We start from the raw sequence: 229,582 nt of genomic DNA, 5'->3' as shown, positions 1-229,582 counted from the left end.
AATAGCGCTGTTCCAGGCGGGCGTAGTGCTCTTCCATCCGGTCGTCCTGGCGGCGCTGTTCGGCCGGCTGAGGCGGCGAGCCGGCCATGCAGGCGAACATCGCCGCGCCGATGCCATACACGTCGGTCCACGGCCCCAGCGGATGCGTCTTCACCGTCAGCTCCGGCGCGGCGAAGCCGGGCGTGTACATCGGCGTCAACGTCAGTGCCTCGGAGCCCAGCGTCTGGCGGGCCGCGCCGAAATCGAGCAGCATCGGCGTGCCGTCGGTGCGCAGGTAGATGTTGGCGGGCTTCAGGTCCAGGTGCAGCAGCTGGTTCGCGTGCACTTCGCGCAAGCCTTTCAGCACCTGCGTGAATACCTGGCGGATAAATGCCTCGCCGATTTTTCCGCCTTTTGCGCGCTGCCGGCCGATATGATCCTGCAGCGTATGACCGGATTCATACGCCATCACCATGTACACGGTGTCGTTCGCACGAAAGAAATTAAGCACTCTTACAACATTCGGATGGGCGATTTTCGCCAGCGCGCGGCCCTCCTCGAAAAAGCATTTCAGCCCTATTCTGAAGACCGGGAGGTTGTTTTTTGACACAGATGGCGCTAATTCGCCCTCTTGACGCAATGCCAGCGCGCTTGGTAAATACTCCTTGATGGCCACCGCATTGCCCTGCGCGTCATAGGCGAGGTAGACGATACTGAACCCGCCGGACGCAATTTTCTTTACAATGCGGTATCCAGCTAAGTCCAGCCCATCCGGTAATGGGGCGTTGTTTTGTGCAGCCATGCGTTTCCTCGCCTCAACAAGCGCAACTTACCGGATTGTGTGGACAAAACCATGTATTGTAAAGACAAAATCGGGGATATCCATTGAGCATTTCCAGCATGACGGGCTACGCGGTTGCCACCAGCGAAAGCGCGGCGGGAACTCTGACGATTGAAATCAAGAGTGTCAATTCCCGTTTTCTCGACCTTCAGTTCCGCATCAACGACGACCTGCGCGCCCTCGAGCCGGATCTGCGTTCCGCCATCATGGCCGCGATCACGCGCGGCAAGGTTGAAATCCGCTTGAGTTTCGGCCGCAAGGCCGCCGGCGCCGGCACGCAGGCACTGAATATCCCCCTGTTGAACGAATTGACTCGCCTGCAAAACGAGGTGGGCAAGTATTTCGCAAACGCCCAGGCGATGTCCGTGGCGGAATTGCTGCGCTGGCCCGGCGTCATCGAGGAAGCCCAGATCGGCCAGGAAACGCTGCAGGCCGACGTCGCGGTGCTGATGGCGCGCACGGTCGAGGCGTTTGTCACGAGCCGCCAGCGCGAAGGTGCGGCACTGGAAGCGATGCTGATCTCCCGCATCGAGGCGATGGAAGGCATCGTCAAGCGCATCACGCCGCTGATCCCGCAAGTGGTGGCGGCATTCCAGCAAAAGGCGATCGAACGGATGCAGGAAGCGCTGGGCCTGGCGTCGCAAGGCTCGAACGCGGCGCTGTCGCGCCAGGATGCGATGGAGCGGATCCGCCAGGAAGTGATCCTGTACGGCATCCGCATCGACGTGGCCGAGGAGCTGGGGCGCCTGTCCGCGCACCTGAACGAAACCCGCCACATCCTCAAGAAGGGCGGCCAGGTCGGCAAGCGGCTGGACTTCATGATGCAGGAGTTGAACCGCGAGGCCAACACGCTGGGCGCGAAGGCGTCCGTCAAGGAGCTCGCCGACGCATCGATGGAACTGAAGCTGCTCATCGAGCAGATGCGCGAGCAGGTCCAGAACCTCGAGTAAGCCCTAGCGTGCGACGAGCCCGTCGCACCATTCCAGCGCCGCGGCCCACAGGGGCTGCGCGTGCGGCCGAAAATACCCCATGTGTCCCAGCTTGCCGAACCCGCGCCGCGGGTCGACGTCGACGCCCTGCCATTGGGCGTTGCGGTAGCCCGCCATGAACGCATCGCGCGACGCGGGCGGTGCCCACGGATCGTCCGTCGCGTTGACGGCCACGATCGGCGCGCGCACTTCGGCATAGGCCGGCACCACCTTGTCGCGCATCGCCGGGTCGTCGAAGAAGTAATGTGGGAAGCGGCACCAGCGGCGCCACTGGCGGTACACGCCCAGCGGCAGGTCCTCGCCCATGCCCAGCCGGCTCCAGGCCAGGTAGCCGTGCCGGCGCGTCAGGATGGGGCCCGCCACGTGCCACATGAACAGCACCTTCAAGCGCTCGAACAGCGGCATCCAGCCGTGCCAGCCGGCACCGGTGCCGAACACGTACATGCCGTCGATCTTCGCGTGGTTCGGCAGCAGGCCGAACGCATGGCCGCCATACGAATGCCCGACCAGCAGCAGCGGCACGCCGCCGCCCGCCGTGGCATCCGAGGTGGCGTCCACCACGGCGGCCAAGTCCAGCCTGGCCCAGTCGAGGAAGTCGCCATCGAACCCGGCCAGCGACTCGGGCGCGGACAGGCCGACGCCGCGGTAGTCGAACGTCGTCACGGCATAGCCGCGGCCGGCCGCGAATTCGGCGAAGCGGCGGTAGAAGCCTTGCGGCACGCCGGTGGCGCCGGCGACGACGAGACGGGCGCGTTCCGGTCCGTCCGGCAGGTAGCGCGTCGCGGCCAGCGGGTAGCCGTCGGCGGCGCGGATCGTGATGTTGGGCATTGTCTCCCCTTGTCGTTATGGTCTGCGGCCATTCTAGGAAAGGCGCCGCGGGGGCGCCAAGCGGACGATTAGACGACATGCTCGACGGATCTATGCTGCACGATGTGTGCTGCACGTATGGCCAACAGATGCAAAACCGGTTGCTCTTGGTAAAATACGCCTTTGGGCCACGGCCCTGCGAATCGAGATTGCAAATGAGCCAACACTTCTCCGGCAGCCTGTTCATGGTTGCGGCGCCGTCGGGCGCGGGCAAGTCCACCCTCGTCAATGCGCTGCTGGCGCAGGAACCGACGATCAAGCTGTCCATTTCGACGACCACGCGCCAGCCGCGTCCGGGCGAACAACACGGCCGCGAGTACTTCTTCACGACCGCGGAGGACTTCGTGGCGCGCGCCAATGCGGGCGAGTTCCTGGAGTGGGCTGAAGTGCACGGCAATTACTACGGCACGTCGCGCCTGTTCGTCGAAGAGCAGATGCGCGCCGGCACCGACATCCTGCTGGAGATCGACTGGCAGGGCGCCCGCCAGGTGAAGAAGCAGTTCCCGCAGGCGGCCGGCATCTTCATCCTGCCGCCATCGATCGCGGCGCTGGAGGAGCGGCTGCACAAGCGCGGCCAGGACGAGCCGCACGTGATCACGCGGCGCCTGCTGGCCGCGGGAGGCGAAATCGCGCACGCGCCCGAGTTCGAGTATGTTATTATCAATGAAGAGTTTCCGGTCGCCTTGCTTGAACTGAGCGCGATCGTCCGATCGGCCCGTTGCCGGTTTGCGCAACAGGCGGCCCGCAATGCATCGCTGTTTGCCCAGCTGGGCATCCACGCCGAGCAGCACGAATAAGTTCCAACATAGTTTCAAGCACCGTTTCCAGTACCGCTTTCAGCTATCCATTTTTTCCAGTTTCCAGGAGTGACACCATGGCCCGTATTACGATCGAAGATTGCCTGCAGAATGTGCCGAACCGTTTCCAGCTGACCCTGGCCGCGACCTATCGCGCTCGCCAGCTGCTGCAGGGCCACACCCCGAAAGTGGAAGCCAAGGACAAGCCGACCGTGCTGGCACTGCGCGAGATCGCGGCCGGCAAGGTGGGCCTGGAAATGCTGAAAAAGGTCCCAATGTAATTTCGGAACCTGCGTTCCAGAGCACCATTACAGGTTCTACAGTTGAATCACACTGAGAAGACCATGAACCTGAACTCGGCCGAACCCGGCATCACAGAGCGCCCCGCCCCGCGGGGCCGCCGTTCGGCCAAGCCGGACGGGGATGCCGGCCAGGCCCCCGTCATCTCCACCTCTCCCCTCGCCGCCCCGCTGACGCCAGCCGGTGTCGCCACGATCTCCCACCTGACGGAAAAACTCGCCGAATACATGACCGAGGCCGACCTGAAAAAGGTCAAGGAAGCCTACCGGTTCTCGGACGAGATGCACCTGGGCCAGGTGCGCAAGTCGGGCGAACCCTACATCTCGCACCCGATCGCCGTCGCCGAAATCTGCGCCGACTGGAAGCTCGATGCGCAGGCGATCATGGCCGCGCTGCTGCACGACGTGATGGAGGACCAGGACGTCAAGAAGGACGAGCTGATCGAGCGCTTCGGCGCGCCCGTCGCGCACCTCGTCGACGGCCTGTCGAAGCTGGAGAAGATCGAATTCCAGAGCCAGATCGAGGCGCAGGCGGAGAACTTCCGCAAGATGCTGCTGGCGATGGCGTCGGACGTGCGGGTCATCCTGATCAAGCTGGCCGACCGGCTGCACAATATGCGCACGCTGGACGTGATGGCGCCGGCCAAGAAGCAGCGCATCGCCAAGGAGACGATGGAAGTCTACGTGCCGATCGCGCACCGCCTTGGCCTGAACAACATCTACCGCGAGCTGCAGGACCTGTCGTTCTCGCACCTGTACCCGCTGCGTTACCACGTGCTGGCGAAAGCCGTGAAGGCGGCACGCGGCAACCGGCGCGAGGTGGTCGGCAAGATCCTCGACTCCGTCAAGAACACGCTGGGGATGGCCGGCATCCACGCGGAAGTGTATGGCCGCGAGAAGACGCTGTACGGCATCTACAAGAAGATGCGCTCGAAACACCTGACGTTCTCGCAGGTGCTGGACGTGTACGGCTTCCGCGTCGTCGTCGACAGCTTCCCGAACTGCTACGTGGCGCTGGGCACGCTGCACTCGCTGTACAAGCCGATGCCGGGCAAGTTCAAGGACTACATCGCGATCCGCAAGCTGAACGGCTACCAGTCGCTGCACACGACGTTGATCGGCCCGTACGGCACGCCCGTCGAATTCCAGATTCGCACGCAGGAAATGCACCGCACGGCCGAATCGGGCGTGGCGGCGCACTGGCTGTACAAGAACAGCGACGCGAACATGTCGGACATGCAGCAGCGCACCCACGCGTGGCTGCAGTCGCTGCTGGACATCCAGCAGCAGACGGGCGACTCGGCCGAGTTCCTGGAACACGTGAAGGTCGACCTGTTCCCCGACTCCGTCTACGTGTTCACGCCGAAATCGAAGATCATCGCGATGCCGCGCGGCGCCACGCCGATCGATTTCGCGTACGCGATCCACACGGGCATCGGCGACCACACGGTGTCGGTGACGATCAATGGCGAACCGGCTCCGCTGCGCAGCGAGCTGCGCAATGGCGACATCGTCGAAGTGGTGACGGACCCGAACTCGCGGCCGTCGCCCAGCTGGCTGTCGTTCGTCCGCACGGGCAAGGCCCGCTCGGCGATCCGGCACCACCTGCGCACGATCAATCTGCCCGAGTCGATCAACCTGGGCCGCCAATTGCTGCAGCAGGCGCTGGCCGGCATCAGCATCGATCCGAACCTGCCGGAGCCGCTGGTGGAGCGGCTGCTGAACGAATCGTCGGCCAAGTCGATGGACGAGCTGTACGCCGACATCGGCATCGGCAAGCGGATGGCGGCGCTCGTCGCGCGGCACATTTTCGGCCTGCTGGGCGGCGAATCGGCCTCCGTGCCGATCGACCACAACAGCGCGGCGGACCTGGACCCGGTGACGATCTACGGCAGCGAAGGCGTCTCCGTGCAGCTGGCGCCGTGCTGCCTGCCGATCCCGGGCGACCAGATCATCGGCCAGCTGCGGCGCGACCAGGGCCTGCAGGTGCACACGTCCGACTGCAGCGTGGCGCGGCGCCAGCGCCAGAAGGAACCGGACCGCTGGATCGCGGTGAAATGGGGCACCGAGCTGAACCGCCGCTTCGACAGCCGCATCCGCCTGTTGATCAACAACGAAAAAGGCATCCTCGCCCGCGTGGCCGCCGAGATCGGCGAATCCGACGGCAACATCACGTTCGTCGGCATGGACGAGGACAACGACCACGTCCTGCACCAGCTGCGCTTCACCATTCAGGTGAAGGATCGGGTGCACCTGGCCGGCCTGCTGCGCAATGTGCGGAAGGTGGCCGGCGTGAATCGGGTGAGCCGGGAGCGGGGGTAGGCCCGCTTGCACGCTTGTACGCCGCCGGCGTCATGAAAACCAACGGCAGAAGCCGGGGTCAGACCCGGCGGGTCTGACCCCAGGGTTTGCTGTTGGTTTCCATTTCAGCGCGCTGGCCCGCATGCACCATCGCGCAAGCCTGCGATCCGCTTGAGAAATGCCTGGCCGCCTACCGCAAACTCCGCATTCGTCGCAGCGCGGATGAATGCCACATCCTTTGTCGACAGCGGCTGCGCGAACAAATCGCGATAGTGCCCGCAACGTGCTGCGCCATCCACGCCAAGCGACCGATAAAGTTCGTGCTGCGTGACAAGCGGATCCGGTCGGCCATCCGCATTCCTCCGGTAACTCGACCAGCGGTACTGCCCGGGAAACTCCACCATTTTGGCCCGCAGCGGATTCAGCTCAATGTACCGTTGGCAAATCAGCAAATAGGTTTCGCTTTCGATGTGTGCCGCTTTATAGCGGCCTTCCCACAAGCCACCGGTACGCCGATAGCGCCAGTTGATGTACTGCGCGTGGCATTGTGCAATGCTCTTCATCATCGCGGGTACGCCGTCGGGAACCTCCGGCGTCACCAACAAGTGCACATGATTGGTCATCAGTACATAGGCGTGCACGGCGCATCGCTTTTCTGCCGCAGCCGTTCGTAGATGGTCGAGGTAGTGCACGCGGTCGCGGTCGTCGAAGAAACAACGCTGGCGCGCGTTTCCCCTGTCGACGATATGCAGCGGAACGCCTGGCAGGAAGACGCGCTTTGGGCGTGCCATGGGCCTCTCCAGATGGAAGTGAGCCCCATCATCGTGCAGTCAGCGTTGCCGGCTGCTGAGCGGGCTCAATCCTCCCCCTCCGGATACCTCACCTCCAGAATCTCCAACTCCTCCACCCCGGTCGGCGTATGCAACGTCACCATATCCCCCTCGCGCGCCTTCGTCATCGTGCGGGCGATTGGGGAGATCCAGCTCACCTTGCCCTTCAGCGGGTCGAATTCGTCGATGCCGACGATCGTGATCGTGTTCTCGACGCCGTCCTGATTGCTGTAGGTGACGGTGGCGCCGAAGAACACCTGGTCGCTGCCGTGGTGGACGCTCGGGTCCACCACTTCGGCCAGGTCGAGGCGCTTCGTCAGGAAGCGGATGCGGCGGTCGATTTCGCGCAGCCGGCGCTTGCCGTAGATGTAGTCGCCGTTCTCGGAGCGGTCGCCGTTCGACGCGGCCCAGTGCACCACCTTCACGACTTCCGGCCGCTCGACGTCGATCAGCTGCAGCAGCTCGTCCTTGATGCGCCGGTAGCCGCTTGGGGTGATGTAGTTCTTCGCGCCCGGCGGAATGGGCGGAGCTTGGGCGATGTCGTCGTCATCGTCCTGATCGGTTTCTTTCACGAATGCTTTGTTCATGGAGCGGGTGTTTCACGTATCATCCTGCCAATGCGGAACGATTGTACACATTTATGAGCACTGCCCCGTCCTGCCACGCGCCGCTGTGGCATGAGATCGCCTGGCAAGCCAGCCGTTCGGAGCTGTTCCTGATCGATCCGCGCACGCTGCGCCTCCTCGACGCCAACCCGGCCGCATGCCGCAATGCCCACTGCGAACCGGGGCTGGACTTCGCCGCGCTGGCCCCTCACCTGCCCCGCGAGCAGTTCGATGCCGCCCTCGCCAGCGGCGCCATCGTCAGCACGAGCCTGGCCCGGGCGGACGGCTCGCGCTACCGCGTGTCGCTGCGCCTGGCTGCCGTCACGCACGCCGGGCAGGACTGCGTGCTGGCCGTGGCCGAGGACGAGACGCCGCACGAGGCGCTGCGCCACGTGCAGGCGCGCTTCGACGCGATCGTGTCGCACACGCCCGGCCTCGTCTACCAGTTCCGCCGCGATCCCGACGGGCGCGTGTCGTTCCCCTACCTGTCCGAAGGCTGCCAGGCGCTGCTGGGCTTGGCAGCTTCCGAGCTGGCAGCGCAGCCGGACCGCTTCGCCCAGCTGGTACTGCAGGAAGACCGCCAGTCCTACCTGGACTCGATGGCCTCGTCCGCCGGCACGCTGTGGAGCTGGAACTGGGAAGGCCGTATCTGGATCGAGGCGTGGAAGGACGTCAAGTGGATCAACCTGCGCGCCACGCCGCACGCGCTGCCGGGCGGCGCGGTGCAGTGGGAAGGCATCATGACCAACATCACCGAGAGCAAGCTCGAGCAGCTCGAGGTGCGCGCCAGCCGGGCCCGCCTGGCCGAGCTGACGGCCCACATCGAAAAAGTGAAGGAACAGGAACGCACGCGCATCGCGCGCGAAATCCACGACGACCTGGGCGGCAACCTCACGGCCATCAAGATGGCGCTGGCCATGCTGGCCGCGCGCCTTCCGGAAGGCGACGCCGCGCTGGCCGAGAAAGCCGCCTACGTGGACCAGCTGGCCGACCGCACGATCGATGCCGTGCACCGCATCACGCTGGACCTGCGCCCGTCGATCCTCGACTTCGGCCTGGTCGCCGCGCTGGAATGGCAGGTGAAGGAATTCGCCGCGCAGGCCGGGCTCGCATGCAGCTTCCAGTCCAACGAGAAGGACGTGGCCCTCGACCCGGACCAGGCCAGCGCTCTGTTCCGCATCGTGCAGGAAGCGCTGACGAACATCGCCAAGCACGCGCACGCCAGCCGCGTGACGGTGCGCCTGCACTGCACGCGCCAGTACGTGACGGTGAAGATCACGGACAACGGTGCTGGCATCCGCCCCGCCGACCGCTCCAAGCCGGGCTCGTTCGGCCTGCGCGGCATGGCCGAGCGGGCCCGGGCGCTGGGCGGCACGCTGAACCTGTCGGATGCGCCCGGCGGCGGCACCATCGTCGCGATCCGCATCCCGCGTGCATTACCGGACGCCGGCGGAACGAAGGGATTACAATCCGGCTTGCAACAACGAAATAGGATTCACGCCGCATGAGTGACAAAGCCGCCATCAAGGTCTTCATCGCCGACGATCACGCGATCGTGCGCGAAGGCCTGAAGCAGATCCTGGCCGATACGCGCGACATCGTCGTGTCCGGCGAGGCGGAAAACGGCAGCGACGCACTACGCCTGTTCCGCAAGTCGGGCTGCCACGTCGTCCTGCTCGACATCTCGATGCCCGACCGCAGCGGCATCGAGGTGCTGAAACAGATCAAGAAGGAAAAGCCGGAGCTCGCCGTGCTGATGCTGTCGATGCACCGCGAGGACCAGTACGCGATCCGCTCGCTGAAGGCCGGCGCCGCGGGTTACCTGACCAAGCAGAGCGCACCAAAAGAGCTCGTCACGGCGATCCGTCAGGTGGCCGGCGGTTTAAAATACATCAGCCCGGCCCTGGCGCAGGAGCTGGCGAACCACGTGGGCGAAGACCACGAGGCCGCGCTGCACGAAACGCTGTCCGACCGCGAATACCAGACGCTGACGATGATCGCCTCCGGCAAGACCGTGGGCGCCATCGCCAAGGAGCTGTCGCTATCCGTGAAGACGGTCAGCGAGTACCGCGCCCGGCTGCTCGTCAAGATGAAGCTGAAGAACAGCGCCGAGCTGACGCACTACGCGATCAAGAACGGCCTGATTGACTGACGCTTAAAACGAAGACAACTGTTGGTTCCAGAAGTAAAGGAATTTCCTCCTCTTCCTCCGCGTATGGGCAAACTCATCAGTACCTTATGATGCAGGCTATCGGTAATCTTTTGTAAAGGCTGCAAGCCAGATGTCGAGTAAACCACCCAGTTCCGCAGGCGCCGACCAGAATCCGGCCGATATCGCGCGCGAGGCGTTCCGCCGCCTCGCGATCCGCCGCATCGCGCCAACGCCGGAAGCTTACCGCGACATTTACAACGAGATCGCGGGCATCCCGGCCGCGCCGCCCATCGCCGTCGCCACGCCCGACCCCGGTCCGGAAAACGTGCTGACCCGCTTTGCCGCGCGCATGACGGAGCAGCCGGGCGACCTGGCCGAGTTCGGCCGCCGCTTCAACCGCGCCGTCAAGGCACGCGACTGGGATGCCTACGCGACCGCGTTGTCGCAACTGGCCGAACGTCCAATCAAGAAAGCCGGCGGCATCGAACTGGCGCCGATGCCGGAAGGCGAACAGACACGCCTGCTGCGCGACCTGCTGAGCCGCACGCTGACGTTCGCCGTCGCGTCGCTGCTGACGGGCACGCCGGCCCTGGTGGCCGAAGCGGAAGCGCTGGGCGTGGCGACGAAGGAAGCGCATACGGAAGCGGACCTGTCGGAAATCGCCGTGCGCCTGAAGCAGCTGTGCTACCAGATCGAACTGAAGCACGGCGACGCGGCCGAGCAACAGGAACTGCTGCTGCGCTTGTTCCGCCTGCTGCTGGAAAACGTCAGCGAGCTGCTGGACGACGACTCGTGGCTGCGCGGTCAGGTCGATGCCGTGCAGGCGCTGATCGAAGGCCCGCTGGATGCCCGCGCGCTGGAAGCGGCCACGCGCAGCCTGAAGGACGTCATCTACAAGCAAAGCCAGCTGAAGCACAGCATGGCCGACGTGAAGCTGACGGTGAAGAACATGATGATGACCTTCATCGACCGCCTCGGCCAGGTGGCCGCGTCGACGGGCGACTTCCACGAAAAGATCGGCGGCTATTCGGAGAAGATCAGCCACGCGCAGGATATCGCGGAACTGAACGAGATCCTCGACGAGGTGCTGCGCGAAACTCGCATCGTGCAGGGCGAAGCGCTGAAGGCGCGCGACAACATGGTGACGGCGCGCCAGGAAGTGGAAGACGCGGAAGCGCGCATCAAGTCGCTGGAAAACCAGCTGCAGCACATGAGCGAACTGGTGCGCGAAGACCAGCTGACCGGCAGCCTGAACCGCCGCGGCCTGGACGACGTGTTCGAACGCGAAACGGCCCGTGCCGACCGCCGCGGCACGCCGCTGTGCATCGCCGTGCTCGACCTGGACGACTTCAAGAAACTCAACGACACCTACGGCCACATCGCCGGCGACGGCGCGCTGAAGCACCTCGTCAAGGTCGTCAAGGAAACGCTGCGCTCGATGGACGTGATCGCCCGCTTCGGCGGTGAGGAATTCCTGATCCTGCTGCCGGAAACCAGCGTCGAGGCGGCCGTCGCGACGATGACGCGGCTGCAACGCGAGCTGACCCGCCACTTCTTCATGCACGAGAACGAAAAGGTGCTGATCACGTTCTCGGCCGGCGTGGCGCTGCGCAAGCGTGGCGAGGAACAGTTGGAGCTCGTCAAGCGTGCGGACCAGGCGATGTATACCGCGAAAAAGACCGGGAAAAATCGGGTGGTGGTCGCGGATTAATATTTTTGTATTACTTCGTTATTGCAAGTAAGGGCCTGCGTAAAATGCAGGCCCTTTTTTTTCTATCCTGGCCCAGTGATCGCCTTAACCTCGCCTTAACACACGGCAATACTTCCTATAAAATGTATTGAAACTCAGCAAATAGCTGATGCTATTTACTTTTTATTAATCAGATTAAGGAATTCACATGGCCGTTATCCGCGCGGGCAGCACCTCGGCATCTTCCGGCATTTCCACCTTGGCCGCAGCGGTCGTTCCCACCGAGGGCAGCGATACGCTCCTCATCAGTGGCGACGTGACCGTCGACGGCCTCGGCGGCAACGACAGTATGCTCGGCGGCAGCGGCAATCAGGTACTGATCGGCAGCAACGGTAACGACACGCTCGAGAGCACCGCCGGCAACGACACGCTGATCGGCGGCGCGGACGACGACCTGTATGTGATGGGCGATTACGCGGACCACAACGTCATCATCAACATCGATGCGAATCCCAACAAGAACGACGTGCTGTATCTGAAGGAAGTCAACGAAACCGAACTGACCGGCTTTCAACGCATCGGCAACGACATCATCATCCGCTGGGGTACCAACAGCCAGGTCACGCTGAAAGACGTTTATCTGGGCGAAGATCACCAGATCACGACGTTGAGGCTGCAGAAATTCCTGTCCACGTACGAGGAGGTGTCCTATACGATGCGCGAAGTGTTCGAACGCTATACGTATCTGCTGACGGATGGCGACGACGTGCTGGGTCCGTCGGACCTGAACGAACACGTGCGCGGCGGTAACGGCAACGACAAGATCGACATGGGCGCCGGCAACGACTACCTGTCCGGCGACGCGGGCGACGACACGCTCGACGGCGGGACCGGCAACGATACGATGTATGGCGGCTTGGGCAACGACGTGTTCGTACTGCGCAAAGGCTCGGGGATCGATTCGATCACGTCAGCGGACAACACGGCCGGGCGCGTCGATATGATCCGTTTCGAAGACATTCCGTCGACGGACCTGACCGCGGTGGTCCGGTCGGGATGGAGCCTCGTGCTGAAGTATGGCGATGCCGACGAGGTCACGATCGTCAACTACTTCTCGACCACAAACAACGTCATCACGCATGTTTCGTTCTCGGACGGCCAGATATGGGACATGGCGCAACTGTTTGCCGCTTATCCGATCCAGTTGGGCGCCGGGGACGACGAAGCGACGAGCTTCCCGCAAAACCTGAACGAAACGATCAAGGCGGGCGCGGGCAACGACACGATCGGTGCCAGTGGCGGCAACGATGCGGTATATGGCGAGGACGGCAACGACTCGCTGGCCGGCGATGCGGGCACCGACACGATCTACGGCGGCGACGGCACGGACAACATTAACGGCGGCATCGACAACGACACGCTCTACGGCGACGCGGGCAACGACACGATCGATGGCGGCACCGGCGACGACGTCGCTTACGGCGGCACGGGCAACGATACGCTGAACGGCTCTGCCGGCAACGATACACTGGACGGCGGAACCGGCAACGACAGCATGATCGGAGGCGGCGGCAACGACGTGTTCATCCTGCGCGTCGGTTCGGGCATCGACCAGATCTCGCTGGCCGACACGGGCGCCAACAAGGTCGACGTGATCCGCTTCGAGGACGTGGCCTCGACCGCGCTGACGGGCGTGTCGCGCAGCTTCGCCAACCTGACGCTCACGTACGGCAACGGCGACAGCGTCACGCTCACGTCCTACTACACGGACGCGACCACGAAGTTCTCGACGATCCAGTTCTCCGACGGCGTCAGCTTCCGCGCCGACCAGCTGTTCGCCAACTATGCGATCCAGCTGGGCGACACGGGCGACAACCTGACCTTCACGGACGACGTCGAAACGATCCGCGGCGGCGCCGGCAATGACACGATCACGGCCGCCGGCGGCAACGACCTGATCGACGGCCAGGCCGACAACGACAACCTCAACGGCGGCCTCGGCAACGATACGGTCTTCGGCGGCGCGGGCAACGACACGATGTACGGCCTGGACGGCGACGACGTGATGGACGGCGGCGTCGGCGACGACTCGATCAACACCGGTGTCGGCAACGACACGGTGCTGCTTCGCATCGGGTCCGGCCAGGACAGCGTCAACTTCGCGGGCGGCTCGGTCGACCGCGTCAAGACGCTGGTCTTCGAAGACGTGGCATTCAACGCGCTGACCGGCGCGGCGCGCAGCGGCTGGGACCTGATCCTGACCTATGGCACGAGCGACAAGGTGACGCTGGTGAACTACTTCAGCGGCACGAGCTACGAAGTCCAGAAGGTGGTGTTCACCGACGGCACGCACACGGTACAGGACATCCTGGCCGGCTACGCGCTGAAGCTGACGACGGGCGACGACGACGTCGCGTTCACGCGCAACTGGGCGGAAACGATTTACGCAGACGGCGGCAACGACAAGGTGGACGCGGCGGGCGGTGACGACATCGTCAATGGCGGTGCGGGCAACGACTCGATCCTCGGCGGCCTCGGCAACGACACGCTGGCCGGCGACGAAGGCCGCGACACGCTGGACGGCGGTGCGGGCGACGACCGCCTGTCCGGCGGCCTGGACAATGACAGCCTGCCGGGCGGCATCGGCAACGACACGCTGGACGGCGGCGCCGGCAACGACACGATGACGGGCGGCACGGGCAACGACGTGTACCTGCTGCGTGTCGGTTCCGGTATCGACACGATCAACCTCGACGACACGTCCACCGTCAAAACCAAGATTATCCGTTTCGAAGACGTGGCATCCGACGATCTCACGGCAGTCAAGCGCGTTGGCGCCAACCTGGTGATGGAGTACGGCAACGGCGACAGCGTCAACGTCACGAGCTACTTCGGCGCCAACAAGTTCAACGCGCTGGAGTTCTCGGACGGCGTCAGCTTCACGCCGGCGCAACTGTTTGCGAAGTACGAGATCCAGCTGACGACGGGCGCGGACAGCGGCACCTACAGCGACGATGCGGAAACGATCCACGGCGGCGCAGGCAACGACTCGATGCTGGCGCTTGGTGGCAACGACGCGCTGTATGGCGAGGCCGACAACGACACGCTCAACGGCGGCCTGGGCAACGATTCGCTGTACGGCGGCGACGGCACCGACATCCTGATCGGCGACGCGGGCGACGATCGCTTCGACGGCGGCGCGGGCGCCGACAACATGACGTCGGGCGCCGGCAACGACACGTTCGTCTTCCGCCGCGGCTCCGGCGCCGACACGGTCAGTGTGCAGGACTCCACCGCGGGCCGCATCAAGACGTTCATCTTCGAGGACGTCGCGTCGACCGATATCACGGGCATGCAGCGCAGCGCGTCGAACCTGATCATCACCTACGGCAACGGCGACCAGATCACGGTGCAGAACCATTTCTCCGGCATCACCAACGAAGTCAATTCCCTCGTGTTCACGGACAAGACGGTGACCGTGCAGGACCTGCTGGCCGTCAACGTGCTGAAGCTTACGTCCGGCGTCGACAACCTGACGTTCCCGCGCAATATGGACGAGACGATCTACGCCGATGCGGGCGCGGACGTCGTTGACGCGGGTGGCGGCAACGACGCCGTGTACGGCGAAGCGGGCGCGGATTCGCTGACGGGCGGCGCGGGCAACGATACGCTTTCCGGCGGCACCGAGAACGACACGCTGCTGGGCGGTAACGACAACGACGTGCTGTCCGGCGACGTGGGACGCGATTCGCTGTCGGGCGACGCCGGCGACGATTACCTGTCCGGAGGGCTGGACATCGATACGCTCCTGGGCGGCGCGGGCAACGACACGCTCGATGGCGGCGCAGGCAACGACTCGCTGAAAGGTGGGACGGGGAACGACCTGTACCTGCTGCGCATTGGCTCGGGCATCGACACGATCGACCTGGAAGATACTTCGACCTTGAAGAACAAGGTGATCCGCTTCGAGGACGTGGCTTCCGACCAGCTGCTCGCCGTCAAGCGCGTGGGTACGAACCTCGTCATCGACTACGGCACCGGCGACAGCGTCACGGTGAGCAGCTTCTACGGCGCGAACAAATTCAATGCGATCGAGTTCTCGGACGGCTCGTTCACCCAGGACCAGCTGTTCGCGAAGTATGAAGTGAAGATGGCCGACACCGCCGAGAACGCCACGTTCACGGACAGCGGCGAGACGATCCATGGCGGCGCCGGCAACGACACGATCACCGCGGCCGGCGGCGACGACGTCGTGTATGGCGAAGCCGACAACGACAACGTCTACGGCGGCAACGGCAACGACACGCTGTTCGGCGGCGCGGGCAACGACAACCTGAACGGCGACGCCGGCGACGACTGGGTCGCGGGCGGCATCGGCAACGACACGATCACGGCAAACAGCGGCAACGACACCATCGTGTTCCACTCGGGTGACGGAATCGACCTGCTCAACATCAGCGACGCCACCGTGGGCCGGTTGAAGACCGTCGTATTCGAGGACATCGGCGCGCTGAACATGACGTCGCTGCAGCGGGTCGGCGGCAACCTCGTCGTGACGTACACGGCCGGCGATCAGGTCACCATCAGCAATTACCTCGGCGCGCCGGCGGCCATCAACACGCTGAAGTTCGCCGACGGCGACTGGACGATGCAGGACCTGTTCGACCACTACAACATCAACCTGTCGACGGCGGCCGACACGCTGGTGTTCAGCGCCTGGAACGAATCGGTCCTGGCCGGTGCCGGCAACGACTCGCTGGACGGCGCGGCCGGCAACGACCGCCTGTTCGGCGAACTGGGCAACGACACGCTGACCGGCGGCGCGGGCAACGACACGCTGTCCGGCGGCGTCGGCACCGATTCGCTGACCGGCGGCGCCGGCGACGACGTGTACGTATTCCAGCTCGGTTCGGGCATCGACACGGTGAACGCCTACGACGCGACGGCGGGCCGCTTCGAGTCACTGGTGTTCGAGGATGTCGCCCTCAGCCAGGTGCGCTCGGTCGCGAAGGTGTCGAACAACTTGGTGATCGCGTATGGCACGTCGGACCAGGTCACGGTCACCGGTCAGTTCGCTTCCGCGCTGTATGCGGTCAACGCAGTGCAGTTCAGCGATGGGGCGAACCATACGGTGGCTGAGTTGATCGGGATGTTCTCGGGGACGTAACGCCCTCATCGCCAGTCTGGCCGGCGTGCGTGGCACTCCGGCCAGACTGGCGCCCTCCTTTATCCGAGGTGCTCACCTCGGCTCTGCAAGCAGTACCGACCGCGCCGGATAGCGCGACAACGCTTCTTCAGTTAATGAAAGAAAGGACCTTGCATGGCTAACGCACGTACTACCCTCGCCGCGTCTTCGCAATTTGCCGCCCTTGCTACGGGGGTGCCGACCGAGGGGAATGATGTACTCAGTACGTCGGATACTATCGACGGGCTTGGCGGTAATGATTACCTCACCGGGACCACGGGTGCACAGCTGCTGATTGGCGGCAGCGGTAACGACACCTTAGAGGGTCTGCTTGGACCGGACACATTGGTGGGAGGCAATGGCGACGACCTATACCTACTCGGCCCTAACTCGGGGAAAGATATCATTGATAACTTCGATACGGATCCGAATAAGAACGATATCGTCTATCTGAAGGGCGTGGACGCTTCGAAGTTGACCCTTTTCCAGCGCCTCGGAAACGACCTGATCGTCAAATGGGGAACGGATCAATCGTTCACCTTGAAAGACGCATACCTCGGCGCGGAACACCAGATCACCGCGCTCAGGATGTACAAATTCCTTTCGACATCGGAAGAAGTCTACATTCCGATGCAGGCCCTCTTCGAGAACTACGGTATATCACTGACAGATGCGGACGATGTCCTTGGCCCGTCCGATCTGTCGGAACACATCTCCGCCGGTGCGGGCAATGACCTGATCGACATGGGGAGCGGAAATGATGCTCTCAGCGGAGGAACTGGCAACGATACGCTGACTGGAGGAACGGGCAATGACATTCTTTCCGGCGACGCCGGGAATGACGTTTTAGTCTTCCGCAAGGGTGATGGCAGCGACACCATCTCCGCAACAGACACGACGGCCGGCCACGTCGACATGATCAGATTCGAAGACGTTGCGTCGGATGGCTTGACTGCGGTGACATATCGAGGTGGAGATCTGATCTTGCGTTATGGCGATGCCGACGAGATCACGATCAAGCAGCAGTTCGGTTACGCAAATAGCGTCATTACACACCTACAATTCAGCGACGGCCAAACCCTGTCGATGGCCGATCTGTACACCCGCTATCCGATCCACTTATCCGATGCAGATGACAAAGCTAGTTTCACATACAATATGGCCGAAACCGTACTCAGCGGCGCGGGTAACGACACAGTGCTGACATTCGGTGGTGACGATGCGGTCTATGGCGAAGCCGGTAACGACGGCCTCACCGGCGGGGCCGGCAACGACAGCCTGTACGGCGGAATCGGCAACGACACGCTGATGGGCGAAAACGGCGATGACTGGCTGGACGGCGGCGCGGGCGATGACAGCATTGTGGCGGGCCTGGGCAACGATACTGTGGTGTTCCGCTCCGGCGATGGACAGGACATCCTGAACTGTGCGGACAACACGGCCGGGCGAGTAAAAACGCTCGTTTTTGAAGACATCGCCGCATCGTCCCTGTCATCGCTGCAACGAGTTGGTTCTAACCTGATCGTGAATTACACTGCCGCCGACAAGGTGACGATCTCCGGATTCTTTGGCGTCAACGGAGTATTCGATACCGTGCATTTCGCCGATGCGACTTGGAGCACGCAAGATATCCTCCACAACTACGTCATTGCGCTGACCACTGCCAACGACAACATGACATTCTCCGCATTCGACGAAATTGCCATGGGCGGCGCAGGCAACGATAGCCTCAGCGGCAATGGCGGCGCCGATCGACTGTACGGCGAAATCGGCAATGACACCCTGAATGGCGGTGCGGGTGCAGACGAATTGATTGGCGGCGTCGGGCTGGACTCGCTGCTGGGCGGCGCTGGCGACGATCAGCTGTCAGGCGAAAGCGACAGCGATTATCTTTTCGGCGAGGCTGGCAACGACTTGCTGCTGGGCGGCGATGGCAACGACTCGGTCAATGGCGGTGCCGACAACGATACGATGTACGGCGGCGCGGGCAACGACACGCTTGCCGGTACCGCCGGCGACGACGTCTACGTACTGCAGTTGGGTTCGGGCGTCGATACGATCAATGCAATCGACCCGACGGCGGGGCGTTTCGAGTCGCTGGTGTTCGAAGACATCCAGTTCAATCAGGTAAGGTCGATGACGAAAGTAGCGAATAACCTGGTGATCGCGTACGGCACCTCCGATCAAGTAACGGTCATGAGTCACTTTGCCGGGCCGAGCTACGCAATCAATGCTATCCAGTTCAGCGACGGCATCAACCATACCGTGGACGAATTGATGGCGGCGTTCTCGGGTGCCCGCATCGCGGCATCGGCTACCGAAGTCGTCGTGGTCGGAAGCCAGCTGGACTTTGCGATGTGACGATGATCTACTGAGCATTAGTCGACCAATGGGCGCTTCGGCGCCCTTTTTTTCATCAGAGGTGAGCGAAACATCGTCGCCCCACCCTCACGGCTGAGCAAAAGTGCCCCTGTCAAAGCCCCGAAATAAGGGCAAAAATCCCCTCTATTCTCCCTAAAGAACCGAAAAACCCTGCCGACAGAGCGCCCGCTGCACCCTCCACTTTAGGGCCGTAAGGCAAAATTTACCGCAAAAAAATCCCTAAAGGTTCCCGTACGGACACCGTTACCCAAAACAACAGCGGCTTGAGCGTCACAGGACAGCGTGGCGGGCCAAAGTGGACAGAGCAAATCGCCGAAATAGCAGTACCCGTTTTGGAGAATTACCATGGCTTCCGTCATCAACACCAACATCGCTTCCCTGAACTCGCAACGTAACCTGGCCGGTTCCCAGGGCGCCCTGTCCACCTCCCTGCAACGCCTGTCTTCCGGTCTGCGCATCAACAGCGCGAAGGACGACGCCGCAGGCCTGGCGATTTCGGATCGCATGAATTCTCAAATCCGTGGTATGACCCAAGCTGGCCGTAACGCGAACGACGGTGTCTCGCTGGCGCAAACGGCTGAAGGCGCCCTGGCTTCCTCCGGCGACATCCTGCAGCGTATCCGCGAACTGGCTGTGCAGTCGTCGAACAGCACCAACTCGGCTTCTGACCGTCAGGCACTGCAGACCGAGGTGAGCCAACTGTCGTCGGAACTGAACCGTATCGCCCAGACCACCACCTTCAACGGCCAGGCACTGCTGGACGGCACGATGGGTACCGCGAACTTCCAGGTCGGTGCCGATGCAAACCAGCTGATCTCGGCTTCGGGTGCGAACTTCCTGACGAACACGTACGGCGACAACCGGGTCGAAAACAGCCAGGTCGCTATCAAGGCCGACGGCACGTCCAGCGTCGTCGGCGGCCAGACGGTCGTCGTTTCCGGTGTGCGCGGTTCGTACACCTACACGACGGAAGCCAGCACCCCGAGCAAGGACACCGCGAAATCGATCGCTGCGGCGGTCAACAAGCAGACCGGCAACACCGGCGTGACGGCGGAAGCGCGTACCGACGTCAACCTGAAACTGCAGGGCGGCTCCTTCGAGTTCAAACTGACGGGCGACAACACGGCGGCGGGCGCCGACGTGAAGGTGTCGTTCTCGGTCGCTAACGACGGTTCCAGCGCGAGCGACTACTCGTCCGCGATCAACGCGATCAATGCGCAATCGGCAAAGACGGGCATCACCGCTCAGTACGACTCGGAAAACGGCGGCATGAAATTGACGCACGCCAGCGGTGCGGACATCTCCATCGAGAACACTGCGGCTTCCGCTGCCGGTGCGATGATGATGAACACCTATAACGAAACCGGCGGCCTAACAGACGACGATAACAACTCGGCAACGGCCTATCCGGGTGTCGATGTGGGCGCCGCACAGAAGTGGACGGCTAACGGCCGCGTCACGTTCGACTCGGAGAGCAGCTTCTCGGTCACGGATGCCGGTAGCGGCCTGGGCCTGGGCGCACGCGACGCCACCACGGGCGCGCCTGACGTCGCCGTGGGCGCATCCAAGCTGAAGTCGGTGTCCGACGTGGATGTCACCACGTTTGCAGGTTCGCAGTTGGCGATCAAGATTGCGGATGCCGCGCTGGCCGCCGTGAACACACAGCGCGCCGCTTTCGGTGCCCTGCAGTCCCGCTTCGCCTCGACGATCTCGAACCTGTCGACGACGACGGAAAACCTGTCGGCATCGAAGAGCCGTATCGTCGACACCGACTTTGCAGCTGAGACCGCCAGCATGACTCGCGGCCAGATCCTGCAGCAAGCCGGCACCGCGATGCTGGCCCAGGCGAACTCGCTGCCGAACGGCGTGATGAGCCTGCTGCGTTAAGCCTCGCTGCCTTAAAAGTATCAACTCCCCTGCCGGGCAATCGGCAGGGGAGTTTTTTTATGGGCGCGTCGTTTTCTAACAATATTTGGCATTTATTAATCAAACGCCCTGAAATTCAGAAATTTTTTACTTTTCCCACCCTAAAGTTTGCTGCTGAGTTGTCGTCTTATCGTCAAGCAACATGGAAACTGTAGGCTCGAACACGAAAATTTCCTAACAAAAATACCCTCAAGGTTCCTCTGTGGAAACCGTAACCCAAATCAACAGCGGCTTGATCGTCACGGAACAGCGTGACGGGCCAACGTGAAGAGCAAATCGCCAAACCAGCAGTACCAAGCATTGGAGTATTACCATGGCTTCCGTAATCAATACCAACGTCGCATCCCTGAACTCGCAGCGCAACCTGTCCTCGTCGCAATCCGCACTGTCCACATCCCTGCAACGCCTGTCCTCGGGTCTGCGTATCAACAGCGCCAAGGACGACGCGGCAGGCCTGGCTATTTCGGATCGGATGAATGCCCAGATCCGCGGCATGAACCAGGCGACCCGCAACGCGAACGATGGCGTGTCGCTGTCGCAAACCGCTGAAGGCGCACTGTCTTCGTCGGGCGACATCCTGCAGCGTATTCGCGAACTGGCGGTCCAGTCCTCGAACAGCACCAACTCCTCTTCGGACCGTCAGGCTCTGCAGACCGAGGTGACCCAGCTGTCGTCGGAACTGAATCGCATCGCCCAGACCACCACCTTCAACGGCCAGGCGCTGCTGGACGGCACGATGGGTACGGCGAATTTCCAGGTTGGCGCCGACGCCAACCAGCTGATCTCGGCATCGGGCGCGAACTTCCTGACCAACACCTACGGCAACAACCGCGTGGAAAACAGCCAAGTCACGATCAAGGCTGACGGCACGTCCAGCGTTGTCGGCGGCACCGCAGTGACGGTTTCCGGCGTGCGCGGTTCGTACACGTACACGACCCAGGGCACCGCTGGCGGCACGAGCACGGATACCGCTAAGTCGATCGCCGCAGCTGTCAACAAGCAGACCGGCAACACCGGCGTCACCGCAGAAGCACGTACCGACGTCAACCTGAAACTGCAAGGTGGTTCGTATGAGTTCAAGCTGACCGGCGACAACACCGCCGCAGGCAGCGACGTGAAAGTGTCGTTCTCGGTGGCCAACGACGGCAGCAACGCCAGCGACTACTCCGCCGGCATCAACGCGATCAACGCGCAATCGGCAAAGACGGGTATCACCGCCCAGTACGACTCGGAAAACGGCGGCATCAAGCTGACCCACGCCAGCGGTGCGGACATCGCCATCGAAAACACGTCGGCTGCGACCGCTGGCGCGATGATGATGAACACGTACAACGCGACCGGCGGCCTGACCGACGACGATAACAACTCGGCAACGGCGTACACGGGTGTCGACGTTGGCGCCGCGCAGAAGTGGACGGCCAACGGCCGCGTCACGTTCGACTCGGAATCCAGCTTCTCGATCACCGACGCCGGCTCTGGCTTGGGTCTCGGCGCCCGTGACGCGACGTCCGGTGCTCCGGCCACGACCATCGGCGCATCGAAGCTGAAATCCGTCTCGGAACTGGACGTGACCACGTTCGAAGGCTCCCAGCTGGCCATCAAGATCGCCGACGCAGCACTGGCGACCGTGAATACCCAGCGCGCCGCCTACGGTGCACTGCAGTCCCGCTTCTCGTCCGCGATCTCAAACCTGTCGGCAACGACGGAAAACCTGTCCGCGTCGAAGAGCCGTATCGTCGACACCGACTTCGCCGCAGAAACCGCAAGCATGACCCGCGGCCAAATCCTGCAGCAGGCCGGTACCGCGATGCTGGCCCAGGCGAACTCGCTGCCGAACGGCGTGCTGAGCCTGCTGCGTTAATCGCAGTAGTCCTTCGCTAAAAGCGATTCCCCGCCTGGATTTCCAGTCGGGGAATTTTTTGCATTTCAGGAGCCCATCATGACTATCGATACCCTGGGGTCGCTGGCCGGACCGCGGCCGAGCCTCGGCGCCACCGACAGCGCGCCGGCGCCGCAGCCGGCGAGCCGCGCTCCCGCGACGCCGACCGAGACCACCGCAGCGGTCACGGCAAAGGCCGAGACCGGGTCGATGGACGAGCTGAAGGATGCGATCGGCAAACTGAACGAATCGATGCAGGCGCAGTCGCAAAGCCTGGAATTTTCCATCGACGAGGACAGCAAGCGTACCGTCGTCAAGGTCGTCGACCTGGCCACCAAGGAAGTGGTGCGCCAGATCCCCACCGAGGAGGCATTGCAGATCGCCAAATCGCTGGACAAGTTCACCGGCCTGCTCATCCGTCAGCAAGCCTGACGCGTTGTCCCACTGCGCCGCCGCCCGGTCCCGGGCGGCGGCGCCTACCGCTTTGCGCTACCATCCCTTGCACCATCGACCGAACTGGTCGTTCTTTCCCCCTCTCAAGTCCCGTTTGATTCTGCCGATAATGACCTACATTATCGCTTTCTCAGGAGCAAAGCCGTGGCAACCATCACTACGAGTGGCAGCGTACTGGACGTCAACACGATCGTTTCACAGCTCATGGCTGTGGAGCAGGCGCCGCTCGCCAAGTTTGATCAGAAAACCGCTTCCTACCAGGCGACGCTGTCCGCGTACGGATCGCTCAGCGGGTCCGTAGGCGTGTTCCAGAGCGCTCTGGGCGGGTTGACCAATGCCAGCACATTCAAGGCGCTGACGGCCACCGCTGGCAATTCGGACATGCTCTCCGCGACGGCAAACAGCAAGGCGGCCTCCGGGAACTATCAGGTCAACGTTACTCAACTGGCGCAGGCGCAGACACTGACGACGAACGGGATCGCGAGCAGCAAAACGGCGATCGGGACCGGCAGCAAGACCACGCTCTTTTTCCAGTTTGGTAACACCGCCGGCAGTTATGGCATGAACGGCACTAGCCTCGACAGCACGGCGCTTGCCGGTGGCGTCAGCAATGGATCGCTGACGATCAACGGCAAGGCTATCGCCACCGGCAGCGCTACCAACAGCGCACGCGCGCTGGCTGAGGCGATCAATGCACAAAGCACCAGTACGGGCGTGACGGCCACCGCCACGGCTGCGGAAAGCTCAGCCACGTTGTTTGCCGGGTTCGGCCCGGTCAGCGTGACCGGCACTGGCACATACAAGCTTTCCGTTGGCGGAGTCGAGATCGCCGCCCAGGACGCGAACACGGCGCCGGGCGAAGAGATCACCGCGACATCGCTGGACGTGGCGCTCGGCGTCAACTCGCCCGTTCGCACGGCACTCTCCAATGCGGGTATTACGGTCACGGGCACTGCGGAAGCTGGGGACCTGAAGTTCACGCGCGCGGACGGCTCCAACCTCAACATCGATGAGGTCGTAACTGGCGACGTTGGCGAGGTGCAGGGCGGCATTGGCAAGGCGGCTGGGGAAGCGAACGGTGGATCCAGCCTGAAGATCGCGAGCAGCATCACGCTTACATCGAGCAATGGTTCGCCGATCACGGTGGGCGGCAGCAACCCCGCCGCCGCCGGCCTGACGGCTGGCACCGGCGGCAGCTACCTGTCGGGGGGGTTCACTCAGGATGCAACGATCGCCTCCGGCTCGGTCGTAATCGATTCGACCAACAACTCGCTCGAAGGCATCCGCGACGCGATCAACAAGGCTGGCATCGGCGTTTCCGCCAGTATCGTCAACGACGGCAGCGGCACGCCGTACCACCTCGTGCTGACGTCCGCCACGTCGGGCAACAAGGGCTCGATGAAGATCTCGCTGAGCGGCAGCGAAGGCGGCGATGCGGAAACGGCGTTGGCGGACCTGCTGGGCTACGACCCGGCAGGCGCGCAGAACATGAAGCAGACGTCCGCGGCCCAGGACACCAAGCTGACCGTAAACGGCATCGCTATCAGCAGCTCGTCGAGCAGCGTCAGCGAGGCGATCCAGGGCGTGACGATGAACGTCAAGCAGCTTGGCACGACGACGCTGTCCGTGAACCGGGATACCAACGCGCTGAAGACCAGCGTAACCTCGTTCGTCAAGGCGTACAACGACCTGAACTCGTCCCTGAAAAAACTGACGGGTTACGATGCGGAAACCAAGGTCGCCGGCCCACTGCAGGGCGACGCCGCTGCGCGTTCGGTCCAGTCGCAAGTGCGGCGCATGCTTGGCGCCTCGGTGAACGGCCTGTCCGGCAATCTCACCACGCTGGGCCAGATCGGCATCACGTTCGACAAGGACGGGACGTTGAAGCTGGACGACGCGAAGCTGGCCGGCGCCATCCAGAACAACTTCGACGATATCGCTGGGCTGTTCGCGGCAATCGGTACCAGTACCGACAATCAGGTCAGCTTCGTCAGTTCCACGGCAGCCACCAAGCCTGGCAAATACGACCTGAATATTACCCAGATGGCGACCCAAGGCAGCCTGAGCAGTGCAGCGGCCCTGGCCGGTCCGATCACGATCGCCGCCGACACCACCTGGGGCCTGACGCTAAATGACAGCAAGCCGCCGGTGGCGACCAATACGGCGACGGTAACGATCCCGGCGGGCACGTACAAAACGCCGGAGGAGTTCGCCAAGGTCTTGCAATCGTCCATCAACGGCACGGCCGCGTTCTCGAAACGTTCGGCCAGCGTCGCCGTGACGATCGACAGCGACGGCAAGCTGGTACTGTCGTCCACCAAATATGGTTCCGCATCGAACGTCGGCCTGACGAAACTGACGGGCACCGACATTGCGGACATCTTCGGCGGCACCACTCCCGTTGAAGGCCTGGACGTGGCCGGCACGCTTGGCGGCCACGCCGTTGTCGGCTCGGGCCAGACGCTGACCGGCAAGGGCGGCACCGACGTCGAAGGCCTGAAGATCGAAATCACCGGCGGCACCGTCGGCGACCGCGGCCAGGTCAGCTTCTCGCAGGGCTACGCCTATCAGCTGAACAACCTGGCGACGACGTTCCTCAGCAAGACCGGCCCGATCACCAGCCGCACCGACGGCATCAACAGCTCGATCAAGTCGATCGCCAAGCAGCGCGAGGCATTCGCCGACAAGCTGACCTCGATCGAAGCCCGCTATCGGGCACAGTATGCGAAATTGGACGCGACGCTCGCCACCATGCAGTCCACGTCCAGCTACCTGACCCAGCAACTGGCAGCCCTGGCCGCCAACAGCTAAAGCAACACAAGGAGAACCACCATGTTCGGAAGCCCCCAACGCGGCGTCAACGCCTACGCCAAGGTCGGCCTGGAAACGGGCATCGCGGCGGCGTCGCCGCACAAGCTGATCGTGATGCTGTACGACGGCGCGATCGTCGCGCTGATCAATGCGGCGAACCACATGAAGGCCGGCAATATCGAAGGCAAAGGCAAGGCCATCTCGCATGCGATCCAGATCATCGACAACGGCCTGCGCGCCAGCCTGGACAAGGAAGTCGGCGGCGAGATCGCGAAAAACCTCGATGCGCTGTACGAGTACATGAGCGCGCGGCTGCTGACTGCCAACCTGCAAAACCAGGTCGACATCCTGGACGAGGTGCGCGGCCTGTTGACCGACCTGCGCGATACGTGGAAACAGATCGGCGACGACGCGCAGCCCGCGGGCGGCGGTGCTCCGCTGGCGAACCAGAAACAATCCCCCGTCCTGGCGAGTGTATAAAAGATGACGATGACGAATCATGACGTGCTGTCCGTGTATGCGACGATGGGCGAGCTGACCAGCAAGATGGTCGCGGCCGCCAATGCTTCCGACTGGGAGCAGTTGCAGGCGCTGGAACTGGAAGTGACGGCGCACGTGGCCGTGCTGAAGGCCACCGAAGGCACGGTGCGGCTCGAGGGCGAGCAGCGCGCGCGCAAGGCATCGCTGATCAAGCAGATGCTGGACGACGACCGCAAGGTGCGCGACCTGATCACACCGTGGATGGCGCAACTGGCCAAGCTGATCAACAGCACCGGCACCGAGCGCCGCCTCGTCAACGCCTACGGCGGCGTGTGAGCCGGTAAGCCGTGCAGATGCGGCTCGATACGCCCGGGCTGCGGCCGCTGGGGCCGGGTGCCGGGCAAGCGGCCGCCGACCCGCGCCAGGCCGCGTTCCAGCGCGCATTGCAGCCGCTGGTGGGCCAGTCCGTACAGGGCGAGGTGCTGGCCAAGATGTCCGATGGCAGCTTCCTCGTCCGCGTGGCGGATACCAATGCACGCATGATGCTGCCCGAAGGCGCGGCGGTCGGCACGACGGTGCCGATGAACGTCGTCGCTGCGCAGCCGCGGCCCCTGCTGCAGGTCGGCACCGAACAGGCCCAGCCCGCGGTCGTCTACACGGCGCCCGGCGAGGCCGGCGCGGCGGCCAGCCAGGGCACCCAGGCCCGGCCGATGAGTGCCGCGGCCGTGCTGCTGAACAAGGCGCCGCTGGTCCCCGCCGACCAACTCCCCACCCTCGATAACAAGTCCGCCCAGGCCACGCTGAGCCCGGCCGCGCGGGCGATCGCTAGCGCGCTGACGCAGGCGTACTCCGCGCCCGGCGCGCCCGTGATCATCCAAGGCAAGAGCCCGCTCCTGGCGGCCGGCGCGCCGGAACCGGAACGGCTCGGCCAGGCACTGAAGAACGTGCTGGGCGAATCGGGCCTGTTCTACGAATCGCACGTGGCCGAATGGGCCGAAGGCAAGCGCAGCCTGCAGGACCTGGCGCGCGAGCCGCAGATGCAGCGCATGCCGGCAACCCAGGGCCAGTCCGATCCGCTCGGCCGGCTGCTGGGCGGGCCTGACCTGTCGGCCGCGCAGATGGTCAACCTGCAGCTGCACACGCAGGAACAGGGCAAGGTGCAGTGGCATGGCGAGGCATGGCCCGGCCAGAAGATGCAATGGGACGTCGAGCGCGAGGAGAACGAAGGCCGCTCCCGTGGCGGCCGCGACGAGGGCGAGGACAAGCCCGTCTGGCGCAGCGGCGTGCGCTTCGCGTTTCCGCTGCTGGGCAAGGTGGCGGCCAGCGTCACGCTGGTCGGCGACCAGGTGCACGTGACGATGCAGTCTGACACGGACGAGACGGCCGAGACGCTGCGGGCCTGGTCCGGCGCGCTGCAACAGGCGCTGGACGCGGCGGGCGCGCCGCTGTCGTCGCTGTCGATCGCGGCCCAGGTACCGCCGGCGGCCGAGGGTGGCGATGCAGCGTGACGACTTGCCGAAGCGGCCGCCGCAAAGCGCCGTCGCCCTCGCCTACAAGAACGGCTCAGGGGCGCCGAAGGTCGTCGCCAAGGGGCGCGGCCTGGTGGCCGAGCAGATCATCGCCGTCGCGGCCGAGGCAGGCGTCTACGTGCACGAGTCGAAGGAGCTGGTGTCGCTGCTGATGGACATCGACCTGGACCGGCAGATCCCGCCCACACTCTACCGTGTCATTGCCGAACTGTTGGCCTGGCTTTATCATATTGAATCGGCGAAAAAGTCGGGAGAGGCGCCTCCGCCGCCGCCCGACACCGCCAACCTCATCACCACCTCTACCACCTCAAGCGACGAACCCTGATGCAACCCTTCATCTCCAACGCGGACGCGGAAAACTGGCACGATTACGAGGTGGGATCGCGCCGTGAAGTCCTTGCGCTGCTGCGCAATATCTCCGACCAGAAACAGCTCGTCCGCATGGCCGTGCAAGACGGCGCCGCCGTAGCGGTCACGGCTATCCTCGATGTCGACGGCGACACCGACACGGTTCTGCTGGACCGCCCTGTGGATCAGGAACAGGTGCAGCGGCTGCTGGCCGGCGCTACGCTGTCGTTTGAAACGTCGCTGGACAAGATCCGCATCTTCTTCTCCGCGGACCGGGTGCAGCCGGCGCTGCACCAGGGTCAGCCGGCGCTGAAAATGCGCGTGCCCGCCAGCGTGATCCGCCTGCAGCGGCGCGAGTTCTACAGGATGCAGACGCCGCTGACGAACCCCGTGCGTGTGACGATCCCGCTGCCGCCCGAACTGGGCGACGGCGTCGCGGTGTTCCCGCTGGCCGACATCAGCGTCGGCGGCATCGCGATCATCGACAACCACTTCGTGCTGGGCGACACGATCGGCAGGAACTACCCGGAATGCCGGATCGAGCTGCCCGACCTGGGCAACGTGACGACGGGCCTGCAAATCCGCAACTCGCACGACCTGACCATGTTGAACGACAAGACCAACCGCCGGCTGGGCTGCCAGTTCATCGACATGGGCCGCGGCTCGGCCGCCGCCGTGCAGCGCTACATCACGAAGCTGGAGCGGGAGCGGAATGCGCGGATTGCGGGATTAGGGTGAGGTAGGGGTTTCGCGGAGCACTGCTCCGCGCCTGCCGAACGACGCGGCCATGCAGGGCCGCGGCTGGGACAGGCGAGCCCCTTACACCTGCATATTCATGATGTCCGAATAAGCCTGCACCAGCTTGTTCCGCACCTGCACGGTGGCCTGGAAGTTGATGCTGGCTTTCTGCATCGAGATCATCACGTCCGAAAGGTTCACCGAGTCGTCGCCCATCTGGAAGCGCTTGGACAGCGCTTCGGCCTTGTTCTGGCTTTCCGCCACCGAATCGAGCGCGCCCTTCAGCGCGTTCGAGAAATCGACCTTCGCGGCCGGCTGCTCCGTCTGGATCGCCGGCACCGCCGCTTCCGGGCGCGTCGCCGCCGCCCGCAGCTGGGCGATCATCGCCTGGATCTGGCTGCTGTCGATACCGCCTGTTCGCATCGTTTACTCCATTCTGTTGCTGTAGCGGAACAGATCTGAAGGGAACATGCCCTTGCCGCGCTACAATAGTCATCTGGAGCCGGTCGTGGTGCCGGTTCCTTTTGTCACCCTTGCAGAATACCAGTGCGGGCGCCAGCGGCAGCTTCGAGCAGGCCCGGAAAGGCGCTTCTATTCAAGGGATCGAATGACGCGCCGCAACTCGATAATGTGACGGACGACATTAACGTTCCCGGAAAATCACCCATGGCAGCTGCCGCCGAACAACTCGAGATCGACGCCCCCGCCGGGGCGGAGGAAAAAGTTCCGTTTTATAAGACGCCGATGGGCAAGAACATCGTGCGTGGCGCCGCCGTGGCCGGCATCCTGGCGCTGATCTTGATCGTCTGGCTGTGGCAGAAGCAGCCGTCGTACAAGGTGCTGTTCTCGAACTTTTCGGACCGCGACGGCGGCGCCATCACGGCCGCGCTGGACCAGATGCAGGTGCCGTACAAGTTTTCCGAAGGCGGCAATGCGATCCTGATTCCGGAAGAGCAAGTCCATACCGTGCGGCTGCGTCTCGCATCGCAGGGGCTGCCGAAAGGCGGCAACGTCGGCTTCGAGCTGATGGAAAACCAGAAGCTGGGCATTTCCCAGTTCCTCGAACAGGTCAATTACCAGCGCGCGCTGGAAGGCGAACTGGCCAAGTCGATCGAGTCGCTCGGCAGCGTGCAGAGCGCGCGCGTGCACCTGGCGATGCCGAAGCCTTCCGTGTTCGTGCGCGAGCAGCAGAAGCCGACGGCGTCCGTCGTGCTGACCCTGCACCCGAACCGCGCGATCGATCCGGGCCAGGTCAGCGCGATCGTGCACCTGGTGGCATCGTCCGTGCCGGAGCTGATGCCGGCCAACGTCACCGTCGTCGACCAGCAAGGCAACCTGCTGTCGGACCAGAACAAGGACAGCAAGACGGCGATCAAGAGCCTCGATGCGACCCAGCTGAAGTATGTGCAGGAGTTGCAGAACCAGGTCATCAAGCAGGTCGAGAACATCGTCAAGCCGATCGTCGGCGAAGGCAATGTGCGCGCCGAAGCGGTGGCCGACGTCGACTTCTCCGCCGTCGAACAGGCCGCCGAATCGTACAAGCCGAACTCGTCCCCTGCCCCGTCGGCGATCCGCAGCCAGCAAAGCAGCGAGACGGTCGGCAATGCTAACGGCAATCCGAATGGCGTGCCGGGCGCCCTGTCGAACCAGCCGCCCGGCACGGCCACCGCACCGCTGGCGACGACGCCACCGGGCGAAGCGCCGCCGCCGGGCACCGTGCCCGCCGGCACGGGCACGGCCGGCCAGCCGGGCCACAAGGAATCGACGACCAACTACGAAGTCGACAAGACCGTGCGCTACGAGCAGAAGGCCATCGCCGGCCTGAAGCGCATGACGGTCGGCGTTGTGGTCAACTACCGGCGCATCGTCGATGCGAACGGCAAGGTCACCGTGAAGCCGCTGACGACGGAGGAAATGGCCAAGATCAACAGCCTGGTGCGCGAAGCGATGGGCTACAACCAGGACCGCGGCGACTCCGTCAGCGTGGCGAACGCGCCGTTCGACGGCATCGACAAGCCGGCCGAGCCGGCGCTCGACTGGTGGCGCGATCCGGCCAACCTGCCGATGGCGAAGGAACTGGCGAAGTTCCTGATCGTGGCGCTGATCCTGTTGTACATCGTGCTGCGCGTGGTGCGTCCGATGATGCGGCCCGTGTTCAAGAAAATCGACGAGATCAATGCGCCGGAACCTGAACCCGAAGAGGAAATCGTCGAGGAGCCGGCCGGCCCGACGGAAGAGGAACTGCTCGCGCAGCAGATGGCCGAACTGGACGAGAAAACGGCGCGGACGTACCGCGACAACCTCGCGTTGGCGAAGAAACTGGCTGCGGAGGATCCGCGGATCGTCGCCAACGTGATCAAAGCATGGATAGGCAACAATGACTGAGAATACCGGACTGCAGAAAGCGGCGATCCTGATGCTGGCGCTGGGCGAGGCCGAGGCGGCCGAGGTGATGAAGTTCCTCGGCCCCCGCGAGGTGCTGAAGCTGGGCGCGGCAATGGCCACGATGAAGGGCATCCCGCACGAGCAGGTCGTCTCCGTGCTGGACGACTTCCGCGACGAAACAGCGGCCGCCTCCACCGTGGGCCTGGATTCGGACGAGTACATCCGCCAGGTGCTGACCAAGGCGCTGGGCGACGACAAGGCGTCCGTGCTGCTGTCGCGCATCCTGGGCGGCAAGGACGCGTCCGGCATCGAAAGCCTGAAGTGGATGGACTCGCCGTCCGTCGCCGAGCTGATCCGAAACGAACACCCGCAGATCATCGCGACGATCCTCGTGCACCTGGAGCGCGACCAGGCTTGCGAGATTCTGGGATACTTCACAGACCGCCTGCGCAACGACGTGGTGCTGCGGATCGCAACGCTGGACGGCGTGCAGCCGGCCGCGCTGCGCGAGCTGAACGACGTGCTGACCAAACTGCTCTCGGGTAACGAGAACATCAAGAAGTCCACCCTGGGCGGCGTGCGTGCCGCGGCCGAGATCCTGAACTTCATGAGCGGCGAGCAGGAAAATTCCGTCATGGAGAACATCAAGAACTACGACAACGACATGGCGCAGCAGATCATGGACGAGATGTTCGTGTTCGACAACCTGATCGACATCGACGACCGCGGCATCCAGCTGCTGCTGCGGGAAGTGCAGTCGGAGATGCTGATCATCGCGCTGAAGGGCGCGTCGCAGGAGCTGCGCGAGAAGATCTTCAAGAACATGTCCGCCCGCGCCAGCGAGATGATGCGCGAGGACCTGGAGTCGAAAGGGCCGGTGCGGTTGTCCGAGGTGGAGACGCAGCAGAAGCAGATCCTGCAGATCGTGCGCCGCCTCGCCGACGAAGGCCAGATCGTCCTGGGTGGCAAGGGCGAAGACTCGTTCGTGTAACAATCATCCAAAAGCAGGAAGGACTACCCAAGGTTGCAAAACAACCAAAACGCCACGCCGGGACAGTCTCCTGTTGTTTTTTTCAACCGGGGACTGTCCCTGGTGTTGTTTTGAGACCAGCTCAGGCATAGGTAGAGAGGTAAGGACTTGGCGAATTTTCCGAAAGATGCGCAACCGGCGTTCCAGCGCTGGGAGCTGAAATCGTTTGGTGACATGCGGCCCAGCACCCTGGCGGCGCGCGAGCGGGCCGAAGCCGAGGAGCGCGCACGGGCCGAAGCGGCGGCCGCTGCCGAGGCGGCGGCGCGCCAGGCCGAGTACGAAGCAATGATGAACACCCCTCCCCCGCCGGAATATCCGACCGAGGAGGAACTCGCGGCGATCCGCGAGGAAGCCCGCCAGCAGGGTTACCAGGAAGGCTACGAGCAGGGCCACCGGGCCGGCGAGGACGAAGCCATCCGCGAAGGCGAGGAAGCGACGAAGGCCGCGCTGGCGCCGCTGGCCAACCTGGCCGGCCACTTCGCCGAGGCGCTGCGTGGCGCGGACCAGCTCGTTGCGAACGACGTGCTCGACCTCGCGCTGCACCTGGCCCGCAACATGCTCAAGCAAGCGCTGCCGGCGCGCCCGGAACTGATCATCCCGATCGTGCAGGATGCGATCGCCTACCTGCCGTCGATGCAGAAGCCGGCGATGCTGATGCTCAATCCGGAGGATGCCGCGATCGTGCGCAACGCCATCGGCGAAGAGCTCGACAAGGGCGGCTGGTCCGTCATCGACGATGCGTCGATCGAACGGGGCGGCTGCAAGATCGATACGCCGAGCAACCAGATCGATGCGCAGGTGCAGGCGCGCTGGGCGCGGCTGGCGCATGCCGTCGGCAAGAACCTCGACTGGCTGGAGTAAGCCCGAATGGATACCCAGGTACAGGGACCGGAGCAGCATGCGCAACGCTGGCGCTCGTATCTGAACGATTGCGCCACGTTGCTCGATTTCGTGGAGCCGATGCAGGTGTCCGGCCGCGTCACGCGCGTGGCCGGCCTCGTGATGGAAGCGGTCGGCCTGCGCCTGGCCGTCGGGGCCGCCTGCACGGTGCCGCTGCCGGCGGGCGGCAAGGTCGAGGCCGAAGTGGTCGGCTTCGAGGGCGACCGCCTGTTTCTGATGCCGCAGAGCGACGTCGAAGGCATCGTGCCGGGCACGCGCGTGTTCCCCATCGAACCATCGATCCCGAAGCCGGGCTCCGTCACGCACCCGCGCCGCCGCACCAGCGACCGCGCGCGCCAGCTGCCGGTCGGCATCGAGCTGCTGGGCCGCGTCGTCGATGCGGCCGGCCGGCCGCTGGACGGGCTCGGCCCCATCCACACGAGCGATTCCGCACCGATCAACGTGCGCCCCGCCAACCCGCTGGGCCGGGCGCCGATCGTCGAAACGCTGGACGTGGGTGTACGCTGCATCAATGCGATGCTGACGGTGGGCCGCGGCCAGCGGATGGGCCTGTTCGCGGGTTCCGGCGTCGGCAAGTCCGTGTTGCTCGGCATGATGGCGCGCTACACGGAGGCGGACGTCATCGTCGTCGGGCTGATCGGCGAACGGGGCCGCGAAGTCAAGGAGTTCATCGAACACATCCTCGGCGAGGAAGGCCTGGCGCGCTCCGTTGTCGTCGCCGCGCCGGCCGACACGCCGCCGCTGATGCGGATGCAGGGCGCCGCCTATTCGACGGCCATTGCCGAGCACTTCCGCGACAAGGGCCAGAACGTGCTCTTGATCATGGACTCGCTGACGCGCTACGCGATGGCACAGCGCGAGATCGCGCTGGCCATCGGCGAACCGCCCGCCACCAAAGGCTATCCGCCGTCCGTGTTCGCCAAGCTGCCGGTGCTGGTGGAACGCTCGGGCAACGGCGAGGAAGGCGGCGGCTCGATCACGGCGTTCTACACGGTGCTGACGGAAGGCGACGACCAGCAGGACCCGATCGCCGATTCCGCGCGCGCGATCCTGGACGGCCACATCGTGCTGAACCGGCGCCTGGCCGAGGCCGGCCACTACCCCGCCATCGACATCGAGCAGTCGATCAGCCGGGTGATGCACTCGATCACGTCGCACGAACACCAGAACCAGGCCCGCCGCCTGAAGCAATTGTTCTCGCGCTACGAGCGCAGCCGCGACCTGATCGCCGTCGGCGCCTACACGCCGGGCACCGACCCGACGCTGGACCAGGCCATCAAGCTGCACGAGCGCATCGAGCACTTCCTGCAGCAACGGATCACGGAACGGGTCGACATGCCCGAGAGCTTGGGGCAATTGGCCACGCTGTTCGACTGATTGAACTGCCGGGCACTCCGTATAATTTTGCATCATGGCCTCGACATCCCAACTTGACACCCTGATCGACCTGGCGCGCCGCGAAACGGACGACGCAGCCAAGCGCCTGGGCGCGGCCCTGAAAGCCGTCAGCGACGCGGAGGAAAAGCTGAACATGCTGATCGGTTACCGGGACGAGTACAGCCGCAAGTTCCAGGCATCGCAACAGGCCGGCATCACGCCGATGGCTTACCGCAATTTCCAGGCCTTCATGGAAAAGCTCGACAGCGCGATCCATGGCCAGGAAGAAGTGCTGCGTCACACGCAAAAGCGCGGTGACCAGGAAAAAGCCACGTGGCAGGCCGCCGAACGCAAGCGCATGTCGTACTCGACCTTGCGTGACCGCGAGGCGGCGAAACAGCAGAAGCTGGAAGCCAAGCGCGACCAGAAGGCGATGGACGAGCACGCGTCGCGCCAGGCCTTCTTCCGGCGCTGAACGCGCCTCAACCCACGATCTCACAGGCCGTCATGCAGACCCAGTCCATCCAGCTCAATCAACTGAACAACAGCCAGCCGGCGCCGAAGAACGCCGCGCCCGCCAACGACGAGTTCAAGCAGGCGCTGTCGCGCGAAATGGACCGTGCGCCCGTGTGCTCGGCGCCGGAACCCGCGCCGGCGCCTGCCGCGAAGAACCCGCAGCCGTCGAAACAGGTCGCCAAGCCGGCCCAGCAGGCCAAGCCCGCCCAGGGCCAGCAAGCTCAGCAGGCTGACGATGCCGCCGCACCGGCGGATGCCCAGGCGCAGGCCACCGACACAGCCACCCCGGCCGACGCCACGGCTGCTACCGCCAAGCCGGCCGACGCGGACACGGAAGCAGCGCAGGATGAAGCCACCGCGGCAGCCGCAGCCGATCCGATGGCCAGCATGCTGGCGATGCTGGCCGCGTACAACCACCTGAACACGGAGAAAGCGGCGCCGGCCGAGGCACGCCCGGCCGCGGCCACCGATGCGGCCGCGCTGGCCGCGCTGCAGACGGATGCGGCCGGCAAAGGCGCCGCCGTCGATCCGGCCGCCACCGACCTGGCTGCCGACGCGCATGCCGCCAAGGGCAAGCCGGACGGCACGACCACGCTGCAACAGGCGCTGACCGAGAAAACGGACGCCGAACGGCTCGGCAAGCTGGCCGACAGCAAGGAAGGCATCAAGCTCACCTCGAACCAGAAGGCCGAGGCCTTCGCCGCCAAGCTTGCCTCCGCGGCGCCGGCGCCGCAACCGGTGCTGCCGCAGTCCGCCCAGGCGCTGGCCGCCACGGTGCAGGCCGCGGACATGGTCGCCACCAACCAGCTGCAGGCCAGGGTCGGTTCGAATGCGTGGGAACAGCAGCTGGGCCAGAAAGTCGTGTGGATGGTGGCAGGCGGCGACCAGAGCGCGTCGCTGACGTTGAACCCGCCGGACCTGGGGCCCATGCAGGTCGTGCTGAACGTGTCGAACGATTCGGCCAGCGCCACCTTCACGGCGCACCAGCCGGAAACCCGCCAGGCCATCGAGAACGCGCTGCCGAAGCTGCGTGAAATGATGAGCGAAGCGGGCATCCAGCTGGGCAATGCCACCGTGTCGGCCGGCACGCAGGACCAGCAGCACGCGTTTGCCGAACAGGCCCGCCGCGCCAGTGGCGGCGGCCGCGGCCTCGGCAATGGCGCCGACGCCGGCCAGCAGGACACCCCGCAGCCCGTGATCCGGCGCTCCGTGCTGGGCGCGGTCGACACCTTCGCCTGATTCCGTACCGTCGAACGGATGAGCTGGCGGACCTTCCGCCCGCTGTTCCGTGTATGCTGACGCGCGGCCTGTGCCGATAATGACATAATGGCGGCTCGTATCGAGCAGCAAGGTAGAGTTGAAAGCGAATCCAAAGATGAAAGCTGACGCGAAGGCAGAAGCGGCGCCCGCCGGTGGCGGCAAGAAAAAACTGGTCATCATCCTCGTGGCCGTGCTGATCCTCGTGCTGGGCGGGGGCGGCGCTGCCGCGTTCTTCCTGATGAAGGGGCATGCGTCGGACAGCGACCACGAGGAAGAAGTAGTGAAAACGAAGAAAAAGAAGAAAAAGCACGACGAAGGCCCGCCCGTCTACGTGCCGGTCGAACCGTTTACCGTGAACCTGCAGCCGGAAGAAGGCGAACAATACCTGCAGCTTGCATTCACACTGCAGGTGCCGGATGCCGAGCAGAGCGAGGTCATCAAGAACAATATGCCAAAGGTGCGCAGCCGCATCCTGTTGCTGCTATCCTCCAAGAAAGCATCGGAAATCAACACGCCGGAAGGCAAGCAGCACCTGGCCAAGGAGATCCTGGAGCAAGTGAACGAGCCGTTCCAGGATCGGGGTGACGAACAGGAAGTCACGGAAGTATTGTTTACGTCGTTTATCATCCAATAAGCATTCAGTCGAGTCATGGCGGATAACTTTCTCTCCCAGGAAGAAGTCGATGCCCTTCTGAAGGGCGTCAACGGCGACCAGGACGACGTCGCCGCGCCCGAGGAAGTCGCGGGAGTCAGAACCTACAACCTGGCAACCCAGGAGCGCATCGTGCGCGGCCGGATGCCGACGTTGGAGATCATCAACGAGCGCTTCGCGCGCCTGTTGCGGGTCGGCCTGTTCAACTTCCTGCGCCGCAGCGCGGAGGTGTCGGTCGGTTCGGTGCGCGTATCGAAGTACAGCGAGTTCATCCGTAACCTGGTCGTGCCGACGAACCTGAACCTGGTGCACATGAAGCCTCTGCGCGGCACGGCGCTGATGGTGTTCGATCCGGGCCTCGTGTTCCTGCTGGTCGATAACCTGTTCGGCGGCGACGGGCGCTTCCACACCCGCGTCGAAGGCCGCGATTTCACGGCGACGGAGCAGCGCATCATCCTGCGCATCCTCGATATCGTGTTCGAGGCGTACACGAAGTCATGGGAACCCGTGTTCCCGGTCGAGTTCGAATACATCCGCTCGGAGATGAACACGCAGTTCGCCAACATCGCCACGCCGAACGAAGTGGTGGTGGCGTCGACGTTCACGGTGGAACTGGGCTCGGTGTCGGGCCAGATCCACTTCTGCATGCCGTATTCGATGATCGAGCCGATCCGCGATGCGCTGACGTCGTCGCTGCAGGGTGAGGCGCTGGAAGTGGACAAGCGCTGGATCCGCCTGATGACGCAGCAGATCCAGATCGCCGAAGTGGAACTGGTGGCGACACTGGGCACGGCGAAGGTGAACTTCGACGATATCCTGAACATGAAGGTGGGCGACATCATCCCTTTGAGCATTCCGGAAACCGTGGAAGCCACCGTGGACGGCGTGCCGGTGCTCGATTGCACGTACGGCGTCCTGAACGGACAATACGCGCTGAAGGTCGAGCGGCTGCTCGCCAACAGCGACAATCTCAGTAAGTAACTCGGCAAGTAACTCAGCAAGCAAGCAGGAGCACATCATGGCGGACAATCAAGACGACCAAAGCCTCGACGACGATTGGGGCGCGGCGATCGCCGAACAGGCGAAGGCCGAGGCCGAGGCGCTGCAGAAGGAAGCCGCCACGGCCGCCGTGTTCAAGGATTTCTCGAAGACGGCGACCAAGACGGAAACCCATAACGACATCGACTTCATCCTCGACATCCCCGTCCAGCTGACGGTGGAACTGGGTCGCACGAAGATCGCCATCAAGAACCTGCTGCAACTGGCGCAGGGCTCGGTGGTCGAGCTCGACGGCCTGGCCGGCGAGCCGATGGACGTGCTCGTGAACGGCTGCCTGATCGCCCAAGGCGAGGTGGTGGTCGTCAACGACAAGTTCGGTATCCGCCTCACCGACATCATCACGCCGTCGGAACGCATCCGCAAACTGAATAAATGATTTACATGAAGCGTGCTTCCGTTTCCGCCGTGCTTGCCGCGCAGCTCTTCGGCGCTGCGCTGGCCGGTCTCCTTGCGCTGCCTGCGCAGGCCCAGCAATCCGCACAATCCCCGACCACTCCCGTCGTCACCAACCCCACCAACCGCACCGTGGCGCCCGTGAAAGCGGGCGAGCCCGCGACGACGGTACCGGCCGATGCGCCGGCGCCGGACGCGGTCGAGCCGGCCACGGCCACGCCGCCTGCGGCGACACCGGAACAACAGGCCGCGCTGGCCGGCGCCCGTTCGAATGCGCCCGCGCAGCTGGCGAATGCGCCGACCGCCGCGGGCAGCCTCGTGCAGACGGTCGTCGCGCTCGTGTTCGTGCTGGCGATCCTCGTCGGCCTCGCGTGGATGCTCAAGCGCTTCGGACCGCGGACCATCACCGGCGGCACCGCCGTCAAGCTCGTCGGCGCCCTGTCGGTCGGGGCGCGCGAACGCATTCTCGTCGTCGAGGTCGGCGACCAGTGGATCGTTGTCGGCGCATCGCCGGGCCGGATGAACGCGCTGGCCACGCTGCCGCGCCAGCAGGCCGATCCCGCCGACCTGGCCGGGCAGCAGCCGCTGCCGGCCACCAATTTCTCGGAATGGTTCAAACAAACCATCGAAAAACGTAATGGCAAGTAAATCGACGCGCGCGCTGGCCGCGTGCGGCTTGCTGCTGCCTTTGCTGGCCGCCGCCGAGCCGACCATTCCCGCCTTCACCAGCGCCCCCGCCCCCGGCGGCGGCACCCAGTACGGGCTGACGCTGCAGACGCTGATCCTGATGACGGCGCTGACGTTCCTGCCCGCCGTGCTGCTGATGATGACGGGCTTTACCAGGATCGTGATCGTGCTGTCGCTCCTGCGCCAGGCGATGGGCACGCAGACGGCGCCGCCGAACCAGGTGATGGTGGGCCTCGCGCTGTTCCTGACGTTCTTCGTGATGGGCCCCACGTTCGACCGCATCTACACGGAAGCGTGGCAGCCGCTGCAGACGAACCAGATCACGATGCTGCAGGCGATCGACAAGGGTTCGGCGCCATTGAAGAGCTTTATGCTCAAGCAGACGCGGCAGGCTGACCTGGCGCTGTTCGTCAAGATTTCGCGCAGCCCCGCGCTGCAGGGCCCGGAAGACGTGCCGATGCGCATCCTCGTGCCGGCCTTCATCACGAGCGAACTGAAGACGGCGTTCCAGATCGGCTTTGCGATCTTCATTCCGTTCCTGATCATCGACATGGTGGTGGCCTCCGTGCTGATGTCGATGGGCATGATGATGATGTCGCCGGCCGTGATCTCGCTGCCGTTCAAACTGATGCTGTTCGTGCTCGTCGACGGCTGGCAACTGCTGCTGGGCTCGCTGTCCCAGAGTTTCTACTAGGAAGACCATGACGCCGGAAACCGTGATGACGATGGGCCGCCACGCGATGGAGGTAACCTTGATGGTGGCCGCGCCGCTGCTGCTGGTGGCGCTCGTGATCGGCCTCGTCGTGTCGATCTTCCAGGCCGCCACGCAGATCAACGAATCGACGCTGTCGTTCATCCCGAAACTCGTCGGCGTGTTCGTCGCGCTTGTCGTGGCCGGGCCGTGGATGATCTCCGTGATGACCGACTACATGCGCGAGATCTTCGGCGGCATCCCGAACCTCGTCGGCTGACACGCGCCGGTACCCGCACCAATGCTGTACCTGACCGCGGCCGAGATCAACACGTGGATCGCCGGCTTCATCTGGCCGTTGACCCGCGTGCTCGGGCTGATCGCCGCCTCCCCTGTGTTCGGCAATGCGCGCATTCCCCGCACCGCGCGGCTGGGCTTCGGCGTCGTCGTCGCCATCGCGATCGCGCCGCTGGTGCCGGCCGTGCCGGCCACCGATCCGGCATCGTGGGAAGGCATCCTGATCCTCGCGAAGGAATTGATCACCGGCGTGGCGATGGGCTTTGCGATGCGGCTCGTGTTTGCCGCCGTCGAGATGGCCGGCGAGATCAGCAGCCTGACGATGGGCCTGGGCTTCGCCAGCTTCTTCGACCCGATGTCACAGGGCCGCTCGTCGGCCATCTCGCAATTTCTGGCGTGGATCGCGACGCTGACCTTCCTCGTCGCCAACGTGCACCTGCTGCTGCTCGAGGCGCTGGCCGAAAGCTTCGTCACGCTGCCAATTTCCAGCCGGCTGTTCCACGGCGGCGGCTTTTGGGACCTGGCGCTGTGGGGCGCGAAGATTTTCTCGGCGGGGCTGCAGCTGTCGCTGCCGGTCGTGGCCGCGCTGTTGATCGCCAACGTGGCGCTGGGCATCCTGACGCGCGCGGCGCCGCAGCTGAACCTGTTCGGCATCGGATTCCCGATCACGCTGGGCGCGGGCTTCCTCGTGCTGATGATCTCCCTGCCCTACCTGGCGGCGCCGATCGTCAACCTGCTGGGCCAGGGCGCCGAGAAGGCGCAACTGGTTCCGCGGGCATTGCAGGGACAAGGAAACGTACCGCCGCGGCCACAGCCGCCGGCGGCGCGCTGAGCGGATCGGTGGCGCCGGGTCAGATGTAGTTGAAGAGGGACAGACTGGTGGCCGTCTTGAACGTCTGCTGGGCCGCCTGCAGGTTCGTCGTCTGCTGGGCGAAGCGGGAAGCCGCTTCGATCGGGTCCACTTCGACGAGGTCGGAAATCTGCGCCTTGTACTGGATGTCGAATTCGGAACCCGAGCTGTCCAGGTAATCGAGCTCCTTGCCGCGCGCGCCCACGGTGGCCAGCACGGACAGCACGTTGTCCGCCGCGTTGCGCATGTTCTGGTTCGCCTCGTTCAGCGCATTGGTCAGCTTGGAATTCGCGATGGGACCGGTGCCCGCCGTGCGCAGCGCCGTGATCGCGTTGTGCACCGTCTCGAACACGGACTGGTTCTTGCTCGGCTCGACGGTGAACTTGTCCAGGTCTTCCGGCGCGCCCGTCACGTTGAACGAAATGCCATCGAACGTGATCGGCTCGCCCGACTTGAAGTCGACCGGCCCGACGACGGGCGTGCTCGTCGTATCGTTGTTGACCGAGTATTGCACGAGACCCGTGGTGGCATCCTTCGTGAAACTGATCGAATAGGTGTCGGCAGTGTGCTGCTGGCGCGCGACCGCATCCACGACCGTGCCGGGCGAGATGATGCCGTTACCCTTGTTGGCGGGATCCGGCTTCGTCAGGAAGTTACCGTTGCCCGTGATGTTTTGTTCGAACACCTCGCTGCCCGATGCGCTGATCGGCAGCGTGCGCGTGGCGCCTACGCGCAGCTCGCGCTGGCCCTGGTCGCCGTAGTACGTGGCGCCGCTGGCCGTCAGCGCGAACGGCAGCGTCGTCGACTTGTAGCCCGAGAACAGGTAGTTGCCGGTACCGTCGGCCGTGTTGGCCAGGCCCAGCAAGTCCTTCATGCTGGCCTCGAGGTCGACGGCCAGCGCCTCGCGGTCGGCCGGCGACAGCGCCGGGTTACCCGCTTGCAGCAGCGTGTCCTGGATGTCCGTGTAGACGTCGCCAACCGATTGCAGCACCGTGTCCACCTGGTCCAGCGACGAGCGGGCCGTCTGCCGGTTCAGCGAGAATTGCTCGTTCATCTGCTGCGACTGCGTCACCTCCAGCGAGCGCGCCGAGGCCACCGGATCGTCCGCCGGCGTCAGCACACGGCGGCCCGTCGACAGCTGCAGCTGCGTGCGCAACAGGTTCGATTGCAGCGTCGACAATTGCGTCACGCCGCGGTCGTAGATCATGTTGGTGCTGATACGGGCGACCATCTTCTTCCTCGTCTTTATTGTGCGATCTGCAGCAGCGTGTCGAACAACTGCCCCGCCACCTGCATCACCTTGCCGGCGGCCTGGTAAGCCTGCTGGTAGCGCAGCAGGTCGGCCGCTTCCTCGTCCAGGTTCACACCGGACACGCTTTGCTGGTTCGCGAGCGCCTGGGTGACGGCCGTCTCGCTGGCCGCGCTGCCCACCTGCTTCTCGCGCGTCTTGTTGCCCACGTAGTTGACCGTGGCCGCGTAGGCGCCCTGGTACGTGGCCGTGCCGTTGTTCAGGATGTTCTTCGTCTGCAGCCCTGCCAGCAGCACGCCGTTGCGGTTGTCGCCGACGCCGCCCGTGTTCGGGCCGATGAAGAACGTGTCGCCCGCCGCGGGTTCTCCCGAGATCGTAAAGCTGGCGCCAAACAATTTCGGCGGTGTCGTGGCCTCCGGCTCGCCAATGCCGATTGTCGTCCCCGCCCGGTAAGGAATCTCGGTGGTCCCGACAGGATAGGTATCGAGCAGCTTGCCCTGCGCATCGCGCACGGTGATTTCCTTGTCCGCCGGCAGGCCTTGCAGTACGTCGATCGTCTTCGTCGGATCGGCCGGATCGGGCACCTTGTTGAACGTGAGCGTCACGTTCGATGCGAGCTGGTGGCCCAGGTATTCCTCGTCGACGGTGCCGACGCTGATCGAACCGCGCCCCGTGTTGGCCGTCCCCGGGCCCGTCGCGATCGGCGCGGCCAGCGCGATCTTGCGGTAGTCCGTGATCGCCACGTCGAAGTTGGCGGCCGCCGTGTACGTCGGGCGCAGTTGGATGTGGTCGCCTTCGGCCGGCGCACCGGCCAGCGTCATCGTGACGCCGTCGAACGTGATCGGCTGAGGTACCGTGGCGGGATCGAACGATGCCGTGTCCGGCTCAGGGAACGGGGTGCCATTGCCGTCCGTCAGAACCACCTTGCCGCCGTCCGAACGCGTGACCGTGTACCGGCCGTTCGCGAACGTCAGGTCGTAGTCCTTGCCCGTCAGCGCCTTCGCGTCGCTGATCGTCACGTCGATCGTGCCGGTGCTGTTCGGCGAGTTGCGCGTGTCGTAGCCCACATAGCCCTTGACCGGCTTGAAGAAGTCCAGGCCCGGGTCGCCGTTCAGGTCCTGCCCCAGCCGGTGCTGGTCGTTGAACGAATCGGCCATGCCGGCCGCGACAAGGCCGATCTCGTTCTGCACGCGGTCCAGCGTTTCGCGGCGGAAGTCGAGGAAGCCGCCCAGTGCGCCGCCGGCAAATGCCTGGTCCGAGATGATCGTGCTGCGGCCGGACGCGGGATACGCGACGACCATGCGGCCCGGATCGGTCGGCGATTGCACCGCGGCCATTTCCAGCGCCTGGGTGCCGACGACGAGGGGCTGGCCGGAACCGAACGTCACGGTCAGCATGTTGTTGTCCGACGGGATCACGTTGACCTTGACCTGGATGTTCAGCTCGCGGATCAGCTGATCGCGCTGGTCCAGCAGGTCGTTCGGCGGGTTCAGCGGGTCCATCGTCGCCGTCGCGATCTTGCGGTTCAGGTCAGCGATCGTGCGCGCGTATTCGTTGATGCCGTTGACGGTGTTCGTGACGGACGTGTTGACGCCGTCCTGCAATTCCTGCAAGCGGCCGGATACCTCGTGGAAGCGCGCCGCCAGCGTCTCGCCGGACGACAGCATCGATTCGCGCGACGATTGCAGCGCCGGCGTCGAGTTGGCCGTCTGCACGCCGCGGAAGAAGTCCTGCAGCGCCGGCGACAGGCCGATCGTCGAGTCCGACAGCATATTGTCGATCTGCGAAATCTGGCTCAGGTACGCATCGGTCGAGCCCTGCGTGGCCTGCGCGTTCATCAACTGCTTGTTCAGGAAATCGTCGTAATAACGTTTGATCTGGGCAACCTGGGTGCCGCTGCCGATGTAACCGACACCCTGGTTCAGCGGCGGCAACGTCGATTGCACGACACCCTGCCGCGTATAGCCGGCCACGCTCGCATTCGTGATGTTGTGACCCGTCGTGGCAAGACCCGTCTGGGCTGCCAGCAGGCCGGTACGTCCGATGCTGAGGAGGTTGCTCATGCTGTCATTTTCCTGTTCTCTTCCGGTTTACGGCAATGATGCCGGAAACTTGACATGGGGGCCCGTCCGCCTCACGCCAATGTCTTCTTGATAATGGTCGCCAGTTTCGTCGCGTAGTTCGGATCGGTCGCGTAGCCGGCCTTCTGCAAGCCCCGCGCAAACGCCGTTGCGTCGCCCGCACTGGCCAGCACTTTTTCGTAGCGGGGGTTGTCGGTGATCAGTTTCGCGTAATCCTTGAAGCTGTCCGCATAGCTGTCGTAGGCGCGGAAGCGCTCGACCTTGCGCTGGGGGCGGCCGTTCACGTATTCGGTGGTGGTCACGTCCACCGTCTTGCCCTTCCAGTCGCTGCCGGCCTTGATGCCGAACAGGTTGTAGCTGTTGGTGCCGTCCGCACCCTTGATCTCGCGGCGGCCCCAGCCGCTCTCCAGCGCCGCCTGGCCCAGCATGAACTTGGCGGGGATGCCGGTGGCGCGCGACGCTTCCTCGGCGTGGCTGGACAGCTTGTCCTGGAAGGCTCGCACGTGGGCATGGCGCGACGTACTCGGCGTGGAGGTCGTGGCCGCGTCCGCGGCGCCGCTGCCGCCGGCCGCGTCGATCGAACGCTGCAGCTTGGCCGCGTCCAGCATCGCGCGGGTGAAGCCGCCGTCGGGCACTTCCGTGTCGTTCGGCTGGATGCCGGTCGTCTTCGACAATTGCCGCACCAGCACGTCGGCCAGGCCCATGCCCTTCTTCGCGATGTTCTGGCTCGTCTGCTGGTCCAGCATCGTCGTGAACATCTTCGTCTGCGAGTTGTCCAGCAAGCCATCCTGCGGCGTCGCGTCGCGCATGCTCTTCAACATCATGCCGACAAACATGGCCTCGAACTGCGTGGACGCCGTCTTCAACGCCTCCGGCGAGCCGGCCTTCGCGCCCTGGCGCAACTCGGCCAGGCCCTTGCTGTCCAGCGCGAGGTTGGCGGAAAGATCGGTGGGGGTGCTGGTCTGGCGGATCATGGCTGGCCCTTAGATGATTTCAAGTTCGGCGCGCAGCGCGCCCGAGGCCTTCATCGCCTGCAGGATCGCCAGCAGGTCCTGCGGCGACGCGCCGATCGCATTCAGCGCCTTGACGACGTCGGCCAGTTGCGCGCCGCCCTGCACCATCAGCACCTTGCCGGGTGCCTGCTGGATGTCGACGTTGCCGCGCTGCGTCACCGTCGTCTGGCCACCCGACAGCGGGTTCGGCTGGCTGACCTGTGCATCGGCCGAGACCGACACCTGAAGGTTGCCGTGCGAGACTGCGCAGGTCTGCAATGTGACGGCCTGGTTCATCACGACGGAACCCGTGCGGGCGTTCATGATCACCTTCGCGGCCAGCGCGGCCGGGCGTACGTCCAGCTCTTCCAGCTGGCCGATGAACGTGACGCGCTGGTCCGATGCGGACGGTGCCGTCACGCGGATCACGCGGCCGTCCAGCGCGTAGGCGACGCCGGCACCGTAGCGCTCGTTGATGGCCGTGACGACCCGGCTCGTCGTCGCGAAGTCCGCATTCTTCAGTTCCAGGCGGATCTGGCCGCCGTCGCCCAGCGCCGTCGGCACCGCGCGCTCGACGGTGGCGCCGTTGCTGATGCGGCCGACAGACAGGTGGTTGACGACGGTCGATGCGCCGCCGCCCGGCGCCTGGCCACCGACACCGCCGACGACGAGATTGCCCTGCGCCATGCCGTACACCTGGCCGTCGGCGCCTTTCAGCGGCGTCATCAGGAGCGTGCCGCCGCGCAGGCTGCGCGCATTGCCGAGCGACGAGACGGTAACGTCCAGCTGCTGGCCCGGCTGCGCGAACGGCGGCAGCGACGTCGTGACCATCACGGCGGCGACGTTCTTCAGTTGCAGGCTGGTGCCCGACGGCAGCGTGACGCCCAGCTGCTGCAGCATCGACGCGACGCTTTGCACGGTGAACGGGGTTTGCGTGGTCTGGTCGCCGCTGCCGTCCAGGCCGACGACGAGGCCATACCCCAGCAGCTGGTTTTCCCGCACGCCGGCGATCGACACGAGGTCCTTCAGGCGTTCGGCATGGGCGACCTGGGCCAGTGGGGCCAGCAGGCCGAGTCCCAGGGCAAGCGAGGCAAGGAGCTTATTCATGATCAGAACGGCAGGAGGCTCATGAAGAACCGCGACGCCATCGACGTCAGTTCGGAGCGGTCCAGGTGCGTATTGGTGCGGTATTCGACCCGGGCATCGGCGATCGCCGTCGACGGCACCGAGTTGCCGGCGCCGATCGTGTCCGGATTGACGACGCCGGAGATGCGGATGAACTCGGTGCCCTTGTCCATCGCGACCTGCTTCTCGCCGGCGATCACCAGGTTCCCGTTCGGCAGCACTTCGACCACCGTCACGCCCAGCGTGCCGGAAAACGCGTTGCTGGCCGATTGCGCGGCCGCATCCGAGTAATTGTTGTTCGTCTCCGTCGCGATGTTGGCGCCGAAGCGGCCTTGCAGCGGGCCCGGCACGCCGAAGCCGACGCCACCCTTCTTGCTGGCCGAGCTGGTGCCGTTCTTGTTCGCCGTGGTGCGCTCGGTGATGACGACGTTGATGATGTCGCCCACCATGCGGCCGCGGCGGTCTTCGAACACGGGGCGGAACGACTGCGCCTGGTAGATCGAGCCGTTGGCCGGCGCCGCGGTCGCGGGCACGGGGATCGGGCGCGCCGTGGTCGGGCCGGCAACGATCGTCGACGGTTCGCTGGCGCAGCCGGCCAGTGCGAGCGCGGCGGCGGCGAGGAGGAAGGATGCGTGTCTCATGGTGCGCTCTTACAGCTGCGTCAGGCGTTGCAGCATCTGGTCGGACGTGGTGATGGCCTTGCTGTTGATCTCGTAGGCGCGCTGCGTCTGGATCATGTTGACCATCTCTTCGACGACGTTGACGTTGGACGTCTCGACATAGCCTTGCAGGATCACGCCGGTGCCGTTGGTGCCCGGCTGGTTGACCTGCGCCGCTCCGGAAGCGCCCGTTTCGACGTACAGGTTCTCGCCGATCGACTGCAGGCCGGTCGGGTTGATGAACGTGGCCAGTTGCAGCGAGCCGATTTGCTGTGCCGCGGCCTGGCCGGGCAGCTGGACGGACACGGTGCCGTCCTTGCCGACGTTGATCTGGTCGGCATTGATCGGAATGGTGATCGGCGGCTGCAGCACGTAGCCGCTGGAAGTGACCATCTGGCCGTTGTTATCGCGCTGGAACGAGCCGTCGCGCGTGTACCCGGTGGTCCCGTCCGGCAGCAGCACGGTGAAGAAGCCGTTGCCGTTGACCATCAGGTCCTTGTCGTTGCCGGACGCCTGGGGATTGCCCTGGGTATGGATGCGCTCGATCGTGACGGGGCGCACGCCCGTGCCGATCTGCATGCCGGAGGGCAGCTGCGTTTGCTGCGACGAGTTGGCGCCGGGCTGGCGCACGTTCTGGTACAGCAGGTCTTCAAAGACCGCGCGCGATTTCTTGAAACCGTTGGTGCTGACGTTGGCCAGGTTGTTCGCAACAGTATCCATCTGGGTCTGTTGCGCTTCCATGCCGGTCTTGGCAATCCACAGCGAACGTATCATCTGCTTTCTCCCTGCCCTGTCGGGCTTTCATCCACGAAAGCATTATGCGGCGCGGGGGATCAATTCAAAGCGAGGATCTGGCTGGCTTTCGCGGCGTTATTCTCGGCGTTCTTCAGCAGGCTCATCTGCGTTTCGAACGACCTTGCCAGGGAGATCATGTTGACCATCGCATCGACCGGATTGACGTTGCTGCCCTCCAGGCAACCGTCGGCGACGCGGACGGCCGGATCGGCTTGCGCGACCTGGCCGGACTGCTGGCGGAACAGGCCGTCGTCGCCGCGCACCAGCTGGGCGACGGGCGGATTGACGAGCTTCAGGCGGCCCAGCACATTGGCCGGCCCCGGCTGCAACTGGTTCGTGTCGATGCCACTGACGGTGCCGTCCGCTGAGATCGCCACGTCCGTGTTCGGCGGGATCGCGATCGGCCCGTTCTCGCCTTGCAGGGTCAGGCCGTTACTGGTCTGCAGCAGGCCGTTCTCGCTGACCTTGAAGCTGCCGTTGCGAGTATAGGCTTCGGAGCCGTCCGCCGACTGCACGGCGAACCAGCCTTCGCCGCGGACCGCCACGTCCATCGCCCGGCCCGTCGTTTCGATCGGCCCGGCGCGGAAGTCCGCGCCGATCGTGTTGTCGACAACGAAGGTGCGCGTGGGCAGCCCTTCCGAGACCACGGGCACGGCACGGAACGTGTCGAGCTGGGCGCGAAAGCCCGTCGTGGTCGCGTTGGCAAGGTTGTTCGACGTGGTGGCTTGCTGGTCCAGGATGTGCCTGGCGCCGGTCATCGCCGTGTAGATCAGGCGGTCCATGGCTGACTCCTCTTGAAAAGATGCGGCAACACGGCCGCGTTTCACCGCGGCCGTGATCAACTGCCCGATTAGCGCAGGTTGACGAGCGTTTGCAGGATCGAATCCTCGGTCTTGATCGTCTGCGCATTGGCCTGGTAGACGCGCTGCGCCGTGATCATGTCGACGAGCTGCTCGGTCAGGTCGACGTTCGACGATTCGACGGACGCCGCGCGCAGTTGGCCGAAGCCGCCCTCGCCCGCCGTGCCGATGCGCGGCACGCCGGAACCGGAGCTCTCGGACCACATGTTGTTACCGAGCGGGATCAGGTTGTCGACGCTGGCGAAGTCCGCCAGCACGACCTGCCCCAGCGCGCGCGATGCGCCTTCGCTGTACTGGCCCTGAATCACGCCGTTCGCATCCGTGGCGAAGCGCACCAGGCTTTGCGCGGCGTAGCCGTTCTGGGTCGAGTTCTTTTCGCTCGTCGCCGAGCCGTATTGCGTGGTGCCGTTGAACGTCGTGGCGATATGCATCGTCAGTTCGGCACCGTTGTCGGGGAAAATCGGCAGGTTGATTGTCACCGGCAACGTCATGCTGTTGGTGGTGTCCAGCTGGCCGCTCGTCGAGAACGCAAGCGAACCGATCTTCTGAGCCGGTACATTGACGGCCGCCTGGAACGCCGCATCGATCGTTTCCGGCGTGGCGCTTCCGTTGGCCAGCTGTGCGGTGGTTACATTGGCAACCGCGTCCAGCACACGTTGTGGGACATTGCCGAGAGCAGTCAACTGCCCAGTGATATTGGCACTCAGCGCGTTGACGTAGGCCGCGCGGGCGTTGGTAATCTCACCGTTATCGTTGACACCCGCCGCGATTGCCTTCAGATAATCGCCTCGTGCCGTCGTGATCGTCGCATCCGCGGCGGCCGCCGTCATCACCGCTTTCGAATCGACTTGCACGCCGTCGTTAGCAGCATATACGTCCCAGTCACCCGAACCGCGGCTGACGTAGTAGATGCCCATCGTGTGCTGGTTGCCCAGCGAGTCGTACACCGGAATGACCGTCTGCTTCGTGTAGGTTTCCGGATCGGATGCGTCGAACGGGCTCTTCTTCGGCAGCGTCGACGTGGAGCTCAGGTTGATCTGGAAGTTCGCTTCCGTCGTTTCGACGGGCGGCAGATCCGACATGTCGATCTTCAGCGGCACAGGCGCACCCTGCAGGATCACGCCATCCTTGTTGGTCAGGTAGCCCGTCAGCGCCGCGCCCTGCGCATTGATGATCGTGCCCGTCTTGTCGAGCAGGAACTGGCCGTTGCGGGTGTACTGGATCGCGCCGTCGACGCTCATGCGGAAGAAGCCGTCGCCGTTGATCGAGATGTCCAGCGGGTTATTGGTCGTTTCGATATTGCCCTGCGTGAACTGCTGGGCCAGGCGCGCCACCGTCACGCCGATGCCGGCTCGCGTGCCGGCAACGCCGTTCAGGGAGTTGGCGTACAGGTCGGCGAACTGCGCCTCCGTGCTCTTGAAGCCCACGGTGCTGGCATTGGCGACGTTGTTGCCGATGACGTCGAGCGACTTGGAAGCGGCGTTCAGACCGGAAAGACCTTGCTGGAACATGGTGTCCTCTGTGAAAAATGTGGGCTACAAGTGGTGTTACAGGACTTGCTTGATATCGTCCATCGTCAACTGGCCGATGGATGGAACGTTCAGTTTCGCGCCGGTCGGGCCCGTCGACACGCTGGCGACGGTGCCGAACGTCAGCGGTTTCGCGTCGGTCAGCGTCTTGCCCGCGGCAGTCGCGGTGACGACGAGCGAGTACTTGCCGTCCGCGGTGGTCTTGCCGTCGGACAGCTTGCCATCCCACGCCAGCGGCAGCACGCCCGCGTCGACCTTGTTCATCGTGATCGAGTGCACCACTTTCCCGGCACTGTCCTTCACGTCGATCTGCAGGCTGTCCGCATACGAGCCCAGCTCGACGCCGAAGATCGCCTTGCCTTCCGAGACCGTCATGCCGTTGCCGGCGGCGAGCACGCCATGGTCGATCAGGTTGACGGCCTGTGCCGACGTCGATGCCGCGTAATCGGCCTTCAGCGACTCGAGCGTTTCGTTCAGCTTGTTCACGCCCGTAACCGTGTTCAGTTGCGCCAGCTGGCTCGTCACCTGCGCGTTGTCGAGCGGGTTCAGCGGGTCCTGGTTCTTCAGCTGCGTGATCAGCAGCGTCATGAACTTGTCAGCGTCGGCGGAAGTCGCGCTGGCCTTGGTCGACTTCGTGTTCATCGAATCGAGCAGCGCCTGCGATGCGCCGGTGCTGTTGGTGGTGGTGCTGGTGGAGGCGACGGCCATGATGGTTTATTCCTGTTATTGACCGATGGTCAGGGTTTTCAGCAGCAGGCTTTTTGCCGCGTTCATCGTTTCGACATTGTTCTGGTACGAGCGCGACGCCGACAGCATGTTGACCATCTCGTCGACCGCGTTCACGTTCGGCATCGTTACATAGCCCTTCTCGTCGGCCAGCGGGTTCTTCGGGTCGTACACCTGCTTCATCGGCGACGGGTCCTCGATCACCTGCTGCACCTTGACGCCGGTCGCGGTGTTGTCTGCGGTGGGGGTCGCCTCGAACACGACCTGTTTGGCGCGGTACGCTTCGCCGCTGGCGCTGGTGGCGCTGTCCGCGTTGGCGAGATTGCTGGCGACGACGTTCAGGCGCTGGGCCTGCGCGCTCATCGCCGAGCCCGACACGTTAAAGATGGAAAACAGTGACATGGGCGTTTCCTTTACTGTCCTTGGATCGCGGTCAGCAGACCCTTGATCTGGCTGTTGATGAAGGTGACGCCCGCCTCATAGCGCAGCGCGTTGTCGGCGAACTGGTTGCGTTCGACGTCCATGTCGACGGTGTTGCCGTCGACGGCGCCCTGCACCACGCCGCGGTACAACAGCGGCGTGCCGTCGGGCAGCGTGCTGCCGTCTTGCGGAGGGGTCGGAAAATGCTTCGCGGCCGTCGTCTTCAGCGTGCCCGTCTGCGCCGTATTGCTCAGCGCGGCCTGCAGCGCCGACGTGAAGTCGATGTCGCGCGCCTTGTAGTTCGGCGTATCCGCGTTGGCGATGTTCGACGCCAGCACGCTCTGGCGCGTCGAGCGCAGGCTCAGCGCCAGCTCGTTGAAGCGCAGGTGATTGTCGAGTTTCCCTAACATGACGGCATCCTTCCATCGGTGACAGGATCGATCATACGGATGCCGCACGGCAAATGATCGGGTAATAAGCATGGGCTTTCCCGCCCTATTCCCCGCTTTCGCGGCGCCTCGCACGCGTAAGATGGCGAGCATTCACAGCCTGTTCTTGCCTGAACCTCACCATGAAACCAGCGCTCTTCGCTCTCGCCGTCCTGCTTGCACCGGTTGCCGCGGTTGCCCAATCGGCCGCCATGGAGCCGGCCGTGCTGCGCCAGACCGTCGACCAGTTCCTGCAGGTGCAGACGGCCGGCTTGCCCGGCAAGGTGACGGTCGCCGTCGGCAATATCGATCAACGCATGAAGCTGGCCGCGTGCCCGGCGCCGGAAGCGTTCCTGATGCCCGGCAGTAAAGCGTGGGGCAAGACGACCGTGGGCGTGCGGTGCACCGCGCCGTCGCCATGGACGGTGTATATTCAGGCGACGGTTTCCGTCCTGGGCAACTACATCGCCGCCAGCACGCCGCTGTCGCAAGGCCAGCCGATCCTGGAAACGCAGCTGGTGACGATGCAGGGCGACCTGGCGACGCTGCCGGCGTCCATTGCCACCGACAAGGCGCAGGTGATTGGCCGAACGAGCAATGTTTCCATCTCGGCAGGCACGCCGCTGCGGCTCGATACGCTGCGCAGCAAGCCCGTGGTGCAGATGGGACAGCAGGTGAAGCTCGTGTCGTCGGGCGCGGGGTTCCGCGTGTCGGCGGAAGGCAAGGCGGTCGGCAACGCGGCCGACGGCCAGGTGGTGCAGGTGCGCACGCCGGGCGGCCAGAACGTCAGCGGCATCGCGCGCGCCGGCGGCCTGGTCGAAGTCGCCTTCTGACGTGCGCGTGATGAAAATAAATTCATCGGGCATCGCTAAAGTTTGCGTTGCCGCAGCCGTAAAGGACTCGTAGACCGGAGTAAACCACTCCTACCAGACGAGGAAGATGCTGTGAAAATCAACGATTCAGTGAAGAACACGGGCTTGCCGGCGACGTCGACGTCGACGACCAACAACGCCCGTACCGCCGAGAAAGCGGCGGCGACGACTTCCGCGCAGACGAACTCGGAAAGCGTGAAGCTGTCGGCCCAGGGCCAGGCCATGGCGGCCAACAGCAGCGGCGCCGTGTTCGATACGAAGAAAGTCGAGCGCATCAAGCTGGCGATCGCCGATGGCCAGTTCCAGGTGAACTCGGAAAAAGTGGCGGATGGCCTGCTGGACACCGTCAAGGACCTGCTGCACGCGCGCAAGCGCTGATGCGGCAATAACGCGGCAACCACGCTGCACTAGCGAAAGCCCACCATGCATAACGGCGCCCCCATCCTGCTGCTGCGCGAAGAGCAGCGCCTGATCACCGTCCTCCTGGACGTATTGAAGGAAGAGCAGCAGTACCTGGTGGCGGCCGACATCGACCAGCTGGCACAGGTCACCCCGCGCAAGGCGGAGCTGATCAACCAGATGGCCGTGCTGGCCACGGAGCGCCACAAGGCGCTGGGCAGCGCGGGCTTCGAGGCGCGCGAGGCGGGCATGGAAGTCTGGCTGGCGGCGCACGGCACGGACGACGACAAGGCGCTGTGGAACACGGTGCTGGAACAGACCCGCGAAGCGAAGGAAGTGAACCGCCTGAACGGCATGCTGATCAACAAACAGCTGTCGCACACGCAGGGCGCGCTGCAGGCGCTGCGGCCGCCGTCGCAAGCCGGTGCCGTATATGGGCCGAGCGGACGGACGACGACCACGACGACGTCGCGCGGATTCCTCGCCGGCTGACCAGCGCACCGCGCCAATGACAAAACCGGGCAATGCCCGGTTTTTTGTTAACTATAGCTCACGTCTTTTTATCCCATAGCTCTACAATCGCGCACAACTTCCTCACCCGATTCGTTCGGCGCACTAAGTATGCGTTTAACTCTCGTTAACGCCTTTCTCACTGGCAGCCAGATCACCCCGTCCCCTCGAGAGTATTCTACAGCGAGCTCGTGCCTCTTTAGCATCCTAAGCACATCGCCTACCATCCTACGCTCGTCGACATCTAGTCCGCGATAAAGCGCACTTTCAGCTCGCCCGGAAAGACTCTGGACAAACAATTTCCGCAATGTGATCAGAAGTACTTTCTCGCCCACGCTCATCCTAACGGCACGGATCGCAGCACCTGTGGCAGCGGAATCAAAACCACCTATATCGCATGAGTGCATTATTCTATCTCGCGGAAGGTCGTCACTTGAGACACGGCCGCTAATCTGCTCAATGAGGCAGCTATCAAAATACGGCAAGCTATTCGACCCAACCTCAGGATTTAAAACAACCCCATCAAATAAGCAATGCGAAAACTGCATATTTGACAGGGGAAGCATATGCGGATGAAACTCAACAAGCCGCGCGCCAAAATTCACCTCGCTTACGATGAACGCAATATCTAGATGTAGCTCACCCGTAAGCAAGATTACAGCAACATCGCCTCTAGCACATGCCAAATCACTACGACTATTTAAAAACGCAACAGCTTGACGAATAACTCCTCGTGCATCGTGTGATATTTCAAGACGTCGTAAGACGAAGTTTATCGCGACTTCATTGATTGGTCGGTCACACGCATTCATTGCTCCGACCCATCCAGGATTTTTTACCATATCGAAGGGCGCCTCGAGAAATTGCACTACCTCTCTGCCCTTGCACACGTCCGCCAGCTCAGCATCTACGAAACACCTGCTTTCATCTTCCGCACGATATATTCCGAGACCTGGAAGGCGTTGAATAGCAAGGACCCCTTGCTCGTCTGGCTCGTAACCGCAGACTTCAGTGAAGGCTGAGAAGAGCTCACTACGGGTAATGGGGCCTAAACCATCCTCAGTTGTACGTGCGAGTGAAGCAGCCCGCTCAAGAATTCGCCGGAGCGTCTGCCCATCCAGATTTGTCTCGATCCGTCCTTCCCGCTCGTAAATCTGGTCCAACAAATAGTCCCAACCGTCCACAGCATCAGGCATCCCTGAATTTTCTCCAAGCTCAGAAAGGAGTCCCCGCGAGGCAAGATAGCCAAGCAAGAGTGGTCTAGTGGGCAGCCACTGTGGAAACGCTCCTTCGTGCTCAACGCCTGGAAACCTTGACAGGAAGCTCCGCATTTGGGTCTCTGTGAACTCATCGAGAGACAACACTAGTCCTTCATGCAACCCTAGCGCATTACACAACTCTCTGTCATCTTCGAAGTAGTGACTTCTTCCTCCTACAACGATACCAGTCCCGATGCTCTCGCGATGTAGTTTGCGGACTCCTTCCAGAGACCGCATTCTTAAATCTTTCAACTTCTTCCAACTGCCTTGCACGCCTAGGGACGTAATCTCATCAAATCCATCCGCTAAGAGTACAACAAAGCCTGCACGCCACGCTCGGATGAGCGAACTGGGCGATTCGAAACCAATGCTGCGCGCATGCCGCTCCAAAAGCTCCACCGGATCACGTTGACCAGAGTGTTCACGCAAATTTATATAGACAGGGAACTTAGAGGTTGCACCACGAATATAGCGCGCCTCGAGGCGGAAAAAGAGCTCCCTAAGGGTCATGCTCTTACCTGCACCGTATTGACCCGTTATCGCAAAATGGTTTCCCTCAAGAGCGCCCTCAAGTATGTCATTTACTAAGTAGTTCTCATCTAAGGCCTTACTTGTCAGGCCGATTTCCACAAAAGAGATAGAAGGATTTTTACCTCCAGATGCGAAATCCTGCACACTGCCGAAGCCATGAAGCTTCCTTGCCGAGAGGTACGCCCGCACATCAATAAGGCTTTGCTGGAACTGGGAGTACGACACCGCCCTCACTTGCCCTTTGCCCTGCTCGTGCACTTCTTTTCTCTGCTCTGCTGTAGGCTCTGCCTTTGTCACAAACCATCCCACCGCATTCTTCATACCCTGCAGTTTGTTGTGATCCACAATCGATCGGAACAGTTTTCGAGTATCTTCCTTCGCCTTGCTTGCACTGGCGGATACAGTTGCCTCAATGAAATGTACGGACTCTTCCGTCTCGAAGATGCCATCGCGCTCTCGACCGTCTAGCATTGCTGCACCACCAAACTGGGCAGCGGGCCACTTCGCTCTAGCGATACGCCTCACCTCATTTTCGAAGTCCAAGTTCGCAGCGTGCTCGTTCTTACTCGACAAGTCTAATCCCCCCTTATTTTCTATTTTTCAATTAAAATTATATAACGGAAATCACTTGCAATTTATTTTTTTCAAAGACAGCTTTAGGCGATACCTGGCAATGCCGCGCGGCAGACTACCGTGACGTATGTTCCGGGATCTAGCCCGGCATGGAAGTCTGGCTGGCGGCGCACGGCACGGACGACGACAAGGCGCTGTGGAACACGGTGCTGGAACAGACCCGCGAAGCGAAGGAAGTGAATCGCCTGAACGGCATGCTGATCAACAAGCAGCTGTCGCACACGCAAGGCGCGCTGCAGGCGCTGCGGCCGCCGTCGCAAGCCGGTGCCGTATATGGGCCGAGCGGGCGGACGACGACCACGACGACGTCGCGCGGGTTCCTCGCCGGCTGACCAGCGCACCGCGCCAATGACAAAACCGGGCAATGCCCGGTTTTTTGTTGCCTGAAAAATGGTGACAGACCCCATTTTTCAGGCAATCTCTCCCGGAAAATGGGCTTGTCCCCATTTTCCGGGCTCCGGCGTTACAGCATCAGGCTGGCCGCCGTCAGCGACGTCACGCCGGTCAACGTGATCACGTATTCCGACGTCGCGGGCGTGTCGTCCATGTTGATCAGCAGGTTACCGCCCGAGAACCTGACCTGGCCCGCCCCCGTGAACGTGGTGACGAAGGTCAGCGCCTGGCGGCCGTCCAGGTTCGGGTTGGCGTCGAACGCCGTCAGGTCGATCTTGTCGCTCTCGGCCACCTTGAAGTCGGTGACCGTGTCGCGCAGGATGACGCCCTGCCACGCTTCCGGCAGCACGCGGAACACGTCGGCGCCGGTGCTGCCCGACAGCGTGTCGTTGCCCGCGCCACCCACCAGCGTATCGTTGCCGGTGCTGCCGTTCATCACGTCGATGCCGTCGCCGCCGATCAGGTAGTCGTTACCGAGGCCGCCGTTGACGGTATCGTTGCCGGCGCCGGCATCGATGACGTTGTTGCCGATCCCGCCCGTGATCGTGTTGTTGATTTCGTTGCCGTAGCCGTCCACCGCGCCGGTGGCGGTGATCGTCAGATTTTCCAGGCCGCTGCCCAACGTGTACGTGATCGACGTATTGACCGTGTCGAAGCCCGTGGCCGCGCCTTCGATGATGACGTCGCCCACGTTGTCGATGTAATAGGTGTCGTTGCCGGCACCGCCGTCGAGCGTGTCGGCACCTGCCGCACCGGACAGCGTGTCGTTGCCGATGCCGCCGACCAGCACGTTGTCGGCGCTGTTGCCCACCAGCGTATTGGCCAGCGCGTTGCCGGTGCCGTTGATCGCGGTGCCCGTCAGCGTCAGCTGTTCGATCGTGCTGCCCAGCGTGTAGTCGACCGACGATTGCACGGTGTCGAGCTCGGTGGCGAGCGTGCCCGTATCGATGACGACGTCGCCGGCATTGTCGACGATGTACGTGTCAGCGCCAGCGCCGCCGCTCAGCGTATCCGCGCCGAGGCCGCCGTCCAGCACGTTCGCGCCGCTGTTGCCCGTCAGGACGTTATTCGACGCGTTGCCCGTGCCGTTCAACGCGGCGACGCCCGTCAGGGTCAGCTTTTCCAGGTTGGCGGCCAGCACATACGAGATGCTGGAATTGACCAGTTCGATCTCGTCCGGGTTGTCGGTATCGACGATCACGTCGCCCACGTTGTCGACCGTGTAGACGTCGTTGCCGGCGCCGCCGATCAGCGTGTCGGCACCCGTGGCGCCGTTCAGCGTATCGTCGCCGATTCCGCCGTCGAGCACGTTCGCGGCCGTATTGCCGAGCAGCGAGTTGTTCAGCGCATTACCGGTACCGTACACCGTGGTCGTTCCCTGCAGCACGAGCGCTTCGACGTTCGCGCCCAGCGTGTAGTTAAACCCGACAAACACGGTGTCGACGCCGCCGCCCTCCGCCTCGTCGACAACGTCGGCACTGCTGTCCACATAGTAGGTGTCGTTGCCGGCCCCGCCCTGCATCGTGTCGGCACCGGCCGAACCGTTCAGCACGTTATTGCCGTCGTTCCCGATCAGCACGTTGTTCAGGCCGTTGCCGGTGGCGCTGATGTGGGCGGAGCCCGTCAGCGTCAGGTTCTCGATATTGCTGGTCAGCGTGAACGTGACGGACGACAGCACGGTGTCGATCTCGGTCGCCAGCGTGCTGCTTTCCGTGACGACGTCGGCCGTATTGTTGACGACGTAGGTGTCGTTACCCAGGCCGCCAATCAGCGTGTCGACGCCGGCACTGCTCGTCAGCACGTTGTTGCCGGCGTTACCTGTGCCCGTCGTCGCGGCGCTCAGCAAGGTCAGGTTCTCGACATCGGCGGCGAGCGTGTAGCTGATCTTCGAGCGCACCGTGTCCACGTCGGTCGCGCCGGTGCCGTCGTCGACGACTTTGTCGCCGGCGTTGTCGACGTAGTAGGTGTCGCTGCCCTCGCCGCCCGCCATCGTGTCGATGCCGAGGCCGCCGTCCAGCGTGTCGTCGCCAGCCAGGCCGACGAGGTTGTTGGCGAGGGAGCTGCCGGTGATGACGTTGGCGCCGCTGTTGCCGGTGGCGTTGACCGCACCGCTGAACAGGGCCACGTCGTCCATGCCTTCGGCCAGCGTGTAGTCGATCGCGGAGCGTACCAGGTCCCGGCCGGCACCATCGTCGACGACCACGTCGCCGGCGTCGCGCACGACGTAGATGTCGTCGCCATTGCCGCCGATCAGCGTGTCGTCGCCGGCGCCGCCATCCAGGATGTCGTTGCCGTCGCGGCCATCGAGCACGTTGTTCGCGGCGTTGCCCGTCAACTGGTTGTGCGTGGCGTTGCCGATCCCGTCGATCGCGTCGGTCCCCGTCAGCAGCAGGTTCTGCTCGTTGGCCGCCAGCGTATGGCTGTGGTCGTAGTCGACCGTGTTGTAGAACGTTTCGTCGATGGAGAAATCGGCGTTCAGGCGTACCACCGACGCGCTCCATTGCGATGCGCCGGCGATCGGCTGCAGCGTGTAGCCGGCGATCAGGATCTTGCCGTCGTCCTGCACCGTGATGCTCTTGGCGAAGCCGGTACCGGCATCCAGCGCCTTGTAGCCCAGCGGCGTGCCGGCGTGATCGAACACGAAGACGGACAACTGCGAATTCACCGTGGCGGCGACGACGATACCGCCGTCCGGCAGTTCCGCGGCGCTCTGGAAGTCCGGCTGGAAGCCGTCGACCTTGCCGATCGTTACCGCCCCGGTACCGCCCCACGTCTTGTCCACCGTACCGTCGTTGTTGTAGCGCAGAACGACGGCGGTCGTGACGCCGGCGGCCGTGTTGTTGCCGGCGATGACGATCTTGCCGTCGCTGGTGGCCACGATATCGCGGCCGGCACCGTTGTCGGTGGTGCCGATCGTCGTCACGACCCCGCCCCGGTCGCCGAACGTCATGTCCGGGAAGCCGTCGGCATCGAGGCGCACCATCGCGATCTTCTGGGTGCCGCCGTTGACCAGCTCCTTGCCGACGATAAGGATCTTGCCGTCCGGCTGGAGATCCATGCCGTACACCACTTCGCGCGAGCCGTCGGCGACGCCGGGCGTGAAGTCGAAGCGCTGCACCTCGCCCAGGTAGAAGCCGCGGTCGTAGCTGCCGTCCTCGTTCAGTCGGCCGATCATGAAATCGAAGCTGCCGCGTTGGCCGATGCCATAGCCGGCCACGACGATCTTGCCGTCGGGCTGCTGCATCAGGTCCGCCAGCGCATACCCGCCGGTCGGCTGTTCCAGTTCGACCTTGCCGGCCACGCCATAACTCGTGTCCACGGAGCCGTCCGGCAGGTAGCGCGACAGGATGACGCCGCTGCTGCCGTCGGCCAGCAGACCGTAGGCGGCCAGCACGATCTTGCCGTCCGCTTGCAGCAAGCCCTTCGGCGTCGCCGCCTCCGACAGGCCGCCGACGGCCTGCGCCGTGAACAGGGTGCTGGCCGTGGCGTCGTACAGGATGCCGTCGTCGCTGAACGACGTGTCCAGCGAGCCGTTGCTCAGGTAGCGCGCGGCCGCCGCGTAGGTACGGGCGACGCCATCCGAGGTGAGGGTCACATACCCCGTGACGAGAATGGTGCCGTCGGCGGCGGCATCGACTTTCTGGCCATAGAAACTGCCGCCCGGTACGGCTGCCCACACCTTGCCTGCATTCTGGAACATGTCATCTCCCTTTGTAATGGTTGAGCGACCATTATCGGAGACTAACGGTTTCCTGTCAGAATTATTTTCTTAAATGCAATAATTGGTGAGATTCATCCAGCAAGTCACTGGGCGGGCGCGGGCTCGGCCGGAGCCGTCGGGATCTCCGTCTCCGGATCGGGCACTGAGGAAAGGATCGTCACCGCCACGCGCCGGTTGCGCGCACGGCCGATCGGGTCGTCGTTCGACGCCACCGGGTGGTTCGATGCATGGCCGACGGCCGTCAGCCGTTCCGGTGCAACACCCGCTTCGATGAACAGCCGCACGACGGTGGCCGCGCGCATCGACGACAGTTCCCAGTTCGACGGGTAGATGTTGCGCACCGGCTGATTGTCCGTGTGGCCTTCGACCTGCACGGCGTGCGTGTCGTTCTTCAGCAGCATCGCCACGGCCGTCAGCGCCTCGCGCGATTCGTCCGTCAGCTTGGCCTCGGCCGGATCGAACAGCACGCTGGCATTGATCTCGACGGAGACGCCGCGGCTGTTCTGCGTGACGCGCACCTTGCCTTCCTTGACGAGCGGCGCCATCGTCGATTGCAGGTCCTGCGCCAGCTTCGTCAGGTTGGCGCGCTCCTGCTTCATCATTTCCGTGCGTTTTTTCAGGTTCGGGTTCGGCAGCGGCTGGTTCAGCACTTCCGTGTTCGGCTTGACGTTGGCGCCCTGCCCGCCCAGCGCCTCGCCCAGCGCGTCCGAGAAGACACGGTACTTGCCGATGTTGACGGACGAGATCGCATACATCACGACGAAGAACGCGAACAGCAAGGTGATGAAGTCCGAGTACGAGATCAGCCAGCGCTCGTGGTTCTCCGGCTCGTCGTCGTACGGCCGGCGCGCGCGGCGGTACTGGAAGCTCATCTCAATGGTCCTTCAGCAAGGTGGCGATGCGCTCGTCCATGATGCGCGAGAAATCGCCCATTGAAATATCGTGGAACACGGCCGCCGCGATCTCCTGCTGGTGCACCTGCGCCGTGACGATGTTCTTCAGCTTGTTCGCGATCGGATAGAAGAACAGGTTCGCCAGGCCCACGCCGTAGATCGTCGAGACGAACGCGACGGCGATGCCGGGGCCCAGCCGGGCCGGGTCGGACAGGTTTTCCATCACGTGGATCAGGCCCAGCACGGCGCCCAGGATGCCGATCGTCGGCGAGTAGCCGGCCGCCGATTCCCAGATCCGCACGGCCTGGCGCTCGGCCGTCTCGTACGCGGTGATCTCGGTATCGAGCAGCTGGCGCAGCTTGTCGGGCTGGATGCCGTCGACGATCATCCGCAGGCCCTTCATCAGGAACGCATCGCGGGCATTGTTCATGTGGCGCTCCAGCGCCAGCGGGCCTTCGCGGCGCACGGTCTGGTTCCACGCCTGGATGTCGCGCGCCAGCACCTGCCGGGTATCGGCGGGCGGGCGGAAGATCCACGTGATCATCATGATGCCGCGGCGCAGGGTCGCGGGGCGGGTCTGCAGCAGCACGGCGCCGAACGTGCCGATGACGACAATGGCGAACGCCGCCGGCTGGACCAGCGATGAAACCTTGCCGCCTTCGAGTGCCTGCCCGACGATGAGGCCGGCCAGCGCCAGCAGGAGACCCGCTACGCTGGACCAGTCCATGCCTGCTCCCGCAACGTGGCGCGCAGCCGCGACACGGCCTGGGTATGCAGCTGCGACACGCGTGATTCGGAGACGCCCATGACGGCGCCGATCTCTTTCAGATTCAATTCTTCTTCGTAGTACAAGCCCATCAGCAGTTTCTCGCGTGGCGGCAATGCATCGATCGCATCGATGACTGCCTGCCGGAAGTTGGTGTCCATCAGCGCGCGCAGCGGGTCGGCATCCTCGTCGTGCGCATAGCGGTCGAGGAAGCTGTCGTTGCCGTCTTCGTCGTGGAAGTCCTCGTAGTACACGAGCTGGTGGCCGCCGCCCTCGGACAGCATCTCCTGGTAATCCTCGAGCGACAGCTTGAGCGACTTGGCGACCTCGGACTCCGATGGCGGGCGCCCCAGCTTCTGCTGCAGCACCGCCATCGCGTTTTCGATCTTGCGCATGTCCTGCCGCATCGTGCGCGGCATCCAGTCGCTGCTGCGCAGCTCGTCGAGCATCGCGCCGCGGATCCGCATCACCGCATAGGTTTCGAACTGGGCGCCGTGCGTTTCTTCGTAGCGGTTGATCGCGTCCAGCAGGCCGATCATGCCCGCCTGTACCAGGTCATCCACTTCCACGCTGGGCGGCAACTTCGCCTTCATGTGGTGAGCAAGGCGCTTTACGAGGGGCATGTGCTCCGTCAGCAGCGAATCCTTGTTCACCTTCCCTTTGACCGTGTACATAAATTTCTATTCTTCTAATGCGCTACAGTTGGTGGCCGCTCCCCGCAAGATCAGAGGGCGAGGCCAGCGCAAACCGCCCCGCCAGTTGACGAAACGCGACCGAGGCACCTGCCAGCGGGAACGCGTCGACCACGGCGCGGCCGAGGCGCGCGGCGCGGTGCAGGTATTCATCGGCCGGCACGGACCCCATCGAAACAAGGTTCACTGCCAGGTAACGGCTTGCCGCCTGTGCCATATTATCGTAAACCACCCGGGCCTCCTTCTCGGATGCACCCGTCACGACGATGCCGAACGGCCGCCGGCCCAGTTCGTGGTTCAGACGCTTGATCATCATGTAGGCGTTCTTGATCGACGTGGCGCTGTTCGATACCTGTACAACGATCTCGGAACTGGCCATCACGGGCACGGGGAAGGCTTCGCCGTCGAACTCGCCGTCGACCAGCACGATGCCGGCCTGCGCAGCCAGCACGTCGAAGGCCTTGGCCAGGCGGCGCGCTTCCTGCGGGTTGCGCGCTTCGCCGCGCGTCATCGACACGACGTTGAAGCCCTGCGGCACTTCGTGGATCACTTCGTTCAGCGCGCATTCCTGGCGCGCCACGTTGAGCAGGCTGGCGCCGTTGTCGATACCGAGGCGCGACGCGACGCCGTGCGCGCTGGCGCAGGCGTCGACCAGCAGCACGTCGTTGCCGGCCCGGGCCAGCGAGGCACCCAGGTTGACGAGCATCGCGCCCTTGTCGTCCTGCGGCGTGGCGGACAGGAACGTGACGATGCGGGGGCGCGGCGGCCCCGCCAGCATCCGGCGCAGTCCCTCCGCCTGGTCGAAATTGAAGTTAGCCAAGGTGCACCTCGCGCATCGCCAGATTGTCGGCATTGCCGGCGGCGGCCATCAGCATCGGCAGGTCGCCGTCGGCGAATTGAGAAACGTCCTTCTTCAGCCGGAACGCGCGCTCGACGAGCTCGGCCGGCTGGGCCAGGTGCAGGTCTTCCGGCACCCGCTGGCCGTTGGACACGTAGAACAGGTTCAGCTTCTGGCGGATCACGACGTCGAGCACATTGCCCAGCGACGCAGCCTCGTCCAGCTTGGTCATGATGCAGCCGGCGAAGCCCGTGCCCTGGTAGGCGCGCACGACTTCGGTCAGCGTTTCCTGCGTCGACGTCGAATTCAGGCACAGCAAGCGCTTCACTTCCACGTCGGTGCCTTGCAACATCGCCACCTGCTCGGTGACCATCTGGTCGCGCTGGCTGACGCCGACGGTGTCGATCAACACCGTGTGCTTGCTGCGAAGTTCTTTCAGGGCGATGCGCAGATCGGCCTCGTCCTTGACGGAATGTACCATCACGCCGAGGATCTTGCCGTAAATGCGCAACTGTTCGTGCGCGCCGATACGGTAGGCATCGGTGGTGATCAGCGCCAGCTTTTCCGGACCGTGGCGCATCACGCAACGGGCGGCCAGCTTGGCCGTGGACGTCGTCTTGCCGACGCCGGTCGGGCCGACCAGCGCGAACACGCCGCCGCGCTCGATCAGCGCATCCTCGTTGGCAATCGCGCTGATGTTGCGGGCCAGGACGGTGCGGATCCAGCGCATGCATTCGTCGGCGCTGCGTCCTTGCGGCAGCTTGTCGATCAGGCGGCGAGCCAGGGTGGCGGAGAACCCGGCGGCCAGCAGTTCGCGCAGCACGGCGGCCTTGTGCGGCTCGCGCTGCTGGGTGGAACCCCATGACATCTCGGCCAGCTGGGTTTCCATCATGCCGCGCATCGCGCGCAGCTCGCTCATCATCGTGTTCATTTCAGCGGCCGCATTTGCCTTCGCCGAATTGACGGCTTCCGCGACCAGTGCGGTGATGCCGGCCATGTCGACGGCGGCAGCCATCGGCGGCACCGCGGCTTGCGGCGGCGGCGCGAAGGCGGCACGGGGCGGCGCGGCCGGACGGACCGGCAGCGGTTCAGGCGCCATCGGCCGGCTCATCTGCGGCGCCGGACGGGACACCGGGGCAGCGGACGGCATGCGGGGCGCAGGCTGGGCCATCACCGGCGCGGCCGCGAAGCCGTCGTCCAGGTCCAGCTGCGGCGCACCGAACGGCGCATCGTCGGCCGGGCTGGCGAGCGAAGCGGCATCGTCATTGGCAAGCGCCAGGATCTCCACCACGCCGTCGATCGGGCGGTTGGAGAGGATCACCGCGTCGGGCCCAAGGGCTTCGCGTACCTTGCGCAGCGCCTCACGCGACGTGGGCGCGGTAAATTTTTTGACGTTCATTGCTGCTACTCCTGTTCGCAGTGCTCAGAGTTCTGGTCGATGTTGGGATTATTGACGATGCTCTGAAGAAAGCATCTGGGGAACAGGTGGGGAAAAGGGGTGCATTTCGCACGGCTGCCGTGGAGACGACTACGGCCGAGCTTGTGTCCACCCTGGGGTCAACCCCGAAATCGGACACGAACTCAACACTTTCGGGGGGGGGGGGGGGGAATGACAGATGAGCTCGTGTCCAGAAACAGGGTTGACCCCAAGGTGGACACGGGCTCGGCAGTGTGGCTGCTGGCGGCTTTATTGGTTGCCGACCAGAGCGGTGACGCGGATCGTCTTCGTTTCCGGGATCTCGGCGTGGGATAGCACTTTCAGTTGCGGCAGCGCGCGGCGCAGGAAGCGCGACAGCAGCGGGCGCAGCGGGCCCGGCACCAGCAGCACCGGCGTCACGCCGAGCGCTTCCTGCTGTTGGGTCGCCAGCGCCGCCTGCTGGGCGATCGTATCCGCGAGGCCCGGCTCGATGCCGGCGCCGTCCGCACCGCCCGTTGCCAGGGCTTGCATCAGCAGGCGTTCCAGGCGGTTGTCGAGCGTCATCACGGACAGCTCGGCGTTCCCCGGGAACAGCTGCTGGACGATCGCCCGGCCCAGCGCGATCCGCACCAGCGCCGTCAGTTCGTTCGGATCCTGCGTGTGCGCAGTGTGCTCGGCCAGCGCTTCGATGATCGAGCGCATGTCGCGGATGTGCACGCCTTCGGACAGCAGGTTCTGCAGCACTTTCTGCAATGCCGACAGCGACAGCATCTTCGGCACCAGGTCCTCGATCAGCTTCGGCGACTCCTTGCCCAGGTGGTCCAGCAGCGACTGCACTTCGCCGCGGCCCAGCAGTTCCGACGCATGCGTCGTGATCAGGTGGTTCAGGTGCGTCGCGACGACCGTGCCGGCATCGACCACCGTGAAGCCCATGCCCTGCGCCTGGTCGCGCAGGCTGGCGTCGATCCACGTGGCCGGCAGGCCGAACGCGGGGTCCGTCGTTGCCAGGCCCGGCAAGGTGCCCGTCGCCATGCCGGGATTGATCGCCAGGTACTGGCCGTTGTACGCCTCGCCGGTACCGACCTCGACACCTTTCAGCGTGATGCGGTAGGCGGACGGCTTCAGCTCGAGGTTGTCGCGGATGTGCACCGGCGGCGCCAGGAAGCCCACTTCCTGCGCGAACTTCTTGCGGATGCCCTTGATGCGCTTGAGCAGCTCGCCGCTCTGCGCCTTGTCGACCAGCGGAATCAGCCGGTAGCCCACTTCGAGGCCCAGCGTGTCGACGGCCATCACGTCGTTCCACGTCGCCTCCTCGCTCTCGGCCGCCGTACCGCCGGCGCCGCCACCCGCGGCCGGCGCACCCGCGGCGCCGCCGCCACCCGTGCCAGCGGGTCCGCCCGCCGTGCCCGTCTCGGCCGCTTCCTTGGCCTTCTTGCCCAGCATGTAGCCGGCGCCGGCCAGGCCGCCGCCCAGCAGCAGGAACACGAGGTTCGGCATGCCGGGGATCAGGCCCAAGCCGCCGATGATGCCGGCCGTGATGTACATGACCTGCGGCTTGGCGAACAGCTGGCCGATCACCTGCGTGCCGACGTCCGAATCGGACGCCACCCGCGAGACGATCATACCGGCCGCGATCGAGATGATCAGCGACGGAATCTGGGCGACGAGGCCGTCGCCGATCGCCAGCAGCGTGTAGTTCTTGACGGCGTCGGCAAACGGCATGTCGTGCGCGATGATGCCGACCAGCAGGCCGCCGATGATGTTGATGACGGTGACCATGATGCCGGCCACGGCGTCGCCCCGCACGTACTTCGACGCACCGTCCATCGCGCCGTAGAATTCCGCTTCCTGCGACACCTCGCTGCGGCGCTTGCGGGCGTCCGCCTCGCCGATCAGCCCGGCGTTCAGGTCCGCGTCGATCGCCATCTGCTTGCCGGGCATCGCGTCCAGCGCGAAGCGGGCGCCCACCTCAGCGATACGGCCCGCGCCCTTCGTCACGACGACGAAGTTAATGATCGTCAGGATCACGAACACGACGATACCGACCGTGTAGTTGCCGCCGATGAGGAAGTGGCCGAACGCTTCGATCACCTTGCCGGCCGCATCCGCACCGGTATGGCCTTCCGTCAGCACGACGCGGGTCGACGCGACGTTCAGCGCCAGGCGCAGCATCGTCGTCACCAGCAGCACGGCGGGGAATGCCATGAAGTCCAGCGGCTTGACCGTGTACAGGCTGGTCAGCAGCACGATGATCGACAGCGCGATGTTAAAGCTGAAGAACAGGTCGAGGATGAACGCCGGCAGCGGCAGGATCATCATCGCCAGCAGCATGATGATCAGGATCGGCGCGGCCAGGCTGCGCGAGTTCGCGCTGGAAATGCCGCTCATCCATCCGGGCAGTTTGATCGCTTGCATCGTCGTGATTCCTCGTTATGCTCTCGTTATGCGCTTGTCAGGCTTTTGGTGCGGCGTTCTGCGGGTCCATGTCGGACGGCACGTCCAGCTTCGTCGGGCGATCCGGATACCGCAGGCCCGGCTTGTAGGCGCGCAGCTGGTACACGTAGGCCAGCACCTCCGCGACGGCCGCGTACAGCCGCTGCGGGATTTCGTCGCCGATCTCGGTATGCTTGTGCAGCGCACGGGCCAGCGCCGGCGCTTCCAGGATCGCCACCTTGTGTTCCGTAGCCAGTTCGCGGATCTTCGCGGCCACCGCGTCGGTGCCCTTGGCCACGACTTTCGGCGCCCCCTTCGAGCCGTCCGCGTATTTCAGCGCGACGGCGTAATGCGTCGGGTTGGTGACGACCACGTCGGCCGTCGGCACGTCGGCCATCATGCGGCGCTTCGCCATCTCGCGCTGCAGCTGGCGGATCTTGCCCTTGATCTGCGGGTTACCGTCCGATTCCTTCGATTCCTGGATCATTTCCTGGCGCGTCATCTTCAGCTTGTCCGCGTAATGCCAGATCTGGTACGGCGCGTCGATCGCGGCGATGAAGCCCAGCGCGCCGACGAGGAACAGGAAGCTCATCGCCAGCATGTCCAGCATGTGCGCGAAGCCCTCGTGCGCGGGCTCGGCCGGCAGCGCGAAGATCGCGTCCTTGTAGCGCATCACGACCATGTAGGCCACGGCGCCGACGACGATCGTCTTCAACAGCGCCTTCACCAGTTCGACCAGCGCGTTCTTCGACACCATGTTCGTGATGCCGCGGACGGGATTGAGCTTGCCGAAGTTCGGCATGAACGCCTTCGACGAGAACAGCCAGCCGCCCACCAGCAGCGGCGACGCGATCGCCACGATCATCACGGCCACGCCGACGGGCAGGAACGTGACGAGCACGTCGACGAGGTCGGTCAGGATGCGGCGGATCAGCACGTCAGGGTCGTACACCTGCTCGCGGCTCAACGTCAGGCCGGACGACAGCATCTTCGCCAGCTTGCCGGCCATCGTGGAACCCATCACGTACAGTGCCGCACCGGCCGCCATCAGCACGGTGAAGGTCGCCAGTTCGCGCGACCGGGGGACGTCGCCTTCTTCACGCGCCTGTTGCAGGCGCCGCTCTGACGCTGGTTCTGTCTTCTCGGCTTCGCTGTCTTCCGCCATCTGCTGCTCCAGTTCTTCGAGCAGACATTATCGCGGCGGCACAAACCCCGTCATCGGATGAACAGACGGGGAATCGGGGGCTTATTTCGATTTCTCTCCAGCAACCTCTACTGCGCCCAGCTGCCGTACGACCTGGTCGATCGCGCCGAAAATGGACTTGCCGTCGCCGTCGTGCATTTCGATGCGGATCGTGTCGCCGAACGCCATGAACGGCGTGGCGGGCTTGCCGTCGGCGATCGTCTCCAGGCAGCGCTGCTCCGCGATGCAGGAATAGCCTTTTTTGGGATCCTGGTTCGACACAGTGCCCGAGCCGATGATCGTGCCGGCGCGCAGGTTGCGCGTTTTCGCCGCGTGGGCGATCAGCTGGGCGAAGTTGAACACCATGTCCGTGCCGGCGTGCGGCTGGCCGACGAGCTTGCCGTTCCACGTCGAGCGCAGCGGCAGGTGCACCTTGGCGTCGCGCCAGGCGTCGCCAAGCTCGTCCGGCGTCACGGCCACCGGGGCAAACGCGGTGGCCGGCTTGCTCTGGAAGAAGCCGAAGCCTTTGGCCAGCTCGTCCGGAATCAGGTTGCGCAGCGAGACATCGTTTACCAGCGCCAGCAGGCGGATCTGCTGGAACGCGTCACTGGGGGTGGCGCCCATCGGCACGTCGTCCGTGATCACGGCCACTTCCGCCTCGAAATCGATGCCCCACTCTTCGCGGGCCAGCACGATCGGATCGCACGGGCCCAGGAAATCGTCGCTGCCGCCCTGGTACATCAACGGGTCTTCCCAGAACGACGCCGGCATCTCGGCCTTGCGCGCCTTGCGCACCAGCTCCACGTGGTTCACGTAGGCCGAGCCGTCGGCCCACTGGTAGGCACGCGGCAGCGGCGCCATCGCGCGCTGCGGGTCGAAGTCGAACACGCGGCGCGCCTTGCCGTCGTTGAGCTGGCGATACAGCGTGTCCAGCTGGGGCGCGATGAACGACCAGTCGTCCAGCGCGCGTTGCAGGGTACCGGCGATGCCGTCGGCCAGCACGGCCGTCTTCAGGTCACGCGACACGACGGCCAGCTGGCCGTCGCGGGTGCCGTCCTTCAAGGTGGCGAGTTTCATGATTGAACGATTGATAATGTCAGGTGGCGGACAGGCCCGCACTGTAGCAGATCGCGTGGGCTGCGCGCAGCGTTGGACGGATGTGTTATGTTGCGGCCTGGAAGACGCCGTGAAAGCCATACCGTGAAAGTCAGGCAGTGAAATACAGCCAAGCAGCCCAACGCAAGACCGTCGACACGTTCTGGAGCGATACCCCCGCGTGCGAGCACAGCGTGCAGCTGTACGCCTGCGAGACCAGTTTCATCGATGCGCTGGAAGGCTATGCGGCGGCCGGCATCCGTGGCGGCGACGCGATCATTGTGATCGCCACGCCCGAACACCGGGAGGCGCTGGAACAGCGGCTGGCCGAAGGCGGCTTCGACGTGCAGACAGCCGCCCGGCGGGGCCAGTACATCGCGCTCGACGCCCGCGCGACGCTAGACCGCTTCGTCGTCGACGGCTGGCCGGACGAAGTCCGTTTCCGCGCACTGATCGGCGACCTGGTCGCCACGGCGCGCGAACACTACCCGTGCGTACGGGCGTTTGGCGAGATGGTGGGGCTGCTGTGGGCGGAAGGCCGGCACGCGGCCACGCTGGAACTGGAGCGGCTGTGGACGCGGCTGTGCCAGGAAGAGCGCTTCCCGCTGTTCTGCGCGTATTCGCAGGCGCTCTTCGCCGACCCGGCCGCGGCCGAGCTGATCCGGGCCGCACACGCGCGCGTGTGCCCGTTCTGACCTACGCGCGCGTGTGCCCGTTCTGACCTACGCCCGCGTGTGCCCGTTCTGACCTACGCGCGCGTGTGCCGGTTCTGACCTACGCCTGATTACTCAGGCAGCGGCCAGCAGCGCGAGCTGTTCTTCTTCCAGGTAGCACCACTCCCCTTCGGCAAGGCCGAGCGCTTCGAGTTGCAGTGCGCCGATCGCCGAGCGGTGCAGCGCGCTGCAATGGTTGCCTGCCGCCGCCAGCATCCGCTTGACCTGGTGGTACTTGCCCTGCTCGAGCACGATCTCCAGCTGGTGCTCGCCCTTCTTCTCGCAGACCAGTGCCGCAAGTGGGGCCGGCTCGTCATGCAATTGCACACCAGACAACATCTGCGCGACCAGCGCATCCGTCACCGGTTCCGCCGTCGTGGCCTGGTACACCTTCGGCACGTGCCGCTTCGGCGACGACTGCGCGTGGATGAACGGACCGTCGTCGGACATCAGCAGCAGGCCCGTCGTGTCGTGGTCGAGCCGGCCGACGGGTTGCACGTCCCGCCACGTAAACTGCTCCGGCAGCAGGGTCAGCACGCCGGGATGGTGGCTGGGCTTGCGCGAGCATTCGTAGTTGGCCGGCTTGTACAGCGCGATGTAGACGCGCTCGCGGTAGCGCCACTCCTCGTCGAACACCGTCAGAACCAGGTTGTCCGTATCGACGATGGCCTTGTAGCTGTCTTCGACGACACCGTTGACGGCCACCTCGCCGTCCTCGATCAGGGCGCGGCAGTATTTGCGGGTTCCGAAACCCTGGGATTGAAGGATGCGATCCAGCGATAGTTTGCTCATGGGCGGGCATTGTACCGGATCGCTGGCGCTACTTGAGGAATGTCAAGTCGGCATCTTTGGCACTTGTTAGACTGAAAGAACTGTAGGAATTTACTGAACAGCTTGAATCGCCTTCCTACATAGCGTCCCGCAAGTATCCCCACCACCGAAGGAGCACTTCATGACCGACATCCGCCACGCCGTCGCCGAGCAAGCCGCAGCCGGGCTTGCCACGGCATTGCTGATCGAGCGCTGCCGCAGCGGTGCGGAACAAGGCATGCTGCCGCAAGGCCGCTGGCTGACCGCCGTTGCCGACGGTTTGCTGAACTGGCTGCACGATGGCGGCTTCACCGGTGCCGAAAATGTGGAAGCCGCAATGCAAACAGCGGCCCAGGGCCGCCGTTCACGTGAGACTGGAAACATGGCGAGGAACGGAAATTCTCTCGGTACCGCAACGCGGCAGGCAGGTTCATCAGCGCGCAACCATCGCGCTATCGGGTGTTGATCGATATAGATCAACTGATGACAGCTTTGGAGTTGACTTCGTGTTGGATAGCGCCTCCCTTTAACGAACTACACGGGTACTATAGTCCATCCGTGCGCAGAATCAAGCCACCTTTCACTTGAACGCGGGGACGCCCACCTGCACGGCCGCCTTCATCGCGCCGCTGCCCACGGCCGCGCCGAATTTCTTCAGCACGCGCTCCGGCAAGCCTTCATGTTGCGTGTAGTCGATGATGTCCTCGGCCTTGACGATGTCGCGCGCCACGCTGTCCACGCTACCCAGGCCGTCGGCCAGGCCCATGTCGATCGCCTTCGCGCCCGTCCAGAACGATCCGGAGAACGTTTCCGGCGTCTCGTGCAGCCGCTTGCCGCGGCCCGTGCGCACGACCTCGATGAATTGCTGGTGGATTTCGTTCAGCATTTCCTGCGCATGCTGGCGCTGCTTGTCCGACTGCGGGCTGAACGGGTCCAGGAAACCCTTGTTCGCGCCGGCCGTCAGCAGGCGCCGCTCGACGCCCAGCTTTTCCATCGTGCCGGTAAAGCCGAAGCCATCCATCAGCACGCCGATCGAGCCGACGATGCTGGCCTTGTTCACATAGATGCGGTCCGCCGCGGCCGCGATGTAGTAACCGCCGGACGCGCAGATCTCGTCGACAACGACGTACAGCGGCTTGTCCGGATACCCCTGGCGCAGCCGGCGGATCTCGTCGACGATCATGCCGGCCTGCACGGGGCTGCCGCCCGGGCTGTTGATGTGCAGCACAACTGCGACCGAGCCGCTGTCGGAAAACGCCTTGTTCAGCGCGGGAATGACGACCGACGCCGCCCCGCTGCCCTCGGCCTCGATATTGCCTTCGATCTCGATCAGTGCCGTGTGGCGGCCCACCTCGCCCTCGCCGCCAAACAGATTGACGTCGAAATAGCTGGCGATCGCAAAGAACACGAGCACCAGCAGCACGACCTTGTAGAAGATGCTCCAGCGGCGGTTCGCGCGCTGTTCCTTGATCGTCGCGAACACGAGTTTTTCCAGCACCTCGCGCTCCCACTTGATCGGCGGGACGTCGTGGCGGGCGGGTTCGACGGGCGGCACGCCCGGGGTGGTATTGATGTCGTCGCTCATAACTTTGCTTCAATGTCGGCGGGCCGCACGTAATCGTCCGGGCGCCAGTAAAGATGGCCGTCGCGCTCGACGACGGCGACAGGGCGCAGCCGGCCGCCGCGGCACGGGCCGCCGGCGCATTCGCCGCTGCTGGGGATGTAGACGGCGCCGTGCGTCGAGCACATCAGGTACAGCTTGCTCGACTCGAAGAACTCGCCTTCGGCCCAGTCCAGCTCGATCGGCACGTGCGCGCACCGGTTCAGGTAGGCGTACGGCTTGCCGCCGTAACGGATCACGAACGCGGTGGCCGGCTGGCCGGCGGCCAGCACGGGGAAGCGCACGCCCTTGCCGCCATCCGGCACCGCATCGGCCGCGCAGATCAGGATCTCGGTCGTCATCACGCGTTCGCGTTCAACCACGCATGCAGCTCCGGTACGTTCTTGGCGGAAAACAGCGGGCTGCACGCATGCAGCTGGCCGACCGGATGCGCGCCGTACTCGACCGCGATGCCCGCAGCGCCGGCGTTCTGCGCCATCATCAGGTCGTGCGTCGTGTCGCCGACCATCACGGTGCGGCGCAGGTCCTGGCCCAGTTCACGCGTCAGTTCCTGCAGCATCGCCGGGTGCGGCTTCGAGAACGTCTCGTCCGCGCAGCGGGTGGCATGGAACGTCGTCAGCAGCCGCGCGGCATCCAATGCACGGTTCAGGCCGACCCGGCTCTTGCCGGTGGCCACCGCCAGGAAATACCCCTGCTGCGCCAGCTCGTCCAGCATTTCCGGCACGCCATCGAAGAGGGTCAGTTCGTGATCCTTCGTCAGGTAGTGGTAGCGATAGCGTTCCACCATGCGCGGGTAGTACTTCGGGTCGACGTCCGGTCCCAGCACCTTCTGCATGGCTTCCGCCAGGCCCAGGCCGATCACGTGGGCAGCCGCTTCCCGCGATGGGATCGGCAGGCCCAGGTCCCGTGCCGCCGACTGGATGCTTTTGACGATCGTGGCCGTGCTGTCCATCAGCGTGCCGTCCCAATCGAAGACGATCAGGTCAAATTGCTTTCTTGCCATGTGCTCCGGCGTGGCCGGCTCCGTGTGTGGATGCCCGCTCATTGCAGAGCGGGATTCTGAGGTTGGCCCAAGCTTACCAAGAATTTTTCGCATTCGGGGGCAAGCGGGGCGTTCAAGGTCAGGATTTTGCCCGTTTCCGGATGCTGGAACGTGATCTGGTGCGCGTGCAGGAACATCCGCTTCAGCGCGATGCGGCCGCCTTCCGGCTTCTGCAGTGCCTTGTTCAGCGCGTAATCGCCGTATTTGTCGTCGCCGGCGATCGGGAAGCCCGTCGATTGCAGGTGCACCCGGATCTGGTGCGTGCGGCCCGTTTTCAACTCCGCTTCCAGCAGCGCGAAGCCCTGGTATTTCTTCAGCAGCGTGAACACGGTGTGCGACGGCATGCCGTCCGCCTGCACGGCCACGCGGCGCTCGCCATCCGGCAGCGTGTATTTATGCAGTGGCAGCTTGACGTGCTGGCGCTTGTTCTTCCAGTCGCCGACGGCCAGCGCCAGGTAGCGCTTGTCCGTCACGCCGTCGCGCATCTGCTCGTGCAGGTTCGTCAGCGCCGAGCGCTTCTTCGCCAGCAGCAGCAGGCCGGACGTTTCGCGGTCCAGCCGGTGCACCAGTTCCAGGAACTTGGCATCCGGCCGCGAAGCGCGCAGCTGCTCGATCACGCCGAACGACACGCCCGAGCCGCCATGCACGGCCACGCCGGCCGGCTTGTCGATGACGAGCAGGTGCGCATCTTCGAAAATGACGGGAAACTCCGCCGCGGGCACTACATTGTCGGGCTTCTCCGCGATCCGGACCGGCGGAATGCGCACCACGTCGCCCGCCACGAGGCGGTACAACTGGTCGATCCGGCCCTTGTTCACCCGCACCTCGCCGGATCGCAGGATCCGGTAGACATGGCTTTTCGGCACGCCTTTGCAAATACGCAACAGGTAGTTATCGATGCGTTGACCGGCCTCTTCTTCGCCGATCGTGACGAATTGTGCTTGTGGCAGGACTGTTGCGGGGGAAGCGTCGGCGGCCGTTTGACGGGCCTTTTGGGTTGTCTTCCCAGAAAATCTCTCTAAGTCCTTCATTTTGAATATATAATCAATTCGCCGTTGCGATGCAGTGCTCGAAGCAGTGCTTGCACGCTGCTGCAGTGTAAGAAGAAAACCACGATTTTACACAGGGGCGCATCCGCTGGCCTCGCCTAATAGCAAATTCAGCGGAAATAAATGTATACGCACATGCGGGCACGGATCAGGGTGGCGACCACTGTCGTCATCGGGTCGGGTGGACGGATGTTGGAATTAGATTGGCTGGATCGTTAGGATAAGAAAGCAAGCACAAACAGGGCACCCTGGAAACCGTTGCGAGCGGTTTCGGCCAAGAAGCGCCACCAATACCGAGGTAAGGTGAGCATCGCAGGCCGAACGTGCATCGCGCAGCAGGCTTTCCAGGCGCCCGACAGTCGTGCTTGCCGTTGATGAAGCTGATAACGCTTGCCGTTTCGCCAGGCACCACACAAGATGCCCTGGCTGACGCTCTGCGCACGCCCGCATTCTCCGCGGCCCGACAACGTTCGGGACGGACAGGATGAGTTGCAGGTGGTGCGAACTCGGCAGGACGATCGGCCTCATGCGCCCACTGCGGCTGCCGCGCCTTCGCGCTGACGCACGACGAGGCATTTCCCCGCGGCCTCCTTAATTCGACGCGTATATCCTTGTACGGTTGCCGCTCCGGCTCACGGGCTGGCGCGGCTTTACATGGCCGAAGGGTCGCGGAGTCTAACAAAAAATGAAACGCATGTTGTTCAACGCTACGCAGCAGGAAGAGCTGCGCGTAGCCATTGTCGACGGTCAGAAACTGATCGACATCGACATCGAAACCGCCGGACGCGAACAGCGCAAGTCCAATATCTACAAAGGCGTCATCACCCGCATCGAACCGTCGCTGGAAGCGTGCTTCGTCAGCTATGGCGAAGACCGCCACGGCTTCCTGCCGTTCAAGGAAGTGGCCCGCAGCTACTTCCGCGAAGGCATCGACGTCCGTAACGCGACGATCAAGGACGCGCTGCGCGAAGGCCAGGAAATCGTCGTCCAGGTGGAAAAGGAAGAGCGCGGCAACAAGGGCGCCGCCCTGACCTCGTTCATCTCGCTGGCCGGCCGCTACCTCGTGCTGATGCCGAACAACCCGCGCGGCGGCGGCGTGTCGCGCCGTGTCGAAGGCGAGGAACGCCAGGAACTGCGCGAAACGATGGACAAGCTGGACTTGCCGCAAGGCATGTCCGTGATCGCCCGCACCGCAGGCATCGGCCGCACGGTCGAAGAGCTGCAGTGGGACTTGAATTACCTGATGCAACTGTGGCGCGCGATCGAAGGCGCGTCGAAAGCCGCTTCCGGCGCCTTCCTGATCTACCAGGAAAGCTCGCTCGTGATCCGCGCGATCCGTGATTACTTCCAGCCCGATATCGGCGAGATCCTGATCGATACGGACGAGATCTACGAACAAGCGCACCAGTTCATGAGCCACGTGATGCCCGACATGGTGCACCGCGTGAAGCGCTACAGCGACGACGTGCCGCTGTTCTCCCGCTTCCAGATCGAACACCAGATCGAGACGGCATACTCGCGTACCGTGCCGCTGCCATCCGGCGGCGCCATCGTCATCGACCACACCGAAGCCCTTGTTTCCGTCGACGTCAACTCGGCGCGCGCCACGCGCGGCTCCGACATCGAGACGACCGCCTTCCACACGAACTGCGAAGCGGCCGAGGAAGTGGCGCGCCAGCTGCGCCTGCGCGACCTGGGCGGCCTGATCGTCATCGACTTCATCGACATGGAAGTGTCGAAGAACCAGCGCGAAGTGGAACAGCGCCTGAAGGACGCGCTGCACCACGACCGTGCGCGCGTCCAGATGGGCAAGATTTCCCGCTTCGGCCTGATGGAACTGTCGCGCCAGCGCCTGCGCCCTTCGCTGTCCGAAGGTTCGCACGTGACGTGCCCGCGCTGCTCCGGCACCGGACACATCCGCGATACGGAATCGTCCGCCCTGCAGGTGCTGCGCATCATCCAGGAAGAGGCGATGAAGGAAAACAGCGCCGCGATCCACGTGCAGGTGCCGGTCGACGTGGCCGCGTTCCTGCTGAACGAAAAGCGCGGCGAAGTGCTGAAGATCGAGAACCGCCACCGCATCACCGTGATCCTTGTGCCGAACAAGCACCTGGACACGCCGCATTACAAGCTCGAGCGCATCAAGCACGACGATCCGCGCCTGGAAGACGTGGCCGCCAGCTACACGATGGCCGAGCAGGCCGAGACGGACATGAGCTTCGCGAAGCGCCAGAAGGAAGAGCAGAAGCCGCGCCAGGAAGCCGTCGTCAAGACGATCACGCCGAGCCAGCCTGCCCCGATGGTCGACCGCACGCCTGCGCCGGAACCGGTCAAGGCCGCCGCGCCCGCCGCTGCCGCGCCCGCCCCGGCCGCCGCGCCGAAAGGCTTCTTCGCCAAGCTGATGTCGCTGTTGACCGGCAGGACCGAGGAACCGGCACCGCCGGCCGCCCCGGCGATCGTGACGAAGCCGGCCGCCGCGCCTGCCGAGCGCGCCGACAAGAACGGCCGTGCCGCGCGCGGCCGTGGCCGTGGCCCGAAGGGTGCCCGCGAGGAAGGCCGCGAGGACGCGGTGAAGCCGGCAGCGGAAGCCCGCCCGGCCCGTCCGCCGCGCCCGCCGCGTGAACCGCGCGAGAAGCTGGAAAAAGGCGACAAGGCCGAGAAGCTGGACACGAAGCTGGATGCGAAGCTGGAAGCCGCCGACGGCGCACCGGCACCGCGTGCTGAACGAGCCGAACGCGCCGAGCGTCCGGAACGTGCCGAACGTGCGCCGCGCGAACAACGCGAACCGCGTGAGCCGCGCCCGCCGCGTGAACCGCGCGAGCCGCGTGAACCGAAAGCCCAGCCGGCCGAAGCAAAGGCCGAGGAACTGGCGCTGGCCGCGGCCGGCGTCGGCCCGGTCGGCACCGCCACCGAAGCGCCTGGCCTGGTGAAATCCGCCGGCGCCCCGGGTGTCGAAGGCGAGGAACTGGAAGCGGGCGAAGGCGGCGACGAGCCGCGCCGCCGCCGCCGTCGTGGCGGTCGCAACCGTAACCGCCGTGACCGCGACGGTGTCGAGGGCATGGAAAACGCCGACGGTGAAATGACCGCGGCCGAAGGCGACGGCATCATCGCCGCCACGGAGGCCGTCGTGACGCAGGAAGCCGACGTGGCCGCCCGTGAGGATGCCGCCGAGGCAAGCAAGCCGCAAGCCGCACCGGTGGCCACGCAAGTCGAACCGGTGGCCGCGGCCGCCGAGGCGATCGAGGCTGTCGCACAGGCACCTGAGACGCCGGAGCCGGTCCAGCACCAAGCTGCCGCGCCGGTCGCCGAGCCGGTCGCCGAGGCTGCTCCGGTGATTGCGCCGGTTGCCGCACCGGTTGCCCAGCCCGCACCGGTTGCCGAACCTGCACCGGTTGCCGTCGAACCGGCCGAAGCGGAAATCGTGCAAGCCCCGGCTGCCGAGCCGCTGCCTGTGGCTGCTGCTCCGGCCCCCGCTCCGGCAGCTGCAGAGCAGGCCGAGACCGCGGTCGTGACCGAACCGGCCGCCGCCGAAGTGGCAACGGCCGAGGCAGTCGCCGAGGAAGCCGTGGCGGTGACGCCGCAACCGGTGGCAGCACCTGCCGAGGCCGCACCTGCCGAGCCAGTGGTCCAAGCCGCTGCGCCGGCACCTGCCCCGGCGCCAGTTTCGGCACCGGCACCAGCCGCCCCGCCGGCCAACCTGGACGCGATCCTCGCGGCCGCCGGCCTGCAGATGGCGGCAACGGATCCGGCCAAGCTGCGCGCTGCCCAGGAAGCGGCTGCGCAGGAAGCGCAACCGGCGCGTCCGCGCCGTGTGCGCAAGCCGGCGCCGCCTGTCGCCGACGAACCGCTGGTCCAGGTCGATACCCGACGCTGATAACGGCGAACAAAAAGGGAAGCGCGAGCTTCCCTTTTTTTATCCATGGCACCCGACACCGTCCCCTTCCTCACCGCGCTGCGCTACTGGCTGAAGCTGGGTTTCATCAGTTTCGGCGGCCCAGCCGGCCAGATCGCGCTGATGCATGCCGAGCTTGTCGAGCGGCGCCGCTGGATCTCCGAGCAGCGCTTCCTGCATGCGCTGAACTATTGCATGCTGCTGCCGGGCCCGGAAGCGACCCAGCTGGCCGTCTACATCGGCTGGCTGCTGCATCGCGCCTGGGGCGGTATCGTTGCCGGGGTGCTGTTCGTGCTGCCGTCGCTGCTGATCCTGATCGGGCTGTCGTGGGTCTACCTGGCGTATGGTCACGTGCCGGCGATCGCCGCTGTGCTGTACGGAATCAAGCCGGCCGTCGTCGCGCTCGTGCTGGCCGCCGCCTGGCGGCTCGGCAAGCGCACCTTGCGCAACGGCCCGCTGATCGCCCTCGCCTGCGCGTCGTTTGCCGCCATCGTGCTGGACGTGCCGTTCCCCGCCATCGTGCTGGGTGCCGCCGCGCTCGGCTGGCTGGGTGGCCGTCTCCGGCCGCAGGCCTTCGCGCCCGGCGGCGCGGGCCATGGCGGTGCGGCCGCCGGCTACGGCCCGGCCCTGATCGACGACGACACGCCGACGCCGGCCCACGCCCGCTTCGGCTGGCGCAGGCTGTTCGTCACGTCCTCGGCGGGCGCGGGCGTCCTGGCCGGCAGCTGGCTAGCGTTGGCCTGGGCCACCGGCATGCAACGGCCGCTGGCGCAGATGGGCTGGTTCTTCACGAAGGCGGCGCTGCTGACGTTCGGCGGCGCCTACGCGGTGCTGCCGTATGTCGTGCAAGGCGGCGTCGAGACGTATCACTGGCTGACGCCGGCGCAGATGATCGACGGCCTGGCGCTCGGCGAAACGACGCCCGGGCCGCTGATCATGGTGAACGCTTTTGTCGGCTTCGTCGGCGGCTGGACCCATGCGCCGCTGGGCAGCCTGGCCGTGTCGGGCATCGCCGGCGCCGTCGTGGCCACGTGGTTCACGTTCGTGCCGTCGTTCATCTTCATCCTGGCCGGCGGGCCGCTGGTCGAGGCGAGCCGCGGCGACATCCGGATGACGGCTCCCCTGACGGCGATCTCGGCCGCCGTGGTCGGCGTCATCGCCAGCCTTGCCGTGTTTTTCGGCCGGCATGTGTTTCATCCGGGCGCCAGCTGGGACTGGCCCGCCGTCGCGATCGCTGCCGTGGCGGCACTGGCGTTGCTGCGCTGGCAAATCGGCACCGTGAAGCTGCTCATCGGCTGTGCGATTGCTGGCCTCGTGCTATCGTAATGCCTGTGGAATCAACGCTTTAATGCAGTTTACGTAATGACCGAGAAGATCATCATCCTGTCCGACGGCCGCAGCAAGCCGCTGACGATCCCTGCCGACCTCGCCCCGCCGACGGGCGAGGTACGCGATCGCCTGGCGCGGCCGCTGCGCGACTTGCGCATCTCGATCACGGACCGCTGCAACTTCCGCTGCGTGTACTGCATGCCGAAGGAAGTGTTCGACAAGGATTACCAGTACCTGCCCCACTCGTCGCTGCTGACGTTCGAGGAGATCGCCCGCGTGGCGCGCCAGTTCGTCGCGCACGGCGTCGAGAAGATCCGCCTGACGGGCGGCGAGCCGCTGCTGCGCAAGAACATCGAGCGCCTGATCGAGATGCTGGCGCAACTGACGACCGTCGACGGCAAGCCGCTCGACCTGACGTTGACGACCAACGGTTCGCTGCTCGCGCGCAAGGCCAAGGCGCTGAAGGAAGCGGGCCTGCAACGCGTGACGGTGTCGCTCGATGCGCTGGACGATGCGACGTTCCGGGCGATGAACGACGTCGACTTCGCCGTTGCCGATGTGCTCGAAGGCATCGAGGCTGCGTACGATGCGGGGCTGGGGCCGATCAAGGTCAACATGGTCGTTAAGGCGGGCATGAACGAGCAGGAAATCCTGCCGATGGCGCGGCACTTCAGGAACACCCCGCACATCCTGCGCTTCATCGAGTTCATGGACGTGGGCGCGTCGAACGGCTGGAACATGAAGGACGTGATCCCGTCCGCCGAGATCGTGCGCCGCATCGGCGCCGAGATGCCGCTGGCCGCCATCGACCCGAACTATACGGGCGAGACGGCGGCGCGCTGGCGCTACACGGACGGCGGCGGCGAAATCGGTGTAATCTCCAGCGTCACGCAGGCGTTCTGCCGCGACTGCACGCGGGCGCGCCTGTCGACCGAAGGCAAACTGTACACCTGCCTGTTCGCGACGCAGGGCCACGACCTGCGGGCGCTGCTGCGCGAAGGGCACAGCGATGCCGAGCTGTCCGCCGCGATCGGCGAGTTGTGGCGCGTGCGCGGCGACCGTTATTCGGAGCTGCGCACGATTAACACGGACGGCCTGGCGCGCACGGCCGCGCGCAAGGTCGAGATGTCATACATTGGAGGGTGATTTGAGCAAGCACGACGCCACCGGCGCGATCCATGGACTGATCCTGGCCGGTGGCCGCGGCACGCGCATGGGCCGCGTCGACAAGGGCCTGCAGCCGTTCCGCGGCGCCACCTTGGCCGCGCACGTGCTGCGCCGCTTCGCCCCGCAGGTCACCGACGTGACGATCAATGCGAACCGCAATGCCGACGGCTATGCCGCCCTCGGCGCACCGGTGCTGGCCGACGAACTGACGGGCTTCGAAGGCCCGCTGGCCGGCCTGCAGACGGGCTTGCGGCACACGTCCGCGCCGCTGCTGGCAACGGCGCCATGCGACTGCCCGTTCCTGCCGGAAGACCTGGTGCAGCGGCTGCACGAAGCGCTCGTTGCGCAAGATGCCGACCTGGCGCTGGCCGTGACGATGGAAGCGGACGAAGCGGGCGCCGCGCACAAGCAGCCGCACCCCGTGTTCTCGCTGATGAAGACGAGCGTGCTGCCGCGCCTGGATGCCTACCTGGCGGGCGGCGGGCGCCGCATGGACGGCTGGCATGGCGGCCTGCGCGTCGCCGAAGTGCTGTTCACCGATGCGGCCGCGTTCCGTGACATCGATACGCTGGAAGACCTGCAGCGAGAGGAAGCCGGCGTCTCCGCTCCCCGCCTGGCCGACGTGACGGGCGCCCTGCCCGGCTACGACCCGCATGCCGTGCCGGTGCGCCAGGCGCAGCGGATCATCGGCGACTTCGTACGGCCCGTGCGCGGCGTCGAGAAGGTCGCGCTGCGCGCCGCGCTGGGCCGCGTGCTGGCCGCCGACATCGTGTCGCCGATCAGCGTGCCCGCCCACGACAATTCGGCGATGGACGGCTTTGCCTTTGCCGGCGATCAGCTGGACGACGTCCATCCCACCACGCTGGAAGTGATCGGCACCGTGTTCGCCGGCCGCAACGCCGGCCTGAAGCCGGAACGAGGCCAGTGCGTGCGGATCATGACCGGGGCCGTGATGCCGGAAGGCTGCGACACCGTGCTGCCGCAGGAACACGCCGCCGGCATCACGGAAGGCAGCGTGACGATCGCGCCGCAGAGCGTGCGCCCCGGCGACAACCGCCGCCACAAGGGCGAGGACCTGATGGAAGGCCGCGCCGCCCTCACGGCGGGCAAGCTGCTGCGTCCCGCCGACCTGGGCTTGATCGCGTCGCTCGGCATTGCCGAAGTGGCCGTGCGGCGCCGGCTGCGCGTGGCGTTCTTCTCGACCGGCGACGAACTGCGCTCGGTCGGCGAACCGCTGGCGCAAGGCTGCGTCTACGACAGCAACCGCTATACCCTGTACGGCATGCTGACGCGCCTCGGCTGCGAGGTGGTGGACATGGGCATCGTCAAGGACGACCCGGATGCATTGGAAGCGGCGCTCGTCGATGCGTGCGCCAGCGCGGACGCGATCGTCACGTCCGGCGGCGTGTCGGCCGGCGCGGCCGACTACACGCGCGACATCATGGCGCGGCTCGGCGAAGTGGCGTTCTGGACGATCGGCATGCGCCCCGGGCGGCCGATGGCGTTCGGCCGCGTGGGAGCGCATGGGCGCGACGCCTTCCTGTTCGGTCTGCCCGGCAATCCCGTGGCCGTGATGGTGTCGTTCTATTTCTTCGCCCGCCCCGCGCTGCTGCGGATGATGGGTGCCGACGCGCCGGCCGACTTGCGCGTGCAGGCCCGCTCGCTCGAGGCCATCCGCAAGAAGCCGGGCCGCACGGAATTCCAGCGCGGCATCCTCACCGTGGAGCCGGACGGCACGCGCAGCGTGCGCATCACGGGCTCGCAAGGCTCGGGCATCCTGCGCTCGATGACGGAAGCGAACTGCATCGTCGTGCTGCCGGACGAGCGCGGCAACGTCGCGGCCGGCGAGCCGGTCGACGTGCTGCTGTTCGAAGGGCTGGTCTGAAAAAGCTTATTTGGGCCGGTGGATCGCGCACAGCTTGTTGCCGTCCGGATCGCGCACATAGGCCAGATACATCGGCCCGAGGCTGCCGTCGCGCAGCCCCGGCGGCTGTTCGATCGACGTGCCGCCCTGCGCCACGGCCGTGTCGTGGAACAGCTTCACCTGCTCCGGCGATGCGCACTTGAAGCCGATCGTGCCGCCGTTCGCCGGGCACGCCGCTTCGCCGTTGATCGGCTCCGAGATGCAGAAGCTGCTGCCGTCGTGCCGGTAGAAATACCGCACGTGACCCGAGTCCGCCACGTTGCGCAGCGGCTGGCCCGCGCCCAGCGTGCCCAGCACCGCATCGTAAAACCGTTTCGACCGTTCGATGTCGGTCGCGCCGACCATTACGTGATTGAGCATTCCCGTCTCCTCTAGGTATTGTTGACTGAATCGTATTTTGCCATCGGTTGCGGCGCAAACAAACGCGCGTCCATCGTCTTCAGCCCGGCCGCGATGCGGGGCTGGAAATCCATCCGCGCGAGGATGTCGCGTTCGACATCGATGCCGGGTGCCACTTCGATCAGTTCCAGTGCCGGCTGGCCTTCCTCGCTGACGAGCCGGAACACGCAGCGCTCCGTGACGAACAGCGCCTGCTGGCCGCGCTCCAGCGCGACGACGCCACTGTAGGTGCGCTGCTCGACCTCGCGCACGAATTTGTGCGCCGCCCCTTCGCGCCGGATCGCCAGCCGTCCGCCGTCGAAGCCCACTTCCAGGTCGCCGGCCGTGAACGTGCCGACGAACACCACCTTGCGGGCGCTCTGGCTGATGTTGATGAAGCCGCCCGCGCCTGCCAGCTTGCTGCCGAAGCGGCTGACGTTCAGGTTGCCCTTGCCGTCCGCCTGCGCCAGGCCCAGCACGGCCACGTCAAGCCCGCCGCCGTCGTAGAAATCGAACTGGTAGGGCTGGTCGATGACGGCATCGGGATTGACGGTCACGCCGAAGTTCAGGCCACCGGCCGGCATGCCGCCGATGACGCCCGCTTCCGCCGTCAATGTGAAACGCTCGAGCGAGCCTTCCTCGGCGGCGACGGCCGCCACGCCTTCCGGCATGCCGATGCCAAGGTTGACGACGTCGCCGTCGGCCAGCTCCATCAGCGCGCGCCGGGCGATCACCTTGCGGGCCGACAGCGGCATTGGCGTCACGCCGTCCAGCGGCACGCGCAGCTCGCCCGCATAGGCCGGGTCGTACTGCGTGGCGAACGTCTGCATATGGTATTCCGGCCGCTCGGCCTGCACGACGTAGTCGACGAGGATGCCGGGAATGCGCACCTGCCGCGGCGGCAGCGTGCCGCGCGCGGCGATGCGCTCGACCTGCGCGATGACGATGCCGCCGCTGTTGTGCGCGGCCATCGCCAGCGCCAGCGCTTCGAGCGTCAGTGCCTCGCGCTCCATCGTCACGTTGCCGGCGCTGTCGGCCGTGGTGCCGCGGATCAGCGCCACGTGGACGGGGATCGCCTTGTAGAACAGCCACTCGCGCCCGCCCAGCGTCACGAGCTCGACGAGCTCCTCGGTGGTGCGCGCATTCACCTTGCCGCCGCCGTGGCGCGGATCCACGAAGGTGCCCAGGCCCACGTGCGTTAAGAGGCCCGGCTTGCCGGCCGCGGTATCGCGAAACAGCTGGCTGATGACGCCTTGCGGCAGGTTGTACGCTTCGATGCGGTTCTCGATCGCCAGCCGCTGCAACTGCGGCACCAGGCCCCAGTGGCCGCCGATCACGCGCCGCACGAGCCCGTCGTGACCGAAGTGGTTCAAGCCGCGCTCGCGGCCATCGCCCTGCCCCGCCGCGTACAGCAAGGTCAGGTGGCGCGGCGCGCCGGATGAGGTAAAGCGGTGCTCCAGCGCGACGGCGAGGTTTTCCGGGAAGCCCACGCCGACAAAGCCGCCGGTGGCGACCGTGACGCCATCGCCTATCTTGCCCACCGCCTCGGCACTGCTGACGACCTTGTTGCGATGGCACGGCATGGCAGCCTCCTCGTTGATTTTATTGGTCCCCGATATCCTCTTCGGCCGCGCCCAGCAGCATCTGCGCCGCCTCGGCGGGCAGCGCCTCGACGGATTTCAGCTTGCGCGCCATCTGCCGGCTGCGCACCTCGGCCGACTCGATGTTCTTCGCGGCCCGCTCCAGCGTCGTCTTGGTGGCCGCCAGTACGTCGCCGAACTTGGCGAATTCCGTCTTCACGGCACCCAGCACCTGCCACACTTCCGACGAGCGCTTTTCCAGCGCCAGCGTGCGGAAGCCCATCTGCAGGCTGTTCAGCAGCGCCGACAGCGTCGACGGCCCGGCGATGCTGATCCGGTTTACGCGCTGCAGCTCGTCCGCCAGCCCTGGGCGGCGCATCACTTCCGCGTACAGCCCTTCCGTCGGCAGGAACAGGATCGCGAAATCCGTCGTCTGCGGCGGGCACAGGTATTTGTCGGCGATCGTCTTCGCCTCGCCGCGCACGGCACGTTCCAGCTCGCGCCCGGCCAATGCGACACCCTCGGCATCGGCCCGCTCGGCCGCTTCCAGCAATCGCTCGTACTGCTCCTTCGGGAACTTCGCGTCGATCGGCATCCACACGGGCGCCGCGCCTTCCTTCTGGCCCGGCAGCTTCAGCGCGAATTCCACCCGGGCATTCGTGCCCGCCACCGTCTCGACGTTCTTCGCGTACTGGTCAGGCGTGAGCACTTGCTCCAGCAACATCTCCAGCTGCACCTCGCCCCACGTGCCGCGCGTCTTCACGTTCGTCAGTACCCGCTTCAGGTCGCCCACGCCCAGCGCCAGCTGCTGCATTTCGCCCAGGCCCTGGTGCACCCGTTCGAGCCGTTCCGACACCTGCCGGAACGATTCCGTCAACCGCGATTCCAGCGTGGCGTGCAGCTTCTCGTCGACCGTCTGGCGCATTTCCTCCAGCCGCGTCGAGTTATCCGTCTGCAAATCGCGGATGCGCGTTTCCAGCGTCATCCGCACTTCGGCCATGCGCCGCGCATTCGACTCCGTCAAGCCTTCGATCTGGCGGCGCATGCCGTCCAGCTGCTGCACGGTGGCCGCATGCGCCTGCGCCAGCGTGTGGCTCATTTCCTGGCGCTGCGCCTGGGCCGTGGCCTGCAGCTGCATCCGCACTTCCCGTTCGACACGTTCCAGGCGCTCGCCCAGGTCGGCGCCATGGCTGGCGCCGCTACCACGTAACAAAATGACAATCTGGACCGCGAGGATCGCCACGGCCAGCACCAGCAAGATATAGAATTCCATCCGACCTCAGTGAGCGCTGTTCAGTTCGCGCCGATCAATCCGCTTTATTGCGCATCCAGTCGGCCGTCTGGTAGAACGACTGCATCAGCCGCAGGCGCAGGTCCTCGTCGATGCCGACGTCTTCCATCGCCCACGCCATCGCCCGCAGCCACTGGTCGCGTTCGCTCGAGCCGACGGCGAACGGCAGGTGCCGCGCGCGCAGCCGCGGGTGGCCGAACTGTTCCTGGTACAGGTCGGGCCCGCCCATCCAGCCCGTCAGGAACCAGTACAGCTTGTCGCGCGAGCCGTCCGTGGACGGCGGATGCATCGCCCGGATGCCGGCAAATTCCGGCTCCAGTTCCATCAGGTCGTAAAACCGGTCCACCATGGCGCGCAGCTTGTCGGCGCCGCCGATGATGTCATACAGAGTGCGTGTTTCAGTCATAGTTGCCATCATAGCGCACCCCGCACATCCCGATTGATCCATATCAAGCCCGCTGACGATACCGCTCAACATGGCTGGGTTTGGTAGGAAGATGGTTGCTTGTTTCGAGTCAATTTCAACAGCCATGCGTCACGAAGTCTACGAACGCGCGGCCGGCGGCCTCATCGGCCGGCTGGTGCGGAGCCATCGCGGCGGCGAACGCGCTGCCGTCCAGGCCTTCGTCCTGGGCTGGCTCAGCGTGATCTTCCATCCGCTTTATTTCGTCCTGTTCACATGGGTGTTCCCGCAATCCTATGAGAGCCCGGCGGCGCGCGCGATCGGCACGCTGGTCGGCGCCGCCGGCATCGCCGCCGAACGGTTCGGCACCCGCTGGTGCGAGCTGTACGTGCCTGCCGCGCTGACGTTCCTGCTGCCGTTTTTCGGCACCTTCATGTTCCTGATGAATAACGGCACACCCGCCTGGGCGCAATGCCTGATCGTGATGATCGTCGCGCTGTTCCACTTCCCCACCGGCCAGGCGCTGCGCGCCTATTTCACCGGCACCCTGCTGGCATGCATCGCGGTCGTGCTCGAAGGCAAGGGCAGCGCGCTGCTGACCCAGGCCGTGCTGCAGCAGCTGCCGGTGCATTTCCTGATCATCGTGCTGCTGTGGGTGGCGCGCTTTTCCCGCAGCGCGCTGGAACAGGAAAAGCTGGCGGGCCTGGGCGAAGGGCTGGGCGCCGTCGCCCACGAGATGCGCACGCCGCTGGCCAGCATGGAGGCGAACGTGCGGGGGCTGACGCGGATGCTGCAGGCGCTGCCCACCGGCACGCCGGACGAAATCCGCCAGGCGATGACGCGGGTGCACTACGAGGTGCGCCACATGAACCACCTGATCGACCTGTTCCTGATGTCGGCCAGCGCCGTGCGGCGCCGCCTCGATCCATTCGAGACCGTGTCGATGGCCGATGCGGTGGAAGCGGTGATGCGGCGCTATCCGTTCACCAGTCCGGCGCAGAGCGAAGCGGTGACGGTGGAAGTGAAGCGCAACTTCCGCTTCGAAGGGCAGCACGAGCTGACCGTCGTCATCCTGCTGAACCTGCTGCGCAATGCATTGAAGGCGATCCACCGGGCCGGCAAGGGGCGCGTGCGGATCGTCGTCGATGGCAGTCGCCGCACCCCGCGGCTGCTGTTCATCGACACGGCCTGCGGCATCGCCGCGCGCCGCCTGCCGCTGATCTTCCAGCGCTTCTACGCCTACCCGGCGCACAACGGCACCGGCATCGGCCTCGCGCTGTGCCGCCAGATCATGCGCGCGTGGAAAGCCGACATCCGCTGCGTGTCGCGCGAGCACGCGTATGCGATCTTCGTGCTTGAATTTCCCGTCCAGCGTAGCACCCCGCCTGCAGGTGACACATGAGACTCCCCCTGATTTCCCATCCCACGACCGTGGTGCTGGTCGACGACAGCGATTCGTTCCTGAAAAGCCTGTCATTCCAGCTCGACCCGCTGCTGCCGAACAAGACGTTCCACGACACGGCCGTCGCGCTCGACTGGTTCGAACGGAGCACCCGCCGCGACGAGCTGCCGCTGCACGTCAACCACGACAGCCTGAACCAGACGCCCGACCAGCCGAACGTGGCCGTCGACGTGCGGCGCATCCACCGCATCGCCGAGCAGCCGCAGCGCTTCACGATTCCTTCCGTGCTGGTGGTCGATTATTCGATGCCGCAGATGAACGGCATCGAGTTCTGCGAGGCGCTGGCGCACCTGCCCACCAAGAAGATCCTGTTTACCGGGGCGGCGGACGAGAAGATCGCCGTCGACGCGTTCAACCGCGGCCTGATCGACCGCTACATCAAGAAGAGCGACGACGACGCGCTCGACCGCCTGGAACTGGAGATCAACGCGATGCAGCGCGCATTCTTCCTCGACCACGCGCAGACGCTGGCCGACCTGCTCGCGCTGCACGACTACAGCTTCCTGCGCTGCCAGGCGATGGCCGGTGTGGTGCAGGAGCTGTACCGGCGCCACGGCTTCGTCGAGCATTACCTGTATCCGAGCCCGGCCGGCATCCTGCTCTTCGACCGGTACGGCCGCGCGAAGCTGATGGTGATCGAAACGGAACAGGGCATGTGCGCCCAATACGAGGTGGCGCGCGACAACGACGCGCCCCACTCGCTGCTGCTGGCATTGTCCGAGCGGCGCGTGCTGCCGTTCTTCCCGCAGACGGCGGGCGACGGCATGTATTCCACGGAAGCGGGCGAGGAATGGCACCGCCACTGCCGCCCGCCGCAGATCTGCATGGGGCGCGAGAAGTACTACTGGGCGCTGTTCGACTTCCCCGGCCACTACCTGGAAGGCCCGCCCGCCCCGTTCGAGCAATACCTGAACGCCCGGCAGGCCGGCAGCATCAGCGCCGCGGGCGGCCTGCTGGCGTTTACCGTCTAGGCATTGCCTCCGCCAGACAGCAGCGGTGATGTTGGCGCATCATCCTGCGTCACGCAGCGTTTGCAACGGCGGGTGGCGCAGCACGTTGCGCAACCCCAGCCAGCCGCCGATCGCCGCGCACGCCGCACCGACCACCACGCCGGCCATCCATGCCGCCGGGCTGAACACCCAGTCGAACTTGAACTGGTACGTGGCCAGCCCCCAGCCCATCGCGGCCGCCCCCGTTGCGGCCAGCAGGCCGGACAGCGAGCCCACCAGCAGGAACTCGATCGTCTGCGCCTGCGACAGCTGGCGCCGCGTCGCGCCCAGCGCACGCAGCAGGCCTGCCTCGCGGGTACGCTCGTCCTGCGAGCCCATCAGTGCGGCATACAGCACCAGCACCCCGGAAGCCAGCGTGAAGCCGAACAGGAACTCGACGGCCTGGATCACCTGGTCGAGCACGGACTGGATCTGGCGCAGCACGCCGCCCACGTCGACCACGGTCAGGTTCGGATAATCGCGCGACAGTTGCGTGGCCAGCGCGGCGGCCTGCTTCGGCAGGTGGAACGCGGTGATCCACGTCTGCGGCGTGTCCGCCATCGCGCCCGGGTTGATGATGACGAAGAAGTTCACCCGCATCGAGCCCCACTCCAGCTTGCGCAGGCTCGTGATCTTCGCCTCGACGGGCGAGCCGGCGATGTCGAAGCGCATCGTGTCGCCCAGCTTCAGCCGCAGCGTCTTCGCCAGCCCTTCCTCGACGGACGCTTCCGCCGTGCCCGGCGCGTCCGTGTACCAGCGGCCCGCCGTGATGCGGTTCTGCGCCGGCGGCGCATCCATCGTCGACAGGTTGAACTCGCGCTCGGCCAGGCCGCGCGCCCGCTCGTCGGTATAGGTCGTGGCCGTGACCGGCGCGCCGTTGACGGCAGTCAGGCGGCCCCGGATCATCGGGAACAACGGCGCTTCCTTCACGCCGGCCGCCCGCAACGCGGCGCCGATCGGCTCTTTCTGGTCCGGCTGGATGTTGATGATGAAGTGGTTCGGCGCATCCGGCGGCGTGGCGCTGCGCCACGACGTCATCAGGTCCTCGCGGACGATCGTCAGCACCAGCAGCGCCATCAGGCCCAGCGCCAGCGACACCACCTGCACGACGGTGGCGCCGGGGCGCCGCTGCAGCGACGTGATCGCGAAGCGCCAGGCCGGATGCCTGACCGACGTGCGCAGCGTGCGCAAGCCCGCCAGCCCGGCCCACCCCGCCAGCGCGAACACGGCAAACGCGCCGACGAAGCCGAGCGCCGTGTACAGCGCCAGCTTCAGGTCGCCCGCCTGCCACAGCAGCAGCACGATGAAGGCCGCCAGGCCGAGGCCGTAGGTGGCCAATGCCATCGGCTGCGGCGGCGCCTGTTCGCGGCGGATCACGCGGTTGTGTGGGACGTTCCGCAGTTGCAGCACCGGCGGCAGCGCGAAGCCGGCCAGCAGCAGCATGCCTGTCGCCAGGCCCTGCAGCGCCGGCAGCCACGTGAACGGCGGCAGTTCCGTGCTGACGAGGCGGCCCAGCAGTTCCAGCAGCACGAAGTGGCTGGCGAAGCCCACCAGCACGCCCAGCAGGCTGCCGGCCAGGCCGACCAGCAGGAACTCGATCAGGTAGATGGCCGTCACCTGGTTCTGTGTCAGGCCGAGGCAGCGCAGCATCGCGCAGGCGTCCAGGTGGCGCAGCATGAAGCGGCGCGCGGCCATCGCGATGGCCACCGCCGCCAGCATCGCCGACAGCAGCCCCACCAGCGACAGGAAACGGTCGGCGCGCTCGAGCGTCGCGCGCATCTCCGGGCGGCCGTCCTCCAGCGTATCGATGCGGATATTGCGGGCCCGGCCCGCCTTGATCTCGGCACGCAGCCAGCCGGTGTAGGCATCGACCGCCGCGCGGCCATCCGGCCCCTGCCCGGCGGCCAGCAGGCGGTAGGTAACGCGCGAGCCCGTCTGCACGAGATTCGTGCGGTCCAGCTCGTCGCCACGCAGCATCACGCGCGGCGCGAAATTCATGAAGCCCGTGCCGCGGTCCGGCTCGGTGGCGATCAGCTGGGCGATGCGGAACGTGGCGTCGCCCAGCCGCACGTCGCCGCCGATCCGGACATTCAGCGCGCGCAGCACGGCCGCGTCGACCCACACGGTGCCGGGCGCGGGAATGTCGGCGGCGGGCGTGCCGACGCTGTCGGCCGCCTGGTCCGGATCCGTCGTGATCTTCACGCGGCCGCGCAGCGGGTAGCCGGCGCCGACGGCCTTCAGCGACGCGAGCACGGATTGTGCGGCCTCCCCTTCGCCCGCCTGCGCCATGCTGGGGAACACGGCCGTATCGGCCAGCACGAGGCCGCGGCGCAGCGCCTCCGCCCGCCACTGCTCCGGCAACGGCCGGTCGCCGGCAACGACGAGGTCGGCACCGAGCAGCTGGTGCGCGTCACGGTTCAGGCCCGCACGCAGCCGGTCGATGAAGAAGCCGGCCGCCGACAGCGCGGCCACGGCAACGATCAGCGCCAGCAGCAGGAAACGCAGCTGGCCCGCGCGCCAGTCGCGCGCGGTCATCCGGAGGGCTTGCCGGAACATCGTCAGACGACGTCGAACGCCGCGAAGTAGGCGTCCACCTCGGCCAGGTATTTGTCCTTCTCCGCCTGCGGCAGGAACGAGGCGGCAAAGCTGTTCTTCGCCAGCTGGTGCGCGTGCTGCAGGCCGAGCGGCAGCGATTCGAACGCGGCCACGTAGTTGGCGTTGACGTAACCGCGGAAGTACGCCGGGTCGTCCGAGTTGACGGTGGCGACCAGGCCCGCGTCCAGCAGCTGCAGCAGATTGTGCTCGCGCATGTGGTCGAACACGCGCAGCTTGATGTTCGACAGCGGGCACACGGTCAGCGCCATCTTCTCGGATGCGATGCGGCGCGTCAGGTCGACATCCTCCAGGCAGCGCACGCCGTGGTCGATGCGCTCGACGTGCAGCAGGTCGAGCGCGGCGCGGATATAGGCCGGCGGCCCCTCCTCGCCCGCGTGCGCGACGAGATGCAGGCCCAGCTCGCGGCAGCGGGCAAACACGCGCTCGAACTTCTCCGGCGGGTGGCCCACTTCGGACGAATCGAGGCCCACGCCGATGAACTTGTCGCGGTAAGGCAGTGCCGCATCCAGCGTGGCAAATGCGTCTTCCTCGGACAGGTGGCGCAGGAAGCACAGGATCAGCGTGGCGGAGACGTCGCTGTCCGCGCAGGCGCGGTGGATGCCGTTGATCACGTCGCCGATCGGCACGCCGCGCGCCGTATGCGTCTGCGGGTCGAAGAAGATTTCCGTGTGACGCACGTGATCGGCTTTTGCCTTGGCCAGGTAAGCCGCTGTCATGTCATAGAAATCCTGCTCCTTCAACAGTACGCTGGCGCCGGCATAGTAAATATCGAGGAACGATTGCAGGTCGTGGAAGTCGTATGCGGCACGCAGCGCGTCGACGGAGGGATACGACAGCGGCACGCCGTTGCGCTGGGCCAGCGCGAAGATCAGTTCCGGTTCGAGCGAACCTTCGATGTGGATGTGCAGTTCGGCCTTCGGCATGTTCTGCACGATGTGGAGTAGTTGAGTGTTCATTCAGGTTCCCAGGTTGGCGGAGGTTTGCCGCATCTTAGCGCAAGATCAACCGTTTTTTCAGAGTCCCTTGGAGCGCACGGTTTGCGGCGCGCCCAGCACGGCTTTGGCAACCATGCTACTGTGACGTAAAGCATGAAGAAATTGGCAACAATGTGCGGAGGGGCGCTATGAGAAGTGTCAAACGTGCGCGCGTTTTTCCTTGTGAATCAGGGCGTTAAAGATGAAATTGACGATGCCGGATAATCTTTTGACTTCCTGCACCATTAGCGCAATAATCAATTTCAACAGCGTAAGATGCGTTACGACGTACACACACGCAAGCCGGCACCCACCCGCAGCACGGCCAATAAAAAACTCGGCTCACCGGCACGCGCAACGCGTGCCAAAGTCAGAAGCCGAAGACAAAAATAACAAATCAAAAAGGAGTTTGCACCCAGGATCAGGCCGACAGCCTTTCAGCGACGACTGCCGACCACAGTAAGGGTGCCGGGAATACCGCCGCACGCTGGCTGGTTCGCAGTGCGGCGCCCCGGCACCCGTGACGAGTAGGTTTACATCAGAGGACATGCATATGACCATCTTTGACAACTACGCAGCACGGTACGAGCGCACCCGGGAAGAGGAAATGTCCCTTTCCGAATATCTTCAGCTTTGCAAGAAGGATCGGCTTACCTATGCGACGGCGGCGGAACGGATGCTGGCCGCGATCGGCGAGCCCACGCTGGTCGATACGCGCAACGATACCCGGCTGTCGCGCATCTTTGCCAACAAGGTCATCAAGATCTACCCTGCGTTCCGCGAGTTCTACGGCATGGAGGAAGTGATCGAACAGGTGGTGTCCTACTTCCGGCACGCCGCGCAGGGCCTGGAGGAACGCAAGCAGATCCTCTACCTGCTGGGTCCGGTCGGTGGCGGCAAGTCGTCGATCGCCGAGAAACTGAAGTCGCTGATGGAACAGGTGCCGTTCTACTGCCTGAAGGGTTCGCCCGTCAACGAGTCGCCGCTTGGCCTGTTCAACGAGCAGGAGGATGGCGTGATCCTCGAAGAGGACTACGGCATCCCGCGGCGCTACCTGCGCAGCATTCCCAGCCCGTGGGCCGTCAAGCGCCTGCACGAGTTCAACGGCGACATCAACCAGTTCCGCGTCGTCAAGCGCTACCCGTCGATCCTGAAGCAGATCGCGATCTCGAAGACGGAGCCGGGCGACGAGAACAACCAGGACATCTCTTCCCTCGTCGGCAAGGTCGACATCCGCAAGCTGGAGGATTACGCGCAGGACGATCCGGACGCGTACAGCTACTCCGGCGGCCTGTGCCTGGCGAACCAGGGCCTGATGGAATTCGTCGAGATGTTCAAGGCGCCGATCAAGGTGCTGCACCCGCTGCTGACCGCCACGCAGGAAGGCAACTACAAGGGCACCGAAGGCTTCGGCGCGATCCCGTTCGACGGCGTCGTGCTGGCGCACTCGAACGAGTCCGAGTGGAAGAGCTTCCGCAACAACCGCAACAACGAGGCATTCCTCGACCGGATCTACATCGTCAAGGTGCCGTACTGCCTGCGCGTGTCGGACGAGGTGAAGATCTACGAGAAGCTCTTGCGCAACTCGTCGCTGGCCGAGGCGCCGTGCGCGCCGGGCACGCTGCGGATGATGTCGCAGTTCGCCGTGCTGTCGCGCCTGAAGGAGCCGGAAAACTCGTCGATCTTCTCGAAGATGCTCGTCTACGATGGCGAGAACCTGAAGGATACCGATCCCAAGGCGAAGTCGATCCACGAGTACGTCGACTACGCCGGCGTGGACGAAGGCATGAACGGCCTGTCGACCCGCTTCGCGTTCAAGATCCTGTCGAAGGTGTTCAACTTCGACTCGACCGAAGTGGCCGCGAACCCGGTGCACCTGCTGTACGTGCTCGAGCAACAGGTCGAGCGCGAGCAGTTCCCGCCCGAGACGGAACAGAAATACTTCTCCTACATCAAGGAGCACCTGGCACAGCGCTACGTGGACTTCATCGGCAAGGAAATCCAGACGGCCTACCTGGAGAGCTATTCCGAATACGGCCAGAACATCTTCGACCGTTACGTGACGTTCGCCGACTTCTGGATCCAGGACCAGGAATACCGCGACCCGGACACGGGCGAGAGCTTCGACCGCGAGGCGCTGAACGCCGAGCTGGAGAAGATCGAGAAGCCGGCCGGCATCAGCAATCCGAAGGACTTCCGCAACGAGATCGTCAACTTCGGCCTGCGCGCCCGCGCCAACAACGGCGGCAAGAACCCGGCATGGACGTCCTACGAGAAGTTCCGCACGGTGATCGAGAAGAAGATGTTCTCGAATACGGAAGAACTGTTGCCGGTCATATCGTTCAACGCGAAAGCTTCCGCCGAGGACGCCAACAAGCACGCCGACTTCGTCGCCCGGATGGTGGAAAAAGGCTACACCGCCAAGCAGGTTCGGCTCTTGTGCGAGTGGTATCTGCGCGTGCGGAAGTCGTCGTAAGCCCGCCGGTGCCATAATAGGCACCGACAGGGAATTCGGTTCACAGCAGTGGTTCGCGCCGCCCGCCTGCGGCGCGGCGCGAACCCACCGCAGGAGGTACTTCTTTGGCTTATCTCATTGACCGTCGTTTGCAAGGCAAGAACAAGTCCGCGGTCAACCGCGAGCGGTTCCTGCGGCGCTACAAGGCCCAGATCAAGGACGCGGTCGGGCGCGCCATCAAGGGCCGTTCCATCACCGACATTGAAAATGGCGAGAAGGTATCGATTCCCGTCAAGGACGTGAACGAGCCTTCGTTCGGGCACGCCCATGGCGGCGTGTGGGAAGTCGTCAATCCCGGCAACCAGGAATACCAGAAGGGCGACCAGATCGCCCGGCCCAAGGGCGGCGGCGGTTCCGGCCGCGGCAAGGCGGGCAACAGCGACCAGACCACCGAGGACGATTTCATCTTCGAGCTGTCGCGCGAAGAATTCATGAATTACTTCTTCGAGGACCTGGAACTGCCGAACCTCGTCAAGACGCAGCTGACCGCCACCACCGATTTCAAGACGCAGCGCGCCGGCTACACCGTCTCCGGCACGCCCAGCAACATCCACGTGCTGCGCTCGTTGCGCGGCGCCCTCGGGCGGCGCATCGCCGTCGGCGGCCCGTCGCGCAAGGCGCTGGCGGAAGCCGAGATGGAACTGGAAAACCTGCTGGAGAACGAGGTGCCGCTGGACGACTTCCGCGTCGTCGAGCTGAAGAAGAAGATCCACCACCTGCACACGCGGCTGCTGGCAATTCCGTTCATCGACCCGTTCGACCTGCGCTACAGCAACCGCGTCAAGGTGCCGAAACCGATGACGCAGGCGGTGATGTTCTGCATCATGGACGTGTCCGGCTCGATGGACGAGCAGCGCAAGGACACCGCGAAGCGCTTCTTCATCCTGCTGTACCTGTTCCTGAAGCGGGTGTACGACAAGATCGACGTCGTCTTCATCCGCCACCACACGGCGGCGGCCGAGGTCGACGAGCATGAGTTCTTCCACTCGCGCGAGTCCGGCGGCACGGTCGTGTCGTCGGCACTGAACCTGCTGAACAAGATCATCGACGAGCGCTACGGCGCCGGCCAATGGAACAGCTACGTGGCCCAGGCCTCGGACGGCGACAACTGGGACAACGACTCGGTGCTGTGCCGCCAGCTGCTGGTCAACACGATCATGCCGAAGGTGCAGTACTACACGTATGTCGAGATCACCGACGGTCCGCCGCAGAACCTGTGGGAGCAATATGCGCAGGTGCCGGACCACCACCGGCACTTCGCCATGCAGAAGATAGTCACGCCGGCCGATATCTACCCGGTGTTCCGCGAACTGTTCAAGAAGCAGCCCAAATAATGAACCAGATGATGAAGCGACCGCCCCACCCGCGCGCGCTGCCGGAGCAGTCGGAATGGACGTTCGAGCTGATCGAACAGGCGCACGAGGAAATCAAGCGGGTGGCCGAGAACTTCGGTCTCGACACCTATCCGAACCAGCTGGAGATCATCACGGCCGAGCAGATGATGGATGCCTACACGTCCGTCGGCATGCCCGTGTCGTACAACCACTGGTCGTTCGGCAAGCACTTTCTCGCCACCGAGAAAGGATACAAGCGCGGCCAGATGGGCCTGGCGTACGAGATCGTCATCAACAGCAATCCCTGCATCGCCTACCTGATGGAGGAAAACAGCCTGACGATGCAGGCGCTCGTGATCGCGCACGCGGCCTATGGCCACAACTCCTTCTTCAAGGGCAATTACCTGTTCCGCACGTGGACGGACGCGGATGCGATCGTCGACTACATGGTGTTCGCGAAGAACTACATCGCCGAGTGCGAGCAGCGCCACGGCATCGACGCCGTCGAACTGCTGCTCGACTCGTGCCATGCGATCCAGAATTATGGCGTCGACCGTTACAAGCGGCCGGCCAAGCTGTCGCTAGCCGAGGAACAGCGGCGCCAGAAGGAGCGCGAGGCCTACCTGCAGTCCCAGCTCAACGAGCTGTGGCGCACGGTGCCGAAGAGGATGGAGGAGGAAACGATCGCCCAGGCCCCCAGCCGCTTCCCGCCGGAGCCCGAGGAGAACCTGCTGTACTTCATCGAGAAGTACGCGCCGCTGCTGGAACCGTGGCAGCGCGAACTGGTGCGCATCGTCCGCAAGATCTCGCAGTACTTCTATCCGCAACGCCAGACCCAGGTGATGAACGAGGGCTGGGCCACGTTCTGGCACTACACGATCCTGAACCAGTTGTACGACGAGGGCATCATCGGCGATGGCTTCATGATGGAATTCCTGAAGAGCCATACGAACGTCGTCTACCAGCCGCCGGTGCACAGCCCGTACTACAACGGCATCAATCCGTATGCGCTCGGGTTCGCGATGATGACCGACATTCGGCGCATTTGCGAGAACCCGACCGATGAAGACCGCGAATGGTTCCCGGATATCGCCGGCAGCGACTGGCGCAAGACGCTGGACTTCGCGATGCGCAACTTCAAGGATGAAAGCTTCATCGCGCAATACCTGTCGCCCCGGCTGATCCGCGACTTCCACTTCTTCGCCGTGCTCGACGACGACCGCAACGAGAAGCTGTCGGTCTCCGCCATCCACGACGAGATGGGCTACCGCTACGTGCGCCAGCAGCTGGCCGACCAGTACAACCTGGGCAATCGCGAGCCGAACATCCAGGTCTGGTCCGTCAATACCCGGGACGACCGGGCGCTGACGCTACGCCATACGCAGTTCAACCGCCGCCCGCTGAACCAGCAGGCGCACGAAGTACTCAAGCACGTGGCCCGCCTGTGGGGCTTCGACGTGCACCTCGATACCGTCTCTCCTGAGGGCAAGCTGATCAGCACCCTCGAATGCAAGCGCGAGAAGCGCGGGCGCCTGGTCTGACCACCTACGGAGCTGGCCGGACCAGCTCCGCTCTTCCTTCTCCCCGTTCTGTAGTGAAGTTTCAAGCTTGCTTTTTTTGCACGGCGGTGCGCCGCTGGGCCCGCAAATTGCATATACTGAGCAGGAACGGTAACGCTCCCATTGTTATCAAAAGGGAACTTTTGGTACCAAATTTTTCATTGGCTCTGGGGCGAGATGGACTGAGAAAATTCTGTTTTTTTGGTAATGAGAAAACATCAGGACACTCGTCCGGACGCCCGCACAAGGGTGGCCCGGAACGCCCCACGACGTGCGCCAAAATGGTGCGCAGCAGCACGTAAGAGCATGAAATTTAACCGGTTTTTTGGGGTCAAAATTCTATGTAAAATGAAGAATTCGTATGTATAATTCGCCGACGTCCCGGATGCGGCTGTAGCTTTGTGTCGCCATTTTGGGGTTCAAGTAGAGTAGGTATTGGAGAAAGCAGGCATGAATTTTAGTGATAACGGGAAGGTCAAGAAGAACTATACCGGCATCGTGGTAGTGGTGGCCTTGCACTTGTTGGCTGCTTACGGGATCGTGTCAGGCTTGGGCAAGCGGATGATCAACAAGATGATCGAGCCGGTTGAAACCAAGATCATCGAGGAGGTCGCTCCGCCACCGCCGAAGGAGCTGCCACCGCCGCCTCCACCGCCGGAAATGAAAGCGCCTCCGCCGCCGTTCATTCCGCCGGTTGAAGTGAACGTACAGCAACCGCCGCCGCCGCAGAACGTGATCGCCAACGCGACCAACGTCAAGCCGGCAACGAACGAACTGGCTAAACCGGCACCGCCGGCACCACCTGCACCGCCCGCGCCTCCGGCCCAGTCCGTCCGTATCCCCGCAGTGGCTGACTTCAGCACCTGCGCGAAGCCGGAATGGCCGAAGTCGTCGCTGCGTAACGAGGAGACGGGTACTGTTACCCTGTCCTTCCTGATTGGAGTCGACGGCCGCGTCGTCGAGTCCAAGATCGTGAAATCCAGTGGCTTTAGGGATTTGGATAAGGCCGCGGTGGTTGGTATCGGCAAGTGCAAGTTCAAGCCGACCATGGTTGACGGCAAGCCGGAACAAGCGTGGATGCAAATGCAATACGTCTGGACGCTGGAATAACCCGAGACAGCTCTACCGTCTCATTTAGTAATTTTCGTTGTCGTTACGTTCAGCGAACTGATCTTTTATCAATTTGGAGGAAGCATGTTTAAGAATACCCGTTTGTCCGCTGTACTGGCCGCTGTGCTGTTCTCGGTGACCGCAGCAACCGCCCTGGTGAGCGCGCCGGCCATGGCCGACGCTCCTGCCTCGGCAGCCGCTGAAGCGCCAGCAGCCGCTCCGGCAGCGGATGCGGCCGCAGCACCTGCAGCAGCACCTGCCGCCGACGCAGCCGCTCCGGCAGCCGCTGCCCCGGCAGGCAAGGAAGAAGTGGAAAACCCGTTCGGTATCAAGGCAGTCTGGGAATCGGGCTGGGTGCCGCGCGGTACGATCATCATCATGTCGATCATGTCGATCGGCTCCTGGTACATCATCATCACCAAGCTGCTGGACCAGATGAAGATCATGCGTCAAGCTAAAGAAACGTCGGCCAAGTTCTGGAAAGCTTCGTCGGTTGCCGCTGGCACCGCCACGCTGTCGGAAGGCTCGCCGTTCCGCTTCATCGCTGAAACCGGCACGAAGGCATCCGCTCACCACGACGGCGCCCTGCTGGAACAGATCGACCTGTCCACCTGGGTGACGATGTCCATCCAGCGCGCTGTCGACAAGGTCCAGTCCCGCCTGCAAGACGGCCTGTCCTTCCTGGCAACCGTTGGTTCGACGGCACCGTTCATCGGTCTGTTCGGTACGGTGTGGGGTATCTACGGTGCACTGACCAACATCGGTATGACCGGTAACGCGTCGATCGACAAGGTTGCAGGTCCGGTCGGTGAAGCACTGATCATGACGGCATTCGGTCTGGCAGTCGCAGTTCCGGCCGTTCTGGGCTACAACTGGCTGGTTCGTCGTAACAAGTCCGCAATGGAAGAAGTGCGTTCGTTCTCCGCTGACGTGCACTCCGTGCTGATCTCGGGCGCGATGTCCACGGCTGACTCCGCTGCTCGCTCCGCGAAAAAAGTAGGCTAATACCATGTCGATGTCCGTAGGCTCCGATACCGGAGGCGATGATGCAGTGATGTCGGAGATCAACACGACGCCCCTCGTGGACATCATGTTGGTTCTGCTGATCATCTTCCTGATCACCAGCCCGGTCGTTCTCAAACTGCAGAAGATTCAGCTGCCGGAAGAGATCAACCAGGCGATCCAGACGAAGCCGGAGAATGTCAACATCGTCGTGAACAAAGATGGTGACATCTACTGGAATCAGAAGAAAATGCGGGACACGAATGAGTTGTTCGATTTTCTGAAGGTCGAGGCAGTGAAGGTACCGCAACCCGAAGTGCACGTACGCGGCGACAAGGACGCCAAGTACGAGTCGATCGGCCGCGTGATCTTCACCACCCAGCGTGCTGGCATCCAGAAGGTCGGTTTCATCACCGAACCGCCTGACAAGATGTAAGGCCCCTGCCCGGCCGATTGAGCAGTCATCTGCCGGCCGGGCAGTCTTTCAAAAGGAACACACCCATGAGTATGAATGTCGGTTCGGGAGCCAGCCCAGCTGCGGATCCGGAACCAATGATGGAAATGAACATGACACCGCTCATCGACGTGATGCTGGTGCTGATCATTATGTTGATTATTACGATTCCGAAGGCGAACCACTCGGTGAACCTGAACATGCCGGTCGGCACGCCACCGCCGCCGACGAAGGAACCGGTAGTCGTGACGATCGACGTGGACTTCGACGGTACGATCCTGTGGGATGGCCAGACCGTTCCCGATCGTGCGTCCCTGGAGCAGAAGCTGATGAACGTGGCGGCACAGGCTGATCAGCCGGAAGTGCACCTGCGTCCCAACAAGCTGGTCGCGTACAGCGCCGTGGCAGGTGTGATGGCTTCGGCCCAGCGCCTGGGCGTGACGAAGATCGGCCTGGTCGGCAACGAGCAGTTCCAGTAAGAGGATCTTCCTCTCGTGACGGACTTCCCGCCACACAAGATCGCGGTACTTCGGTACCGCGATTTTCTTAAGGGGAGCCCGGAACGCGCGGCCCGAAACTCAAGAGTACGGCTCTTTATTTTCCACGATAGGCAGGTTATCCTGCCTATTCTTGTTTTTTGATGAAAGATACCTCACTTATGTCCAAGTTCCGTCTCGCTCATCTCGGCCTGGTGATGGCCGCCATCGGTTTTACCGCAGCAGCTCCCCTGGCCGGCCTGGCGCCCGCTGCGTATGCTGCCGACACGGTACGTGCCGAAGTGGGCAAACCGCTGCAGGATGCCCAGAAGCTGCTCAGCGGCGGCAAGGCCAAGGATGCACTCAACAAGCTGAAGGAAGCCGACGCGGTCGGCAACAAGACCGAATTCGAGAAATACCAGATCGAACGCGTGCGCGCGGCCGCTGCCGCTACCGCGGGCGACAATGCCACCGCGATCAAGGCATTTGAGACGCTGATCGCGTCCGGCCGCCTGTCCGCCGCCGAGAAGCCGAAGTTCACGGAAGGCCTGGCCGGCATGTACCTGCGCGCCAAGGACTATTCGAAGGCGATCTCGACGATGCAGCAGGTGCTGAAGGACAACCCGAACAACACGCAGATGCAGCAGCTGCTGACGCAGACGTACTTCCAGTCCGGTAAGTACGCCGAAGCGGCCGCGGCCATCAAGTCGGGCAAGCAGACGGAAGAAAGCCTGCAGATGCTGGCCAATATCCAGCTGAAGCAGAACGACAAGGCCGGCTACGTGCAGACGCTGGAAAAACTGGCCGGCAGCTACCCGAAAGCCAGCTACTGGGCCGACTTGCTGAACCGCGTGCAGGGCAAGCCTGACTTCTCGCGTACGCTGGGCCTGGACGTGATGCGCCTGAAGCTGGCGCTGGGCCAGCTGACCAAGCCGTCAGAGTACATGGAAATGGCTCAGCTGGCGCTGCAAGCCGGCAACGCGCCTGAGGCGATCAAGATCATCGACCAGGGTTACAAGAAAGGCGCACTGGGCACCGGCACCGACGCGGCCCGTCATCAGCGCCTGAAGGACCTGGCGAACAAGACCCTGGCCGATAGCACGGCGAACCAGGCGACCCAGGAAGCGGAGATGATCAAGGAAAAAGACGCGGACGGCCTGTTCAACATGGGTTACGCCCTCGTCGCCGCCGGCAAGGCCGACAAAGGCATCCCGCTGATGGACCAGGCAATGAAGTTCGGCACGGCGCGTCGTCCGGAAGAGATGAAGCTGCACTACGGCATCGCCCTGTTCAACGCGGGCAAGAAGCAGCAGGCGATCAGCGCGCTGAAGGCCGTCAACGGCAAGTCCGGCGAAGCCGACCTGGCCCGCTACTGGACGCTGTACATCAACAACCCGAACATCTCCTGATAAATGGTCGCCAAACCTGCTGCGCCTTGCCAGCTTCGGCCTGCGATGCTCGTCGTACTCAAGTACGACTGCGCCTCTCAGCCGAATCTGACAACGCTCGCTACGGTTTTGCGACGATTTATGCGCTGATGGCTCGCTCCGGAAAAAGCGCCGTCCTGCCCAGCAGGCGGCGTTTTTTCTTTTTTGGAGAGAACCATTCTGATGCACTGCGGTATTTCCTCATGTGAAACCGTGAAACAGTCCGTATAATCCCTGGTTCAGGCAAAAGATCTCGATCTCTCATGAAGGTATTTCGCGGACTTCCCAACGCAGCGGCGCGCGCGCCCTGCGCCCTCACGATCGGCAATTTCGACGGCGTCCATCGCGGCCACCAGGCCTTGCTGGCCCGCGTGCGTGCCGCCGCATCGGCCATGGGACTGGAAGCCGCCGTGATGACGTTCGAACCGCATCCGCGCGAATTTTTCGCCCACAAGATGCAGGACATGTCGAAGGCGCCGCCCCGCATCGCCAACCTGCGCGACAAGCTGGCATCGCTGGAAGCGAACGGCGTCGACCGCGTGATCGTCGAACATTTCTCCGACAGCTTCGCCGCCCTCACCCCGCAGGAATTCACCGAGCGCGTGCTGGTCGACGGCCTGCACGTGAAGTGGCTGATGGTCGGCGACGACTTCTGCTACGGCGCCAAACGCGCCGGCAATGTGGCGATGCTGCAGGAGGCCGGGCGCCGCCACGGCTTCCAGGTCGAGACGTTGCCGACCGTGATGAGCGACGACACCCGCATTTCCAGTTCCGCCGTGCGTGCCGCGCTGGCGGACGGTAACTTCGGCCGCGCCCAGCGCCTGCTGGGCCACCCGTATTCGATCTCCGGCCACGTGATCCACGGCCAGAAGCTGGGCCGCACGCTGGGCTACCCGACGTTGAACCTGCGCGTGCCGCACCGCCCGGCGCTGGCCGGCATCTTCATCGTGCAGGTGCACGGGCTGGCCGACGCGCCGCTGCCGGCGGTGGCAAGCCTGGGCGTGCGCCCGACCGTCGAGGATGCGGGCCGCGTGCTGCTGGAGGTTCACGTGTTCGACTTCGCCGGCCACTGCTACGGCCGGCGCGTGAAGATCGAATTCCTGAAGAAGATCCGCGACGAGGCCAAGTTCATCGACCTGCCTACGTTGACCGCCGCGATCGACCGCGACGCCGAGGAAGCGCGCGCATACTTCCGCGAGCGCAGCGGCGCAGTCACCGCGACCGACCGAATTTGAGTGCCGGCTCTCCCCCCGACACCGACCGATTTACTCAATCAAGAATTACCATGTCCGACAACAAGCCGAAAAAGACCGAGAGCAAATACCCGGTCAACATGACTGAAACGCCGTTCCCGATGCGGGGCGACCTGGCCAAGCGGGAACCGAGCTGGGTGAAACAGTGGCAAGACAAGAAGATCTACCAGCGCATCCGCAAGGCGGCCGCGGGACGGCCGAGGTTCGTGCTGCACGACGGCCCACCGTACGCCAACGGCGACATCCACCTGGGCCACGCCGTCAACAAGATCCTGAAGGACATCGTCGTCAAGTCGCGCACGCTGGCCGGCTTCGACGCGCCGTACGTGCCGGGCTGGGACTGCCACGGCATGCCGATCGAGATCCAGATCGAAAAACAGTACGGCAAGAACCTGCCGACGGCCGAAGTGCTGACGAAGGCGCGCGCCTATGCGCTCGAGCAGATCGACCGCCAGCGCGCCGGCTTCATCCGCCTGGGCGTGCTGGGTGAGTGGGACAATCCGTACATGACGATGGCCTATCGTAACGAGGCCGACGAACTGCGCGCGCTGGGCAAGCTGCTGGAAAAAGGCTACGTCTACCGTGGCCTGAAGCCGGTGAACTGGTGCTTCGACTGCGGCTCCGCACTGGCCGAGGCGGAAGTGGAATACCAGGACAAGCGCGATCCGGCGATCGACGTCGGCTTCCCGTTCGCCGAACACGATAAACTGGCCGCCGCCTTCGGCCTGCCGGCGCTGCCCACGCAAACGGGCTTCATCAACATCTGGACGACGACGCCGTGGACGATCCCGTCGAACCAGGCGCTGAACGTGCACCCGGAAGTGACGTACGCGCTGGTCGAGACGAGCCGCGACGTGAATGGTGAAAATTCGCCGCTGCTGCTGATCCTCGCGCAGGACCTCGTCGAGGCGGCGCTGCAGCGCTACAAGCTCGAAGGCAAGGTCATCGCGACCACCAAGGGCGCGCAGCTGGAGAACATCCGCTTCAAGCACCCGCTGCATGCGCGCGACGCTTTCTACGACCGCTACTCGCCCGTCTACCTGGCCGACTACGTGACGACGGACAGCGGCACCGGTGTCGTGCACTCGGCGCCGGCGTACGGCCTGGACGACTTCATCTCGTGCCGCCAGCACGGCATGAAGGACGACGAGATCCTGACCCCGGTGATGGGTGACGGCAAATACGTGTCGTCGCTGCCGCTGTTCGGCGGCATGACGATCTGGGAAGCGTCGAAGCCGATCTGCGACGCGCTGCGCGAAGCGGGTGCGCTGTTCGAACTGAAGATGTTCGACCACAGCTACATGCACTGCTGGCGCCACAAGACGCCGATCGTCTACCGCGCCACGTCGCAGTGGTTTGCCGGCATGGACGTGCAGCCGATCGACGGCGGCTCGACCCTGCGCGAAACGGCGCTGGAAGGCATCGAGGCGACGCAGTTCTTCCCCGACTGGGGCAAGGCGCGCCTGCACGGCATGATCGCCAACCGTCCGGACTGGACGCTGTCGCGTCAGCGCCAGTGGGGTGTGCCGATGGCGTTCTTCGTGCACAAGGAAACGGGCGAGCTGCATCCCCGTACCGCCGAGCTGCTGGAACAGGTGGCGCAGCGCATCGAGAAGAACGGCATCGACGCATGGCTGACGCTCGATCCGCAGGAACTGCTGGGTGACGACGCCGCGCACTACGTGAAGAACAAGGACACGCTGGACGTGTGGTTCGACTCGGGCACGACGCACCAGACGGTGCTGCGCGGCTCGCACGCCGAACAGTCGCACTTCCCGGCCGACCTGTACCTGGAAGGCTCGGACCAGCACCGCGGCTGGTTCCACTCGTCGCTGCTGACGTCGTCGATGCTGAACGGCCGCCCGCCGTACAAGGCCCTCCTGACGCACGGCTTCACCGTCGATGGCGAAGGCAAGAAGATGTCGAAGTCGCTCGGCAATACGCTGGCACCGGACAAGATCTCGTCGACGCTGGGCGCCGACATCCTGCGCCTGTGGGTCGCCTCGACCGATTACACGGGCGAGCTGTCGATCTCGGACGAGATCCTGAAGCGCGTGACGGAGTCGTACCGCCGCCTGCGCAACACGCTGCGCTTCCTGCTCGCGAACACGTCGGACTTCGATCCGAAAACCAATGCGGTGGCGATCGACGAGCTGCTGGAAACGGACCGCTACGCGCTGGCCAACCTGGCCGCGCTGCAGGCCGTCGTGCAGAAGCACTACGACCAGTACGAGTTCCACCCGGTGGTGTCGAAGCTGCAGAACTACTGCTCGGAAGACCTGGGCGGCTTCTACCTCGACATCCTGAAGGACCGCCTGTACACGACGGCCGTCGATTCGAAGGCGCGCCGCTCGGCGCAGACGGCGCTGTGGCACATCACGCAAAGCCTGCTGCGCATGCTGGCCCCGATCCTGTCGTTCACGGTCGAGGAAGCATGGGCCGTGTTCGCAGCCGGCGACCAGTTCGCCGCCAGCGAAGAAACGATCTACACGCAGACGTGGTGGCAGCTGCCGGCCGTCGCCGATGCCGAGGCGCTGCTGGCGAAGTACGCAACCATCCTGGCCGTACGGGCCGACGTGACGAAGCAGCTGGAAGACCTGCGTGCTTCCGGGGCGATCGGCTCGTCGCTGCAGGCCGAGCTGGAAATCCGCGCCGCCGGCGACAAGTACCGCGCGCTGGCCAGCCTGGAGGACGACCTGAAGTTCGTCTTCATCACGTCGCTGGCCAAGGCCATCGAAGTGGCCGGCGCCGACGACGAGGCGGTCGCCGTGGCCGCGTCGAACGAGGCGAAGTGCGAGCGCTGCTGGCACTACCGCGCCGACGTGGGCGCGCATGCGGACCACCCGACCTTGTGCGGCCGCTGCCACAGCAACCTGTTCGGCCCGGGCGAGGTACGCAAGTACGCATAATGGTGCCGTCCCGGCGCTGACAGCATGACCCGCCGCCGCGCCCACCGGCGTGGCGGCGGCCCGGCAACCGAACACTATCCGCAATGGCAAAGAACAAGAAAACCTTCTCCACGTCGTCCTCGGGCAGCCTGACGCCCTGGCTCGGCATCGCCGCCGTCATCATCCTGCTCGACCAGCTGACGAAGATCACGATCTCGAAACTGTTCACGTACGGCGAAGAGCTGTACGTCACGAGCTTCTTCAATCTCGTCCTTGCGCACAACCGCGGCGCGGCATTCAGCTTCCTGCAGAACGAGAGCGGCTGGCAACGCTACTTCTTCACGGCGATCGGCATTGGCGCCGCGCTGTACATCGTCTACCTGCTGAAGAAGCATGCCGGCCAGCGCATGTTCTGCTGGGCCCTCGCGCTGATCCTCGGCGGCGCCGTCGGCAACGTGATCGACCGCCTGATCCACGGCCACGTGATCGACTTCCTCGATTTCCACTGGCGCAGCCTGGGCCACTTCCCGGCCTTTAACGTCGCCGACACGGCGATCTGCATCGGCGCGGCGCTGTTCATCCTCGATGAGCTGCGCCGGGTGAACCGCTAGACCCTCCCGGAGCCTGCATATGGAACTGACCGGCAAGAAGATCGTCCTCGGCCTGTCCGGCGGCGTGGCGTGCTACAAGGCGGCCGAACTGTGCCGCGGCCTGACGAAGGAAGGCGCGTCAGTGCAGGTCGTGATGACCGACGCGGCCACCCACTTCATCACGCCGGTGACGATGCAGGCGCTGTCCGGCAAGAGCGTGTTCACGGACCAGTGGGACCCGCGCGTGCCGAACAATATGGCCCACATCGACGTCACGCGCGATGCCGATGCGATCGTCATTGCGCCCTGCTCGGCCGATTTCATCCGCAAGCTGGCGCACGGCGCCTGCGATGACCTGCTGTCGACGCTGTGCGTGGCGCGGCCCCGTCATGTGCCGCTGCTGGCGGCGCCGGCGATGAACGTCGAGATGTGGACCAACCCGGCCACCCAGCGCAACGTGCAGCAGCTGCGCGAGGACGGCATCCACATCCTCGGCCCGGCCGCCGGCGCGCAAGCCTGCGGCGAAGTGGGCATGGGCCGCATGCTGGAACCGGCCGATATGCTGGAGGAAATCGTCGCCGCGTTCCAGCCGAAGGTCATGGCGGGCAAGCGCATCCTGATCACGGCCGGCCCCACGTTCGAGCCGATCGACCCGGTGCGCGGCATCACCAACCTGTCGTCCGGGAAGATGGGCTACGCGGTGGCGCGTGCCGCGCGCGAGGCCGGTGCCGAGGTCACGCTGATCTCGGGCCCGACCGCGCTGGCCACGCCGCATGGCGTGCATCGCGTGGACGTGCAGACGGCGCAGCAGATGATGGATGCGGTGAACCAGGCGATCACCGGGCAGCACGTGTTCATCGCGGTGGCCGCGGTGGCCGACTGGCGCGTCGCCAACCCCAGCACGCAGAAAGTCAAGAAGACCGAGGGCGGCACGCCGCACATCGCGTTCGAACAGAACCCTGACATCCTGGCCACGATCGCCGCGCGCACGACCCTGGCCGGCCATCCGTACTGCGTGGGCTTTGCCGCCGAATCGGAAAACCTGCTCGAATACGGCGCCGCCAAGCGCGAACGCAAGGGCATTCCCCTCCTCGTCGGGAACATCGGCCACCACACGTTCGGCCAGGACGACAACACGATCGTGCTGTTCGACGAGCAGGGCCACACGATCCTGCCGCGCGCCGACAAGCTCACGCTGGCGCGCCAGCTGATCTCCGAAATCTCCAAACGTATCAACAAACACTCGCTGTTCCAATGAAATCCATCGACGTCAAGATTCTCGACCCGCGCATGAAGGACCAGATGCCGGCCTATGCAACGCCCGGCAGCGCCGGCCTGGACCTGCGTGCCTGCATCGACGCGCCGCTCACGATCGAAGCCGGCCAGACCGTGCTGGTGCCCACCGGCCTCGCAATCCACATCGCCGATCCCGGCTACGCCGCGATGATCCTGCCGCGCAGCGGCATGGGCCACAAGAACGGCATTGTTCTGGGGAATCTGGTAGGCTTGATCGACTCCGACTACCAGGGCCAGCTGATGGTCTCGACGTGGAACCGGGGCCAGAACGCCTTCACGCTGCAGCCGATGGAGCGGCTGGCCCAGTTGATCGTCGTGCCCGTCCTGCAGGTGGCCTTTAACGTCGTGGAGGAATTCGGTGCGAGCGAACGGGGCGAAGGTGGCTTCGGCAGCACCGGCAAGCACTGAACCAGCATACCGGGAAGGATCTATGGCAGGAACCGCTGTACGAAGCACCTCATCACACCACGGCGCGAACCACGGCGCGAACCACGGCGCAAACCACGGCGCCATCGCTCGCAGCGCGCCGTCGGCCCTGGCCGCACTGGCGGTCGCCGCACTGCTGTCGGCCTGCGCCACCACCGCTCCCCCTCCCGCTCCGCCCGTTGCAGTCCAGCCGCCGCCGCCCGAAGCGCCGCTGGTCACGCCGCGCATGCTGGCTGCCCGCGAAACGCTGCAGACGATGGCGGCCCTGCAGGACCGGCTGTACCGCGTCGCCGCGCCGCTGCTGATCAATAACGTGGAGCTGTGCCGCACGCAGGCGCGCGGCCTGCTGGGCTTCACGGCCAAGAACAAATGGTCCTACCCGGGCGAGTACGCGGATGCCGCGGCGGCCGTGCTGGGATACGACGATACGCTGCAGGTGTCCGGCGTGCTGGCCGGCAGCGGCGCCGCGCGGGCCGGCCTGCGCAAGGGCGACGACCTGATCGCCGCCGACGGCCGGCAGCTGCCGACCGGCCGTGGTGCCGAGACGCAGGCGGCGGCCGTATTCGGGCCGCTCGTCTCGAGCCGCTCGCAGCTGTCGATGACCATCTCCCGCAACGGCACTACGCAGGTGCTGAAAGTGCCCGTCACGCGCGCCTGCGCGATCCGCGTCGACCTGGGCAACGCGGACAATATCAATTCCTACGCCGACGGCGGCCGCGTCGCCGTCACGCGCGGCATGATCAACTTCGCCCGCAGCGACGAGGCCATCGCCTACGTGCTGGCGAAGGATATCGCGCACACGGTGCTGGGCCACCCGGTCTCGCTGCGCAATACGGGATCGATCGCATCGATCATCGACAACGTGTCGCGCGTGCAGCCTGACCAGTCGCTGCTGATCGGCAGTGGCGGCGTCAAGCCCGTGCCGGGCGAGATGGAAGTGGCGGCGGACACGCTGGCGCTGTACATGCTGGCCCGTGCCGGCTACGGCATCGAGCGCTACAAGAGCTTCTGGCAGCGCCTCGCCGCGCAGTATCCGTCGACGGTGCTGAACGGCTATATGGCCGTGCACCCGAACCTGGCACCGCGGCTGGCGGCGATCGATCGCACAGTGGCTGAGGTAAAGGCCAAGCAGGCGAAGAACAAGGCGCTGGTGCCATGATCCGCGTTGCCGCCCTGTTCCTGTGCGCGCTGCCGCTGGCCGCGCATGCCGCATGGACCAAGGCCGGCACCACGCGCGACAGCGCCGTGTACATCGACAAGGCGTCGATCAGGAAGGCCGACAACGGCAAGCGGGCCATCACGCTGGAATCGTTCCGCAAGCCGCAGACGGCGCCGGACGGCAAGCAATACCTGTCGGTGAAGGCGCAGCACCTGTACGACTGTACTGAGCGCAGCGTGACGCTGCTGTCGCAGACGTTCTACCCGGAAGCGATGGGCAAGGGCGAGGCCGTCGGTACCTACAAGTTCGAAGCGTTCGACGCCGAGGTGGTGGACACCGGCAGCCGCTATGCGCGCGCAATGGCAGCGGTCTGCGGCAAGGCGCCGGCGGCGAAACCGGCGCCGTAGTATAGTCCGGCCATGGACAGCATCGATCTCGAAGTTCTGAAGACGTCCGCCGCGTGGATCGCGACTGGACACCGCTGCGAACTCGTCACCGTCGTCAAGACGTGGGGTTCGAGCCCGCGGCCCGTCGGTGCGCTGCTGGCGGTCTGCGACGACGGCCGCGTCGTCGGTTCCGTCTCGGGCGGCTGCATCGAGGACGACCTGATCGACCGGGTACGCCAGCACGGCATCACGCGCACGTTGCCCGAGGTGGTCAGCTACGGCATCACGGCGGACGAGGCGCACCGCTTCGGCCTGCCCTGCGGCGGCACGATCGAGCTGGCGATCGAACCGCTGGGCCCCCACAGCGGCATCGACGAATTGCTGCGCCGGCTGGAACAGCACCAGCTGGTCGAGCGCCGTGTCGACCTGAAGACGGGCGCCATCACCCTGGACAAGGCGGTGGCCGGCAGCGTGCTGACGTTGACCGACGAGCACTTCATCACGCAGCACGGGCCGCGCTGGCGCCTGTTGATCATCGGCGCCGGCCAGCTGTCGCGCTTCGTCGCGCAGATCGCCACGGCGATGGACTACCACGTGACCGTCTGCGATCCGCGCGAGGAATACCGCGCCGGCTGGACGCTGCCCGACGTGCAGCTGGTGCACGCGATGCCGGACGACCTGGTGATCGAAATGAAGCTGGACCGCCGCAGCGCCGTGGTCGCGCTGACGCACGACCCGAAGCTGGACGACCTGGCGCTGATGGAAGCGCTGAAGTCGGACGCGTTCTACGTCGGTGCGATCGGCTCGCGCGCCAACAACGCCAAGCGGCGCGAGCGGCTGCTGCAGTTCGACGTGACGGAAGAACAGCTGGCGCGGCTGCACGGCCCCGTCGGCCTGTACATCGGCAGCAAGACGCCGGCCGAAATCGCGATCTCGATCCTGGCCGAAATGACGGCAGTGAAAAACGGCGTGCCCCAGTCGCTGCAGGTCAACCACGCCGCCGCGCTGGAAGCCCCCGGCACGGCCAGCTGCGCCGTCTGAATTCAACCGCAAGAACCGGCAAGCAAGGACGCGCGCAATGCGCGACAATGTCCAGCCCGTGTCCATTTCCGCAACTTAGCGGGTCAAAATAGGACACGGGCTCAGCCATAAGAAGAAACTTGCCATGTCCACTGCCAACCTGTTCCGCCTGATCCTGCTGGCCGCCATCTGGGGTGGTTCGTTCCTGTTCATGCGCATTGCCGCGCCCGTGCTGGGGCCGGGGGTGCTGATCGAGTATCGCGTGCTGTTTGCCGCGCTGTTCCTCGCCGCGATTGCGCTGCTGTTGAAGAAGCCGCTGGGCTGGCGGGAGCATTGGAAACACTACCTCGTGTTGGGCATCTTTAACGCGGCGCTGCCTTTCCTGCTGTTCGCCTGGGCGGCGCGGACCCTGTCGGCTTCCGTGCTGTCCGTGCTCAATGCCACGGCGCCCATGTGGGGGGCGCTGATCGGTGCCGTGTGGCAGCGCCAGATGATCAGTGGCCGCGTGCTGGCAGGCCTCGTGCTGGGCACCGCCGGCGTCGCGCTGCTGGTCGGCTTCGACCACGTCAGTTCGCGTGACGGCGCCGGGCTGGCGATCGCGGCGGCGCTGTTCGCCGCCTTTAACTACGGCATCGCCAGCACGTATGCGAAGGCCGCGCCCAGCGTCGAGCCGTTCGCGAATGCGCACGGCAGCATGTGGGCCGCGACACTGCTGACGCTGCCGTCGCTGCTGGTGTTTCCCGCGCCTGCCCCCGCCACGCCCGGCGCGCTGGCCGCGGCGCTCGCCCTGGGCGTGCTCTGCAGTGGCGTCGCCTACCTGCTGTACTACGGCCTGATCCGCGACGTCGGAGCGACGTCGGCACTGACCGTCACCTTCCTCAACCCGCTGTTCGGCATCCTGTGGGGCGCGCTGTTCCTGCACGAGGTCGTGGGCTGGTACACCATTGCCGGTGCCGCCATCGTCATCGCCGGCACCGCGCTCGTCACCGGCTACCGGCCGCCGTTCAGCCTGCGCAAGGCGAAAGCGGCATGAAGCTCGGGTTCACGCTGCCCCTGCCGCCGGGCTACCGCGTCCAGGACGTGTTGAAGTTTCATCGGCGCGACGCGGAAAGCATCGCCGAGGAAGTGGGTGCGGATATGCTGCGCAAGGGCGTGATGCTGGATGGCGTACCCGTCGTGCTCGCGGTGCACCTGAGCCCGGACGCGGCCGACTGCACGGCCGACATCGACCGCGATACCGCCCTGCCCGCCTGCCTGGAAGAGCACGCCATGCACGCGACGCGCAGCATCCTGGGCCTGCATCTGGACCCGGCGCCGTTCTGCGCGGCGGTGGCGGACGACCCGCTGCTCGGCCCCGTCGTGCGCCGCCAGGGCTTGCTGCGCATCGTGCAATCGGCCACCGTGTTCGAGGCGTTGACATGGGCGATCATCGGCCAGCAGATCAACCTGCCGTTCGCCATCGCGCTGCGCCGCACGTTCATCCTGCAGGCAGGACACCGCCACAGCAGCGGCCTGTGGTGCTACCCGGAAGCGGCGGACGCGGCCCGGCTCGCCGTTGACGACCTGACCAGCCGCAAGTTCTCGCGCGCGAAGGCCGAGACCTTGCTCCGCTTCGCCGGCCTCGTCGCCGGCGGCACGCTGGACCTGGAACCTGGCCCCGGCAATACCATCGACGACATCGGCCGGCGTCTGCTGGCCGTCAAGGGCATCGGCCCGTGGACCGTCAACTACGGCTTGCTGCGCGGCTATGGCCACGCCGATTGCTCGCTGCATGGCGACGTCGCCGTGCGCGCCGCGCTGCAAAAACTGCTGGGCGAGGACAGCAAGCCGGACATCCCCCGCACCGAACAGATCTTGCAACAGTACCAACCGCACCGTACGATGGCCGCCGCGCACCTGTGGGCGAGCCTCGCTCCCCCCGATTGATACCGCTTGACCCTCACGCAACGTCAGGCTGCACAGTGTCTTTACCGAACGAGGAGCTTGACGATGCTGAAGATAGGACAACTGGCGAAACACGCGGGCCTCACGGTCCGCACGCTGCACCACTACGACGACATCGGCCTGCTCCGGCCTTCGGTCCGTACCGATGCCGGCTACCGGCTCTACGGCCGGGACGACGTGGCACGCCTGCACCAGATCCAGGCCCTGCGCCAGCTCGGCATGCCGCTGGCCGACATCGGTTCCTTCCTGGCCCATTCCGGCACCCCCGCCCTCGCCATCGTCGAGCGTCAACTGGCCGCACTCGACCGCCAGATCGACGAGGCGGCGCGCATGCGCACGCAATTGCAGCACCTGCATGCGCGCCTGTCACGGGGCGAGCAGCCGGAGTTGGCCGAATGGCTGACCACACTGGAGCAGATGAAAATGTACGACAAATATTTTTCGAAAGAAGAGCTGAACGAGCTCGCGTTTTATCACGACGAGAAAGCCCGCGCCGAATGGCAGGAACTGGTGGCCCACGTGGCGCATCTGATGGAACGCGGCATACAGCCGGCCAGCGCCGAAGCGAAAGAAGCCGGCAAGCGCTGGCTGGACATGCTGAAACGGGATACGGCCGGCAATTCGAATCTGATCGTCAAACTCGACTTGATGCATGAGCAGGAACCGGCGCTGCGTCAGACTTCCGGAATCACGCCTGAATTAAAGACTTTTATCGGCGAGGTGATCGGCGAAATCAAATATGACGCTTACGCGGCGCACTTGCTGCCGGCCGAAATGGAGAAAATGCGGCAGCACCACCGCACCCGCGGCAAGGAATGGTTCCCGTTATTTGCGGCGATCGCGAAGCAAATGCGCGACGATCCTGACGGTATTGCCGAGGAATCGCGCCGGCTCGCGAAACTGAAACAGGAGCTGTTCGAGGACATGGTCGGCAACCACCCCGATACGGTGGCGCGCTTTCGTGCCGCGCTGGCGAATGAACCCGTGTTGTACGTCGGCCAGGAGATGGTCGAATGGCTGCGCCGGGTGGCCGGCCAGCGCTGACGCGACGCACTGCGGTTCCGCGCGCCCGATTCATGCCGATTACTGGCGTGTTCGCGCCAGCAATCGGCACGGCGGGCGCATTTCCGTTGCCGGACCGATCAGAAGACGGGCTGCCTTCCCGATATCAGTAAGGGACGGGGCAATTGCCCGCCCGCGGCTGCGACCCTTGCGCACGGCCGTCGATCTGGCGTGGATCAGGATAAAACAGGCAATAGGTACCGAATGCCGTCGTGATCTGGTAAATCTTCTTGGGGTCGTTCGGCGCGCTGAACAGCTCGATCCGCGCGGCCTCATACCATTTCGGCGGCACCGCCAGTTTCGCTTCCGTAAATGCCCGGTTCAATATCGCCTGCATTGAACCGGTGACGGGGCCATATTGCTGGTTTTCCCCTGCCGGGCGCGCCGCCTTATCGGCCTGCCCCGCCTGTTTCACGAGGGCGCCGACGTCGAATTTCTGCGGAGTATTGAATGGGTCTTCGGCAGGCGCCGCGATCACCGGTTCCGCAACGCGCGGTTGCGGTAATGCAGGCGACGCCGGTGGCGCGGGGCGCACAGCGGTTTTCCCGGCGGACACCGCTGTTGGACGCTCGGCGGGAACAGGTTTTATCTTGGGCGCTGGCGGTTGAATGAAAACCAGCTCGCCGACACGGGGCGCCACCAGCGGCAGCACGACTGTCTGACGTAGCAGCGCCGCCAACAATATCGCGTGGATCAGCAGTGCGGCAATCACGCCGATGGCTCGGCCACGCGAAGCGACTCTCATCATGCGAGTAACTTGCCAAAAAGAAAATGCAAGTATATCCGCGCTGCGAATGACTCAGGCAATAAAATACATAGGCAATAACAGAGAGCCAATAAAAAAACCGCCGGGGCAATGCCGCCGGCGGTTTTCTGGAATTCTGGTTGCGGGGACAGGATTTGAACCTGTGACCTTCGGGTTATGAGCCCGACGAGCTGCCAGACTGCTCCACCCCGCGTCTGATGAAATGAATTATACGCCCCCTGTCACAATTAGGCAATATTTATCCTCGTTTTCCGCACGATAGGGCCGATAAATGCGTCAGCAGCAACGTGGCGCCAGTTCCGCGCGCCCCGTCAAACGGTGTAAAGTAGTCGCACGATCACGACTTTGACACTGTATGAAATTCTGTTCCGAATGCGCCCACCCGGTCGAGCTGATGGTCCCCGCCGGGGACAACCGTCCCCGCTACGTGTGCGTCCATTGCGAAACCATCCACTACCAGAACCCGAAGATGGTGATCGGGTCGATTCCCGTGTGGGAGTGCGACGGCGAGCTGCAGGTACTGCTGTGCAAGCGGGCGATCGAACCACGCTACGGCTACTGGACGCTGCCGGCAGGTTTCATGGAAAACAATGAGACGACGGCTGATGCGGCCCGGCGCGAGACGGAAGAGGAAGCCGGCGCCAACATCGAGCTGGGCGACCTGTTCGCGCTGCTCAACGTGGCGCACGTCCACCAGGTGCACATGTTTTACCTGGCCACGCTGCGCGACCTGGACTTTGCCCCGGGCGAGGAGAGCCTGGACGTGCAAATGTTCCGCGAAAGGGAGATTCCCTGGGACGAGCTTGCCTTCCCGACGATCCGCACGACCCTCGAATTCTTTTTTGCCGACCGCGCCCGCATGCGCGCTGGCGGCGGTTACGGCTTCCATACGCAGGACATCACCCGGCCGATGCGCGTCGACTCATGATTCCCTGGCTCGGCGTGCACACGCCCTTCCCTGACGTTTCCGAAGCGCTCACGACCGAAGCCCCCGGCTTGCTGGCGGCGGGCGGCGACCTGTCCCCCGAGCGCTTGCTGGCCGCTTACCAGCGCGGCATCTTTCCGTGGTTTTCCGAGGGACAGCCGATCCTGTGGTGGAGCACCGACCCGCGCATGGTGCTGCATACGGACGAGTTCAAGATTTCCGCCAGCCTGAAAAAGACGTTGAAGAAGGTCGAGAAAAGCGCCCGCACGGACGGACACTGGCAGGTGCGCTTCGACAGCGCCTTCGAGCGGGTGATGCGCGCCTGCGCCGCGCCGCGCCGCGACGGCCCCGGCACGTGGATCTCGGAAGACATCATCCGCGGCTACACGGGCCTGTTCAAGCTGGGATTCGCGCATTCGTCGGAAGTGTGGCTCGATGGCGAGCTGGTGGGCGGCGCATACGGCGTCTCGATCGGCCAGATGTTTTACGGGGAATCGATGTTTGCCCGCGTGCCGGACGCATCCAAGGTGGCACTGGCGTATCTCGTGCATTTCCTGAAACTGCACGGCGTGCAGATGATCGACTGCCAACAGGAGACGGGCCATCTGGCGTCGCTGGGCGCCCGTCCGATTCCCCGCGGCGCCTTTCTCGAGCACCTGAAACGGGCCATCGCGAAACCCCGCATCCGCGAGTGGCAGCCGATACCGCCCGTGGTTGCAGGCAGCTGACGTTTTTCTTTAGTGGCGCCACGCACACATGGCGGGTGGCGAACGCGCTATGATGTCAGCAACCACCGTGCAACCGCTAACCGATGACAGGTTTTGCATGACGCAGCTGAACGACCTTCCCTTTGCCGCCCTCCAGTTCTACACGACTGCGCCCTACCCCTGCAGTTACCTGGATACGCGCCAGGCCCGCTCACAGGTCGCGACGCCGTCGCACCTGATCAACGCGGATGTGTATTCCGAACTGGTGCGCAACGGCTTCCGCCGCAGCGGCATCTTCACGTACCGGCCGTATTGCGACGGTTGCCAGGCATGCATCCCGGTGCGCGTTGTCGCGGATGCGTTCGCCCCCACGCGGGGCCAGCGCCGCGCCTGGGCCCGCCATGAAAACTTGCGCACGGGCGTCGCGACGCTGTCCTTCTCCGACGAGCACTACGCGCTGTACCTGCGCTACCAGAGCACCCGGCACGCCGGCGGCGGCATGGACCAGGACAGCCGCGACCAGTATGCGCAGTTCCTGCTGCAAAGCCGCGTCAACACGCGCCTCGTCGAGTTCCGCGAGCCGGACGGCACGCTGCGCATGGTGTCGATCATCGACGTGTTGTCCGACGGCCTGTCGTCCGTCTACACGTTCTTCGACCCGGACGTGCCGGGCGCCTCGTTCGGCACCTACAACGTGATGTGGCAGATCGCCCAGGCCCGCGAGCTGGGCCTGCCCTACGTCTACCTGGGCTACTGGATCGAGGAAAGCCCGAAGATGAGCTACAAGATCAAGTTCCAGCCGCTGGAAGCCCGGCGCAAGGGCGTCTGGGCCGTAATGGCTCGAATGGATTGACCGGCAAGGTAGAATAGCGGCGAATTCACCCGCCGTTTCTTCTCATGTCCGACAAATTCCTGTATTCCCTCGCGCGTCCGGCGCTGTTCTCGATGGACGCGGAAACCGCGCACCATTTCACCCTCGACAACCTGAAACGCCTCTCGAAGCTGGGCCTGCTGCGGGCGATCGTACGCGCGCCGAAGCCCGATCCGCGCACCGTGATGGGCCTGCTGTTCAAGAATCCTGTCGGCCTGGCCGCGGGGCTGGACAAGGACGGCGCCTACATCGACGCGCTGGCGGACCTGGGCTTCGGCTCCATCGAAGTGGGCACCGTGACGCCGCGCGCCCAGCCGGGCAACCCGAAGCCGCGCATGTTCCGTCTGCCGGCGGCGCACGGCATCATCAACCGGATGGGCTTCAACAACGGCGGCGTTGACGCGTTTGTCGCGAACGTGCAGTCGTCGCGCTTCTACCAGAAGAAGGAAGGTGTGCTGGGCCTGAACATCGGCAAGAACGCGGATACGCCGATCGAACGCGCGGCCGACGACTACCTGCACTGCCTGCAGAAGGTCTATCCGTACGCGAGCTACGTGACGGTGAATATCTCGTCGCCGAACACGAAGAACTTGCGCCAGCTGCAGGGCGGCTCGGAACTGGACGGCTTGCTGGCGCAGCTGAAGGATGCGCAGCAGCGCCTGGCGGACCAGCACAAGCGCTACGTGCCGCTGGCCCTGAAGATCGCGCCGGACATGGATGAAGACCAGGTCAAGAACATCGCCGACGCGCTGGTGCGCCACCGCATCGATGCCGTGATCGCCACCAACACGACGCTGTCGCGCACCGCCGTCGAAGGCATGCAGCACGGCGCCGAGGCGGGCGGCCTGTCCGGTGCTCCCGTGTTCGAACCGTCGAACCGCGTGATCCGCCTGCTGAAGGCGGAGCTGGGCGATGCGCTGCCGATCATCGGCGTCGGCGGCATCATGCGCGGCCCGGACGCGAAGGCGAAGATCGACGCCGGCGCGCAGCTGGTGCAGCTGTACAGCGGCTTGATCTACGCGGGCCCGGCACTGGTGCGCGACTGCGCGGACGCGCTGCGCGGCTGAAGGAGCGGCCATGGACAAGATCAAACTGGGCCGCACCGACGTCGACGTCACGCGCATCTGCCTGGGCACGATGACGTGGGGCCGGCAGAACAGCGAAAGCGATGCGCACAGCCAGCTCGATTACGCGCTGGAGCGGGGCATCAACTTCATCGACACGGCCGAGATGTATCCGGTCATGCCGAGCCCGGAGACGCAGGGCTCCACCGAACGCTACATCGGCACGTGGCTGAAGAAGACGGGCCGGCGCGCCGACGTCGTGCTGGCGACGAAGGCTGCCGGGCCGAACCCGAACATCCACTGGATCCGCGGCGGTGCGCAGGACTTCGACGAGAAGAACCTGCGCGCGGCAGTCGAGACGAGCCTCGCGCGGCTGCAGACGGACTACATCGACCTGTACCAGCTGCACTGGCCAAGCCGCAACGTGCCGATCTTCGGCGCGCAGGCGTTCGACCCGGCCAAGGAGCGGGCATCGGTGGCGATCGAGGACACGCTGGCCGCGCTGGGCAAGCTGGTCGACGAAGGCAAGATCCGCCACATCGGCGTGTCCAACGAATCGTCGTGGGGCGTCTGCGAATTCGTCAAGCAGGCCGAGATGAAGGGGTTGCCGCGCATCGCGACGATCCAGAACCTGTACAACCTGACGGCGCGCCATTACGAGACGAGCTTCCTGGACGAGACGTGCATGCGCGAAGACGTCAGCCTGCTCGCCTACAGCCCCCTCGCCTTCGGCCAGCTGACGGCGAAGTACCTGGACGATCCGCAGGCGCATGGCCGCCTGACGATCTACCCGCCGACGTGGAGCCCGCGCTACCTGCGCCCCGGCGTGCTGGCCGCCGTCGCCCGGTATGCCAAGCTGGCGCGCGACAACGGCATGACGCCCGCGCAGATGGCGCTGGCCTGGTGCTACTCGCGCTGGTTCGTCGCCTCGACGATCATCGGCGCGACGACGCTGGCACAGCTGCGGGAAAACATCGACGCGTACACGGTGAAGCTGCCGCGGCACGTGCTCGAAGAGATCGACGCGATTCATGCGAGCTTGCCGAATCCGGGGCAGTGATGGCTCCGTTAGCGGGCCGCAGACGCTGTTAACCCCAACGGCAAAGGCCGGGGTCAGGGAGGAGTGCCTGCCTGCAGGCAGGCACCGCTACGCAGGCGTGGAGCATGCTCCACGAAACCCCTGCTCCGCCCCGCCGGGTCTGACCCTGGGGTTTGCATTGGGGTTTGATTGCCCCGTCCGCGGCAGGAGACAAAAGCATATGCTTTGAAAGCATAAGCAAAGCGCTTATCAATCGTTCGTCTCATGAGGACGAACGATTAACATTGCGGGCTCTATCACCTTGCAAGAACACCGATGAGCACACGCTACACGCATTCCCACAAGTCCTTCCTCGTCCTTTCCCTGCTTGCCGCGGCAGCCGCCCCGGCAGGCGCGCAGCAGCAAGTTCCCACTGAAGAACTGCAGCAGGTCGTCGTGACCGGCACATACGCGAAGAACCGCCGCACGGCCGATTCCGAATCGCCGATCGACATCATCGGCGCGAAAGAGCTGCAGGCCACCGGGTCGACCGAGCTGGCCACCGTGCTGGCGCGCCTGCTGCCGTCGATGAACTTCCCGCGCCCTTCCGGGGCCGACGCATCCGACGCCGTACGCCCCGCGCAGCTGCGCGGCCTGGCGCCGGACCAGACGCTCGTGCTGGTGAACGGCAAACGCCGCCATGCATCGGCAGTCGTCAACGTCAACGGCACGGCGGGCCGCGGTTCGGCGCCCGTCGACCTGAACGCGATCCCGCTGGCGGCGATCGATCACATCGAAGTGCTGCGCGACGGCGCGTCGGCCCAATACGGCTCCGATGCGATCGCCGGCGTCGTCAACATCATCCTGAAGAAGGGCCCGAACGGCGGCGACGTGGAAGTGGGCTACGGCCAGTACCACGAAGGCGATGGCGAGCAGGTCACGGTCAAGGCGTCCGGCGGCTTCGCGCTGGGCGACAAGGGCTGGCTGCGCCTGGCGGCGGAAGCGGCCGACCGCAACCCGACGAACCGGGCCGGCGCCGATGCGCGCAACCCGGCCGAGCCGCTGTACGGCCAGGTCACGCAGCGCTACGGCGACTCGGATACGCAGCCCCGCAACGTGCTGTTCAATGCGCAGTACCAGATCGGCGAGAACACCGACGTCTACGCGTTCGGCCAGTACGGTGTGCGCGACACGGAAGCCGCGGCGACGTGGCGTACGGCGCTGAACGGCGGCGTGCAGCGCACTCCACTGTTCCCGAACGGCTTCCTGCCGCTGCAGAACAGCACGTCCACCGATTCGTCGATCGTGGCCGGCGTGCGCGGCGACATTGGCGGCTGGCGCTGGGACGCAAGCCTCGACTGGGGCCGCAACAGCTTCTGGCTCGACATCGACAACACCGTCAACCAGACGCTCGGCGCGCAAAGCCCCACCCACTTCCATCTCGGGAAGCTGACCAATACGCAGTCGGTGGCGAACTTCGACCTGGCACGCGAGATTCCGGTGGCCGCATTCGCCGGCCCGCTGACGGTGGCCACCGGCGTCGAAGTGGGCCACGAGGCCTACGAGATCGAGGCCGGTGACGAAGCCTCGTACAGCGGCAGCGGCGCCCAGGGCTTCTCCGGCTTCCGTCCGGCCAACGCCGGCAAGAACAGCCGCAGCAACCAGTCCGCCTACGTGAACCTGGAAGCGCAGGTGACGCCAAAGCTGTCCGGCGCGCTCGCCGCACGCTACGAGCACTACACCGACTTCGGCAGCACGACGTCGGCCAAGGCTTCCGCACGCTATGCGTTCAACGACAAGGTGTCGCTGCGCGGCACCGCGTCGTCCGGCTTCCGCGCGCCGTCGCTGGCGCAGCAGTTCTACACGATCACGACGACGAACTTCGCCGTCGTCAACGGCGTCAACACGCCGATCGAGACGGGCACGTTCGCCGTCGGCAGCACCGCGGCGCAGGCGCTGGGCGCGACGCCGCTGAAGGCGGAGAAGGCGCGCAACTTCAGCATCGGCCTGCAGCTGGCACCGAGCCGCAACTTCAACACGACGGTGGACGTGTACCGCATCTTCGTCGACGACCGCATCGCGCTGTCGGCCAACATGACCCTGCCGCAGAACCTGCGTAACACGCTGGCCACGCAAGGCATCCAGGTCGGCGCGGGCCGCTACTTCACGAACGCGATCGACACGAAGACGACGGGCGTGGATGTCGTCAGCACGTATCGCTGGAACCTGGCGAACCGCGATCGCGTGGACTTCACGGCCGCGTTCAACCACAACAAGACGAACGTCGAGAACGTGGCCGCGAACCCGGCGATCCTGACCGCCAACAACCTGCTGCTGATCGACCGCCAGACGGTGCTGCGCAACACGGTCGGTTCGCCGAAGGACAAGCTCAGCTTCGGTGTCGACTACACGGCCAGCGTGTGGAGCGCCCGTGCACTGGCGACGCAGTACGGCAAGTTCACCGTCCCGCAGAACAACGCGGCGCTGGACCAGGAATACGGCCGCCAGTGGGTACTGGACGTATCGGGCACGGTGCGCTTCGCGAAGAACTGGCGCGCCACGGTCGGCATCGACAACCTGACGGACAGCTACCCGGACAAGACGACGTCGAACGGCAACCTGAACACGAACGGCATCTACCCGTACTCGAACTTCTCGCCGGCAGGCTTCAATGGACGGTATTACTACGCGAAGGTGGGCTACAGCTGGTAAGACTCGCCGCTGCCATCGCGCGAAATCCCGCTGCCCGCAGCGGGATTTTTTTTGCGAGATGTCGCAAACGGCGGTCGCGCTACTGGGGTCTGTCCCCGGTAAGTGCCAGCCGGGAGCTCCGTCGCCGGCGGCGCGAGGGGACTGACCCCGGTTTTCAGCCCGTGTTCAAACGCGCACTACTCCACAGGACCACGCAGCCAAGGCGCGCCCACCCGCTCGCGTTCTGCCTGTTCGCCCTCGGCCAGGTCCTCCACTTCGCGCAGCGTTGCATCGCGCTCGATCAGGTGGCCGATGCCGACCAGCCGACCATCCGAATGATCCGTGCCGCCGCACAGGAATTGCCAGTCGCCGCCCTCATGCACCACCAGCAGGATCGGGCGCTCGGCGTGGAACACGTGCGGGCAGACGAACGCGCCGCGGTGGGGATTGTCGAACTCGGACATGTGGACTCCTCGGAAAGATCGCGATTGTACGCCGGCCCCATTCGCTCGGCGTGGCAGGCAAAAAAAATCCCGGCCGCAGCCGGGATCAACCCTGTACCAGGAATCTTACGCCGCCTCGCTCCCGAGCAGCGCCTGTTCGATATCGCCACGCTTCAACTCCGGCGCGAACTGCGCGATGAATTCATACGCATACTGCCGCAGGTAGGCGCCGCGCCGCACCGCCAGCCGCGTCGTGTTCGCGGCGAACAGGTGCGAAGCTTCGATCGCCCGCAAGCCCCTGTCGCGGCCATGGTCGAACGCCATCGAGGCGACGAGGCCGACGCCCAGGCCCAACGTCACGTACTGCTTGATCACGTCCGAGTCCATCGCGGTCAGCACGATGTCCGGCCGCACGCCCGCCTTGTCGAACGCGTCGTCGATATGGCCGCGGCCCGTGAAGCCCACGTCGTAGGTAATCAGCGGGAATTCGGCCAGGTCTTCCAGCCGCACCGGCGTGCGCGCCAGCAGCGGGTGGCCGTCCGGTACGACGATCAGGTGGCTCCAGCGATAGCACGGGAACGACACGAGGTCCGGGAATTGCGACAGGCCTTCGGTGGCGATGCCGATGTCGGCCTTGCCGGACAGGACCCACTCGGCGATGTGGTCCGGCGCGCTTTGCTGCAGGGCGATCCGCACGTCCGGGAACGCAGCGCGGAACGTCTGCACCGCGCGCGGCAGCGCGTAGCGCGCTTGCGTGTGCGTCGCCGCGATCGTCAGCGTGCCGCTGCTCTGGCCCTTGTATTCCATGCTGGCGTGCTGCAGGTTCTCAGCCTCGATCAACAGGCGGTCGATGATCTTCAGGATGCCCTTGCCGGGTTCCGTCAGGCCCGTCAGCCGCTTGCCGTTGCGCTCGAAGATGACGACGCCCAGTTCGTCCTCGAGTTCGCGGATCTGCCGGCTCACACCCGGCTGCGACGTGAACAACGCATTGGCCACTTCCGTCAGGTTGTAGTTGCGGCGGGCGGCCTCGCGGATGGAACGCAGCTGCTGGAAATTCATATGGAAGCTCCTTCGTCGACGAATACGCGCAGGCGCTGCGGGCGCACCACCAGCGTCTCGCCTTCCTTCAGGGCCAGGTTGCGGAAGCGCTCATTGGAGATCGTGGCCTCGATCAGCTGGGCGTTGTCGGTGCGCTCCAGGTCCAGCTGGGCCAGCGGGCCGATCGCATGCGCGCGGCGCAGCTTGACGACGATGCCGTCCGCGCCCGGCGCGTAGCGGTCCACGTCCATCTCGTGCGGGCGCACGTACGCCGTGCCTTTGCCGTCGCGCACGCGGGTGTGGTCCGGCACGTCCAGCTGCACGCCTTCGCTGGCCAGCACGCCTTCGTGCACGCGGCCGTGGAACACGTTCACGTTGCCGAGGAAGCCGTAGACGAACGGCGAGGCGGGATGGTTGTACACCTCGTCCGGCGCGCCGATCTGCTCCACGGTGCCCTTGTTCATCAACACGACCTGGTCGGCCACTTCCAGCGCCTCTTCCTGGTCGTGCGTGACGAAGATCGACGAAACGTGCAGGTCGTCGTGCAGGCGGCGCAGCCAGCGGCGCAGTTCCTTGCGCACCTTCGCGTCCAGCGCGCCGAACGGCTCGTCCAGCAGCAGCACGCGCGGTTCGACGGCCAGTGCGCGGGCCAGGGCGATACGCTGGCGCTGGCCGCCGGACAGTTGCGGCGGATAGCGGTCGGCCAGCCAGTCCAGCTGCACCAGCTCGAGAAGCTCTTTCACTTTCCTGCGGATCTGGTCTTCCGACGGGCGCTCGGCGCGCGGCTTCACGCGCAGGCCGAAGGCGACGTTCTCGAACACCGTCATGTGCTTGAACAGCGCGTAGTGCTGGAACACGAAGCCGACCTGGCGCTCGCGCACGTGGCGATCGGACGCGTCCTGGCCGTCGAGCAGCACCTGGCCGGAGTCCGGGTGTTCCAGGCCGGCGATGCAGCGCAGCAGCGTCGTCTTGCCGCAGCCGGATGGACCCAGCAGCGCCGTCAGCTCACCGGCCGGGAAGTCCAGCGACACGTTGTTCAGCGCGACGAAGTCGCCGAAGCGCTTGTTGATGTTCTTGACTGCGATCGTCATGTTTGCTCCGGTTTCAGTTGTCGTTGCCTTCGGCCGCACGCGATTCGTGCAGGCGCCATTCGATGAAGCTCTTCAGCGCCAGCGTGACCAGCGCCAGCAGCGCCAGCAGCGAGGCGACGGCGAAGGCCGCGACGAAGTTGTATTCGTTGTAGAGGATCTCGACCTGCAGCGGCATCGTGTTGGTCTCCCCGCGGATGTGGCCCGACACGACGGACACCGCGCCGAACTCGCCCATCGCGCGGGCGTTACACAGGATCACGCCGTACAGCAGGCCCCACTTGATGTTGGGGAGCGTCACGCGGAAGAACGTCTGCCAGCCCGACGCGCCCAGCACCACGGCCGCCTCTTCCTCTTCGCTGCCCTGCGCCTGCATCAGCGGAATCAGTTCGCGCGCGACGAACGGGAACGTGATGAAGATCGTCGCCAGCACGATGCCGGGGACGGCGAACAGGATCTTGATGTCGTGCTCGGCCAGCCATTCGCCGAACCAGCCCTGCGCGCCGAACAGCAGCACGTAGATCAGGCCCGAGATCACGGGCGACACCGAGAACGGCAGGTCGATCAGCGTCAGCAGCAGGCTCTTGCCGCGAAACTCGAACTTCGCGATGGCCCACGACGCGGCCACGCCGAACACGAGATTCAGCGGCACGGCGACGCCGGCGGTGATCAGCGTGAGCTTGACGGCGGCGATCGCATCGTCTTCGCGGATCGACTCCAGGTACACCTCGGCGCCCTTGCGGAACGCCTCGGCGAACACGGCGAACAGCGGCACGAACAGGAACAGCGTCAGGAACGTCAGCGCGACCGTGATCAGGGCCCAGCGCACCCAGCGCGGCTCCAGCACGTCGGACACGGTCGGCAGTTCGCCGCGGTGGGAAGAATTCGCAGCACTCATGTCACTTCCTCGATTTGCCGCGGGCCCAGGCCTGCAACAGGTTGATCGCCAACAGCATGATGAACGACACGACCAGCATCACGACGGCGATCGCCGTGGCACCCGTGTAGTCGTACTGCTCCAGCTTCGTGATGATGAACAGCGGCGTGATCTCGGACACCATCGGCATGTTCCCGGCGATGAAGATCACCGAGCCGTATTCGCCGGTGGCGCGGGCGAACGCCAGCGCGAAGCCCGTCAGCAGCGACGGCAGGATGGTGGGGAAGACGACGCGGGAAAACGTCTGCCACGACGACGCGCCGAGCGACGCGGCGGCTTCCTCGAGCTCGCGTTCGGCGTCTTCCAGCACCGGCTGCACGGTCCGGACAACGAACGGCAGGCCGATGAACGTCAGCGCCAGCACGACGCCGAGCGGCGTGAACGCGACCTTGATGCCCAGCTTGCCCTCGACGAACTGGCCGATCCAGCCGTTCGACGAATACAGCGCGGTGAGCGTGATGCCGGCCACGGCGGTGGGCAGCGCGAACGGCAGGTCGACCAGCGCGTCGATGAGGCGCTTGCCGGGGAAGCGGTAGCGCACCAGCACCCACGCGACGATGCCGCCGAAGACGACGTTGATGGCGGCACCGATCAGCGACGCGCCAAAGGTCAGGCGGTACGACGCCATCACGCGCTCGGACGTGACAGCGCTCCAGAACGCTTCCCACGTCATCGTGAACGTCTTCAGGAACAGCGCGGACAGCGGAATCAGGACGATCAGCGTCAGGTAGAAGATCGTGAAGCCCAGCGACAGCTTAAAGCCCGGCATGACCCGATACGGCGCCCGCTTCCTCGCTTCAAACGATACCGGCTGCGTGACCGGCAGTACTGCAGACATGGTGGCCCCTCTTATTACATTTTCGGATATTGAGGCCGAAGTCTCGCATCTAGGCGTTATAAACCAAACTAACCTTTTGTCATTTGCTTAGATGCCTCTGCGGATATGGCATAGCCACACGCAACATTTCTCAAATTAGGGGACTGTCCCTCGGTTTTGGAAATTTTGTTACCTCATGAGGTGGATATTTCACGGATATGCTCGCGGTGGCGCGAGAAGAACGACGTTGGGCGACAAAGCGCAAGGACGATAACCGTCTGCATTTTTTGTTGCCAAAATCGAGGGACAGTCCCCTGTTGTTTAGCGACCAGCTCAGCAGTTGGGGCAATAAAAAACCCGGGCGGGCCCGGGTTTGGTGAGGGTGCAGGCGCTTACTTGTTCGGCTGCGGGGTCAGGCGCAGGTAGGGTTTCGGGGCCGTATAGCCCTTCGGGTATTTTTGCTTGATCACTTCCGGATCCTGGATCGTCAGCGGGATGATCACGTCGTCGCCGTCTTTCCAGTTGCCCGGCGTGGCGACGGTGTGCTTGTCGGTCAGCTGCAGGGCGTCGATCACGCGCAGGATCTCGTCGAAGTTGCGGCCCGTGCTCATCGGGTAGGTGATCTGCAGGCGGATCTTTTTCGCCGGGTCGATGACGAACAGCGAGCGCACCGTCGCGGTGGCCGATTGTTCCGGGTGGATCATGTCGTACAGCGTGGCCACTTTCTTGTCGGCGTCGGCGATGATGGGGAAGCCGACGACCGTCTTCTGGGTTTCCTCGATGTCCTTGATCCACTCCTTGTGCGCGTCGGCCGGGTCGACGGACAGCGCGATCGCCTTCACGTTGCGCTTGTCGAACTCGGGCTTCAGCTTGGCCGTCAGGCCCAGCTCCGTCGTACAGACGGGGGTGAAGTCGGCGGGGTGGGAGAACAGCACCACCCAGGAATCGCCCGCCCACTCGTGGAACTTGATGCGGCCGATCGAGGAATCCTGCTCGAAATCAGGGGCGGTATCGCCGAGGCGTAGCGTCATGGAAGTCTCCAGTGATAGTCAAAGATCAATATTGCAACGGTTTCGCATTGTGCGCCCGTTCCGCCAGGATTTGCAACTGCTGCTGCCCGAACAACCAGTCCTTCAGGCCGGACTCCGCATTGATGTGCCCGAGCGCGCCCACGTCGACGAACGTGCTGCCCCAGCGCCCGGCCCATTCGCGCGCCCGGTCCTGCGGCATCCATGGGTCGTTCGTGCTGGCGATGACGATCGACGGGCACGGCAGCGCCGCCTGCGGCACCAGCGTGGCGACGTCGAACTTGTCAGGATCGGCGGGCGCAACGAGCAGCAGGCCGGCCACGTGATCCGGATCGCGCGCCACGCTGCGCACCGATGCCAGGCAACCGAAGCTGTGGGCAACGATCAACGTCGGGCGGGCATCGCGCCGGCGCACCTCGTCCACCCGCGCGCTCCAGGCCAGCAAGTCGGGGGTACTCCAGTCGTCCTGCTGCACCCGCTCGAACGACGGGTACAGGCGCTGCCAGCGGCTCTGCCAATGATCCGGGCTGCTGTCGTAAAGGCCGGGCGCGATCAGTACGCGGAATGGAAGACTGGCTGGCATGCACTCTCCTGTCGGTTATTTCTGGTAGATCTGGTCGAACACGCCGCCATCGGCGAAGTGGGTCTTCTGCGCCTTCGTCCAGTCGCCCGCCACGTCGGCGATCGTGAACAGTTTAATGGCTGGGAACTGCGCCGCGTATTTCTTCGCTTCCTTTTCCACCGTCGGACGATAGTAATTCTTCGCGATCAGGTCCTGCGCCGCGTCCGTGTACAGGAAGTTCAGGTAGGCTTCGGCGACCTTGCGCGTGCCGCGCTTGTCGACGACCTTGTCGACGACCGCCACCGGCGGCTCGGCCAGGATCGACACGGACGGCGCCACGATCTGGAACTTGTCCGGGCCCAGCTCCTTGATCGCCAGCAGCGCCTCGTTTTCCCACGCGATCAGCACGTCGCCGATGCCCCGCTCGACGAATGTCGTCGTCGCGCCGCGCGCGCCCGAATCGAGCACGGGCACGTTCTTGTACAGCTTCTTCAGGTAGTCGCGCGCGGTGGCATCGCTGCCGCCCGGCTGGCGCAGCGCGTAGCCATAGGCGGCCAGGTGGTTCCAGCGCGCGCCGCCGGACGTCTTTGGATTCGGCGTGATCACCTGCACACCCGGCTTGACGAGGTCGGCCCAATCCTTGATGCCTTTCGGGTTGCCCTTGCGGACCAGGAACACGATCGTCGAGCTGTACGGCGTCGCATTGTGGCCCAGGCGCTTTTGCCAATCCTTGGCCACGAGGCCCCGCTCGGCGATGGCGTCGATGTCGTACGCCAGCGCCAGCGTGACGACGTCGGCCTGCAGCCCGTCGATCACGGCGCGGGCCTGCTTGCCGGAGCCGCCGTGCGATTGCTTGATCTTCACGGTGTCGCCCGTCTTCGCCTTCCACTCCTTGGCGAAGGCCTCGTTGACGTCCTGGTACAGCTCGCGCGTCGGGTCATACGACACGTTCAGCAGGCTGATGTCGGCCGCCTGCGCGGTCAGCGCGACGGCGAACGTGGTGACGACGGCGGCGGCAAGCGTGGAAAGTTTTTTGGACAGCATCGGTACCCCCTATTGTTTGGAGGTTGCACTGTAGCTTTACCACTTATAGAAGAGAACTAAGTTTTTGATGCTTTCTTATACCGGATTCTTATATAGGGTTACCAGAACCGGTTGAACAGCACCACCGCCCACGTAGCCGCAGCCAGCACGCAGGCCAGCAGCACGGCGGCGCTGCCGAAGTCTTTCGCGTTCTTCGACAGTGGATGCCGCTCCAGCGACACGCGGTCGACGACGGCCTCGATCGCCGAATTGATCAGCTCGACGATCAGCACCAGCAGCAGCACGGCGATCAGCGCCAGCTTCTGGAAGCTGGAGATCGGCAGTACCAACGCAAGCACGAAGCCGACGGCGCACACGGCCAGCTCCTGCCGGAAAGCGTGCTCGTGCCGCCACGCCGTCCGCAAGCCCTGCAGCGAATAGCCGAAGGCGGACACGATCCGTTTCAAACCGCTTTTACTCTTGAACTCGCTGACAGGTTCGGTCATACGCCGGTACTTTTGGGAAATAAATAAGTGGGCCATTATAACGGCGTGTTCCACTAGAGGATTCCTGCAATTCCCATTTTTTTCACATCATGGTATAAAGGACCGCACTGATACTGCACCGCACCAACCACATCATGAAAATGGAAAACGTTCCGGAACAAAAAACGACGATCCAGGTCATCGAACGCATGGTGGGCCTGCTGGATGCGCTGGCCAAGTACCCGGACCCCGTCAGCCTGAAGGAATTGTCGAAGGTCTCGGGGCTGCACCCGTCCACCGCCCACCGCATCTTGAACGACCTGGTGCTCACGCGTTTCGTCGACCGCATCGAACCGGGCACCTACCGGCTCGGCATGCGCCTGCTGGAGCTGGGCAATGTCGTCAAGAGCCGCCTGTCCGTGCGGGAAGCGGCGCTGGACTTCATGCGCGCACTGCACAAGAAGACGCAGCAGACGATCAACCTGTCCGTGCGCCAGGGCGACGAGATCGTCTACATCGATCGCGCGTTCTCCGAGCGCTCCGGCATGCAGGTGGTGCGCGCCATTGGCGGCCGCGGGCCGCTGCACCTGACGTCGACGGGTAAACTGTTCCTGTCGGTGGACGAACCGAAGGCGATCCGCGCGTACGCGACCCGCACGGGCCTGGCGGGCCACAACAAGAATTCGATCACGGACCTGGCGCGCCTGGAGCGCGAGCTGTCGCTGGTGCGTTCGCGCGGCTATGCGCGCGACAACGAGGAACTGGAACTGGGTGTGCGCTGCATGGCGGCGGGGATTCGCGACGACAGCGGCAAGCTGGTGGCGGGCCTGTCGATCTCGGCGCCGGCCGACCGCCTGCAGGAGGAATGGCTGGAAGACCTGGTCAATACCGCCAACCAGATCTCCGCCACATTGGGTTACATGCCGGCTGCGGACTGAGTCATCGCGCCGGCGCCGGCCGCGCCGGCCGTGTCGGAGAACGACGCCGGCTTCAGTGCCGCCAGCCATTTCTTCATCCGCACCGCATCCGCCACGCGCGCGGCGGTGCCCTTCGCATCGAGCAGCACCATGATCACGGCACGGCCTTCGACGACGGCCTGCATCATCATGCAGCGCCCGGCCTCGTTGATGAAGCCCGTCTTTTGCAAGCCGATCTGCCAGCCGGACGTCGGCATCACCAGGCCATTCGTCGTGCCGAACTGCACCGGACGGCCGTTACGTTCCACGATCGCCTTCGGATCGGTGGAGAACTCGCGCAGCATCGGGTGTTCATAGGCCGCCATCGCCAGCTTGGCGAGGTCGCGCGCACTGGCCACGTTCCGCGTCGACAGGCCGGTGGAATCGGCGTAGTGCGTCTCCGTCATGCCCAGTGCCTGCGCCTTCGCGTTCATCGCTTCGACAAACGCCGGCAGGCCGCCCGGATAATTGCGGCCCAGCGCGGACGCGGCCCGGTTCTCCGAACTCATCAGCGCGATATGCAGCATGTTGCGGCGGGTCAGCTGGTCGCCCACGTTCAGGCGCGAGCTGGAGAACTTGGCGCGGTCGACGTCGTCCTCGGTGACGGTCAGCACCTCGTCCAGGTCCTGGTTCGCCTCGACGACGACAAGCGCCGTCATCATCTTCGTGATCGATGCGATCGGCAGCGCCACGTTGGCGTTCTTCTCGAACAGCACTTCCGCGTTGTTCTGGTCGACGACCAGCGCCACGTTCGATTTCAGGTCGAGCGGGTCGCGCGTCAGGTTCAGGCCGGCCAGGTCGCCCATCGTCGGACGGGGCGCGAAGCCGACGTTCGTCATGCGCTGGTACACGACCTTCTTCTTGCCGCGCACAGTGACAACGCGGCGCACGATCTTGTCGCGCGGCTCGGCAGCGGCCAGGCGGCGCACGCCGGCCTTCTTGACCACGCTTTTCTTCGCGGTCTTCTTGACGCCCTCGGCCGCCTGCACGGCAGTGACCGGCACCGATACGCACAGCGCGGAAAGCAGCGCGGCTACGATTACTTTGTACATACGATATCCCCGTGTCAGCAGCAGAACGATCCGTTGCAGTGTAGCAAAATGCAGAGCGGGCGCAACATCATTTCACATTGTCGAGCACTGGTCTTGACAAAAGAATTGCGCCGCTGATGCGAGGCCGCAACGAAAACTTAGTCTTCCATAAATGTAGCAAAACTGGTAACCGGTTCCCGTTCCGTTACAAGTGTGTTCTCGATCCGGGCCGGATCGGCATGGCCGAGCGCCATCCCGCACACCACCATTTCATTGTCGGGCAATGCCAGCCGTTCCGCAATGATGCGATGGAATTGTGTGAAGGCTGCTTGCGGACAAGTGTCGAGCCCGCGGGCGCGCGCCGCCACCATCACGTTCTGCAGGAACATCCCGTAGTCGAGCCAGGAGCCCTGCTCCATGATGCGGTCGATCGTGAAGATCAGGCCGACGGGCGCGTCGAAGAAATGAAAGTTGCGCGCATGTTGGGCCGCCATGCCTTCCTTGTTGTCGCGCGTCAGGCCCAGCAGCGCATACAGGTCCCAGCCCACCTTGCGGCGCCGGTCGATGTACGGCGACTTCCATTCGCGCGGATAGTATGCGTACTCTTCCTGGTGTTGCCGGTTCTGCTCGGGATCGCGATACGCCTCGTCGATCCGCGCGCACAGCGCCGCGCGGGCGGCGCCCGTCAGCACGTACACTTTCCACGGCTGCGTATTCGTGCCCGACGGTGCCCGGCTCGCCACCTCGAGGATCGCGGCGACGTCCTCGCGCGCCACCGGCGTCGGCAGGTAAGCGCGGATCGAGCGGCGCGACGTGATGGCGGCGTCGACCGCCTGCTGCTGGGGACTCGAAATCATCATTGCTCCTTATTTACGAACCACGAACACGACGCCCAGCACAGCCAGCGCCATGCCGGCCACGCCAAGGATGCTGAACGCTTCGCCGAACATCAGCCAGGCCATCAGCGCCGTTGTCGGCGGCGTCAGGTACAGCAAGCTCGTCACCTGGGTCGCGTCGCTGCGCCGGATCAGCGCGAACAGCAGGAAGATCGCGCCAATCGACAGGCCCAGCACGGACCACGCCAATGCGCCCGCAAAGCGCGGCGTCCAGTCGACGGCGTCCAGTGCCGGGCTGAAGCCTTCCAGCGCGACCGCGAACGGCAGCGTGGCGGCAAAGCAGGCGCTGAACTGGATCGCCGTGCCCGTACGCAGGTCGAAGGCCGGGCACCAGCGCTTCTGGTACAGCGTGCCGGCCGTGATCGACAGCAGCGCGCCCAGGCACAGCGCGATCGCCTGCCACGACAGCCCCGTCAACGTGATCTTCGCGTACACGACGAGCACCACGCCACCGATGCCGAACAGCAAGCCCAGCCATTGGCGCGGCGTCACGCGCTCGCCGATCAGCGGCGCGGCAAACGCCGTCAGGATCGGTTGCATGCCGACGATCAGCGCCGACAGCCCGGCCGGCATGCCCAGCTTGATGGCCGACCACACGCCCGCCAGATAGCCGCCGTGCAGCAGCAGGCCGGCAAGCGCGATATGGCCCGCCTTGCCGTGCGGCCACGGTGCCTTGACGAGCCACACCAGCGGCGCCAGGACGGCGACGACGCAGGCGTAACGCAACAGCAGGAACGTCAGCGGTGGCGCATACGGCAGGCCGAACTTGGCCACGATGAATCCCGTGCTCCACAGGAAAACAAAAAACAACGGGACGGGCGCGATCAACGTGGGCGCGCGCTGGCCCCGGGCAGGGGACGACGAAGACATCTTGCCAGTCTAACACGGGCTTAACCTTAGGGCCGGGCGACCTCGACGATGCTCTTGTGCAACGCACAAATTTCGCTTGACTTAAAACGCAGCGACCGTAAAATTGGGCATGTTGCGTTGCACAATGGCTGTAGCGACCTACAGCCAGCTTTCATCAACGTTTAAATCATTATTGGAGAACTACATGTTTTCGATTCCTGAGCAATTTTCCAATGCGACCAAGGCCAACTTCGAAAGCCAATTCGCGATCTTCTCCGCTCTGACGAACAAGACGTTCGAAGGCGTCGAAAAGCTCGTCGACCTGAACCTGACGGCAGCCAAGGCCTCGCTGGAAGATACCTCGGCCACCGCCAAGCAGCTGCTGACTGCTAAGGATCCGCAAGAGTTCTTCTCGCTGAGCGCAGCCCAGGCCCAGCCGACCGCAGAAAAGGCCATCGCTTACGGCCGTCACCTGACGTCGATCGCCTCCGGCACCGCCGCCGAGTTCTCGAAAGCCGCCGAATCGCAGATCCTGGAAACGAACCGCAAGGTGATTTCCCTGGTGGACGAAGTGAGCAAGAACGCGCCGGCCGGCACCGAAAGCGCCGTCGCCCTGTTCAAGTCCGCACTGGGCAGCGCGAACGCCGGTTACGAGCAGTTCACCCGCACCGCCAAGCAGGCTGCCGAAGCCATCGAAGCGAACGTGAACGCCGCAGTCAACCAGTTCACCGCCGCCGTCAAGGCCGCGCCGACCGCTGCCACGGCCGCCGCCAAGTAATCCGCGCACGCCGGCACAGGCCGGCACTGAAAGCATCGCTGTACCAGGTCTCCTCGGCATCCGTGGGTCCTCTCAGCGGATGTCCTTCGCATGCCCCGGCCACGGTTCGGGGCATTTTTTCGTCCCGGCAGTATACATTTTTTCCAGTTTCAGATAATCTGTACAAATGCAACCGACCGAACACGACCACCTGCTCGACCAGCTGCGCCACGTCGCGGCCGGGCTGGGCCAGACCCTGGCGCCCTTCTGCGAAGTGGTGCTGCACGACCTGCTCGATCCCGAGCACGCCGTGCTGGCGATCCACAACAACCAGTCTGGCCGCGCCGTCGGCGATCCCGCCACGGAACTGGGCCTGGCCCGCATCGCCAATGCCGGCTACGCGCAAGTCGTGGCGAACTACCCGAACCGCTTCCCGGACGGCAGGCCGGCAAAAAGCACGTCGATCGGCATCCGCGACAGCGGCGGGCGCTACATCGCGGCGCTGTGCCTGAACGTGGACGTGAGCCTGTTCCGCAGCCTGGAGGCGCTGCTCGGCCAGTTCGGCCGCACGGAAGGCGCCCAGGTGCTGGAAACGCTGGAGCCATCCGGCACCGAGGCGCTGCGCCGTTACATCGACCAGTTCGCCGCCCGGCACAACACGACGCCGCGCGCGCTGAAGGCTGCCGAACGCCGCCTGCTGCTGCAGGAACTCAAGGACGCCGGCATGACGGACGTGCGCCGCGCGATGGAAACCGTGGCCGCCTGCCTCGGCGTCTCGCGCGCCACCGTGTACAACGATGCCCGCTGATTTCAATGAAAGGAAACCGATGACCGATACGACACTTCCAACGTATGACGACGTGGTGGCTGCGGCAGGCCGCATCGCCGGCCACGCGCACCGTACGCCAGTGCTGACGTCGCGCACCGCCAACGAGCTGCTGGGCGCGCAACTGTTCTTCAAGGCCGAGAACCTGCAGCGGATGGGCGCGTTCAAGTTCCGCGGCGCCTACAACGCGCTGGCGCGGTTCGACGCGGCGCAGCGCCGGGCCGGCGTCGTCGCCTTCTCATCGGGTAACCATGCGCAAGCCATCGCGCTGTCGGCGCAACTGCTGGGCATTCCGGCCACGATCGTGATGCCGCACGATGCGCCCGCGGCGAAGGTGGCGGCCACGAAGGGCTATGGCGCGACCGTCGTGATCTACGACCGCTACAAGGAAGACCGCGAACAGATCGGCCGCGACCTGGCGGCGCGCCACGGCCTGACGTTGATTCCGCCATACGACCACGCCGACGTGATCGCCGGCCAGGGCACGGCGGCCAAGGAACTGTTCGAGGAAGTGGGCGAACTCGATTACCTGTTCACGCCGCTGGGCGGCGGCGGCCTGCTGTCCGGCTCGGCGCTGACGGCACGCGCGCTGTCGCCGCGCACCAAGGTGTTCGGCGTGGAGCCGGAAGCGGGCAACGACGGCCAGCGCTCGCTGCGCAGCGGCAGCATCGTCCACATCGACACGCCCCAGACGATCGCCGACGGCGCGCAAACCCAGCACCTGGGCAACCTGACGTTCCCGATCATCCAGCGCGAGGTGGAGGACATCCTGACGGCATCGGACGCCGAACTGGTCGACGCGATGCGCTTCTTCGCCGAACGGATGAAACTGGTCGTCGAACCGACCGGCTGCCTGGGCTTCGCGGCGGCCCGTGCGATGAAGGACCGGTTGCACGGCAAGAAGGTCGGCTTCGTCATCAGCGGCGGGAATATCGACCTGGCCAGGTTTGCGCAGTTGGTGGGGTGACGGTTGCGGGCCGTGGGCATTGTTAAACCCAAAGGCAGAAGCCGGGGTCAGACCGGCGGGGCTTTGCCGGGGTTTCAAGGCGCACCGCGCCTTGCCGGCAAAGCGGTGCGGGCTTGCAAGCCCGCACTCCTTCCTGACCCCGGCTTCTGCCGTTGAGTGCAAGTGGGCCAGCGGCCCCCTTTGCTTTTCCTACTCGCCCAGGTAAGCGGCTTTCACGCGCGGGTCGTGCAGCATGTCGTCGGCGTTGCCCGTCATTGTGATGATGCCGGAGTCCATCACGTAGCCGCGGTGGGCCGCTTCCAGCGCCAGCTTGGCGTTCTGCTCGACGAGCAGGATCGTGATGCCCTGCTTCGACACGTCGCGGATCACCTCGAAGATCTTGTCGACCATGATCGGCGACAGGCCCATCGACGGCTCGTCCAGCAGCAGCAGGTGCGGGTGGCACATCAGTGCGCGCGCCATCGCCAGCATCTGCTGCTCGCCGCCCGACAGCGTGCCGGCCAGCTGGTTGGCGCGTTCCTTCAGGCGCGGGAACGTGTCGAACCATTTCGCGATGTCGGCCTCGATGCCTGCCTTGTCGTCGCGGGTGTACGCGCCCATCATCAGGTTTTCGTGGATCGTCATGCGGGTGAACACGCCCCGCCCTTCCGGCACCATCGCCAGCTTCTTCTCGACCAGGTGGAAGCTCTGCAGCCCCTTCATCGGCTCGCCCAGGTAGGTGATCGTGCCGTCGACCTTGCAGGCCGGCAGCGTGCCCGTGATGGCCTTCAAGGTCGTCGTCTTGCCGGCGCCGTTCGCGCCGATCAAGGTGACCAGTTCGCCCTCGTTCACTTCCAGGTCGATGCCCTTGACGGCCTTGATGCCGCCGTACGCGACCTGCAGGCCGGCGATCTTCAGGACGTTCGCGGTCCCCGTCGTTGCACCCATCAGTGCGATCCTCCCAGATAGGCGTCAATGACGGCCTGATTGCTTTGAATTTCGTGCGGCAGGCCTTCGGCGATCAGCTTGCCGTATTCAAGAACGCTGATGCGGTCGCACAGGCCCATCATCAGCTTCACGTCGTGCTCGATCAAGAGCACCGTCTTGCCTTCGGCCTTGATCTTCACGAGCAGCTCGCGCAGTGCCAGCTTCTCGGTCGCGTTCATGCCGGCGGCCGGTTCGTCCAGCGCCAGCAACTGCGGGTCTGTCGCCAGCGCGCGGGCGATCTCGAGGCGGCGCTGGTCGCCGTAGGACAGGTATTTCGACGTACGGCTGGCGAACTGGCCGATGCCGACGAAGTCCAGCAGCTCCTGCGCGCGCCGGCGGATCGCCGCCTCTTCGTCGCGCGCCGCCTTGTGGCGGAAGACCGCACCGAACACGCCCTGGTGCGTGCGCACGTGACGGCCCACCATCACGTTCTCCAGCGCCGTCATCTCGCCGAACAGGCGGATGTTCTGGAACGTGCGGGCGATGCCAGCCTTCGCCACCGCGTGCGGCGCCGATGGCGAATAGGGTTTGCCGGCCAGTTCGAACGTGCCGGTGTCGGGTTGATACAGGCCCGTGATCACGTTGAAGAACGTGGTCTTGCCGGCGCCGTTCGGGCCGATCAGGCCATAGATCTGGCCGCGCTTGATGTGGATGCCGACGTCGGTAAGCGCCTGCAGGCCGCCGAAGCGCTTGTTGACGCCCTTGATGTCCAGAATGACTTCTTCGTTCATATGCTTTCCTTACGCCGCCACCACGCCGGACGCTTGTCCCTTCGTGTCCGAATCGCCGTCCGGCCGATCCTCGTGCTTCGGCGACGGCCACAGGCCGGCCGGGTTGACGAGCATGATCAGTACCAGCGCCAGGCCGTACAGCAGCTGGCGCAGCACCTCGGCCTCGATCAGCACCTTGCCGAACAGCTGCTGCTGCAGCGGCTCGACGACGTGGCGCAGCACTTCCGGCAACGCCGCCAGCAGCGCGCCGCCCAGCACGACGCCGGGAATGTGGCCGATCCCGCCCAGCACGACCATCGCCAGCACGGCGATCGATTCGGTCAGCGAGAACGATTCGGGCGACACGAAGCCCTGGAACGCGCCGAACATCGCGCCGGCGACGCCGCCGAACGTAGCGCCCATCGAGAACGCCAGCAGCTTGACGTTGCGGGTGTTGATGCCCATGGCCTTGGCTGCGATCTCGTCTTCGCGGATCGCCACCCAGGCACGGCCCAGGCGCGAGTGCTGCAGGCGCGACGTGATGAAGATCGTCGCGATCGTCAGCAGCAGGAACAGGAAGTAGTACGCGTTGACGGATGGGATCTGCACGGAGCCCAGCGACACCATCGCACCCGAGCCCTGCTCGCCCGCCAGGTCCACGCCGAACACCTTGATCGAGTCGATCAGGTTGATGCCCTGCGGGCCGTTGGTGAAGTTGATCGGGTCGTTCAGGTTGTTCATGAAGATGCGGATGATCTCGCCGAAGCCTAGCGTCACGATGGCAAGGTAGTCGCCGCGCAGCTTCAGTGTGGGCGCGCCCAGCAGCGCGCCGAACAGGCCGGCCAGCGCTGCCGCGATCGGCACGATGAACCACACGGACAGGTGGATGCCGTTGGCGCGGATGTCCTCGCCAAGGATCGCGACGAGCGTCTCGCCGAACGACGGGTGCAGCGCGATGATCGATTCAAGCAAGGTCGCGAACTGCGGCGATGCCAACAGGCCCGTCATGTAGGCGCCCACGGCGTAGAACGCGATGTAGCCCAGGTCCAGCAGGCCGGCAAAGCCGACGACGATGTTCAGGCCCAGCGCCAGCATGATGTACAGCAGCGCCAGGTCGGCGATGCGCACCCACGAGTTACCGAAATTCTGGGCGATGAACGGGAAGGCCAGCATCACGACCAGCAGCAGTGCCATGCTGGTGTAAGCCTGCTTGGGCTTGCGGGACGTATCGAAATTTAAGAGTGCCATGATGGTTCCTTATGCGCGGTCGGCCACGCGCTCGCCCATGATGCCGGACGGCCGCACGGTCAGCACGAGGATCAGCACGATGAACGCGAAGATATCCTGGTAGTGGCTGCCAAAGAAGCCGCCGGTCAGGTCGCCGATGTAGCCGGCGCCCAGGCTTTCGATGATGCCGAGGACGATCCCGCCGATCATCGCGCCGTAGATGTTGCCGATCCCGCCCAGCACGGCGGCGCAGAACGCCTTCAGGCCGGGGATCGTGCCCATCGCGAACTGGATCGACGCATAGTTCGCGCCCCACATCACGCCGGCCACGCCGGCCAGCGCCGCGCCGATCGCGAACGTGTAGACGATCACCCGGTTCGAATCGACGCCCATCAGGCCCGCCACGCGGGGATTCTCGGCCACGGCGCGCATCGCCCGGCCCATCTTGGTTTTCTCGACGAGGAACACCAGTGCGCACATCGACAGCGCGGCCAGTGCCAGCAGCAGCACCTGCGTCACGCTGATCACGGCGCCGCCGACGGCGATCGGATCGCTCGGCAGCAGTTGCGGGAACGGCAGCGGGTTGCGGCCCCAGATCATCATCGCGAACGTCTGCAGCAGGATCGACATGCCGATCGCCGTGATCAGCGGGGCGAGGCGCGGCGCATTGCGCAGGCGGCGGTAGGCGATCCGTTCGATCAGCACGTTGACGATCATGCAGCCGGGAATGGCGCCGAGGATGGCGATGCCCAGCTGCAGCCAGCCGTTCATCTCGGGGAAATGGGCGCCCAGGAGGTTGAGGATCGTGAGGCCGATCATCGCGCCGACCATCAGCACGTCGCCGTGGGCGAAGTTAATCAGGTTCAGCACCCCGTACACCATCGTGTAGCCGAGTGCGACGAGGGCGTACATGCTGCCCAGCACGAGGCCGTTGATAATTTGTTGGATAAAGGTATCCATTGCTCCCCTTCTTTGCGCGAGCGGTGTACCGCCCGCGTAACAAAAACGGCACCCGGGGATAGCCCTGGAGTGCCGCCGCGTGACCTTGTAGCGTCGAACCCGTCCTTGTGAACGGGCCTGCATCGTACTACGTCCTGCCTAGCTCTGGCAGCCGATCAAAACATAGTCCGATCGGCAATTTAATACACAAGCTCGCCATCATAGCCATTCCGCGCAAAAACTAAACGCGGAAAAAACGCAGCAATTCTAAACAAAATTCAGCGCGGGGAAAGCTTTCTCCTTCATCAACAGTGCGGAAGTGTTGTGTCGGCGATCAGACCAGGCCCTTCGGCAGCGGGAACGTGACGTTTTCCTCGACACCCTCCAGCGGGCGCACGCTCTTCGCGCCCAGCGCCTTCAGCCGGTCGATGACGGCCTGCACCAGCACTTCCGGCGCGGACGCCCCGGCCGTGACGCCGATGCGCTGGTGGCCTTCCAGCCAGGCGGGGTCGATCTGGTCCGCGCGGTCCACCATATAGGCCGGCGTGCCCATCTTGCGGGCCACTTCGCGCAGCCGATTCGAGTTCGAGCTGTTCGGGCTGCCGACGACGATGACGACCTCGACCTGCGGCGCCATGAACTTCACGGCTTCCTGGCGGTTCGTCGTCGCGTAGCAGATGTCGCCCTTCTTCGGCTCCTGGATGGCCGGGAACTTCGCCTTCAGCGCGGCGATGATGTCGGCCGTGTCGTCGACCGACAGCGTGGTCTGCGACACATAGGCCAACTGCTCCGGGTTCTTCACCTGCAGCGTGGCCACGTCGTCGAGCGTTTCGACGAGGTACATGCCTTCCTCGGCCTGGCCCATCGTGCCTTCGACTTCCGGGTGGCCGTCGTGGCCGATCATGATGATCTCGCAGCCGGCCTTGCGCATCTTCGCCACTTCCACGTGCACTTTCGTGACCAGCGGGCAGGTGGCGTCGAAGATCGACAGGCCGCGCGCCTCCGCTTCGGCGCGCACGGCTTTCGACACGCCGTGGGCCGAGAACACGAGGGTATTGCCGGCCGGGACATCGTCGAGTTCCTCGATGAAGATCGCGCCCTTGGCGCGCAGGTCTTCGACGACGTAGGCGTTGTGCACGATTTCATGGCGCACGTAGATCGGCGCGCCGAACTGGTTCAGCGCGCGCTCGACGATCTCGATGGCGCGGTCCACGCCTGCGCAAAAGCCGCGCGGCTGGGCCAGGAGGATTTCTTTGTCCATGTGCATAGATTACAGAACGGAGATCAGGTTCACTTCGAAGCGCACCGGCTGGCCGGCCAGCGGGTGGTTGAAATCGAACAGGGCGGCATCGTCGCGCAATTCGCGCAGGATGCCGGAGAAGCGGCCGCCGCCCGGCGCCGCAAAGTCGACCAGGTCGCCCACGCGGTATTCCGCACCGGGCACGGAATTCTCGTCCAGCGTGGCGCGCGACACGGGGCGGATCAGTTCGGGATTGCGCGGGCCGAAGGCGACGCCCGGCTCCAGCTCGAACGTCTTGTGCGTGCCTTCCGGCAGCCCGAGCAGCAGCTCTTCCAGCACGGGCGCCAGCTGGCCCTGCCCCAGCATCAAGGTGGCGGGCGTGCTGCCGAAGGTGGACACGATGTCCGTGCCGTCCAGCGAAGCCAGGCGGTAATGCAGGGTCAGATAGGCGGAAGGAGTGACGACGTTCGACATGATGTTCTTCGGAAGCTGGGCAAACCGGTATTGTAAGCCAGCTTGGGCGGCGCGGTACGGCTGGCGGCGGGCTGAGCAGGTTCCCATCGCGACTCTTAGCCACATCAGCACGCCGCGCCGCGGCGTTGGGATAATGAGTTCCCACCCTGCCCTGGAGGCCCCATGAGCATCTCGAACTGGCCGGAACACAAGCGCCCCCGCGAACGGCTGATCCGCGAGGGCGCGCAGGCGCTGTCGGATGCGGAATTGCTCGCCGTGTTCCTGCGCGTGGGCGTACGGGGCAAGAACGCCGTGGAACTGGCCGGCGACCTGGTGCGGCACTTCGGCTCGCTGCAGGCGCTGCTGGGCGCGAACCTGAAGGAGTTTTCCAGCGTGCCCGGCCTGGGCCCGGCCAAGTATGCCCAACTGAATGCCGTCATCGAGCTGGCGCGGCGGGCGATCCGCGACGACATGCTGTCCCGCCAGGTGATCTGCTCGCCGCAGGCCGCCAAGGATTACCTGCGCCTCGCCATGGCGGGCCGGCCCTATGAATCGTTCCACGTGCTGTTCCTGGACGTGCGGAACCGCCTGATCGCCGTCCGCGAACTGTTTCGCGGCACGCTGACGCAGCCTCGTGCGCTCTAACTGCGGAATTGCTTTCAGGCACCCAAGTATACACAGCTGTGAAAACGCTGGCAATTTTTAGGACTATTTTTTAACGGCTAGCCAGCCTTGGTTCGAGCCAGTTGCCGGCAAGGCGGCAACCAGGTCAGTTACAGGGCTCTTACATTACTTGTGCGCAGCCCCCGCGCACTGCCAAGAGTTTACGGTAACTAGCGCCCGGTAGCAGTATCGAATCGTTTCGTGTAGCGATATGCCGGCCGCCCAGAGGCAGAATCGGTGATGCTCTCACGTTCTACTGCCAGAACGACTTCGGCAACCCGCTGAGACGAAACGTTTTCAACATCAACAACTGACTCGACATACACAGCCTTCGCACCAGCACGCCCTATTTGGACAATTATGTCCTTAATTGCATCTTTTACAATTTTCCTTGCCAGACCTTGGTTGCGCATACCTTCAGGCACGGCATAGCCTAGAGCGATGCATGGGTGACCATCAACGTAGCCATTCATCACGCACGAGACAAACGCCCTTACCGTCCTACGGTCTTCGCCGAGTCGCACATACGTCATCCGTTTTACACCAGGGGCCGGAACATCAACATAAGAGTACAAATTCGAGTGACTCAACACCGGATACACTTGTAGGACTCCAGCTCGTAGAGCTTGCTGAAACGAAACCATACCCTGATACGGGTTTGCCATCTGTGTACTCACGTCGTTCTCCTGAAATCTATGTTGATGAAAGTAACATCGCAACGACCGATGTCGAGTGAATGGTAGGCGTAGCCACTACCCATATTACACAGCATGCAGTAGCCTGCCCCGATGGCTTCCATCCCTACCGCATACGAACTAGACGTGCTGTACAAACCCGGTGACGTCCAGCTAAATGACACCTCTCTTTGCCGTGCAATACCCAGCTAATGCGACAGCACATCGATGCGGCACGTTTCCGAGAGATAGCCGGCAAAGGACTGATGCCTCGCTTCGTTAAGCTCGCTGGCCTCTCCGACACATATGCCTGACAAATCGATGCCGTCATCAAACCGTATCTGGTGCACATCTCAATATTCGACACTGACCCGTTGATGAAAGCTTGTACGTTCGACGCTGCACTTGACCTGCTCGACACCTTGCGAGACGACCTCGCGGCCGCCCCAAAAACGCGCTCAGCTGTAATGAGGGAAGTAGTCAACGCGGTGCGTGACCTAAGCAATGAGCAGCGAGCCGAATTGGTCGCTTGCGGCCACGCTGCGGACATGTATGGCACCGCTCCAAGCAAAAGATGACCGTGCGGATTAGCTATACGATTACAACAGGCCAGTTCAACATCATGACTTCGCTTCTTGGGCTCTCACTCCTCCGGTCGCGCGGCCGCAGGCTCGCCTCCTCCGATGCAATCGGCATTCGCAATGCTTGCAACTTGCGAATCTGTGTCACATCGAGGAAGTTACGTCGTAAGAGGACTGCAATAGCGCGGCTCTGCCGCTAGCAAGACCCGGGTCGGCAACGGAACCACCCGGGTTTTTGTTCGTATTCACTCTCACTGGCTCGGCCCGAGGCTAACTCATCTGGTCGGCGCTCTGGCCTCACTGTTAGGCCGTGCTAAAGTGCCCGAAGCTTGAGATGAGCTTTGCACCATCGACGCATCATCTAGTGACAGTTTGTTAGCAATAGTATCCACCAGGCAATCTCACGTGCAGTGCTCAGCCGCAGCTATTTGTTCTATGCCAGCCGTGAGTCTTCATGATGAGTTACCGTCAAATGCATCTGTAGGTTATGATTCGCGCGAGCGCGTGCGCGCGTAGCTTGCAAACGATGCAATGCCTCTTACAGCTCAGCTTGGCTGGACCATACGATGGACTTAGCGTCTAAGCTTGCCTTGCGAACAACTTCGATGAACTACTGATGACAACCGAATTACTTGCGCATAACGTCGCAGCAAAACTTGACGCTCTTCTTGACCTTTCAACGCTTGTGTCCGTAGCGAGTAGGCTCGTCACCAGCACCGTTCTGTCGCCAACCGAACAGGACGTAGTTGCCCAGCATGCCAAGGTAGTTAGCGACGAGTTAGTAGAGCTTACTCGCGCTTCCATTGTGGAAGGAACCGACCCGCTGGGCGCGGCCTATTGTGCTATCCGTTCGCCAGAGCAACGACGCGGGGCCGGGCAAACGTTCACTCCTGTAGAGGCTGTTCTCGGCATGTTTGCATGGGCAGCCGCTCAAGGTAACTTTGCTCGCATTGTTGACCCAGGTGCGGGGACGGGACGTTATGTCCTGCACGGCCTGCGGCAAAACTTGCAAGCAACTGGTGTCGCCTCCGAAATGGACCCGCTGGTAGCCCTGCTACTCCGCGCGAACGCAACAGCACTTGGCTTGGCTGACCGTTTAGACATACGCATCGGTGACTTCCGCGCGTTACAACTTGAACCTATTGAAGGCCGAACGCTGTTTATCGGTAATCCGCCGTATGTTCGACATCACGACATTGCGCCAGAGTGGAAGGAGTGGTATAGCGATAGCCTAAAGCGCCTTGGTCACGCTTCAAGTAAGTTGGCAGGGCTTCACCTCCATTTTTTCGTCAAAACGCTAGCACTGTCTCGTCCCGGGGACTTGGGTTGCTTTATCACTGCTGCGGAGTGGCTCGACGTCAACTACGGCCAATCGATGCGTGATTTGATGACCAACGGACTAGGCGGCAGGGCAGTTTTTGTTGTTGCTCCAGAGGTGCCAGTATTTGGCGATGCAATGGTTTCAGCATGTATCACGTGTTTCGAGCCAGGGTCGGCAGATACTGATATTGAATTCAAAAAGATTGACAGACTTGAGCAGCTTCTGGACCTTACTGGGGGCCATTTCGCCAACAAGGTCGCTGCTAAAGCAGAGCGTAGTTGGTCTATCTTGCTCAGGAACCAAGAAATCGTAAGAAACGAAGAGTTCATCAACCTCAGCGACCTTTTCAAAGTCAGTCGGGGTCAGGTCACAGGTAAGAACAGCGTATGGGTGACGAAAGACAACCGATTTGGTCTGCCTGAAGAGTACCTCGTCCCTACGATTACCGATGCGGCTGACATCATTCATGCAGGTGGCCGAATTGATGACGTAGAAGCGCTTCGTCGCGTTATCGCTCTCCCTGCTGCCCTTGACGAGCTTGAACGTGAAAAATTTCTGGCTATTCAAGAATTCCTTGACTGGGCAAAGGCGGAGAATGCAGATAAAGGATGGATTGCTGAGCATCGCAAACCTTGGTGGCGTGTCGATATGACGAAGCCAGCGCCGCAAATTGTTGTGACGTATATGGGGCGTCGGCCACCGGTGTTCGCGGTCAATACTGCCGGCGCTCGAATCATCAACGTTGCTCACGGACTTTACCCGAAGGTTCAGCTACCTGATGAATCAGTAGAGCAGTTGGTCGCTTGGTTAAACACCAACATCAGCCAAAACTCCGGACGAGTCTACGCAGGTGGCCTTACCAAATTCGAGCCGAGCGAGGTCGGCCGACTTCAAATTCCGAGCGCAGAATTACTTGCTAGGGGTGTGTTTTAATGGCTGCGCGGGGAGGCATTAACCGGGGCAAAGTTTTTACAGACGCAGAGATAAAGGAAGATTGCCGAGAATCGACAAGGCTGTTTCGTCTTAGGCGCATGAAGGAGCCATTGGGGGACTATTTGGCAGAGTTTACGGGCGCTCAGACAGCAGCGGAATACGTCATCGATAGACTGCCGACGCTACTGGCCACACCAACTGACCGCTTTGAATTAGCGACAATTGTTCGCAACTCTGCCTTCAATACTGCCCTACGGTATTTGATGGCGCCGCCCATTTCAGAAGATGACCTTGATACTGTCATGTGCCGCAGCGTCAATGGTACGGCTATCCGTAAAGACCAACAATTTGCTGAGGAACTCGTTGAACTGATTCGTCAGACTATCGACCCTAAGCGATTCCCATGGATAGCCGCTGGTACGGTTCCAACAGCAGAAGAACTGGACTTTGCCAAGAGAGCGACTACAGTAATTGCTACGTGCCAGCGCGTGCTGACGAAGCGACGAGGTGACGAACGGGGGGAACTTGAGGGGGCCATCGTACGATTGCTGGACGCGCTAGGTTTTACACGTGTGCCAACCCCACGCACGCCAATTATGCACGCTGAAGACCTTCCAAAAGCGGGCGAGTACATGGTAGCCGCGACTCTCGGTCATGACAACGGCGATTGCATCATCGGTCTCTATGACCGGCGGCGTTTAGCGCTTGAGTGTAAGAGTTCGAACTCCGAGATTAACAGCCGCAAACGTCTGAACAAAGAAGTCATAAAAGATGCTGAAAACTGGAATTTGCAGTTTGGCGCCCAAGTGTTGACTGCCGCTGCTTTGCGGGGCGTTTACAAGCCAGAATACGTTCAAGATGCTCAAAGAACTCCTATAATGATAATTTGGGAACACCGTTTGGAAGACCTTAAAGATTTTATCAATTCGACTAAGTCATAACGGTAACCAAACTTACCCATCAGCAAAAAACATGTGAGATAGAAGTTACAATATTTAGCGCACTTCAAAGAGCGATGACGGATACTCGATAGGCTTGTCACTCGTTTTCAGCGGGAGGTAGCATGCCAGTCGAACAGCCAGGGCGTCCAAACACGGCTTTAGCCGCAAGTATGGAAGAAGTGCTTCAAAAAGTTGGGCTGTGCGCTCGACAGCAGACAGCGCGTTTGATGAGTGCACGTGGAGCGCCATTCTCTGTGATAGTACGTGTACTCGCAGAACCAAATATAAGAAGACGCTCTTGTACGTCATCAGAAACACTGAAATTCTAGGTGTTTAAAGTTCGGATAGCGGATAGGTAAGAATTAGATTTTTATGTTATAGAAATTTACACCACTCATACTGCGACGTTTTTTCTATAGAAAATTTAGACGGCGAAAGTTGGCAGCAAAGGGAATGCGCCATTGCTTTTCGTGCCATACTGCCACATAACTTATAATTACACAAATGACTGTGGACAAAAAGCTTACGTTAAGAAAGTCGATATCCGAAGGGCTCTCATCGTGGCTGACGTTTGAACATCAATGCCGCCGAGATGATTTGTTCAGCGAAAGGTATCTTGCACTACCAATCGCTCAAATCCTTGCGGCTAATACGCCAGGGAAAGTTTTGGCCGAACATAATCATCCTGTTCTTGCTCTGCCTGGGGCTGACGGTAGACCGCTTCAGCTGGATTTTGTAGTTGAAGAAAGTGGCCAAATCACTCTCGTCGTCGAAACTAAATGGGCAGGTGCAAAAGGTGTTTCGGTAGCATCCGTAGTTTGGGATTGTGTCCGCTTAGAGTTGGCCGCACATTATTATGGCTGTGACGCGCTATTTATTTTGGCTGGTACACGTGCAACCGTGGACAAAATGCTCTCATCTGCACCACTGAATCCAAAAACAAGTAGAGGCAAGCCATCACCGGTTTTAGGACTTAATGGGAATGGTCGAACATCTGTGAATGTCCAGTCTCCAAAACGAGATTTCGGTCCAGCACTTCACAAAAAGATGAGTGCTTATCCGCACGTTAAGTATCCACGCTCGTTTGTTTGTGGAACAGGAACCCAGATTCCTAAAGACCCTACGGCAAGTGCATATACTGCGGCCGTGTGGCACATCCAACCTGAAGCCGCTAACAAACATTTTACCTTTAAGATTCCTGCGTAATGCGGTTATAAGCTAATTAACTGGATTTATAGGGGTGAAGAAGTCTGCAAGACTTCTTTGCTAGTTGCTTTAAAAAGACCGGGTGACGAGCATGACGCCCGGTCTTTAGTTGAATAATTTCTGCTGATATTGCCTATTTCGCTGTCTGACCGGCCAAGGTCAGAGGTCAACCTTCCCGCCGCCAAGCGGGAAGGTCGGCACATCACTACAACGGACCGCCAAGTCCATTCACACGCTTTCGCAAACGCTCCAACCTTTCGGAACACGGTGCCAACCGTGATGCCACTTTCATGGCTTCTCATACGCTTCGGTCGTATCGCGCAATGAGTCAAACCCTAGTCAGTCAGTCTCCCCCTCTTCCTGTCTTCCCGTAGGATGCCAGTTCATACGGTCGAGAAAGAGGCTCCCCATTTAGATTGAAGCTACTACGCAACGCAGCGCCACTGTCTCAGCAAAACGGCTAGCCATTCCGGCTTTCACGTAGATTTCAACGAGGCGATGTTCCAGAGCCCTTCGTTTACTCACCGCTTGCATCATCGACTACGAACCACAGCTCAGTGCTTATGGCCCTACGTTGCTCCGCAACGCACCCTTTCTGGGCGCGGTTACAGGTTTGAGCTATCCATCAGCCCTGGCTTTCTCCAGGTGCTAGCTGCGCCAGGCTTCCCCTTGCAGCCCTGCCGTGTCACCACGGCCTCAGAAGCCATCCTGTGCGGCATGCGTTACGCTCTCTCGATACGTCCCACAGGTCGGGCTTTCACCGACTTTCGCACTCAACCAGGACACCGGGACATTTCCTTCCCGGCGCCGTTTCATGGTCGCCCAACCTCTGCCGGCGAGTCGCCAGCTGGATTGGGTCGAAAGAGGGAGTTGCACCCTCCAGCGCCCATCGCAGCCGCGCCAGCTCCATTAAGAGCACGCGGCTACAGCGTTTGCTTGGTCCCAGGATGGCGGCCTGGAACCTGTCGGGGTGGCGCCCCGACGTGCCCTTTCGGGCGTGTGTGTTTGCAGTTGGCGGTCCGCTCGGTGAACCCTCTTCGAAGGCTCACCGAGCGGACGGCCGTACACGCGAGTCATGCCGGCTTTCGCCGGGCTCATTCCCTTGCAGATATTTGTTTCCACATCCCTGTATAGCGTGATTGCCGTGCTCGCGCACGGAACATCATTACGTCTCATCCCCGCCAACCCCAATGACATCCTATTCGCGCGGATTTTCGCTATACCGGGTATCACCTTGACAAGGACTCCCATGCTTCCATCGACCCCAATCGCACCCAGCAAAACAGCTGCGCTCAGCCGCGTGCTGGACAGCGTCCCGAAGGGCTACCGCCACTACATCCTCGGAACCGTCAGCGCGGCCAAGGCCGAGACTTTGGCGAACAAATTCCACGCGCTGTACGGGATTGGATGCTCGCCGGCGCAGCGTCTAGTCCGGAAGTCGAAAGGCATCGCGAACGCCGTCCTGGTAATGTACTGGCCAGCGGACGCGGTCGAGGTTCGCTGGCTGCTGCTGGCGACGAATGGGGCCGGGTTTGAATCGGAAAGGCTTCGGCTTGTCGATGAGAAGCCCCGGCTGAGCTGGCTGGGATATGAACTCGTTCGTCACTCTTTACAGGGACGTGCGTCGTGGACTTGGCGGCGGCCCAAAGAGGCGATGACGGAATTGCACGTACTTCTGGCCTCCCAATCTAACCGGCGCCACTACTCGGCATTGGCTGCGACGCTTGAGCGAATCGCTAAACAGCCAGGCTTCCACGGGGTACGTGCCCAGTCTTGGTCGCTGTTTCAAGAAGCTCGGCGACGCGGCTACTCTGAGCCACTACCTCAACTTTTCTACCTGCAAAAAGTCAGCCATGGCGACCGTTTAACGCTCGGATAGGAAGGCGTGACGACGTATTAAAATAGCCGCGTTCACGCTGCATCCCCGCAGCCGCCCTGAGCGCTTCACTGCGATTTGGGCGATAAGAGCATAGCTCCGCGGGGCGTCCAGATATACGGGGACTTATGAACTTCCGCAGTTTCCGTATCCACCCAGCCGCCGCCTGGACAACGGCAGACACGATGCCCGGCTGGCAGCAATGCCAAAAGCCAGCGCGGCAAGGCTGCACGTGACACTGCCATTCTTCCGCCGTCATCCAGCCCGCCGTAACCGTACAGGCGCGCAGATTTCGGCAGCTTAGTGATGCTGACAAACTTGGCCATGTAGCGCCCCCAGGCCTTGACGCTGCGGCAGCTCTCTACCCAAGTGCTGCCCCAAGGCCACCATCTCGACAATTTGGACTGGTCGAGCTTGTAGCCACGCGGTATCCATACGATAAGGTGGTAGTGCAGATGGCTGGCGCATTCTAATACCCAAGCATATGGCAGGAGGAAACCCATGCGTTTGAGCGTTCGGCGCACGCGATTGAGAAACGCGCTGATGTGCTTTGGCGAGAAGTCCGCTACGTCGCCATAGGTCAGCGTCAACGCTACGGCACGGAGGTCGGCAACTTTTGCAAACCGACTTTGTTCTTTGATGACACAACTCAGCTTCTTTCGCGCTGCATTTTTCCGTTTCCGGGATGATGCTGTCGCACTTGTTGCGGTCTTTTTGACAAGTTCAGCGAACCGGACAACGGAGGTCGCGGTGATGGTCCCCGGAGCGGGAACCGACGATGAATCGAAAAACATGGGCACACCTCATGTGTGTGCCGCGTCAGCTAACTAGCTGTTTCCTTGTACTACAAGCAATTTCTGTCCTCCGCATGCTGAGCGGCGGGATGGGTCTTTCCGCGCCTATACTCTGTGTAAGTAAGTACAGCCGCGTCATTGGCGCACCCGCCCTGGTTCCAGCCGGGGCGTCTTATTTGGTGCGTAAGGCCAAGGATGACTCAGGAGTCAGGCTGTCGCTTTGCAGCCAGCCAGCCTTTCACGTCGTCAGCGCGGAAGCGCAGCAGACGGCCCAGCTTGAACGCTTTGGGGAGGTCGCCGCCGCCGGAATGGCGGTTATAGATGGTTTGCTCGGCCAGCCCAAGATAGGCAGCGAGTGTTTTCGGTGAGAAGAGGAGCTCTTGCATGGTCACGGTACTGAGTTCGCAGTCACATGACTGCAAACAGTATAGTGGCGACTTCCTTGCATCTACCGTGATGAAAATTGTTCCGCCTGTCGGACGACTGGAGACGCGACACGTACGGACGTTGCCGCGGCGGCGTTAAGAAGTTTCATCGGTTTGAAACTTCTCAGATTCGTGGGCGCTGTACAAACGATGCAGGACACTACAGCCCAATGTGGTTATCGCTCAAGTCTCTGTATGATGCCGTCGGCTACGCAAAACCTACCCGGCATCGCCCCTGAATTGCTTAGACAGTTGCCTTTTTTCAGTAACTATGTTATTTACCCAAGGAAAGCGTACAATCGTCTATAGTTCTAAATCGAGCAAAGCATATTTCGACAAGACTAGGGTCCATAATGAATATCAATGATTTTATTTCCAATTATCGCAATCACCCTGTCCTCTTTGTAGGAACTGGAATTAGCTTGAGGTATTTAAAAAATTCTCACACTTGGGACGGCTTGCTTAGAAAGATTGCATTCGATTTTAAGGGAAATGATGAGTATTACCTGGACTTGAAAGCGAGATATGAGTCCAACGGAAAATATGACTACCCGAAAATTGCATCTGCATTAGAGTCGGAATTTACCCAGGCATTATTGCAAGAAAGAAACGGGAAATTTAAAGAAGTCAATGATATTTTCTATGCCGAGATGAATAAAGGCAATAAGCTCAGCAGGCTTAAAATATACATTACGCAAATTCTCTCCTCGCTCGAATTAAAAGAAGAGATGCAAGAGGAAATTGGTGAATTCAAAAATATTAGAAAAAATATTGGCTCGATTATCACCACCAATTACGACGGCTTAATTGAAAGTATTTTTGAATTTTCGCCACTGATTGGCAATGACATTTTACTGAGCAATCCTTACGGCTCCGTATATAAAATACATGGATGCGTCAGTGACCCTCTCAGAGTTATAATTACCTCCGAGGACTATGACAACTTCTCAAACAAGTACGAATTGATTCGGGCCCAGCTGCTTTCTATATTTATCCACAATCCAATTATATTCTTCGGCTATAACATTGGTGATAACAATATTAAAGAATTGTTGAAAACAATATTTACTTATATAGAGCCAAATTCAGAAACAGCAAAGCAAATCCGTAATAACTTCCTTCTTGTTGAGTACGAAGAAGGGTCGCAATCCCAAGAAATTGGCGAGCACGATATCGACCTGGAAGGATTTGCGACAACTATCAGAATCAACAAGATAAAGACCGACGATTTTTCTTCGATATATAAGGCGCTGGGGAATTTGTTGCTTCCTATTTCCGCCATGGATATTAGAAAAGTTCAGAGCATTGTCAAGGAGATATACGCTGGCGGAAATATTAAAGTCAAGATTACCCAAGATTTAGATTCGCTAGATAATTCCGATAGAATATTGGCGATAGGGTCATCCAGAACTATTAAATATCAGTATTTGACCTCTAACGAGACCATGGCTAACTACTTTGTCGTTATCGCCGAAAAAAACGCGGAAATAGTTGAACTTATTGACAAATACACGATAGCCAGTAGTCAGTTCTTCCCCATCTTTGGCTTTGATAAAATCAAAAAAGATTTGCATTGCGCGCCAAAACTTAAAGCTCAGCAGTTAGCCAAATTGGACAAAACTATCGCAAGCATTCCACCAGTTTGCCAAACAGAGCACCACACTATTGCCGGAATTTTGGACGATAAAGCAATATCACCTGGTTATAAAACTAATGCAATCTTCTGGGCTGTCTGGCATGGGACAGTTGAATTAGAAGATTGTGAAAAATACCTTAGAGGCTTCGAAAAGAAAAGCGGAACAGATTATCGTAAACTGCTGTGCGTATATGACTACAAAAAATATAAAGATTGACGTTATCAATCTCAGCGCGCAGCAAAGCTTAGTCGCATAACTTGCATCGCCTGCGATACTGCTGGGCAGCAATTGTAGTAGCGCAGTTGCGGGTGACGCCGCCAGCACTCAGGAAGTGCTGCCGCTCGCTGGCAGTACACCTTTTTCCATCAGCAGCACACGCAGTCTTCTGGTCAGTCTTACGCGGACTGGACAGCGTCGCGCAGCCCCGTTAGGGAATCCTTTAACCTCCAGCAGTCCGGAAAACGATGGATTCCTGGACATCCGCTAAATCATCCTTGGTCAGCCGCGTTATACCCTTTCAGATGTCCAACATCTACTCCAGTATTCAACATCCACAAAAGGGTACGCAATGACAGTGATTGGATATGCTCGTGTGAGTACAAACGAGCAGACGCTCGACCTGCAACAAGATGCGCTGGCGGTGGCGGGGGCGGTCACCATGTACGCCGACAAGGCAAGCGGGAAGACGGCTGACCGGCCAGAACTCGTTAATTGCCTCAAAGCCTTGCGCGACGGCGACACGCTCGTTGTCTGGCGGCTTGACCGCTTGGGCAGGAATCTGCAAGACCTTATTCGCATCGTCAACGATTTGGAAGCACGCGGAGTCAAGTTTAAATCGCTGAAGGAGTCAGTCGACACCGGCGGACCGGCTGGGAAGCTCGTCTTTCACATGTTCGCAGCCTTGGCTGAGTTTGAGCGCGAGCTCGTCAGAGAACGCACTCTGGCCGGCCTCGAGGCAGCCAGGGCGCGCGGTCGGAAAGGCGGTCGTCCAAAACTACTCGACTCCAAGCAGCGGAAAGCGGCCCTAGCGATGATGCGAGACAGGGAAATGTCCATCTTCGAAATTGCCCGTCAGTTTGGGGTATCTCGTTCGACGCTGTACGGCCTGCAAGCTGCAAGCAAGCAGCCTGCCGAGTAACGCGACCTGCCCGCGGACCGGGCAGGTCGCGCCAGCGCTCACCCAACGGTGGACGTACTAAGCTATCGTTTCATCTGTTCGATGACATTCGTGGCGTTCGCTTCCACCGCCTCGTTCGAAGCGCGCATCTTTGTATCACGCGCTACAAGGTCTTTGACTGTGTCAGCTGGCACGCGGCTTATAGTAGCAGTCTCGTCCTTCGTCGTAACCTCGACCAGCTCTTGGGGGTGCACGTAATTCAGGTATCCCCCTTTCGTGCGGGTCAACAGCCACCCACCATCCAGCAAAGCCTGATTCAGCTGACCAATGCTGTTCTTGTTCGTGATGCACAAAGCCGGCCGGCTATAGCTGCCGACTTTCTCCTGATGTTTGTCTATGCACTTCTCGTCATAGTCGGACCGGGCAAACGTAAGCTTAATATTTCCATACGCCAGTCCGTCCGCTGGGATTTTCCGCACGTCGCCAGAGTGCTTTTCAGGGGTGAAGTAGGCATCTGCGAAGTGGTCCTTGCCGTCCAAGGTTAGTTCTGCAGTTTGAGCTGTAAGCCCCAACAGTTGCGTCGGAACCGTTCGCCGACACTTGTAGCCGTAATAATCCGCGGCACATTCAGTGAATCCAGTCGCTTTCGCCTCGGCCATACGGCCAGGCAGTGTCATCCCATTGAAGCTGACCAGCTGGAGCCGGCCCTGTTCAGGCGTAGCTGCACTACGTCCGTCATTAGTCTCTTCCGAATCAGGTGTTCCTTTGTCGGCCGGCACCAAAGCCATCAACGCGATGAACCCGACAATCGCCGGGATGCCATAAAACTTCATGACCCGCTCTCGGGTCGCTGTAGGGCCAAGAAATACCTTTGTCGGGAACAGTACGCCGACTGCAAATAGTATTAGTAAGGCTAAAGTGGCGAAAACCAGGAGTACGGGCATGGCATTAATTGTCGATGGAAAACCGAACAATTATACATAGCGAGCACTTGTATACTAGGTCGAAATATGGTCTACTGGCCGGGCGTACAGTGTTTCTCTCCCTACGGATGTTCAACTATGGACGAATGCAGCTGCCCCGACAACGGGTGCTACGGGTACGCACAACCTTTCGACACCTTCTCGATTCCCGACCACTACGCGGAATCTTATAACTACACGACGACAGACCCGATAGCTATCATGCTTCGCCAGCAGCGCGAAGACGATGAGCGGCGCATCTTCGACGCAGCACAGCTCATGTTCGACACCGAGCGAGCCCCGGATGAGCGCCTCATCTTTAACGCAGCACCGGCCCTGTTCCAGGCCGAGCCAACCCCGGTACGGTTACATGAAGCTTCGTACCGCTCGGAATACATCACCTCGCCGAACTGCGAGTCCATGAGCGGCCAAGCGTTTTGCAAGGCAGCAGCTGCATATGCCCTGCTATGCGCAGACGATGAGGACGCGCCCCATGAGGCCTTGGCCGCCGCCGCCGCAGGCCATAAGTATTATTATTTACCCGGAGAGCCTATCAGCTGGCGCCGTCCCCTTCGTTCGCCTGGCGGGGAGTACGACGCGCAGTGGTGGAAGATGTTTCACCACGCCGATGAGCGCTCTATGGTGCTGGCAGAACTGCTGGGGTACACCGGAAAGCGCGACACTGACGGTTGGATTCGACCCACTTGGCTGGAGCTACTTAAGATGGGGTTTTGGACGGCGCACCGCTATGCCTTCTACTATGCTGAGTTTGCTGAAGAGTTCGGCCGGAAAGTTCCGCGCTGGATTGCACTGCTGCCCTCACGGCAAACTTACACTCCTAGCGCGGTGATGTTCGGCTAATGCGCTCCGCACGCCCGCATATAGGCGACTACTTCTTTGTAATCGTCTCGCATATGCTCTAGGATTCGTGCGACTTCGAACGGTCGTCCGTACTTGATGTGACGTCGCATTGGGTCGGCGCCGCCGTCGAGCAAGTCAAAGATGCAGTCGGGGTCGCTATTCAACTTCAGAGCCGCATCGAGTTCGGAGATAGTATCCGCCATTACGGTTACGGTTTCAGTGTGCCCCCGAAGCATCCCGGTCGGCAGGGACAGGAACCGATACCCGTAGTTCGCCAAGTCGCCAGTTAGCTTCGCTAGCGTGCTGTGCGGCTTCATGGACAGAATTGAGGCGATGCCTTCGCACAGCGCCGCCTCTCGCTCGAAGCTGAACGGCGAAGTAATCCGGCTGACCAGGTTGCTGTCTTGGCGTATGCTCACAACGAATTTGTCGTTGACCACATCGCAGGCCACCTCTAATACGAACGCGAACGGCAGCGACCCGTTATAGGGACTAGGCCCTGTGAATGTGGCTGACAACTTGTCCGCCAAACTGCCGACTACCTCGAACACCAGCTCATCAATCGGCTCAAGCATCTACGTACCTCCTCTCTTCTGCCTCTTCCTCGTACTCAAGCAAGAGTGTTTTGAGTTTCTTTTTGCGGAATGAACTCGCCCTTCGCGCTTCCGGCAGCAGTAGTTCACCGGCCATGGCGGCACGCCAGTACGGCTTCTCAGGCACAGGGCGGGGTTTCGGCGGCTTGTGGTACTTCGCGTTCGGGTTGACGCGCGAAGGCAGCTGCTTATGTTGCAGCATGACTGGCTGCATCGCTCCGTCTTTGTACTGGATGTAGGCTAGGTCGTAACTGAACAACCATATAGTTTCGACCACGCGAGCAATTTTAAGGTGCAGCTCAGCCCGTTTTTCCTTTGCGGCCTCGTCCTCGGGTATATATAGGTATGCCATGGCTTCGGTCAGGAATGCGTCGTCGAAAACCGTGTTAGCCGGCAGGAGTGCCTGTTGTTCGCGCATTTCAGCCAACTGCATTTTGAGGGCCTCAACCTCGTCTTCCAAGCTGATGGACTTCTTGATAAACGATTGAACTCTACCGCCCGTCTTAGCCACTGCGTCAGCAATACGGTCGCACTCTTCCAGCTTCTCAGTAATCGCCACCTCAAGCGCTTCAACGTCCGCCGATACAGCAGCCGCACTACTACTGCCCAGTGCGCCTATGGAATACTCGTAGATAGCTCGCAGAATGTCTGGGTCTGCGCGGTTCGCTGCCATCGTCTTACACTCTGTCTTTCCTGCCAGTTTGTCACTACATTGAAGCTGCGCGTGGCTGTGTCCCGTCCGCTCGCTCTTCCTATGAATCGGTGCACCGCAGAGACCGCAATACATGAGTCCAGAAAACACGTTGTAATAGTGCACATCCCGACGCTTTGCGACGGCACGCGTCCGAATCGACGCCCGGGCACGATTCCACAGTTCATCACTGATAATGCGGGGGTAGTAGTCCTTGATAGGTTCCCCTACCGTAAACCCTGCCCAGCTTTGAGCATGCGCTTCATGCGTACGGATTCGGTGCTGGTGTTCGCCTAGTACTGCACGGTTCCGCAGAATCTGGCCTGCCATCTGGGCATGCCACCCCTCCGATTCCTCACGAAGCCGCGTTGGCGGCGGCCAGCCTTCATCTTTAGCTCGCTTGGCAATTAACTTTGAGCCATACCCAGCAGCGGAAAGTTCAAAAACTTTGCGAACTATTTCGGCCTTTGGCTCGTCAACCTTCCAAGGCGAATGCTTGTCCTCCCTAGTTAGCCAGCCGGGTGCGCTACCGAAACCCTGCTGCAGCCCTTCGTCCCGGTGCTTTTTAAACGCCTTCCTTACACGGTCCGACTTTTGTTCAGACTCCTGGTGCCCCCGATACAGCGTTAGTACGCTCGTCATAAAGGCGCCCAAATCCTCCATTGTCTCAGTGTCCCATTTCCTGCCATCAGACAATGTGACAACGGTTAAGCCACTGTTAGCGAGGCCCATGAGTAGATTGACAGCCTTGGGCAAGGCTTCACGCGTGATACGGTCTAGTGCCTCAACGATGAGAATGGTGCCCGGCTCAATCTCCCCACTCTGCAACTTACTTTGCAGCGTGAACAGGTCGCCTTTCTTGGCATTTTTACCAGAGTACGCTGAGACGCCCAGGTCTTCGTACCTGTCACGCTCATCTAATGTGTAGCCATTCTTCTCGCACCATTCTTTTGCTGCCTCTACCTGGCGGCTATAGCTGGCGCCCCCTGCTTGCTTACTGGATGAGTATCGGGTGTAGGATATGATACGTGGCATATCAGCTGGCCTGGTTTAGCAAAGCTTCGGTTGGATTTATTGACAGGCCTTCATCACGTTCCTCAAGCACGGCCATGCGAAAGTCGCGGTTACACACTTGGTTAGTGCTCACAACATACCTCTAAGGTAAATCGGCAAAAGGTTGCCGCGTGGAACTATTCTACCATGAAAGTTATTTCGCACTTGGAGCGCATGATTCCACACCAGCGTGTATCCCCGCGAAGTGGTGCGCGAAGCGCTGGCCAGCAACGCGGCCAGCGTGATGCTGGCGCATAACCACCCATCCGGCGTGCCCGCCCCCAGCGAGGCCGACTTGCTGCTGACGCGCGCGCTCGTGCAGGCGCTGGCACTTGTCGACGTGCGCATCCTCGACCACTTTGTTGTTGCCGGGCACGAGGTGCATTCGTTTGCCGAGAACGGCCAGATGTGACATTCGCCGCGCCGGCAGGCTGGACCGGGCTGGACGTTTACCGTTAGATATCAAGGACTTCCGCGTGCGGCGGCGGCCGACAGGACAACTTTCGCGGCAAATGTTAAATTTGACTACCAATTCAAGACACAATTGTTTTTCCCAAGTGATTGAAATTCCTAAGAATTTTGGATACACTCCTGTTTTTCCAATTTTGGAAGTTATCTAAGGAGTGCAACATGGCACGTGTTTGCCAAGTCACTGGGAAGAAGCCGATGGTCGGCAACAACGTCTCCCATGCAAACAACAAGACGAAGCGCCGTTTCCTGCCGAACCTGCAGAACCGTCGTATCTTCGTTGAATCTGAAAACCGCTGGGTCTCCCTGCGTCTGTCCAACGCCGGTCTGCGCGTGATCGACAAGGTCGGCATCGACGCCGTCCTGGCCGACATGCGCGCTCGTGGCGAAAAAGTCTAATAGGGAGCTATCATGGCAAAAACTGGCCGCGACAAAATCAAGCTGGAATCGACTGCTGGTACGGGTCACTTCTACACCACGACCAAGAACAAGCGCACGATGCCCGGCAAAATGGAGATCATGAAGTTCGATCCCAAAGCACGCAAGCACGTGACGTACAAGGAAACCAAGATCAAGTAATTGGTCTCGTTCCTGTGAAAAAACCGCTCCGAGGAGCGGTTTTTTTATGGCCGCGCAGATCTCAAGCGTGGCCGCTGAAATACATCCCCTGCTCCAGGTCCGCCAGCAACCCCGCCTGCGCCGCGGCCCAGCCCAGTTCGGTGCGCGTGCGCGCGCTCGACGCGGCCATCTCGCCGGCCACGAAATGGGCCATCCAGCCGAAGTGCGCGGCCGCTTCCTCGTTGGACAGAGAGCGCACGGGCACGCCAAGCCCCTTGCCGATCGCGCCGGCAATGGCGGCAAACGGAATCGCCTCCTCCGCCACCGCATGCCATGGCCCGCTGCCGCCCCGCTCCAGCGCCAGCCGGAACGCGTGTGCCACGTCGAGCCGATGCGTGGCCGCCCATGGATTGCCGCCGTCGCCAACGTAGGCCGAGACGCCCGTACGGCGCGCCAGCGCAATCAACATCGGCACGAAGCCATGGTCGCCGGCGCCGTGCACGGACGGCGGCAGCCGCATCGCGGCAGCGCGCACGCCTTGCGCCCGCAGCGCCGCCGCGGCCGCTTCCGACTGGCGCGGGAAGCCGGCCGGCGGCACGTCATGCTCGGTGGCGAGACGGCCCGCCGCCAGCTGCGCCAGGCCCGACGTGACGATCAGCCGGCGCTCCGAGCCCATCAGTCCCTTGCCCAGCGCCGCGATCGCGCGGCGGTCTTTTTCGCAATTGTCGGCAAACCGGGAAAAATCATGGTCGAACGCCGTGTGGATCACGGCATCCGCGCCGGCCGCCCCGGCCACCAGGCTGTCCGGCTCGTCCAGGTTACCCCGGTAGACCTGCGCCCCCGCCTGCTCGAGCGCGGCGGCGCCCGTATCGGACCGGGTCAGCCCGACAACCTGGTGGCCGGCGCCCAGCAGTTCCTGCACGATGGCGGAGCCGACGAACCCCGTCGCTCCGGTAACGAAAACACGCATGGATACTCCTCCTTTGACTTGAGGAAGGCAGTGTCGCGCGGGCCGTTATGGGGGTAAAGCAGTGATATTATCCTGGTATAACCACTACCCTGCCCGCGCATGTCCGATCCCGAAAGCCGCCTTGGCGCCTACCTGAAGAACTGCCGCACCCGCCTCGATCCGGCTGCGCTGGGGCTGACGGCCACGCGGCGCCGCACGCCCGGCCTGCGCCGCGAGGAAGTGGCGCAGCGCGCCAACATCAGCGCGACCTGGTACACGTGGCTGGAGCAGGGCCGCGGCGGCGCGCCGTCGGCCGTCGTGCTGGACCGCATCGCCGACGCGCTGATGCTGACCGACGTCGAGCGCGAGCACGTGTTCCTGCTGGGGCTGGGCCGGCCGCCCGAAGTGCGCTACCGGGACGGCGACGCGGTGTCGCCGCGGCTGCAGCGCGTGCTCGACGCATTCGAGTACGGCCCGGCGCTGGTGCACACGCCGCTGTGGGACGTGGTGGCATGGAACCGCGCCGCCGCGCTGCTGCTGACGGATTACGGTGAGCTGCCGCCCGGCGAGCGCAACATCATCAAGCTGGTCTTCCTGAACGCCCGCACGCGGGCCCGGCAGGTGGACTGGGAGGCAGTGGCCCGCTCGGTCGTCGCCATTTTCCGGGCGGACGCGGCGCGCGCCGGCTCGCCGCCGCAGGTGGAAGCGTTCGTGGCCGAAATGCGCGCGCTGAGCCCGGAATTCGACACGTTCTGGCGCGATCATTCCGTGGGCAGTTGGGGCGAAGGCGCCAAGCAGCTGCGCCATGAGGGGCAGGTGCTGTCGTTCGATTATTCGGCGTTCACGGTGGACGGGCGCCCCGACCTGGGCATGATCGTCTACACGCCGTCCACGCCGCGGGACCTGGACCGCGTGAAGGCGCTGCTGGCCGCCTGACGCGCCCGGCAAGGCACTGTTACATGCGCCGTTACAGGCACCCTTCCACGTACTGCACCTGCTCCCAGGCGCCCGCGTAGAACCCGGAGATCGTGCCCTGCTGCGTCTCGAAGCGGATCGCGTACTGCCCGCCGCCGCCCGGCACCGTGAGGTAGCGCTCGTTCGCGTTGTAGGCGTTCGGGGCGCTGCGCATTGCTTCGCCGTACACCTCGCGCACCTTCTCGGCCGGATCGCCGACACCGATGCCCCGCTCGGAGCGTACGCCCACTTCGGAGACGTCGACGCGCTTGAGCACATCCTTCACGAACATCAGGCCGATGCGCGGCTCCGCCGACGGCGACACGTAGAAGCAGTCGCGGCTGCCGCGCAGCTCCTGCGGCGTGCGCTCGAGGTGATCGCCCAGCACCCGGTTGACGGTATCGAAATCCATGCCCACCTTCAGCGGGCCCGCGCCATCGACGCGCACGGTCCAGTCCTGTCCGCTCGCTGCGCCGGCCAGGGTGACAAAAGCGGCCAGCGCGCAGGCGATGATCTTGTTTTTCATTGTGTCTCCCGAAATGAAAACGGCCCGCGAGGGGCCGTTTCCAGTGTATTACGCGATGCGATGGCGATCAGGCATAGCTGCGCAGGCGCAGCGAAAAGTCCTGCAATGCCTTGATGCCGGACGCTTCCGCGCGCTGGCACCAGTCCTGCAGCTTGTGCACCAGTTCCTCGCGGGAGAAGTGCGAACGCTCCCAGATCACGCCCAGCTCGACGCGCATATTGTGCATCGTCTCCAGCGCCTTGCTGTGCTGGAACAGCTCGACCAGGTGCTGCTGTTGCGACGCCTCCAGCTTCGCCGGCTCGCGCTGCATCAGCTTGCGGGCACGCTTCAGGAAGCCCGATTCCAGCTGCGCCTTGTGCTTCAGGTGCTCGACTTCCTCGTTCCACGCGTGCTTGACGGACTTGGCGTACTTCGCCATCACATCGTAGCGGTTGGCGATCACGGCGTGCAAGGTTTCCAGGTCGGCGTGCAGCTTGCCGGCAGCGAACTTCGGCTTCGGCGGGAGCTTCTTGACTTTCGCCAGGCCGACGATTTCCATCGCGCGGATATAGCCCCAGCCGATGTCGAACTCATACCACTTCGACGACAGCTTGGCCGACGTCGCATATGTGTGGTGGTTGTTGTGCAGTTCCTCGCCGCCGATGATGATGCCCCACGGGATGATGTTCGTGGCCGCATCGCTGCAGTCGTAGTTGCGGTAGCCCCAGTAGTGGCCGATGCCGTTGATGATGCCGGCCGCCGTCACGGGAATCCACAGCATCTGCACGGCCCACACGGTGATGCCCTTGGCGCCGAACAGCATGACGTTCAGCACCAGCAGCGCCGCGACGCCCTGCCAGCTGTATTTCGAATACAGGTTGCGCTCGATCCAATCGTCCGGCGTGCCGTGGCCGTACTTGTCCAGCGTTTCCTTGTTCTTCGCTTCGGCGCGGTACAGCTCGGCACCCTGCCAGAACACCTTCTTGATGCCCTTCGTTACCGGGCTGTGCGGATCTTCCTCGGTATCGCACTTCGCATGGTGCTTGCGGTGGATCGCCGCCCATTCCTTCGTCACCTGGCCGGTGGTGAACCACAGCCAGAAGCGGAAGAAGTGGCTCGGGATCGCGTGCAGCTCCAGCGCACGGTGCGCCTGGTGGCGGTGCAGGTAGATCGTGACGCCGGCGATCGTGATGTGCGTGACGATCAGCGTGTAGATGACGGTTTGCCAGGCGGACAGGCCGGTCAGACCGGTGTTCAGGAAGTCCAAAACAGCGTTCAAGCTAATTCCATTCTTTCAAGTGATTCCCAAGCGCGCGGAAATCTTGCGCAACGTCCAGGACGGTCCCAGCATTGTACGCGCAATCGTTCGTGATTTGCGGCACGTTTGCCTTCCGTCATTACGTATTCTGTGGTATTTCCGCGCACTGAGGCGAGCTCTGCGGGGCGAACGGCACGGCCGGCGCCGGCCCCACGATGCGCATCTCCCGCTGCGGGAACGGCACCGATATCTCATTGTCTTTCAAGGCTTTCCAGATCGCCCGGTTGACGTCGGACGTGACGCCACCGCGGCCGTTTTCCGGGTCGCCGATCCAGAAGCCCACCTGCAGGTCGAGGCCGTCCGCGCCGAAGTTGATCAGCGTGGCGGCCGGCGGACGCTCGCGCAGCACGCGCGGCACCGATGCGGCGGCCTCTTCCAGCAGCTTCAACGCGAAATCGAGGTCCGTATCGTAGGCCACCGACACCCGTGTCGACAGCCACACTTCCTTGTTCGACAGCGTCGTGTTCTGCACGGGGGTCGAGACGAACATCTCGTTCGGCACGATCGACTCGACGCCATCGAGGCCCTGCAGCACCGTGTAGCGCGTGTTGATGCGCGTGACGCGGCCGCTGAACTTGTCGACGGTGATCATGTCGCCGATCGCCACGCTGCGGTCCAGCAGGATGATGAAGCCGGACACGTAGTTACTGGCGATCTTCTGCAAGCCGAGACCAAGACCGACACCGAGCGCGCCGCCGAACACGGACAGCACCGTGAGGTCGATCCCCACCATGTTCAGGCTGAACAGCACCGCGAACACGATCAGCAGCGCGCGGCCGATCCGCGCCAGCACGACGCGCACGTTCGTGTTCAGCGTTTCCACGCCCATCAACCGCTCTTCCAGCGCGGCGCCCGCCCACATCGCCAGCACCAGCGTCACGACGACCGAGATCGCACCCTGCCCGATCTCGGCGGCGGATACCTTGTTCTTGCCGAGATGGAGCGTGATATTGTCGAGATAACGGTAGATGTCGTCCCAATACCCGGTGATGTACAGCGCGAACGCGATCCACACGACGATCTGGAAGATCTTCTCGAACGTCAGCATCGCCTTGCCGATCTCGCCATGCCGGGCGAACACGCGCCGCAGCAGGTAGAACGTGAAGCGGATCACCGCCAGCGAACCCCAGATCGGCAGCGCCACCTTCAGCAGGTTCACATGGTACCAGCGCTGCAACACGATCTGCCCCAGCCACAGCAGCAGCACGATCGCCAGCGGCCCGATCACGCGGGCAAAGCTCTCCGCACCGAAGCGCGCCATCCCCGTGCGGTCGGCGCGCCGCCCGAGCCGGGCCCGCAGCAGCTTCGACAGCGACCACCCCAGCACGACCGCGGCAACCAGCGCGCCCAGCTGCCACAGCAAGCCCGGATCACGCAGGTCGCCCAGCAGATCGCTCCACAGTGCGGACAGCGGGATCTGCTTCATCAGTCGTCGGCCTCTTCGGCAGGCGCGGCCTTGTCCATCTGCTTACGCTGGAACACGGCGGCAAAGAAACCGTCCGTGTGATGCTTGTGCGGCAGCAGCTTCAGGTAGTCGCCCATCTCCAAGTCGATCTTCTGTTCGGCCAGCACCTGGTGCATCGGCACCAGTTCGAAATCCGGATGGGTGGCGACGAACTGCTGCGCCACCGCGTCGTTTTCCTCGTTCAGCAGGCTGCACGTCGCGTAGACGAGGCGGCCGCCGGCCTTCACGAGGCGGGCCGCGCCGTCCAGGATCGCCACCTGCTTGGCGTGCATCTCGCCGATCGCGTCCGCCGGCTGGCGCCATTTGACGTCCGGATTGCGGCGCAGCGTGCCCATGCCCGAGCAAGGCGCGTCGACCAGCACGCGGTCGATCTTGCCGGCCAGGCGCTTGATCTTCGCATCCTTTTCATGGGCGATCGCGACCGGGTGCACGTTCGACAGGCCGGAGCGCGCCAGGCGCGGCTTCAGCTTGGCGAGGCGCTTTTCCGACACGTCGAACGCGTACAGGCGGCCCGTATTGCGCATCTGCGCGCCCAGCGCCAGCGTCTTGCCGCCGGCACCGGCGCAGAAGTCCACGACCATCTCGCCGCGGCGCGCGCCGAGGATCTGGGCCAGCACCTGGCTGCCCTCGTCCTGCACTTCGATCGCGCCTTCCTTGAACAGCGGCAGGTTCTGCAGCGCCGGCTTCTTCAGCACGCGCAGGCCCAGCGGCGCGAACGGCGTCGGCTGCGCGGCGATCGGTGCCTCGGCCAGCTGGGCGATGACCTTGTCACGGTCCGCCTTCAGCGCGTTGACGCGCAGGTCCAGCGGCGCCGGCGTGTTCAGCGCATCGGCCAGCTGCAGCGCCTCGTCCTCGCCGTATTGCTCGACGAGCTTTTCCCACAGCCATTTCGGCATATTGGTACGCAGCGACTTGTGCAGCAGCGAGCGGTCGATCGCCTGCATGCGCTGCAGCCACTCGGTTTCCTCGGGCGAGAGGCCGGGCAGCGCGTCGACGCCGACGGCGTCCGCCAAGCCCAGCAGCGCCAGGCGCCGCATCGTCGCGCCACCGTTCGGCTCGGAAAACTCGGTGAAGAAATTCTTGTTACGCAGCACGGCGTACACGCACTCGGCGATGGCGCCGCGCTCGCGGCCGCCGAGGCGGGGATGGTCTTTGAAGTAGCGGGACAACGTGGTGTCCGCGGGCGCCATAAAGCGCAAGATCTCGCGCAGCACCTCTTCGGCGCTGGCGAGCACTGCTGGGGGCAATCTCATGGGAATCCTGGTGATGAATTAAGTGGCCGGGCGGGCGCGATGGGGTCCGTAGACCTGGCCGTCCTCGACGGTGAGTTTATCTTCGATGAACCAGCGCACGGCGCGCGGGTACAGCACGTGTTCCTGCTCCAGCACGCGGGCGGCCAGCGTCTGCGGCGTGTCGCCCGGCAGCACCGGCACGGCGGCCTGGTCGACGACGGGGCCGTGATCCAGCTCGGCGGTGACGAAGTGCACCGTCGCGCCATGTTCCGCATGCCCGGCGGCCAGCGCCGCCTCGTGCGTGTGCAGGCCGGGGAAATGCGGCAGCAGCGACGGGTGGATGTTCAGCATCCGGCCCGCGTAGTGTTCGACGAACGCGGGCGTCAGGATGCGCATGAAGCCGGCCAGCACGACGAGGTCCGGCGCGTAGCCGTCGATGACGGCCTGCAGGGCCGCGTCAAACGCTTCGCGGGTCGCATACTCCTTGTTCGGCACGACGGCGGTCGGGATGCCGCGGGCGGCCGCGAATTCAAGCCCTTTCGCGTCGGCGCGGTTGCTGATGACGGCGGCGATCCGCGCCGGCCACTGCTCCGCTGCGGCGGCACGCACGACCGCTTCCATATTGCTGCCGCGGCCGGAAATGAGGATGACGATGTTTTTCATGGCCGACATTGTACCCGCTACCGCAGAGCGGACCAACCGGGCCGGCCGGCTGCAGGCTGCAGCGGCAGCGCTATTCGAAGGAATAGAAGACGCGGAACGGCACTTTTTTCTCGGCCCAGTAGTCGGCCGCGTCGCGGAACACGTCGAGCAGCGTTTCGCGTGCCTCGCGGTCGAATTTCTGGGTGTTCGGCAGTTGTTCCAGCACGATCACGAAGCCCGGCTGCTCACCCGCCTGGGACATCGTTTCCGTCAAGGTCGTGCGCAGCGCATCGAAGTTCTTGCCACACGGCTTGGGAAACTTGAACGATTCAGCGATGATGCCCAGCACTTGTTGCTTCGTCAGGCCAGCATGGCAATGCGCATACAAAAAATGCTGACCCAGGCGGCCGGCCTCCTCTTGCAGTTCAGTGACCCTGAATGCCCTGATGGACTGAACGAGGTTGGGCGGCACGGTTAAGAACAAACTCATTTTTCCCTCAAATCGACCTGTTGTACGGTATGTGTTTTAGATTGAAGGCACCTCTACAATGGCACTGCGAATGACACTGCGGCGGGCCACTGCGCCGGCAGCGCTAGTCGCGTTTCTCTCCGTCAATTCGATCCCTAGGGTATAAGGGTAACGTGTTGTACAGCATGAATCAACTCGAATGTGGCGTTGGGCGCAAGATTTGTTAAAAACAGATCATTTTCAGGCCCTTTTAAGGCGCAATGCCGAAAATCGCCGGCCTCGTCGCGTGGCGTTCCCATGGGTTACATTTTGTTGCCTTGTACGCGCACCCGAATCCAGCGACCGCGTTACTATTGATCACGCGGGTTGCGCCGCCATATACGAGGCAACCCACTCTTTGTCCCAGTGAATAAAAAGACATCCTTATTAGAGGTAATCAAAATGAAGCTGCAAGCGAAACTGATGTTCTCGGCCATGCTGCTCGGTACGCTGTCTGCCGCCCAGGCCGCCGATTTCGAGGACTACGGCCGCGTCGTACGCGTCACGCCGCAAGTCGAACGCATCAACCGCCCCCACCAGGAATGCCGGACCGAATACGTGCAGGTCCAGCAACAGCCGCAGCGCGGCGTGGGCGGTTCGGTCATCGGCGGCATCGCCGGTGCGCTGCTGGGCAGCCAGGTGGGTGGCGGTAACGGCCGCACCGCCGCCGCCGCCGCGGGTGCCATCGCCGGCGCGGTCGTCGGCGACCGCGTCGAAAACCAGAACGCCGGTCCCGGCGGCGTGCAGGAACAGGCGGTGAAGCAGTGCCGCACGGTGGATTCGTATGAATCGCGTACAACCGGCTACGAAGTCGTCTACGACTACCGCGGCCGCAATTACACGAGCTATATGTCGTACGACCCGGGCGAGCGCGTGCGCCTGCGCGTGTCCGTGGAACCGGCACAATAAGCGGCACAATACGCGGCACAATCAGCAACACAATACGCATTTCATTCCCGACAACTGCCGGCTCGCGCCGGCAGTTTTCATTTGTGCGCTTGCTACACGGCAAAGCGAGGCGGGATAATAGGCAGGTCTACCGGATCCCACCATGCTGATCAAACGTAAATCCATCGAAAAAGAAGAATCGTCGCGCCCCGCCTCGAAAAGCGCAGCGGCGAAGAAGAGTGCGCCCTATAAGCCAAAGTTCGCGCCTGTCACGCTGTCCGAGCAGGATGGCGTGCGTTACCTGCACTTCGGCACCGAGTGGGTGCAGGGCGCGATGCGCATCCGCAAGCCGGACTGGCCGGAACTGGAGTACGCCCAGCAGATGATGGCGTTCATGCTATGGATCGAGCAGCCGCGCGCCGTCGCCCAGCTGGGCCTGGGCACGGCGGCGCTGACGAAGTTCTGCCGCAAGACGTGGCCGGAAGCGCAGGTGACGACGGTGGAACTGAACCCGCACGTGATCGCGATCTGCCGCTCGATGTTCAAGCTGCCGGAAAACGACGCGCACCTGCACGTGCTGGAGATGGATGCGCTGGACTTCGTCAACGATCCGGCAAACCACGGCACGCTCGACGCGCTGCAGGTGGACCTGTACGACGCCACCGCGCGCGGCCCCGTGCTCGACTCGGCCGAATTCTACGCGGCCTGCGCCGCCTGCCTGAACGGCGACGGCATCATGACAGTGAACCTGTTCGGCGACCACCCAAGCTACGCGAAGAACCTGAAGGCGATGAAATACGCGTTCCCGCAAGTGATCAGCCTTCCGGAAGTGCATGATGGGAACGTCGTCGCGCTGGCGTTCAAGCGCGCCCGCCCGCTCGACCTGCCCGCGCTGGAAGAACGTGCGCGGGACATCGCCCTGCAGACAAAACTGCCGGCGAAGTCCTGGGTCAAGGGCCTCGCCACGACGCTCCGCTAACGCCACCGCCACCATAGCCACCACCGACCATGGCCAAGACGCTCGACCTGCAACAGATCTTCACGTGGCTGCTGGCCGACGGCATGGTGGCAAAACCCGATGTAAAACGCCTGTACACGCAGGCGCAAGGCATCCTGCGCAACACCGCGGGGTCGATGCATCCGCTGTGCGCGGTGGCCCATTGCAAGATCGTGTCGGCGCAGCCGCCCCACAAGCAGCTGACCCTGGACCTGCTGACGGAATGGCTGGCGCGCCGCGCCCACCTGCCCCTCTACCGCATCGATCCGCTGAAGGTGGACTTCACGCGCGTGGCCGACGTGATGTCGGCCAGCTATGCGACGCGCTTCAACATCCTGCCCGTCGAAATCACGGCCGACACGCTGACGGTGGCCACCGCCGATCCGTTCGCGCTCGAATGGGAGGCGGAGATCGCGAAGATCTCGCGCCGGCAGGTCCGCCGCGTGATCGCCAACCCGCTCGACATCGCGCAGTACACGTCGCAGTTCTTCTCGCTGGCCAAGTCGATCAAGGATGCGAACAAGGCGACGGGCCAGGACCTCGCGCTGCGCAACAACTTCGAGCAGCTCGTCGAGATGGGCAAGAGCAACCGGCAGGTCGACGCCAACGACCAGCACGTGATCAACATCGTCGACTGGCTGTGGCAGTACGCGTTCGAGCAGCGCGCCTCGGACATCCACCTGGAACCGAAGCGCGACATCGGCACGATCCGCTTCCGCATCGACGGCGTGCTGCACCAGGTGTACCAGGTGCCGGCCGTCGTGATGATCGCGATGACGGCGCGCATCAAGCTGCTGGGTCGCATGGACGTGATCGAGAAGCGCCGCCCGCAGGACGGCCGCATCAAGACGCGCACGGCCGGCGGCCAGGAGATCGAGCTGCGCCTGTCGACGCTGCCCACCGCGTTCGGCGAAAAGCTCGTGATGCGGATCTTCGACCCGGACGTCGTCGTGAAGACGCTGCCGGAACTGGGCTTCCCGGAAGACGACGCGGCGCGCTGGGACGCGCTCACGAAACGCCCGCACGGCATCATCCTCGTCACGGGCCCCACCGGCTCGGGCAAGACGACGACGCTGTACACGACCCTGAAGGCGCTCGCCACCTCCGAGGTGAACGTGTGCACGGTGGAAGACCCGATCGAGATGGTGGAGCCGTCGTTCAACCAGATGCAGGTACAGCCGGGCATCGACCTGTCGTTCGCGGACGGCGTGCGGGCGCTGATGCGGCAGGACCCGGACATCATCATGGTCGGCGAAATCCGCGACCTGGCGACGGCGGAGATGGCGATCCAGGCGGCGCTGACGGGCCACCTGGTGCTGTCGACGCTGCACACGAACGACGCGCCGTCCGCCGTGATGCGGCTGCTGGAACTGGGCGTGCCGTACTACCTGCTGGAAGCGACGATCATCGGCATCATGGCGCAGCGCCTGGTGCGCACGCTGTGCCCCGAGTGCAAGGCGCCGGACGGCGAGCTGCCGGACGACATCTGGCAAGGCATCGGCGGCGCCTGGGACCTGCCGAAGCCGGAGCAGGTCTACCGCCCCGTCGGCTGCCCGGAATGCCGCCAGACGGGCTACCGCGGCCGCACCGGCATCTACGAACTGCTGACGGTGACGCCGGCGTTCAGCGCGCTGGTGCAGGAGGAAACGGACATCTCGGCGCTGCGCCGGCAAGCCGTCGCGGACGGCATGAAGCCGCTGCGCATCGCGGGCGCCTACAAGATGCTCGAGGGCGCCACGTCGGTCGACGAAGTGCTGCGCGCGACGGCATCGCTGTCGTGACCTCGCGCGCGGGGCTTGGCAAAGCGCCAAAAGCTCGTCACGGGGCTTGGCAAAGCGCCAAAAGCTCGTATATAATGCGGCCTCTTTCGGGTCGTTAGCTCAGTTGGTAGAGCAGCGGACTTTTAATCCGTTGGTCGCAGGTTCGAGCCCCGCACGGCCTACCAGAATGAAACAGGAAAGCCAACCGTTCGCGGTTGGCTTTTTTGTTTTGGCGGCGCCACCCGGACACGGGCGGCGCTCTGCCATTCACGCTTTCACGTAGATCGGACGGGCCGCCGCGCCCCGCCCCACACCACCCCGGCCATTGAACGCCCGCCCCAGCGGCACCTCCACCCAGCGGAAGAACGCGGCACCGGCCGCCAGGCTCGCGCCCCATGCGCACAGCATGCCCAGCCCCTGCCATGCCGGCTCCAGCGGCACGAAGCGGGTGAAGGCTGCGTTGACGACGAGGCACACGGGGAAGTGCACGAGGAATACCGCGTACGAGATCCGGCCCATCCGGTTGACAAACGACCAGGCCGCGCCCGTGCGGATGCGGCCGCACAGGAACAGCACGCAGGCCACGGCCAGCGCCAGCGCGATGCGGCTGCGAAATTCCAGCACGAGCGCCGCCAGCACCGGCACCACGGCCAGCACCGCCAGCAGCACCACGGCGCCGGGCTTGCGGGCGCGGTCGCCCGCCCACCATGCCATCACACCGAGCCCGTAGCTGCCGAAGAAGTACGGCGCCCAGACGTCCCAGTCGCCGTCGAGGTTGAAGTACAGCAGCGAGAACGTGATGCCGCCCGCGACGAGCGCCGGCATCAGCCACGGCAGCGGATGCGAATGCGGATGCGGGCCGGCGATGCGGCCGCCCAGCCACAGCAGCAGCGCCAGCGCGCCGTACAGCTGGAAGTCGATCGCGACGTACCACGCGCCGGCCGACAGCGATTCGTAACCCAGCACCCCATGCAGCAGCACGGCGTGGGCGCACAGCTGCGCCAGCGTGGCCGGCGCGGAGATCGAGTCGTGCGTCATCCATTCGGCAGCCAGGGCCGAAGCGACGGCCGCCAGCAGCGTCGCCGCGATGAACGGCGGTGCCAGCTTCACGTAGCGGCGCCAGATCGCGCCGCGCGGGTTGGCCAGGCCAGGGCGGCCCGTGGGGGACAGTGACTTCGCTGCCAGGAAGCCGCCGATGACGAGGAACACCTGCACGGCGATCCGGGCGGGGTCGCCCAGCCAGTCGATCAGGTCCGGCAGCACGAGCCGCACGTGGTCCGCCATCGGCCCGTAGAACGCCAGGTGGTGCAACACGATCAGCTGCGCCGCCCCGGCCTTCAATAAATTAATCAATCCAAATTCCGGCTTCACCCCATCCGTTGGCACTGTCATCCGCTTCCTTTGCACTGCTCATCAGGACCGTTCAGCCCGTGATAATTTTGTAAAGGACGCAAGGATAGCCGAGTTAGCCGGACAGCGGCGCATGCATAGCTGTCATCTTTCTGGCGAGAAAAACAAAAGGCATCCGTCGGCATTGACCGCGATCAGCCGGGCCGTCGTACTCGACGGCGTTCGTGTTGGCTCTTCGTACAGATAGCGGCCCCAGCGCAACGCGCCAGTTACAGTGAAACTTTCACGACAAATCACCTTATAAAAGGCTTAAAAATAAGATAACCATTTCGACTAGCATAGTGTTCTCTTCTAACACTGTGGAGCCTCCAGATGAAACTGACCGCATTCGCCGCCGCCGTCGCGCTGGCGCTGCCGTTGACCGCCTTCGCCGACGTCACCGCCACCTCGCACATTGGCAATTTCCATTTTGAAGTGATCGATCTCGACCTGAATGACGGCGTCACCGCGTCGCTGATGCTCGACGACGGCGGCAAGGTACTGATGGCCGGCTACTATCCGGATATCAACACGATGCCCGACCCGCTGAACTACCTCGACGACGACGGCACGGTGACGGCCTCGGTGGCGGCCGGCAGCGCCACCGCCACGCTGCACAACGGCAGCGCCGACGCATCGGCCACGTTCGGCGGCAACAAGGGCGAGGTGTTCGGCACCATCGGCGTCGGCTACTCGTTCACGCTGACGGCGAACACGAAAGTGATCCTGTATGCGGACGGCACCGCGACCGGCGGCATCGATATGGACCGCACGGGCACGAGCCACGCCGCCGTCTTCGCCACCTACTACGACGGTTCGGAAGAACCGCTGCAGATCGAGGACTTCGTCATCAGCGCCACCGGCAATACCGCCTCGCGCGGCCTGTCGGTGACGTTCTCAAGCGGTGCGGATGGGCTGGACGGTGAACTCGGCTATTCCACCGGTGTCTATGCGGGCGTCAGTGCCGTGCCGGAACCGTCGCAGGTGGCACTGATGACGCTGGGCCTGGCCGGCCTGGGCTGGCGGCTGCGCCGCAGTAAGCACAAGTAAGCGCAAGTAAGCACAAGTAAGCCGGCAGCGCACAATTGTGCCAGCAAGCCAGCCGCCAGGCTGGCTTTATCGTCCACCGCCAGCCGGGCCGCTTGCAAATGAAAATGATTCTCATTTATAGTGTTGCCTTTTGTCTCGAAAGGCACCATGTCCTCCCGCAAGTCCCCCTCCCCTGCCGCGCTCGCCACGCTGTACCTGTTTTCCGCCACCGCGACGGCCGCGGAGACGACGCCTGACGCCGCGGCGGCGATGCCGCAAGTGACCGTCGTGTCCGAACGCGCCACCGAAGCCTACAATCCGCAGCAGGCGCGGGGCGCGACCCGCACGGATACGCCGATCCTCGAAGTGCCGCAATCGGTGCGCGTGATCACGCAGCAGCAGCTCGACGACCTGGGCGCGACGCGGATGGCCGATACCGTCGATTTCGTCAGCGGCATCGCCCGCCTGAACGACTTCGGCGGCACCTGGGACAACTACGCGATCCGGGGCTTCTCCAGCACGGACATGGGTTTCCTCGTCAACGGCTTCCCCGGCGCGCGCGGCTACAACCCGACGCGCGGCACGGCCACCGTCGAGCGCTTCGAGTTCCTGAAGGGACCGGCCGGCGCCGTGTACGGCAGCAGCGAGCCGGGCGGCACGATCAACATCGTCACGAAGAAGCCGAAGTTCGCCCGGCACGACGTGGTGGAAGTCAGCGCCGGCAGCAGCGGGCTGCGCCGCGCCACACTGGACAGCACCGGCGCCCTCGCGCGCAACGTCGCGTACCGGCTGAACGTGATGGCGGAGGAAGGCAACCGCCGCGCCGCGCCGCTGGACAACCACCGCGAGCTCGTCGCGCCGGCCCTCACCTGGGTCATCGACGAGCGCACGGTGCTGAACTGGGAATCGGAATTCCTGCGCGTGAAGACGCCGCTGGACCGCGGCCTCGTCAACGTGCGCGGCGCATTGGACCTGCTGCCGCGCGACCGGGTATTGAACGAACCGGCCGACGGCAAGATGAGCCTGGACAGCGACACCCATCAGCTCACGCTCGAACATACGTTGACGGACACGTGGCGCGCCCGCGCCGGCGCCAGCTACAAGCAAAGCACGTTCGACGGCAACTACACGGAGGCGACGTCGCTGGCGGCGGACAACCGCACGCTGAACCGCCAGGCCACTTGGCGCCAGCTGCCGTCGCGCGACGTGGCGCTGCAGGGCGAGCTGGAAGGCAAGTTCACGGCGGGCGGCGTGGCGCACACGGTGCTGCTGGGCGCGGAAGCATCGCGCCTGTGGATGAATATGGAAATCCTGCGCTCGGCAAACTACCCGATTGACATCTACACGCCCGTGTACGGCAAGCCGGCGCCGGCACTGACCACCCTCACCACCAGCTCGGACGAGCGACAGCGCGTGAAGGCCGTGTTCGCGCAGGACCAGCTCAGCCTGAACGACCAGTGGAAGGTGCTGGCCGGCCTGCGCTGGGACGAATACAGCCAGACGATGGACAACCGCGTGGCGAAGACCTATACGACGCGCAAGCAAAGCGCCGTGTCGCCGCGCGCCGGCCTCACGTACCTGCCGAACGCATGGAGTTCGCTGTACGTCTCGGCCGGCAAATCCTTCCGCGGCAATAATGGCACTGACATCGCCGGCAATGCATTCGATCCGCAGCGCTCCACCTCCTACGAGGCAGGCTGGAAGCTGCAGACGCGCGACCAGCGCCTGGGCGCCACGCTCGCGATCTACGACATCACGAAGACCAATGTGCTGACGGCCAGCGACGTGCCGGGCTACTCGGTCGCCGCGGGCGAGATCCGCAGCACGGGCTTCGAGGCGGACGTCAACGGCCAGGTCGACCGGCACTGGCGCCTGACCGGCAATGTCGCGTGGATGGATGCGCGCGTGACGAAGGACAGGACGCTGGCAGCCGGCACGCGCGTGGCGAATGTGCCGAAGGTCAGCGCCGGGGTGTTCGCGCTGCGCGAGGACGAGCTGCCGAACGGCACCCGCTACGGCATCGGCGGCGGCGTCAACTACGCGGGCGACCGCTCGGGCAACACGGCCGACACGTACACGCTGCCGGCCTACACCACGGTGAAGCTGGTCAGCTGGTGGCAGGTCAGCAAGCGCGCCCGCCTGTCCGTCGACGTGCACAACCTCACGAACCGGATGTACTACACGGCGTCGTGGGGCAATCTGTACGTGATTCCCGGCCCCGAACGCAGCGTCGTCGCGCGCCTGAAGATCGACCTGTGATCAGCGCTTCGGCTGCAGCCGCCACAGCGACGTCGGCAGCGCGATCGGCGCATCGCGCTTGAAGAACGCGGAGTCCTGGATGCGCGACGTCGTCACGTACACGACGCCATCCGGGCCCTGGCTGAACGTATCGGGCCAGCGCAGCCGCGGGTCGCGCAGCACGACGCGCGGCTCGCTGCCTGGCAGCGCGAGATTGCGCACCTTGACGGAATCGTCTTCCGGCGATGTCACGTACATGTACTTGCCGGCCCGGTCGATCAACAGGCCGTCGGCCACGCCGTTGCGGCCCACCGTCTCGACCTTGCCGCCGATGTCGTCGCCGCGCCAGCCCTCTTCGATCAGCACGCTGGTGGCGATGCGGTACAGCGTGTCGCCCTTGATCGCCTGCCAGTACAGGTACTGGCCGTCGGGGCTCAGCGCGATACCGTCGGCGGCGAACTCGATGCCCTTGCCGTCCGGCCGGCGCAGCGGCTTGCCGTCCGCCGTCACGACGAGGCCCTTCTTCGGCTGCGTGGACGGATCGCCGTCGAGCAGCCGCTTCGCCTCGCCCGTGCCCAGGTCGACGAGCACGATCGCACCGCGCACGCCCGAATCGGTGATGTAGGCCCATTTGCCGTCCGGCGAGAAGCGCACGTCGTTCAGGTAGGAGCCCTGCAGCGCCACGCTTTCATCGAAGCGGATGTTCTGCAGCACCGCGTTCGACGCAAGGCTGACGCGCACCAGCTTCGGGCCGCCGGGCACGATGGTCGCCTGGGCCGGCGCGGCCGGATCGAGCACCCACACATTGCCCTGCTTGTCCGCGACGACGCTCTGCACGCAGACCCAGTGCTCGCCGGGCGACAGCTCATCCTTGCGGGCGTTGCGCCACGCGTTCCACTCCTCGTTCGGGAACGGCACCACGGCACCGTCCTTCACTTCCGCCACGGAGATGGGCGAGTCCTCCGTCCAGCGGGGGAAGTTGACGAACACGCGGCCGTCGCCGGCCACGGTGACGCCGGTGACCTGGTGGCCGAAGTCGGCCACCTTCTCCAAGGTGAAGCCGCGCTCCACGGGCGCGACCTGCGCACCGGCATGGCCGGCCAGGGCGGCCATCAGGGCGAACGATGTGGCATGACGTGCAAACGGCAGGCGGGATGGCATCGGGATTTCCTTTCTTCGCAACGCGTTAGGGAACGAGGACGGGACAGTTGTGCCGGGCGATGATGCCATACGAGGGCCGTATTGCTGCAAAGTAGCGAATCGCGCGCCGGTGCCTGCACGCCGCAAGTTGCGCATCTTGTTACCCCGTCAAAATGAGTACAAAATTGCACCAACAACAATTCCCTTCTTGCCTCGTGCCCGCACTGGCCGGCAGCCAGCAGGAGCCCCGCATGGCCAACCGCGCTTACCTGGTAGGACTGAACGAAAACTTCTTCGAGGATGACGACGTGAACCTGCACCCGCTGATCGACCGCAGCTACGCGCTGCCGCTGCTGTGGTTCAGCCTATTCGAGCCGGACGACCTGCGCATGTACAGCCACGTGCCGATCATGCTCACGTCGCGCGACAAGGCACTGGCGAACATCGACCGGCGCGCCGCCGCGCTGAAGGCATTCCTTGGTCCGCAGGCGGCGCCAATCGTCGATCACTGGCGCACGTTCATCGACGAGAACGCGTATGCGAACTACCTGATGAATCCGATGGAGCTGGTGCAGATGCAGGACGAGGAAGGCGAGTTCCTGCGCGACCTGCGACAATGGATAGCGGAATTCGAAAGCATCGCCGACGGCAGCGCCACCACCCGCACGCTCGGCATCCTGCACCAGGCGCACGACGGCCTGATGGAATATCCCTACACGGGCGATCCGCTGCACCTGTGCGGCCACAGCTTCGAGCGGCCATTGCCGTGGGAGCGCAAGCGCGCCTGATCGGGCGGCCGATCCGACGGTCGCCGTCGAGTCCCCGCGGTCGCTGCAGGCAGGGCGTGCCATCTGTTACAGTGCGCGCCTCGATAAAGGAGCAGTAATGAATTGGTTATTCCTGGCGATCGCCATCGTGGCCGAAGTGATCGCAACGACCGCGCTGAAAGCGTCCGAGGGCTTCACGCGCCCGCTGCCGTCCGCACTCGTGGTGGCCGGCTACGGCGTGGCGTTCTACATGCTGGCGCAGACGCTGCGCACGATCCCGATGGGCGTCGTGTACGCGATCTGGTCCGGCGCCGGCATCGTGCTGATCACGCTGGCCGGCTGGTTCCTGTACCGCCAGCGGCTGGACGCGCCGGCGCTGATCGGCATCGGCCTGATCGTTGCCGGCGTCCTCGTCATGCAGCTGTTCTCGAAGACGACCGGGCATTGAGCCGGCGGCCCGCCAGGCCGAACGCCAGCACCGCACCCAGCACGCAGGCGGCACCGGCGACCTGGCTGGCCGTGACGGGTTCGCCCAGCACCAGCGCAGCCAATGCCAGCGCCGCGACCGGCGCCACGGCCGTCATCAGCGACGCTTCGGAAGCGGGCACCCGTTGCGCGCCCGCATACCACAGCAGGTAACCGGCCACCGTGGGCACCAGCGCGTAGTACGCCACGGCCTGCATGGCCCGGCGCTCGTAGGCCAGCTGCCATGGCGCCTCGAACAGCGCGGCCACCGCCGACAACGCAAAGCCGATGACCGTCATCAGCACGGACAGCGCCAATGGCGACACGGGCGTCGTCATCTTCCGGTTCAGCAGGATGAACAGGCTTTCGCAGACGACGGCGCCCAGCACCAGCGCATTGCCGAGCCACGAGCCGGCATCGGCGCCGCCTTCCACCGTGGCCAGCGCCACACCGGCCGCCGCGGCGGTCAGCGCGAGCCACAGCTTCGCCCCGGGCCGTTCGCCCAGCGCCAGCACGGCGAACAGCGCCGCCACGAGCGGCAGCATGCCGACGATGATTGCCGCATCGCCGGCCGACGCGAGGCGCAAGCCCGCCATCAGCAGCGCCGTATAGCCGATCGCCCCGGCGCCAGCCTGCAGGACAAGCAACAGCCAGTCGCGCCGCGGCAGCGCCGGCCAGGACACGCCGCGCCAGCGCATCAGCAGCAGGAAGCACGGCAGTGCCAGCGCATAGCGCAGCGCGGTGGCGGTGAATGGCGGCAGCGAAGCCGCGACGATCTTGCTGGCGACGACGGCGCTGCCGACGGTGATCATCGACAGGGCGAGGTACAGGTAGCCGAGTGTTGTGCGTGACATGTGGGTTCCTTGCGAGTGACGACGAGGAGGCAGTGTGATGCGCCGGTCCCGCTAGGTCTTGAATGAAATTGCGCGCCCGGCAACCGCTTGCCGGTACTGACCGGGCGTGATGCCGTACCTGGCCGTGAAGACGCGGGTCATGTGACTCTGGTCGGCAAAGCCGCTCGCCAGCGCGGCGTCGGCCAGCGGCATTCCACGTCCCAGCAACGCGCACGCCATGTCCACGCGCCGCTGCATCAGGTAGGCGTGCGGCGTCAATCCCGTCGCGCGCGCAAAGGCGCGCACGAGCTGGAACCGGTCGATGCCGCAGGCTGCCGCCAGGTCGGCCAGCGACCACGCACCGGCGGGGTCGTCGTCCAGCATCTGCCGCGCGCGCTGTACGCCAGGCGTCACTCGGCCCTGGGCCGGCGACAGACCGTCCGACACTTGCGACAACAGCGCCAGCAGGGCCTCCTCCCAGGCCAACAACGCGGTGCGGTCGCACAGCGCCGCCCGGTGCAGGCGTTTGAACAGGACGGCCGCGCGGTCGTCGCGCACGACAGGGGCCAGCTCGCCACGCGCAGTGCCGCCCAGGTCCGCGACCGCTTGCGCGATCACCGCGGCGGGAAGATAGAGCATCGACCAGGCCCGGTCCTGCGTGCCCAGCGGCGCGCCGTCGTGCACTTCGCCGGGGTTGACCATGATGACGTCTCCGGCGCAGGCATCGACGTTGCCGCGCGCACTGGCCGAACGCTGCGCGCCGCGCAGGATCACGCCGATACCGTATTCGGCATGGCTGTGACGGGGAAAGGCCTTGTCCGAGCAGGCGTCGACGGCGGTCACGCCCGCCCAGCTGGCCGCGCGGATCGTGAAGCCGGCGCCGCGCACGGCACGGGTCATCCGGCGCCTGGCGCGATCAGCCGGGCCGTGCCCGACACCCGCACGGGGCTGCCCTGCCCCGGCAGCGCCTGCGCGTGCAGATGGCAAGGTATACCCATGTCCTCGCCCTGCACGATGTCGATGGCATCAAACGGCCGGTCGCGCATGTAGCCGATATCCCGCAGGTAGCCCGCCAGCGCCGCGGCGGCGGCACCGGTGGCCGGGTCTTCGTACACGCCACCGGAGGCAAAAGGATTACGGGCATGGAAGCGCTGCGGCGATTCGGCATGCACCAGCGCGATCGTTGCCCAGCCTTCGCGCCGCATCAGCGTGCGGCCGGCGTCCAGGTCGTAGCGCATCGCGGCCAGCGCCTGGCGGGAGTTCAGGGCCAGGATCAGATGGCCGGCGCCGCCGTTGGCCAGCGCGGGCGGGATGCGTTGATCGAGGTCGGCGCGGGTGTAGCCGAACAGCGCCAGCGCCTCGTCGACGAGTGCCGGCGGTGCCGCCGTGCCCGATGCGGGCGGGGAGACGAGGCTGGCGGCAAGGCGGCCGGCTTCAACGGTGCCGGTTACCGTCACCTGGGCGTGGTTGGTTTGCAGGGCATAGGTGGCAGGACCTCGTTCAAGCGCCAGCACGGCGCCCAGCGCGATCGTCGCGTGGCCGCAGAACGGCACCTCGGACTCGGGCGAGAAGTAGCGCACGCGCCAGCCGGTGCCGCTTGGTGCGGCGAAGACCGTCTCCGAATAGCCTACGTCGGCGGCCATGGCCTGCATCACCGCTTCGGCCGGCAGGGCCGCACCGATCCACACGCCGGCGGGATTGCCGCCGGCCGCTTCGGCGGCGCAGAATGCCGCCACCCGCTTCACCTCATTCAACACGTCGTCGCTCATCGCATCCTCCTTTGCCGCGTCAGTATAGAACGCGGCTGGGATCGATGCAGCGGCCGTCAGTTGAAGCTGAGTGCCGCGCTGTTCGCGTTCGTGACCTTCTTGCCCTTCAGGTCGATCGTGAAGTGCTCGGAAGGCTTCGCGGAGCCGAGGCCCTTGAAGATCGCGAACACCTGCTTGAACTGGTTCTGGAACGCCACGTGCACGGGGTTCTGGTCGGACAGCTGGGTGCCGGACAGCGCGATCGCCGCGGGCGATACGGGGAAGGCACCCATCAACACCTTGTACTGGCTGACGCGCTCCGCGCCCATGTCGCGCAACGCCAGCTCGCCCGCATACACGGTGCGGTGGAAGTCACCATAGAACTCGTACGGCGTGATCTTCGCGAACGACGCCAGGCTCAGGCCGGCGGCACTGGCGAGCTTCTCGGCCTTTGCGGTGGCTTCCTGCCAGTCGGCAGCCAGCTGCGTGGCGGCGACGGTGTCCGTGCCCGCCGTGCCCTTCGCCGCGCAGGTCGCGGTGAGCGGCAGCACGTCCGGCACGTCCTTCAGCTGGGCCAGCGTGACCTTCGTCTGCAGCTGCGACAGGATCAGCATCTGGCGCGCATCCAGGTTCATCGCCGCTTCCTTCATCTCGCACGGCCAGTACTCGTCCATGAAGCGCAGGCGCGACAGCTCGCCGAAGTAGTAGCGCGTGAACTCGCCATACGACTTCGTATCGAGCACGGCGCGGTTCCAGCGCTTGGCGACGTCCGCGCTGGCGGTGCTGCCTTGCAGGTAGTCGTACTCCGTCTGGTAGTAAGGGAACAGTTCGTTATAGCGCGGTACGCTGTTCAGTGCGACGGTCTGCACGTCGATCGTGTCCTTGTCCTTGTACGTGACGATCTTGTACGACGCGCCGTACACCGCGAGCGACGGCGACTGCACGTTGACGAGGAAATTGCCGGCGGCGTCCGTGTAATCGTTGGTGCCGTTGAAGTGCATGTGGCCGCCCACGTGGATCGGCAGTCCGGTTGCCGCGACGGCAGCCGTCGTTGCCGTTTCCGGCACGCGTGCGGTCTGGAACGCGCCCGGCTTGAACACGGCCTTCATCGCGTTGGTCTGGTTCGCGTAGAAGTCCATCGTCGGGTAGTGCGAGAACGCGATCAGCTGCTTGCCCTGCGCCTTGGCGCGTTCGTTGACGGACTTGATCCAGTCGATCACGTGCTTCTTGTGCGTCAGTACCTTGTTCCAGCCCGCGTTGCCCGCGCCGTCGAAGCCCTTGAAGTTCTTCGGATTGGCCGCGTCGAAGTTCGCGTTCGGCACGAACACATTGGCGTCGATCGCCAGCAGCCACAGGCCTTTCACGGGTTCGACGAGGTAGCTCGAATCGATCACCGACGTGCACTTCGTGTACGCCTTGCCCAGCTTCGCTTCGCCGGCCGCCTTGTACGCGCCGCCCTCGCCTTCCGCGCAGATCTCGTACTGGCGGTTCGCCAGAGCCGCTTGCTTGGTGGCGTCATCGACGTTGTACTGGCCGGCGTATTTGCTGAACGGGGTCTCCCAGTACACGTCGGCCTTGTTCGGCATGAAGCCGTGGTCGGCCAGCTTGGTCAGCAGCTTCTCGTAGCCCTGCTCCATCAGTTCGTCGGTGCAGACGACGCTGGCGTCCTTGTTCTTGCAGGCCGCGTTGCCCGTCGCGTAGACCTTCTGTTCCTTGCCGTCCTTCGTCAGGAAGTCGTTCTTGCCCGCTTCCAGGTCGTCGTACGGCTCGTTCGGATCGTGGTTACCCGGCGCCATGAAGAAGCGCATGCCCTTGGCCTGGTACTCCTGCAGGATCGCGGCGATGCCGTTGACGTTGATCGGCTGCGCGTCGTCCGAGTAATCGCCCGGCAGCGCCACGTAGCGGATGCCCTTCGCGTAGGCGTCGTCGAGCGCGGCGCGGAACGCGAAGTAGTTCTCGTTGAAGAGGCGCGTCGACGTGAGCTGCGCGTACATCGTGCGGATCGTCGCGTTCTTGCCGTCCTTGGTCGGAATGCCGGCGAACTGGCTGCTCTTGAAGTCGCCGTAGACGTTCTCGAAGTGGACGTCCGTCATGAACGCCACGGCAGGCATCGCCGCAGGTGTTTCCGGCACGGTCTGCGGCGGCAGCGGGTCGTCGTTATCGCTGCCGCAGGCAGCCAGCAAGGCCAGCGCCAGCAAGGCGCCGTACGGTCGAAATTGCATGCAACACTCCAGCTCGAAAGAAAGGCGGCATGTTCACACGGCAATTTGACGGGATGATGACATCGTCTACAGCACATTTCCCAGATTCGGGGTCAGACCCCGATTTTGGGAAACATTTCCAAAATTTGGGGACTGTCCCTCGATCCAGGAAATATTTCCAAAATCGAGGGACAGTCCCCTGTTGTAAAACAACCGAAAACGACCGGCCGAGCCAGGCTCTACACGTGCTTGCGATCGTCGGATACACGCTCGTAGCCCTTGGCACGGGCGGTATCGCGGATGTTTCCAAAATTGAGGGACTGTCCCTCGATTCAGGAAATGTTTCCAAAATCGAGGGACAGTCCCCTGTTGTAAAGCGACCAAAAAAAACCCGCACGAGGCGGGTTTGGTGCCGTGGCGGGCGGACGTTACTTGCTCTTCACCTGGATCGAGCTTTTCACGTCGGTCACGCCTTGCACGCCTTTCGCCAATTCGACGGCGCGGTCGGCTTCCGCTTTCGACGGCACGAAGCCGCTCAGCATCACGACGCCTTGCTGCGTCTCGACGTGCACGTCGGTGGCTTTCACGGTCTTGTCGGCGGCCATGTCAGCCTTGACCTTCGCCGTGATCATCGTGTCGGACATCGCGACCTTGGCGCTGCCGGTGGCGTCGGAGGTCTTTTCCTTCGCCGACTGTGCCATGTCGGATGCCTTGTCGCGTGCGTTCGCGGTGGCGGCGGCGGTCTTGTCGCCGAGGCGGTCGGCCGCGGCGGCAGTGCGGTCACCGGCGCGGTCGGCGGCGGCTGCCGTGCGGTCGCGCATGTCGGCGGCGCCGGCGGCAACGGTGCCGCGGTTGGCGTTATCGACCAGCACGCCGGTGCGGCCGTCGGCCGTCGTCGATGCCATCGCGTTGGCCTTCATCGAGCGGGCCTGGGCCTGGCAGGAATCCTTCGCGTCGCCCGACAGGTCGTCGCACTTCTCCTTGGCCAGGTCGTACTTCGCGTCGGCCAGCTTGCGCTCGGCACGGTTCAGTTCGTTACCGGTATTCTTGTACTGCGCCACCGCATCGCGGTCCGCCTGTGCGCGGGCGACTTTGGCCTCCTCCTGGCATACATCCTTGGCATTGCCCTTCATGGAGTCGCATTGCTTCTTGGCGGCCTTGTAGTTCGCTTCCGCCTTCTCGTGCGCTGCCTTGTACGCGTTGTTGTCGGTACTCTGTGCTGCTGCGAATGCGCTGACCAAGGCCAGCGTGAGGAATGCTGTTTTTTTCATGGTAAGTCCCCTTAAGGATGGTTGGCACCACCGATTAAACGCTGCCGGGCGCGGATGTTCTGTGCGCGACCGTACACAGTCGGGGACTTCGTTGTTTAAACGTTACTCATGCACGAGCAGGCCCGCGCTCCACAATGTGGCGGCCTGGTCGAACGGCGAAGCGGCGCGGCCGAACACGTCGCCCCGCGTGGCCAGGTTCAGCCAGGTGCGCGTGTCGTGCGAGCCATGGCTGACAGGCTGGTCGTCGCGCACCTTGCGCAGCCAGCCGTACACGTGGCCGTACTGGTCGGGATGGTAGTGCTGCGTCCACGCCAGCGCGACGAGGTCCGAATACCCTTCCTCGCGGCGCGTCTCGCGCATCTGCTTCGACAGTGCCAGCAATTCCGGATTGTCCGAAAACTCCTCGCCCACTTCCGTGAAGCCGGCCGGCAGCGCATGCCAGTTGCCCTGCGCATAGCGCCAGCAATGCCCCACTTCGTGCGCTGTCATTGCCTCGATCAGCACGTCGCGCCGTTCGTCCGGCACGTCCGCCAGGATCGTCTCCGCATTCGCGTTGCCGCGCATCGACAGCACCAGCTTGCAGCGGCCGTCGGCGAAGCCCATCGCGAACGGCACGTCGTTCGGGCCGGCCTGCGGCTGCACGATGATGTCGATCGGCAGGCTCAGCGTTTTCGCGTAGTTCAGCACGGGCGTGGCCGCGTTCAGCCAGCGCGTTTCGGTCGGCGTGAGCTGGGCGGCGGAAGCGTTCATCGCGGCTGCGCAGGTTGCAAAAGACATCAACAGGGTGGGGAAAAACTTCGGCATGAGGAGCTCCTTGGCGGAAGAATCACTATACATGCCGTTCGGCAATTTGTTACAGGCGCAGGTCGGCTGTTACAAAATTTTTCCTTGCTGAAAGTTGCAACTTTTCCTTTAGGTAAAGGCGAAACGTCAAAACTCTTCCCACGCATCGTCCGGCTGGATGCGCGCGTTGACGGTCTTGCGCGCCGCCCGGCGGGAAGGTTCCGCAGGCGCCGCGGCAGCGCGTTCGGGTACCGGCGACCTGGCCGGCTTCGCCGGTCGCGCCGCCTTGGCCGCCGCGATCGGCACTAGGGTTGCCACCTTCGCCGGCTGCACCGGGGTGCCCAATGGCTCGGCCAGCTTGAACACGGCCACCACATCCGCCAGGTGTGCCGCTTCGTCCTGCAGCGACGACGCTGCGGCCGCGGCCTGCTCGACCAGCGCGGCATTGCGCTGCACCACCTCGTCCATCTCGGCGATGGCGGAATTGACCTGCTCGATGCCGGTCGTCTGTTCCATGCTGGCCGTCGAGATTTCGCCCATGATGTCGGTGACGCGCCGCACGCTGTCGACGATCTCAGCCATCGTCGCGCCAGCCTGGTCGACGAGGCGCGCACCGACGTCGACCCGCTCGACGGAATCGTCGATCAGCACCTTGATCTCGCGCGCCGCGGCGGCCGAGCGCTGTGCCAGGCTGCGCACCTCGGTGGCGACGACGGCGAAGCCGCGCCCCTGCTCGCCCGCGCGCGCCGCTTCGACCGCCGCGTTCAGCGCGAGGATATTGGTCTGGAAGGCGATGCTGTCGATGACGCCGATGATGTCGACGATCTTCTTCGACGACGCGTCGATCGACGCCATCGTCTTGACGACTTCGGCCACCACCGTGCCGCCTTTCGTCGCGACCTCGGAGGCCGACAGCGCCAGCTGGTTGGCCTGCCGCGCATGGTCGGAGTTCTGCTTGACGGTGCCCGTCAGCTCTTCCATCGACGATGCCGTCTGTTCGATATTGCCGGCCTGGAGTTCGGTGCGCTGCGACAGGTCCTGGTTGCCCGCGGCGATCTCGCGCGAGTTCGTCGCAATCGTGTCGGTACCCTGCCGCACCTGGCTGACGATGGTCACGAGGCTGTCGCGCATCCGGCGCAGGCCGTGCAGCAGGCTGCTGTCGTCGCCCGGCTTCGTGTCGATGTCGACGGCAAGGTTGCCGGCCGCGATCGCAGCAACGATCGTCGACGCGTAATGCGGCTCGCCACCCAGCTGCTTTTGCAAGCCGCGGTGGATCAGCCAGGCCGCGCAGATGCCGAGCGCGATCGCGCTGCCGCACAGGATGTCCATCAGCAGGCTGAAGCCGCGCGCCATCTCCTCGGCGGCCTGCGCCTGCGCCTTGCTGGCCGTTTCCTGCAGGTCGATCATCTTGCTGATCGTCTTCAGCCACGCGTCCAGCGCGGGCACAGCCTGCTGCTGCAGCAGCGCCGTCGCCTCCGGCATCGCATTTGCCCGCCGCAGCGCGACCACCTTGGCGATCAGCGGCAGCGCCTTCCCTTCCGCATCCTTGATCGCGACGACGGCCTGGCGCTCGACGGCCGTCGTGTCGGCGCGGGAAGCCAGCAGCTCGTCCAGCGGGTTGGCCGACTTGCCGTAGTCGTTCGCCAGCGCGTCGAGCTGGCCGCCGATGGGCCCTTGTTCCGCAGCCAGCACGACGTCGCGCAGCACGATCGCCCGGTCATGCACGTTGCCACGCAAGTTGATCGCATAGCGCTGCTTCACGTTATGGCCGGTGGAGACCTGCATCAGGATCGCGTCGATCTGGTTGACGCGGTAGACGCCGCTGGCCGTCACGGCGATCAGCAGCAGGAAGACAAGGCCAAAGCCCAGCGCCAGCCGGGTCCCGATGTTGGTGATGTTCATGCACACTCCCCGAAAGAAAAACACGTGAATTGAAACGTGGAAACGGGAAGACGTTATCACCGGGAAATTCCCGCGATGACGCTGCATCGCGGGAGCTTGCGGCAGGACAAATGCCGTGTGGGCTGGCGCCAACAGCCCTTGCGGTGGAGGGAAAAAGCGCGGTTATTTCGCCAGCAGCGCGGCGGCGGTCGGGAACGACGGGCGGATGTCGTTCGGCACCGTCTTCATCTTGTCGAGCGCCTTCTGCACTTCCGGGCGGATGACGACGTACTTGTCCATCATCGCCTTGGCGCGCGCGTAGTCGCCGGTCGCCTCGATCGTCAGGAACTCGCGGTCCAGGTCCGTGACGGCCTGGCGGATCTTGCCGAAGTCGACGCCGAAGGTGCCGTCGCCGTGCGCCACGAAGCCGCCCTTGTCGAGCAGGTAGTTGACCTGGATGGCCATGCCGCGCGCATGCGAATCCGTCAGGCCGAAGTGCAGCGTGCGAAACGCCGACGCGAGGAAGGTCGTGTGCAGCTTGCGTTCCGCCGCGTCGCCCTGGCCCAGCGTGTCCTTCAGCTGGCCTTTCTCCATCATCGTCATCAGCGCGTACAGGCCGGTGACGTCCGCCTTGGCTTCCTCGATCGTCGCATAGGCCTCCTTCAGGTCCTGGCGCGGCGTCGACTTGCCCTGCTGCGTGCTGTGCGGGCCCAGGCCGTGCGTGATCTCGTGCGCGAGAATGTGCGTGAAGAAGGAATTGAAGTCGACGTCCTGCTGGTCGGACGGGCGCAGCACCAGCTTCGCGATCGGCGTCAACGTGGCCTTGAACTTCGCCTCCTGCACGTTCTTCAGCATCACGCGCTTCGAGCCCCGTTCGCGGATGATGCGCTCGTCGTTCGGCAGGTTGTAGGCGGCCGTCTGCACGCCCATATTGCCGTCGCCGGCACCGTACACCTGGTTGACGACGACCATCGGCGCCACCGCGCCCACCTTCGGGTTGCGGTACTGCGCGTCGAGCGGCAGGCTGTCCTCGATCTCCTGCATGTGCTTCGCGAAGAAGTCCAGCTTCGCCGTCTCCTTGCGGTCGCGGATGTTTACATACGCTTCGAAGGCGGCCTTGTAGCCGAACAGTTCGTCGTTATACGTTTCGTACGGGCCGATCGTCACGTCGACCAGCGAATCGAGGTCCATCCACGCGAAGTCGGATTGCAGGTAGTCGTTCGACAGGAACGCGTCCGCACGCAGGGTCAGGAATTTTTTCAGCGACGCGTTGTCGGTCGCGGCGGCCGCTTCGCGCAGCAGCGCGGCCAGTTGGGTCAGCTCGGTCTTGTACTCGTCCGAATACTTGACGATCTTGAACTTGCCGTCGCTGCCTGGTCGGATCGTCGTGAAGAACCATTGCGCCTGCTGCTTGTCCTGCGGCGGCAGGCCGTCCATCCAGCGCTCCAGCGCCTCCTTGGTGGCACCCTCGGGATAGAAGTTCGCGGCGGCCGGCTTCGTCGGCGGCACCGCGATGCCGCTCACCTGCGCGGGCAGGAACGACTCGTTGCCGTCGATGATCGACCACGGGCCCTTGTTGAGCCAGAAGTAATCGGCGCGCGCCTTGCCGAGTGCCGACTTGTCCTTGCGCAGCGCCGCCCAGAGCGCCTCGTTGCCGGCCCAGCGCTGGCGCAGCTGCAGCGTGTCGACGATCTTCGCCGCTTCGATCAGCTTGGCGATCGCCTTGCGGTCGCCGGCCGACAGCATCGACGTATCGGCCTTCAGTTCGACGGGCGCGAACCGCTGCGCCATCCTGTTCAAGTCGGCGACACCGGCCGGCGCCGCCATCGCCGTCGCGGCCGACACGGCCAGCACCAGCGGGAGAAGTACGTTTTTCATGGGACCTTTGCTTCGGGTGGAAAGGAAGCGGTCATTGTAATCCCCGGCGATGCTACTGATGAGCTTGTGTCCTGCTGGGGGCGTAGCAGGGATTTCGTGGAGCGCAGCTCCGCGCCTGCGCAGCGGGCGATGGCATGCAGGCCACCGCCCTCCCCAGCCCCATCTTCCCGTCAATACACGCGGTACACCTTGCCCGTCTCCGGCCCGTCGACGCTGCGCTGGTAGGCCATCGCGACGCGCTTGGCGTCGGCCGGTTCGAAGCCGGGGAACAGGTGGCCGTACAGCGGCACGGATTCCGTCAGCACGGTCGGCGCGACAACGTTGATGCGCAGGCCGCGCTGCAGGTCCAGCGCCGCGCCGGCCACGAAGCCTTCCAGGCCCAGGTTCACGGTCATCGCATTGGCGCCGTGGCGGATCGCGTGGTAGGCGTCGATGCCGGACGTCAGCGTGATCGAGCCGCCGTCGTTCAGTGCGTGCTGCGCGGCCAGCGCCACGTGCACCTGCCCCAGCAGCTTGCTGTGCAGGCCGACCTGGAACTGCTCCGGCGTCATCTCGGAAAACGGCCCGATGTGCAGCCCGCCCGCCGCGACGACGACGCCGTCCACCGGCCCCGTGCGCGCGAACAGCGCCTGCACGCTGGCGTAGTCCTCGATCGCGACCTGCTCCTCGCCGCTGCCGCGGCCCGCGCCGATGATGTCGTGGTGCCGGCCCAGGCGTTCGACGACCGCGCGGCCGATGGTGCCCGCGGCACCGATGACGATGATCTTCATATCCGCTCCTGATGTGTGAAAGAGGCGTCAGTATCGGCGTCAACGGAGCAGGAATAAATGCGCTAGCATGACGGACATTCGAAACTGCCGATTAGGAATCGATGGACAAGCTGCGCAGCATGGAAGTCTTTGTCGCCGCCGTGGAGGCCGGCAGTTTCGCCGCGGCCGCGGAACGCTGCGGCATGTCGGCAGTGATGGTGGGGAAGCACATCCGCGCGCTCGAGCAGATGCTGGGCGCGGCACTGCTGACGCGCACGACGCGCCGCCAGGCCCTCACCGAGATCGGCCGCCGCTACGCGGACCAGTGCCGCGCGATCCGCGCCCAGATCGACGAGGCGCAGTCGCTGGCCGAATCGATGCGCACGGCACCGCGCGGCCTGCTGAAGGTGACGGCGCCGGTATCGTTCGGCGCGCGGTGGCTGGCGCCGGCCGTCACGGATTACCTGCGCCTGCATCCGGACGTGACGGTGGACCTGAACCTGAACGACCGCACCGTGGACCTCGTCGAAGAAGGCTTCGACGTCGCCGTGCGCATTGGCCCGCTGCCCGATTCGACGCTGGTGGCGCGGCCGCTGCGGCCGTACGGGATGGCGATCTGCGCGTCGCCCGCCTACCTGAAAAAGCACGGCAGGCCACGCACGCCGGCCGACCTGGCGCAGCACGAATGCCTGGAATTCACGGGCTGGCTGCCGCAGGCGAGATGGAAGCTGAAAGGGGAACGGGATGGCCGTCTGGTGCGGCCGGGGCGCTTTTGTGCGAACAGCACGGCGGCGTTGCGGATGGCCGCGTTGAACGGCTTCGGCATCGTCATGCAGGCGGAAGTGATCCTGGCCGACGACATCGCCGCCGGCCGCCTCGTCCCGCTGCTGCGCAACTACCTGCCGTCGCCGCGGCCGATGCACCTCGTCTACTCGCGCGACCGGCGCGCCACGCCGAAGCTGACGACGTTCGTGGATTTCCTGCTGGAGCGGTTCGGGCAGTGAGTGGTGAATGCAGCTGAGGCCGTGTCCCTCTGGGGTCTGACCCCAGAGGGACACGAGCTCGGCTGTTACGCCACCTCGGTGACGAACTCCGCGCGTGGGCGGCGCACCTTCGGCAGCTTGACCAGCCAGTCGCCCTCTTCCTGGCGATAGCCGAGCGGCAGCAGTGCCACGCTCTTCAGGCCGCGCTCGCGCAAGCCCAGGATCGCGTCGACGGCGGCCGGGTCAAAGCCTTCCATCGGCACGCTGTCCACTTCCTCGAACGCGGCGGCGATCAGCGCGGCGCCCAGGCCCAGGAACGCCTGGCGCGCCGTGTGGCTGAAGTTCACCGCCTCGTCGCGCTGCGGGTAGGTCGACAGCAGCATCTGGCGGTAGTCTTCCCAGCCCTGGTTGCGGAAACCCCGCACTTCGTTGGTCAGGTCGAACATGTGGTTGATGCGCTCGGCCGTGTAGTTGTCCCATGCCGCGAACACCAGCAGGTGCGAACCGTCGACGACCTGCTGCTGGTTCCACGCCACTTCCGCGATGCGCCGCTTCACGTCCGGGTTCGTCACCAGCAGGATCTCGTAAGGCTGCAGGCCGGAAGACGTCGGCGCCAGGCGCGCCGCTTCGATGATGCGTTCCACCTTCTCGGCCGGCACGGCGCGGGTCGGGTCCATTTTTTTCGTGGCATAGCGCCACTGCAGTTTGTCCAGCAGTTGCATGCGTCATTTCCTTTGTGTTGACGGGTTGAGTCGATTGTATTTTTCGCCAGGATGAAGATAAACTAGCTTTCCAACAAATAATTTGTGCTTGAGAGGATAAAATGGCCCGCCGTTTCGATCACCTGGCCGATGTCGAGGCCCTGCTCACCGTCGTCGAGCATGGGTCGCTGACCGCCGCCGCCGTCGTGCTGGCCACCACCCCTTCGGTGCTGAGCCGCGCCATCGCCCGCCTGGAAGCGCGGCTCGGCACGCAGCTGCTGCGGCGCACGACGCGCAGCCAGAGCCTCACCGATGCGGGCCGGCTGTACGTGGACGAGACGCGCCAGGCCTTCGCCCAGGTCGAGAAGGCCGAGCAGGCGATCCAGCGCTGCGCCGAGCCGGAAGAGCTCCTGTACGGGCGCGTGCGCATCAGCGCGCCGACCAGCTATGGCCACCAGCGCCTGCCGCCGATGCTGGCCGAATTCGCGCGCCGGCACCCGCAGGTGCAGGTGGAACTGAACATCACGAACCGCAACGTGGACCTGGCGGCCGAAGGCTACGACGTGGCGATCCGCTCCGGCCCGCTGCCCGACAGCAGCATGGTCGCGCGCACGCTGGAGATGGCGGACATGATCCTCGTCGCCACGCCCGATTTCGTGCGCGCTGCCGGCCCGCTGGACACGTTCGACGACCTGCAGCGCCAGCGCTGCATCGGCTTCGTGCGGCCCAGCACCGGGCGGCTGATTCCATGGATGCTGCGCGTCGACGGCCGCGACGTGGACTGGACGCCGCCGCCCGGCATCACCGTGTCGGACGACGTGATGGGCGTCGTCACGCTGGCCGCACAGGGCCTCGGCATCACGGCGTGTGCGCGCTACATGGCGGCGGAAAGGATCGCGGCGGGCCAACTGGTAGAGGTGCTGCCGCAACTGGGCGGGCGCACCCGTGCGTTCTCGCTGGTGTACGCGCCGCACCGCGGCCTGTCGGCGCCGGCACGCGCGTTGATCGACCTGCTCGTCGCACGCGCCGCCCAGGCCTGAACATCCGATTCGGAGCGCCCCGGGCCGGCGGCCACGCGGCCACCGGCCTCGCCAGCGCAACCTTTAACGGACGGCGTTCTGCGTCAACTGCGCGAGCTGGCCTTGCGGCTGCCAGCCGGCACCCAGCGCGCGCGCCACCGCCACGGCGGCGAGCAGCCGCTGCGTGTCGATCTGCGCGGTGGCGCGGTCGGCCGCCAGCGCGCTGCGCTGCGCATCGGTCACGTCCAGGTAGGTCGACAGGCCGCGCTCGTAGCGCGCCCGCGCCACCATGTAGGCGCGGGCTGCCGCTTCGCGCGACTCGGCCTGCGCCTTGCCCTGCTGCTGCCGCTGCTGCACGTCGGACAATGCATCCTCCACTTCACGCAGTGCCGTCAGCAGCTTGCCCTGGTGGTTCGCCAGCGCCTCGTTGTAGCGCGACTGCGCGGCCTGCAGGTTGGCCTTGTTGCGGCCGCCGTCGAGGATCGGCAGCGACAGCGCCAGCGGGCCGACGCTGAACTGGCGGGAACCGCTCTTGATCAGTTCCGACAGGCTCTCGGATGCGAAGCCGAAATTGCCGGTCAGGCTCAGCGACGGGTAGAACGCCCCTTCGGCCACGCCGATGTTCGCATTGGCCGCCTTCAGGGTCGCGACGCTGGCCGCCAGGTCCGGCCGCTGCGCCAGCAGGCTGGCCGGCAGGCCGACGGGAATCGCCGGCGGCTGCGGCAGCGCGGCGGCCTGCGCGGCCGGCAGCACGGCGGCCGATGGCGAAGCGCCCAGCAGCACGGCCAGGCCGTGTTCCAGCTGGTTGCGCTGGCGCTGCACTTCTTCCAGGTCGGCCTGCGCGTTGGCGCGTTCGATACGGGCACGGGCCGTATCCAGTTCATTGGTCAGGCCCGCGTTGTAGCGGGCGTTGACGAGGTCCTCCGTTTCGCGGCGCGTATCGAGCGCGGCACGCAGGATCGCGATCTCGGAGTCCAGGCCGCGCAGTTGCCAGTAGGTCGTGGCAACCTGCGACGTCAGCACCAGCATCACGCCGTCGCGGTCCGCCTGCGCGGCCAGCGCCTGCGCATCGGCCGCCTCGACGGCGCGCCGCACGCGGCCCAGCAGGTCCAGCTCATACGAGAACGATGCGCCGACCGAGTAGTTGTTGCCGGAGATCGCGCGGTGGCCCAGCGCGATGCCCTGCGACGTGTTGGCCGACGTGCGCGAGTTCGACACGCCCGTGCTGACGTCCAGGTGCGGCCGCTCGCTGGCGCGCACGACGCCCAGCTGGGCCTCGGCCTGCACCAGGCGCTCGGCCGCTGCCTTGACGGTGGGGCTGTCGGCCAGCGCCTGCTGTTCCAGGCGGTTCAGCGTGTCGTCGCCGAACACGCTCCACCATTGCTGCGGCAGATGGGCCGTATTGTCGGCGCCTTGCGGCGCGTGGCGGAAGCTGGTGTCGGCCACGTTTTGCGGCGCCTTGAAATCCGACCCCACGGTGGCGCAGCCGGACAGCATCAGCGCGGCGGAGGCCACGGCCAGGGTCATGTATTTTTGGATGAACATAGTTACCTCTTGTTGTATGTGCCGAGCCTAGTGACCGCCACCGCCGGCGCCGGAAGGCGACTTCACCTTGTCCGACAGCCACAGGATCAGGATGCACGAGAGCAGGATGCCGCCGACGATGAAGAAGCCGTCGTTGTAGGCCATCACGAACGCTTCGCGCCGTACGATGCCGTCGATCGCCTTCAGCGCCTTGTCCGCCGCGTTGACCGGGTCGAAGCCCTGGCCGATGAACGATTGCGTCATCTGGTCCAGGCGCTGCTGCGTCGCCAGCGAGAAGCCGGTGATCGATTCGCCCAGGCGCTGCGAGTGGAAGTGCTCGCGCTGCGTCAGCGCGGTGGCCAGCAGCGCGATACCGATCGAGCCGCCCAGGTTACGCGTCATGTTGAACAGGCTCGAGGCGGACGCCATGTCCTTCGGAGCGATGCCGTTCATCGCGAAGTTCGACAGCGTCAGCATGACGAACGGCTGGCCCAGCGCGCGCACGATCTGCGACAGCATCAGCTGGTCGTAGCCGGTGCTCGCATCCATGTACGCGTTCATCAGGCACGACCCGCCGAACAGCAGCAGGCCGAACGTGCACAGGATGCGGTTGTCGACCTTCGACGACAGCTTCGCCACGAACGGCATGATGAACAGCTGCGGCAGGCCGACCCACATGATCACTTCGCCGATCTGCATCGGCGAGTAGCCGGCGATCTGGCCGAGGAACAGCGGCAGCAGGAACGACGAGCCGTACAGGCCCATGCCCATCACGGCCGACAATGCGGTGGCGACGAGGAAGTTGCGCTGGCCGTACAGCCCCAGGTTGACGAACGGCTGCGCGCGCATCGCGCTCGTCACGACCCAGCCCAGCAGGCCGACGATCGCCAGGCCGGCGAACGTGATGATGAACGCGGAGTCGAACCAGTCCTTGCTGTTGCCCTCTTCCAGGAACACGGTCAGGCAGCCCAGGCCCAGCGCCATCAGGCCGATGCCCAGCCAGTCGGCGTTCCACAGCTGGTCGAGGTTCCACTTGTCCTTGTCCAGGCCATAGGCGATACCGGCCATCAGCAGCACGCCCGGCACCCAGTTGATGTAGAAGATCGACGGCCAGCCATACAGCTCGGACAGGTAGCCGCCCAAGGTCGGGCCCATCGCCGGCGCCAGCGTCGCGGTCAGGCCGAACAGCGCCATGCCGGTCGCGCGCTTCGACGGCGGCAGCTTCGTCATCACGAGCGTCATCGCCATCGGGATCAGCGCACCGCCCGTGAAGCCCTGCGCCATCCGGAACGCGATCATGCTTTCCAGGTTCCAGGCGAAACCGCACAGCGTGGAGAACACGAGGAACAGCGCCGTGGTGCCCATCATGTAGCCGCGCAGCGTGAACACGCGGGTCAGCAAGGCGGTCAGCGGGATGACGATGATCTCGGCCACCAGGTAGGCGGTGGAGATCCACGAGCCCTCTTCCTGCGTGGCCGACAGCGAGCCGAGGATGTCCTTCAGCGACGAGTTGGTGATCTGGATGTCCAGCACCGCCATGAAGGCGCCCAGCATGCCGGCGGCAACGGCCACCCAGGTGCGGCCGGACACCGCACCGCTCGCCTGGCCGTAGCCGTGCGCCGCGGGCGGATTGCCTGCCATGGTTTGCGAACTCATTGCGAGCTCCGAATTCAGTGGGAAGCGCCGATCGCGACTTCCGCGATCACGGACATGCCCGGCACCAGGCGGCCGGCCAGCGCCTTCTGGTCAGCTTGCGACAGCGTGATCTTGACGGGCACGCGCTGCACGATCTTCGTGAAGTTGCCGGTGGCGTTATCGGCCGGCAGCAGCGCGAACTGGTTGCCGGAGGCCGGCGAGAAGCTGTCCACGCGGCCCGTCACTTCCTTGCCCGGCAGCGCGTCGACCGTGATGTGCACCGGCTGGCCCACGTGCATGTCGGCCAGCTGGGTTTCCTTGAAGTTCGCCGTGATCCACACGTTGTCCTGCACCAGTGCCGTCAGCTGCTGGCCCGGCTGCACGCGCTGGCCCACCTCGACGGTGCGCTTGCCGACGCGGCCGCTGATCGGCGCCACGATCTTGTTGTACGCGAGCTGCTGCTCGGCGTCCTTCAACTGCACCTTCAGCACGTCGATCTGCGTCTTCAGCACGTCGCGCGCGGAAGCGGCGGCGGCGATCTGCGCCTTCGCGGCGGCGGCGCTGTCCTTGCGCGCGGCCAGGTCGGCGACGGCGCTGGCGCGGGAGGCGTTGGCGGCATCCAGCTCGGCCTTCGACACGGCCTTCATCTGGCTCGTGTACAGCTGGCCGTAGCGCTCGGCGTCCTGGTTGGCGCGGACCAGCAGCGCCTCGGATTGCTTGACCTGGGCCGCGGCGGCGCTGGCTTGCGCATTGACCTGGGCCACTTGCGCGTCGGCCTGCAGCACCTGGGTTTCGGCGGCGGCGATCTGGGCACGGATCTGGTCGACCTTGATGCGCTGGTCGAACGGATCGAGTTCGGCGATCACGTCGCCTTCCTTGACGTACTGGTTATCGTCGATCAGCACCTTGGTGACGGTGCCGGCGATGCGGGACGAGACCGGGTGAACGTGGCCGGCAACGTAGGCGTTCTCCGTTTCCACGAAATGCGTGCTGCGGTACCACATGCGGCCGCCCGCCACGATCGCGGCCACGGCGATCAGGCCGGCGACGACGATCACGCGGCGGTTCGGCTTCTTGGCCGCTGCCGCCGGCGCCGCGGGGGCAGCCGGTGCGCCTGCTGGCACAGCGCTGAGCACTTTTTGTTCTGCCTGGTTGTTGGACATGGTGGCGCTCCCAGAAATGAAATGGTGTCTGCGCATTATTCGACAAAGATTGGGCGAAGTCAAGAAATGAAACGGTTGCATTTCATTTCTAAGTGGCATACAGTGATGCCATCTGATAGCCTTCCACGTTATTTGCAGCGTTCCCTACCGATGTCCAACGATATATCTGACGAGCAAGACAGCGAAGTGCAGTGCCCCATCGCCAACCGCGGCGCGGGCCGGCCGCGCGCGTGCGACGCCGAGGCCCGCATGCAGGATCTGATGACGACCGCGGCCGAGCTCTTCCTTGAAAAGGGGTACGCGAAGGTCAGCCTGGAAATGATCGCCCGCAAGGCGCGCGTGGCAGTGCGCACGATCTACGTGAAGTTCGGCGGCAAGAGCGGCCTGTTCCGGGAGATCCTGCGGTCGGGCCGCGAGGTCTATTTCGGCACGATGGAAGACCTGGAAACGAACCAGCGCCCGCTGCGCGAGGTGCTGATCGACTTTGGTACACGGGTGCACGAGCTGCTGTCCTCGTCCGTCGTCATCAAGCTGCACCGGATGGTGATCGCCGAGGCGCACCACGACCAGGAGCTGGCCGAGGCGTTTTTCGACGCCGGCCCGCAGCAGACCCGCGTGGCGCTGTGCCGCTATTTTTCCCGTCCCGAGGTCCGCGCGCAGCTGCGCGACCTGCCTGCCGAGCAGCTGGCCGTGCACTTCATGAACTGCCTGATGGGCGACCACGTGAAACGCTACCTGTTCGGCCCGGCGCCGACGGGGGCGCGCGATACCGAGCTGCAGGTCGAGCAGCGCGTCGACCTGTTCCTGAACGGCACCCGGGCCTGAGGGCGCAGCTCATCCTTAAGGGCGCGTTCTGTGCGCTGCCGCACGGAGTAGCGCCCCCGCGTGGAGCGATACTGATTTCCTTAAGAACATAAAGTACAGGGAGGCTGTATGAGCAAGATCGACAGGCTGCAATGGACCCAGAAAGTGGCGGCGTTGAACGAACGTATCCGCGGCTTCCAGGCCAACCCCAGCCAGGAACAGCTCGAACTGGCGATTCGCGAGCTGCGCGCGTATGCGGACGCGGCCAACGAGGGCATGGAAATCCCTCCGCGCTTCATCGCCAACTGACCACCGACCGGGCCCTGCCCGGTTTTTTTACACCCCTACCCCGACTCCCCATGAACAACCAGGACTATGACCAGGAATTCTGGCAACTGATCGACCAGTTCATCCAGTTCGCCAACGAAAAAGGCCAGGCCAGCGGCGCGCCGCCGCACGTGGCCGGCGCCGCATTGATGTTCGCGGCTTCCCGCTTCAATGCGTTCCTGCTGGCCCGCAATGCCGGCACCGTCGAGAAATTCGCGGCCAACCGCGACGAAGCGCTTGCCTACTTCCGCCAGCAGTTCGACAAGATGATGGCCGAGAACGTCAACGACTACGAACAGAACTTCGACAAGTACATCGGTCAGTGAGCGCGCGCTGAGCAGTAATGAAGCAGCGACTGAGCGGAATTTGAGCGACCGCTGAGCAGTTGTTGAGCGCTCGCCGAGCGATGGCGACAGGCCCCAAATCGTTTCCCTGAGGATTTTCGTTGTCGCCGTTGACATGGCCGGCGCCATGCGGTCTAATGCCTGAAGCTGCATGAAATCGTTTTCAAACCCTCAGGCTAGATAAGATAATGACCGATAAATTGCAATTTCCGCCTTCGTTCACGTGGGGAGTCGCCACCAGCGCGTTCCAGATCGAGGGTGCCGCCAACGCCGACGGCAAGGGCCCGTCGATCTGGGATACGTTCAGCCACACGCCGGGTAAAGTGATCGACGGCAGCAACGGCGACGTGGCCTGCGACCACTACCACCGTTACGCGGAAGACGTCGGCATCATGGCGGACCTGCACGTGGACGCCTACCGCTTCTCGATGGCGTGGGCGCGCGTGCAGCCGGCCGGCAAAGGCGCATGGAACGAGGCGGGCTTTGCGTTTTACGGGCGCCTGCTGGACGAGCTGGACAAGAAGAACATCGCCGCCCACATCACACTGTATCACTGGGACCTGCCGCAGGGCCTGCAGGACGACGGCGGCTGGCTGAACCGCGACACGGCATATCACTTCGCCGAGTATGCAGCGGAAGTCGCGCGGCGTTTCGGCAACCGCGTGAAAACGATTGCAACGCACAACGAGCCGTGGTGCACGGCCAACCTGGGTTACGGCAACGCGCAATTCGCGCCGGGCGTCGCCGATGCCAAGCAGTCCGTGCAGGTGTCGCACCACCTGCTGCTGTCGCACGGCCTCGCGATGAAAGCGATGCGCGCCGTCGGCAGCCAGGCCCAGCTCGGCATCGTGCTGAACCAGTGGACCGCCGATCCCGCCACCGACAGCGCTGCCGACCGCGCCCTCGCCCAGTGGGAATATGCCCGCTCCGTGCAATGGTTCATGGACCCGATCTTCAAGGGCCGCTACCCCGAGTACGCGCTGCAAGGCCACGGCGCCAACGCGCCGGACGTGAAGGACGGCGACTTCGACATCATCCGCCAGCCGATCGACTTCCTGGGCGTGAACTACTACTTCCGCTCCTGGTGCAGCGCGGCCAATCCGCCGGTGCCGGCACCGGCGGCCTTGGGCACGACGGACATGGGCTGGGAAATCTACCCGCAGGGCCTGACCGAGCTGCTGGTGAAGCTGAAGGGCGAATACGACCTGCCGCCGATCTACATCACGGAGAACGGCATGGCCAATCCGGACGAGGTGGTGGACGGCCACGTGCCCGACACGCAGCGGATCGACTACGTGCAGCGCCACCTGGCCGCATTGAAGGATGCGATGGATGCGGGCGTCGACGTGCGCGGCTACTTCCTGTGGAGCCTCCTGGACAACTTCGAATGGAACTCCGGCTACGCGAAACGCTTCGGCATCGTGCACGTCGATTACGCGACGCAGCAGCGCACGCCGAAGGACAGCGCGCTGTGGTATCGCGAATTCATCGACACGCAGCGCGGCTGACGGCTAACATGACGTACGCAACAGCGGCAGCATAGCCGCAGCGGATATGACGACACAGACAGGAGACGACATGAACACGAAAGCAGCCAGCGCGACGGCCGAGGACCTGCCCGCGACAGGCCACGCCACCGCCGCCCCGCGCCGCAGTCCGCTGCTGTGGGTCCCCACCGGTTACTTCACGATGGCGCTGGCCTACGTGATGCTGACCAGCGTGACGGCGATCATGTTCAAGAACCTGGGCATGGACAACGGCAAGGCCGCCGAGTACGCGAGCTACCTGATCCTCGCGTACACGATCAAGCCGCTGTTCGCACCGCTCGTCGAGATGTACCGCACGAAGAAGTTCTTCGTGCTGGTCGCACAGGTGATCGTCGGCGTCGGCTTCGGCTGCGTCGCGCTGGCGATGGCGCTGCCGGGCTACATGGCGATCATGGTCGCGCTGTTCATCCTGCTGTCGTTCGTCGGCGCCACGCAGGACATCGCCTCCGACGGCGTCTACGTCACCGCGCTCGACTCGCGCGCGCAATCGCTGTACTGCGGTATCCAGAGCCTGTCGTGGAACATCGGCCCGATCGTCGCCTCGGGCGGCATGGTGTACCTGTCAGGCTGGCTGCACACGCGCGTCTTCCACCACGATCCAAAAGTGTTCGGCCCCGAGTGGATCGAAAGCTGGCGCATCATCTTCTTCATCGTCGCCGGCCTGACGCTCGTGATGGCGGCATGGCACCTGCGCACGATGCCGGACGGCGCGAAGGCGGAAAACGCGCCGTCGTCGCTGAGCGAAGCGTGGTTCATCCTGAAGGACTCCTTCATCACGTTCTTCCAGAAGCGCGACGTGTGGCTGATGGTCGGCTTCGCGTTCCTGTTCCGCCTGTCGATCGGCCTCTTGGAAAAGATCGGCCCGTTCTTCATGGTGGACCCCGTGGCCAAGGGCGGCCTGGGCATGTCGAACGAGCAGCTGGGCCTCGTCTACGGCACGTACGGGCTGGCTGCCGTGCTGCTGGGCTCCCTGCTGGGCGGCTTCTTCGTCGCCAGGCGCGGCCTGAAGCCGACGTTGTTCCTGCTGTGCTGCGCCGTCAACATCCCGAACGTGACGTTCCTGCTGATGGCGCTGTACCAGCCGACCAGCGAGCTCGTTGTGACGGCGGGCGTCGCGGTCGAGAAATTCTTCTACGGCTTCGGCTCCGTCGGCTTCATGATCTACCTGATGCAACAGCTCGCGCCGGGCAAGTACTCGACGACGCACTACGCGTTCGGCACGGGCCTGATGGGGCTGTGCATGATGGTGACGGGGATGGTGTCCGGGCACCTGCAGGAGGCGCTGGGGTATGTGCACTATTTCTGGTTCGTGATGGCGGCGACGGTGCCGTCGTTCCTGGTCACCTGGTTCGCGCCGTTCCATCACAAAGAGGCGTGAAGGAGCAGACGATGTCCTTTCCCGCCATTCACCGCGTCGTGACGGGTCACGATGCCGACGGCAAGGCCATCGTGGCGAGCGATGGCCCGTTGCCCACGGTGTTCGAGCTGCAGGCACTGCCCGGCATGTTCTTCCATGAGGTGTGGGAGACGGCAGGCACGCCCGCCCCCGTCGACAACGGCGCCGACCCGACCACCGGCCCGACGATGCACGGTCCACCGAAGCACGGCACGCGCATCCGCTTCGTCGACTTCCCGCCCGACGAGGCCTACCTGGCCGATGCGGAGCAGCGGATGAAGGCGGCGTTCGGGGAGGTCAACAACAGCGCGGCCCTGACGACGAAGGACGACTCGCCGCACCCGATGATGCATCGCACCGAGGCTGTCGACTACGGCATCGTCATCGCGGGCGAGCTGACGCTCGTGCTCGACGATTCCGATGTGCCGTTGAGACCCGGCAGCGTCGTCATCCAGCGTGGCACCAATCACGCGTGGGCGAACCGCTCCGGCAAGCCGTGCCGCATGCTGTTCATCCAGGTCGATGGGCAGTATGACCCGGCGATCGCGGCGGCACTCGCGGCGCGCTAGTCACTTGCCTGCGCGCTAACCTGCGCACCGACCAGCGCAGCCGCGGCGGCCAGATCGCGGGTCGCGAACCCTTCCGTGAACTCGTCCAGCGCGGCGCGCACGATGCCGAGTGCCGCGGCGCCTTCCTCGCCGTCGCCCGACAGCGTGGCCAGGTCGATGGCAACCCTCAGGCGCCACGCCAGCGCACCGGTCTCGGTGGCAACCTCCAGCGCATTGACGAGCAACCCCGCCGCTTCCGTCTTCCGGCCCTGCAGCGCCGCGATCGCGGCCTGGATGCGCAACACCTCGGGCAGGCACCACAGCTCGTGTTGAGCGGCGGCGATGTCCAGCGCCGTACGGATCGTGCTTTCCGCTTCGGCGAACCGGCCGCGATCGGCCAGCGCGTTCGCCAGCACGCTCAGGTAGTACGGCATGCGCGCCAGGTGATTGATGTTGCGGAACTCCCCGATCGCACGTTGCAGCGCGAAGATGACGTCCGGCGATGAGCCGTGCCGCGCATAGGCGACGGCGGCGGCATAGAAGCTGGCCACGGGCCGCCGCGACACGAGGCCATGCCGCGCGACGTGGTCTTCCAGCATCGCCACGTAGCGTTCGCACTCGTCGTAGGCGCCGCTCCAGTAGAACACCGGGCATGCATACGACAGGATGTTGTTCATCGACAGGTGGTGCTTCGTCTGGCGTGCTTCATCGACGGCCACCGCGGCCGTGCGCATCGCCGCGTCGGCGGAGCCGGTCAACCACTGGACATGCGTCAGCACGGCACGCACGAGGACGATCGGATCGGACAGGTAGCGCACGGCATACGAACCGAAATAGCGCAAGTCGCGCCGCGCCAGGCGTTCCAGGCGTTCCCGGGAGCGGGGCAGCCGGCCGAGGAACAGTTCCGCGATGCCCATGTGGACGTCGCCCTCCGGCAGGACGGAAGGATCTTCCGCGCCGGCCACCGCTTCGAATTCCTCCAGCGTGCGCATGCCCGCCTCGTGCTCGCCCGTGAAGAGTTCGTAGATGCCGATCATCACCAGGCAACGCAGCCGATAGTCGGTATCGCCGATGCCTTCCGCGATCGCCAGCGCGCGGCGCAGCGCCGCCATGGCCTGGTGCCGGAATTCCCGGGTCAGCATCGTCGAGCAGCCCAGCCACAGTTTCAGCTTCATCTCGAACGCGGTTCCCGCCAACCCCGCGGCGTCGAGTTCCTCGACAGCATGCGAGACATGCCGCAGGCATTCCTCCGTCAGCGAGAACTGGTTCCACAGCAGCAGGCCTGCCACGGTCAGCCGGATCGCCAGCGGTCCATCCGGCGCCTCCTTGACGGTCCACGCGAGCGCCGCGCGCAGGTCGCCCAGCACGCGCCGGTATGCGCTTTCCCACTCGTCCGCGGGGCGTTGTGCCCACTCGCTGCCGGCCCGCTCCAGCGTGACGTACGTGTGCTCGGCATGCCGCTGCCGCGCCACCGGTTCGTGCCCGCCGGCGCGCAGCTTGTCCTGGCAGTACGAGTTCGTGGTTTCCTGCAGACGGTAGGCGATGCCGTCGGCATCGAGGTCGGCCACGAGCAGCGATTTCGCCGACAGCTGGGCCAGCATATCGGCCGCTTCGGCCGGGTCCATGGCCGCGACGACCGCGGCGCCCTCGATATCGAACACCCCGGCGAACACGGAAACGGAGCGCAGCAGCGCGGCCTCGCGTTCCGCGAGCAGGCTGTAGCTCCAGTCGAGCGTGGCCGCCAGCGTGCGATGGCGTTCCGGCCCGGAGCGGCGCCCGACCAGCAGCCGGAAGCGGTTGTCGAGCTGCTTGTGCAGGCCGCCCACCCCGAACGCATCGATGCGGGTCGCGGCCAGTTCGATGGCGAGCGCGATGCCGTCGAGCCGCCGGCAGATCTCCGCCACGGCCGTGGCATCGGCGTCGCGCAGCTTGAACGTTTCCATCCGGTCCGTGGCGCGGTCGACGAACAGCTGCACAGCCGGGAACATCAGCGCTTCCTGCGCCGTCAGGTGTTCCGACGACGGCGGCAACCCCAGGCCCGGCAACCGGCGCACGCGCTCCCCGCTCAGTTGCAGCGGCTCGCGGCTGGTGACGAGGATCTTCACGCCTGCCGCCTCGGCCAGGATCCGGCTGGCGCACGCGGCACACGCTTCGATGACCTGCTCGCAACTGTCGAGCACGAGCAGGATCTGCCGGTCGCGCAGCGATTTGCACAACGTGGCCAGTATGCCGGCCGCGTTGCCGGCGATGCCGAGCGCCGCCGCGACGGCGCTGGGGACCTGGTGCGGATCCTTCGTCAACGCCAGGTCGACCAGCCAGGCGCCGTCGCGGAACGCGCCGATCGCGTGTTCGGCCACGGCCAGCGCGACGGTGGTCTTGCCGATGCCGCCGGGGCCGACGATCGACACGAGGCGGGCGACGTCGAAATCGCGGCGGATCCCATCGATCGCATCGGCCCTGCCGATCACCCGCGTCGTTCCGGTCGGCAGATTGTGGCGGCGCGTGGTGCCCGCCGCCGGGGCCCAGGCGAGGTTCGGCGACACCCCGGTGGTGACGGGGACGATCAGCTTGTAGCCGCGCCCCGTGACGGTGGCGATATAGCGCGCGTCGTCCGGGCCGCCGTCGCCCAGTGCGCGCCGCAACGCGGCCATGTTGACCTTCAGGTTGCTCTCGTCGACCACGGTGGACGGCCACACGCGGGCGATCAGTTCGCGCTTGCTGACGAGTTCACCGGGACGTTCGGCGAGCGCGGTGAGGATGTCCAGTGCCCGGCTGCCGATCCGCACCGGCAGCTCGCCTTGCAGCAGCAGCTGGCGTTGCGGAATGAGTACGAACGAGCCGAAGGCAAACGACCGGCCGCCCGGATCGTCCGTCATGCGCTCTCCCTTGTACGGTTCATTCATCGTTGCTACTCATGGTTAAAAAATAGTATACAAGCGGCCCATCGGACGGGCCAGGTTTTTATCGGCGCATTCCCATGCGCCGCACCGTCAATTCGACTTCTCCTCCGACAACCTCGGGTTCGCCAATGCACCGGATATTGCACTCGATATTCGCCGCGATACGCGGGCCGTGGTGCACGCGCGCCGGCGGTGAATCGGCTTCCCACCTTTTAACCGGGATTAACTGAAGCCTTCCCGCGGCAGCGGGATAGAGTACCTCCGAAGCGCCAGACCAGGGCCCATCCGGCCCTCTACCTTATGGAGGAACCCATGAAACCAATGCAAACCGCCGTGCAGATCGAACAGCCAATCCCCGTCGTCCATTACAGGACGGTGAATATCGACAGCGTCGACGTGTTCTATCGCGAAGCGGGGCCCGCCGGTAAGCCGACGCTGTTACTGCTGCACGGCTTTCCGACGTCGTCGCACATGTTCCGCAACCTGATCCCGCTGCTGGCCGATCGTTATCACGTGATCGCGCCGGACTATCCCGGCTTCGGCCAGAGCGCGGCACCCGATCACAAGGCATTCGCCTACACGTTTGCGCACCTGGCGGACATCGTCGACAAGCTCACCGACGCGCTGGGCATCACCCGCTACAGCATGTACGTGATGGATTACGGCGCACCGATCGGTTACCGCATGGCGCTGAAGCACCCGGAGCGCCTGCAGACGCTGATTGTGCAGAACGGGAACGCCTACACCGAAGGGCTTGAAACATTCTGGGATCCGATCAAGGCTTACTGGGCCGAGGACACGCCGCAGCGGCGCGAAGCGATCGCCAACCTCGTCACGCTGGAGATCACGAAATTCCAGTACACCGACGGCATGAGCGACGTCGCCAGGATCAGTCCGGACAACTGGATCGTCGACCAGGCCCTGCTCGACCGCCCCGGCAACCGCGAGATCCAGCTCGACCTGTTCCGCGACTACGGCTCGAACGTGCCGCTGTACCCCGACTTCCAGGCGTTCTTCCGCCAGTACCAGCCGCCGACGCTGATCGTGTGGGGCAAGAACGACTACATCTTCCCCGAACCCGGCGCGCATCCCTACCTGCGCGACCTGCCCAAGGCGGAACTGCACCTGCTCGATACGGGCCACTTCGCGCTCGAAGACAAGCTCGATGAGATGGTGCCGCTGATCCGCGATTTCCTCGGCCGGAATCTGTGACTTGCCGCCGCCGGCGCCGCACGCGAGGCGCCGGCGGCTTCCTTCCACGCGTCATTCATCTGGAGCCGCCATGAGCGCGATCCCAACGACCCGGCACCGCTCGACGAGCATCGCCGGCCTCGATATCTTCCACCGCGAAGCGGGCCCGCAGGACGCGCCCGCCGTGGTCCTGCTGCACGGCTTTCCCAGCTCGTCGCACATGTACCGCAACCTGATCCCGGCGCTGGCCGACCGCTACCGCGTCCTCGCGCCGGACCTGCCGGGATTCGGCCTGTCGTCGATGCCGCCGCGCGGCAGCTTCCCTTATGGCTTCGCGGCGTTCACGGACGTCGTCGACGCCTGGCTCGCGCGCCTGGAAGTGAGCAGCTACGCGCTGTACGTGATGGACTACGGCGCGCCCGTCGGCCTGCGCCTCGCGCTGAAGCACCCGGAGCGCGTGACGGCGCTGGTGGTCCAGAACGGCAATGCCTACGAGGCGGGAATGGGCGACTTCTGGGCCTCGACTCGCGCGCTGTGGGCCGACGACAGCCAGGCGAACCGCGATGCGATGCGCCCATTCCTGACGCTGGAAGGCACGCGGTTCCAGTACGTCACGGGCGTGCAGGACGCCAGCCGCGTCGATCCGGCGGCGTGGATCCACGACCAGTTCTTCCTGGACCGTGCCGGCAACGTGGACATCCAGCTCGACATCATCCGCGACTACCGCACCAACGTCGCGCTGTACCCCGAGTTCCACCGCTACTTCCGCGATCATCAGCCGCCCACGCTGATCCTGTGGGGCGACAACGATCCGATCTTCCTGTCGGCGGGAGCGCAGGCCTACCTGGACGATCTGCCGGACGCGGAGCTGCACCGCTTCGACACCGGCCACTTCGCGCTGGAAGACAAGGCGGACGAGATGATCGCGCCAATGCGCCGCTTCCTCGAGCGCACGCTGCACGCGCACCCTGCCTCGTAATGCCTTCAACAAGGAGAACCAACATGACGAATTCCATGCCATCGAAAGCCTCCGTCACACCTTCCGGCGGCGGCGCCATGCTGCTCGACCCGGCCGACACGGTCGTCCTGCTGCTCGACCATCAGTCGGGTCTGTTCCAGACCGTCAAGGACATACCGGTCGCCGACCTGCGGCGCAACGTCGAGACGATCGCCAGGCTGTGCACGCTGCTGCACATCCCCGTGATCACGACGGCCTCGGAGCCGGCCGGCACCAACGGTCCGCTGATGCCCGAGATCCACGACCTTGCGCCGCATGCGGTCTACGTGCCGCGCAAGGGCGAAGTCAACGCGTGGGACAACGACGACTTCGTCGGCACGGTGCGCGCCACCGGCCGCAGGACGCTCGTGATGGCGGGCGTATGGACCAGTGTCTGCGTGATGTTCCCCGCGCTCGACGCCCGGGCGGCGGGCTATCAGGTCTATGCCGTGATCGACGCGTCGGGCGACCCCAGCGAGATGGCATCGCGCGTCTCGCTGGCCCGCTTCGTCCAGGGCGGTGTCACGCCCACGACGACGAACGCGCTGCTGTCGGAACTGCACCGCACGTGGGCCCGCCCGGAAGCGGCCGACCTGGCGAGGCTTTATGGGATGGTCGCGCCGAACTATGCGGCCGTGGCCGAGAGTTATGCGCGGGCGCAGCAGGCGGCGCGGGAGGCGGGATAGATCGAAAGACGGGGCGCGGCCCCGTCCGCGTCATGCTCCATGTGAAGCGGTTGGTGGCTCCGTGATGGGGCGATGCCGATGATGCAGCAGGAATGTGTACTGTTCCGGCACGTCATGAAAGCAACGGCGCCATCGTCCCTGATGAATGGACTGCGCACATTCTTCAGGCACGCATGCCGCATGACCAGTGAGAGCGAGCCTCCAGGCCGGCTGGCCCGGTTATCCAAGGTAAAGCCGCGGAATACACCCAGCCGAATTACGCAAGCTCAACGCCAGCGGCAACCGCGATCCGCGCCGGCATCAGGAGGGGCAAGCGGTCATGGTTCTCGATGCCGGATACCGGCTTCGCGCTCCATCGTCTGCAGAAGCACCTGGTGCCGGCGCTCGTTCGCTTCCTGCAGTTCGAGGAGCGCGGCATAGCGCTTCTGCAACCCGGCCGCGACCTCCATCTGCCGCGACGCTTCGCCCGTCTGCCGTGCAGTTTCCTTCAGCTGCGCGTTGTACTTCGCGATCATCTCGTCGGTCGCACTCGCCTGTGTTTTCGCGCCGCCGCTGCTCGCCGGTTGCAGCAACAGGAACCAGAACATCCAGAAGATGACGTTGAATGTCAGGGCTTTCACAAAAAACAGGACGATGGACTTCATCAACGTTGACTGGTGTGGCGTGGACATGATCTCTCCCTGGTGATGGGGAACAATAGCGCAGGCGGGCACCGAAAAGTCTCACGAAAACCCACCACGCGGATTTCCTTGAGCTCACGCGGCGTGAACGCGACGATCGAGCCCAAGGCCGCTCCCGCTCCTGGCGCCCCGTTCGCTACAAGTTCAACCCCACCGGCAACCGCACCAGAATGAACTCCGCATTATCCGGCCGCGTCGTACTCCGCCCACCAGTCCCGCCGGGATAATTGCTGTCGTTGACGATCATGATCGTATGCCGGTCGACGATGCGCACGGCTTCCACGCTCTCCATCGGGAACGTGAACACGCCGTTGATCGTCGCGGCGCCGCCCAGGCCTTTCGGGTCGGCGAGGTTCATCAGGTCCGCCACTTCTTCCTTCACCAGGTAGCCGTCGCTGTCCACCTTGTTCAGGTCGATCTTGTACACCTTCTTCACGCGCGCGGCGACGCGGTCCGCGCCGCTGGCCTTGTAGTTGCCGGTGCGCGCGTCCCCTGCTCCGCGGTCCTTCTCGATGACGAGGAATTCGTGGTCGTTAATCGCCGTCATGTCGTTGACCGTGAAGACCTCCTTCATCGTCGCGCCGGCGGCGTTCACGTACGTACCCGTGCCGACCTTGTATGCGTAGGCGTTCGGCAGATACGTGTTGGCCACGATGTCGAACACGTTCAGGATACGGCGTTGCGGGTCCGTGTCCGTCGTCATCGCCTGCTCCAGCATCGTGTAGATGCGCGTGCCGGCCGGGTTGATCGTCATGCTCTCGAAGCCGCCGGAGTTCGGCAGGTTCGCCGCCGCCGTGCCGAGCGTCGGATTGCTCGGGCTTTGCACCAGCGGGTTCGTGCCCAGCTTGAACGTGTTCGGCAGCGGCACTTCCTTTTGCAGTACCTTGCCGGTGCGGTCCGTCTTCACGAGGAACGGGCCGAATTCGTCGCCGAACCACAGATTGCCGCTCGCGTCGATGACGAACGACTCGACATCCAGGTCGCCGCCCGTCAGCAGCTTGCCGGACTTGATCAGCGGGTCGACGGGGATCGTCCGCCCGGCCGGCGAGACGCTGGTGCCCGGGTAATTCACGCCGTCCGCGACGATCGCGTAACTCAGCTTGCGGTCCGGGTCGCGCAGGCGGATGTAGCTGTCGGCGTTGAAGCCGGCCAGCGTGTCGCACGTGGTGAAGTTCGCCGCCTGCACCTTGCCGCTGGCCCAGTCGGGCTTTACGGCGTACACGTGCAGCAGCGCATCCGGCGACGTGGCTTTCGCGCCGAAGCCGTTGTCCTGCATGACGTACCAGCAGCTGCCGGCAAACGCGGTGGCGAACGCCGAGAAGCCCTGCATCGGCTGCTTGTTCACGAACGGCAGCGTGTAGCCGTAGTTCGCCGTTGCGTTGGTCAGGTCGCCGCCCGTGATGAACTGGCCGGACGTGGGGCCATCCACGTAAGTGTCGGCCGGCAGGCTGGCGAAGCCGGCCAGCGTCGGTACGGCGGGAACCTGTTCGTCGTTATCGCCGCCGCATGCGGCAACGGAGAGCGCCAGCAGGGTCGCGCCGGCGAGGTGCAAGGTGTGCTTGTTCATGCCATCGATAGGAAGTTCGGGAGGCATGCAGTCTAGTGAGCGCCGATGACGCCCTGATGACGAAGAGATAAAAAAACCCGGCTCGAAAGCCGGGTTGTGAGGGACGTCGTGAAACCTTAGAACGTGTAGCCCGCGTTGAAGCCGATCGTGCGCGGCGGCAGGTACTGCGCCTGCCACACGCCTTGCGGGTTCTGCGCGCTGGTCTTGATGTTCTTGTCGCCGGCGTTACGCACGAACAGGTCGACGTAGTACTTCTTGTCGGCGTCGTAGCGCAAGCCCAGGTCCACCTTCGCGTACGAACTCTGGCGGTCCGGCTCGCCCAGGTTGAACACGGACAGCCAGCTTGCCGATTCCCAGTGCGCGGACAGGCGCGGCGTCAGCGTGCCGGTAGGCAGCTGGAAGACGTGCTGGTACATGATCTGCGTGCTCCACTTCGGCGAGTGCGGCATCGTGTTGCCCGTCACGTCCAGGCAGTTCGAGATGCCCGGGATCGAGCACACCGGCAGCGTGTAGTCGTTCGAGCCGCCGATCAGCTGGCCCAGTTCCGCATGCGTGTACGTGCCGGTGAACTGCACACGGTCCGCTGGCGTGATCTTCGCCGCGATCTCCGTCTCGAAGCCGTACACTTTCGCGCCTTCCGCGTTGTACGTGGACAGACTGTGGCTGCCGTCCGGGTTCGTCACGGGTGCGCTGAACTGGAAGCCCTTGAACTTTTCGTAGTACAGCGCGTTGTTCATGCGGACCTTGCCGTTCATGAACGTGCTCTTGCTGCCCACTTCATAGTTCGTCAGCGTCTCCTGGCCATATGGCACGCCGCCATCCTGCAGGCCGCCGGACTTGTAGCCGGTCGAGACGCTCGCATACAGCATCGACGTCGGCGTGATGTCGTAGCTGATACGGCCCAGCCACGTGGCCTTGCTGCCGCTGAACGAGCCGCTGTTGTTGGAGCTGAGCGCGAAGCCGGAACCGGCGGTCGCCGGATTCGTGCTCGGGCTGATCGGCAGTTGCGGCACGTCGGCCTTGTCGTTCCAGCCCCAGCCGATGCCGCCGATGTTCTCGCGCTTGTCGTCCGTGTAGCGGGCGCCGCCCGTCAGGTGCAGCTGGTCGTTGATGTTCCACGTGGCCTGCCCGAACACGGCCTTCGATTCGACCGTTTCCTTCGGCTGGATGAACGAACCCTGCCAGTTCACGGTGCCCTGCTGGGTGCCGTTCATGATGGGAATGTCGAAGCGCATCGCGTTGTTTTCATGGCCGTAGTACAGGCCCAGCAGCCAGTCGACCTGCTTCTTGCCCGTCGACTGCAGCTCCACTTCATGGCTGTAGCTCTTGTACTTCGACAGCAGCGTGTTGTTGGCCTGCGATTTGCCGCCCGTCGTGAAGCTGGTCGGGATGTACGAGCCGCCATCCTGGTCATACGTCGACGAGCCGCGGAACGACGACCAGCCGGCGATATAGGCCAGGCTCATGTCCGGGTTGATCGCCCAGTCCACCCGGCTGCGCACGGAATTCGAGTCGCGCTTCAGCGACGGCGCCGTATCGATCAGCGCGGACCACAGGTCCTGGCCGGCCCGCGGCGTCTGCATCAGGTTCATGCTCGGCGTGCCGCGGTCCTGGTAACGCTCGTACGACACGTTCCAGTGCAGGTTCGGCATGATTTCCCACAGCAGCGACAGGCGCAGGGCAGTCTGGTCCTGGGCATTGTATTTCGGCCCGCCCTGGACGAACTGGGCGTTGCTGAGCGGCTGGAACGCGATCGGGTTGTTCGGGTACTTGGCGTTCGCCGCGGCGATGACGGCGGCGGCAGCGGCGCGCTGCTGGTCCAGCGGTACGTTCGGCGGCGTCTGGTAATCGACGTAGCCGTCGTGCTGCTCGTGCACGAACGCGACGCGCATCGCGGCCGTGTCGGACAGCGGGATGTTGAACGCGCCGCGGCCGCCGACGCGGGCGTAGTCGCCCATGCCCGCCTCGATGTAGCCGGACGTGCTGCCCAGCGTCGGCTTGGCAGTCTGCATGTTGACGGCGCCGACGGTGGAGTTACGGCCCCACAGCGTGCCCTGCGGGCCGCGCAGCACTTCGATGCCGTCCAGGTCGAACAGCAGCGTGGTTGCGCCTTCCGGACGCGGCGAGTAGATGCCGTCGACGAATACGGCCACTTCGGGGTCGGCGTATTCCGTCTTCGCGCTGTCGTTGCCGATGCCGCGCATCGTCATCGTGATCACGCCGTGGTCGCCCTGGCTGGTGGCGGAGAAGCCCGGCACCAGGTTGACGACGTCCTGGATCGTCTGCACGTGGTTGTCGTCCAGCGTCGCGGCGCTGATCGCCGTCACGGCGACCGGGGTGCGCTGCAGCGACGTGCTGCGCTTGGTGGCCGTCACATACACTTCGGGGATGACCGTCGAATTGGCCTCGGCGGCTTTCTGTGCTTGCTGCTGCTCTTTCGGCGCCTCGGGGGTGGCGTTGACGCCGGCGGTCTGCGCGTAGGCGCCGTTGATGCCGGCCAGCAGCGTCAGGACCGCGAGTTGGATGGGCGAGCCGAGGCGGCGCGCACGTGGCGTACGGGTGTTCATAAGTCTCCTTTGTTGCCGCACTGCTGCGCGGCAGTCGCGTTGTTATGAAAACGATTTCTTGAAACTGAAATCGTTTTCAAATAAACTGAAAACGATTGCTCGATCTCTGAAACCGTTTTCATGGTAGCGAAATGGAAATGCGGGTGTCAAACTAAAAATAACTGTTCAGCACCAAATAAAGTGCAATCGTGTAGGAATTTGGCAACACCCGCGCGGTTCGTCGGATGAACGGAAATGCGGGTATCAAACTAAAAATAACTGTTCAGCACCAAATAAACTCTGAACGTGTAGGAAAACGGCAACACCGCGCGGTCGGCGGACAACAACAACACGGAGACAACGATGGCCCCCATCCGCAACATCCTGATCGTCGGCGGCGGCACCGCCGGCTGGCTTGCCGCGTGCTTCCTGGCCAAGATGCTCGGCGCGAAAGCCGACGGCGCCGTCCAGATCACGCTCGTCGAATCGCCGGAGATCGGCATCATCGGCGTCGGCGAAGGCACCTTCCCGTCCATCCGCGGCACGCTGTCGCTGATCGGCATCGACGAGGCGCGCTTCATCCGCGAGTGCAACGCCACGTTCAAGCAGGGCGTGCGCTTCAACCACTGGGTGCGCCCGGCCGGCGCGCCGGGGCCCGACCACTACTTCCATCCGTTCAGTCAGCCGAGCCAGCGCCCGGGCGGACCGGAACTGCTGCCCTACTGGCTGATGGGCGCGGCCGGCAACGTGCCATTCGCCGCGGCGGCCACGCTGCAGAAGCACGTGGCGGACATGAGCCACGGCCCGAAGCGCGTCACGGACGGCGACTTCCTCGGCCCGCTGAACTATGCCTACCACTTCGATGCCGGCCGCTTTGCCGCCCTGCTCTGCACGCACGCGCAGACGCTGGGCGTGCGGCGCGTCGAGGCCACCGTCGAAGACGTGACGCTCGACGGTGAAGGCGCCATCGACTCCGTCGTCACGCGTGAAGCCGGCGTGCTGCGGGGCGACCTGTACATCGATTGCACGGGCTTCCGCGCGCGGCTGATCGGCGAAGCATTGGGCTCGCCGTTCCGCAACATCAGCGACACGCTGTTCGTCGACCGCGCGCTGGCGATGCAGGTGCCGTACGAGCGCCCCGACGCGCCGATTCCGTCGTACACGATCTCCACGGCACACGAAGCGGGATGGACGTGGGACATCGGCCTGCACGAACGGCGCGGCATCGGCTACGTGTATTCGAGCCGCCACACGAGCGACGAGCGTGCCGACGAAGTACTGCGCGGCTATATCGGCAAGGCCAGCGAAGGCCGCACGCCGCGCCTGCTGAAGCTGAACGTGGGCTACCGCGAAACGCAGTGGGTGAAGAACTGCGTTGCGATCGGCCTGTCAAGCGGCTTCCTGGAACCGCTCGAATCGTCGGGCATCGGGCTGATCGAAGCGGCCACGTACCTCGTCGGCTTCCTGTTCCCGCACGACGGCAACCTGGCTCCCGTGGCGAAGACGTTCAACGCGCAGATGAAGGCGCGCTACGAACGGATCGTCGATTTCATCAAGCTGCACTACTGCCTCACGCAGCGCCGCGACAACGCGTTCTGGATCGAGAACGCCGATCCCGCCACGATCCCGGAATCGCTGCGCGACCAGCTGGCGATGTGGCGCGCGCGGCCGCCGCACCGGCTCGACTTCGTGACGGACCTGGAGATGTATCCGCCGTCGAGCTGGCAGTACGTGCTGTACGGGATGGAGTTCGCCACCACGCTGCATGCGAACCGCGCCGCGCTGCCGGAGCTGGATGCGGCCAAGCGTGAGTTCCAGACGATCGCGCAGCTGTGCCACCATGCAGTCAAGGACCTGCCGCCGCACCGCGCGCTGGTCGACCACTACCTGCGCCGCGGCGAAGGGCTGCGCCGCGCATGAAGGAACGCGACCATCCCGCCACCCTCGTCGATGTCGCGCGTGCCGCCGGCGTCTCGCCATCGACCGTCTCGCGCATCATGAACGGCACGGCGCGCGTGGCCGACGCCAAGCGCCAGGCCGTGCTCGCGGCGATCGAGCGGATGCACTTCGCGCCGAACCAGATGGCGCGCAGCCTGAAGAAAGGCTGCACGATGACCGTCGGGATCGTCGTGCAGGACATCTCGTCGCCGTTCTTCGACGAGACGCTGCGCGGCGTCGACGATGCGCTGCTGGGCACCGGCTACACGAGCGTCGTGGTCAGCGGGCATTGGAACGCGGACGAGGAAGCGGACCGCATCCGCCTGCTGCTGGCGCGCAAGGTGGACGGCATCATCCTGCTGACGGGGCGGATGTCGGATGACACCGTGCTGCAGTTCGCACGCGAGCGGCCCATCGTGGCGACGGGCCGCCAGCTGCGCTCACCCGGCGCGGTCGGCTTCAAGGTCGACAACGAGCACGGCGCCTTCATCGCGACGCGCCACCTGATCGATGCGGGCCATCGCCGCATCGCCTTCATCACGGGGCCGGCGGCCAGCAGCGATGCGAACGAACGGCTGGCGGGCTACCGCCGCGCGCTGCGCTCGGCCGGCATCGATGCCGACCATGAACTGATCGTCGAAGGCGACTTCCACGAGCACAGCGGCCAGCGCGCCATCGAGCACCTGCTGGCGCACGGGATAGCGTTCAGCGCCGTGTTCGCGGCGAACGACCTGTCGGCATATGGCGCCCGCCTCGCGCTGTATCGCCACGGCGTGCGCGTGCCGGAAGACGTGTCGCTGGTGGGCTTCGACGACCTGCCGGGATCGATGTACACGGCGCCGCCGCTGACGACCGTGCGCCAGCCGCTGTACGACCTGGGACGCGCGGCAACGAAGGCGCTGCTGTCGCTGCTGGGCCGCGCCCGGCCGGACGACGTGGTGCCGCCGGTGGAGCTGGTGGTGCGCGAGACGACGCGCTGCGTCAACTGACCTTCAGCGTTCCTGGGGCGGCACGTTCCGGAGCCGTGCCACGAGGCCGGCGTGCGCGGCCAGGTCGACGGGGCGGTACTTCGGCTCCGTGCGCGCCGGATCGTTGCCGAGGTAGTTCCCATTCTTCCAGTCGCGCGCAGGACGGATCGGACGCGGCACGAAGCCGCCGCCGCAGTTCGGGCACACGTCCTGCAGCAATTGCTCGGCGCAGGCGGCGCAGAACGTGCATTCGTATGAGCAGATGCGGGCATCCGCAGCGTGCGGCGGCAGCGGCTTGGCACAGTGTTCGCAACTGGGGCGCAGTTCCAGCATGGCGTTCCTTTCCGGTGAAAGCTGCATTGTGCCCCGTCCTCGTTTGACAGGAATGACGTCGATGGATGAATATCTGCCATCATGCGTGCCACCTCTCCTGTTCCCCGCCAGCCCCCCGTCGACGTCTGGCTGCTCGTCTTTCCCGACTTCCTGCTGCTGGACGCTACCGGCCCGATCCAGGTGTTCGCCAGCGCGAACGACGAAGCGCGCGACGCGGGCCTGCCGCCGCCCTACCGCATCCACGTGATCGCGGCGGGCGGTGGCGCGGTGGCGTCGTCGGCCGGCGTGGCCCTCGTTGCGGAGCCGTTGCCCCGGCGCCGCATCGGCACCGGCACGCTGATCGTGGCCGGCGGCAGCGGCGCAGGCTTGCCGTCCGCATCCACGCCGGCAGGCAACGCATTGCTGCGCTGGGTGGCGCGCGTGGGCGCCGCCGCCACGCGCTGCTGCTCCGTGTGCACCGGCGCCTTCGTGCTGGCGCGCGCGGGCCTGCTGGACGGCCGCCGCGCCGTCACGCACTGGCAGGACGTGGCGGCGCTGCGGGCCGAGCATCCCGCCGTGCGCGTGCAGGACGACGCGCTGCACGTGAAGGATGGGAAGTTCCACACGTCGGCCGGCATCAGCGCCGGCATGGACCTCGCGCTCAGCCTCGTCGAGGAAGACCTGGGTCGCGCGTGCGCGCTGGCGGTCGCGAAGCGGATGGTGCTGTTCCTGAAGCGCCCCGGCGGCCAGCGGCAGTTCAGTTCCGAACTGCTGGCACAAGCGCAGGCGGAAGGCGTCTACGGCCAGCTGGTCGCGTGGCTGCGCCCGCGGCTGGCGCAGCGCATCGACGTGGAACAGATGGCGGCGGCGTGCGCGCTGTCTGTCCGCACACTGCACCGGCGCCTGCGCGACGAAGCCGCCGTCACGCCCGCACAACTGCTGGCGCAGCTGCGGCTGGAACTGGCCTGCGACCTGCTCGAACGCCCCAACACAAGCGTCAAGCAGGCGGCCCGCAAATGCGGCTACGGCAGCGAATACAACTTGCGCCGCGCATTCGTCGCGCGGCTGGGCGTGCTGCCGAGCGAGTACCGGGCACGCTTCGGCTGAGAGTTTGCTGAATTCGAGTCTGCCCCGATTCCTCGAAATATTTCCCAAATCCGGGGACTGTCCCTCGAAACAGGAAATATTTCCAATTACGAGGGACAGTCCCTCCCGCGTAAGCAACACAATCTGTGGCGAGCGCGCGACGAAATGGTGCTCGCGGGGCAAGCTGGCACCTGCTGCCAGGCAACGGTCCTCGGTGTCTCCTGGGACGATGACGAGGATTCAGGCGAAGCGGAAATATTTCCAAAAATGAGGGACAGTCCCCCGAATTTGGAAATGTTTCCTGAATCGAGGGACAGTCCCCAGCGGGAGAGCAACACAATCCATCGTAAAAACGCCACCCGAAGGTGGCGTTTGGGGGACAGCGCGTGGGGGACGATCAGCGCTTGCGCATCGGCGGCAAGTCAGTGCAGACGCCTTCGTACACCTCGGCGGCCATGCCGATCGACTCGCCCAGGGTCGGGTGCGGGTGGATCGTCTGGCCGATGTCGGTGCCGTCGGCGCCCATCTCGATCGCCAGGGCGATCTCGCCGATCATGTCGCCGGCGTGCGTGCCGACGATCGTGCCGCCGACGATGCGGTGCGTCTCGGCGTCGAACAGCACTTTCGTGAAGCCTTCGTCGCGGCCGTTGGCGACGGCGCGGCCGGAGGCGGCCCACGGGAAGTGGCCCTTCTCGACCTTGATGCCCTTCGCTTTGGCCTCGTCTTCCGTCAGGCCGACCCATGCTACTTCCGGATCGGTGTACGCGACGGACGGGATCACCGTCGCATCGAAGTGCGATTTCTGGCCCGCTGCCGCTTCGGCTGCCACGTGGCCTTCATGCACGGCCTTGTGCGCCAGCATCGGCTGGCCCACCAGGTCGCCGATCGCGAAGATGTGCGGCACGTTCGTGCGCATCTGGCTGTCGACGTTGATGAAGCCGCGATCCGTCACCTGCACGCCCGCCTTGTCGGCGGCGATCTTCTTGCCGTTCGGGCTGCGGCCGACGGCGACGAGCACCATGTCGTAGACCTGCGGCGCAGGTGCCGTGGCACCCGCTTCCGCGGCTTCGAACGTGACCTTGATCCCTTCCGGCAGCGCTTCGACGCCGACGGTCTTCGTCTTCGTCATCACGTTGTCGAAGCGGTGCGCGTTGTACTTCTGCCAGATCTTCACGGCGTCGCGGTCCGCGCCCTGCATCAGGCCATCCATCATCTCGACGACGTCGATGCGGGCACCGAACGTCGAGTACACGGTGGCCATCTCCAGGCCGATGATGCCGCCGCCGATCACCAGCATGCGCTTCGGCACGAAGCGCAGTTCCAGCGCGCCCGTCGAATCGACGATGCGCGGATCTTCCGGGATGAACGGCAGCTTCACCACCGACGAACCGGCCGCGATGATCGCCTGCTTGAACTGCACGACCTTCTTCGTGCCGTCGGCAGCCGTGACCTCGATGTGGTGCGGGCTGACGAACTGGCCGACGCCCTGCACGACCTGCGTCTTGCGTGCCTTGGCCATGCCGGCCAGGCCGCCGGTCATCTTGCCGATCACGCCTTCCTTGTACTTGCGGACTTCGTCGATGTCGATTTCCGGCTTGGCGAATTTCACGCCGTGCTTGCCCAGGTGGGCCGTCTCGTCGATCACGGAAGCCAGGTGCAGCAAGGCTTTCGACGGGATGCAGCCGACGTTCAGGCACACGCCGCCCAGTGTTGCGTAACGCTCGACGATCACGGTGTTCATGCCCAGGTCCGCGGCACGGAACGCGGCCGAGTAGCCGCCCGGGCCGCCGCCCAGCACCATCATGTCGCAGTCGATGTCGACGTTACCGCTGTACGAGCCGGCCGCCGGCGCGGGGCCGGACGAAGGAGCAGCCGCGGCAGGTGCCGCGACGGCAGGGCCGCCGTACACGGGCGCCGCCTGGCCCGGCGCCGCGCCTTTTTCAGCCGGCTGGGCCACCGGCGCCGCCGGCGCGCCGGCCGGTGCGGACGATGCGGCACCTGCCGCTTCCTCGACCAGCAGCAGCAACGAGCCTTCCGACACCTTGTCGCCCACCTTGATCTTCAGTTCCTTGACGACGCCGGAGTGCGTGGACGGGATCTCCATCGACGCCTTGTCCGATTCGACGGTGGCCAGCGACTGGTCGACCTTGATCGTGTCGCCGGCCTTCACCATCACCTCGATCACTTCGACTTCCTTGAAGTCGCCGATGTTCGGTACTTTTACCTCTACGATGCTCATCGGGTCGTCTCCTTACAGCAGGATCTTGCGCATGTCGCCCAGCACTTCGGCCAGGTAGACAGCGAACCGTGCGCCGGACGCGCCGTCGATCACGCGGTGGTCGTAGGACAGCGACAGCGTCATCATCAGGCGCGGCGCGAATTCCTTGCCGTTCCAGACGGGCTTCATCGACGCTTTCGACAGGCCGAGGATCGCCACCTCCGGTGCGTTGACGATCGGCGTGAAGTGCGAACCGCCGATGCCGCCCAGCGACGAGATCGTGAACGTGGCGCCCTGCATGTCGGTCGGCTTCAGCTTGCCTTCGCGAGCGGCCAGCGACAGTTCCGTCATCTCCTTCGCGATCTGCGTCACGCTCTTCTGGTCCGCGTTCTTCACGACGGGAACCACGAGACCGTTCGGCGTATCGGCCGCGAAGCCGATGTTGTAGAACTTCTTCAGGATCAGGTTCTCGCCCTTCTCGTCCAGCGACGAGTTGAAGGCCGGGTACTTCTTCAGCGCGGCCACCGATGCCTTGATGACGAAGGCCAGCATCGTCAGCTTCGCGGCATCCTTGTTCTTCGCGTTGGCGTTGTTGGTCTCGACACGGAACGCTTCCAGTTCCGTGATGTCGGCATCCTCGAACTGCGTCACGTGCGGGATCATCACCCAGTTGCGGTGCAGGTTCGGGCCGGAGATCTTCTTGATACGTGGCAGCGGCTGCAGTTCCGTCTCGCCGAACTTCGAGAAGTCCAGCGACGGCCATGGCAGCAGGTTCAGGCCCGCGCCACCGCCCGCAGGAGCAGCGCTGCCTGCCGGCGCGGCCGTGGTACCGGCCATCACGCCCTTGACGTAGTTCTGCACGTCCTGCTGCGTGATGCGGCCTTTCTGGCCGGTGCCCGGCACCTTCGACACGTCCACGCCCAGTTCGCGGGCGAACTTGCGGACGGATGGCGATGCGTGGGCCAGCTTGCCGGTAACGCCCGTGGTTGCAGGCGCTGCGGCAGGTGCTGGTGCGGCTGCCGGAGCCGGCGCAGGGGCCGGAGCGGACGCGGCGGCAGGTGCCGGCGCAGCGGCGGGGGCGGCCGGCGCTGGCGCAGCAGCGCCACCCGAGCTTTCCGCGATCAGCACGATCGATCCCTCGGCAACCTTGTCGCCGACCTTCACTTTCAGTTCCTTCACGACGCCGTCCACGGACGACGGAATCTCCATCGATGCCTTGTCCGATTCGACGGTGATCAGGGACTGGTCCTTCCTGATGGTGTCGCCAGGTTTAACCATCAGCTCGATGACTTCCACTTCCTTGAAGTCGCCGATGTCCGGTACCTTGACTTCGACCGGGCCACCCGATGCGGCCGGTGCTGCAGCCGGTGCCGGAGCCGGCGCGGCCGGGGCAGGAGCCGGTGCCGCGGCAGGCGCGGCGGCGGCCGGTGCAGCAGCAGGTGCGGCGGCGGCGCCATCGGCTTCCACCATCAACAGCAGCGAACCCTCGGCAACCTTGTCGCCGACCTTCACTTTGATTTCCTTGACGACGCCGGCGGCGGACGATGGAATCTCCATCGATGCCTTGTCCGATTCCACGGTGATCAGGGACTGGTCGACCTTGATCGTGTCGCCCACCTTCACCATCAGCTCGATGACTTCAACCTCCTTGAAATCGCCGATAGCCGGGACTTTGACTTCCACAATGCTCATAGCGTTTGCTCCGTATTCTCGTTATTGGGTCACCGGATTGGGTTTGTTCGGGTTCAGGCCGTACTTCGCCACCGCCTGCTCGACGACCGCCAGGTCGATCTTGCCTTCGTCGGCCAGCGAGCGCAGGGCCGCCACCGTGATGTAATAACGGTTCACCTCGAAGAACTCGCGCAGCTTGGCGCGGCTGTCCGAGCGGCCGAAGCCATCGGTGCCCAGCACGCGGTAGTGGCGGCCTTCCGGGATGTACGGGCGAATCTGTTCGGCGAACATGCGCATGTAGTCGGTCGTCGCGATGATCGGGCCCTGCGTGTCCTTCAGCAGCTGCGTCACGTACGGCACGCGCTGTTCCTTGGTCGGGTTCACGAGGTTCCAGCGCTCGGCATCCTGGCCGTCGCGCGCCACCAGGGTCAGCGACGGAGCGGACCAGATGTCGGCGGCGACGCCCCAGTCTTTTTCCAGCAGTTCGGCAGCGAAGATGGACTCGCGCAGGATCGTGCCGGAGCCGACCAGCTGCACGCGCTGGCCCGCATTCGCGGTGCCCTGCTGCAGCAGGTACATGCCCTTCAGGATGCCCTCTTCCTGGCCCGCTTTCAGGCCCGGATGCGCGTAGTTCTCGTTCATGATGGTGATGTAGTAGAACACGTCTTCCTGTTCCGTCACCATGCGGCGCAGGCCGTCATGAATGATCACCGCCAGCTCGTGACCAAAGGTCGGGTCGTACGGCAGGCAGTTCGGGATCGCGGCGGCGAACAGGTGGCTGTGGCCGTCCTCGTGCTGCAGGCCTTCGCCGTTCAAGGTCGTGCGGCCGGCGGTGCCGCCCATCAGGAAGCCGCGCGCCCGCATGTCGCCGGCGGCCCACGCCAGGTCGCCCACGCGCTGCATGCCGAACATCGAGTAGTACGTGAAGAACGGCAGCATCACGCGGTTGTTCGTCGAGTACGACGTCGCCGCGGCGATCCACGAGCTCATGCCGCCCGCTTCGTTGATGCCTTCCTGAAGGATCTGGCCGGCCTTGTCTTCGCGGTAGTACATCACCTGGTCCTTGTCGACCGGCTCGTACAACTGGCCCTGCTGGTTGAAGATGCCGATCTGGCGGAACAGGCCTTCCATGCCGAACGTACGCGATTCGTCGACGAGGATCGGCACCACGCGCTGGCCCAGGCTCTGGTCGCGCAGCAGCGCCGTGATGATGCGCACGTAGGCTTGCGTGGTGGAGATCTCGCGGCCTTCGGGGGTCGGCTCCAGCACGGCCTTGAACGCTTCCAGCGGCGGCACGACGAGCGTTTCGTCGGCCTTCTGGCGGCGGTGCGGCAGGTAGCCGCCCAGGGCCTTGCGGCGCTCGTGCAGGTACTTGATTTCCGGCGCGTCGTCGGACGGCTTGAAGAACGGGATCTCGGCCAGCTTGTCGTCCGGGATCGGGATGTTGAAGCGGTCGCGCATTTCACGGATCGCCTCGTCGTCCAGCTTCTTGGTCTGGTGCGCCGTGTTGCGCGCCTCGCCGGACTTGCCCATGCCGAAGCCCTTGACGGTCTTCACCAGCAGCACGGTCGGGCGGCCCTTCGCTTCCTGCGCGACCTTGAAGGCGGCGTAGATCTTGTGCGGGTCATGGCCACCGCGGGTCAGGCGCCAGATGTCGTCGTCGCTCATGTTGGCGACCATTTCCAAGAGCTTCGGATGCTTGCCGAAGAAGTGCTTGCGCACGTAGGCGCCGTCTTTGGCCTTGTAGTTCTGGTACTCGCCGTCGACGGTTTCCATCATCACGCGCTGCAGGATGCCTTCCTTGTCCTTGGCCAGCAGCTCGTCCCAGCCCGGGCCCCAGATGACTTTCACGACGTTCCAGCCGGCGCCGCGGAATTCGCCTTCCAGTTCCTGGATGATCTTGCCGTTGCCGCGCACCGGGCCGTCCAGGCGCTGCAGGTTGCAGTTCACCACGATGACGAGGTTGTCCAGCATCTCGCGGGCGGCCATGCCGATCGCGCCCATCGATTCCGGTTCGTCCATCTCGCCGTCGCCGCAGAACGCCCAGACCTTGCGGCCGTCCGTGTTGGCGATGCCGCGCGCGTGCAGGTACTTCAGGAAGCGCGCCTGGTAGATCGCCATCAGCGGGCCCAGGCCCATCGACACGGTCGGGAACTGCCAGAAGTCCGGCATCAGTTTCGGGTGCGGGTACGACGACAGGCCCTTGCCGTCCACTTCGCGGCGGAAGTTCAGCAGGTGCTCTTCTGTCAGGCGGCCTTCCAGGAAGGCGCGCGCGTAAATGCCGGGCGACGAGTGGCCCTGGATGTACAGCAGGTCGCCGCCATGCTCTTCGGACGGGGCGCGCCAGAAGTGGTTGAAGCCAATGCCCAGCATGTTCGCCAGCGACGCGAACGAGGACAGGTGGCCTCCCAGGTCGCCGTCGGCGCGGTTGGCCTTGACGACCATCGCCATCGCGTTCCAGCGCATCCACGAGCGCAGGCGCTCTTCGTATTCCAGGTTGCCCGGGCAGTGTGCGCCGACGTGGGCGGGAATCGTGTTGACGTAGGCGGTGGTGGCGGAGAACGGGATCTGCGCGCCGCGGCGGCGCGCCAGGTCGACCAGGCGCTCCATCAGGTAGTGTGCACGTTCCGGGCCTTCGTTTTCCAGAACCGCTTCAAGCGCCTCCAGCCATTCCTTGGTTTCCTGTGCGTCCGGATCATTGGCGGTTTGGGCCGTGACCTGGTCAATATTGGCTGACATGTACTGAGTCTCCTAAGTGAAATGAGCCCGAACCGAGTGACGAATGGTGGCGGACGCGAGGGGGTGATTATTTATCAAGACTTTTACGAAGTGTGAGGATTCTAACAGTGAATTTCGGCTTTTTCAAAATACGAAAGAGGATTTTATAATGTGAAATTTCCCCATGACGGAATGGTGCAGCGCCGCATAAATACTGGGTTTGCGGGCCGCTTGCTGCTTTTTTAACCCCGACTGCACACCCTGGGGTCAGACCCGCCGGGTCTGACCCCAGCCCTTCGCCGTTGGGGTGGACTTTCGAGGTGGCGACGCGCATACGCCGCATCGCAGCATCGAGCACCATTTATAATGTCGGTCTTTCATCCCACCACCCACTAAACACCATGTCTGCACAACTGATCGACGGAATCGCCCTCTCCCAGAAACTGCGCGCCGAAATCGCCACGCGCGCCGCCGCACTGACCGCCGCCGGCAAACAGCCCGGCCTGGCGGTGATCCTCGTGGGCGAAGACCCGGCGAGCCAGGTCTATGTGCGCAACAAGGTGAAGGCATGCGGCGACGTGGGCATCCGCTCCGTGATGGAGAAGTACGACGCGGACCTGACGGAACAGGCACTGCTCGACCGTATCGCCGCGCTGAACGACGATCCCACGATCCATGGCATCCTCGTCCAGATGCCGCTGCCCAAGCACATCAATCCGCACAAGGTCATCGAGGCGATCTCCACGTCGAAGGACGTCGACGGTTACTCGGTGCTGTCCGCCGGCGAGCTGATGACGGGCCTGGAAGGCTTCCGTCCCTGCACGCCGTACGGCTGCATGAAGCTGATCGAATCGACGGGCTTCGACCTGCGCGGCAAGCACGCCGTCGTGATCGGCCGCAGCAACACGGTCGGCAAGCCGATGGCCCTGCTGCTCTTGCAGGCCAATGCCACCGTCACCATCTGCCACAGCGCGACCCCGGACCTCGCCGTGTACACGAAGCAGGCCGACGTGATCGTGGCGGCAGTGGGCCGCCGCAACACGCTGACCGCCGACATGGTGAAGCCGGGTGCAATCGTGATCGATGTGGGCATGAATCGCGACGATAATGGCAAGCTCTGTGGAGACGTGGATTTTGCCGCCATCAAGGATGTCGCCGCGCACATTACGCCGGTGCCGGGTGGCGTCGGTCCCATGACGATCACGATGCTCTTGATGAATACCATCGAATCCGCCGAGAGGGGCTGATTCGACAACCAAAGGAAGAACGATGACGACGACTGACAATCCCCTGCTGGACTTCACCGGCCTGCCGCGTTTCGACGCGATCCGGCCGGAACACGTGACGCCCGCCATCGATGAACTGCTGGCGAAGAACCGCGCCGTGGTCGCGCAGCTGGAGGCGCCCGTCGACCAGGTCACGTGGCGGAACTTCGTGACGCCGCTGGAAAACGCGACGGAGCTGCTGGGCCGTGCATGGGGCATCGTCAGTCACCTGAACAACGTGGCGGATACGCCGGAACTGCGCGCCGTCTACAACGAGAACCTGCCGAAGGTGACGGAGTTCTGGACCGAGCTGGCACAGAACGAGGCGCTGTTCGCCAAGTACAAGGCGCTGCGGGCCTCAAGCGAATTCGCGACGCTGTCGCCGGCGAAGCAGCGCATCGCCGAGAACGCGATCCGCGACTTCCGCATGGGCGGCGCGGAACTGCCGCCGGCGCAGAAGGAACGCTTCGCCGCGATCCAGGAAGAGCACGCGGCCGTGTCCACGCGCTTCTCCGAGAACGTGCTGGACGCCACCAACGACTGGAAGCTGCTGGTCGAGAGCGAAGCCGAGCTGGCCGGCCTGCCGGACGACGTGCAGGCCGCGGCCAAGGCCGCGGCAGAGCGGGACGGCAAGCAAGGCTGGCTGTTCACGCTGCACTTCCCTTCCTACTACCCGATCCTGCAGTTCGCCGACAACCGCGCGCTGCGTGAGAAGGTCTATCGTGCCAACGCGACGAAGGCATCCGAACTGGGCGACGTGTTCAGTGAGCGCGACAAGTGGGACAACGGCGCCAACATCGTCACGCTGCTGAAGCTGCGCGCGGAAGAGGCGCAGCTCTTGGGCTACAAGAACTTCGCCGAAGTGTCGCTGGTGCCGAAGATGGCGCAGAGCCCCGAGCAGGTGATCGGCTTCCTGGAAGACCTGGCCAAGCGCGCCCGCCCGTATGCGGAAAAGGACCTCGAAGAGCTGAAGTCGTTCGCGGCCGAGCACCTGGGCCTGACGGACCTGCAGGCGTGGGACCTGCCGTATGCTTCCGAAAAGCTGCAACAGCACCGCTACGCGTTCTCGGCGCAGGAAGTGAAGCAGTACTTCCCCGAGCACAAGGTGGTCGACGGCCTGTTCAAGCTCGTGCAGGACCTGTTCGGCGTGCGGATCGTGGCGGACGAAGCGCCGGTCTGGCACAAGGACGTGCGCTTCTTCCGCATCGAACGCGACGGCGCGCTGGTGGGCCAGTTCTACCTGGACCTGTACGCACGCGCCGGCAAGAACAGCGGCGCATGGATGGACGACGCGCGCAGCCGCCGCGTCGAAGGCGGCCAGCTGCAGACGCCTGTCGCCTACCTGACCTGCAACTTCACGGAGCCGGCCGTCATCGACGGCAAGGTACAGCCTTCGCTGTTCACGCACGATGAAGTGATCACGCTGTTCCACGAGTTCGGCCACGGCCTGCACCACATGCTGACGACGGTCGAGGAACTGGGCGTCTCCGGCATCGCCGGCGTCGAATGGGATGCGGTGGAACTGCCGTCGCAGTTCATGGAAAACTTCTGCTGGGAGTGGGACGTGCTGTCGCACATGACCGCGCACGTGCAGACGGGCGAACCGCTGCCGCGCGCGCTGTACGACAAGATGCTGGCCGCGAAGAACTTCCAGTCCGGCCTGCAGACCTTGCGCCAGGTGGAGTTCGCGCTGCTGGACATGCACCTGCATTACGACTACGACCCAGGTAGCGAGCAAAACGCGGGCAAGTCCGTGCAGGACGTGATCGACGACGTGCGCCGCAAGTTCGCGGTGATCGTGCCGCCGTCGTTCAACCGCTTCCAGAACTCGTTCGGCCACATCTTCGCCGGCGGCTACGCGGCCGGCTACTACAGCTACAAGTGGGCCGAGGTGCTGTCCGCCGACGCCTATGCGGCGTTCGAGGAAGCGGCCGAGCTGGAGCTGCCGGACCAGAAGGTCGTCGAGACGGGCCGCAAGTTCCTGCAGGAGATACTGTCGGTGGGCGGTTCGCGGCCGGCGCTGGAGTCGTTCACGGCGTTCCGGGGACGGGAGCCGCAGATCGATGCGCTATTGCGACATAGCGGCATGGCTGCGTAAGGAAAAATCGATGCCTTGAGCGTAAGAGCCGATAGCGCAAGACCAAACCCCGGATGCAAACCCAGGGGTCAGACCCGGCGGGTCTGACCCCAGCTTTGCGTTGCGGGTTTTGTTTTTGCAGGAACGACTCGCTTTAGTCGCCGCCTAAACGACCTCCTTTCCCGTAACTCCGCCGCGTTACAATACCCCGCATGACCCGCATCGACTTTCACACCAACGTTCCCGACAAGATCGCCTACGCCTGCCGCCTCGTGCGCAAGGCCTATAACGCGTCCGGCGGCAAGCATCGCATCGTCGTGATGACGGACGATGCCGGGCAGCTGGCGCGGCTCGATGCGGCGCTGTGGAGCTTTTCCGCGCCCGACTTCCTGCCGCACGTGCACGTCAACGACCCGCTCGCGCCGGACACGCCGATCGTGCTGGCCGACAGCGACGACGTCGAGCTGCCGCAGGCCGACCTGCTGGTGAACCTGGCACGCCGCGCGCCCGCGCAATTCGAAAGCTTCCCCCGCCTGATCGAAGTAGTGTCGACGGACGAGGAGGATGCGGCCGCCGGGCGCGTGCGCTTCGTCGCCTACAAGCGGCAGGAGTTCCAGCCGGCCCACCTATCCATCGGCAAGCCATGACGCAGGAAGCTCCGTTCGATCCCGGCATTCCCGTGCTGACCGAGGTGCTGGCCGACAGCCTGCCGGCCGCCGCGCCCGTGCACATTCCGCCGGCCGTGCCGACCTATGCGCCGGCCCAGGCACCGATCGCCTCGGCCCCGGCCGTGTGGCGCACCGGCCGCGCCGCCGCCCCGCCCGTGCCGGTGGCGGCGCCCGCAGCCATGTCGCTTCCGGAACCACTGCCGGAACCGGTAGCGGAAACGGCCGCGGATACGGCACCCACCGCCATGCCGGACGCAAGCCTGGCCGGTCTCGAACAGCGCCTGAACGAGCGCATCCTGGCGCAGCTGCTGCCCGTTGTCGACCAGCGCCTCGCGGCGGCGATGGCGGACCTGCTGCAGGGCCTCAAGGTCGACTTGCGCAACGACTTGCGGCAAGCGATCGAAGCGGCCGTGCGCCATGAACTCGACGGCATGCAGGCACGCGAACGGTGAAAATCCCGGCCGCCGCGGTGCACGCCCGCCCCGGTTGGGTGCATCCGGCGCGAATTGTGCGCGGCAGCTTTGCCAATCGTAGGAATTGTTGTACCTTCTCGCACTGACACGACGCTCACGAGGCGCCCACTCACAACATTTGGAGAGACGAGTATGCAGACGAAGTTCATCGCAGGTGCCATCGCCATTGCCTTTGCCGCCGTCGGCCCATCCGTGGCCAGCGCCCAGGAAGTCATCAAGATCGGCCACGTGGGCCCGATCTCCGGCCCCCAGGCCCACCTCGGCAAGGACGAAGAGAACGGCGCCAACATGGCCGTCGCCGACTTGAACGCGAAGGGCATCAAGATCGGCGGCAAGCCTGTCAAGTTCGAGCTCGTACTGGAGGATGACGGCGCCGACCCGAAACAGGGCACCACGGTGGCGCAGAAGCTCGTCGATGCGAAGGTGAATGGCGTCGTCGGTCACCTGAACTCGGGCACCACGGTGCCGGCATCGCGAATCTATTACAATGCCGGGATCCCGCAGGTGTCGCCCGCGTCGACGAACCCGGTCTACACGAAGCAGAAGTTCAACACGACCTTCCGCGTCGTCGCGAACGACTCGAAGCTGGGCGGCACGCTCGGCAAGTACGCCGTCGAGAAGCTGGGCGCGAAGAAGATCGCCGTGATCGACGACCGTACCGCGTACGGCATGGGCGTGGCGACGGAGTTCGTCAAGGGCGCGAAAGGCGCGCAGATCGTCGACAAGCAGTTCACCAACGACAAGGCCACCGACTTCAACGCGATCCTCACGAGCATCAAGGCGAAGAATCCGGACCTCGTCTTCTTCGGCGGCATGGATGCCGTCGGCGGCCCGCTGCTGCGCCAGATGAAGGCACTGGGCATCAAGGCCAAGTTCATGGGCGGCGACGGCGTCTGCACGGACGCGCTGCCGCGCCTGGCCGGCACCGCGGCCGCGGACGGCGTGGTGTACTGCGCCGAAGCGGGTGGCGTGCCGCCCGAGCTGCAGAAGAACATGGACGACTTCCGTGCCCGCTACAAGAAGCAGTACAACCAGGAAGTGCAGCTGTACGCACCGTACGTGTACGATTCCGTGATGACCCTGGCGCAGGCGATGCAGGACGCGAATTCGGCCGATCCGAAGAAGTACCTGCCGTTCCTGAAGAAGGTGAAGTACCAGGGCGTGACGGGCCTGATCACGTTCGACGAATTCGGCGACATCAACAACGGCTCGCTGACCCTGTTCACGTACAAGGGCGGCAAGAAGACGAAGATGGAAGTCCTGAAGTAAGGATAACAACGGGAGACAACCCGAGCCGGCCGTCCTGATGGGCGGCCGTTTGTTTTTTCAGCGGCGCTTATGCAAAGGCCGCATACCGATTGGAGTAAAACGCATATGCAACTGAAGCTGATTCCCCTTGCCGCGCTTCTTGCCGCGGGTGCCGGCGGCGCGCTGGCGCAGGAAGTGGTCAAGATCGGCTACGTCGGACCGCTGTCCGGCCAGTCCGCCCACCTGGGCACCGACACGTCGAACGGCGCCCGCCTGGCTGTCGAGGACCTGAACGCGAAGGGCTTCAAGATCGACGGCAAACCCGTCAAGTTCGTGCTGATGGCCGAGGACGACGCCGCTGAACCGAAGCAGGCCACCACCGCCGCGCAGAAGCTGGCGGACCAGAAGGTGAACGGCGTGATCGGGCACCAGACGTCCGGCACGTCGATCCCCGCCTCGCGCATCTACTACAACGCCGGCATTCCGCAGATCTCGGCGTCGGCCACGAGCCCCGTCTACACGCACCAGAAGTTCAACACGACGTTCCGCGTGGTCGCCAACGACAACAAGCTGGGCGCCAGCCTGGGCGACTACGCCGTCAAGAAGCTGGGCGCGAAGAAGGTTGCCGTGATCGACGACCGCACCGCGTACGGCCAGGGCTTGGCGGACGAATTCGCCAAAAGCGCCCGCAAGGCCGGCGTGCAGATCGTCGCGCGCGAGTTCACCAACGACAAGGCCACGGACTTCAACGCGATCCTGACGAGCATCCGCGCGAAGAACCCCGACCTCGTGTTCTTCGGCGGCATGGACTCGGTGGGCGGCCCGCTGGCGCGCCAGATGAAGGCGCTGGGCATCAAGACGAAGCTGATGGGCGGCGACGGCATCTGCACGGAAGCGATGCCGCGCCTGGCCGGCACCACGGTGGCCGACGAAACGATCGTCTGTGCGGAAGCGGGCGGCGTGACGCCTGCGCAGCAGAAGACGATGGCGGAATTCGCCGCCCGCTACAAGAAGCGCTACGGCCAGGAACTGCAGATCTACGCGCCGTACTCGTACGATGCGACGATGGCGATGGCTGCCGCGATGGCGAACGCGAAGTCGGCCGATCCGAAGAAGTACCTGCCGTACCTGGCGAAGGTCAGCTACCCCGGCATCACGGGCACGATCGCCTTCGATCCGCTGGGCGACATCAAGGACGGCGCGCTGACGCTGTTCACGTTCAAGGGCGGCAAGAAGACCCTGATCGAGGTGGTGAAGTAAAAAAAACCGGGCGGTTTGAACTGACCCCATAAAGCTGGACGGTTAAGTTAGCTAGGCGGCCAAGGGCTGGGTCCTGTAGT

At 64.2% G+C, this 229,582-nt stretch carries 201 protein-coding genes, 2 tRNA genes and 3 pseudogenes (1 of these 206 cut by a window edge); 112 read left to right on the top strand and 94 right to left on the bottom strand.

The window, feature by feature from the left end; all coding sequences use genetic code 11:
• Positions 1-781, bottom strand: the 5' portion of a protein-coding gene (locus IP92_RS12700; RefSeq protein ID WP_145875314.1) for a serine/threonine-protein kinase. 221 nt of this gene lie to the left of the window's left edge; the window shows 781 of its 1,002 coding nt (coding positions 1-781); it begins with the start codon at positions 779-781; its stop codon lies off the left edge, out of view.
• Between the two features lie 98 nt (positions 782-879).
• On the opposite strand from IP92_RS12700, the gene IP92_RS12695 reads away from it, so the two are divergent.
• Positions 880-1,770 carry a YicC/YloC family endoribonuclease gene (locus IP92_RS12695; protein WP_145875905.1) on the top strand — a complete coding sequence of 297 codons (891 nt, stop codon included), beginning with the start codon at positions 880-882 and terminating at the stop codon, positions 1,768-1,770.
• Positions 1,771-1,773: 3 nt separating this feature from the next.
• Here IP92_RS12695 and IP92_RS12690 read toward each other — a convergent pair whose 3' ends face one another.
• Positions 1,774-2,637, bottom strand: a complete 864-nt coding sequence (locus IP92_RS12690; RefSeq protein WP_145875312.1) for an alpha/beta hydrolase family protein — start codon at positions 2,635-2,637, stop codon at positions 1,774-1,776.
• 194 nt (positions 2,638-2,831) lie between these two features.
• On the opposite strand from IP92_RS12690, the gene gmk reads away from it, so the two are divergent.
• The 3 genes from gmk to IP92_RS12675 all read left to right on the top strand — a co-directional run bounded on the left by gmk (position 2,832) and on the right by IP92_RS12675 (position 6,094).
• Entirely contained in the window at positions 2,832-3,473 is a 642-nt protein-coding gene (gmk, locus tag IP92_RS12685) for a guanylate kinase (RefSeq protein ID WP_145875310.1), read from the top strand.
• Between the two features lie 77 nt (positions 3,474-3,550).
• Entirely contained in the window at positions 3,551-3,754 is a 204-nt protein-coding gene (rpoZ, locus tag IP92_RS12680; protein ID WP_107143459.1) for a DNA-directed RNA polymerase subunit omega, read from the top strand.
• A gap of 63 nt (positions 3,755-3,817) precedes the next feature.
• Complete coding sequence (locus tag IP92_RS12675; RefSeq protein ID WP_145875308.1) at positions 3,818-6,094, top strand: RelA/SpoT family protein; 2,277 nt, start codon at positions 3,818-3,820, stop codon at positions 6,092-6,094.
• 104 nt (positions 6,095-6,198) lie between these two features.
• On the opposite strand, the gene IP92_RS12670 is transcribed toward IP92_RS12675, so the two are convergent.
• Both IP92_RS12670 and greB read right to left on the bottom strand, forming a co-directional pair.
• Entirely contained in the window at positions 6,199-6,864 is a 666-nt protein-coding gene (locus IP92_RS12670; protein ID WP_229418745.1) for a transposase, read from the bottom strand.
• A gap of 65 nt (positions 6,865-6,929) precedes the next feature.
• On the bottom strand, positions 6,930-7,490 hold the full coding sequence (gene greB / locus IP92_RS12665; protein WP_145875306.1) for a transcription elongation factor GreB: 561 nt from the start codon (positions 7,488-7,490) through the stop codon (positions 6,930-6,932).
• 53 nt (positions 7,491-7,543) lie between these two features.
• Between greB and IP92_RS12660 the strand changes: the two genes are divergently transcribed.
• The 14 genes from IP92_RS12660 to IP92_RS12595 all read left to right on the top strand — a co-directional run bounded on the left by IP92_RS12660 (position 7,544) and on the right by IP92_RS12595 (position 29,081).
• Positions 7,544-9,016 (top strand): sensor histidine kinase, encoded by a 1,473-nt coding sequence (locus tag IP92_RS12660; protein WP_145875304.1) that lies wholly within the window; start codon positions 7,544-7,546, stop codon positions 9,014-9,016.
• On the top strand, positions 9,013-9,660 hold the full coding sequence (locus tag IP92_RS12655; RefSeq protein ID WP_145875302.1) for a response regulator: 648 nt from the start codon (positions 9,013-9,015) through the stop codon (positions 9,658-9,660). The genes IP92_RS12660 and IP92_RS12655 overlap by 4 nt, the downstream gene beginning before the upstream one ends.
• A gap of 130 nt (positions 9,661-9,790) precedes the next feature.
• Complete coding sequence (locus IP92_RS12650; RefSeq protein WP_145875299.1) at positions 9,791-11,371, top strand: GGDEF domain-containing protein; 1,581 nt, start codon at positions 9,791-9,793, stop codon at positions 11,369-11,371.
• Positions 11,372-11,558: 187 nt separating this feature from the next.
• On the top strand, positions 11,559-16,517 hold the full coding sequence (locus tag IP92_RS12645) for a beta strand repeat-containing protein (RefSeq protein WP_145875297.1): 4,959 nt from the start codon (positions 11,559-11,561) through the stop codon (positions 16,515-16,517).
• A gap of 153 nt (positions 16,518-16,670) precedes the next feature.
• Entirely contained in the window at positions 16,671-18,896 is a 2,226-nt protein-coding gene (locus IP92_RS12640; RefSeq protein WP_145875295.1) for a calcium-binding protein, read from the top strand.
• A 366-nt stretch (positions 18,897-19,262) separates the two neighbouring features.
• Positions 19,263-20,804, top strand: a complete 1,542-nt coding sequence (locus tag IP92_RS12635; protein ID WP_145875293.1) for a flagellin N-terminal helical domain-containing protein — start codon at positions 19,263-19,265, stop codon at positions 20,802-20,804.
• A gap of 352 nt (positions 20,805-21,156) precedes the next feature.
• Entirely contained in the window at positions 21,157-22,704 is a 1,548-nt protein-coding gene (locus IP92_RS12630) for a flagellin N-terminal helical domain-containing protein (RefSeq protein ID WP_145875290.1), read from the top strand.
• A gap of 78 nt (positions 22,705-22,782) precedes the next feature.
• Positions 22,783-23,154 carry a flagellar protein FlaG gene (locus tag IP92_RS12625; RefSeq protein WP_145875287.1) on the top strand — a complete coding sequence of 124 codons (372 nt, stop codon included), beginning with the start codon at positions 22,783-22,785 and terminating at the stop codon, positions 23,152-23,154.
• Between the two features lie 165 nt (positions 23,155-23,319).
• The gene (gene fliD, locus IP92_RS12620) at positions 23,320-25,986 is read left to right on the top strand and encodes a flagellar filament capping protein FliD (protein WP_229418744.1); all 2,667 of its coding nucleotides are present in this window, start codon (positions 23,320-23,322) and stop codon (positions 25,984-25,986) included.
• Positions 25,987-26,007: 21 nt separating this feature from the next.
• Complete coding sequence (gene fliS, locus IP92_RS12615; RefSeq protein ID WP_145875285.1) at positions 26,008-26,466, top strand: flagellar export chaperone FliS; 459 nt, start codon at positions 26,008-26,010, stop codon at positions 26,464-26,466.
• A gap of 9 nt (positions 26,467-26,475) precedes the next feature.
• Positions 26,476-26,802: a flagellar protein FliT gene (locus tag IP92_RS12610; protein WP_229418743.1), complete on the top strand. Its 327-nt coding sequence runs from the start codon at positions 26,476-26,478 to the stop codon at positions 26,800-26,802.
• Positions 26,803-26,819: 17 nt separating this feature from the next.
• Positions 26,820-27,974, top strand: a complete 1,155-nt coding sequence (fliK, locus tag IP92_RS12605) for a flagellar hook-length control protein FliK (RefSeq protein WP_145875283.1) — start codon at positions 26,820-26,822, stop codon at positions 27,972-27,974.
• Complete coding sequence (locus IP92_RS12600) at positions 27,964-28,320, top strand: EscU/YscU/HrcU family type III secretion system export apparatus switch protein (RefSeq protein ID WP_145875281.1); 357 nt, start codon at positions 27,964-27,966, stop codon at positions 28,318-28,320. Before fliK ends, IP92_RS12600 begins: the two co-directional genes overlap by 11 nt.
• Positions 28,320-29,081: a flagellar brake protein gene (locus IP92_RS12595; protein ID WP_145875279.1), complete on the top strand. Its 762-nt coding sequence runs from the start codon at positions 28,320-28,322 to the stop codon at positions 29,079-29,081. The genes IP92_RS12600 and IP92_RS12595 overlap by 1 nt, the downstream gene beginning before the upstream one ends.
• 81 nt (positions 29,082-29,162) lie before the next feature.
• On the opposite strand, the gene fliE is transcribed toward IP92_RS12595, so the two are convergent.
• A complete protein-coding gene (fliE, locus tag IP92_RS12590) occupies positions 29,163-29,504 on the bottom strand; it encodes a flagellar hook-basal body complex protein FliE (protein WP_145875277.1) in 342 nt (113 codons plus the stop codon).
• Positions 29,505-29,747: 243 nt separating this feature from the next.
• Between fliE and fliF the strand changes: the two genes are divergently transcribed.
• The 13 genes from fliF to fliR all read left to right on the top strand — a co-directional run bounded on the left by fliF (position 29,748) and on the right by fliR (position 41,160).
• Positions 29,748-31,466 carry a flagellar basal-body MS-ring/collar protein FliF gene (fliF, locus tag IP92_RS12585; protein WP_145875275.1) on the top strand — a complete coding sequence of 573 codons (1,719 nt, stop codon included), beginning with the start codon at positions 29,748-29,750 and terminating at the stop codon, positions 31,464-31,466.
• Entirely contained in the window at positions 31,459-32,457 is a 999-nt protein-coding gene (gene fliG, locus IP92_RS12580) for a flagellar motor switch protein FliG (protein WP_145875273.1), read from the top strand. Before fliF ends, fliG begins: the two co-directional genes overlap by 8 nt.
• 213 nt (positions 32,458-32,670) lie before the next feature.
• Positions 32,671-33,357 carry a flagellar assembly protein FliH gene (locus IP92_RS12575; RefSeq protein ID WP_145875270.1) on the top strand — a complete coding sequence of 229 codons (687 nt, stop codon included), beginning with the start codon at positions 32,671-32,673 and terminating at the stop codon, positions 33,355-33,357.
• A gap of 6 nt (positions 33,358-33,363) precedes the next feature.
• Complete coding sequence (gene fliI / locus IP92_RS12570; protein WP_145875268.1) at positions 33,364-34,773, top strand: flagellar protein export ATPase FliI; 1,410 nt, start codon at positions 33,364-33,366, stop codon at positions 34,771-34,773.
• A 34-nt stretch (positions 34,774-34,807) separates the two neighbouring features.
• Positions 34,808-35,248 (top strand): flagellar export protein FliJ, encoded by a 441-nt coding sequence (fliJ, locus tag IP92_RS12565; protein ID WP_145875266.1) that lies wholly within the window; start codon positions 34,808-34,810, stop codon positions 35,246-35,248.
• Positions 35,249-35,280: 32 nt separating this feature from the next.
• On the top strand, positions 35,281-36,528 hold the full coding sequence (locus tag IP92_RS12560; RefSeq protein WP_145875263.1) for a flagellar hook-length control protein FliK: 1,248 nt from the start codon (positions 35,281-35,283) through the stop codon (positions 36,526-36,528).
• Positions 36,529-36,664: 136 nt separating this feature from the next.
• Positions 36,665-37,183, top strand: coding sequence for a flagellar basal body-associated protein FliL (fliL, locus tag IP92_RS12555; protein ID WP_145875261.1), 519 nt, complete (start codon positions 36,665-36,667; stop codon positions 37,181-37,183).
• A 15-nt stretch (positions 37,184-37,198) separates the two neighbouring features.
• Positions 37,199-38,182 carry a flagellar motor switch protein FliM gene (fliM, locus tag IP92_RS12550; protein ID WP_145875259.1) on the top strand — a complete coding sequence of 328 codons (984 nt, stop codon included), beginning with the start codon at positions 37,199-37,201 and terminating at the stop codon, positions 38,180-38,182.
• A 37-nt stretch (positions 38,183-38,219) separates the two neighbouring features.
• Positions 38,220-38,636, top strand: coding sequence for a flagellar motor switch protein FliN (gene fliN / locus IP92_RS12545; RefSeq protein WP_145875257.1), 417 nt, complete (start codon positions 38,220-38,222; stop codon positions 38,634-38,636).
• 5 nt (positions 38,637-38,641) lie between these two features.
• A complete protein-coding gene (fliO, locus tag IP92_RS12540; protein WP_229418742.1) occupies positions 38,642-39,301 on the top strand; it encodes a flagellar biosynthetic protein FliO in 660 nt (219 codons plus the stop codon).
• On the top strand, positions 39,291-40,034 hold the full coding sequence (gene fliP / locus IP92_RS12535; RefSeq protein WP_145875253.1) for a flagellar type III secretion system pore protein FliP: 744 nt from the start codon (positions 39,291-39,293) through the stop codon (positions 40,032-40,034). The genes fliO and fliP overlap by 11 nt, the downstream gene beginning before the upstream one ends.
• A 7-nt stretch (positions 40,035-40,041) precedes the next feature.
• Positions 40,042-40,311 carry a flagellar biosynthesis protein FliQ gene (fliQ, locus tag IP92_RS12530; RefSeq protein WP_145875250.1) on the top strand — a complete coding sequence of 90 codons (270 nt, stop codon included), beginning with the start codon at positions 40,042-40,044 and terminating at the stop codon, positions 40,309-40,311.
• Between the two features lie 21 nt (positions 40,312-40,332).
• A complete protein-coding gene (gene fliR, locus IP92_RS12525; protein ID WP_145875247.1) occupies positions 40,333-41,160 on the top strand; it encodes a flagellar biosynthetic protein FliR in 828 nt (275 codons plus the stop codon).
• A 19-nt stretch (positions 41,161-41,179) separates the two neighbouring features.
• Here the strand turns inward: fliR and flgL are convergent, their stop codons facing one another.
• The 11 genes from flgL to flgB all read right to left on the bottom strand — a co-directional run bounded on the left by flgL (position 41,180) and on the right by flgB (position 52,024).
• Positions 41,180-42,409, bottom strand: coding sequence for a flagellar hook-associated protein FlgL (flgL, locus tag IP92_RS12520; protein ID WP_145875245.1), 1,230 nt, complete (start codon positions 42,407-42,409; stop codon positions 41,180-41,182).
• A 14-nt stretch (positions 42,410-42,423) separates the two neighbouring features.
• Positions 42,424-44,490 carry a flagellar hook-associated protein FlgK gene (gene flgK / locus IP92_RS12515; protein WP_145875243.1) on the bottom strand — a complete coding sequence of 689 codons (2,067 nt, stop codon included), beginning with the start codon at positions 44,488-44,490 and terminating at the stop codon, positions 42,424-42,426.
• Positions 44,491-44,561: 71 nt separating this feature from the next.
• Positions 44,562-45,482, bottom strand: a complete 921-nt coding sequence (flgJ, locus tag IP92_RS12510; RefSeq protein WP_145875241.1) for a flagellar assembly peptidoglycan hydrolase FlgJ — start codon at positions 45,480-45,482, stop codon at positions 44,562-44,564.
• A 9-nt stretch (positions 45,483-45,491) separates the two neighbouring features.
• The gene (locus tag IP92_RS12505; RefSeq protein ID WP_145875239.1) at positions 45,492-46,607 is read right to left on the bottom strand and encodes a flagellar basal body P-ring protein FlgI; all 1,116 of its coding nucleotides are present in this window, start codon (positions 46,605-46,607) and stop codon (positions 45,492-45,494) included.
• A 2-nt stretch (positions 46,608-46,609) separates the two neighbouring features.
• The gene (locus IP92_RS12500) at positions 46,610-47,266 is read right to left on the bottom strand and encodes a flagellar basal body L-ring protein FlgH (protein WP_145875237.1); all 657 of its coding nucleotides are present in this window, start codon (positions 47,264-47,266) and stop codon (positions 46,610-46,612) included.
• Positions 47,267-47,275: 9 nt separating this feature from the next.
• Positions 47,276-48,058, bottom strand: coding sequence for a flagellar basal-body rod protein FlgG (flgG, locus tag IP92_RS12495; protein ID WP_145875235.1), 783 nt, complete (start codon positions 48,056-48,058; stop codon positions 47,276-47,278).
• Between the two features lie 59 nt (positions 48,059-48,117).
• Entirely contained in the window at positions 48,118-48,861 is a 744-nt protein-coding gene (flgF, locus tag IP92_RS12490; protein ID WP_145875233.1) for a flagellar basal-body rod protein FlgF, read from the bottom strand.
• A 68-nt stretch (positions 48,862-48,929) separates the two neighbouring features.
• Positions 48,930-50,450 carry a flagellar hook protein FlgE gene (locus IP92_RS12485; protein WP_145875231.1) on the bottom strand — a complete coding sequence of 507 codons (1,521 nt, stop codon included), beginning with the start codon at positions 50,448-50,450 and terminating at the stop codon, positions 48,930-48,932.
• A 36-nt stretch (positions 50,451-50,486) separates the two neighbouring features.
• Positions 50,487-51,176, bottom strand: a complete 690-nt coding sequence (locus IP92_RS12480; RefSeq protein WP_145875230.1) for a flagellar hook assembly protein FlgD — start codon at positions 51,174-51,176, stop codon at positions 50,487-50,489.
• 15 nt (positions 51,177-51,191) lie between these two features.
• Positions 51,192-51,596: a flagellar basal body rod protein FlgC gene (gene flgC, locus IP92_RS12475; protein ID WP_145875227.1), complete on the bottom strand. Its 405-nt coding sequence runs from the start codon at positions 51,594-51,596 to the stop codon at positions 51,192-51,194.
• 11 nt (positions 51,597-51,607) lie between these two features.
• A complete protein-coding gene (gene flgB / locus IP92_RS12470; protein ID WP_145875225.1) occupies positions 51,608-52,024 on the bottom strand; it encodes a flagellar basal body rod protein FlgB in 417 nt (138 codons plus the stop codon).
• 161 nt (positions 52,025-52,185) lie between these two features.
• On the opposite strand from flgB, the gene flgA reads away from it, so the two are divergent.
• From flgA to IP92_RS12455, 3 genes are all read left to right on the top strand, one after another.
• Entirely contained in the window at positions 52,186-52,875 is a 690-nt protein-coding gene (flgA, locus tag IP92_RS12465) for a flagellar basal body P-ring formation chaperone FlgA (RefSeq protein WP_145875223.1), read from the top strand.
• A gap of 111 nt (positions 52,876-52,986) precedes the next feature.
• Positions 52,987-53,292, top strand: a complete 306-nt coding sequence (gene flgM, locus IP92_RS12460; RefSeq protein WP_145875220.1) for a flagellar biosynthesis anti-sigma factor FlgM — start codon at positions 52,987-52,989, stop codon at positions 53,290-53,292.
• Positions 53,293-53,337: 45 nt separating this feature from the next.
• Complete coding sequence (locus IP92_RS12455; RefSeq protein ID WP_145875218.1) at positions 53,338-53,805, top strand: flagella synthesis protein FlgN; 468 nt, start codon at positions 53,338-53,340, stop codon at positions 53,803-53,805.
• A gap of 68 nt (positions 53,806-53,873) precedes the next feature.
• Here IP92_RS12455 and IP92_RS12450 read toward each other — a convergent pair whose 3' ends face one another.
• Entirely contained in the window at positions 53,874-56,186 is a 2,313-nt protein-coding gene (locus IP92_RS12450) for an NACHT domain-containing protein (protein ID WP_145875215.1), read from the bottom strand.
• A gap of 149 nt (positions 56,187-56,335) precedes the next feature.
• Here IP92_RS12450 and IP92_RS12445 point away from each other — a divergent pair, with 149 nt between their 5' ends.
• A complete protein-coding gene (locus IP92_RS12445; protein WP_145875213.1) occupies positions 56,336-56,578 on the top strand; it encodes a flagella synthesis protein FlgN in 243 nt (80 codons plus the stop codon).
• 131 nt (positions 56,579-56,709) lie between these two features.
• Here the strand turns inward: IP92_RS12445 and IP92_RS12440 are convergent, their stop codons facing one another.
• The 9 genes from IP92_RS12440 to IP92_RS12400 all read right to left on the bottom strand — a co-directional run bounded on the left by IP92_RS12440 (position 56,710) and on the right by IP92_RS12400 (position 69,659).
• Complete coding sequence (locus tag IP92_RS12440) at positions 56,710-60,339, bottom strand: hypothetical protein (RefSeq protein ID WP_145875210.1); 3,630 nt, start codon at positions 60,337-60,339, stop codon at positions 56,710-56,712.
• Positions 60,340-60,443: 104 nt separating this feature from the next.
• Positions 60,444-61,232 carry a flagellar motor protein MotD gene (motD, locus tag IP92_RS12435; protein WP_145875207.1) on the bottom strand — a complete coding sequence of 263 codons (789 nt, stop codon included), beginning with the start codon at positions 61,230-61,232 and terminating at the stop codon, positions 60,444-60,446.
• A 1-nt stretch (position 61,233) separates the two neighbouring features.
• Positions 61,234-61,980 (bottom strand): flagellar motor protein, encoded by a 747-nt coding sequence (locus IP92_RS12430; RefSeq protein ID WP_145875204.1) that lies wholly within the window; start codon positions 61,978-61,980, stop codon positions 61,234-61,236.
• Positions 61,962-62,693 carry an RNA polymerase sigma factor FliA gene (locus IP92_RS12425; protein WP_145875202.1) on the bottom strand — a complete coding sequence of 244 codons (732 nt, stop codon included), beginning with the start codon at positions 62,691-62,693 and terminating at the stop codon, positions 61,962-61,964. Before IP92_RS12425 ends, IP92_RS12430 begins: the two co-directional genes overlap by 19 nt.
• A 22-nt stretch (positions 62,694-62,715) precedes the next feature.
• Positions 62,716-63,531, bottom strand: coding sequence for a MinD/ParA family ATP-binding protein (locus IP92_RS12420; RefSeq protein WP_145875200.1), 816 nt, complete (start codon positions 63,529-63,531; stop codon positions 62,716-62,718).
• Positions 63,524-64,948 (bottom strand): flagellar biosynthesis GTPase FlhF, encoded by a 1,425-nt coding sequence (flhF, locus tag IP92_RS12415; protein WP_145875197.1) that lies wholly within the window; start codon positions 64,946-64,948, stop codon positions 63,524-63,526. Before flhF ends, IP92_RS12420 begins: the two co-directional genes overlap by 8 nt.
• Before the next feature lie 288 nt (positions 64,949-65,236).
• Positions 65,237-67,381 carry a flagellar biosynthesis protein FlhA gene (flhA, locus tag IP92_RS12410; RefSeq protein WP_145875195.1) on the bottom strand — a complete coding sequence of 715 codons (2,145 nt, stop codon included), beginning with the start codon at positions 67,379-67,381 and terminating at the stop codon, positions 65,237-65,239.
• 37 nt (positions 67,382-67,418) lie between these two features.
• On the bottom strand, positions 67,419-68,564 hold the full coding sequence (gene flhB, locus IP92_RS12405) for a flagellar biosynthesis protein FlhB (protein WP_145875193.1): 1,146 nt from the start codon (positions 68,562-68,564) through the stop codon (positions 67,419-67,421).
• Positions 68,565-68,645: 81 nt separating this feature from the next.
• Entirely contained in the window at positions 68,646-69,659 is a 1,014-nt protein-coding gene (locus IP92_RS12400; RefSeq protein WP_145875190.1) for a fumarylacetoacetate hydrolase family protein, read from the bottom strand.
• A 137-nt stretch (positions 69,660-69,796) separates the two neighbouring features.
• On the opposite strand from IP92_RS12400, the gene IP92_RS12395 reads away from it, so the two are divergent.
• Complete coding sequence (locus tag IP92_RS12395; protein ID WP_145875188.1) at positions 69,797-70,372, top strand: MEDS domain-containing protein; 576 nt, start codon at positions 69,797-69,799, stop codon at positions 70,370-70,372.
• 93 nt (positions 70,373-70,465) lie between these two features.
• Here IP92_RS12395 and IP92_RS12390 read toward each other — a convergent pair whose 3' ends face one another.
• Entirely contained in the window at positions 70,466-71,182 is a 717-nt protein-coding gene (locus IP92_RS12390; RefSeq protein WP_145875185.1) for a pseudouridine synthase, read from the bottom strand.
• Positions 71,183-71,342: 160 nt separating this feature from the next.
• On the opposite strand from IP92_RS12390, the gene IP92_RS12385 reads away from it, so the two are divergent.
• The gene (locus IP92_RS12385; RefSeq protein WP_145875184.1) at positions 71,343-71,666 is read left to right on the top strand and encodes a hypothetical protein; all 324 of its coding nucleotides are present in this window, start codon (positions 71,343-71,345) and stop codon (positions 71,664-71,666) included.
• A gap of 114 nt (positions 71,667-71,780) precedes the next feature.
• Here IP92_RS12385 and IP92_RS12380 read toward each other — a convergent pair whose 3' ends face one another.
• The 4 genes from IP92_RS12380 to IP92_RS12365 are packed head-to-tail and all read right to left on the bottom strand — an operon-like array spanning position 71,781 to position 74,894.
• Positions 71,781-72,785: a S49 family peptidase gene (locus IP92_RS12380; protein ID WP_145875181.1), complete on the bottom strand. Its 1,005-nt coding sequence runs from the start codon at positions 72,783-72,785 to the stop codon at positions 71,781-71,783.
• Positions 72,782-73,162, bottom strand: coding sequence for a Rieske (2Fe-2S) protein (locus tag IP92_RS12375; protein ID WP_145875899.1), 381 nt, complete (start codon positions 73,160-73,162; stop codon positions 72,782-72,784). The genes IP92_RS12380 and IP92_RS12375 overlap by 4 nt, the downstream gene beginning before the upstream one ends.
• Complete coding sequence (locus tag IP92_RS12370) at positions 73,162-73,824, bottom strand: HAD-IIIA family hydrolase (protein WP_145875179.1); 663 nt, start codon at positions 73,822-73,824, stop codon at positions 73,162-73,164. The genes IP92_RS12375 and IP92_RS12370 overlap by 1 nt, the downstream gene beginning before the upstream one ends.
• A gap of 38 nt (positions 73,825-73,862) precedes the next feature.
• Entirely contained in the window at positions 73,863-74,894 is a 1,032-nt protein-coding gene (locus tag IP92_RS12365) for an RluA family pseudouridine synthase (protein WP_145875177.1), read from the bottom strand.
• Positions 74,895-75,597: 703 nt separating this feature from the next.
• Here IP92_RS12365 and IP92_RS12360 point away from each other — a divergent pair.
• The 4 genes from IP92_RS12360 to moeA are packed head-to-tail and all read left to right on the top strand — an operon-like array spanning position 75,598 to position 83,185.
• On the top strand, positions 75,598-78,786 hold the full coding sequence (locus tag IP92_RS12360; RefSeq protein WP_145875175.1) for an Rne/Rng family ribonuclease: 3,189 nt from the start codon (positions 75,598-75,600) through the stop codon (positions 78,784-78,786).
• A gap of 45 nt (positions 78,787-78,831) precedes the next feature.
• On the top strand, positions 78,832-80,130 hold the full coding sequence (gene chrA, locus IP92_RS12355) for a chromate efflux transporter (RefSeq protein WP_145875174.1): 1,299 nt from the start codon (positions 78,832-78,834) through the stop codon (positions 80,128-80,130).
• A gap of 36 nt (positions 80,131-80,166) precedes the next feature.
• Positions 80,167-81,279, top strand: a complete 1,113-nt coding sequence (gene moaA / locus IP92_RS12350; protein WP_145875172.1) for a GTP 3',8-cyclase MoaA — start codon at positions 80,167-80,169, stop codon at positions 81,277-81,279.
• Position 81,280: 1 nt separating this feature from the next.
• Positions 81,281-83,185 carry a molybdopterin molybdotransferase MoeA gene (moeA, locus tag IP92_RS12345; protein WP_260071012.1) on the top strand — a complete coding sequence of 635 codons (1,905 nt, stop codon included), beginning with the start codon at positions 81,281-81,283 and terminating at the stop codon, positions 83,183-83,185.
• A 6-nt stretch (positions 83,186-83,191) separates the two neighbouring features.
• Here the strand turns inward: moeA and IP92_RS12340 are convergent, their stop codons facing one another.
• The 4 genes and pseudogenes from IP92_RS12340 to IP92_RS12325 all read right to left on the bottom strand — a co-directional run bounded on the left by IP92_RS12340 (position 83,192) and on the right by IP92_RS12325 (position 86,888).
• Positions 83,192-83,584: a VOC family protein gene (locus IP92_RS12340; protein ID WP_145875169.1), complete on the bottom strand. Its 393-nt coding sequence runs from the start codon at positions 83,582-83,584 to the stop codon at positions 83,192-83,194.
• A gap of 41 nt (positions 83,585-83,625) precedes the next feature.
• Positions 83,626-85,185, bottom strand: a pseudogene (locus IP92_RS12335) (acyl CoA:acetate/3-ketoacid CoA transferase); the annotation flags it as partial.
• A gap of 19 nt (positions 85,186-85,204) precedes the next feature.
• Positions 85,205-86,455 carry a DNA recombination protein RmuC gene (locus IP92_RS12330; RefSeq protein WP_145875165.1) on the bottom strand — a complete coding sequence of 417 codons (1,251 nt, stop codon included), beginning with the start codon at positions 86,453-86,455 and terminating at the stop codon, positions 85,205-85,207.
• Positions 86,456-86,489: 34 nt separating this feature from the next.
• On the bottom strand, positions 86,490-86,888 hold the full coding sequence (locus tag IP92_RS12325; protein WP_145875895.1) for a group II truncated hemoglobin: 399 nt from the start codon (positions 86,886-86,888) through the stop codon (positions 86,490-86,492).
• A 115-nt stretch (positions 86,889-87,003) separates the two neighbouring features.
• Here IP92_RS12325 and IP92_RS12320 point away from each other — a divergent pair, with 115 nt between their 5' ends.
• Positions 87,004-88,278: a sensor histidine kinase gene (locus IP92_RS12320; RefSeq protein WP_145875163.1), complete on the top strand. Its 1,275-nt coding sequence runs from the start codon at positions 87,004-87,006 to the stop codon at positions 88,276-88,278.
• Positions 88,275-89,309, top strand: a complete 1,035-nt coding sequence (locus IP92_RS12315) for a response regulator (RefSeq protein ID WP_145875161.1) — start codon at positions 88,275-88,277, stop codon at positions 89,307-89,309. The genes IP92_RS12320 and IP92_RS12315 overlap by 4 nt, the downstream gene beginning before the upstream one ends.
• Positions 89,310-89,348: 39 nt before the next feature.
• Here the strand turns inward: IP92_RS12315 and IP92_RS12310 are convergent, their stop codons facing one another.
• Positions 89,349-91,883 (bottom strand): ABC transporter permease, encoded by a 2,535-nt coding sequence (locus tag IP92_RS12310; protein ID WP_145875159.1) that lies wholly within the window; start codon positions 91,881-91,883, stop codon positions 89,349-89,351.
• Between the two features lie 2 nt (positions 91,884-91,885).
• Complete coding sequence (locus tag IP92_RS12305; protein ID WP_145875157.1) at positions 91,886-92,899, bottom strand: adenosine deaminase; 1,014 nt, start codon at positions 92,897-92,899, stop codon at positions 91,886-91,888.
• Positions 92,900-93,470: 571 nt separating this feature from the next.
• Between IP92_RS12305 and IP92_RS12300 the strand changes: the two genes are divergently transcribed.
• The 19 genes from IP92_RS12300 (at position 93,471) to IP92_RS12210 (ending at position 114,800) form a co-directional block, all read left to right on the top strand.
• A complete protein-coding gene (locus IP92_RS12300; protein WP_145875155.1) occupies positions 93,471-95,393 on the top strand; it encodes a PrkA family serine protein kinase in 1,923 nt (640 codons plus the stop codon).
• A 104-nt stretch (positions 95,394-95,497) separates the two neighbouring features.
• A complete protein-coding gene (locus tag IP92_RS12295) occupies positions 95,498-96,766 on the top strand; it encodes a YeaH/YhbH family protein (RefSeq protein WP_145875152.1) in 1,269 nt (422 codons plus the stop codon).
• Complete coding sequence (locus tag IP92_RS12290) at positions 96,766-98,307, top strand: SpoVR family protein (RefSeq protein ID WP_307724852.1); 1,542 nt, start codon at positions 96,766-96,768, stop codon at positions 98,305-98,307. The genes IP92_RS12295 and IP92_RS12290 overlap by 1 nt, the downstream gene beginning before the upstream one ends.
• Before the next feature lie 468 nt (positions 98,308-98,775).
• On the top strand, positions 98,776-99,435 hold the full coding sequence (locus IP92_RS12285) for an energy transducer TonB (RefSeq protein ID WP_145875150.1): 660 nt from the start codon (positions 98,776-98,778) through the stop codon (positions 99,433-99,435).
• An 84-nt stretch (positions 99,436-99,519) separates the two neighbouring features.
• A complete protein-coding gene (locus IP92_RS12280) occupies positions 99,520-100,440 on the top strand; it encodes a MotA/TolQ/ExbB proton channel family protein (protein WP_199271926.1) in 921 nt (306 codons plus the stop codon).
• A 4-nt stretch (positions 100,441-100,444) separates the two neighbouring features.
• Positions 100,445-100,873, top strand: coding sequence for an ExbD/TolR family protein (locus IP92_RS12275; RefSeq protein WP_145875148.1), 429 nt, complete (start codon positions 100,445-100,447; stop codon positions 100,871-100,873).
• Between the two features lie 65 nt (positions 100,874-100,938).
• The gene (locus IP92_RS12270; RefSeq protein ID WP_199271927.1) at positions 100,939-101,370 is read left to right on the top strand and encodes an ExbD/TolR family protein; all 432 of its coding nucleotides are present in this window, start codon (positions 100,939-100,941) and stop codon (positions 101,368-101,370) included.
• Between the two features lie 179 nt (positions 101,371-101,549).
• The gene (locus tag IP92_RS12265) at positions 101,550-102,776 is read left to right on the top strand and encodes a tetratricopeptide repeat protein (RefSeq protein WP_229418741.1); all 1,227 of its coding nucleotides are present in this window, start codon (positions 101,550-101,552) and stop codon (positions 102,774-102,776) included.
• A gap of 281 nt (positions 102,777-103,057) precedes the next feature.
• A complete protein-coding gene (locus IP92_RS12260) occupies positions 103,058-104,029 on the top strand; it encodes a bifunctional riboflavin kinase/FAD synthetase (RefSeq protein WP_145875145.1) in 972 nt (323 codons plus the stop codon).
• A gap of 50 nt (positions 104,030-104,079) precedes the next feature.
• Positions 104,080-106,956 carry an isoleucine--tRNA ligase gene (gene ileS / locus IP92_RS12255; RefSeq protein WP_145875142.1) on the top strand — a complete coding sequence of 959 codons (2,877 nt, stop codon included), beginning with the start codon at positions 104,080-104,082 and terminating at the stop codon, positions 106,954-106,956.
• Between the two features lie 83 nt (positions 106,957-107,039).
• A complete protein-coding gene (gene lspA / locus IP92_RS12250; protein WP_145875140.1) occupies positions 107,040-107,546 on the top strand; it encodes a signal peptidase II in 507 nt (168 codons plus the stop codon).
• A 19-nt stretch (positions 107,547-107,565) separates the two neighbouring features.
• Complete coding sequence (coaBC, locus tag IP92_RS12245; protein WP_145875138.1) at positions 107,566-108,783, top strand: bifunctional phosphopantothenoylcysteine decarboxylase/phosphopantothenate--cysteine ligase CoaBC; 1,218 nt, start codon at positions 107,566-107,568, stop codon at positions 108,781-108,783.
• Positions 108,780-109,229: a dUTP diphosphatase gene (dut, locus tag IP92_RS12240; protein WP_145875136.1), complete on the top strand. Its 450-nt coding sequence runs from the start codon at positions 108,780-108,782 to the stop codon at positions 109,227-109,229. Before coaBC ends, dut begins: the two co-directional genes overlap by 4 nt.
• Before the next feature lie 22 nt (positions 109,230-109,251).
• Positions 109,252-110,406, top strand: a complete 1,155-nt coding sequence (locus IP92_RS12235; protein WP_145875134.1) for a M48 family metallopeptidase — start codon at positions 109,252-109,254, stop codon at positions 110,404-110,406.
• Entirely contained in the window at positions 110,403-110,813 is a 411-nt protein-coding gene (locus IP92_RS12230) for a surface-adhesin E family protein (protein WP_145875131.1), read from the top strand. Before IP92_RS12235 ends, IP92_RS12230 begins: the two co-directional genes overlap by 4 nt.
• A 12-nt stretch (positions 110,814-110,825) precedes the next feature.
• The gene (locus tag IP92_RS12225; protein WP_145875128.1) at positions 110,826-111,833 is read left to right on the top strand and encodes an XdhC family protein; all 1,008 of its coding nucleotides are present in this window, start codon (positions 110,826-110,828) and stop codon (positions 111,831-111,833) included.
• A gap of 124 nt (positions 111,834-111,957) precedes the next feature.
• Positions 111,958-112,845 carry a DMT family transporter gene (locus tag IP92_RS12220; protein WP_145875125.1) on the top strand — a complete coding sequence of 296 codons (888 nt, stop codon included), beginning with the start codon at positions 111,958-111,960 and terminating at the stop codon, positions 112,843-112,845.
• A complete protein-coding gene (locus IP92_RS12215) occupies positions 112,842-113,738 on the top strand; it encodes a DNA-3-methyladenine glycosylase family protein (RefSeq protein ID WP_145875123.1) in 897 nt (298 codons plus the stop codon). The genes IP92_RS12220 and IP92_RS12215 overlap by 4 nt, the downstream gene beginning before the upstream one ends.
• Before the next feature lie 6 nt (positions 113,739-113,744).
• Positions 113,745-114,800: a MerR family transcriptional regulator gene (locus IP92_RS12210; protein WP_145875121.1), complete on the top strand. Its 1,056-nt coding sequence runs from the start codon at positions 113,745-113,747 to the stop codon at positions 114,798-114,800.
• A gap of 124 nt (positions 114,801-114,924) precedes the next feature.
• On the opposite strand, the gene IP92_RS12205 is transcribed toward IP92_RS12210, so the two are convergent.
• Positions 114,925-115,566: a hypothetical protein gene (locus IP92_RS12205; RefSeq protein ID WP_145875119.1), complete on the bottom strand. Its 642-nt coding sequence runs from the start codon at positions 115,564-115,566 to the stop codon at positions 114,925-114,927.
• Positions 115,567-115,700: 134 nt separating this feature from the next.
• A tRNA-Met gene (locus IP92_RS12200) sits at positions 115,701-115,777 on the bottom strand.
• A 162-nt stretch (positions 115,778-115,939) separates the two neighbouring features.
• Here IP92_RS12200 and IP92_RS12195 point away from each other — a divergent pair.
• The 6 genes from IP92_RS12195 to IP92_RS12170 all read left to right on the top strand — a co-directional run bounded on the left by IP92_RS12195 (position 115,940) and on the right by IP92_RS12170 (position 122,881).
• Entirely contained in the window at positions 115,940-116,512 is a 573-nt protein-coding gene (locus IP92_RS12195) for an NUDIX hydrolase (RefSeq protein ID WP_145875117.1), read from the top strand.
• Entirely contained in the window at positions 116,509-117,237 is a 729-nt protein-coding gene (gene aat, locus IP92_RS12190; protein WP_145875115.1) for a leucyl/phenylalanyl-tRNA--protein transferase, read from the top strand. Before IP92_RS12195 ends, aat begins: the two co-directional genes overlap by 4 nt.
• A 97-nt stretch (positions 117,238-117,334) precedes the next feature.
• Positions 117,335-118,069, top strand: a complete 735-nt coding sequence (locus IP92_RS12185; RefSeq protein ID WP_145875113.1) for an arginyltransferase — start codon at positions 117,335-117,337, stop codon at positions 118,067-118,069.
• A gap of 44 nt (positions 118,070-118,113) precedes the next feature.
• On the top strand, positions 118,114-119,154 hold the full coding sequence (locus tag IP92_RS12180; RefSeq protein WP_145875111.1) for a quinone-dependent dihydroorotate dehydrogenase: 1,041 nt from the start codon (positions 118,114-118,116) through the stop codon (positions 119,152-119,154).
• Positions 119,155-119,164: 10 nt separating this feature from the next.
• Entirely contained in the window at positions 119,165-120,211 is a 1,047-nt protein-coding gene (locus IP92_RS12175; protein ID WP_145875109.1) for an aldo/keto reductase, read from the top strand.
• 294 nt (positions 120,212-120,505) lie between these two features.
• Positions 120,506-122,881 (top strand): TonB-dependent receptor plug domain-containing protein, encoded by a 2,376-nt coding sequence (locus tag IP92_RS12170; protein WP_145875106.1) that lies wholly within the window; start codon positions 120,506-120,508, stop codon positions 122,879-122,881.
• Positions 122,882-123,057: 176 nt separating this feature from the next.
• On the opposite strand, the gene IP92_RS12165 is transcribed toward IP92_RS12170, so the two are convergent.
• The 9 genes from IP92_RS12165 to IP92_RS12125 form a co-directional block, all read right to left on the bottom strand.
• Positions 123,058-123,324: a hypothetical protein gene (locus IP92_RS12165; protein ID WP_145875104.1), complete on the bottom strand. Its 267-nt coding sequence runs from the start codon at positions 123,322-123,324 to the stop codon at positions 123,058-123,060.
• 105 nt (positions 123,325-123,429) lie between these two features.
• The gene (locus tag IP92_RS12160; RefSeq protein WP_145875102.1) at positions 123,430-124,362 is read right to left on the bottom strand and encodes a CysB family HTH-type transcriptional regulator; all 933 of its coding nucleotides are present in this window, start codon (positions 124,360-124,362) and stop codon (positions 123,430-123,432) included.
• Positions 124,359-125,432 carry a sulfate/molybdate ABC transporter ATP-binding protein gene (locus IP92_RS12155; RefSeq protein ID WP_145875100.1) on the bottom strand — a complete coding sequence of 358 codons (1,074 nt, stop codon included), beginning with the start codon at positions 125,430-125,432 and terminating at the stop codon, positions 124,359-124,361. The genes IP92_RS12160 and IP92_RS12155 overlap by 4 nt, the downstream gene beginning before the upstream one ends.
• A 13-nt stretch (positions 125,433-125,445) precedes the next feature.
• The gene (cysW, locus tag IP92_RS12150; protein WP_145875098.1) at positions 125,446-126,327 is read right to left on the bottom strand and encodes a sulfate ABC transporter permease subunit CysW; all 882 of its coding nucleotides are present in this window, start codon (positions 126,325-126,327) and stop codon (positions 125,446-125,448) included.
• A 1-nt stretch (position 126,328) separates the two neighbouring features.
• Positions 126,329-127,204, bottom strand: a complete 876-nt coding sequence (cysT, locus tag IP92_RS12145) for a sulfate ABC transporter permease subunit CysT (protein ID WP_371860926.1) — start codon at positions 127,202-127,204, stop codon at positions 126,329-126,331.
• 371 nt (positions 127,205-127,575) lie between these two features.
• Complete coding sequence (locus IP92_RS12140) at positions 127,576-128,214, bottom strand: peroxiredoxin (protein ID WP_145875096.1); 639 nt, start codon at positions 128,212-128,214, stop codon at positions 127,576-127,578.
• A gap of 25 nt (positions 128,215-128,239) precedes the next feature.
• Positions 128,240-128,794: an RBBP9/YdeN family alpha/beta hydrolase gene (locus IP92_RS12135; protein ID WP_145875094.1), complete on the bottom strand. Its 555-nt coding sequence runs from the start codon at positions 128,792-128,794 to the stop codon at positions 128,240-128,242.
• A 15-nt stretch (positions 128,795-128,809) separates the two neighbouring features.
• Positions 128,810-129,817 carry a sulfate ABC transporter substrate-binding protein gene (locus IP92_RS12130; RefSeq protein WP_145875092.1) on the bottom strand — a complete coding sequence of 336 codons (1,008 nt, stop codon included), beginning with the start codon at positions 129,815-129,817 and terminating at the stop codon, positions 128,810-128,812.
• Between the two features lie 98 nt (positions 129,818-129,915).
• A complete protein-coding gene (locus tag IP92_RS12125) occupies positions 129,916-130,302 on the bottom strand; it encodes a diacylglycerol kinase (protein ID WP_145875090.1) in 387 nt (128 codons plus the stop codon).
• Between the two features lie 134 nt (positions 130,303-130,436).
• Between IP92_RS12125 and IP92_RS12120 the strand changes: the two genes are divergently transcribed.
• Positions 130,437-131,219: an IclR family transcriptional regulator gene (locus tag IP92_RS12120; RefSeq protein WP_145875088.1), complete on the top strand. Its 783-nt coding sequence runs from the start codon at positions 130,437-130,439 to the stop codon at positions 131,217-131,219.
• Here the strand turns inward: IP92_RS12120 and IP92_RS12115 are convergent.
• From IP92_RS12115 to IP92_RS12105, 3 genes are all read right to left on the bottom strand, one after another.
• Entirely contained in the window at positions 131,198-132,289 is a 1,092-nt protein-coding gene (locus IP92_RS12115; protein WP_145875086.1) for a serine hydrolase, read from the bottom strand. The genes IP92_RS12120 and IP92_RS12115 overlap by 22 nt on opposite strands.
• A gap of 137 nt (positions 132,290-132,426) precedes the next feature.
• Positions 132,427-133,125 (bottom strand): nitroreductase, encoded by a 699-nt coding sequence (locus tag IP92_RS12110; RefSeq protein WP_145875084.1) that lies wholly within the window; start codon positions 133,123-133,125, stop codon positions 132,427-132,429.
• A 9-nt stretch (positions 133,126-133,134) separates the two neighbouring features.
• Positions 133,135-134,034: a DMT family transporter gene (locus tag IP92_RS12105; protein ID WP_145875082.1), complete on the bottom strand. Its 900-nt coding sequence runs from the start codon at positions 134,032-134,034 to the stop codon at positions 133,135-133,137.
• Between the two features lie 184 nt (positions 134,035-134,218).
• Between IP92_RS12105 and IP92_RS12100 the strand changes: the two genes are divergently transcribed.
• The 3 genes from IP92_RS12100 (at position 134,219) to IP92_RS12090 (ending at position 136,563) form a co-directional block, all read left to right on the top strand.
• Positions 134,219-134,791 carry a phasin family protein gene (locus IP92_RS12100; protein ID WP_145875079.1) on the top strand — a complete coding sequence of 191 codons (573 nt, stop codon included), beginning with the start codon at positions 134,219-134,221 and terminating at the stop codon, positions 134,789-134,791.
• A 166-nt stretch (positions 134,792-134,957) separates the two neighbouring features.
• A complete protein-coding gene (locus IP92_RS12095; RefSeq protein ID WP_145875077.1) occupies positions 134,958-135,578 on the top strand; it encodes a helix-turn-helix transcriptional regulator in 621 nt (206 codons plus the stop codon).
• Between the two features lie 19 nt (positions 135,579-135,597).
• Entirely contained in the window at positions 135,598-136,563 is a 966-nt protein-coding gene (locus IP92_RS12090; protein WP_145875074.1) for a threo-3-hydroxy-L-aspartate ammonia-lyase, read from the top strand.
• Between the two features lie 189 nt (positions 136,564-136,752).
• Here IP92_RS12090 and IP92_RS12085 read toward each other — a convergent pair whose 3' ends face one another.
• The 6 genes from IP92_RS12085 to IP92_RS12060 all read right to left on the bottom strand — a co-directional run bounded on the left by IP92_RS12085 (position 136,753) and on the right by IP92_RS12060 (position 142,119).
• Entirely contained in the window at positions 136,753-137,490 is a 738-nt protein-coding gene (locus IP92_RS12085; protein WP_145875071.1) for an ABC transporter ATP-binding protein, read from the bottom strand.
• Positions 137,490-138,260, bottom strand: a complete 771-nt coding sequence (locus IP92_RS12080) for an ABC transporter ATP-binding protein (protein ID WP_145875069.1) — start codon at positions 138,258-138,260, stop codon at positions 137,490-137,492. The genes IP92_RS12085 and IP92_RS12080 overlap by 1 nt, the downstream gene beginning before the upstream one ends.
• A 9-nt stretch (positions 138,261-138,269) precedes the next feature.
• Positions 138,270-139,487: an ABC transporter permease subunit gene (locus IP92_RS12075; protein WP_145875066.1), complete on the bottom strand. Its 1,218-nt coding sequence runs from the start codon at positions 139,485-139,487 to the stop codon at positions 138,270-138,272.
• Between the two features lie 9 nt (positions 139,488-139,496).
• Entirely contained in the window at positions 139,497-140,426 is a 930-nt protein-coding gene (locus IP92_RS12070) for a branched-chain amino acid ABC transporter permease (RefSeq protein WP_145875064.1), read from the bottom strand.
• A 313-nt stretch (positions 140,427-140,739) separates the two neighbouring features.
• Entirely contained in the window at positions 140,740-141,666 is a 927-nt protein-coding gene (gene ispH / locus IP92_RS12065; RefSeq protein WP_145875061.1) for a 4-hydroxy-3-methylbut-2-enyl diphosphate reductase, read from the bottom strand.
• A 9-nt stretch (positions 141,667-141,675) separates the two neighbouring features.
• Positions 141,676-142,119: an FKBP-type peptidyl-prolyl cis-trans isomerase gene (locus tag IP92_RS12060; RefSeq protein ID WP_145875883.1), complete on the bottom strand. Its 444-nt coding sequence runs from the start codon at positions 142,117-142,119 to the stop codon at positions 141,676-141,678.
• 162 nt (positions 142,120-142,281) lie between these two features.
• Here IP92_RS12060 and radC point away from each other — a divergent pair.
• A pseudogene (radC, locus tag IP92_RS12055) lies at positions 142,282-142,725 on the top strand (RadC family protein); the annotation flags it as partial.
• A 206-nt stretch (positions 142,726-142,931) separates the two neighbouring features.
• On the opposite strand, the gene IP92_RS12050 reads toward radC, so the two are convergent.
• Positions 142,932-143,438: a GNAT family protein gene (locus IP92_RS12050; RefSeq protein ID WP_145875057.1), complete on the bottom strand. Its 507-nt coding sequence runs from the start codon at positions 143,436-143,438 to the stop codon at positions 142,932-142,934.
• A 1,194-nt stretch (positions 143,439-144,632) separates the two neighbouring features.
• On the opposite strand from IP92_RS12050, the gene IP92_RS12045 reads away from it, so the two are divergent.
• The 4 genes from IP92_RS12045 to IP92_RS12030 all read left to right on the top strand — a co-directional run bounded on the left by IP92_RS12045 (position 144,633) and on the right by IP92_RS12030 (position 150,296).
• Complete coding sequence (locus IP92_RS12045) at positions 144,633-146,270, top strand: class I SAM-dependent methyltransferase (RefSeq protein WP_145875055.1); 1,638 nt, start codon at positions 144,633-144,635, stop codon at positions 146,268-146,270.
• Positions 146,271-146,368: 98 nt separating this feature from the next.
• A complete protein-coding gene (locus IP92_RS12040) occupies positions 146,369-147,211 on the top strand; it encodes a XamI family restriction endonuclease (protein ID WP_158206711.1) in 843 nt (280 codons plus the stop codon).
• A gap of 504 nt (positions 147,212-147,715) precedes the next feature.
• The gene (locus IP92_RS12035; protein WP_145875051.1) at positions 147,716-148,417 is read left to right on the top strand and encodes a hypothetical protein; all 702 of its coding nucleotides are present in this window, start codon (positions 147,716-147,718) and stop codon (positions 148,415-148,417) included.
• Between the two features lie 1,075 nt (positions 148,418-149,492).
• Positions 149,493-150,296 carry a hypothetical protein gene (locus IP92_RS12030; RefSeq protein WP_229418740.1) on the top strand — a complete coding sequence of 268 codons (804 nt, stop codon included), beginning with the start codon at positions 149,493-149,495 and terminating at the stop codon, positions 150,294-150,296.
• A 65-nt stretch (positions 150,297-150,361) separates the two neighbouring features.
• Here IP92_RS12030 and IP92_RS12025 read toward each other — a convergent pair whose 3' ends face one another.
• Entirely contained in the window at positions 150,362-151,087 is a 726-nt protein-coding gene (locus IP92_RS12025) for a rolling circle replication-associated protein (RefSeq protein WP_145875049.1), read from the bottom strand.
• A gap of 200 nt (positions 151,088-151,287) precedes the next feature.
• Positions 151,288-151,473, bottom strand: coding sequence for a helix-turn-helix transcriptional regulator (locus IP92_RS12020; protein WP_145875046.1), 186 nt, complete (start codon positions 151,471-151,473; stop codon positions 151,288-151,290).
• A 392-nt stretch (positions 151,474-151,865) separates the two neighbouring features.
• On the opposite strand from IP92_RS12020, the gene IP92_RS12015 reads away from it, so the two are divergent.
• On the top strand, positions 151,866-153,365 hold the full coding sequence (locus tag IP92_RS12015) for an SIR2 family protein (protein WP_145875044.1): 1,500 nt from the start codon (positions 151,866-151,868) through the stop codon (positions 153,363-153,365).
• A 352-nt stretch (positions 153,366-153,717) separates the two neighbouring features.
• On the top strand, positions 153,718-154,287 hold the full coding sequence (locus tag IP92_RS12010; RefSeq protein WP_145875043.1) for a recombinase family protein: 570 nt from the start codon (positions 153,718-153,720) through the stop codon (positions 154,285-154,287).
• A gap of 62 nt (positions 154,288-154,349) precedes the next feature.
• Here the strand turns inward: IP92_RS12010 and IP92_RS12005 are convergent, their stop codons facing one another.
• Complete coding sequence (locus tag IP92_RS12005) at positions 154,350-155,210, bottom strand: hypothetical protein (RefSeq protein ID WP_145875040.1); 861 nt, start codon at positions 155,208-155,210, stop codon at positions 154,350-154,352.
• A 117-nt stretch (positions 155,211-155,327) separates the two neighbouring features.
• Between IP92_RS12005 and IP92_RS12000 the strand changes: the two genes are divergently transcribed.
• On the top strand, positions 155,328-156,089 hold the full coding sequence (locus IP92_RS12000) for a hypothetical protein (protein WP_145875038.1): 762 nt from the start codon (positions 155,328-155,330) through the stop codon (positions 156,087-156,089).
• On the opposite strand, the gene IP92_RS11995 is transcribed toward IP92_RS12000, so the two are convergent.
• Positions 156,086-156,664 carry a hypothetical protein gene (locus tag IP92_RS11995; RefSeq protein WP_145875036.1) on the bottom strand — a complete coding sequence of 193 codons (579 nt, stop codon included), beginning with the start codon at positions 156,662-156,664 and terminating at the stop codon, positions 156,086-156,088. The two genes, IP92_RS12000 and IP92_RS11995, sit on opposite strands and share 4 nt — an antisense overlap.
• Positions 156,657-158,408: a recombinase family protein gene (locus IP92_RS11990; protein ID WP_145875034.1), complete on the bottom strand. Its 1,752-nt coding sequence runs from the start codon at positions 158,406-158,408 to the stop codon at positions 156,657-156,659. The genes IP92_RS11995 and IP92_RS11990 overlap by 8 nt, the downstream gene beginning before the upstream one ends.
• Before the next feature lie 199 nt (positions 158,409-158,607).
• Here IP92_RS11990 and IP92_RS11985 point away from each other — a divergent pair.
• From IP92_RS11985 to rpmG, 3 genes and pseudogenes are all read left to right on the top strand, one after another.
• Positions 158,608-158,838, top strand: a pseudogene (locus tag IP92_RS11985) (JAB domain-containing protein); the annotation flags it as partial.
• 218 nt (positions 158,839-159,056) lie between these two features.
• Positions 159,057-159,293 (top strand): 50S ribosomal protein L28, encoded by a 237-nt coding sequence (gene rpmB / locus IP92_RS11980; protein ID WP_008451488.1) that lies wholly within the window; start codon positions 159,057-159,059, stop codon positions 159,291-159,293.
• Between the two features lie 12 nt (positions 159,294-159,305).
• Positions 159,306-159,473, top strand: coding sequence for a 50S ribosomal protein L33 (gene rpmG, locus IP92_RS11975; protein ID WP_050411857.1), 168 nt, complete (start codon positions 159,306-159,308; stop codon positions 159,471-159,473).
• Between the two features lie 61 nt (positions 159,474-159,534).
• On the opposite strand, the gene IP92_RS11970 is transcribed toward rpmG, so the two are convergent.
• Positions 159,535-160,422: an SDR family oxidoreductase gene (locus IP92_RS11970; RefSeq protein WP_145875033.1), complete on the bottom strand. Its 888-nt coding sequence runs from the start codon at positions 160,420-160,422 to the stop codon at positions 159,535-159,537.
• A gap of 99 nt (positions 160,423-160,521) precedes the next feature.
• Between IP92_RS11970 and IP92_RS11965 the strand changes: the two genes are divergently transcribed.
• On the top strand, positions 160,522-161,337 hold the full coding sequence (locus IP92_RS11965) for a helix-turn-helix transcriptional regulator (protein WP_145875031.1): 816 nt from the start codon (positions 160,522-160,524) through the stop codon (positions 161,335-161,337).
• Between the two features lie 31 nt (positions 161,338-161,368).
• Here the strand turns inward: IP92_RS11965 and IP92_RS11960 are convergent, their stop codons facing one another.
• The 6 genes from IP92_RS11960 to IP92_RS11935 form a co-directional block, all read right to left on the bottom strand.
• Positions 161,369-161,881, bottom strand: coding sequence for a hypothetical protein (locus IP92_RS11960; protein ID WP_145875028.1), 513 nt, complete (start codon positions 161,879-161,881; stop codon positions 161,369-161,371).
• 67 nt (positions 161,882-161,948) lie between these two features.
• A complete protein-coding gene (locus IP92_RS11955; RefSeq protein ID WP_145875026.1) occupies positions 161,949-163,145 on the bottom strand; it encodes a DesA family fatty acid desaturase in 1,197 nt (398 codons plus the stop codon).
• A gap of 112 nt (positions 163,146-163,257) precedes the next feature.
• The gene (locus tag IP92_RS11950) at positions 163,258-164,604 is read right to left on the bottom strand and encodes a mechanosensitive ion channel family protein (protein WP_199271928.1); all 1,347 of its coding nucleotides are present in this window, start codon (positions 164,602-164,604) and stop codon (positions 163,258-163,260) included.
• Positions 164,604-165,896: an RsmB/NOP family class I SAM-dependent RNA methyltransferase gene (locus IP92_RS11945; protein WP_145875024.1), complete on the bottom strand. Its 1,293-nt coding sequence runs from the start codon at positions 165,894-165,896 to the stop codon at positions 164,604-164,606. The genes IP92_RS11950 and IP92_RS11945 overlap by 1 nt, the downstream gene beginning before the upstream one ends.
• Before the next feature lie 18 nt (positions 165,897-165,914).
• The gene (gene purN, locus IP92_RS11940; protein WP_145875022.1) at positions 165,915-166,538 is read right to left on the bottom strand and encodes a phosphoribosylglycinamide formyltransferase; all 624 of its coding nucleotides are present in this window, start codon (positions 166,536-166,538) and stop codon (positions 165,915-165,917) included.
• A 70-nt stretch (positions 166,539-166,608) separates the two neighbouring features.
• Positions 166,609-167,007 (bottom strand): barstar family protein, encoded by a 399-nt coding sequence (locus IP92_RS11935; RefSeq protein WP_145875020.1) that lies wholly within the window; start codon positions 167,005-167,007, stop codon positions 166,609-166,611.
• Between the two features lie 420 nt (positions 167,008-167,427).
• Between IP92_RS11935 and IP92_RS11930 the strand changes: the two genes are divergently transcribed.
• From IP92_RS11930 to IP92_RS11915, 4 genes are all read left to right on the top strand, one after another.
• The gene (locus tag IP92_RS11930; RefSeq protein ID WP_145875018.1) at positions 167,428-167,934 is read left to right on the top strand and encodes a glycine zipper 2TM domain-containing protein; all 507 of its coding nucleotides are present in this window, start codon (positions 167,428-167,430) and stop codon (positions 167,932-167,934) included.
• A 142-nt stretch (positions 167,935-168,076) separates the two neighbouring features.
• Complete coding sequence (locus IP92_RS11925; protein WP_145875017.1) at positions 168,077-168,892, top strand: spermine/spermidine synthase domain-containing protein; 816 nt, start codon at positions 168,077-168,079, stop codon at positions 168,890-168,892.
• 29 nt (positions 168,893-168,921) lie between these two features.
• The gene (gene tfpB, locus IP92_RS11920) at positions 168,922-170,691 is read left to right on the top strand and encodes a type IV pilus assembly ATPase TfpB (RefSeq protein ID WP_145875015.1); all 1,770 of its coding nucleotides are present in this window, start codon (positions 168,922-168,924) and stop codon (positions 170,689-170,691) included.
• Between the two features lie 88 nt (positions 170,692-170,779).
• Positions 170,780-170,855, top strand: a tRNA-Lys gene (locus IP92_RS11915).
• Between the two features lie 82 nt (positions 170,856-170,937).
• Here the strand turns inward: IP92_RS11915 and IP92_RS11910 are convergent.
• A complete protein-coding gene (locus tag IP92_RS11910) occupies positions 170,938-172,062 on the bottom strand; it encodes an acyltransferase family protein (RefSeq protein ID WP_145875013.1) in 1,125 nt (374 codons plus the stop codon).
• Between the two features lie 330 nt (positions 172,063-172,392).
• Between IP92_RS11910 and IP92_RS11905 the strand changes: the two genes are divergently transcribed.
• Together IP92_RS11905 and IP92_RS11900 are read left to right on the top strand one after the other, a co-directional pair.
• The gene (locus tag IP92_RS11905; protein WP_145875011.1) at positions 172,393-173,109 is read left to right on the top strand and encodes a PEP-CTERM sorting domain-containing protein; all 717 of its coding nucleotides are present in this window, start codon (positions 172,393-172,395) and stop codon (positions 173,107-173,109) included.
• 147 nt (positions 173,110-173,256) lie between these two features.
• On the top strand, positions 173,257-175,347 hold the full coding sequence (locus IP92_RS11900; RefSeq protein ID WP_145875009.1) for a TonB-dependent siderophore receptor: 2,091 nt from the start codon (positions 173,257-173,259) through the stop codon (positions 175,345-175,347).
• Here the strand turns inward: IP92_RS11900 and IP92_RS11895 are convergent, their stop codons facing one another.
• A complete protein-coding gene (locus IP92_RS11895; RefSeq protein WP_229418739.1) occupies positions 175,348-176,487 on the bottom strand; it encodes an L-dopachrome tautomerase-related protein in 1,140 nt (379 codons plus the stop codon). It abuts the gene before it with no gap.
• A 230-nt stretch (positions 176,488-176,717) separates the two neighbouring features.
• Here IP92_RS11895 and IP92_RS11890 point away from each other — a divergent pair, with 230 nt between their 5' ends.
• Positions 176,718-177,254: a hypothetical protein gene (locus tag IP92_RS11890; RefSeq protein ID WP_145875007.1), complete on the top strand. Its 537-nt coding sequence runs from the start codon at positions 176,718-176,720 to the stop codon at positions 177,252-177,254.
• Between the two features lie 97 nt (positions 177,255-177,351).
• Positions 177,352-177,681 (top strand): DMT family transporter, encoded by a 330-nt coding sequence (locus IP92_RS11885; RefSeq protein ID WP_145875004.1) that lies wholly within the window; start codon positions 177,352-177,354, stop codon positions 177,679-177,681.
• On the opposite strand, the gene IP92_RS11880 is transcribed toward IP92_RS11885, so the two are convergent.
• The 9 genes from IP92_RS11880 to IP92_RS11840 all read right to left on the bottom strand — a co-directional run bounded on the left by IP92_RS11880 (position 177,647) and on the right by IP92_RS11840 (position 189,063).
• Entirely contained in the window at positions 177,647-178,552 is a 906-nt protein-coding gene (locus IP92_RS11880) for a DMT family transporter (protein WP_145875002.1), read from the bottom strand. The two genes, IP92_RS11885 and IP92_RS11880, sit on opposite strands and share 35 nt — an antisense overlap.
• 51 nt (positions 178,553-178,603) lie before the next feature.
• Entirely contained in the window at positions 178,604-179,431 is an 828-nt protein-coding gene (locus tag IP92_RS11875) for an AraC family transcriptional regulator (protein ID WP_145874999.1), read from the bottom strand.
• Positions 179,428-180,300 (bottom strand): PhzF family phenazine biosynthesis protein, encoded by an 873-nt coding sequence (locus tag IP92_RS11870; RefSeq protein WP_145874997.1) that lies wholly within the window; start codon positions 180,298-180,300, stop codon positions 179,428-179,430. Before IP92_RS11870 ends, IP92_RS11875 begins: the two co-directional genes overlap by 4 nt.
• Positions 180,301-180,356: 56 nt before the next feature.
• Positions 180,357-182,501 (bottom strand): metallophosphoesterase family protein, encoded by a 2,145-nt coding sequence (locus IP92_RS11865; RefSeq protein ID WP_199271929.1) that lies wholly within the window; start codon positions 182,499-182,501, stop codon positions 180,357-180,359.
• 407 nt (positions 182,502-182,908) lie between these two features.
• On the bottom strand, positions 182,909-183,751 hold the full coding sequence (locus IP92_RS11860) for a BON domain-containing protein (protein ID WP_145874995.1): 843 nt from the start codon (positions 183,749-183,751) through the stop codon (positions 182,909-182,911).
• Positions 183,752-183,853: 102 nt separating this feature from the next.
• On the bottom strand, positions 183,854-184,501 hold the full coding sequence (locus IP92_RS11855; RefSeq protein ID WP_229418738.1) for a hypothetical protein: 648 nt from the start codon (positions 184,499-184,501) through the stop codon (positions 183,854-183,856).
• Positions 184,502-184,681: 180 nt separating this feature from the next.
• On the bottom strand, positions 184,682-186,436 hold the full coding sequence (locus tag IP92_RS30705) for a methyl-accepting chemotaxis protein (RefSeq protein WP_145874990.1): 1,755 nt from the start codon (positions 186,434-186,436) through the stop codon (positions 184,682-184,684).
• A 162-nt stretch (positions 186,437-186,598) separates the two neighbouring features.
• Positions 186,599-188,293, bottom strand: coding sequence for a DUF8614 domain-containing protein (locus IP92_RS11845; RefSeq protein ID WP_145874987.1), 1,695 nt, complete (start codon positions 188,291-188,293; stop codon positions 186,599-186,601).
• Between the two features lie 170 nt (positions 188,294-188,463).
• Positions 188,464-189,063 carry a short chain dehydrogenase gene (locus tag IP92_RS11840; protein WP_145874985.1) on the bottom strand — a complete coding sequence of 200 codons (600 nt, stop codon included), beginning with the start codon at positions 189,061-189,063 and terminating at the stop codon, positions 188,464-188,466.
• Positions 189,064-189,164: 101 nt separating this feature from the next.
• Between IP92_RS11840 and IP92_RS11835 the strand changes: the two genes are divergently transcribed.
• The gene (locus IP92_RS11835; protein ID WP_145874982.1) at positions 189,165-190,046 is read left to right on the top strand and encodes a LysR family transcriptional regulator; all 882 of its coding nucleotides are present in this window, start codon (positions 189,165-189,167) and stop codon (positions 190,044-190,046) included.
• 65 nt (positions 190,047-190,111) lie between these two features.
• Here the strand turns inward: IP92_RS11835 and IP92_RS11830 are convergent, their stop codons facing one another.
• Positions 190,112-190,747 carry an NAD(P)H-dependent oxidoreductase gene (locus IP92_RS11830; protein ID WP_145874980.1) on the bottom strand — a complete coding sequence of 212 codons (636 nt, stop codon included), beginning with the start codon at positions 190,745-190,747 and terminating at the stop codon, positions 190,112-190,114.
• A gap of 101 nt (positions 190,748-190,848) precedes the next feature.
• Here IP92_RS11830 and IP92_RS11825 point away from each other — a divergent pair, with 101 nt between their 5' ends.
• On the top strand, positions 190,849-191,766 hold the full coding sequence (locus IP92_RS11825) for a LysR family transcriptional regulator (protein WP_145874978.1): 918 nt from the start codon (positions 190,849-190,851) through the stop codon (positions 191,764-191,766).
• Positions 191,767-191,829: 63 nt separating this feature from the next.
• Here IP92_RS11825 and IP92_RS11820 read toward each other — a convergent pair whose 3' ends face one another.
• Genes IP92_RS11820 through IP92_RS11810 form a run of 3 tightly spaced genes read right to left on the bottom strand, consistent with a single transcriptional unit; the run spans position 191,830 to position 196,067 of the window.
• Positions 191,830-193,290 carry an efflux transporter outer membrane subunit gene (locus tag IP92_RS11820; RefSeq protein ID WP_145874976.1) on the bottom strand — a complete coding sequence of 487 codons (1,461 nt, stop codon included), beginning with the start codon at positions 193,288-193,290 and terminating at the stop codon, positions 191,830-191,832.
• A gap of 27 nt (positions 193,291-193,317) precedes the next feature.
• Positions 193,318-194,925 (bottom strand): DHA2 family efflux MFS transporter permease subunit, encoded by a 1,608-nt coding sequence (locus tag IP92_RS11815; RefSeq protein WP_145874974.1) that lies wholly within the window; start codon positions 194,923-194,925, stop codon positions 193,318-193,320.
• A 14-nt stretch (positions 194,926-194,939) separates the two neighbouring features.
• The gene (locus tag IP92_RS11810) at positions 194,940-196,067 is read right to left on the bottom strand and encodes an HlyD family secretion protein (RefSeq protein WP_145874972.1); all 1,128 of its coding nucleotides are present in this window, start codon (positions 196,065-196,067) and stop codon (positions 194,940-194,942) included.
• A 150-nt stretch (positions 196,068-196,217) separates the two neighbouring features.
• Between IP92_RS11810 and IP92_RS11805 the strand changes: the two genes are divergently transcribed.
• From IP92_RS11805 to IP92_RS11780, 6 genes are all read left to right on the top strand, one after another.
• The gene (locus IP92_RS11805; protein ID WP_145874970.1) at positions 196,218-196,892 is read left to right on the top strand and encodes a TetR/AcrR family transcriptional regulator; all 675 of its coding nucleotides are present in this window, start codon (positions 196,218-196,220) and stop codon (positions 196,890-196,892) included.
• Positions 196,893-197,000: 108 nt separating this feature from the next.
• Entirely contained in the window at positions 197,001-197,180 is a 180-nt protein-coding gene (locus tag IP92_RS11800; RefSeq protein ID WP_145874968.1) for a hypothetical protein, read from the top strand.
• Positions 197,181-197,230: 50 nt separating this feature from the next.
• Complete coding sequence (locus IP92_RS11795) at positions 197,231-197,524, top strand: DUF3144 domain-containing protein (protein ID WP_145874966.1); 294 nt, start codon at positions 197,231-197,233, stop codon at positions 197,522-197,524.
• Positions 197,525-197,730: 206 nt separating this feature from the next.
• Positions 197,731-199,050 (top strand): GH1 family beta-glucosidase, encoded by a 1,320-nt coding sequence (locus IP92_RS11790; RefSeq protein ID WP_145874965.1) that lies wholly within the window; start codon positions 197,731-197,733, stop codon positions 199,048-199,050.
• A 181-nt stretch (positions 199,051-199,231) separates the two neighbouring features.
• Positions 199,232-200,467, top strand: a complete 1,236-nt coding sequence (locus IP92_RS11785) for an MFS transporter (protein WP_371860933.1) — start codon at positions 199,232-199,234, stop codon at positions 200,465-200,467.
• 11 nt (positions 200,468-200,478) lie between these two features.
• Positions 200,479-201,054: a cupin domain-containing protein gene (locus tag IP92_RS11780; RefSeq protein WP_145874961.1), complete on the top strand. Its 576-nt coding sequence runs from the start codon at positions 200,479-200,481 to the stop codon at positions 201,052-201,054.
• Here IP92_RS11780 and IP92_RS11775 read toward each other — a convergent pair.
• The gene (locus IP92_RS11775) at positions 201,051-203,936 is read right to left on the bottom strand and encodes an ATP-binding protein (RefSeq protein WP_199271930.1); all 2,886 of its coding nucleotides are present in this window, start codon (positions 203,934-203,936) and stop codon (positions 201,051-201,053) included. The genes IP92_RS11780 and IP92_RS11775 overlap by 4 nt on opposite strands.
• A 309-nt stretch (positions 203,937-204,245) precedes the next feature.
• Here IP92_RS11775 and IP92_RS11770 point away from each other — a divergent pair, with 309 nt between their 5' ends.
• The 3 genes from IP92_RS11770 to IP92_RS11760 all read left to right on the top strand — a co-directional run bounded on the left by IP92_RS11770 (position 204,246) and on the right by IP92_RS11760 (position 206,807).
• Entirely contained in the window at positions 204,246-205,145 is a 900-nt protein-coding gene (locus IP92_RS11770; protein ID WP_371860925.1) for an alpha/beta fold hydrolase, read from the top strand.
• Between the two features lie 70 nt (positions 205,146-205,215).
• Entirely contained in the window at positions 205,216-206,103 is an 888-nt protein-coding gene (locus tag IP92_RS11765) for an alpha/beta fold hydrolase (protein WP_145874957.1), read from the top strand.
• A gap of 23 nt (positions 206,104-206,126) precedes the next feature.
• Positions 206,127-206,807: an isochorismatase family protein gene (locus tag IP92_RS11760; protein WP_145874955.1), complete on the top strand. Its 681-nt coding sequence runs from the start codon at positions 206,127-206,129 to the stop codon at positions 206,805-206,807.
• Positions 206,808-207,124: 317 nt separating this feature from the next.
• Here IP92_RS11760 and IP92_RS11755 read toward each other — a convergent pair whose 3' ends face one another.
• From IP92_RS11755 to IP92_RS11745, 3 genes are all read right to left on the bottom strand, one after another.
• Positions 207,125-207,478 (bottom strand): hypothetical protein, encoded by a 354-nt coding sequence (locus IP92_RS11755; protein ID WP_145874953.1) that lies wholly within the window; start codon positions 207,476-207,478, stop codon positions 207,125-207,127.
• Between the two features lie 145 nt (positions 207,479-207,623).
• A complete protein-coding gene (locus IP92_RS11750) occupies positions 207,624-209,054 on the bottom strand; it encodes an esterase-like activity of phytase family protein (RefSeq protein WP_158206712.1) in 1,431 nt (476 codons plus the stop codon).
• Between the two features lie 116 nt (positions 209,055-209,170).
• Entirely contained in the window at positions 209,171-211,621 is a 2,451-nt protein-coding gene (locus IP92_RS11745) for a TonB-dependent receptor (RefSeq protein ID WP_145874949.1), read from the bottom strand.
• Positions 211,622-211,963: 342 nt separating this feature from the next.
• Here IP92_RS11745 and IP92_RS11740 point away from each other — a divergent pair, with 342 nt between their 5' ends.
• Positions 211,964-213,520, top strand: a complete 1,557-nt coding sequence (locus IP92_RS11740) for a tryptophan halogenase family protein (RefSeq protein ID WP_145874947.1) — start codon at positions 211,964-211,966, stop codon at positions 213,518-213,520.
• Positions 213,517-214,527: a LacI family DNA-binding transcriptional regulator gene (locus IP92_RS11735; RefSeq protein ID WP_145874944.1), complete on the top strand. Its 1,011-nt coding sequence runs from the start codon at positions 213,517-213,519 to the stop codon at positions 214,525-214,527. Before IP92_RS11740 ends, IP92_RS11735 begins: the two co-directional genes overlap by 4 nt.
• Before the next feature lie 3 nt (positions 214,528-214,530).
• Here the strand turns inward: IP92_RS11735 and IP92_RS11730 are convergent, their stop codons facing one another.
• Positions 214,531-214,839, bottom strand: coding sequence for a DUF1272 domain-containing protein (locus IP92_RS11730; RefSeq protein WP_145874941.1), 309 nt, complete (start codon positions 214,837-214,839; stop codon positions 214,531-214,533).
• Between the two features lie 81 nt (positions 214,840-214,920).
• Here IP92_RS11730 and IP92_RS11725 point away from each other — a divergent pair, with 81 nt between their 5' ends.
• On the top strand, positions 214,921-215,925 hold the full coding sequence (locus IP92_RS11725) for a GlxA family transcriptional regulator (protein ID WP_145874939.1): 1,005 nt from the start codon (positions 214,921-214,923) through the stop codon (positions 215,923-215,925).
• A 376-nt stretch (positions 215,926-216,301) separates the two neighbouring features.
• Here IP92_RS11725 and lpdA read toward each other — a convergent pair whose 3' ends face one another.
• The 4 genes from lpdA to IP92_RS11705 all read right to left on the bottom strand — a co-directional run bounded on the left by lpdA (position 216,302) and on the right by IP92_RS11705 (position 222,872).
• Positions 216,302-218,143: a dihydrolipoyl dehydrogenase gene (gene lpdA, locus IP92_RS11720; RefSeq protein WP_145874936.1), complete on the bottom strand. Its 1,842-nt coding sequence runs from the start codon at positions 218,141-218,143 to the stop codon at positions 216,302-216,304.
• A gap of 12 nt (positions 218,144-218,155) precedes the next feature.
• The gene (gene aceF / locus IP92_RS11715; protein ID WP_145874933.1) at positions 218,156-219,814 is read right to left on the bottom strand and encodes a dihydrolipoyllysine-residue acetyltransferase; all 1,659 of its coding nucleotides are present in this window, start codon (positions 219,812-219,814) and stop codon (positions 218,156-218,158) included.
• A gap of 21 nt (positions 219,815-219,835) precedes the next feature.
• On the bottom strand, positions 219,836-222,532 hold the full coding sequence (gene aceE / locus IP92_RS11710; RefSeq protein WP_145874932.1) for a pyruvate dehydrogenase (acetyl-transferring), homodimeric type: 2,697 nt from the start codon (positions 222,530-222,532) through the stop codon (positions 219,836-219,838).
• A gap of 67 nt (positions 222,533-222,599) precedes the next feature.
• The gene (locus IP92_RS11705) at positions 222,600-222,872 is read right to left on the bottom strand and encodes a hypothetical protein (RefSeq protein WP_145874929.1); all 273 of its coding nucleotides are present in this window, start codon (positions 222,870-222,872) and stop codon (positions 222,600-222,602) included.
• Between the two features lie 40 nt (positions 222,873-222,912).
• Between IP92_RS11705 and folD the strand changes: the two genes are divergently transcribed.
• From folD to IP92_RS11675, 6 genes are all read left to right on the top strand, one after another.
• Complete coding sequence (gene folD, locus IP92_RS11700; RefSeq protein ID WP_145874927.1) at positions 222,913-223,758, top strand: bifunctional methylenetetrahydrofolate dehydrogenase/methenyltetrahydrofolate cyclohydrolase FolD; 846 nt, start codon at positions 222,913-222,915, stop codon at positions 223,756-223,758.
• A gap of 22 nt (positions 223,759-223,780) precedes the next feature.
• Positions 223,781-225,874: a M3 family metallopeptidase gene (locus IP92_RS11695; RefSeq protein WP_145874925.1), complete on the top strand. Its 2,094-nt coding sequence runs from the start codon at positions 223,781-223,783 to the stop codon at positions 225,872-225,874.
• Positions 225,875-226,065: 191 nt separating this feature from the next.
• On the top strand, positions 226,066-226,500 hold the full coding sequence (locus tag IP92_RS11690; protein WP_145874923.1) for a DNA polymerase III subunit chi: 435 nt from the start codon (positions 226,066-226,068) through the stop codon (positions 226,498-226,500).
• Positions 226,497-226,973, top strand: coding sequence for a hypothetical protein (locus tag IP92_RS11685; protein ID WP_145874921.1), 477 nt, complete (start codon positions 226,497-226,499; stop codon positions 226,971-226,973). Before IP92_RS11690 ends, IP92_RS11685 begins: the two co-directional genes overlap by 4 nt.
• Positions 226,974-227,126: 153 nt before the next feature.
• On the top strand, positions 227,127-228,263 hold the full coding sequence (locus tag IP92_RS11680; protein WP_145874918.1) for a branched-chain amino acid ABC transporter substrate-binding protein: 1,137 nt from the start codon (positions 227,127-227,129) through the stop codon (positions 228,261-228,263).
• 105 nt (positions 228,264-228,368) lie between these two features.
• Positions 228,369-229,502: a branched-chain amino acid ABC transporter substrate-binding protein gene (locus IP92_RS11675; RefSeq protein ID WP_145874916.1), complete on the top strand. Its 1,134-nt coding sequence runs from the start codon at positions 228,369-228,371 to the stop codon at positions 229,500-229,502.
• Positions 229,503-229,582 lie beyond the last annotated feature (80 nt).

This window comes from Pseudoduganella flava (genome assembly GCF_007830495.1).
In the GTDB taxonomy this organism is placed as follows: domain Bacteria; phylum Pseudomonadota; class Gammaproteobacteria; order Burkholderiales; family Burkholderiaceae_D; genus Rugamonas; species Rugamonas flava.
This window is presented reverse-complemented; position numbering and strand designations above follow the sequence as displayed.

What these genes read in the sequence shown, in the direction of transcription:
- IP92_RS12695 (WP_145875905.1), top strand. Translation starts at nt 880, where the DNA reads ATGACGGGCTACGCGGTTGCCACCAGCGAAAGCGCGGCGGGAACTCTG.
- IP92_RS12690 (WP_145875312.1), bottom strand. Translation starts at nt 2,637, where the DNA reads ATGCCCAACATCACGATCCGCGCCGCCGACGGCTACCCGCTGGCCGCG.
- gmk (WP_145875310.1), top strand. Translation starts at nt 2,832, where the DNA reads ATGAGCCAACACTTCTCCGGCAGCCTGTTCATGGTTGCGGCGCCGTCG.
- rpoZ (WP_107143459.1), top strand. Translation starts at nt 3,551, where the DNA reads ATGGCCCGTATTACGATCGAAGATTGCCTGCAGAATGTGCCGAACCGT.
- IP92_RS12675 (WP_145875308.1), top strand. Translation starts at nt 3,818, where the DNA reads ATGAACCTGAACTCGGCCGAACCCGGCATCACAGAGCGCCCCGCCCCG.
- IP92_RS12670 (WP_229418745.1), bottom strand. Translation starts at nt 6,864, where the DNA reads ATGGCACGCCCAAAGCGCGTCTTCCTGCCAGGCGTTCCGCTGCATATC.
- greB (WP_145875306.1), bottom strand. Translation starts at nt 7,490, where the DNA reads ATGAACAAAGCATTCGTGAAAGAAACCGATCAGGACGATGACGACGAC.
- IP92_RS12660 (WP_145875304.1), top strand. Translation starts at nt 7,544, where the DNA reads ATGAGCACTGCCCCGTCCTGCCACGCGCCGCTGTGGCATGAGATCGCC.
- IP92_RS12655 (WP_145875302.1), top strand. Translation starts at nt 9,013, where the DNA reads ATGAGTGACAAAGCCGCCATCAAGGTCTTCATCGCCGACGATCACGCG.
- IP92_RS12650 (WP_145875299.1), top strand. Translation starts at nt 9,791, where the DNA reads ATGTCGAGTAAACCACCCAGTTCCGCAGGCGCCGACCAGAATCCGGCC.
- IP92_RS12645 (WP_145875297.1), top strand. Translation starts at nt 11,559, where the DNA reads ATGGCCGTTATCCGCGCGGGCAGCACCTCGGCATCTTCCGGCATTTCC.
- IP92_RS12640 (WP_145875295.1), top strand. Translation starts at nt 16,671, where the DNA reads ATGGCTAACGCACGTACTACCCTCGCCGCGTCTTCGCAATTTGCCGCC.
- IP92_RS12635 (WP_145875293.1), top strand. Translation starts at nt 19,263, where the DNA reads ATGGCTTCCGTCATCAACACCAACATCGCTTCCCTGAACTCGCAACGT.
- IP92_RS12630 (WP_145875290.1), top strand. Translation starts at nt 21,157, where the DNA reads ATGGCTTCCGTAATCAATACCAACGTCGCATCCCTGAACTCGCAGCGC.
- IP92_RS12625 (WP_145875287.1), top strand. Translation starts at nt 22,783, where the DNA reads ATGACTATCGATACCCTGGGGTCGCTGGCCGGACCGCGGCCGAGCCTC.
- fliS (WP_145875285.1), top strand. Translation starts at nt 26,008, where the DNA reads ATGTTCGGAAGCCCCCAACGCGGCGTCAACGCCTACGCCAAGGTCGGC.
- IP92_RS12610 (WP_229418743.1), top strand. Translation starts at nt 26,476, where the DNA reads ATGACGAATCATGACGTGCTGTCCGTGTATGCGACGATGGGCGAGCTG.
- fliK (WP_145875283.1), top strand. Translation starts at nt 26,820, where the DNA reads ATGCGGCTCGATACGCCCGGGCTGCGGCCGCTGGGGCCGGGTGCCGGG.
- IP92_RS12600 (WP_145875281.1), top strand. Translation starts at nt 27,964, where the DNA reads ATGCAGCGTGACGACTTGCCGAAGCGGCCGCCGCAAAGCGCCGTCGCC.
- IP92_RS12595 (WP_145875279.1), top strand. Translation starts at nt 28,320, where the DNA reads ATGCAACCCTTCATCTCCAACGCGGACGCGGAAAACTGGCACGATTAC.
- fliE (WP_145875277.1), bottom strand. Translation starts at nt 29,504, where the DNA reads ATGCGAACAGGCGGTATCGACAGCAGCCAGATCCAGGCGATGATCGCC.
- fliF (WP_145875275.1), top strand. Translation starts at nt 29,748, where the DNA reads ATGGCAGCTGCCGCCGAACAACTCGAGATCGACGCCCCCGCCGGGGCG.
- fliG (WP_145875273.1), top strand. Translation starts at nt 31,459, where the DNA reads ATGACTGAGAATACCGGACTGCAGAAAGCGGCGATCCTGATGCTGGCG.
- IP92_RS12575 (WP_145875270.1), top strand. Translation starts at nt 32,671, where the DNA reads ATGCGGCCCAGCACCCTGGCGGCGCGCGAGCGGGCCGAAGCCGAGGAG.
- fliI (WP_145875268.1), top strand. Translation starts at nt 33,364, where the DNA reads ATGGATACCCAGGTACAGGGACCGGAGCAGCATGCGCAACGCTGGCGC.
- fliJ (WP_145875266.1), top strand. Translation starts at nt 34,808, where the DNA reads ATGGCCTCGACATCCCAACTTGACACCCTGATCGACCTGGCGCGCCGC.
- IP92_RS12560 (WP_145875263.1), top strand. Translation starts at nt 35,281, where the DNA reads ATGCAGACCCAGTCCATCCAGCTCAATCAACTGAACAACAGCCAGCCG.
- fliL (WP_145875261.1), top strand. Translation starts at nt 36,665, where the DNA reads ATGAAAGCTGACGCGAAGGCAGAAGCGGCGCCCGCCGGTGGCGGCAAG.
- fliM (WP_145875259.1), top strand. Translation starts at nt 37,199, where the DNA reads ATGGCGGATAACTTTCTCTCCCAGGAAGAAGTCGATGCCCTTCTGAAG.
- fliN (WP_145875257.1), top strand. Translation starts at nt 38,220, where the DNA reads ATGGCGGACAATCAAGACGACCAAAGCCTCGACGACGATTGGGGCGCG.
- fliO (WP_229418742.1), top strand. Translation starts at nt 38,642, where the DNA reads ATGAAGCGTGCTTCCGTTTCCGCCGTGCTTGCCGCGCAGCTCTTCGGC.
- fliP (WP_145875253.1), top strand. Translation starts at nt 39,291, where the DNA reads ATGGCAAGTAAATCGACGCGCGCGCTGGCCGCGTGCGGCTTGCTGCTG.
- fliQ (WP_145875250.1), top strand. Translation starts at nt 40,042, where the DNA reads ATGACGCCGGAAACCGTGATGACGATGGGCCGCCACGCGATGGAGGTA.
- fliR (WP_145875247.1), top strand. Translation starts at nt 40,333, where the DNA reads ATGCTGTACCTGACCGCGGCCGAGATCAACACGTGGATCGCCGGCTTC.
- flgL (WP_145875245.1), bottom strand. Translation starts at nt 42,409, where the DNA reads ATGGTCGCCCGTATCAGCACCAACATGATCTACGACCGCGGCGTGACG.
- flgK (WP_145875243.1), bottom strand. Translation starts at nt 44,490, where the DNA reads ATGAGCAACCTCCTCAGCATCGGACGTACCGGCCTGCTGGCAGCCCAG.
- flgJ (WP_145875241.1), bottom strand. Translation starts at nt 45,482, where the DNA reads ATGATCCGCCAGACCAGCACCCCCACCGATCTTTCCGCCAACCTCGCG.
- IP92_RS12505 (WP_145875239.1), bottom strand. Translation starts at nt 46,607, where the DNA reads ATGAATAAGCTCCTTGCCTCGCTTGCCCTGGGACTCGGCCTGCTGGCC.
- IP92_RS12500 (WP_145875237.1), bottom strand. Translation starts at nt 47,266, where the DNA reads ATGAGACACGCATCCTTCCTCCTCGCCGCCGCCGCGCTCGCACTGGCC.
- flgG (WP_145875235.1), bottom strand. Translation starts at nt 48,058, where the DNA reads ATGATACGTTCGCTGTGGATTGCCAAGACCGGCATGGAAGCGCAACAG.
- flgF (WP_145875233.1), bottom strand. Translation starts at nt 48,861, where the DNA reads ATGGACCGCCTGATCTACACGGCGATGACCGGCGCCAGGCACATCCTG.
- IP92_RS12485 (WP_145875231.1), bottom strand. Translation starts at nt 50,450, where the DNA reads ATGTTCCAGCAAGGTCTTTCCGGTCTGAACGCCGCTTCCAAGTCGCTC.
- IP92_RS12480 (WP_145875230.1), bottom strand. Translation starts at nt 51,176, where the DNA reads ATGGCCGTCGCCTCCACCAGCACCACCACCAACAGCACCGGCGCATCG.
- flgC (WP_145875227.1), bottom strand. Translation starts at nt 51,596, where the DNA reads ATGTCACTGTTTTCCATCTTTAACGTGTCGGGCTCGGCGATGAGCGCG.
- flgB (WP_145875225.1), bottom strand. Translation starts at nt 52,024, where the DNA reads ATGTTAGGGAAACTCGACAATCACCTGCGCTTCAACGAGCTGGCGCTG.
- flgA (WP_145875223.1), top strand. Translation starts at nt 52,186, where the DNA reads ATGAAACCAGCGCTCTTCGCTCTCGCCGTCCTGCTTGCACCGGTTGCC.
- IP92_RS12455 (WP_145875218.1), top strand. Translation starts at nt 53,338, where the DNA reads ATGCATAACGGCGCCCCCATCCTGCTGCTGCGCGAAGAGCAGCGCCTG.
- IP92_RS12445 (WP_145875213.1), top strand. Translation starts at nt 56,336, where the DNA reads ATGGAAGTCTGGCTGGCGGCGCACGGCACGGACGACGACAAGGCGCTG.
- IP92_RS12440 (WP_145875210.1), bottom strand. Translation starts at nt 60,339, where the DNA reads ATGTTCCAGAATGCAGGCAAGGTGTGGGCAGCCGTACCGGGCGGCAGT.
- motD (WP_145875207.1), bottom strand. Translation starts at nt 61,232, where the DNA reads ATGAGCTTCCAGTACCGCCGCGCGCGCCGGCCGTACGACGACGAGCCG.
- IP92_RS12430 (WP_145875204.1), bottom strand. Translation starts at nt 61,980, where the DNA reads ATGGACTGGTCCAGCGTAGCGGGTCTCCTGCTGGCGCTGGCCGGCCTC.
- IP92_RS12425 (WP_145875202.1), bottom strand. Translation starts at nt 62,693, where the DNA reads ATGTACACGGTCAAAGGGAAGGTGAACAAGGATTCGCTGCTGACGGAG.
- flhF (WP_145875197.1), bottom strand. Translation starts at nt 64,948, where the DNA reads ATGAACGTCAAAAAATTTACCGCGCCCACGTCGCGTGAGGCGCTGCGC.
- flhA (WP_145875195.1), bottom strand. Translation starts at nt 67,381, where the DNA reads ATGCAAGCGATCAAACTGCCCGGATGGATGAGCGGCATTTCCAGCGCG.
- flhB (WP_145875193.1), bottom strand. Translation starts at nt 68,564, where the DNA reads ATGGCGGAAGACAGCGAAGCCGAGAAGACAGAACCAGCGTCAGAGCGG.
- IP92_RS12400 (WP_145875190.1), bottom strand. Translation starts at nt 69,659, where the DNA reads ATGAAACTCGCCACCTTGAAGGACGGCACCCGCGACGGCCAGCTGGCC.
- IP92_RS12390 (WP_145875185.1), bottom strand. Translation starts at nt 71,182, where the DNA reads ATGAGCAAACTATCGCTGGATCGCATCCTTCAATCCCAGGGTTTCGGA.
- IP92_RS12385 (WP_145875184.1), top strand. Translation starts at nt 71,343, where the DNA reads ATGACCGACATCCGCCACGCCGTCGCCGAGCAAGCCGCAGCCGGGCTT.
- IP92_RS12380 (WP_145875181.1), bottom strand. Translation starts at nt 72,785, where the DNA reads ATGAGCGACGACATCAATACCACCCCGGGCGTGCCGCCCGTCGAACCC.
- IP92_RS12375 (WP_145875899.1), bottom strand. Translation starts at nt 73,162, where the DNA reads ATGACGACCGAGATCCTGATCTGCGCGGCCGATGCGGTGCCGGATGGC.
- IP92_RS12370 (WP_145875179.1), bottom strand. Translation starts at nt 73,824, where the DNA reads ATGGCAAGAAAGCAATTTGACCTGATCGTCTTCGATTGGGACGGCACG.
- IP92_RS12365 (WP_145875177.1), bottom strand. Translation starts at nt 74,894, where the DNA reads ATGAAGGACTTAGAGAGATTTTCTGGGAAGACAACCCAAAAGGCCCGT.
- IP92_RS12360 (WP_145875175.1), top strand. Translation starts at nt 75,598, where the DNA reads ATGAAACGCATGTTGTTCAACGCTACGCAGCAGGAAGAGCTGCGCGTA.
- chrA (WP_145875174.1), top strand. Translation starts at nt 78,832, where the DNA reads ATGGCACCCGACACCGTCCCCTTCCTCACCGCGCTGCGCTACTGGCTG.
- moaA (WP_145875172.1), top strand. Translation starts at nt 80,167, where the DNA reads ATGACCGAGAAGATCATCATCCTGTCCGACGGCCGCAGCAAGCCGCTG.
- IP92_RS12340 (WP_145875169.1), bottom strand. Translation starts at nt 83,584, where the DNA reads ATGCTCAATCACGTAATGGTCGGCGCGACCGACATCGAACGGTCGAAA.
- IP92_RS12330 (WP_145875165.1), bottom strand. Translation starts at nt 86,455, where the DNA reads ATGGAATTCTATATCTTGCTGGTGCTGGCCGTGGCGATCCTCGCGGTC.
- IP92_RS12325 (WP_145875895.1), bottom strand. Translation starts at nt 86,888, where the DNA reads ATGGCAACTATGACTGAAACACGCACTCTGTATGACATCATCGGCGGC.
- IP92_RS12320 (WP_145875163.1), top strand. Translation starts at nt 87,004, where the DNA reads ATGCGTCACGAAGTCTACGAACGCGCGGCCGGCGGCCTCATCGGCCGG.
- IP92_RS12315 (WP_145875161.1), top strand. Translation starts at nt 88,275, where the DNA reads ATGAGACTCCCCCTGATTTCCCATCCCACGACCGTGGTGCTGGTCGAC.
- IP92_RS12310 (WP_145875159.1), bottom strand. Translation starts at nt 91,883, where the DNA reads ATGTTCCGGCAAGCCCTCCGGATGACCGCGCGCGACTGGCGCGCGGGC.
- IP92_RS12305 (WP_145875157.1), bottom strand. Translation starts at nt 92,899, where the DNA reads ATGAACACTCAACTACTCCACATCGTGCAGAACATGCCGAAGGCCGAA.
- IP92_RS12300 (WP_145875155.1), top strand. Translation starts at nt 93,471, where the DNA reads ATGACCATCTTTGACAACTACGCAGCACGGTACGAGCGCACCCGGGAA.
- IP92_RS12290 (WP_307724852.1), top strand. Translation starts at nt 96,766, where the DNA reads ATGAACCAGATGATGAAGCGACCGCCCCACCCGCGCGCGCTGCCGGAG.
- IP92_RS12285 (WP_145875150.1), top strand. Translation starts at nt 98,776, where the DNA reads ATGAATTTTAGTGATAACGGGAAGGTCAAGAAGAACTATACCGGCATC.
- IP92_RS12280 (WP_199271926.1), top strand. Translation starts at nt 99,520, where the DNA reads ATGTTTAAGAATACCCGTTTGTCCGCTGTACTGGCCGCTGTGCTGTTC.
- IP92_RS12275 (WP_145875148.1), top strand. Translation starts at nt 100,445, where the DNA reads ATGTCGATGTCCGTAGGCTCCGATACCGGAGGCGATGATGCAGTGATG.
- IP92_RS12270 (WP_199271927.1), top strand. Translation starts at nt 100,939, where the DNA reads ATGAGTATGAATGTCGGTTCGGGAGCCAGCCCAGCTGCGGATCCGGAA.
- IP92_RS12265 (WP_229418741.1), top strand. Translation starts at nt 101,550, where the DNA reads ATGTCCAAGTTCCGTCTCGCTCATCTCGGCCTGGTGATGGCCGCCATC.
- IP92_RS12260 (WP_145875145.1), top strand. Translation starts at nt 103,058, where the DNA reads ATGAAGGTATTTCGCGGACTTCCCAACGCAGCGGCGCGCGCGCCCTGC.
- ileS (WP_145875142.1), top strand. Translation starts at nt 104,080, where the DNA reads ATGTCCGACAACAAGCCGAAAAAGACCGAGAGCAAATACCCGGTCAAC.
- lspA (WP_145875140.1), top strand. Translation starts at nt 107,040, where the DNA reads ATGGCAAAGAACAAGAAAACCTTCTCCACGTCGTCCTCGGGCAGCCTG.
- coaBC (WP_145875138.1), top strand. Translation starts at nt 107,566, where the DNA reads ATGGAACTGACCGGCAAGAAGATCGTCCTCGGCCTGTCCGGCGGCGTG.
- dut (WP_145875136.1), top strand. Translation starts at nt 108,780, where the DNA reads ATGAAATCCATCGACGTCAAGATTCTCGACCCGCGCATGAAGGACCAG.
- IP92_RS12235 (WP_145875134.1), top strand. Translation starts at nt 109,252, where the DNA reads ATGGCAGGAACCGCTGTACGAAGCACCTCATCACACCACGGCGCGAAC.
- IP92_RS12230 (WP_145875131.1), top strand. Translation starts at nt 110,403, where the DNA reads ATGATCCGCGTTGCCGCCCTGTTCCTGTGCGCGCTGCCGCTGGCCGCG.
- IP92_RS12225 (WP_145875128.1), top strand. Translation starts at nt 110,826, where the DNA reads ATGGACAGCATCGATCTCGAAGTTCTGAAGACGTCCGCCGCGTGGATC.
- IP92_RS12220 (WP_145875125.1), top strand. Translation starts at nt 111,958, where the DNA reads ATGTCCACTGCCAACCTGTTCCGCCTGATCCTGCTGGCCGCCATCTGG.
- IP92_RS12215 (WP_145875123.1), top strand. Translation starts at nt 112,842, where the DNA reads ATGAAGCTCGGGTTCACGCTGCCCCTGCCGCCGGGCTACCGCGTCCAG.
- IP92_RS12205 (WP_145875119.1), bottom strand. Translation starts at nt 115,566, where the DNA reads ATGATGAGAGTCGCTTCGCGTGGCCGAGCCATCGGCGTGATTGCCGCA.
- IP92_RS12195 (WP_145875117.1), top strand. Translation starts at nt 115,940, where the DNA reads ATGAAATTCTGTTCCGAATGCGCCCACCCGGTCGAGCTGATGGTCCCC.
- aat (WP_145875115.1), top strand. Translation starts at nt 116,509, where the DNA reads ATGATTCCCTGGCTCGGCGTGCACACGCCCTTCCCTGACGTTTCCGAA.
- IP92_RS12185 (WP_145875113.1), top strand. Translation starts at nt 117,335, where the DNA reads ATGACGCAGCTGAACGACCTTCCCTTTGCCGCCCTCCAGTTCTACACG.
- IP92_RS12180 (WP_145875111.1), top strand. Translation starts at nt 118,114, where the DNA reads ATGTCCGACAAATTCCTGTATTCCCTCGCGCGTCCGGCGCTGTTCTCG.
- IP92_RS12175 (WP_145875109.1), top strand. Translation starts at nt 119,165, where the DNA reads ATGGACAAGATCAAACTGGGCCGCACCGACGTCGACGTCACGCGCATC.
- IP92_RS12170 (WP_145875106.1), top strand. Translation starts at nt 120,506, where the DNA reads ATGAGCACACGCTACACGCATTCCCACAAGTCCTTCCTCGTCCTTTCC.
- IP92_RS12165 (WP_145875104.1), bottom strand. Translation starts at nt 123,324, where the DNA reads ATGTCCGAGTTCGACAATCCCCACCGCGGCGCGTTCGTCTGCCCGCAC.
- IP92_RS12160 (WP_145875102.1), bottom strand. Translation starts at nt 124,362, where the DNA reads ATGAATTTCCAGCAGCTGCGTTCCATCCGCGAGGCCGCCCGCCGCAAC.
- IP92_RS12155 (WP_145875100.1), bottom strand. Translation starts at nt 125,432, where the DNA reads ATGACGATCGCAGTCAAGAACATCAACAAGCGCTTCGGCGACTTCGTC.
- cysW (WP_145875098.1), bottom strand. Translation starts at nt 126,327, where the DNA reads ATGAGTGCTGCGAATTCTTCCCACCGCGGCGAACTGCCGACCGTGTCC.
- cysT (WP_371860926.1), bottom strand. Translation starts at nt 127,204, where the DNA reads ATGTCTGCAGTACTGCCGGTCACGCAGCCGGTATCGTTTGAAGCGAGG.
- IP92_RS12140 (WP_145875096.1), bottom strand. Translation starts at nt 128,214, where the DNA reads ATGACGCTACGCCTCGGCGATACCGCCCCTGATTTCGAGCAGGATTCC.
- IP92_RS12135 (WP_145875094.1), bottom strand. Translation starts at nt 128,794, where the DNA reads ATGCCAGCCAGTCTTCCATTCCGCGTACTGATCGCGCCCGGCCTTTAC.
- IP92_RS12130 (WP_145875092.1), bottom strand. Translation starts at nt 129,817, where the DNA reads ATGCTGTCCAAAAAACTTTCCACGCTTGCCGCCGCCGTCGTCACCACG.
- IP92_RS12125 (WP_145875090.1), bottom strand. Translation starts at nt 130,302, where the DNA reads ATGACCGAACCTGTCAGCGAGTTCAAGAGTAAAAGCGGTTTGAAACGG.
- IP92_RS12120 (WP_145875088.1), top strand. Translation starts at nt 130,437, where the DNA reads ATGAAAATGGAAAACGTTCCGGAACAAAAAACGACGATCCAGGTCATC.
- IP92_RS12115 (WP_145875086.1), bottom strand. Translation starts at nt 132,289, where the DNA reads ATGTACAAAGTAATCGTAGCCGCGCTGCTTTCCGCGCTGTGCGTATCG.
- IP92_RS12110 (WP_145875084.1), bottom strand. Translation starts at nt 133,125, where the DNA reads ATGATTTCGAGTCCCCAGCAGCAGGCGGTCGACGCCGCCATCACGTCG.
- IP92_RS12105 (WP_145875082.1), bottom strand. Translation starts at nt 134,034, where the DNA reads ATGTCTTCGTCGTCCCCTGCCCGGGGCCAGCGCGCGCCCACGTTGATC.
- IP92_RS12100 (WP_145875079.1), top strand. Translation starts at nt 134,219, where the DNA reads ATGTTTTCGATTCCTGAGCAATTTTCCAATGCGACCAAGGCCAACTTC.
- IP92_RS12095 (WP_145875077.1), top strand. Translation starts at nt 134,958, where the DNA reads ATGCAACCGACCGAACACGACCACCTGCTCGACCAGCTGCGCCACGTC.
- IP92_RS12090 (WP_145875074.1), top strand. Translation starts at nt 135,598, where the DNA reads ATGACCGATACGACACTTCCAACGTATGACGACGTGGTGGCTGCGGCA.
- IP92_RS12085 (WP_145875071.1), bottom strand. Translation starts at nt 137,490, where the DNA reads ATGGGTGCAACGACGGGGACCGCGAACGTCCTGAAGATCGCCGGCCTG.
- IP92_RS12080 (WP_145875069.1), bottom strand. Translation starts at nt 138,260, where the DNA reads ATGAACGAAGAAGTCATTCTGGACATCAAGGGCGTCAACAAGCGCTTC.
- IP92_RS12075 (WP_145875066.1), bottom strand. Translation starts at nt 139,487, where the DNA reads ATGGCACTCTTAAATTTCGATACGTCCCGCAAGCCCAAGCAGGCTTAC.
- IP92_RS12070 (WP_145875064.1), bottom strand. Translation starts at nt 140,426, where the DNA reads ATGGATACCTTTATCCAACAAATTATCAACGGCCTCGTGCTGGGCAGC.
- ispH (WP_145875061.1), bottom strand. Translation starts at nt 141,666, where the DNA reads ATGGACAAAGAAATCCTCCTGGCCCAGCCGCGCGGCTTTTGCGCAGGC.
- IP92_RS12060 (WP_145875883.1), bottom strand. Translation starts at nt 142,119, where the DNA reads ATGTCGAACGTCGTCACTCCTTCCGCCTATCTGACCCTGCATTACCGC.
- IP92_RS12045 (WP_145875055.1), top strand. Translation starts at nt 144,633, where the DNA reads ATGACAACCGAATTACTTGCGCATAACGTCGCAGCAAAACTTGACGCT.
- IP92_RS12040 (WP_158206711.1), top strand. Translation starts at nt 146,369, where the DNA reads ATGAAGGAGCCATTGGGGGACTATTTGGCAGAGTTTACGGGCGCTCAG.
- IP92_RS12035 (WP_145875051.1), top strand. Translation starts at nt 147,716, where the DNA reads ATGACTGTGGACAAAAAGCTTACGTTAAGAAAGTCGATATCCGAAGGG.
- IP92_RS12030 (WP_229418740.1), top strand. Translation starts at nt 149,493, where the DNA reads ATGCCGGCTTTCGCCGGGCTCATTCCCTTGCAGATATTTGTTTCCACA.
- IP92_RS12025 (WP_145875049.1), bottom strand. Translation starts at nt 151,087, where the DNA reads ATGTTTTTCGATTCATCGTCGGTTCCCGCTCCGGGGACCATCACCGCG.
- IP92_RS12020 (WP_145875046.1), bottom strand. Translation starts at nt 151,473, where the DNA reads ATGCAAGAGCTCCTCTTCTCACCGAAAACACTCGCTGCCTATCTTGGG.
- IP92_RS12015 (WP_145875044.1), top strand. Translation starts at nt 151,866, where the DNA reads ATGAATATCAATGATTTTATTTCCAATTATCGCAATCACCCTGTCCTC.
- IP92_RS12010 (WP_145875043.1), top strand. Translation starts at nt 153,718, where the DNA reads ATGACAGTGATTGGATATGCTCGTGTGAGTACAAACGAGCAGACGCTC.
- IP92_RS12005 (WP_145875040.1), bottom strand. Translation starts at nt 155,210, where the DNA reads ATGCCCGTACTCCTGGTTTTCGCCACTTTAGCCTTACTAATACTATTT.
- IP92_RS12000 (WP_145875038.1), top strand. Translation starts at nt 155,328, where the DNA reads ATGGACGAATGCAGCTGCCCCGACAACGGGTGCTACGGGTACGCACAA.
- IP92_RS11995 (WP_145875036.1), bottom strand. Translation starts at nt 156,664, where the DNA reads ATGCTTGAGCCGATTGATGAGCTGGTGTTCGAGGTAGTCGGCAGTTTG.
- IP92_RS11990 (WP_145875034.1), bottom strand. Translation starts at nt 158,408, where the DNA reads ATGCCACGTATCATATCCTACACCCGATACTCATCCAGTAAGCAAGCA.
- rpmB (WP_008451488.1), top strand. Translation starts at nt 159,057, where the DNA reads ATGGCACGTGTTTGCCAAGTCACTGGGAAGAAGCCGATGGTCGGCAAC.
- rpmG (WP_050411857.1), top strand. Translation starts at nt 159,306, where the DNA reads ATGGCAAAAACTGGCCGCGACAAAATCAAGCTGGAATCGACTGCTGGT.
- IP92_RS11970 (WP_145875033.1), bottom strand. Translation starts at nt 160,422, where the DNA reads ATGCGTGTTTTCGTTACCGGAGCGACGGGGTTCGTCGGCTCCGCCATC.
- IP92_RS11965 (WP_145875031.1), top strand. Translation starts at nt 160,522, where the DNA reads ATGTCCGATCCCGAAAGCCGCCTTGGCGCCTACCTGAAGAACTGCCGC.
- IP92_RS11960 (WP_145875028.1), bottom strand. Translation starts at nt 161,881, where the DNA reads ATGAAAAACAAGATCATCGCCTGCGCGCTGGCCGCTTTTGTCACCCTG.
- IP92_RS11950 (WP_199271928.1), bottom strand. Translation starts at nt 164,604, where the DNA reads ATGAAGCAGATCCCGCTGTCCGCACTGTGGAGCGATCTGCTGGGCGAC.
- IP92_RS11945 (WP_145875024.1), bottom strand. Translation starts at nt 165,896, where the DNA reads ATGAGATTGCCCCCAGCAGTGCTCGCCAGCGCCGAAGAGGTGCTGCGC.
- purN (WP_145875022.1), bottom strand. Translation starts at nt 166,538, where the DNA reads ATGAAAAACATCGTCATCCTCATTTCCGGCCGCGGCAGCAATATGGAA.
- IP92_RS11935 (WP_145875020.1), bottom strand. Translation starts at nt 167,007, where the DNA reads ATGAGTTTGTTCTTAACCGTGCCGCCCAACCTCGTTCAGTCCATCAGG.
- IP92_RS11930 (WP_145875018.1), top strand. Translation starts at nt 167,428, where the DNA reads ATGAAGCTGCAAGCGAAACTGATGTTCTCGGCCATGCTGCTCGGTACG.
- IP92_RS11925 (WP_145875017.1), top strand. Translation starts at nt 168,077, where the DNA reads ATGCTGATCAAACGTAAATCCATCGAAAAAGAAGAATCGTCGCGCCCC.
- tfpB (WP_145875015.1), top strand. Translation starts at nt 168,922, where the DNA reads ATGGCCAAGACGCTCGACCTGCAACAGATCTTCACGTGGCTGCTGGCC.
- IP92_RS11910 (WP_145875013.1), bottom strand. Translation starts at nt 172,062, where the DNA reads ATGACAGTGCCAACGGATGGGGTGAAGCCGGAATTTGGATTGATTAAT.
- IP92_RS11905 (WP_145875011.1), top strand. Translation starts at nt 172,393, where the DNA reads ATGAAACTGACCGCATTCGCCGCCGCCGTCGCGCTGGCGCTGCCGTTG.
- IP92_RS11900 (WP_145875009.1), top strand. Translation starts at nt 173,257, where the DNA reads ATGTCCTCCCGCAAGTCCCCCTCCCCTGCCGCGCTCGCCACGCTGTAC.
- IP92_RS11895 (WP_229418739.1), bottom strand. Translation starts at nt 176,487, where the DNA reads ATGCCATCCCGCCTGCCGTTTGCACGTCATGCCACATCGTTCGCCCTG.
- IP92_RS11890 (WP_145875007.1), top strand. Translation starts at nt 176,718, where the DNA reads ATGGCCAACCGCGCTTACCTGGTAGGACTGAACGAAAACTTCTTCGAG.
- IP92_RS11885 (WP_145875004.1), top strand. Translation starts at nt 177,352, where the DNA reads ATGAATTGGTTATTCCTGGCGATCGCCATCGTGGCCGAAGTGATCGCA.
- IP92_RS11880 (WP_145875002.1), bottom strand. Translation starts at nt 178,552, where the DNA reads ATGTCACGCACAACACTCGGCTACCTGTACCTCGCCCTGTCGATGATC.
- IP92_RS11875 (WP_145874999.1), bottom strand. Translation starts at nt 179,431, where the DNA reads ATGACCCGTGCCGTGCGCGGCGCCGGCTTCACGATCCGCGCGGCCAGC.
- IP92_RS11870 (WP_145874997.1), bottom strand. Translation starts at nt 180,300, where the DNA reads ATGAGCGACGACGTGTTGAATGAGGTGAAGCGGGTGGCGGCATTCTGC.
- IP92_RS11865 (WP_199271929.1), bottom strand. Translation starts at nt 182,501, where the DNA reads ATGCAATTTCGACCGTACGGCGCCTTGCTGGCGCTGGCCTTGCTGGCT.
- IP92_RS11860 (WP_145874995.1), bottom strand. Translation starts at nt 183,751, where the DNA reads ATGAAAAAAACAGCATTCCTCACGCTGGCCTTGGTCAGCGCATTCGCA.
- IP92_RS11855 (WP_229418738.1), bottom strand. Translation starts at nt 184,501, where the DNA reads ATGAACGCTTCCGCCGCCCAGCTCACGCCGACCGAAACGCGCTGGCTG.
- IP92_RS30705 (WP_145874990.1), bottom strand. Translation starts at nt 186,436, where the DNA reads ATGAACATCACCAACATCGGGACCCGGCTGGCGCTGGGCTTTGGCCTT.
- IP92_RS11845 (WP_145874987.1), bottom strand. Translation starts at nt 188,293, where the DNA reads ATGAAAAACGTACTTCTCCCGCTGGTGCTGGCCGTGTCGGCCGCGACG.
- IP92_RS11840 (WP_145874985.1), bottom strand. Translation starts at nt 189,063, where the DNA reads ATGAAGATCATCGTCATCGGTGCCGCGGGCACCATCGGCCGCGCGGTC.
- IP92_RS11835 (WP_145874982.1), top strand. Translation starts at nt 189,165, where the DNA reads ATGGACAAGCTGCGCAGCATGGAAGTCTTTGTCGCCGCCGTGGAGGCC.
- IP92_RS11830 (WP_145874980.1), bottom strand. Translation starts at nt 190,747, where the DNA reads ATGCAACTGCTGGACAAACTGCAGTGGCGCTATGCCACGAAAAAAATG.
- IP92_RS11825 (WP_145874978.1), top strand. Translation starts at nt 190,849, where the DNA reads ATGGCCCGCCGTTTCGATCACCTGGCCGATGTCGAGGCCCTGCTCACC.
- IP92_RS11820 (WP_145874976.1), bottom strand. Translation starts at nt 193,290, where the DNA reads ATGTTCATCCAAAAATACATGACCCTGGCCGTGGCCTCCGCCGCGCTG.
- IP92_RS11815 (WP_145874974.1), bottom strand. Translation starts at nt 194,925, where the DNA reads ATGAGTTCGCAAACCATGGCAGGCAATCCGCCCGCGGCGCACGGCTAC.
- IP92_RS11810 (WP_145874972.1), bottom strand. Translation starts at nt 196,067, where the DNA reads ATGTCCAACAACCAGGCAGAACAAAAAGTGCTCAGCGCTGTGCCAGCA.
- IP92_RS11805 (WP_145874970.1), top strand. Translation starts at nt 196,218, where the DNA reads ATGTCCAACGATATATCTGACGAGCAAGACAGCGAAGTGCAGTGCCCC.
- IP92_RS11800 (WP_145874968.1), top strand. Translation starts at nt 197,001, where the DNA reads ATGAGCAAGATCGACAGGCTGCAATGGACCCAGAAAGTGGCGGCGTTG.
- IP92_RS11795 (WP_145874966.1), top strand. Translation starts at nt 197,231, where the DNA reads ATGAACAACCAGGACTATGACCAGGAATTCTGGCAACTGATCGACCAG.
- IP92_RS11790 (WP_145874965.1), top strand. Translation starts at nt 197,731, where the DNA reads ATGACCGATAAATTGCAATTTCCGCCTTCGTTCACGTGGGGAGTCGCC.
- IP92_RS11785 (WP_371860933.1), top strand. Translation starts at nt 199,232, where the DNA reads ATGGCGCTGGCCTACGTGATGCTGACCAGCGTGACGGCGATCATGTTC.
- IP92_RS11780 (WP_145874961.1), top strand. Translation starts at nt 200,479, where the DNA reads ATGTCCTTTCCCGCCATTCACCGCGTCGTGACGGGTCACGATGCCGAC.
- IP92_RS11775 (WP_199271930.1), bottom strand. Translation starts at nt 203,936, where the DNA reads ATGAATGAACCGTACAAGGGAGAGCGCATGACGGACGATCCGGGCGGC.
- IP92_RS11770 (WP_371860925.1), top strand. Translation starts at nt 204,246, where the DNA reads ATGAAACCAATGCAAACCGCCGTGCAGATCGAACAGCCAATCCCCGTC.
- IP92_RS11765 (WP_145874957.1), top strand. Translation starts at nt 205,216, where the DNA reads ATGAGCGCGATCCCAACGACCCGGCACCGCTCGACGAGCATCGCCGGC.
- IP92_RS11760 (WP_145874955.1), top strand. Translation starts at nt 206,127, where the DNA reads ATGACGAATTCCATGCCATCGAAAGCCTCCGTCACACCTTCCGGCGGC.
- IP92_RS11755 (WP_145874953.1), bottom strand. Translation starts at nt 207,478, where the DNA reads ATGTCCACGCCACACCAGTCAACGTTGATGAAGTCCATCGTCCTGTTT.
- IP92_RS11750 (WP_158206712.1), bottom strand. Translation starts at nt 209,054, where the DNA reads ATGAACAAGCACACCTTGCACCTCGCCGGCGCGACCCTGCTGGCGCTC.
- IP92_RS11745 (WP_145874949.1), bottom strand. Translation starts at nt 211,621, where the DNA reads ATGAACACCCGTACGCCACGTGCGCGCCGCCTCGGCTCGCCCATCCAA.
- IP92_RS11740 (WP_145874947.1), top strand. Translation starts at nt 211,964, where the DNA reads ATGGCCCCCATCCGCAACATCCTGATCGTCGGCGGCGGCACCGCCGGC.
- IP92_RS11735 (WP_145874944.1), top strand. Translation starts at nt 213,517, where the DNA reads ATGAAGGAACGCGACCATCCCGCCACCCTCGTCGATGTCGCGCGTGCC.
- IP92_RS11730 (WP_145874941.1), bottom strand. Translation starts at nt 214,839, where the DNA reads ATGCTGGAACTGCGCCCCAGTTGCGAACACTGTGCCAAGCCGCTGCCG.
- IP92_RS11725 (WP_145874939.1), top strand. Translation starts at nt 214,921, where the DNA reads ATGCGTGCCACCTCTCCTGTTCCCCGCCAGCCCCCCGTCGACGTCTGG.
- lpdA (WP_145874936.1), bottom strand. Translation starts at nt 218,143, where the DNA reads ATGAGCATCGTAGAGGTAAAAGTACCGAACATCGGCGACTTCAAGGAA.
- aceF (WP_145874933.1), bottom strand. Translation starts at nt 219,814, where the DNA reads ATGAGCATTGTGGAAGTCAAAGTCCCGGCTATCGGCGATTTCAAGGAG.
- aceE (WP_145874932.1), bottom strand. Translation starts at nt 222,532, where the DNA reads ATGTCAGCCAATATTGACCAGGTCACGGCCCAAACCGCCAATGATCCG.
- IP92_RS11705 (WP_145874929.1), bottom strand. Translation starts at nt 222,872, where the DNA reads ATGGTGCTCGATGCTGCGATGCGGCGTATGCGCGTCGCCACCTCGAAA.
- folD (WP_145874927.1), top strand. Translation starts at nt 222,913, where the DNA reads ATGTCTGCACAACTGATCGACGGAATCGCCCTCTCCCAGAAACTGCGC.
- IP92_RS11695 (WP_145874925.1), top strand. Translation starts at nt 223,781, where the DNA reads ATGACGACGACTGACAATCCCCTGCTGGACTTCACCGGCCTGCCGCGT.
- IP92_RS11690 (WP_145874923.1), top strand. Translation starts at nt 226,066, where the DNA reads ATGACCCGCATCGACTTTCACACCAACGTTCCCGACAAGATCGCCTAC.
- IP92_RS11685 (WP_145874921.1), top strand. Translation starts at nt 226,497, where the DNA reads ATGACGCAGGAAGCTCCGTTCGATCCCGGCATTCCCGTGCTGACCGAG.
- IP92_RS11680 (WP_145874918.1), top strand. Translation starts at nt 227,127, where the DNA reads ATGCAGACGAAGTTCATCGCAGGTGCCATCGCCATTGCCTTTGCCGCC.
- IP92_RS11675 (WP_145874916.1), top strand. Translation starts at nt 228,369, where the DNA reads ATGCAACTGAAGCTGATTCCCCTTGCCGCGCTTCTTGCCGCGGGTGCC.